A 230,686-nucleotide genomic window follows, 5' to 3' on the forward strand; every position below is an offset into this window, starting at 1 on the left:
GCAGACGATTAAGTCTATGTCGGTTTTCTTTGCGTCCTCGGCAATGTATTCGGGCTGGTGGTGCAGAAGAATTGTGAAATTGTTCTTTGCTTTTTCGGCAAATTCTTCCCACAGCGTTCTTGACGGAACATCGTCATCGGGAGTGTAGAACTCATAATAAGGGTAGTCGCTCATTCCGCCTATTAGCACACTCTTGCCGTTTTTGGTGAATTTTATGTATTCATTATCAAGCAATACAGCGCCTGTTGAATTTGTTTCGCTTTTAAAATCCGTTCCGAATTTGGCGGCATTGTCACGCTCATGGTTGCCGAGACAACAGTATGTGGGTGCAATTTTTGAAAGCTTTTCAAGCACATCTTTCATCTTCGTTGTGTCGGGATCGCCACGGTTGACCATATCTCCGCAAACTGCAATAAAATCGGGATTTTGTTCCTTTACAAGCTCTGCAAGGTCTGCGTTCTTTTCTCCGTATTCCTTGTTGTGCAAGTCCGTGATGACAACAAATTTCAGCTTTGCGTCGTTCTTAGTATTGTTTACACAGTAATTTGTGATTGCAATTGTGTTGTCACAGTAAACGCCCCATATCACGAGAGTTACAAACAGCACAAGTATTATTGCTCCGAGGATTATCGAAAAATTTTTCATTCAATTCACCGCTCATATTAAGTATGGTATTATTTTAGGCTCGTTTTGTGCGGTTGTCAACAAATGTGTGTCGAACAAGTCTGATTATTACTGTTCCTTGTGCTTTGATTGTCGGATTTTGAGTTGATTTAGGAATTGCTTTGTTTGACATTCCTTTTGCACTGTTGTATAATAAATCATAATTGTATTTATATGTTACTCGGGAAATTTACACAAAGTTAAACAGAAGAGGTATGGGTTATGAAGAAGATTAATTTGCGTAAGATGTTTCTGGCTCTCGCAGATGTGTTTATTATCGTTGTCAGCGGTATTCTTGCAAATTATATTCTCTTGCTTGTCGGCTACATAGGTGCTGCTTCAAGCAAAGGCTTGTTGAGCTATATTGTTATTGATCTTGTCATGTGTCTGTTTACGCTTTATATAAGCGGAACATATTCAAAATTGTGGCGATACTTTAACGCAAAGGACTATATGGTGTGTGGAATTGCCGTTTTTTCGGGGTTTACGCTCGGCTTTGTAATCTCGTTGTTTTTGCAGATTCCGCAGAGAAAGATTTTTTGTATAGTACATTTCGCAATAGCCCTTGTCGGAATTCTTGCATTCCGTTTTGTTTTCAGAAGGGCTTTTCTTGACCTTACCGAGGCAGGAAGGGCAGAGGGCGGAGAGCGCACCCTTATTGTGGGCGCAGGCAATGCCGGCAGAATGATTGTTCGTGAAATTCACAATGCGAAAGAGCAGGGTGATGTTAATAATCCTTCAAAAAGCATCATTCCGGTATGCTTTGTCGATGATGATTTGAAAAAGCTGAATCAGAAAATCGAAGGAATCCCCGTTGTCGGAACCTGTCCCGAAATTGTTAAAATATGTGATGAATACCGCATAGACAATATTATTGTTGCAGTTCCGTCATGTGAGGAAGATGAGAAGAGGAAGATTCTTGATTACTGTTCCGCAACAGAGTGCAAAATCAAGATTATCCCTTATCTCGGTGAGCTTTTGTTTGATGACGGGCATACACAGCTTATTTCACAGGCAAAGGAAATCAAGATTGAGGATCTTCTCGGCAGAAAACCCATTGAGTTTGACCGAAAGGAGATTCATGACCTTATCAACGGAAAGGTTTGTCTTGTTACAGGCGGCGGCGGTTCAATCGGCAGTGAGCTTGTAAGACAGATTGCAAAGAATGATCCAAAACAAATCATCATTGTTGATATCTACGAAAACAACGCATATGACATTCAGCAGGAGCTTGTGCTTGAATACGGCACAAAGCTTAACCTTGTAACGCTTATTTCATCGGTTCGTGATTACGATAAGATGGAGCTTATCTTCAAGACATATCGCCCCGAACTCGTATTCCACGCTGCCGCTCACAAGCATGTTCCGCTTATGGAAACCGTTCCCGAGGAGGCTGTAAAGAACAACATCTTCGGCACATTCAATGTTGCAACCCTTGCAGAAAAGTACAAGGCAAAGAAGTTTGTTATGATTTCAACCGACAAGGCTGTTAATCCGACAAATGTTATGGGCGCAACAAAGCGTGCGTGCGAGATGATTATTCAGTACAAGGCGCAGCACAGCACAGATACCGAATTTGTAACAACAAGATTCGGTAATGTTCTCGGCTCAAACGGCTCGGTTATTCCGCTGTTTCGCCGTCAGATTGAAAACGGTGCGCCCGTTACCGTAACACATCCCGATATTATCAGATATTTTATGACTATTCCCGAGGCTGTTTCGCTTGTTCTTGAGGCAGGTGCAATGGCAAAGGGCGGTGAGATTTTTGTTCTTGATATGGGTGCTCCCGTCAAGATTACAACCCTTGCCGAGAACCTTATCAGAATGTACGGTAAGGTTCCGTACAAAGATGTTCCGATTATTTTCACGGGACTTCGTCCGGGTGAAAAGCTTTTTGAGGAGCTTCTTATGGACGAAGAAGGTCTTAAGTCAACACAGAACAAGAAAATTTTCATAGGAAATCAAATTAAAATAGACGAAACAGATATGCTGTCAAAGCTTGAGGTTCTCAAAAAGACCGCAGAAAACAATGACAGTGAAAAGACAGTTGAACTTTTGGCAGAACTTGTACCTACTTTTTGCCACAAGGTCAATGATTAACCGAAAAGGAGAAATTTTATGTGCGGTATTGTAGGTTATGTAGGACCTAAGGATTGCAGTGAGGTGCTTGTTAATGCTCTCACAAAGCTTGAATACAGAGGCTATGACTCGGCAGGTATTGCGGTTTTTGATAACGGAGAAATCAAGACCGTAAAGACCAAGGGTAAGCTTCAGGACTTAAAGGATAAGCTTGCAGAGGTCGGCACTCCGAAAGGTCATGTCGGCATAGGTCACACCCGTTGGGCAACCCACGGCGAGCCTTCGGATGTAAACTCACATCCACACAGCGGTACAAGGGTTACAATCGTTCACAACGGTATTATTGAAAACTATATGGAGCTTAAAGACTTCCTCATCTCAAAGGGAAGAACTTTTTTAAGCGACACAGATACAGAGGTTGTTGCTCAGCTCCTCGACTATAAATACAACGGAAATCCTCTTGAAACAATTGACAGTGTAATGGCTGAGCTTAAGGGTTCGTTTGCACTCGGAATTATGTTCAAGGATTTCCCCGACAGAGTTTTTGCGGTTCGCCGTGAAAGTCCTCTTATCGTAGGCGTTGCAGAAGGCGAGTGCTTTATTGCGTCCGATGTTCCTGCAATTCTTCAGTACACAAGGGATTATTATCTTCTTGACCATGATGAAATCGTAACACTTTCACCTGACGGTGTTTCGTTCGTTGACGAACACCTTGATCCGATTGAAAAGGAAATTCAGACAGCCGACTGGGATATGGAGGCTGCCGAAAAGGGCGGTTATCCGCACTTTATGATTAAGGAAATCAACGAACAGCCCGAGGCTATCAGAACAACGATTATGCCGAGAATCAAAGAGGGACTTCCGTTCCTGGAGGAATGCGGCATCACAACGGAAACAATCAAGAATTTCAAAAATATCACAATCGTTGCCTGCGGTACTGCCATGCATGCAGGTATGGTCGGCAAGTATGTTATTGAGGATATCGCAAGAGTTCCCGTAAATGTTGACATTGCGTCCGAGTTCCGTTACAGAAATCCGATTGTAGGCGAGGGCGACCTTGTAATCATCATTTCACAGTCGGGCGAAACAGCCGACAGCCTTGCCGCAATGCGTCTTGCAAAGCAGAAGGGTGCAAAAACTCTTGCAATCGTAAACGCAAAGGGCAGTTCAATTGCCCGTGAGGCGGATATGCTCATCTACACACTCGCAGGTCCCGAAATTTCCGTTCCGTCAACAAAGGCATACATCACACAGCTTTCCGTTATGTATCTCTTTGCCTTTGAGCTTGCTCTTGCAAAGGAAACAATCAGCACAGCCGAGTGCAAGCGACTTGTTTCGGCTCTTACAAAAATGCCTGAGGCAGTTCAGTATGTAATCGACAACTGCGAGGATATCTGCAAGTTCGTTGCCACAAAGCTTGTTGCAACCGACAGCTTGCTTTACATAGGCAGAGGTCTTGACTATGCCCTTTCAATGGAGGGTTCGCTCAAGCTCAAAGAGGTTTCGTACATTCACTCAGAAAGCTATGCCGCAGGCGAGTTGAAGCACGGCACAATTTCGCTTATTGACGAGGATGTTCCCGTTATTGCCGTTGCAACTCAAACAGGTATTATCCCCAAGACAATCAGCAATGTTGTTGAGGTTAAGTCAAGAGGAGCGAAGGTTATTCTTGTTTGTACAGACGCCTGTGTAAGAGAACTCAAGGACGGTGTTGCGGATTATGTTATCGAAATTCCGCATACAGACGAGCTTCTTATGCCGATTACAGCGGTTGTTCCGCTCCAGATTCTTGCTTATTACACATCAATCAACAGAGGTATTGATCCCGATAAGCCAAAGAACCTTGCTAAGTCGGTTACTGTAGAATAAACGGCGGTCTTGTATTTAATTGAAAATTGAAAATTGAAAATGTAAAATTTCGGTTGGCGGTGTGCCACCGCAGTCAATTCGAGAAGATAGTCAGATAAAGAAATTGCATTGATGCCCGATACGGCATTGATGCAATTTTTGTTTTATATGAAAGTGAATGTTTATTTATATAATTTTAATTTGTACAAATCTTTGCGTGGTTATCTGCAGGCGGATAATATCCGTACATACAGTTTTGCAACAACTTCCGTATATAACAAAAATATACAAAAACAGTCGGGCGACAATGTTTTGCATTCTTGCGAATTGTCTTCTCGACCATAATTTTCCATTTTCCATTTTCAATTTTCAATTTTATGCACGCTCAGGCGTAATATGTTCTTTAATATCATACTGTATTCACGAATAGGGTGCTCTTGTTTTCAAATTTCAGCGGTAAAAACCTTGTATTTTTTTGACAGATTATGTATAATTAATTAGATATACATTCTAAAAAGCAGTATTGATGAATCTAATTTAGTTTCGGGGGAATATACGGACATGATGAAAACTGTTTTTAAAAGAGCTGTAACGCTTGCAATTTGTGCCGTAACGGTATTTTGCGGTATTTTTGCCTGTTCGGGCGCAACAAAAGATTACGAGATTCCGCAGATTGACGATATGACGCTTTCAATGCCTGACGGTATGAGCGCTGTTACAAGGGACAGTAAAAGCACAGATAAATATTTTTCCGTTTTCGGTCTTGATTATGACACAACAATGAAAACCTTTCAGAACGGAAATATCTATCTTCAGGGTATGGATAATATGTCATCGGTTATTCTGACCGTGACAATGACAAAAAATGAAAGCAGCGAGAATGTCGGCAACTATGCCCAGCTTTCTTCAAGCGAGCTTTCAAATATACGCAACAATTTTCTTAATTCCGATGAGTATCGGAGCTGTACTCCCGACCAAAAAGAAAAAGTTGTGTGGCTTGTGTTTGACGCAACTGCTCAGAGCAGTAAGGGCGATGTGAAAACCTTTGTTGCCAACACGGTTTATGACGGTATGAACATTAATATCACAATGCAGAAAACAGAGGGTGATGTTACAACCGTTGACTACGATACTTTTTCCCAAATTGTATCTTCGGTAAAATTCAGCGACCTGCCGTTTTCAAAGGGATTTATTCCGTACATAATCATCGGCGGCGGTGTTGTTATCCTTATTTTGATTGTTCTCATCATAATTTTTGCCGTGAGAATCAGAAAGCATAAAAAGGCTAAGAAGAATAACGCTATTCTTGAGGAGCTTGCAGTCAAGTATAAACTCGGTGAAAAGGGTACGGACTACGACATTGACAATTTTGACGATTCTCCCGAAAAGCCCGATAAACGCTCAAAGAAAAAGCAGAAATATGCGGAAGAGGTTGAAGAAGAACCGGCTTTGCCGGGCAGAAGATATGCTCCCGAGCCGATAATCGAAAATATGGAAGAACCGGAAGAAATTACAAGTGAGTATTCAAACTTTGGTTATGACACGGATGATGCCAAGGAAAAAGAAATTGACGAGATAATCAACTCCGCAAAGGCTTACAAGAGTGAGCTTGAGCGTGAGGCATATAAAAACAACTACGGTTACGAGGAAAACAGCACGGAGGACGAAAAAAAAAAGGAGCCTACCGCAGCAGATACCTCAGAGACTGAACCCGAAAAAATTGACGAAAACGAAAAAGATAACGCAGAAACACCTGAAAAACACGAGGACATAAGCTCTTCGTCAGGTCCTACACTCGTTATCCCCGAACCCGAACACGATCTTTTTGAAACAAGCGAGCCTGACGATATCGACCGTGAGGACGATGCCGATGTTGAAGAAACCGAGGAGGTTTCCGAACAAAAGCATCCGCTTGAAAAAAAGGTTGACAAGTACGCAAACATCATTTTCGGCAGTGACGATCCCGAGGAGAAAACCGGGGAAGAGGTTGATGATGAGGAGCTTGTAAGGGCAAAGGCTAAGAAAAACAAGTTTGACAGCGGTTATGACTTTTTTGACGAAGCTCCCAAAAAGTCAATGGGGGTTATCAAAAGCTCAGACCTCAGAGATGCCGAGGACGTTGATGTTATCGGCGAGGTTGAAAGAAAAGCAGAAACCGTAAAGCAGAACGCTCTTGAAAAAGAGAATAATAAAGAAACCGAGGGTGAACCGAATGATAAACGGTCAACGGAAGAGGTTCTTGCCAATGTAGGCAAAAACATCAGTAACGCTCTCAGGGACTTTGCAGGCGGAGTTAAGAATTTTGGCATTCACTGCGGATATTTCTGCAAGAATGTTTCAATAATGATAAAGCATAAGCGTGCAATTGCCAAACGCAAAAAGGCAGAGGAAGAGAGAAGAGAGAGAGAAAAACAAAAGGCAGAGCGTGCAAGAATGCGTGCCGAAAGAGGCGAAAGTGACGGACTTGTTCAGGTTCACAGCAGAACCGACCGCCGCCCACAGCAGAATCACCGCCCTGCAAACAGAAACAAGAGAAGATAATTTCTTTTCTTAACGGAGGAAAAACATGGAAATGCTAATTAAAAACGCAGTGGTTGTTTCCCCTGCCGACAAGCTTAACGAAAAAACAGATATTCTCATAAAGGACGGTGTGATTGCCGAAATCGGCAGCGGCATTACATCAGACGGAGAGATTATTGACGCAGACGGCCTTTGTGCCGTTCCGGGATTTGTTGATATGCATGTGCATCTTCGTGATCCCGGTCAGACTCACAAAGAGGATATTATCACGGGATGCAAGGCGGCTGCCGCAGGCGGTGTTACAAGCCTGCTTGCAATGCCTAACACCAATCCCACAACCGACAGCCCCGAAATTGTAAAGTATATTCTTGACAAAGCTAAAGACGCCGACAGCCGTGTTTATGTTGCGGCAAGCGTTACCAAGGGGCTTAAAAGCGAAGAACCCACAGACATTGACGCTGTGAAAAGTGCAGGTGCAATAGCACTTACCGATGACGGCAGACCTGTTGAAAACACAAAGTATTTGAGTGACGCAATGAAAAAAGCTCCAAAGCTTGGAATGACAATTGTCGCACATTGCGAGGACTTGTTTCTTGCCGACGGCGGTAAAATTAACGAGGGCGAAGTTTCGGAAAAGCTCGGTGTCAAGGGAATCCCTGCCGGTGCCGAGGACTGCGGAACTGCAAGAGAAATTGCACTTGCCGCCGCTCTTAACGAGCCTATTCATATCTGCCATGTCAGCACCAAAACAAGCGTTGCGCTTATCCGTGATGCCAAAAGGAGAGGTGTTAAGGTGACCGCCGAAACCGCTCCGCATTATGTTTCGCTCACGGACAGGGAGCTTTTAAGAGGTGACGCTGATTACAGAATGAATCCGCCTCTCAGAACTCAGGCTGATGTTGACGAGATTATCAACGGGCTTTGTGACGGCACACTTGATGCCATAGCAACCGACCACGCACCGCACACACCCGAGGAAAAGGCTGATTTTGTAAAAGCCCCCAACGGTTCAATCGGCATGGAAACCTCGTTTGCGGTCTGCAACACATACCTGGTTAAGACAGGCAGAATGACGCTTTCACAGCTTGTTGAGAAGATGAGTGTTAATCCTGCAAGGATTTTGAAAATCAACGCAGGCACACTTTCAGTCGGTGCAAATGCCGATGTTGTTCTTATAAATCCCGATGAAGAATGGACAGTTGATGTTGGTAAACTTCACGGCAAAAGCAAAAACACCCCGTTTAAAGGCAGAACCCTCACAGGTAAGGTCAAAAAGACAATCCTCGGCGGTAAGGTAGTTTTTGAAGATTGAGCAAATAAAACCCGTAGGGGCGGATATTATCCGCCCGCAAGTAATAGTGCGAAATTAAAGATAATGATATACTGTAGCGGCGAACCGTGTTCGCCAATCGGTTAAAATGACAGTCAATGACTGTCGGTAAATAAACAGAAAATTTATTTGACATAAAGGAGTAAAATTATGGCACAGAAAGGCGACCTCCTGTCGGTAAGACAGGACATCAGAGTAGTAGACGCAACAATCCGTGACGGCGGTCTTTGTAACGATTTCAGATTTGACGACAAATTTATCAAGGATCTTTACAATGCAAATGTTAAAGCCGGTGTTGATTATATGGAATTCGGCTACAAGGCATCAAAGGAAATCTTTAACGAAGAAGATTTCGGTAAGTGGAAATTCTGTAACGATGCAGATATCAGAAAAATTGTAGGCGACAACAAGACTCCTCTTAAAATCGCTGTTATGGCTGATGTCGGCAGAACAGATTTTAAGAAGGATATTATCGCAAAGAAGGACAGCCCGATTGACCTCATCAGAGTTGCAACATACATCAACGCAATTCCTGCGGCTGTTGAAATGATTGAGGACGCTGCAAAGAAGGGCTACGAAACAACAATCAATATTATGGCTGTTTCAAAGGCAAGAACCGAGGATATTACAGCGGCTCTTGAAACTCTCGGCAAAACTCCAGTAAACGCTTTTTACATTGTTGACAGCTACGGCGCACTCTATCCCGAGGAGTCAAGACGACTTGCAGACCTTTACTGCTCAATTGCCGACAAGTACGGCAAGTCGGTCGGTATTCACGCTCACAACAACCAGCAGCTTGCTTTTGCCAACACAATTGAGGCTATGACTCAGGGTGTCAGCTACCTTGACGCAACCGTTGACGGCATGGGCAGAGGCGCAGGCAACTGTGCGCTTGAACTTCTTCTCGGTTTCCTCAAGAACCCGAAGTATCAGGTTGCTCCTATTCTCAAAATCATTGAGGAGTACACCCACAAGTTTAAGGCTGAGGGCGTTAAGTGGGGTTACGATATTCCGTACCTTCTCACAGGTCAGTACAACACACATCCCCGTCCTGCAATTCAGTTCGTAAAAGAGGACAGACAGGATTATTACAAGTTCTCAAATGAACTTTATGATATTATCAACAGCTAAAAATAATAATTCGTAGGGGCGAACAACAGCATTGTAAAAAAGATATTGCAGTCGGGATATGAATTGTTTGCCCGACCATAGAAAGAATAACAAAAAATGAGGAGAATCACTATGGCATTTGACAGACTTATCGAAAATATTGTAAAAATGCAGAATCCTACGGTTGCAGGTCTTGACCCTAAGCTTGACTATGTTCCCGAATCAATCAAAACAAAATGCTTTGAAAAGTATGGCAAGACGCTTGAGGGTGCGGCTGCTGCACTTTTTGAATTCAACAAGGCGCTTATTGACGCACTTTATGATATTGTTCCTGCCGTAAAGCCACAGGCTGCATATTATGAAATGTACGGCTGGCAGGGTGTTAAGGCTCTTTGCGACACAATCGCTTATGCAAAGTCAAAGGGTATGTTCGTTATCACAGACGGCAAGCGTAATGATATCGGCACAACTATGGAGGCATATGCTACGGCACACCTCGGTCATACGGATGTTGCAGGCGAAAGTATTGACGCATTCGGTGCAGACGCACTCACGGTAAACGGCTACCTCGGAACAGACGGTATAAAGCCGCTTGCAAAAATTTGCGATTCGGACGACAAGGGCATTTTTGTTCTTGTAAAAACTTCAAACCCAAGCTCGGGCGAACTTCAGGATATGAAGCTTGAAACAAATGAGAGCGTTTATGAGCATATGGGCAAGATGTGCGAAGGCTGGGGCGAAGACCTTATGGGTAAGCATGGCTATTCGGCAGTAGGTGCAGTTGTGGGTGCAACATATCCCGAACAGCTCGGTGAAATGAGAGCAAAACTTCCGCACACATTTTTCCTTGTTCCCGGTTACGGTGCTCAGGGCGGCGGTGCCGATGATGTTAAAAACGCATTTGACGAAAACGGTCTTGGTGCAATCATCAACTCAAGCCGCGGCATTATGTGTGCATGGAAAAAGCAGGGGCTTACAGAAGATGATTTTGCCGTTGCCGCTCGTAAAGAGGCTGAGCGTATGAGAGATGAAATCGTTGGTTGCATCGGCAAAATTAAGCTTGGCTGATTAATTTGCACAACAGAATCACGAAATTTTTCGATTTTTATGCTTTAGTGCTATGAATTTATTGACTTTAGCGTGCTAAAAGCGTATAATTGAAATGTATTTATTTTTACAACTATATTTTTAAATTTTCTTTAAAAAGGGAGATATCAGAAATGGCAAGAGTATATAATTTTTCGGCAGGTCCTTCAATGCTGCCTGAGTCTGTGCTTAAAAAAGCAGCGGCAGAAATGCTCGACTACGAAGGCAGTGGTCAGAGCGTTATGGAAATGTCACACCGCTCAAAAATTTACGGTACAATTATTGAGGGTGCAGAGGCTCTTTTGAGAGAGGTTATGAACATTCCTGACAACTACAAGGTTCTTTTCCTTCAGGGCGGTGCGTCAACACAGTTTGCGGCTATCCCTATGAACCTTATGACAAAGAGCGGTAAGGCTGATTATGTTATTACAGGTCAGTGGGCTAAAAAGGCTCATGCAGAGGCTGCCCGTTACGGTCAGGCTAATGTTGTTGCTTCATCGGCTGACAAGACCTTCACATACATTCCAAAGCTTGATCCTTCAACATTCACAAAGGACGCTGACTATTTCTACATTTGCATGAACAACACAATTTACGGTACTGTTTATCACGAGCTTCCCGACACAGGTGATGTTCCGCTCGTTGCAGATATTTCTTCCTGTATTCTTTCAAGACCGATTGATGTTTCAAAATTCGGCGTTCTCTATGCAGGCGCACAGAAGAACATGGCTCCGGCAGGTCTTACGGTTGTTATCGTTCGTGAGGATCTTATCGGCAACGCTATGGATATCACTCCTACAATGCTTAACTGGAAAACTCACGCTGACAACGGTTCAATGTTCAACACACCGCCTTGCTACACAATCTATATTGCAAAGCTTGTTCTTGAGTGGATTAAGAACGAGGTTGGCGGTCTTGATAAGATGTATGAAATCAACAAGAAGAAGGCTGACCTTCTCTACGGTTTCCTCGATTCTTCAGAGCTTTTCAAGGGTACTGTTGTTCCCGAGGATCGTTCGCTTATGAATGTTCCGTTCGTTACAGGTGACGCTGACCTTGATGCTAAATTCGTTAAAGAGGCTACTGAAAACGGTCTTGTTAATATCAAGGGTCATCGCACAGTCGGCGGTATGAGAGCTTCAATCTACAACGCTATGCCTTATGAGGGCGTTGAAAAACTCGTTGAGTTTATGAAGAAGTTCGAGGCTGAAAACAAGTAATTATTGAATATTATGATATAACGGGCGAACGCTGTTCGCCTGTTATTGTAAATTCTTAAAATAAAAAATTAAAAAGGATTGATTTTGATGTATAACATTCTTACATTAAACAAAATCGCCGCTATCGGCACAAGCCGTCTCGGTGATAACTATAAATACGGTGACGATGTTCAGAACCCTGACGCAGTTCTTGTAAGAAGTGCCGCAATGCACGATATGGAATTTGCCGATAACCTTCTTGCAATTGCAAGAGCAGGCGCAGGCACAAACAACATTCCGAAGGATAAGTGCAGCGAGCAGGGCATTGTTGTTTTCAATACACCGGGTGCTAACGCAAACGCTGTTAAGGAGCTTGTTATCGCAGGACTTCTTCTTTCAAACCGTAAGGTTATTGAGGGTTATGAATGGGCAAAGACTCTCAAGGGCAACGGTGCAGCTGTCGGTAAGATGGTTGAAAAGGGCAAGAGTCAGTTTGTCGGTCCCGAAATCAAGGGTAAGACCCTCGGTGTTATCGGCCTTGGAGCAATCGGTATTCTTGTTGCAAATGCCGCTGTTGCTCTCGGTATGAATGTAATCGGCTTTGACCCGTTTATGTCTGTTGGCAACGCTCTCAAGCTTGCTCCTACAGTTAAGCTCATGAAGAGCGCAGAAGATGTTATGGTAAATTGCGACTATCTCACAATCCATGTTCCGCTTACTGACGACACAAGAGATATGGTTGATGCCGATATGATTGCCAAGATGAAAGACGGTGTTCGTATTCTCAACTTCAGCCGTGACGGTCTTGTTAATTCAACAGCTGTTCTTGAGGCTGTTAAGAGCGGCAAGGTTGCCAAGTATGTTACAGACTTTGGAACAGACGATATCCTCGGTGAAGAGAATATTATCTGCCTCCCACACCTCGGTGCATCAACTCCCGAAAGTGAAGAAAATTGTGCTGTTATGGCTTGTGATCAGGTTAAGGAGTACCTCGAGAACGGTAACATCATCAACTCCGTAAACTATCCTGCAATTTCACTTGCAAGAACAAATGCTGACGATACCCGTTTCTGCGTTGCTCACAAGAATGTTCCAGAGCTTCTCAAGAAGGTTCTCACACAGATCAGCGGCAATGTTGAAAATATGCTTTCAAAGAGCCGTGGCGACTATGCTTACACAATTATTGATGTTGCAGGCGCCGGTGCAGATGACCTTGCAAAAATCGCAGCAGTTGACGGCGTAATCAGAGTTCGTGCAATCTGATTTTGATTTTAATTGAGCTTTAATGTTGTAAAAAATTATCCGAGCATTGTTTTGATGCTCGGATTTTTTGCGTTTATTTGTACAAATGGTTACAATGCTACACTCGGACATAATATGTTTTTGATATCACAAACTGTCTGCACGAACGGGGTGCGGTGGTACACCGACCAGATGGTATTTTTTTGCATTGGCAATTATAAATGTTACGGAAATTGCAACGGCACACAATTCTGCAACGGGCAATGCCGACCATACACCGTTTATGCCTATAAACATCGGCAAAATCAGCATTGCGGCACACTCGAAAACAAGCGTTCTTGCAACTGAAATTACGGCTGAAATCTTGCCGTTGTTGAGTGCGGTGAAAAGTCCCGATGCGAAAATATTCATTCCGCACAACAGATAATTTATTGCAAAAATTCTGAATCCGCTGAGTGCAATCTGCTGAATTTTTTCGTCGCCTGCCGAGAAAATTCCGACAAGCGGTTCTGCAAAAAATTCAGATGCCGTAATCATTGCAACCGAAATTATCAGCGTGATTTTTATGCATAATTTGAACAGCTTTTGCAGTTTTTCGTGATTTTGTGCGCCGTAGTTAAAGCTGATGACGGGTGAAACTCCCGAAGTGAATCCAAACGAAACCGCAGTGAAAATAAAGTGAATGTACAAAATAGCACTTATAGCCGCAACGCCTTTTGCGCCTGCAAAGTGCATCATTTGAATGTTGAACAGCGCTGTTGTCACGGCTGTTGAAAGATTTGTCACAGCCTCTGACGAGCCGTTTGCCATTGCAAAGAGGATTTCACTGACCTTGAATTCAGGCTTGCCAAAGTGCAGAGTTTGCTTCTTGTTGAAAAAGAGCAAAAGCGGAATTGCACCCACAGCCATTCCGATAATGGTGCCGAGTCCTGCGCCGATTATTCCAAAATCCCACACTGCCATAAAAAGAATGTCAAGCACAATGTTTGTGCAACCCGACAGTATCGAGAAAACAAGCATGATATGTGGCTTGTCTGCTGTTACAAGGTACGATTGGTTGAGCATCTGCCAGCACATTACAAAGCCATACGGAATCATAACGCTGCCGTAGTCAATGCAGTAGGGGAGAATCTTTTCGTTTGAGCCGAACATCATGTACATGGGTTCGGCAAAAATTGTGAACAGCACAGCAATGATAACAGAAATGACCGTTGCCGTGATTGCAACACCGGACATAAGTCGGTTTGCCTCCTCCTGTTTGCCTTCTCCCATTTTCTTTGCGATTATAGCATTTGAGCCTGTTGAAAACATTAAGCCCACAGCCATAAATACGAGCGTGAACGGATATACAATATTGATTGCGGACAATGCGTCACTTCCGACACAGTTCGCAACAACGATTCCGTCAACAACAGTGTAAAGTGACATAAAAACCATCATAAGAACGGTTGGCAGAGTGAACTTCAGAATCGTTTTTGCCTTAATAGGTTTTGCATAAATTGATGTTGCCATAAAACTTCCTTACCCTCAAATTTATATTTTTCACAGACCATTCAAACGATTGTATCATAACTTTGTCGCAATTACAACTGATTTGTCTTTTTTTGTAAAATATGCTATTATATACAGACTTAAAAGCGAAAAAAGGGACGGTTTTATGTTTAAGGGCGCAGTTTTTGATATGGACGGGCTTATGATTGACAGCGAAAGGCTTGTTTATTCAATTTGGCAGGAAATGCTTGATGAGGACGGCAAAGAGTTTAATCTTGACATTTTCAAAAAGACAATCGGACTTCGCAGTGAGGATTCCTACGAATATTACAAGTCGGTTTACGGCGATGATTTTGACTATCCTGCTTACAAGGCGGAGTCGAGAATCCGCTATTTTAAGCGTATCGAAAAGAACGGTGTGCCTGTAAAAAAGGGCTTGTACGAAATTTTTGATTATTTAAAATCAGTCGGTTGTAAAATTTCGCTTGCAACTTCAACCTCGTCACAAACGGCTTTGAAGATTATGAAGAAAATCAATCTCTATGATAAATTTGACGCATTCGTGTGCGGTGATGATGTTAAAAACGGCAAGCCCGATCCCGAGGCTTTTTTGATTGCCGCAAAGAAGCTCGGACTTGAGCCGGTGGACTGCGTTGCGTTTGAGGACAGCATTAACGGCATAAAATCTGCACATGCCGCAGGTATGACCACGGTTATGGTTCCCGATTTGTCAGAGCCGACAGACGAAATTAAACCGATGATAGATTTTTTGTGTACGGATTTAAGCGAAGCGATAGAACGAATTTCAAATTGAAAATTGAAAATTGAAAATGGAAAATTAATGTCGTGTAGATAGTTTGTAAATATTAAAAACATTTATGCCCGAGCGTAGCATTGTAATTGTTCATACAATTCTGTTGTTCGCCCGTTCGTGTGCAATGCACACGATTGCACGCAATGCGTGCAAAATTGAATACACAGTTTTCATCACATCAAAACACATTACTGCGAACATAATATTTCATCAAGGCGGGCTAACGAGGTTCGCCCCTACAGGCAATACACAATTTTCATCACATCAAAGCATATTATATAAACATAAACATATTTTGACATAATGAAAGCTGTGCGTTATTTTACAGCAGTATTACAGAAATGTTGCAACATTTATGACTGCAAAATCTGCGGTCGGCAGTGTTCCGGAATCATATGATTTAACAAAACAAAAGGTCAGGTTTTACCCGACCTTTTTATGATGTTTATTAGGATGATTTGGTATTTGTCAGCTTTGCGAGAAGGTCAAGAATTTTGAAATACAGCCAAATTACCGTAAAAGCAAGACCGAAAGCGGCTGACCATTCGTATTTTTTCGGAAGTCTGTTTTCAACTGTCTGTCTGATTGTTTCAAAATCACACAAGAGAAACAGCGTTGCGATGATAATTCCCAAAACGCTGAAACCGATACAAATTAACGGATTTGTTGTAACAAAGGCAACAAGCGGTCTTGTTGCAGGGATGAGCGCAAGGATAAGAACTGCAAGAGAAGATAAAACAGATGTGATGAACAAGGCGAAAATTACCGTGCGAACTTTTTTGCCCGGGCGAACCTTACCTGTTGCATAAATTGCGAGCATAGCAAGTACAAGCACGATTGTTATTATGAGAGCAAGTCCCATAACCCCTTGATATTGCTGAGGTGCAACATATGAAAGAAATCCGAGCAATGCGCCTTGGCACAGACAGTAGATTGTGCCGAGTACAGGAGCGGTTGATCTTACAAATGCCACAATGAACGGCAGAATTATCGAAAGAATTGCCGCACCCAATCCAATGAAAAGCGGCGTCATATGTAGGGTTGAAACATAGTTGTCAAATTCAATGTCAAATGATTCGCCTGTGTTGAAAACATTAAGCGAAAGATAGAGATACAGTACATATCCCACTCCCGACATGAGGAGAAAGTACAATGTTTTTACGGCAATTCCGCCGTAGCTTGCACAATTGTCCGACTGTTCCGCTACTTTGGAAAGCTTGCGGATTACAGGATTTGTACCGATAACAGAGTTGTTACCGCCTTTGTTGCTGTTGTTTTGATTAAGTGTTCTGCCCATAAAATGCCTCCTTGTGAATGGTATTATTATCATACTATATAAATTACGACAAAACCAATCAAATATTGCGTTTTGTTTTCTGTTCGTACCGCATTATTATCTGTCTGTGAAAGATTACAAATAATTACAAGCGGTTACAATTTACAAATTTCGTGTTAATTCTACGAGATTATTATACACATTTTCCACATAGTTTTCAACAATTGTTGAAAAAGAATGGCAATGCCTGTTGAGCGTTGCTACGGTTACTGCGGAAAAGGGTAAAATGAAAAATAATTATTGATAACAGCACGATAATATGTTATACTTTGGTAAACAACAATCTTTACGGAGGACAAAATGAAGAAAATTATAAATAAAAAGTCACTCAAGGGTGCGCTTGCTGTTATGTTATGTGCCGTTATGGCGTTTTCTGTCTGTGCCTGTAACTTTGACTCTGACACAGAACCAACCAAAACGGATGCACAAATTCAGTTTGATAAATATTGTGACGATTTGTTTTCGGAAGAACTTGAGGATGACGCTCTTACCGCACATTTTGACATTTCAAATCCGTCGGACTACGGTCTGAAATATGACGAGGAGGACTATACCCTCGGTCATGTGTCCGATGAAGATACAAAAGAATCCTTTGATGAACTGAAAAAGGCAAAAACGGATTTGGAGGAGTTTGACCGTTCGGGACTTACTTCTTCTCAAAAGCAGACATATGACACCCTTGAAAGCTACTTTGAAATTCAGCTTTCATATGAGGGTACAACAGAATTGCAGAGCATATTTGCACCGCAGTCGGGAGTTGTTGCAAACCTCTTTACCACCCTGTCCGAGTTTACTTTCTATGAAAAGGATGATACCGACCTTTACCTTGCTGTTTTGAAGGACACAAAACGCTATATGGACGAGTGCATTGAGTTCACAAGGAAACAGGCTGAGGACGGTTACTTTATGGCTGAAGATATTGCACAGCAGTCAATTGACGAGTGCGAAAAGCATATTAAGAATGACAAGTCCGTGCTTGTTGACGAGTTTGAGTTGAGAATAAAGTCACTCGGTCTTAGCGATTCCGAGAAAAAGACTGTTGTCGAAACCAACAAAAAGTATTTTGAAGAATACTACATTCCTGCTTTGAAATCAGCAAATTCAGCACTTGAAAGTCTCAAAAAATCAGGCAAAAACGAAGAAGGTCTTTGCGGTTACGGCAAAATCGGCAAAAAGTATTATGAGGCAATTGTCAGGGACAAAACAAGCAGCAGCATGACTCCCGAGGAGCTTAAGTCATACCTTACAAACAGCTTTACAAAGGTTGGAATGAGCATGAGCAATGTTTCACAGGATGACTTGAGCAAATTTCAGGACTACAAACCCGACTTTAAGGACGCCGATGAGGTGCTTGAATTTTTGATTGAGAATATCGAGGAGGACTTTCCGACTCCCGTTACAACATCTTACACGGCAGATTATATGAGCGATTCCGCAAAGAGCGACAATGTGGGAGCGTACTATGTTCCGGGTCGAATTGACGATACAAGCGTTAATATCATCAAAATCAACCCCGACTTTGCAAATAAGGGTATGACTCAGATGTACACAACTCTTGCCCATGAAGGCTATCCCGGTCATCTTTATCAGTTTACCGCATCAAATGCAAACAAGGATATCCCGAATGTCCGCAAGATTTTAAGCTTTATGGGCGCAACCGAGGGTTGGGCGCAGTATGCCTCGAAATGTACGCTTGATTACCTTGATACGAGCGATGGCATTAAGAAGCTTATCTACGCAAATGATATTCTCGGCTACATTCTCTATTCCATGGTCGATGTCGGTGTGAACTACAACGGCTGGGATTATGAAAAAGTCAAGGAGTATATGTCAACGGCACTCGGTTCGGCTGACGATGAGAGCGTTACAGCCGCAACAAAAGAGGCGTATGACCTTGCCCGTTCAAATCCGGGGTATTTTCTCCCCTATACCGTAGGCTACCTCAAGATGATTGATATGCGTGAAACAGCCGAAAGCGAGCTTGGCTCAAGCTTTGACGCAAAGGAATATCACACATTCATTATGAATCTCGGAATCACAAGCATTGATGTCTATGAAAAAGCCCTTGATATGTGGCTTGAAAGCAAAAAGTAAATTTTTGGTGATAATCTTGAATATTTTTTACAGGTATGATATACTTAACTCATTGATATGATAAATCTAAATTGGTATGGATTTTTCTAAGATGTGATTCTTATTTTCGCCATACACTCATTATGGGTGTATGGCGATTTTTATTTTACGCAAGGGGTGTTAATATGGGCGTTAAAACGGAAAACAAAATGGCTTATGAACCTGTCAACAAACTTATAATTCAAATGTCGGCACCGCCGCTGATTTCAATGTTCTTTCAGTATTCATACAACCTTGTTGACAGTATGTTTGTTGCGGGGATAAATGAACAGGCACTTGCGGCAGTATCGCTTGCATTCCCGATTACAACGCTTATGAATGCGTTGTCCGTGTGGATAGGTGTGGGTGTTAATGTTTTGATTGCAGGTTATTTGGGACAGAAAAATCAGCAAAAGGCAAATTCTGCAGCGGCTCTCGGAGTGGTAATTTCGGTAGTTGTCGGAGTGCTGATAAATTTCCTTTCGCTTTTCATAATAAATCCCTATTATTCGGCTTTTACGCAAAACAAAGAGATTTTTGAATACGGAATTGCGTATATGAGCGTCTGCGTTTTTATGCAGATACCAAATATGGTGCATATTGTAATTCAAAAAATACTTCAGGCAACAGGCAATATGATTGCTCCGATGTGGTTTCAAATTGCAGGTGTTGTATTCAATTTTGTGTTTGACCCTTTGCTCATTTTCGGCATAGGTCCGTTTCCGAAAATGGGTGTGGTCGGAGCTGCAGTTGCCACGGTTTTAGGCTATGTTGTTTCAACAATCATTGCGTTGATACAGCTGTTTCTTACAAAACAAAAGGTTAAGCCGGTGTTTAAAAACTGCCTTGAACCGAAGATGATAAAGCTGATATTTTCCTACGGATTGCCCTCGTTTGTTATGAATGCGTTGGGAGCATTCACCGTGAATTTTGCAAATATGTTTTTGGTGCGATATTCGGACACGGCGGTTGCATTTTTCGGAGCATATTTCAAGGTTCAGCAGTTGATTTTTATGACGGTGAACGGACTAATTCAAGGCTGTTTGCCTATAATGCGGTTTAATTACAGAGCAAAAGAGTACGGTCGCCTTAAACAAGCAAATAAGAGCGGAACAATTATCGCGACTGTTATGATGATTGTCGGTATGCTCTTGGTGCTGATTTTCCCGAAAGAGATATTGTTTTTGTTTTCGGCATCGGAAGAAATGTGTGCTTTTGGAGTGCCGGCAATGAGAATTATGTCACTCGGATTTGTGTTCAGCGGCTTTTCCGCAATGATTGCAACCTATGAACAGGCAACAGACAGTATTATGCCCGGCGTTGTAGTTCAACTGTTGCGACAGGGCGTTCTGTTAGTCCCCGTAATTTGGCTTTTAAACAGCGCTGTTCAAATGACAGGCATATGGCTTGCGTTCCCAATTACAGAATTTGTCACATTTCTTGTTGCTGTTGTATTTGCAAAAATTAAAAATCATTGAATAAATAAAAATAACAACCGCCAAAACCAGATATAACGGATTTTGGCGGTTGTTTGTTATTTAAAATATGTTTAATTTTAAATTGTTTTTGCAAAAACATTATCAGATGATTTTGCTCTGAAAATTGTTTTTACGAGCAGGAATGTTATATAAACATAAAGTGCGGTGTAGATGATTGCCGTAAATTTAAGGCTAATAAGCTCGTAGGAGAACAGATAGTAGCAATAGCCTCTCAGGCTTATAAGCGTTGACACAATCGGAATCCACAAATGCTTTGCACTTACCGCCGCATAGACAATTAAAATAATGTCAAGCAGATAACCGTAGCGTTCGTGCATTGACGAAAGGAACATGATACAGGTGAACACAGTCCACGCTGTTGTCAGAAGAAAAGTTTCAAGGTTTTTCAAATCAACCTTTTTATAGATGATAATGCACATCATAATTCCGAGTACGGCAATTGTCAGAAAGACCGAAAACTGCTTGAACAGATAATAATATGTAATATCGTTTCCGTCACATATGAGTGCATAAAAGTTCGGACAGTTCATCTGAATAAGCTTTCCGTAGTCGGTCTGTTCCGCATATATTGTGATGATATCGATAAACGGTCTACCCATAATAATTGCAGGCAGGCACATTATCACATCAACCGCAGGGATTATAAAGAAATGCAGAATCGAAATTTTCTTTGTCGAAATCCAGTAATAAAGCAGAACGGGAATGATGAATACGGTTTGCAGCTTGAACGCAAACGCAATGCCGATGAACACAAACGATGCAATCGGCTTGTCTTTGTGCAAAAACAGGATTGCAAGGATTATAAACGAGGTGTAAATTGAATCGCACTGCGCCCAAAACGATGAGTTAAAAATCACCGTTGCCGAAAGAAGTACGGCTGAGTAGGTGAGTATCGCTTTGAGCCGTCGGTTATTCTTTGCAAACGAATAAACAAGCATTGCGGTTGAAATTGCAAGTACAAAATCGAATATTATTGATACGATTTTGTACGCATACAGAGCATTTAGCGGCAAAAGAGTCATAAGATAGATTATGACTTGATACGGAATGTTGTAGTTGCCCACCTGAGTTGCAAGCCCCGTAAAATCATTCAGCTTGATTATGCTCCACCACGAATTTAAAAAGCTGTTGAAATCATCGCTTTGAAAATCCATTCCGCAGACTCTGAGGAAAATTGCAATAATCGTTACCGCAACGAGTAAAAATAAAAGAATGTGTTTTTTTATAAAGTCAATGACTTTGCTTTCTGCTTTTGTCATAGAGAAAATTCCTGTTCGGGTTTAAATAAAACCGATTTTCTTCATAACCTTGCCCATTGTGCGGCTGCTGATTTTAAGGGCAATTTCATCGGCTTTTCTGTAACAGCTTTCAAGATATGCCTTGTCTGCAACAAGCTTTTCGTAGCGTTCACGAATCGGACGAAGTTCTTCAACAACTGCCTCGCCTACAGCTGTCTTGAAGTCGCCGTAGCCCTTGCCGTCAAAATCCTTTTCAATCTGCTCGTATGAAAGACCTGTAACTGCGCTGTAAATTGCCATAAGGTTATTTACGCCGTCTTTGCCCTCCGCATAGCGAACCTTTGCCTCGCTGTCCGTAACGGCTCTCTTGAACTTCTTCATTATAACCTCGGGTGCATCAAGAAGATGTACACAGCCGTTGACATTTTCATCGGACTTGCTCATCTTTCTTGTCGGGTCCTGAAGACTCATAACCCTTGCACCGTTCTTTGGAATGAAACCGTCAGGAATCTTGAACACATTGCCGTAAATACCGTTAAAACGCTCTGCAATGTTTCTTGTAATTTCAATGTGCTGTTTCTGGTCTGCACCGACAGGTACTTTGTCAGCCTGATAGAGAAGAATGTCGGCAGCCATGAGTACGGGATATGTGAAAAGACCTGCGTTGATGTTGTCGGCATGCTTTGCAGACTTGTCCTTGAACTGCGTCATTCTTGAAAGCTCGCCGAACTGTGTGTAACAGCTGAGTGCCCATGCAAGCTCTGCGTGAGTGTGAACATGACTCTGAATGAAGAAAAGGCTTTTTTCAACATCAATACCGCAAGCCATAATTGAAGCATAAGCGTCAATTATATTCTTACGCATAACGGCAGGAGTCTGTCTTACCGTGATTGTGTGTAAATCTGCAAGAGCGTAAATGCAGTCGTATTCGTTCTGCATTGTAACCCAGTTGCGAACCGCACCGAGATAGTTTCCGAGTGTAATTGTTCCGCTGGGTTGTATTGCGCTGAATACAACCTCTTTTTTTGTCTGATTTTCCATTATTCCCCTCCGTGATTAAAGACTGTTTGCATACTCGCCGAGGATTTTTATTCCTCTTTCAAGCTGTTCGTCAGTCGGTGTTGAAAAGTTTATTCTGAAACTGTGACAGGTTTCGTTTTCGTCAGTTAAAAATGCGTTGCCCGGAACTACGCAAACCTTTTTGAGAACGAGTTCTTTGCAGAAATTCGGCATATCAATATCCTCGGGCAAGTCACACCAAATGAAAAGACCGCCGTCAATTTTATGATATGTGATTTTCGGTGCGCAGTATTTGTCAAGAAGCTCCATGCAGAAGTTCGCTTTCTTTGTGTAGATTTCACGAAGCTTTGCAAGATGAGCGTTGAAGTCATACTTTGTGATGAATTCATCGCATACATATTGTGCCCAGATGTTTGTATGTACATCGTTGCCCTGTTTGCACACAACAAGCTTTTGAAAAATCGGCTTTGGTGCAATTGTGTAAGCAACACGCATACCCGGTGAAATTACCTTTGAGAATGAACCGGCATAGATTACAATTCCGTCCGTATCAAAGCTTTTTATGTTCGGAACATATTCACCGCTGTAACGCAGGTCGCCGTACGGGTTGTCCTCAATGATGAGAACACCGTATTTTTTGGCAAGCTCATAAACTTTCTTACGCTTTTCAAGGCTCATTGTAACACCCGAAGGATTTTGAAAATTCGGAATTGTGTAAATAAGCTTTGCGTTCGGATTGGCTTTTAAAGCCTCTTCAAGCTTCTCTGTGCTCATACCGTCAGGCTCAACGGGAACACCTGCAAGCTTTGCGTTGTAGCTTCTGAATGTGTTGAGCGAGCCGATGAATGACGGTGCCTCGCAGATTACAACATCGCCCTCGTTTACAAGAGCCTTTGAGCATAAATCCATAATCTGCTGTGCGCCTGTTGTGATGAGAATGTCGTCATTGTCGGAGCCTGTGTTATGCTCCTTTTTCATATATTCCGTAAGGTGCTTTCTCAGCGGAGTGTAACCCTCCGAAACGCTGTACTGCAAAACCGAAATCGGATCTTCTGCAAAAACCTTTGCCGAGATTTCCGCAATCTCCTTTGAGGGAAATGCATCGGGCGACGGGTTTCCTGCCGAAAGCGATACAACGCTCGGATCGGCGGCATATTTGAAAATTTCTCTGATAGCACTCGGCTTCAGGCTTGAAACCCTGTCGGAAAACCTGTATTCCATAAAAATATCTCCTTTTAAGATGATAAGGATTTTTTAAAATTCCATACCCTGTAATTCTATCACGAATTGCATATATGTTCAAGAAATTTGACTGTTTTTACTGCGATTTTATTCAAAAAATGTGTAATTTATTATTTTGCGTTTGTAAATGTTAATTCACGGAAATTGTATTTTTTGTGCTTTTTGTATTGTTTTTGATGAGTTTCTGTTGTATAATCTAAGTGATAATGTCCTTACGGTCAGAGCAAGGCTTGCTTTGATTCAAACAGGAGTACACTGCGAGTAATTAATACACTTATATAATTCATTGAATTCAAATTGAATTTAAAAATCTTCAGTTTGGGAGAATAACACTATGAGCAGAAGAAACGATTACGATTATTTTGATCTTGATAATTTCGATGACAGCATTGATTCCCGTGAATATCGTCGCAGACAGCAACAGCGCCGTCCTGCAAGCTATGCCGCAAGACCGTCGTCACAGCGTTCCGTCAGAAGACCTGTAAAAAGAAGAAACAAAAGAAGAACCAGAAACAGAATTATTATCGTTGCGAGCGCATTGATAATTCTGTTTGTTATTATTTTTATTATAACTTCAATTTTTAAGGGCTGTTCAAAGGAAGACGCCCTTGCAAGCGTTCCCACGGGAACAGTTGGCACAACGGCATCTCCCGACGAAACCGCAAAATCTTCGACCGCTAACAAAGCAGACGAGCTTTCCCCTACATACTTTATGACACCGAGCATAAAGGACGACAATAAAAACGGAACTCTTTCATACAGTATTTATGTGTGGAACAAAACAGGCTACGAATTGTTCAGCAGTGATGATGCAAGAGCACAGAACTATGCTCAGACAATCAACGGCTTTGCAGACAAGTTCGGCAGTTCCGTAAAGGTTTATGATATGATTGTTCCTAACCATACCGAAATGGGACTTCCGCAAAGACTCAAAGACAGCGACGCTCCGTCAACCTCACAGGCTGACAACATCAAGGCAGCTTATGCGGCTCTTTCCGATAAGGTAACTCCGATTAACTGCTACAACCGTCTTGCGGAACATAATACAGATTACATCTACTTTAAGAGCGACCACCATTGGACAGGCCTCGGCGCTTACTATGCTTACACAGCATTTGCCGATACAAACGATTTGCCTGTTCTTTCGCTTGATGATTGCGAGGAACAGAAAATTGACGGCTTTACAGGCTCGTTTACCAACTCGGCAGACGGTCTTGACAGCGATACGGTAAGTTATTGGAAGTTCCCTTATAATGTAACAATGGATATCACACAGGCAGACGGTTCTTCCGCAAGCTATGACAGTCCCTACTATGAAGCCGCAGAGGGCGGTTCAAACACCTACGGTGTGTTTATTATGGGTGATAATGCCCTCACGGTTCTGAAATCAGCTTCGGAAAATGCGGCGGCAGGCAAGAAGATTGCCGTTGTAAAGGAAAGCTACGGCAACGCTTTTGTTCCGTATCTCACCAATAACTACGAAGAAGTTCATGTTATCGATTTCAGATATTTCAAACAGAATCTTGTTGATTACTGCAAAACCAACGGAATTGACGAGGTGCTTTTTATGAACGGTGTAATGAGTGCCAACACTCAGGTTCAGCTTGACAGTATGAGCGGACTTTTTAACTGATATCATATCGGGTAAATTCTTGTAAGGAGGTGTATGCCGATGATAGCAGACAGCGTGAAGGTGAGCGTGTTCGGAAAAATAAGCGATAAGCTGTATTCGGCACAAATTACCTCCGTTTCAGGACGCTGTAAAAGTGCGTATGTGATTTCGCACAAACCCGTAACAGAATATTTTGAGGGCATCGTGGTTGCCGTTGCCGAATTTGACGGCCTTGACGGCGAGCGTCCGATAATCTCACAATACGGTGAGGTGTTTTATGAGCCCGAACTGCGACAGGTGCTTTCAAAACTGAAAAATATTAAGCTGAAAAGCATTGTGTGCCTTTACGAAAAGTCGTGCGGTGCGGTTATTTTCTACAAAAGCAGACAGAACACGAAAATTCTGCTTGTAAAGAACAGCAACGGCAGATATTGGAGCTTTCCGAAGGGACATATTGAAGACGGTGAAAACGAACATCAGACAGCAATCCGTGAAATTAAAGAGGAAACAGGTCTTGATGTCGTGATTGAAAAGGGCTTTCGTGAAATCAGCGAATACTGTCCTTTCGGTAAAATTCGCAAACGGGTTGTCTTTTTCCTTGCACAGGCATTTACGGATAATGTCAAAATTCAGGAGGAGGAAATTGACAGTTATATTTGGGTTGATTTGCAACAGGCACGAAAAATGTGCTCCTATGATAATGATTTGAGGATTATTGAGAAAGCTGAAACGGCGATTCATCTTCTCAGAAACTAAAAGCCGACAATTTAACACGAAATTTACAGGTACACGGCGGTGTGCCTGTTTTTTTGATTTTATAAAACATTTTCTGTAAATTAAAAATGTTGAAAAAAAGCAAAAAATACCACTTGACATGTGGATTATACAGAATGTAATCTAATTTCCCCGTTACAATCCTGTATCCAAAAATGTGGAAAACCTATTTTTTTAATGTTAAAAGTTACAACTTTGTAAATTTCGTGTAGTATCGGGATTTTTTAACATCACTTTCAACACTTTCAACATAGTTTTCCACATTGATGTTCAAAATGTTGAGTTATACAGAATGTATAAGTGCAAATTTAGAAAAATAAATCGCAAATTCGTGATTCAAAAAAACATTTTTTTCTGCGATTCAAATTGTGACAAGGTAATATATGACAATCTATACTCATAAAATACATCGGCGAGGTGTGTTTTATGAAAAAGGAAACCGTGAAAATGAGGTTTTGGGGGCTTGTCATTGTTCCGTTGATGATAATTGTGTTCAAAAATCTTTATTCGCTGACAAACGGTGCGTTGCTCGGCATATTTTTCGGTGCTGTAAACGGCAGTATGTGGGAGCAGACCAAGGTCGTTATGCTTTCCTACCTTGTGTGGAGTCTTGTTGAGGCAATCGGAAAACGCTCGGGATTCCATCGCTTTGCCGTGTCAAGAATAATTTCGCTGTGGTTTGTCGGAATATTCTGTCTTGCGTCATATCTGCTAATTTATGCACTCGGCGTTGAAAGTGCAGGTCTGCCAAGGTTCATTTGTGCAATTGCCGTGTGTTTTTCTGCGTTTGCACTCAGCGCAAGGCTTGAATACGGCGAAAGAAAAATTGAACAGCTTTTTTTGCCCTGCGTGTTTATGATGTTGCTTTTGATTGCCGTGTACTGCAGTTTTACAGTATTCCCTCCGCACATGATACTTTTTGAGGACATACAAACGGGAATGTACGGCATAATTCCCGAATACATCGACTCCGGAGCGATTGCTCTTGATACATTGTACAGAGTTTGAGTTTTTAAAAACAAATGGCTTAAAAGTATTTAATAATTTGAATTGTTATGTTATAATAGATAGCAAAATGAAGTGGTGTGTCCCATGCAGACACAAAAAATAAAAAGGAAACCGAATAAGGCTGATTATGATGAAAAACGAAAGATTTGAAAATACAGAACAAAAGCCTGATGTGATTGCAGGGCGAAATCCTGTAAGCGAGGCTGTTCGCAGTAATCGCCCGATTGACAAAATTCTTGTTGCAAAGGGTGAAAAGAGCGGTGCGATTGTGGGAATCCTCGCAAAAGCCCGTGACAAGAAAATTCCCGTTAAGGAAGTTGACCGCACAAAGCTTGATTATGTGAGCGGCGGCGCAACTCATCAGGGTATTGTCGCATTTGCGGCGGCAAAGGATTATTCAACGGTTGACGATATCCTCGAATATGCCGAAAGCAGGGGCGAAGCTCCGTTTGTTGTTGTGCTTGATGAGGTTGAAGATCCGCATAATCTCGGTGCAATAATCAGAACCGCAGAATGTGCCGGAGTTCACGGAATTATTATTCCGAAACGCAGAAGTGCCGGTTTAAGCTACACGGTTGCCAAAGCGTCTGCAGGTGCAATTGAATATATGCGTGTTGCAAGGGTGACCAATATTGCAGTTACACTTGATGAGCTCAAAGAAAAAGGCGTGTGGGTTTACGGTGCAGATATGGACGGCACGGATTATGACGAGTGTGATTTTTCGGGTGCGTGTGCAATTGTTATCGGCAACGAAGGTAAGGGCATTTCAAGACTTGTCCGTGAAAAGTGCGATGTAATAGCGTCATTGCCCATGAAAGGTCAGATAAATTCCCTTAATGCGTCGGTTGCCGCAGGAATTTTGATGTACAAAGCGATGAAAAACCGCTGATTTTGTAGATTGAAAGTTGAAAATGTAAAATTTATGAAAGTATGTAGGGGTAGCCTTGCGACCGCCGCCGGTGGCGGAAAAAGGGAGCAAAGCGCTGTCTGAAATAACGAGCAAAAGGCAGTGCATTTATGCACAACGCATTGCGACTATATTTCAGACGGGAGGATATTATCCGCCCGCATTGATGAAATTTTATGTTTAAATAAAATCATTTGATGATATTGAAGTTGTGTATTCAAATGTCAAAGATTGTAAAAACAGATAGCAACGCTCGGGCGGCATAGTTTCCGATAAATCTAACTATCTGCCCGAGAGTAAATAAAAAGGAGTGAATGCTTTGGCTGATATGGACAAGGACAGGCTTAAAGAGCTTGAAATCGAGAGCATACTTGAAGAAACCCACTATCTTGCCGATCAGGAACGAATGGAGCAGACGGCACAGAAATACCGTGCAAAGCCGAAGATTGAAGAGATTTTCAGCAATGCCGATAAAAAGCCGAGGTTAAAAAATACAAATCCGCTTGATGAATCCGAACCTGATACTTCAAACTCAATAGTCGGGGATAAGACTGCCGCCACAATGCAGGCAGAACTTATAATGGACGGAAATGACGATGACCTTGTGACTCCCGAACAGCTTAAAGCAAAGGCTGAAAAAAAGGCTGCGGAAAAAGCCGAAAAAGCCAAGCGTGAGTATGAGGAGGCAAAGAAAAAAGCCGCCGAGGAAGAAAATAAGATAGTTACCCTCACACCTGAGTATGATGAAAATACAGAATTTTCGGGCGAAGTGCTCGGAGAGGTTGACCAGTTTCGTGACGAGGCTGAAATTAAAAGCTACCATACCATAGATATCGACATTCCCGAGGATAAGCCAAAGGAAAAGACCGAAATCAAAGAAAAGAAAGAGGCTTCGCAGACTCCCGTTCATCAGTTTCCGAATACCGAAAAACCGCCTCGCAAGGTGGTTGCAAAAGTTCCCGTGTATCGTCCCGATGAACCGAGGAATATTCTCAATGTCAAGGCAGGCAGATTTTCCGAGGCTGTAGCGAATGAGTATGAGGAGTATGTGCGTTCAAAGAATCCTTCGGTAATCGCTCATGTGCTTCGTCCCGAGCCGACAATCGTTGATGAGGAGATTGCCCCGACCGAGGAAAAGCATAAGGATAACCGCCCTATAGGCGAAAAGGTTATTTCTGCCCTTGTCGGAATCTTTTCAAAGGATGAATCCGACGATAATGATACCGTAAAAGAGGAAAATTCAAAGCCTGTTGAGGATTATACAGGCGAGGAGGACGAAAAAAGTATTCTCTATGAGCTGAATCATAATATAAGAAAGCTCTTTATGAGAAGTCTGTTGTCGGGAATAATTGCCGCAGTTGTGGTTGTTCTCACAATCGTTACAAGAATTTTTCCGAGTGCAATATGTTCGGCAGTTCCTTTTGCACCGGCGGCATACGCAATTTTGCTGTTTATTCTTATGGCGGCGTCGCTTGTGCTGAACCGTGTGGCAATGCTCAGCGGACTTTCACCGCTTGTGCATATCAAAGGTAATTCCGATACAGCCGTTGCCGTTGCAGGTGCGGCAGGAATGGTTCAGATAATTGTGTCATTCTTCTGCCTTGGCGATTTGAACGGATTTCATGTGAACTACTACACGGTAATTCCTATGCTTGCGTTCTTTGCCAATAATGTGGGAAAGCTTTATATGGTCCTTCGTGTAAAGGACAATTTTAAGTTTGTTTCGTCAAAGGGACAGAAATATGCGTCAAAAATTTACAACAACGAGTCTGTTGCAATGCAGATGATGAGCGGTACTGCCGCCGACCGTCCGATAATTGCCTATCAGCATAAGACCGAATTTCCGTCAAACTTTCTCAAAATATCATATGCACCCGATCCGAGCGAAGATTTGGCGTCAAAGCTTGCCCCGATAACAACAATTGCATCAATAATCATTGCGGTAATGTACGGTGTTGTTAAGCTGTCATTTGCAGACGCTTTGAATGCATTTGCACTTATCACTGCTGTGTCTGTGCCTGTGGCAACACTTCTTTCTGTTAATGCCCCCGTGAGAAAGCTCTGCAAAACTCTGCTTTCCTACGGCTCAATGCTTTCGGGTTATCCGTCGGTAAAGCAGTTCTGCGACAGTACGGCTATAATGATAGATGCAAATGAATTGTTCCCTGCCGAGTCAATCTCGCTTGAGGGCATCAAAACCTTTGAGGATTACGGCATTGATGAATCTCTTCTCTGCGGAATTGCAATTCTTAAAGAGGCTCAGAATCCGATTGCAAATGCTTTTGATTCGGTAGTTGCAGAAACCGAGGAAACACTTCCCGAGGTTGAAAGCGTTCTTTATGAGGATGAAATCGGACTTGTGGGATGGATTAAGAGCGAAAGAATCCTTGTGGGTTCACGCACGCTTATGGAAAAGTACAGCGTGGAAGTTCCGAATATGGAATATGAGGAGAAATATACTTCTCAGGGCAGACAGGTCACATATCTGTCAAGAGCAGGCAGACTTGTTGCAATGTTTGTTACAAGATACACTCCCGACGCTCAGCTCAAGGCTGAAATGCAGAGAGCCGAAACCAACGGCATAAGCTTCCTCATCAGAACAACCGATTATAATGTTACAAATGACCTTGTTGCAAAACTCTACGATTTGTTCTACCGCAGTATCAAGGTGCTTCCGACAGGACTCGGAAATGTTCTCAGGGAGGCTGAGGATACGGTTGAGGAAACCTCCCGTTCATATCTCATTACAAACGGCAAAGCCGCATCGCTTGCCCGTGCAGTTACGGGTTGCGTAAAAATCAAGCACAATATTTCGCTTTCAATTATAATTCAGTTGATTGCCGTAATTTTCGGATTGCTCGTTGCATCAACACTTTCGCTTTATGCCGGTGTACAGGTTATGGGTTCGCTTGAAGTATTGATTTATGCGTTGTTCTGGGGCGCCGCCGCTGTTTTTGCTCCGGCTGTCCAAAAACCGTAGGAAAGGATGTAAAATATGAAAATAGCTCCGTCACTTTTGTCTTGTGACTTTTCAAAAATGGGTGAAGAAATTGAAAGAATGGATCTGGCGGGCGCCGATTGGATGCATCTTGATGTTATGGACGGTCACTTTGTTCCGAACATAACCTTTGGCGCTCCCGTAATCAAGGCGGTAAGAAAGTTCTCAAACCGCCCGTTTGATGTTCACCTTATGATAAGCGATCCGCTTAAATATATTGACGATTTTGCCGATGCAGGTGCGGATATCATCACCTTCCATGTTGAATGCGACTCTGACATTGATGATACAATTGCGAAAATCAAGTCAAGAGGAATCAAACCCGGACTTGTTCTAAAGCCAAACACTCCTGCTTGGACAGTATTTCCGTATCTTGAAAAGCTTGACCTTGTACTTGTTATGACGGTTGAACCGGGCTTTGGCGGACAGAGCTTTATGCCCGAGATGATGCCGAAGGTTAAGGAAATCAAGAGGGAATGCCAACGCAGAGGTCTGAACAATATCCTTATTGAGGCTGACGGCGGAATCGGCAGAGATACCATTGAGCAGGCGTCAGAGGCAGGCGTTGATGTGTGCGTTGCGGGAACAGCCGTTTTCAGAGCCGCAGATCCCGCAAAAGCAATTGAGCTTTTTAAATCATTCTGATAAATTCTGATAATAAGCAAGCCCGAATCCGATATTTCTCGAATCCGGGCTTTTGTTTTTGTAGAAAATCAGTACGGCGGCTTGCCGTCGGCAAATTATATACAATATAAATTTGTATCCCATGCCGGAATATATGGGTGGTGGCGGAGAAAGATTTTGTAATCGGGATTCACGCTGTGAATGTATAGTGCAAGGCGGAAAATATCCTCAAATCTGTGGTATGCCGAAAAATTCAGCTTTGGTTTGCAGTTTTCCATTGTTTTCTGCATACCGATGAGGGTTTCCATATCCGCCCCCTCAACATCGGCTTTAATGTAGCCTGCCGCCATTCCGCAGAGAATCGTATCGACTGTCGCAACCTTTGTTGCAACGCCCTTGTCGGCAATTGCGCTGTTGCGACCGGCCTTGTTGTTGAATATAAGCTCCGTGTTTTTACTGTATGAGCCGAGTTGCCAAAGCGACACATTCGCCATGCCCTTGCAATGAAGTTTCAGCTTTTCAAAATTCTTTGCATTAGGTTCAAATGCGATTATACGCTTGTAACTGCCGTTTGTGTAGTGCAGAAATTCGTCAATCGTGTCGCCGTTGTATGCGCCGAGGTCAACATAGCTTTCGTTTTCACTGAGATTCAGAATATTGCCGAAAGCCTCGTCCTTGTCGGTTGTGACAGGGGGGAGGAGGTCAATTCTGCCTGTGTAGTAGAATTTCAGAATGTTTTCGTAAACCTTTTTTGAAAGGTCATCGGCAAGCAGACTGTATGCACTTTCAATTTGCTTTTTATTTTCGGTAATAAAATCATTGTCAAAAAGTTTGTTTCCAAAAACGGGAACGGAGGGGACAAGCGTTTCGTGTTTTTTGGAAATTTTCGTTATGTGTTCCATAACATCGGGAAGCTGGCTTGCAAAGCAGAGGGCGATTATAATGTCGCCAAATTCGGTTTCAACATCGGAAAGCTTCTTCACCGTGAAATCGTGGAATTTCTGCCCACGCACAAAATCATCACTTGCAATAACGGCAGACGCTTTGATTCCGTATCGGTCAAATGCGGCAAGAACCTTGTCCGCACCGTCACCCATTCCGTAAAGCACAACAGGCTTTCCGCAATTTTTCAGTCGTTCCCATACGGATATTTCGTTTTTTAAAAGTTCGGTTATATTAAACATATAGATACTCCAATTAGTGTATATGGCATTGTAATTGTTTTCGCAATGAACGCCCCTACGGGTTTGCAAAGCAAAAAAAGTATAAAAAAACGCCCACCCTACTGGGTGGACACTTTATATGTTGGCATCTCCCTATTTTTCCGGGCCGTCACCAGCCAAGTATCTTCGGCACCACTGAGCTTAACTTCTGTGTTCGGTATGGGAACAGGTGGACCCTCAGCGTCATCAACACCAACTTATTAACTTTTGTTTCTCTCTTGAGAACAGTATTGATTATACTACGGGCTGCACCAAATGTCAACACTTTTTTTAAAAAATTTTAAAAATTCTTTCAAAACCTTGAAAATCCCGTATTTATCCCGATTTATCGCCGTTTTAATCGTCATTGAACCCAATGTATACTTGATGCGGTGAAAAATTATACATATTTTGGCTTGTTAAAGCGTAAAAAATAGGATGCCGTTGTTTGCCGTAAATTATTGACTAAACGGATAAAAATGTGTACAATTAAATAGATTAGAACAGATTGGGATGTTTAGAATGAATAATGTAAATAAGTGTAAAATGCTTTTGTCGTCACTCTCTGTATTCAGAGGTATAATGAACAGAAGCGTTCCGAAAGCCTTTTATGAACTTTTGCTTTCGCTCGACAAAAAGCCTGAGGAATTTCTCGGTGCATACGGCAAGCTTTGCTCAATGCTTTGCGAAAGAGGCTGTGCGGATAAGTTCGCATTTGCAATCAGCGAAACGGCTCTTTTTGACGACAACTGTTTTGCCCGTGCCGCAACAGCCGGCAGACAGGGCGAGTTACCCGAAAATGTTGTTTCTGCCGTTAAGACAGACTGCGATGCTATTTTAACAGCCGCAAAGCTTACTTCCGATGAAGTGCTTGAGGCATATACCTATGCCGATGAAATCAAGGAGCTTATTCCGATTCTTCCAAAGTGGCAGACAGGCAAGTGCGCTCCGTGCTTTGACGGATTTGACGGTTCACTTGACAAGCTTTCTGCTTATTATAAGGAAAACGGTTGCGGAATGTTTGCCCGTTACAAGGCGTTCATCTGGCGTGACGGTGACATTCAGCCTGTTGAGCATCCGGACAAGATTGATATGGATACATTTACGGGATATGAGCGTCAGAGAAGTCAGGTTGTAAACAACACACTTTCATTTATTCAGGGCAAGAGCTGTAACAACTGTCTGCTTTACGGTGATAAGGGTACAGGTAAAAGCTCAACAGTCAAGGCAATTGCAAACGAGTTCCGCAAAGACGGACTCCGCATTGTTGAAATGCCTAAGGACAGGCTCATTGACTTTCCGCTTCTTGTTGACAAGATTGCCGCTCTTCCGCTTAAATTCATTATATTTATTGATGATCTTTCGTTCCAGCATCAGGATCAGAGCTATACAACCCTTAAAGCCGTGCTTGAGGGCGGACTTGCGGCTCGTCCCGATAATGCGTTGATTTATGCAACATCAAATCGCAGACACCTTGTTAAGGAAAGCATTTCCGACAGAACGCATACTGTTGATGATATCAATGTTCGTGACAATATGCAGGAAAGTCTTTCGCTTTCGGACCGTTTCGGTCTTGCAGTCTGCTACACAATTCCTTCAAAGAATGATTTTCTTGAAATTGTATATTCTCTTGCAGAGCAGAGAGGCGTCAAGATGACTCACGAAGAGCTTGCACTCGGCGCTGAGCAGTTTGCACTTTCAAGAGGCGGTCGTTCGCCAAGATGTGCAAGACAGTATGTTGAATCGCTGTTTTGCTGATTAATCGGAGGTCAGTTATGAAAACAAAAATAATTTCAATTGCTCTTGCAGTTGTGACAATGCTTTCGGCAGTTGCGCTTTTCAGCGGTTGTTCTGACGGAGAATATCCTGTTGAGGTGGCAAACATCACGATAGAAAGTCAGCCAAAGAACATAGTTGTTCTTGATGCGCCGACAGCCGATATTCTCATCGCAACAGGCTATGACAGATATATTGTGGGCAGAAGTGATGAGGTTGACCAGCAGTCAATCGCAGTTGCCCCGAGCGTCGGTTCATATGAAAATCCCGATACCGACAAAATTATCAATTCCGGCACAAACCTTGTGTTTGCAGGTCAGTCAATAAATGAGGACGCAAAGAAGAAGCTTCAGGACAAGGGTATTCAGGTTGTCACAATGTCACACGGTGACACTCCCAAGCAGGTTGAAACAAACTATGTGACAATCGGCAAAATTTGCGGCGGCACAAAAACGGGCGCAAAGAAGGGTGAAGATACCTATAATGAATTGCTTGATAAGATGAACAACTACAAACAGCAGGTTAATAACAGAAATTCCGGCATTCTTGATACGGTTTGTTATCTCTATACAGAAGACGACAGACTCAAGATGATGACAAGCGGAACATACGGTGATATGCTCCTCGGCTATACGGGGGCGGTTAATGCCGCAGTAAACATCAGCGACAACAATGTTGATGTTGCAACTCTCAAGATTGCAAATCCGAACTTTATCTTCTATGCAGACAATGCTACTCTTGATAAAATTAAGGGTGATACAACACTCGCAAGTCTTGGCGCAGTCAAGACAGGCAAAATTCTTGAGGTTTCGCTTGAAGAAATGTCAAGACCCGGCAATACTGCTCTGGAAGCACTTGAAAAAATGGTTTACTTTATGTATCCCGACCTCAAGCCAAAGTCTGCAACAGACACAACAAAGGCTCAGGATGCGACAGCGTCAAAGACTGACGCAACAACCGCAACTCAGGCAACAACAACCGCAAGCGATTCAAAGTCGGTTGCCGATAAGTATAATCTTACCATTACATCAGACCTTTCACTCAAGCAGGAAGATGAAAATGACACGGTAAAGGCTATGCAGCTCCGCCTTTATAACATCGGTTACATTGCCGACAAGGACAATGTGACAGGCTACTACGGCGAAGTAACAGCCGAGGCTGTTAAGAAATTCCAGAAAAAGAACGGTCTTAAAGAAACAGGTAAAGCCGATAACGCAACTCTTGTATTGCTTTTTGACAGTTCAGCGAAAAAAGCCAAATAATTCAAATTGAAATTTGAAATTTGAAAATTGAAAATGGAAAATTAATGTTGGCAGTGTACCACCGCCCGTAATTTGAGAAGATAGTTAGATAAACGAAATGCATCAGATGCCCGAATAAGGCTCTGATGCATTTTTATTTTATGTGGAAGTGTATGAGTGCCCCTACTGACTTGCGACATTTACAAAATTTGTTTTTGTTGAAAAGCGTTTTGTTTCATGATACAATAACCAAGTCGGCTTCTTCCGTCAGGAAGGAGGTGAACCTGTTGTATTACATAACTTCTCTTTTTATTTCTATCGTGGCAGGTGTAATTAGCTACTACATCTGTAAGTGGATTGATAGGAAGTAGCCCGACAAAATCCCAAAAGAAACCCCCGAAGGCGGCCACCTTCGGGGGTTTCACTTGCATGAACCTGTGTTCATAACTTCTCTTTAGCTATCTTGATTATAGCACATAAGCTATTTGTTTGCAAGTGATTTTTATAATTGTCCGTTTTGTTTTATGATTTATTTTTAGCATAATATCTGTGCCATTACAAAATTGCGAAAACAATTACAATACTACGCTCGGGTATACTATGTTTTTTTGACATTACAAACTGTCTACATGAATTGGGAACGGCGGCGGTCGCAAGGATACCCCTACAGTCGGGCATTAAATTTGTTAAAAAACAAACTATCTTCTCGACCGCAATTTTCCATTTTCCATTTTCAATTTTTCATTTAAAAAAGTTCGGGGTGCATTCGGCTGTAGTGAAAAATGTACTGCTGGGCGATGCCTGCGTACTGACCGAAATCGTCACCGTTCATATTTGGGAACAGCTTTTCCATTGCCCGTTTCATCCACACATCAATCGGAAAAGCCTCAATTCTGTGCATACCGAAAAGGAGTGTGCAGTCGGCAACCTTTTTGCCGACGCCCGTAATTTTCATAAGCTCCGCTCTTGCATCTTCATAGCCGAGCGTGAAACAGCTGTCAAGATTCACCTCACCGTTTGCAACCTTTTGCGCCGCATCAACAATGTAACGGTTGCGAAACCCTGCCCTCAGCGGTGCAAGGTCATCGGGCGAAAGTTTTGCAAGTGTTTCGGCTGTCGGGAACGCAAATTCTCCGTCATCAAGCCGTGTGCCGAAGTTCTCACACAAACGCTCAACAATGCCTTTGATTCGCTTTATATTGTTGTTCTGCGAAATGATGAATGTGCAGAGTGCCTCAAAAGGCTCTTGTCTTAAAATCCTTATGCCCGGGGCGTACTTTGCCGCCTCGTTCAGAACGGGATGTATTGTGCTGATTTCTTCACGGATTTTTCCGTAATCAAGCGAAAAGTCAAAGTAGCTGTACCAGATGTTTTTGAAATCGTCAGCCGTTGCATTTTCAATGTACATATCCGTTTTGTCAAGGCTGACGGTTACGCTTTTGCCGTAGGCAACACCGTGAAAAGAACCGTTGTCCTGCGACTTCCAACGAAAGCTCTGACCGCAGTCGAGAGTCTGCGCAAGGTCAAGGTCATGCACATCGGTTATTTTGATTTTGTTGTCGAGTTCAATACATTCCATGATTTTCACCGCCGAAATTTTCTTAATAAAGTATATCACATTCGGGCAAATTATGATATACTTTATTTAAAATGAAAAATTGAAAATGGAAAATGGAAAATGAATGTCGGGAAGATAGTTTGTTTGTAAAACAGATTTCAGTCCCGACTGTATTTCAGACAGGAACTCATTGAACGCAAGCCTTGATGAAATATTTTGTTTAAACACATATGTTTTGATATGATGAAAACGGTGTGTTATAACCACCACATTAACTCAAAAGGAGGATTATTGTGAAAGAAACTATCTGCACAATTCCGATTAACGATATATTTATGCCGAAATGCGGTTGTCCGTTTTGCCGAATGGAGAGTATGCTTGAGGAGCAGTATGTAAAATTCATTACGGGCGATGCGATGATGGAGCCTAATATCAGGATTGAAACCAACAAAAAAGGCTTTTGTCACCGCCATTTTTCGCAGATGTTTGAAAAAGGACAAAAATTGCCGAATGCGCTTATTCTTGAAAGTCATCTTCAGGAAATTATTGATAATGATATGCCGAAAAAGCTGAAGGGCAAGCCTGATAAGAAACAGCTTGAAGTCATTAAAAAACGACTTGATTCGTGTTATGTATGCGACAGAATCGAGTGGGATATGCACCATTTTTGTGACACGATTTTTGTTGAGTGGGCAAAGGGAGAGGAGTTTTATAAGCTGTACAACGAACAGCCGTTTATCTGCTTTAAACACTACGATTTTATTATGAATGTTGCAACCCAAAAGAGCAAGCTGCCGTCAAAGCTTTTACCGCAGTTCTATGCCGAAACAGCAGGTCTTACAAAAAAATATCTGCTGTCGCTTAAAGAAGATATCACATATTTCTGCTCAATGTTTGATTACCGCAACCACGGCAAAGATTGGGGAAGCTCCAAGGATTCAATTGAGAGAAGTATTGAATTTTTGACAGGTGAAAAGCCGTAAACGGCGAGCCGACTTTTTATGTTCGTGTAGACAGTTTGTGAATGTCAAAAAACATATCATGCCCGAGTGAAAGGTTTAATTAAATGTAAAATTGAAAATTGAAAATGGAAAATTAATGTCGGGAAGACAGTTCGCAAAATAAAATGCAATGTCTTCCCGACTGTTTTGTTAATATGAAATTTACTGTTTATTTATGGCGAATACGGTTCGGTGCTACTGACAAATTTTGATATAAACAAAGATTGCATCAGAACCTTACTCGGGTATCTGATGCAATTTCTTTATCTGACTGTCATTAGCACTGCCATACTGCCATGACGGCGTTGAAGTATTCGTCAGAGAGAACCTTTCTCAACTGTTCTATGCCGGATTCGTCGTTCATATATGCGTTGCGGATGTTTCCGCCCACCTGCATTTCTTCACCGTTAAAGGTCAAAAACTGCTGTCTGAGTACCGACACGCTGTCCTTTGTGAGCATATCAAGTGTGATTTTTTCTTTAAGTTCCATTTTTTATACCTCCGTTATTTTTATATTTTGTAAATCAAAGAAAAGTTTACCTGCTCATCAGCGACGAAATTATAAGCCTGTTTATTGAGCGGAGTAAACTGCAACCAAGCTGATTTATTTACATTTCCTCTGAACATACCGCCGTTTTTGCTTATGCCGATATCATGAACAATCACATCCGATTTGTTTGGAAACGGCATATTGAGCAAAGATATTGCAGATGTTCCGCCTAAAGTTGTTGCGTTCATAATGACGGTGACATTTACAATAACGATATCGCCAATTTTTTCATAAAGGCAAGTTGCAGATTTTATTTTATCAATCAGAGTAGAGTATGGAGTAAGAGTAGCTGTACCAAGTTCGATATTTGACGAATCGTATTTTGAGCCGATGCTCATATCCATACGGGCTAATCTTTCATTAAGGGGTTTGTTGTCAGCTTTTGCGTTAAGCAGAATGTCAACCTCATCCGATGAGTAGCTGTCGGCACTATCCCAGTAGTTGTCGGTAAGATACTTGATACTCGGATAATTTTGAGTATAGTCGGTAATCTGAGAGGAATCACTTACCTTGTTTGAGTTGTCCTCTTTTTTTGTAATGTCGGACTGTTCAATTAACTTTTTGGTTTTGTCAATTTCAGTCCGACAAAGCTTTGTTTCGTCAAGAAGCTTTTGCGTTTCTTCACGAAGCTTCAGCGTTTCGGAGTTCGGATTAAGGTACTCTTTGTCCTCAATCGGAATACTCTCGTCTGCATAAAGCGTGACGATCTGAGTTTGGAAAACATAGCCGTTTTCGCCTCTGCCTTCAAGCTGAAGTTCAAAATAGCCGTGCATGAAAATGTCGTTTTTTCTGACCTTCCACACAAGTTTTGTGCCTGTTTCATCAATTGCGGTGCTGTCGGGAATTACCGAATTTACACTGCCGTCGGCAAAACGCAGATGAATGAAGTAGTCAACCGTAATGTCGCACATTCCCCGAATTAAAAATTCCTGTGTTTCGGCAAGATTTTCACCCGTGATGCCGACGCAGTTTGCGCCGTCAAAAGTTTTTGGTTTTCGTTTGTCATAGATAATCATTGTTACACCTCCACTTAAAGAGGCAAAAACACGAAAAAATGCATTGTTTTATGCAATTTTCAGAAAAATTTTTGAAATTTTTTTAATTTCCCGTCACAAAGGGGAAACGGTTGCAATTGCAATGTTTTGTGATATAATCTAATTTGAATAATTTGAACGAATTGACTTAAACAGAAGAGAAGAAAAACGGTTTGTTCCGTGACGATTAAGAGGACGGAATTGTGTGCCGATGTACAAATTACGGCTTTTTCTGTTGCAAACCGTTTGAACGAAGGGGGACGGCAACACGCCGTGATATAAAATGAGAAAATATGTAGAAGTTTTTACTCGTGATCATTTGCCAAAGCTGAGGGATCAGTTGTTGTTTTCGGGATTGACGGATCACGAAATTTTTATGTTCATACAATATGCAAAACCGTACTATCTGTCGCTGAACCGTGGCGAAACGGCAAGGGTTGAAAACAAGTTCAGCCATATGACGGGACTTGTGTTTTCGGGAACTGCATACCTTTATTCTGTGGACTACAACGGCAACAAAAGTCTGCTCAAAACAATTCGCAGCGGCGAGTCAAGCGGAACGCTTTACGCAATGTTTGATTACTACAATACGCTTGTTGAGATTATGGCAGGAGAGGATTGCGAAATCCTTTTTATTCCGCCGGAGCCGATGTTTATAACCGAGGATTCGCTTGCTTCGATTCAGCAGAAAATCCTCGTCAATATGCTTGCGTCACAAAGACAGGTGTTTTTGCAGATTTCGGAACACCTTGCCTGTCTTTCAAAGCGAAGTATCAAGGGCAAATTTATGCACCTTCTTCAAATCTATTGCAGGCGTGAGCGTAGCTGTGAGGTTGATCTGCCGTTCTCCCGTGACGAGCTTGCAAACTATCTTGCGGTTGACAGAGCGTCACTTTCAAGAGCACTCGGTGAACTGAAAAAAGCAGGAATTATTGAATTTAAAAAGAGCCATTTCAAACTGATTGAAACAGCTGAATATCATTTTGATTAAATAACGGTCGGCAAACGGTGTTCTGTTTCCTTTCACCGCCGACTAAAATATAACGGAGGATAATATTATGAGTTTTGTGGAATTACTGCTGTTCGGCATCGGCTTGTCTATGGATGCATTTGCGGTTTCAATTTGCAAGGGGCTCTCCGTGCGTAAGTTAAGACCTAAACACGCAATTACTGTCGGATTGTGGTTTGGCGGATTTCAGGCGCTTATGCCGCTTATCGGTTATCTTCTCGGAAAGCAGTTTGAGTGGCTCATCACAAGCATTGACCATTGGATTGCATTCATCCTGCTTGCACTTATCGGTGCAAATATGATAAGAGAAGCTTTCGGTGAGGAAGAACAGCTTGACGATTCGTTTTCGGTCAAGACAATGCTGCCCCTTGCCGTTGCAACAAGTATTGACGCCCTTGCGGTAGGCGTTTCGTTTGCGTGTATTGATGTTGATATCGTACCTGCAATCGCAATTATAGGCACAACAACATTCATACTTTCGGCTGTCGGCATCAAAATAGGCAATGTATTCGGTGCAAAGTATAAGTCAAAAGCAGAATTTTTAGGCGGTGCAGTATTGATTTTGCTTGGACTCAAGATTTTGCTTGAAGATTTAGGGCTTTTGCCGTTCTGACGAATTTCAAATTGAAAGTTGACGGCGAGCCGCCGTTACCAATTCGAGAAGATAGTATAATATAGAAATCGCATCAGATGCCCGAAAAAGCTCTGATGCGATTTTTTATATAAAAGTCGTTGCTGTTTCGTAGGGCGGGTAATATCCGCCACTACAGACAATACAGGGTTTTTATAATTTCAATTTTTTAAAGTTGTCATTCAGAATTGTGCAGGAGTTATCTAACTTTTGCAATTCCTGTTCGGTTAATTTAAGTTCCAAAATGCGTTTTGCACCGTTTGCGCTTACTATGCACGGGTTGCCGATGAACACATCTTTCTTGCCCCCGTATTCGCCACGCAGACGAACCGATACTGTCAGAACGCTGTTTTCATCTTGAAGAATTGCACGGACGATACGAACGATTGACATACCGATGCCGTAGTAGGTTGCTCCCTTTGCCTCAATGATTTTGTGGGCGGCACAACGCACATCATCGCTTATCTGCTCAAGCTCCTCCATATAGTACGATTTTGGGTTATCACGCATGACATCCTTTAGCGGTTTGGCGGCAAGGAGTGCTTGACTCCACGGAACAAATTCGCTGTCTCCGTGTTCGCCGATTACATATGCGTGAATGTTGCGTGGATCAACCTCAAAATATTCGCCGAGAAGATATCTGAGCCGTGCCGTGTCAAGTGTAGTTCCCGTGCCGATGATTTTTGACGCATTGAATCCAGAAAGTTCATAGGTCACCCGTGTCATAATGTCAACGGGATTTGTCGCAACGAGGAAAATTCCCTCAAAACCGCTTTGCACAACCTTTGGCACAATTGAAGAAAATACAACTGCGTTTTTCTGCAAAAGCTGAAGCCTGCTTTCGGTGGGCTTTTGATTTGCACCTGCGCAGATTACAACAATGTCGGCGTCGGCACATTCACCGTAACCTCCGCAACGGATTTTCATGCTTGAATGCGAAAATGCAAGCCCGTGGTTCAAATCCATTGCCTCACCCTCGGCACGCTTTTCGTTGAGGTCAATCATAATGAGCTCATCACACACATTTTGATTGAGTGCCGCATAGGCAAAGCTCATTCCGACCATTCCCGTTCCCACAAGTACAACCTTTCTTTTGTTTCCCGACATATGACCGTCCCTTTCATTTGTATTCTTTTTTTAGGGTTTTCATATGTGCAAAAATTATTCTTTGGTTTAAAAAATTGATTGAATTGTGCTTTTTGGGGGGTTGTGAAAAAAATAACGGCAGAATCGGCTGTTTGTTTGGTGAAATGGCAAAGATTATATGTAAAAATCATCAAAATTCACTTGAAACGCAGATATAATTGTGCTAAAATTAATTCGACAAGGTGTTCGGAATACATTAGGCATATTCCGATTTTTATTTTATAGGAAAATATCAATTGCGAGATTCTTGTTTTTGAAAACTGTCAAATTTTGCCGAGTTGTGCTTTAGCATAAAATCCTTGCAAGGCTACGCTCGGGCATTAAAAGTTTTTGAAAAGCAAGACTGTCTGCACGAATAGGGTGCGAGGCACTCGCTTTTCAGAATGTACAGGTGCTTGCAGAGTTACGTTCGGGCATTAAAAGTTTTTGAAAAGTAAGACTGTCTGCACGAATAGGGTGCGAGGCACTCGCAGAAAGGAAAAGAGGTAAAAGAGAATGTACAAGATAGTTAAGAAAAAATCTCTGAATCCAACCGTTACACTTATGGAAATTGACGCTCCGCTTATTGCCAAAAAGGCAGAGCCCGGACAGTTCATCATTCTCCGTGTTGACGAGAACGGTGAGCGTATTCCGCTTACGGTTGCAGGCTATGACAGAGAGGCCGGCACAGTTCGTATTATCTTCCAGATTGTCGGTGCAACAACAGAAAAGCTCAATCACCTTAACGAAGGCGATTATATTCACGATTTTGTAGGCCCTCTCGGTGTTCCCACACATACAGACGGTCTTAAAAAGGTTTGCGTTGTAGGCGGCGGCGTTGGCTGTGCAATTGCACTTCCGGTTGCCGAAAAGCTCCACGAAATCGGCTGTGAGGTTCACTCAATTGTCGGCTTCAGAAACAAGGATCTTGTTATTCTTGAAGATGAATTCAAGGCTTGCTCAGACAAGTTCATTCTTATGACAGATGACGGTTCATACGGTCAAAAGGGCGTTGTTACAGCTCCTCTCGAAGAGATGATTAAGGCAGGCGAGGACTATGACCTCGTTATTACAATCGGTCCGCTTATCATGATGAAGTTTGTTGTTAAAACAACAAAGCCTTACAATATTCCCACAACAGTTTCCATGAACCCGATTATGATTGACGGCACAGGTATGTGCGGCGGCTGTCGTCTTACAGTTGACGGACAGACAAAGTTTGCCTGTGTTGACGGCCCCGACTTTGACGGCTTTAAGGTTGATTTTGACGAGGCTATGAAGCGTGGCGCAATGTACAAGCCGTTTGAGCGTCATGCACACGAAGAAACATGTAATCTGTTCAAGAAGGAGGTTGAGTAATCATGCCAAATATGTCACCAAAAAAGGCTCATATGCCATCACAGGATCCTAATGTAAGAAATAAAAACTTTCTTGAGGTAGCAACAGGCTACACGGAAGAAGTTGCAATTGAGGAGGCTCAGCGTTGCCTTAACTGTAAGCACAGACCTTGCGTAAACGGTTGTCCCGTACATATCGCAATCCCCGATTTTATCAAAGAGGTTGCTCAGGGCAACTTTGCAGGCGCTTATGATGTAATTTCGCAGTCAAGCTCACTTCCTGCTGTTTGCGGTCGTGTTTGTCCGCAGGAGTCACAGTGTGAGTCAAAGTGCGTAAGAGGCATCAAGACTGAGCCTGTCGGAATCGGCAGACTTGAGAGATTTGTTGCCGACTGGCACAACGCTCAGACAGATGTTAAGGTAAATAAGCCTGAGTCAAACGGTCACAAGGTTGCTATCGTCGGTTCAGGTCCTGCAGGCCTTACCTGTGCAGGCGACCTTGCAAAGAAGGGTTACGATGTAACAGTATTTGAGGCTCTTCACCTTGCAGGCGGTGTTCTCGTTTACGGTATCCCTGAGTTCAGACTTCCAAAGTCAATCGTTCAGAAGGAAGTTGACACACTTAAAGAGCTCGGTGTTAAGGTTGAAACAAATATGGTTATTGGCAGAGTTCTCTCAATTGACGAGCTTATGGACGATTACGGCTTTGAGTCAGTATTTATCGGTTCGGGCGCAGGTCTTCCGAGATTTATGAATATCCCCGGTGAGAACCTTTGCGGTGTTTACTCGGCAAATGAGTTCCTCACAAGAACAAACCTTATGAAGGCTTATAAGGATGACAGCACAACTCCGATTATGCACGCAAAGAAGGTTGCAGTTGTCGGCGGCGGTAATGTTGCAATGGATGCCGCTCGTTGTGCAAAGCGTCTTGGCGCAGAAGAGGTTTATATTGTTTACAGAAGAAGCGAAGAAGAGCTTCCTGCCCGTAAGGAAGAAGTTGAGCATGCCAAGGAAGAGGGAATTATCTTCAAGCTCCTCAATAACCCTGTTGAAATTCTCGGCAACGAAGATGAGTTCGTAACGGGTATGAAGTGCATTAAAATGGAACTCGGCGAGCCTGACGCAAGCGGCAGAAGAAGACCTGTTGAAATCCCCGGCAGTGAGTTCGTTCTTGATGTTGACGCTGTTGTTATTTCAATCGGTACATCACCTAACCCGCTTATCAAGGCTACAACAAAGGGACTTGACACTCAGAAGTGGGGCGGTATCATCGCTGACGAAAACGGTCTTACATCCCGTGAGGGCGTATATGCAGGCGGTGACGCTGTAACAGGCGCTGCAACGGTTATCCTCGCAATGGGTGCAGGCAAAACAGCCGCAGCCGCTATTGACGAATACATCCGGAACAAAAATAAGTAATTTTTGTTCTGAATTGAAAATGGAAAATTAAAAATGTAAAATTAAGGTCGGCGGTGTGCCACCGCTGTCTATTCGAGAAGATAGTTAGATAAAGAGATTGCATCAGATGCCCGAGAAAGGCTCTGATGCAATTTTTGTTATATAAAATGATATGTTGAGAAACAATGTATTGTGTTAGCTCGCACCGATTTTACAATCGTTGCGATTGGCGAACGAGGTTCGCCACTACAAATGAATACATAACATTATAATTTGTGCATGCGGTCATAATTTAATGCTCGACAAAATATGTTGCGGTCGTTATTTTTGGGTACAGAACCTCGGCTCTTCTGTTTTGCACAATAAATTAAATTTGTATATAGCTGGATTCTTTCTATTTTGGTATTGATTTTAGTATAAAATAGGTGTATTATGACTTTGATATGCGGACGGGTGAATTTTTTCAGTGGTCCGCACCTTGTTTTTAAATATTGGTTAAGAGGAAAATTTATGAGGATTATAATTGTTGGATGCGGAAAGGTTGGCTCTTCGATAGCGTCGGAGCTTAATTTGGAGGGACATGAAATATCCGTAGTCGATATTAACCACGGTGCAGTCGATAAACTTGCAAATTCGCTTGATGTTCTCGGCATAGAGGGAAACGGTGCAACATATGATGTGCTTATTGAGGCAGGCGCAGAGTATGCCGATTTGCTTATTGCCGCAACTGCAAGGGATGAAATCAATCTGTATTCGTGTCTTATGGCTAAGGCGGCAGGCGTTACCCACACAATTGCAAGAGTGCGTAATCCCGAATACACAAACGACCTTTACAGAATCAAAGAGCATCTCGGTCTTTCTATGGCAATCAATCCCGAACAGACCGCTGCTAATGAAATCAGTCGTCTGTTAAGATTTTCGGGTGCGCTTGAAATTGATTCGTTCTCAAAGGGCGTTGTTGAGCTTATCAAGGTAACTGTACCGCAGAATTCGTCAATTGTCGGAACTGCTTTGAGCAGAGTTGACAACCTCAGAGGTAAGGTGAGAATCTGTACGGTTGAGAGAGGGGATGAGATGTTCATTCCTAACGGTGATTTTGTTATTAACGGCGGTGACAGGATTTCTGTTGTTGCAAAGCCCGAAATTGCCGCAAAATTCTTTAAGCGTATCAGTATTGCAATCGGCAGAAGTAAGGATGTTATCCTTCTCGGCGGCGGCAAGGTTTCGTTCTACCTTGCAAAGACGCTTATTAAATCCGGTGCGAATGTCAAAATTATCGAGAAAAATCCCGAACGCTGCAACTTTCTTTCGGAGGCTATACCTGGGGCTGTTATAATTCAGGGCGATTGCATGGATCAGTCGCTGTTGCTTTCGGAGGGTGTTGAACACGCTGACGGCATTGCCGCTCTTATGGATTATGACGAAGAAAATATTATCATAACGATGTACCTAAAGGGCATTACAAAGGCAAAATTGATTACTAAGGTAAATAATGCGTCATTTGATCCGCTTTTGCATGATCAGAATTTTGAATGTATTATTCATCCAAAGAGCCTTACAGGCGAATATATTGCAAGATATATCAGAGCAATGCAGAATACGGGCGACAGCAATGTTGAATCGCTTTACCGCCTTAACGACGACAAGGTTGAGGCTCTTGAATTCAAGGTTAATGCGGAATCAAGGGTTACGAATGTTCCGATTATGAGCCTTAATCTGAAGGCTAATCTTCAGATTATCTGCATTAACAGAGGCGGAAAAATTATTCTTCCGCAAGGTACGGATGTGATTAAACCTGAGGACACGGTAATTGTGCTTACCATGCAAAAAGGTCTTAGCAAGCTTGAAGATATTGTAAAGCGTTGAGGGGAGCGTAATGAATAAACGATTAATTGTGTATATCCTCGGCTGGGTTCTTATTGTCGAGGGTGCGGCTATGCAGATTGCAACCGTTACTTCATTTATATACGGCGAACACGAGGGACTTTATTTTCTTGGAGTAGGTGCTTTGTCGGCACTTTTGGGCTTGCTTGCCGTAAAAGTAAAAAAGCCAAAAAATCCCGTGCTTTATCAGAAGGCAGGCTTTGCGGCTACTGCGTTAAGCTGGATTCTTATGTCTTTTGTAGGATGTTTTCCGTTCTGGCTGAGCGGTGAGATTCCGAGTTTTATTGACGCTTTTTACGAAACCGTGTCGGGCTTTACAACAACAGGTTCAACTATACTTACCGATGTTGAGGCATTGAGCCATGGAATGCTTATGTGGCGAAGCTTTCTCCATTGGTTGGGCGGTATGGGCGTAATCGTGTTCTTGCTTGCGATTATCCCGAGGCTCGGCGGTCAGCAGAATATTTTCCTTATGAAAGCCGAGAGCCCCGGTCCGATTGTGGGCAAGGCTGTTCCGAAAATGAGAAATTACGCAATGCTGCTCTACGGAATTTATTTCGGCTTGACTGCACTTGAATTTATATTTCTGATTGTAGGCAAAATGCCTGTTTTTGACGCACTTAACATAAGCTTTGCAACGGCAGGTACGGGCGGTTTCGGTGTTACCAACGCAGGTATTGCGTCATACAGCAACTATCTGCAAACGGTTATTGCGATTTTTATGATGCTGTTCGGAATTAACTTTTCCGTGTATATCCTCATTCTTGCGAAGAAGTTTAAGCAGGCTTTCCGCATTCAGGAGCTGTGGGTTTATTTCGGAATTATCGTGCTGTCAACAGCCTTGATTGCGTTTAACATCAGGTCACTTTATCCGAGTGCATATGATGCGGTTCACCAGAGCTTTTTCTATGTTTCGTCAATTATCACGACAACAGGTTTTGGTTTGACGGATGTCAATAACTGGCCTGAATTTTCAAAAACCGTGATTATGATTATCACATTTATCGGTGCAATGGCAGGCAGTACAGGCGGCGGTTTTAAGGTTTCAAGAGTTATTTTGCTATTTAAGGAAACACGAAAGGAGTTTTCACTCCTCGTTCATCCGAGAAATGTTAAGACCGTTAAAATGGACGGCAAGGCGATTGACCACAACGTTATGAGGTCAACTTCAATTTTCCTTGTGCTGTACATTGGAATCTTTGCGTTAAGCTGGCTTGTGCTTTCGCTTGATCAGACGGATTTTGTGACGAATTTCACGGCTGTTGCCGCAAATATCAACAACACAGGTCCGGGTCTTGGAATGGTTGGCCCTGTCGGCAACTATTCGGAATTCAGTATTTTGTCAAAAATTATTTTGATTTTCGATATGTTAGCAGGCAGACTCGAATTGTTCCCGTTGATGTTGCTGTTCGCCCCGTCAGCGTGGAAAAAGTCGTAAGTAAATTGAAAAGATTATAATAAAGATCGGGAAGACAGTTTGCAAAATGCAAAACAATGTCTTCCCGACTGTTTTTTATATGTGGAATTGTGCGAATAATTACAATACTACGCTCGGGCATAATATGTTTTTTGATATTTACGAACTGTCTTCACGAACTGGGAAAGACGGCTCGTCGTTAATTTAAAAGCACATCGGCAATTGCGTTGCCTAACAGACTGCCCGAGTAGGTTGCCTCGTCAATGGAATTTGATTCTGTGCCGACTTCTATTAACAGCGAACCGTTGCATACATATTCATTGTATGCAAAGTAGTCAAAATTCAGCGGTCTGGTCATATCGGGGTAGAGGGATTCGGCTTTGTCCTGGATTTTCAGGGCAAAGTTTAAATTTTCCTCCCAGCAGTCAAAACCCCGTTCACCGTCTGTGTCACATCCCGCAAGAATCATAATCTGCGCACCCTTTTTGCCGTTGTATGTAAACACGGGCTTAACCTTGTTTTCGTCCGTTCCGATTGCATCACGGTGCAGGTCGATAACAACCTTGATATCGGGATATTTTTCAAGATTTTTATACACTGTGTCAACACTTCGGTCATACGAACCGTTGTAGGATTCATCGTGAATTGTCGTGTCATGAACCGTTTTTATTCCACGCTTGTTGAGCTGTTCGGTGAGTGCATCTCCGACTGCCACAACATTGAAATCGTTGTTGTTTGTGCGTGAATAAAAGCTGTCATAGAAAAAGTCAACATCTTCGTCAAGATATGCCTCGCTTGTGTGGGTGTGGTAGATAAGAACCTGCGGTGAGTTTATGCCCTTGTCAATTGAAAACGGCAGTTTTGCCGAAAGAAGTCCGTCAAAGTCAAGCGACAGTCCCGTTTTGTTTTTGACAAAGCAGTTGTCAACCTGAGTTCCCGTGTCGCCTATGGTGCGTTCCTCAACTGTGTATTTGTTCTCGCCGTCATGGTTGCCGTAGGAATCGTAATAGGTGCTTTTGTCACGCTTGTGATTTTTTGGGACTGTGGGTTCTGTGTCGGCTGATTCTGTGGGCTTTTGGTCGGAAGCTGTGGGCTTTTCCGCCTTTGAATTTTCAAGCTTGTATTCTCCGTTTGTGAGAGTAAAAGCGGCAGCGGCAAGTGCCGCAGGATTCTGTGATTCAAAGCAGAGAGGCAGTCTGTATATAACGCTTAAAACAGCCGTTGTCAACAGTACAACGGCTGTGCTTGTTTTTAAGGCTTTTTTCAGTTTCTTTTTTGATGTTCCTTCACTTTTCACAAAATCACCTGCAATCCGTACATATGTTGGCTATCGGTTTCTGCAATAAATATATGCTATGCCGTAGGTGAATATGTGTAAATATGCGTGGATTTACATCAACGAGATGAGGTCGGGCAAATCAAATTCATTTTGCAGCGCTCCGTTGAGTGCAAAGGCTATGAGCCTTGAGGCTCTTTCCGTGAGCAGGTCAATTTCTCTCGGAATGACTACAAGCTGTCTGCCCTGCGGCATAAGCATTTTCTGCGTTTTTCGGTTGCAGTCATTGCCGAGAATGTCAACCGCAAGTGTTTGTGCGTCAACAACGGTCGGCACTCCGATTGCAATAACAGGAACTCCGATTGTTTCCTTTGTGATTTTGGTTCGGTGGTTGCCCACCCCCGCACCGGGTGAGATTCCCGTGTCGCTTATCTGAAGTGTACAGCCGAGCCTTTCGGTTCTGCGTGAGGCGAGTGCGTCAATTGCAACAACGGCTGTCGGTCTTATCCGCCGTACAATGCTGAGAATGTATTCGCCTGTTTCAATGCCCGTCTGTCCCGTGACTCCCGTCTGCATTACGGCAACGGGGCGAAGTCGGTCAAGTCCCGTTGAACGGGCAATTTCTCCGCCTATGTGACGGGTGGCAAGCACTCGTCGGCTTGTTTTCGGTCCGAGTGAGTCGGGAGTGATTTCCATGTTGCCGAGTCCTGCAACAAGCACAAGTCCGTTTACGGGCAACAGCCGTTTGATTTCATTGCCGACGGTTTCAAGCCGTTTGTCGGTTTCGGTAAAATTGTCGGTCAGTGACGGCAACTCAATTGTAATGTATGTGCCGATTTCCTTGCCGAGTGCCTGTCTTGCCTTTTGGTTCTTTACAATCAGCCGTGAAATTTCAAGACCGTTTTCACTGTATTTTTTGAATTCAATACCGCCTGTGTTTTCTCCTGCAATTTCTCTTGCCTCAATTGCAAGGTCGGTTCTGAACTGCAAAATAATCCCCCGTTTCGCAAATTTGTTTGTATATTGTTATTATTGTGCAATTTTATATTATGTATTCTATTTACAAGACTATTTTGTTTTGTTATAATTCAATCATAGATTATTTCTGTCACAATTTCCGCTCCTTGCAAGCAAAGCGGAAATTGTTCAGATTTAAATTTTTTGTTATAAAGCTAAGCAAAATTAAATTCTTTGTTATAAAGCAAAGCGGAAACTGCTCAGATTTAAATTCTTTATTATGAAGAAAAAGAGACAAATTATAATTCTAAAACAAACACACAACTTTACATTATATACAGGTGATTTTATGAACAAAAAATTTGCTGAAAAATTTACCGCAGTGGTTTCTGCGGTGTGTATGATTTCGGTAGGCATTGCAAGCGTAAATGCGGCTGAAATTGATGACGGTTTTGAGTCGGTCACAAAGAATGCACAATCTTCGGATTCGTCTTTTCCGTCTGCATATTCCGCAATCGGCTATTCGCTTGTTGACGAAAACGGACTTCCGAGTAATTTCAGCTCAAAAAAACTCGGCTTTGTAACACCTATCAAGGCTCAGCAGTATAACGATTGTTGGGCGGTTGCAGGCACAGAAGGCTTTGAAACAAAGCTTTTGAAGCTTGGCTATCCCGTTACCGAGATGTCACATGACCACGCAAACGCAAGTTCCACAACCCAGACAAACGGTAAGGGCTGGCAGAGAAAATACTGTGACGGCGGATTTACAAATATTTATCCCGGCTATCTCACCTCATGGCAGGGCGGTGCAGAGATTGCCGATGTCGGTAAGATTGATTTTTCAAAAAATATTCACGGCGATGATATGACAGCCGACAAGACTAAATACGGCACAACAAAACTGCGTTATCTTGACGGCGTTGATTCAAACGAAATCAAGCAGGCAATTATCGACAACGGCTCGGTGACAGCGTCATATGCCACATCAAACAAGTGCTTTAACAATGCAGGCACAACCTACTTTATGCCGCAGTCGTATGACGGCGACTATATCGGCCATACAATCAGCATTGTGGGTTGGAACGATAATCTCAGCAGGTACAGATTTTCTAACGGAACAGGTGTGTTACCGCAGAACAACGGAGCATGGCTTGTGCGCAACAGCTGGGGCGATAACAACACAATGGGCGGTTATTTCTGGCTTTCATATGAGGATAAGTACATTTTCGGCGAAAAGTATTCCCCGAATTTCACAATTGACGAGGTGACGGAGATTACCGACGATATGACATTGTTGCAGGATGAACGCTACGGTGCTACATACAGCTTTAATTATGTTGACAGCAACGACATTACATTCATCAATTGCTTTGATTTTGGCGAAAACAGCCGTACACTTGATAAGGTGCTTTTTGAAACAAAGAGCAACGGTGCGGATTATGAGATTTACTACATTCCCGTAAGAGACGGTGTTCCCTCAAATGATGAGAGCGAATGGAAGTCTGTTGCATCGGGCAAGGTTGCATACAGCGGTTATCAGTCTGTTGATGCAAACGGATTTGTTGCACCGCTCGGAAGAGGTGCAGTCGGTGTGAGAATCAAGACAAATTCAGAGGAATCAAGTCAGCTTGGTGTAGGCGAATGGCTTACAAGTGCAACGAAAATGACATTCCTCAATGATTCATCTTATGGCGACAGCTACATTAAATATAACGGCACAACATGTGAACTGCTCGACTGGTACAAAACCGAGAGAGATGATATGCTCGGCGGTACATTTGTTATCAAAGCTGTTACACTCAAAAATGATAAGATTTTGAACGGCGATGTTGACCTTGACGGAGATATTGCCGTTAAGGACGCAACCCTTGTTCAGAAGTATATAGTAAAGCTTGAACAGCTTGACAACACACAGCTTTGCAATGCCGATTGTGACGGTGACGGAGATATCACGGTTGCCGATGCCACGAAAATTCAGAAAATAGTTGTGGGAATTAATTAAAATTGAAAATGAACGGCGAGCCACCGTTCTCGGTGCGTGAATACAGTCGTTTCAAGGCGAGAGCGTAGATGCCCGAGCGGAAGTTTTTTTAAATTGAAAGTTGAAAATGGAAAATTGAAAATTGCGGTCGGGCAGACAGTTTGCAAAATGCAAATCATTGTCTCCCGACTGTTTTTTGTATATATAGAAGTTGCGTTTAAATGTAGGGGCGAACTGTGTATGCCTGCAAGTAATGGTACAAATTATATGTTAAAACAAATTTTATAAATGTCACAAACCCGTAGGGGCGGTCATCGGCCGCCCGCCTTGATGAATGTTTATACATATATTTTTGATGTGATGAAAATTGTGTATTCAATTTTGCACGCAATGCGTGCAATCGTGTGCAATGCACACGAACGGGAGAACACGGTTCTCCCCTACAAAATAGCAGTAACTTTTTGCTTGACAAATCACCCGAACAAATGTACTATATTAGAAGAGCCGAGGTTCGGAGCCTTAAAATAACGACCGGCGAGGAGTAAGCCGAGGAAATCACGGAAGTGATTGGAGCGGATTAGACGAGTGAGAGTTATTTTTGGAAACAGTACAGAACAACGAGGCTTGACATCAAGAAGAGCCGAGGTTCTGTACCCAAAAATAACGACCGGCGAGGAGTAAGCCGAGGAAATCACGCAAGTGATTGGAACGGATTAGACGAGTGAGAGTTATTTTTGGAAACAGTACAGAACAACGAGGCTTGACATCAAATACGCAACTTGAAGTCATGGGAGAAAAAATTATGAACAAACCGCTTGCGGACAGGATTCGTCCAAAGACAATTGATGACATTGTGGGACAAAAGCATCTTATTGCACCCGACAGACCTTTGCGTAAAATTATTGAAAGCGGAGATATTCCGAATCTTATTTTCTACGGTCCTTCGGGGGTCGGAAAAACTACGCTTGCCACATATATTGCCAAAAAGACAAACCGTACCCTCAAAAAGCTTAACGGCACAACGGCTTCAACTGCCGACATAAAGGAGATTGTTGCACAGCTTAACACTTTTTCGGGGCTTAACGGAATTCTGCTCTATCTTGACGAAATTCAGTATTTTAATAAAAAGCAACAGCAGACTTTGCTTGAATACATTGAAAACGGCAGCATCACGCTGATTGCGTCAACAACCGAAAATCCGTATTTTTATGTATATAACGCAATTCTGAGCCGTTCGACTGTTTTTGAATTTAAGCCGGTTGATCAGGATGAGGTTGAAAAGGCGGTTTACCGTGCAAGTGATTTTCTTGCCGAGGAGAGCGGTACGGATATTGAAATGCCCGAAGAATGTGCAAAGAAAATAGCATCGGGTTGCGGAGGAGATGTTCGCAAGGCTATGAATGCCGTTGAGCTTTCCGTGATTGCAACAGATGAAATTGACGGAAAAAAGGTTGTAAGACTTGAAACCGTTGAACAGCTTGTGCAGAAAAGTGCGGTCAGATATGACCGTGAGGGCGATGAGCATTACGATATTATTTCGGCTTATCAGAAAAGTATGCGTGGAAGCGATCCCGATGCCGCACTTCACTATCTTGCAAGACTGCTTGAGGCAGGCGATCTGCCGAGTGCGTGTCGCAGACTTATGGTGTGTGCGAGCGAGGATGTGGGACTTGCGTATCCACAGCTTTTGCCGATTGTAAAGTCGTGCGTTGATATAGCGCAGGCTGTCGGACTTCCTGAGGCGAGAATTCCGCTTGCCGATGCCGTGGTTATGGTGTGCAATGCCCCAAAATCCAACTCGGCATATATGGGTATAAACAGAGCTTTGGCTGACATAAGAACGGGTAACTCGGGACCTGTACCCAGACAATTGCAGAACAGGCACTGTGACGGAGATGACAACCCAAACAAGGGACAGTTCTATCTTTATCCCCACGATTTTCCGAACCATTATGTTGAGCAACAATATCTGCCCGATGCCCTAAAGGACAAGAAGTATTACGAATACGGCAGAAATAAAAACGAGCAGGCGTTCAAAGCCTATTGGGACAAAATCAAAAAGAAGTAATCAAATGAAAATTTTTTGACATGAAACTGTAAATAAAGTCAGATGTTGCTAACCAAACATCTGACTATTTGCTTTTATTATCCTGTTTTTTTGCTAATTATTGTTTCATTGTCTATTATGCACAATTTGAATGTGAATAATTTGTGACGCAAGAAATTTTATTATTCTTTAAAGGAAAATTATTAGCGGTTCAATAATGTAGAATTAAAGAGTAATTGTGGAGTAGTGTTGAGTAGCTTCACACGTGCAACAAAAAAATAATTCTGGAGGAAATCAAAATGGTAAAAAGACAACACAAAATCATGTGCCTTGTGCTTTGCCTTATGCTGGCGGTTTCAACCGTATTCGTCGGTGTAGTCAGTGCTTCTGCTGCAACAGGCGATACTGTTTACGTTAGAGTAAACAACGGCTGGTCAAAAGTTAACTGCTACATGTGGACTGACGGTCTCGGTAGCAACGCATCTTGGCCGGGTAAAGCAATGACAAAGGTTGAGGACGGTGTATATTCTTACACTCTTGACAATGATTACACATCGGTAATCTTCAACGACGGCTCAAATCAGACAAAAGACCTTACATACCCGGGTCACGGCAAAATCTATGACCTTTCAAAGGGTACATGGTCGGATTATGCAGGCGCTCCTTCACAGGACGCAACTGCTCAGAGACCTACAAGCGCAACAACAGCAACAACTGCTACAACAGCAACAACTCCCAGCGGTGAAGGCACAACTGTTTACCTCAACAACGAGGCAGGTTGGGCAACACCTGTTGCTTATATGTGGAACAGCAATTCTGACAGCAACGGTTCATGGCCGGGTGTAAAGATGACAAACATCGGTGGCAATGTATATCAGTACACCGCATCCAAGACATATACCAGCTGTATCTTCAGCAACAGCGGTCAGTCACAGACAGGAGACCTTACTGCAAAGGACGGCTATATCTACAACAACAAGACTAATCAATGGTCTGTTTATGATACAAGCCCTCTCCAGGTTAAGGAATTTACTGCTGATCCTGCATCAAACATCTACACAGGTACAGATGTACAGCTTTCTGCAACTGCTGCCAATAAGAGCGGCGCAGCAGTAAGCTACAAGTTCTCTGTTACTAACGCACAGGGCGGAACATCAACACTTTCCGACTTCTCTTCTGCTAAGTCAGTAACATGGACTCCTACAGTTGCAGGTGAATACACAATTACATTTGACTTTAAGGACACAGACGGCAACACAAACAACCGTACAATGACTCTTGAAGTTAAGGACGACTCAGCACTTGTTAAGCCAATCATCAAGAGCGTTACTCCTGCAAACCTTAACCTTATCAAGGTTAACTCAACTGCTACTGTAACAGTTAAGGCAGGCGGCGGTAAGACAGGTACTAACCTTCTTTTCTACAAGTATGTTGTAACTGATCCTAACGGTGTTCAGAACACACCTTACTACACACTCAACAACATTTACACATTCGTTCCTACAATGAAGGGTGAATACAAGGTTAATGTTTATGTACAGAGTTCTGACAACAGCACAATAAACAAGACTTATACTTACACAGCTGCAGACGATGTTACTGAGCCTACAACAGTTGTTGTTCCTACAACTGCTCCTCAGCCAACAACAGTTCAGCCTACAACTGTTAAGCCTACAACTCCACAGCCAACAACTGTTAAACCTACAACTCCTCAGCCAACAACAGTTCAGCCTACAACAGCTCCCGAAAGACTCCGTGGCGATGTTGACGATGACGGAGATGTAACTGTTATGGACTCAACATATCTTCAGAAGTCAATTGTAGGACTTCCGGATGTTCCGGCTCTCGAAACACTTGACCTCAAGATTTGCGACCTTGACAGCGATGGTACAATCAGTGTTAAGGATGTAACAATCATTCAGAAAATCGTTGTAAACCTTGAATAATCCAAACATTAAGTAAAAGAAAGATTGGAGATATACCTATGACAAGAATAAAGAAGCTGTGCGCACTTGTTCTTGCTGTGATGATGGTTGTAACCGCAGGAGTAATTTCTGTAAATGCAGCTCAGAGTTCCGACTCTGACGCTGTATCTGCGGATACAACAGAAACAGGCATCACAATTCATGTAAGAATGAGTGACGGTACACAGCCATATGTATATTTGTGGAACTCGCTCCCCACAAACAGCGCCATGTCAAAGTCTTACCCCGGTGAGAAAATGACAAAGGGTGACAAGTGGTATAACTACCATGTAGCAGATGTTACAAAGGTAAATGCCATTGTTACAGACGCTAACGGCAAGCAGTATTCTTCGGAGAAAAAACTTGAATCTGCTGCAAGCGCAGACTGGTACTGTGAAAACGGTAAATGGTCAAAATACAACCCTGACGAGCCGGATCCGATTGGCAGCGTTGATATGCGTGAAGAAACAATTTACTTCGTTATGACAACCCGTTTCTATGACGGAGATACAGGCAACGATGTTCATTGCTGGGATGACGGCACAGCCGGCAACGGTGATGACGACCCTGCATGGCGTGGTGACTTCAAGGGTCTTGGCGAAAAGCTCGACTACATCAAGGCTCTCGGCTTCAGCGCAATCTGGGTAACACCTGTTGTTACAAACGGATCAGGCTATGACTACCACGGCTATCATGCTATGGACTTGTCAACAGTTGATGCTCGTTATGAAAGCTCAGACTACACATACGAAGATCTTATTCATGATGCTCACCAGAAGGGCATGAAGATTATTCAGGACGTAGTTCTTCAGCACACAGGTAACTTTGGTGAAGCACACTTCTGTGATCTTTTCACAAAGGATACAACTAAAGACCTTGGCAACCTTCAGGAGTCATTGATTCCTACACAGTATCTTCTTGATACATACGGCCTTAAGTCACCTGAGGAATACTGGGCTCAGAAGCCGGGTGTTCAGTATCAGCAGAGACTTAACCTTATGAAGAATGTTACTTACTCAGGCGACAACGGTAACTCAACCGGTCCTCAGCCTGCAGCTCAGGACTTCTCTATGAATAAGATTTCACAGAGTGATACTTACAACCCGAACAACTACTATCATACAGGCTATTTCCAGAGTCCTAACTATGATGACTGGACAACAAAGTTCAGCCAGATTGCAGGCGACTGCGTTGACCTTAACACAGAGAACCCTGCAGTTGCAGAATATGTTGTAGATTCATATTCAAAGTATATGGATATGGGCGTTGACGGCTTCCGTGTTGATACCGTTCGTCACATTCCGAGAGTATCTCTCAACATTATGTTCAATGATCAGCTTATGGACGCTGCTAAGGCAGCAGGCAAGCCTAACTTCTATATGTTCGGCGAAATCTGCACAAGATACACATCAGTTTGGTATCGTGGCCATGCCGAGGAGTCAACTCCTTACTACACATGGAAAGAGTCTAACTCTAAGTGGGCAGACAGCTGGAACTGGGGCACATCAGCTTCAGACATCAACGACAACATGAACCTCGTTCTTCAGCATTATCTTGAAGAAGATAATTACAACGGTGATATGGATTCTACACAGCCAAAGAGCGACAACGCTTACCTTGACGGTATTACATATCACGGTTCCGACCGTTCTATGGCATCAGGCATGGATGCAATTGACTTCCAGATGCACAGAATGTTCGGTAGCGCTAAGAACGCTTATAACTTCGCTATTAACAACGACCAGTATTACAATGATGCAACATACAGCGTAATGTATGTTGATTCACACGACTATGCTCCTGAACAGCCGGATGAAACAACTCGTTTCACAGGCGGTACACAGACATGGGCAGAGAATATGGATCTTATGTTCACATTCCGTGGTATTCCTTGCGTATACTATGGTTCAGAAGTTGAGTTCAAGAAGGGTGAGCTTATTGATAAGGGTACACTTATTTCTCTTGAAAACTCAGGTCGTGCATACTTCGGTGATTATCTTGAGGGTACTGTAAACGCTACTGACTTCAGTGAGTACACAGCATCAGGCACTGTTGCTGACACTCTTGCAAGCCCGCTCAGTAAGCACCTTTCAAAGGTTAATGCTATTCGTCGTGCTATCCCCGCTCTCCAGAAGGGACAGTACACAGCATCAAGCGCATATGTAACAGGCGGTGATATGTCTTATGTTCGCCGTTATACTGACGACAACACAGACAGCCTTGCACTCGTTTCAATTTCTTCAGGTGCAACATTCAAGAACATTCCTAACGGCAAGTATATTGACGCTGTTACAGGTGATGTTAAGTATGTTACTGACGGTACACTTACAGTTCCGGAACTTGCTAAGGCTAACATGAGAGTTTATGTATGCTGCGCAAGCGGATTTACAGGTATCGACGGTCAGATCGGCGGAGATTCTGCTTACGCTAAATAATGCGGAATATTCCACACTCAACACGATTCTGATTCTGTAATCAAAATTAATTACGGCACTCCGAGTAAAATCGGGGTGCCGTTTTTTTGTTATTTTATTTGTTCGTAATATTTTACAAAATATGCTTATAATAAAAGTGTATCCGAAGTGTTATGTCAGCTTAAAAATGCTTGACAAAAAATCTTTTGAACGAAAATACAAATATTCCACGCTTAAATATTTCCATGATATTCTCGGTATAGAATAACAATCGGGTAGCAGAAGTTTACATTCAGTAAACTGTTACCCGATTGTTCTCATATATTTTTTATTGTTATAATCTGCACTCAAAAATTTCGTTGGTGTCGGAAAACCCATGAGATTTATACCATTCTGCCGAATTTTCGCTTGGCCATGCAAAGACAAGTTCGCAGTTGATTGATGAAAGGTAGTTCTTTACATAATCGAGCAGTCGAGTGCCGATACCCTTGCCACGATATTCTTCAAGCGTGAACACCTTTGTGAGATACGCAATAAATTCACGCTTTGCATTCGGGGTGGGAATTGTCGGAATAAGATATACAAACATTGCCGAAAGAATTTTCGCATTCTCATCTTCCGCAACGAAGATTTTATATTCCTTGTTTGTGTATAAAAAGGCAACGAACTCCTCGATAAATACCGATTTTGTCACACCGTCAGTGTTATGTTCACCGTAAGTTTCGTCGTCCTCAACAGCATGTGTCCATCTCATTTCCGCAAGCTGAACGAAATCTCTGTCCTGAACCTCTCTTATTACCATGCTATCACCTCATCAAATTATTTTCAACTTAAGTATAACACAGATTTCTGCGATTACAAGTATGCAATTCGTCAGTATTCGCTCTCGATTCCACTCATTGCAGTTATTCATTTGGTATTGTTCCTTGGGTATTTTTCTCTTAGTCTTTTTCTATGGGTATTATTAGGCTTCAAATTCTGAAGGGGACGGGTTCAAATTCTGAAGGGGGGAGGTGTAAATTCTGAACCCCATGGGTGTAATATTTGAAGTAGGGGGGTGCAGTATTTTACATGGGGTATGAAGTGATATTCGCAGAGTGTGTTGTTGCAGATTATGAGGTGGCACAGTTTTCGTTTTTGTAATATTCGACAAGGTTGTCTCTGCCGAAACCTTCGTCATAAAAATTCGGATTGATCGAGAACAGATAGGACGATGACTGAATCTTGCCGTATTTGCCGACCGTGAAACCGCCCGATTTGGTAATGATTTTTCTTTTGCAAAGGAATTTTATGCTTTCCCTAACGGTGTTGTCGGAGATTGCACAGGCCTCTGCAATGGTGTGTATTGACAGATAACAGGTGTTCGATTCGTCACAGCATTTGAGTATGTAGCATAAAACAGCGAACTGTTGCGGTTTTAGATTGAGGTCAAACACCTCGTTTGGTACTATAAAAAAGTTTGTCATAAAATCGCCTCCGCTTATAAGCACAAAAGGCGAAAAAATGTATATTTTAATGCATTTTTTGAAAAATTTAACAGAGTTTTTTCTTTATACGGCAAATAATAAAGATAATTTTAGTTACTGTTTTCACAATTCAGTAGGTGATCCGATGAACACTTGCAAGTAACGGTACAGATTTTATGGTGAATTAAATTATATAAATGTTGGAAATTTACCGCTACATTAGAATATACAATTTTCATCACATCATAACATACACATAAAACAAATAATTTCATCAAGGCGGGCGTCCAATGAACGCCCCTACGGCTTGTTTTATGTTTGCACATAAAACAAATGGCGAACACGGTGTGCCCCTTCACGAACTGAGAGCGAGGCACTCGTATGCATGGGGCAATATTAGTACAAAGCAAATCTCGGGAGTTGTAGTTTTTACTATATCAGACTGTCTATACGAACGGGGTGCGGTGACACACCGCCGCTTGACAATTTTAGGGTTGCGATATATAGTATAGTCAAGGGAAGAGATTAACGGCAAACGCCGTAAAAATTGTGGGGTGAGCAGATGAAAATAACACTTAATCCCGACAAAGAAACAGTAAAGACAGTTAAAGAGGGCTTGAAGAGGACAGGCGGTTACTGCCCGTGCAGAATTCAGCGTACAGAGGAATACAAGTGTATGTGCAAGGAATTCAAGGAGCAAATTGCCGATCCTGATTTTGAGGGCTTTTGTCATTGTATGCTTTACTACAAATCTAAAGATTAAAATAACCGAACAGGAGGATTGTTATGGAAATAGAGCTTTACAAAGAAACTTTTGAGCAGGAGGTTTTGCAGTCGGATATCCCCGTGCTTGTAGACTTTTGGGCAACATGGTGCGGTCCGTGCAAGATGATTGCCCCGATTGTGAAAGAAATCGCTGACGAATATGACGGCAAAATTCTTGTCGGCAAGGTTAATGTTGATGAAGAACCCGACCTTACAATGCAGTATAATGTGTCGAGTATCCCGACTCTTATGGTGTTCAAAAACGGTCAGCTTGTAAACAAGGCAGTAGGCTATCGTGAAAAGGACGAAATCCTTAAAATGCTCAAGTAAATATACCGACTATAACACAAAACCGTGTGTACAGAAAAAGTACACACGGTTTTTTTATTACCTGATTTGGAAAAGACGGCTTTCTGAGGGGGATCAGGCGGATATCTTTGACTATTGATTTTTGGTTGTGACTAATTATTTTTAAAAATATTTTTGAAAAAATGCATTAAAGTATGCAATTTTTTTGAATTTTGCAGGTATAAGTGAGGGGCGTTGATAAAGCCTCTCGAAAAACGGAGGTGACGAGATATCAGAAAATTGACAGGTAGGGAAAAGAAGTTTTGCAGTTTATTTCTCGGTTCGGGAAATTCCGAGCTTGCCGCAGAAAAGGCAGGCTACACTGGGGATTGTGAGCAGAAGGGGGAAGAGCTTATCTGCCGTCCCGAAATTTCAGCCGAGCTTGAACGGCTGTCACGGTTAAGAGAAAAATCCCTTGCCAACATGGCGGCGGCAGGGTATCAGCGGTTGGCTTTCGGGAGCATTTGCGATGCAATTTCTTTGCTTTACAAAAGTGATCCGAGCAAGGAGGATCTTGAGGGAATGGACCTGTTTCTTGTGTCGGAGATTAAAAGACCAAAGGACGGTTCAATGGAAATCAAGTTTTTTGACAGGCTAAAGGCACTTGAAAAACTCGGTGCAGGCGGTGAGCATGAAACAGGCGCAAAACAGCTTTTTGACGCCATTTCAAACAGCGCAAGGGCGGTGAATGACAAGGAAAATGGAAATTAAAGCTTTTTCTAAAAAACAGCTTACCGTGCTTTCGTGGTGGAACAGGGAGTCGGTTTTTCGTGACAGGGACGCAATCATCTGTGACGGTGCTGTGCGCAGCGGAAAGACTTTTTGTATGTCGCTGTCGTTCATTTTGTGGAGCTTTTACGATTTTGCAAATTCGGACTTTGCACTTTGCGGAAAGACAATCCGTTCTTTAAGGCGAAATATGATTACACCCGTGATTCCGATTTTGAAATCACTCGGTTTTAAGTGTGAAGAAAAGCTGTCGCAGAATATTTTGACCGTGAGCGTTAACGGAGTGATGAACAGGTTTTATCTTTTCGGAGGCAAGGACGAGTCATCCGCATCACTCATTCAGGGCATGACGCTTTCGGGTGTGCTTTTTGACGAGGTTGCGTTGATGCCGAGGTCGTTCGTTGAACAGGCATTGGCGAGATGTTCCGTGTCGGGTTCAAGATTTTGGTTTAACTGCAATCCCGAATTTCCTGAGCATTGGTTCTACCGTGAGTGGATTAAAAAGTGCGGTGACAAAAATGCGTTATATCTGCACTTTACAATGCAGGACAACCCGTCTTTGAAGCCCGAGGTTATCAAGAGGTATGAAAGTCTGTATTCGGGTGTGTTTTACGAGAGGTTCGTAAAAGGCAGATGGGTAGCCGTTTTCGGTGCGGTTTATCCGTTTATGGACAATGAAAGGATGTACTGCGATATTCCGTCAGACATTGAAAGCTGGGCGGTATCGTGTGATTACGGTACTGTAAATCCCGCATCATTCGGTTTGTGGGGCAGAAAAAACGGTGTGTGGTACAGGGTTGACGAATACTACTTCAATTCTCGCACGCAGGGCTTTCAAAAGACCGACGAGGAGCATTATGACGGACTTGAAAAGCTGATTGACGGGCGAAAAATTGACTGTGTGATTGTCGATCCGTCCGCCGCAAGCTTTATTGAAGTTATAAGGAGACACGGGAAATATACGGTTGTGTCGGCTGAAAACAATGTTATCAACGGCATAAGACAGACTTCGCAGGCTTTGAAGGACAGAAAAATCAGAATCTGCAAAAATTGCAGAGCCGCAAGAAGGGAATTTTCGCTTTACCGTTGGGACGGTTCGGGGCGCAGTGACGCACCTGTTAAGGAAAACGACCATGCAATGGACGACATAAGATATTTTGTCGCTACGAAAATTTACGGTTGTGACGGATTCTTTGCCGTTGCAACCAAAAGACAGGAGGAAACAGCTTGAGGCTTGGCAGAAAAAATAAAAAGACCGAGAGCATAAAGACGGTGCAGACCGTTTTGAGAGAAACGAGAAATAATTCGCCGATTTTCTCACGATTTGCCGTTCAGACGAGAACGGAAAGGCAGCTGTATACAACTTTGCGTGAGTCTGTGCCGATTATTGATGCGGCACTCTGCAAAATTATCAGACTTATCGGCGGATTCAAAATTGTGACTTCATCGGCTGAAAGTCAGAAGATTGCCGACAGCTTTGTTAAAAATGTCCGCACAAACGGTGAAATGACGGGACTTGAAAGTTTTGTACTTTGCTATCTTGATTCGCTTCTCACCTACGGACAGGCGGTCGGTGAGATTGTTCCCGATAGTGGCGGTGAAGGGATTTGTGCATTGTACAATGCAAGCCTTGACGATGTTGAAATCAGAGCGGATTCTTCACCGCTGAAGCTTGCGGTTTACACACTCGGCAACGGTACAGCCGAAGAACCTAAGCATCCGGAAAGGATTTTTGCAACACTGCTTAATCCCAAGCCGGGTACTGTGTGCGGTACTTCCATACTCAGCGGTCTGCCGTTTGTCAGCTCAATACTTTTGAGGATTTTTGAGTCGGTAAAAACAAACTGGGAGAGGGTTGGCGATATCCGTTTTGCGGTTACTCTCAATCCCGATTCAAACGGTTCGGCTGTGAGCAGAGAAAATGCACAGGCGGTTGCCGATGAGTGGAAAAAGGCGATGAGAAGCGACAGCGTGTGTGATTTTGTGTCGGTCGGCGATGTCAGCGTTAAGGTTATCGGCGCTGAAAGCGATATGCCCGACTGCGACATTCCCGTAAGGCATATTCTTGAGCAGATTATCGCAAAGCTTGGTATTCCGCCGTTTCTGCTCGGCATTTCGTGGTCGAGTACGGAGAGAATGAGCGAACAGCAGGCGGATATTCTCACAAGCGAGCTTGCTTACTACCGCACAGTGCTTGAACCCGTGATTACAAAAATTGTGTCGGCTCATCTTAAAATGTGCGGTTATAACGACAGTTTTAAGATTGAGTGGGACAAGATTAATCTTCAGGATGCGGTTGAGCTTTCTCAGGCAAGACTTAACAATGCAAATGCGATGAACATTGAAAGACAGATTGGAGCGGAGGTGCAGAATGAAGGATAACAAACTTATTAAAAGCGGTGTTTCGGGCGCTGTTGACGGTGAAAATCAGACTGTCGGCGATGATGAACTTGAACTGATTAACCGCTTTACAAGGCGAAATCTTGCAAAAAATGAGGTGTATGCGTTTTCGGTTGTGCTGTGTGACAACGATGTTGACCGTGACGGCGAACGCTTTACAACAGATTCACTTTATGAGCTTGAAAAGCTTTTTGTCGGCAAGACAGGAATTATTGACCACAATCCAAGTGCCAAAAATCAGACGGCAAGAATTTTCAGCTGTAAGGTTGAGAAAATTGACGGTCAGAAAACGGCTTTGGGTGACGATTACTACAGGCTCAAGGCAAGGGCATATCTTCCCGTTTGTGAGAGCAACAGGGATATTATCCTTGCGATTGACAGCGGAATTATCAAGGAAGTAAGCGTTGGCTGTGCCGTTGACAGGGTTGTGTGCAATGTGTGCGGTGAGGACATCTCAATGTGTACTCACAAAAAGGGCGAGGTTTACGGCTCAAAGCTTTGTTGCGGTGAACTTGTGAACCCGTATGACGCATACGAATGGAGCTTTGTTGCCGTGCCGTCACAAAAGAGGGCAGGCATTACGAAAGGTCACAAAATTTTGGGAAAGGAAAATGATATGGAGAAAATTCTTAAAGCCATTGAAAACAAAAAGGCTTTTGCACTTGATGAGAGCGACAGCAGAAAGCTGTGCGAATATATTGACGGGCTTAAAAAGTCGGCTAAGGACGGTGTGCTGTACCGTGAAAGCCTTACCCGTGATGTTGTGGGACTTGCCGCTTTTGTTCAGCCTGACATTTCGGGCGAAACAATGGAGAGCGTTGCAAAGAGCATGACAATTGAACAGCTCAGAGAATTTAAGTCAGCATTTGAAAAGAAAAAGAAAGCAGCTTTTGAGCCTGTTCCGCAGCTTTACTGCAAGCAGGACAAGAGAAATAACACCGTGGAAAACGGTCAGTTCAGTATTTAACGGAGGTATTATTATGAATGTAAATTTTAACGGTTATGGCGAAAATGCCGCAACATTTATTGCAGACAAAACACTTACAGAGGCAGGCGTGCCTGTTAAGATGAAGGACAACGGCACAGTTGCAAAATGTGACGCAAGCGAGAACTTTTGCGGTGTGTGCGTAGGCGTGAGAGGCGGTTATGCGGTTGTTCAGCTTTCGGGCTATGTAAAGATTGAGAGCGACAAGAAAATTGCCGTCGGCTACAAAAAGCTTTCTGCAACGGCAGACGGCGGCGTGTCGGTTACAACAACCGGCAGAGAGTACCTTGTGCTTGACTCAACAGACACTTCGGTAGGATTTATTCTTTGATAAGGGGAGGAAGATATTATGGCAAATTTTGAAAATATTACAATTGAAAAGGGTATGTATCAGACAAAGGGCGGAATTTCGGGCGCACTTGAAAAGCTTGATCCGTCAGAAAATTACAGAGGTACTGCACTTGAGGGACTTGACGCATTTTCCCGTCAGCTCAAACGCTTTGACATTAAGGTGAAGGGCAGAAACAGCGACTGTGTTGAAAAGTTTTTTCAGAGTTCAAACTCTGCGGCACTTTTCCCCGAATATGTGAGCAGAGCCGTTATGCAGGGCATGGAGAGAGCGGATATTCTCCCGAACCTTGTGGCAACCGTGACAGACATTGAGGGTATGGATTACCGCAGTATTGCATCTGTTCCGAGTGAGGATGATAAGAGTCTTAAACTCGTCGGCGAGGGTGCTAAGATTCCGCAGACTGAGGTTAAGACAAGAGAAAACCTTGTTAAGCTTCACAAGCGTGGCAGAATGCTTGTTGCATCATATGAGGCGCTTCGCTTTCAGCGTCTTGACCTCTTTACCGTAACACTCAATCAGATTGGCGCATATATTGCAAGAGCACAGCTTAAAGATGCGATTGATGTGCTTGTGAACGGTGACGGCAATGAAAATCCCGCCGGCACACTTAATGTTGCAACAGGCGGCAAGGTTACATATGAGGACCTTTTAAAGCTTTGGACAGAGCTTGCTCCGTATGAACTCAACACAATTCTTGCGTCAACTCCCGAAATGCAGAAGATTCTTTCACTCTCTCAGCTTCAGGATTCAAACGCAGGTCTTGATTTTCAGGCTACGGGCAGAATGATTACACCTCTCGGTGCAAGCCTTCTTCACACTCCTGAGCTTGAGGGCGGTAAGATTATCGGTCTTGACAAAAACTGTGCGCTTGAAATGGTTCAGGCAGGCGGTGTTGTTACAGATTACGACAAGCTTATTGACCGTCAGCTTGAAAGAGCCGCAGTTACCTGTACCGCCGGTTTTTCAAAAATCTTTACAGAGGCGTCAAAGGTGATGAGCTGTTAAGGAGGGATTGCCTTGAACATTGCAAACATTACAAAGCGTTTTGCCTTATACAGCGGTATTGACGGTGCTGAAGCATACAAATGGAAGAGCATTGTTGACGATGCCGTGGTGTATGTTAATTCAATTGTTACGAAGAAAAATCTTTCGGAAGATGACGAATTAAGACTTGAAAACCTGTGTGCCGTTTACGCTTTTAAGTTGTATTCCCTTTGCAATGATGACAGCATTTCTTCTTTTTCCGCAGGTGATTTGAAAATTTCATCATCTGCGGACGGCGAAAGCCGTGCCGAAAAGCTGTGGAGGGAATATGCCGACAAGTCGCAGGACCTTATCGGCAGAGAAAAATTTTTGCTTGGGGTGATATGATGAATATTTCACCGTCTATCGGGAAAATATTAAACAGATACGGCTGTGATGTTACCGTTAAAAACGGCGGTAAATCGGTTAGGACAAAGGCCTTTATTTCACCTTTGAGATACAACAGCAATCAGAATTATGACAGTGTACGGCATAAACTGGGTATGAGAAAAACAAAGTTGTTTTTATTTATTGCACCGCCCGATGTTCTGCTTGATTCGGAAAAAAGCGTAATAGAAAGTGAAAACGGTAAATATACTGTTAAAAGGTGCGAAAAATATTATGTGAAGGACAATCCGATTTATGTAAGGGCTGTTCTGTGTGCATACAGAGAAGAAACGAGGGATGATTTTGAATCGAATTGAGAAACAGGTTGACCGTATTATTGCAGGATTAAAGGTAAATGAGGCTTTGAAAAATGTCAGATTTATAAGAGAATACGGCTCTGATGAAGCACCGTCACCTGTGAACGGAATGATTGCCGTTGTGTCGGTGAGAGATATGTCAACGGAGAAAAGTTATATCGGCGGATACCTTTCGCCGTCTATCAAGGGTGAAAGCTACAATGCAGGAGTTGAAATCAGGGTGTATGCTCCTGCAACCGAGAACGGAAGCGGTCTTTCGGAAGTGGTAAGTGAAATTCTTCTCGGACTTAAAACTGCCGATGCGGAAAAGACGATTACCCACAGCGAGGCGGCGTCAATTGAATTTGATCCCGATATGAACGCAATTTACAGAACGGTGAGTTTTAATATGGAATTCTGTCTTTGCGAGGAGGTTTAAATGGACGGCTTTGAATTTGAAAATTGCGGAAATGCCATGTTGAAATGTGAGGGGAAAATTCTCGGCGGCGTTGAAAAGGCAACCTGTACAAGAAAGAACTCCTTCACGGAAATCAAGGAATTTTTCAATGACAAGCCCGTTGAAAGGATTGTTTCAAATGAATGGGAACTTACCTTTGTGATGAAGATTACGGATGAAACTCCGTTTTTGGAGCGTGACAGCTTTAAGAGTCTTGAACTTGACCTTGCAAAGAAGAAAATCATTTACACGGATTGCAAAGTGCTTGAATTTTCAAGCGTTACTCAGGGCAGCGGAAGTATTCTTGCAACCGTGAAAATCAGTGCCGACGAGAGGAAAATTATATGAATGATAAAAATTCAGACGAACTTTACAGGCTTGCGGAGTCTGAGAACGGCGGTAAAGATACCGAAATGTTAGGCGAATTCCTTGAAAGGGAAAGCCGTCGTTACAGTCGCAGACTTGACGAAGAAGAGGAGGCGAAAAGCCGATGAAACCGGTGCCGATGAAATTCGGTGAATATGTGTGGCATCACAATCCGCAGAATATCAGCTTTGAATGTGACAGGAACGTTGCAGAAATGAAAAGTCCGTTCGGCGAAGCTTCCGTTCAGGATATGGGGCGGAAGAATATGAAAATCAGCGGTTCGGGACAGCTGTACGGTGAGAATTGTGCAGAACAGTTTGAAAGGCTGTTTGAGGTGTTCAGAAACAGCGGAAAAGAAGTGCTCTCCGTGCCAAACCTGCCGAGCATTTATGCTGTGTTTGAAAAGCTTGAAATAAAGGGCGAGCCAAAGCCGAATGTGCTTGAATACAGCTTTGTGTTCCGTGAGGTTATGGAGAAAAAGCAGAAAACGGTAATTACATATTTTGACTGTGAAAACGGACAAACCCTGTGGGATGTTGCCTACAAAACAGGGGTGAAAATTGACGAGCTTGTGCGACTGAATCCCGATGTTAAGTTCCCCGATGAAAACCTCGGAACAAGGAGGGTTAAGCTGTGCTGACTTACTTTTTTACGGACAAAAACGGCAAAAGGTGTGAAATTAAAAATGTTCTCACGGCAGAAATTTCGGCAGATGTCGATGTGCCTGCCGATGAGCTTGTGATGACTGTGCCGTATGACGAGAAGTTCGGAAATGCCGATATGCTTGAGGCTTATGACGGCAAGTCGCTTGTGTTTGTGGGACAGGCTGACGAGATTGTCAGCATTGTGAGAACCGACGGTGCGATTGTAAGGCTGAGTGCAAGAAGTCTTGCCGGAAGGCTTCTCGATAATGAGGCAGAGCCTGTTACATATGTGAACCCAGCGGCAAAGTTCATTTTTGAAAGGCATTTAAAGCCGTTCGGAATTATCGGATATGACGGTGACGAACATCCGTTTATGGGAACAATCAAAATTGAAAAGGGCATGACCGAGTGGCAGGTGCTTGAAAAATTCTGCAACGGCAGATACGGCAAAAGTCCGAGAATTACGGGTGCGGGATTTGCTTTGATGTGCGGAACTTACGGCGGTGCAAAGCCGATTGTGTTCGGCAGAAACGGAGTAGGCTATACATCTCTCCGTGAGTACATAAAGCCGTGCAAGGTGATTTCGCAGGTCAAACTACGCACCGAGGAATACGGCGGTTACAAGAGCGTTATAAGCAACAAATGCGTTGCCGACAGGATTAAAAGGGTGAGATATGTAAACGCTTTTCTCGACAACAATGCGGTAAAAACAGCCGACAGGATGATTGAAAACGGCAATAGGCAGAGCTTTGAAATAATGCTTGAATGTGCAGAATGTCTGTGCGGAGTTGTCGGCAGAAGGGCTGTGATTGATGACTCTCTCATCGGAAAAATAGAGGGCTTGATTGTGAAAAGCATTAAATATTCACTTGGGAAAAACGGTGAAAGCACAACGGTTGTGCTTGGAAAGGAGAACGGCGATGTGGCTGATGAATTACATAACTAAAAATTCGATTACCGCCCCGAAAGCCGAAAAGGGCGGTGTGAAAAGTTCGGGAAACACGGTTTCGGTGGATTCCTCGGAAGAACACAGGGGGATAAAATGTTGCGTGCCGTATGGCTTTGCAAGCGTTGTTCCCGTGGGAGAGTCGGCGGTTGTTTTGCCGCTTGCTAACGGTGAAGTGAGCCTTGGCGTACTTGCGAAAAATGTTGAACTTGATGAGGGCGAGGTTATGCTCTCGTCAAAGGGCGGAGCGAGTATTGTGCTGAAAAATGACGGCAGGGTTCTTATCAACGGCAAGGCGGTGTAGTATGAGGGATACGATGATTAAAAACGGTGATATCGTTATCGGCTCTTCGGGCAATACGGTATTGCTTGAGGGGACTGACGCAAAATTCCAACAGGCTGTGCTTTGCATTTCGGCAAAACTCGGCGGATTTGTCTATGACAGAAATTTAGGTTCAAAGGTGCTTTTGCAGGACAAAACACTCTCGGCAAAGCAGACTGAACTGCTTGCCAATGAATCGCTTGCAAAAATGAAAAATACCTATGCAAGCGTTAAGTCGGTTGGCAAAACGATTACGATTGACCTTACGGTTGACGATATTACAAGGGAGGTGCAGATAAATGGAAACCTATGATGAAATTTACGGCAGAATGAAGAATGCCTATGAGCGGGAAACGGGCGACAGCTTTAACGAGGTGAGCGACATTGCAATCAGGCTCAAGGTGCTTGCCGGCGAGATTTTTAAGCTGCAGACGAATCTTGAATGGTGGAAAAGACAGATGTTTGCAGTGAGCGCAAGCGGTGAATGCCTTGATAAACTCGCATCGCAGAGAGGTATTGAACGCAAAAAGGCGATGAAGTCAACGGGCGAAATTACCTTCAATATTTCTCAGCCGTGCAGTCACGATATTGTAATTCCAAAGGGGTGTGTTGTGGCTACTGCCGACCTTGTGCCGATACGATTTGTTACGACCGAGGATGAAGAAATCAGTGCCGGCAACACGCTTGTGAGTGTTTATGCCGAGGCTGAACAGGCGGGAAGTAACGGTAATATCGGGCTTGGTTGTGCGGTTGTTCCCGTGAGTGTGCCGACAGAGATTGAAACGGTTACAAACCGTGAGAAATTTACGGGCGGTTGCGATGCCGAAACGGACGATGAACTTCGCAAACGCATAAGAGATACATATATAAACACCTCCAACGGCACGAATGCGGCATATTACGAACAGCTTGCACTCACGGTTGACGGTGTTGCAAAGGCGAGTGCCATCGGCAAAGCGAGGGGCGTAGGTACGGTTAATGTCTATGTTACGGGTGCGGATGCATCATTGGGTACGAATGTTGTTGCAAGGGTTCAGTCGCTTTTGGAAAAGCAGAGAGAGCTTAATGTTGATGTTATTGTGTCGAATGCCCAGCGTACCGCCTGCAATATGAGCGTTGTTGCCTATGCGGAGGACGGATATTCTTCAGGTGAAGTCAAGGAGTTGCTCAAAAATGCCTTTGCGGAATATGTGAATTCAATCCCTATCGGCGGAACATTCAGATTGTCGGAACTCGGCGCAAGACTGATTGACACGGGTTGTATAACCAACTACAACTGGAACACGGATATGCAGGATGTGACGGTGGCAAAGTCGCAATGTTTTACTGTCGGTACAGTTACGATTGGGGTGAAGTGATGAACAGCTTTGATTCGATGAAAACCAAATTAGAAAGTACGGGGCTTTACAAAGTTACGGCAAAATCAAATATCAGAGCGGAACTTTTGGCATATGCAGAGGGTTTGAACACGGAATTTGATATGCTTGAAACTATGGAACGGGAGTTGTTTATTGACACAGCGGAAAACTGCGGAATTACCGAAAGGGAAAGATTTGTCGGTAAAATCAATGCCGATTATCCGCTTGAAAAACGAAGGGAAATGCTTAAAATATCTGAGCAGAAGGTCGGCGGAAAATGCACTCCCGACGATTTCAAAAGAATTGTCAGAGGTTACGGTGTGGAAAATTTTACAATTGCTGAAGCTCCCACAAGAAACCGTGTGGACATTAAAATTTCGGATACAAAAACAGACGCAGAGAAGAAGCTCATAGAAAAGCGTGTGAAAGCAGATTTTCCGTTACATCTTAATGTGATAATTTCTTATGTAAATGCATAAAATCCTGATTAAAATTTTAATCAAGCTATGTTAATAAATTTTGCAGCTTTGCAAAACCATTCAAATAATTAAATAACCATGACCAAAAATAAAAATGACAAGTTGAAAAATCTCAGCTTGTCATTTTTTGTGTGTGAATATAAATTCTTATAAAAAGCACTCTGCAAACGCTTAGGCTTAATTATATTTTTGCTATTATTATACCTCATATTCGAGAGCGGTTTTTAGGTTAATTCAAAATATATGTCAACTGTAATTGACAATTTGTTCAAGGGAAAAGAGAAGTGTGCCACTTGATTTTGTATCGGCTGTTATTTTTTTATCAAAACCGTTTTCAGAGAACAATGCATAATAAAACTGTGCCTTTTCCTTCAATGGTGTTAATTTTGCAAGTGTGTTCAGATATTCTGCATAGGTAAATGCTTCTTTTTTGAATTTGCATTCCCCAACTAAATAATTTTCTGCTTTTTGGTCGATACATAAAATATCTATTTCTGTTTCTCCGATTCTAAGTCCGTTTGCTGTGTTTTTATCCCTTATTGTTGTCTTTCCTGTCCACCGTCCCATTTTGGAATATCGGAACGGCAGTTCGTTATTTTTCTGCATTTTCCGAACAAACTCACGGCAAACATCTTCAAATGCGACTGATGCAAATTCATGGAGTTCGGGCTTTACAATATATTCGTAAACGCCGTCAACATCGCCGTCCTCAAGCTGTGAAAAATTTGCAAAACCGAATGCATACCAGAATCGGAAGAAGTTATCTGTTAATTTATATGTTCCTCTGTTACCGTTTGCCTGTTCTTTTATCTTTGCATCAACAGAAAATTCTCGTTCCACAATGCCGAGTTCAATCAGATTTTTTAAATAAACGCTTGTTTTGGAAGTATCCTCAATGAGTGACTTTTGACTGATATTGTTTAAAGTTGTATTTCCAAGTGCTACCGCTTCAATGATAGAGTTATATACAGGCGTTTCCCGAAGTTCCTGATGAAGAAGAAAATCAACCTCGCTGTATAGAACACAACCTTTGGTCAAAATGTTTTGTTTAATATTTTCTTCAATAGTTAGTTTCGGATTCCATTGCCTTAAATAGTGGGGAATACCGCCAAGAACAGAATAAGCAATAACTTTGTCCCGTTCGGAATATGCGGTAAAGAATTTAGCTGCATCGTAAAATCCCATTTCTTTCATTTTGTAAATTCCGGTAGCACGACCGTAGAGCGGATTTTTTTCGGCAAGAATTTCCTTTTCAATAAAACTCATTGCACTGCCGCACAAAACAATCATAACATTTGAATCCCGAAGTTGTGTATCCCACAAATTTTGCAGAATAGAAGGAATGCTCTTGTTCCCTTTGCACATATACGGGAATTCATCTATGATAAAGAGTTTCTTTTTATCCCCATACGGCAAATCGAGAACAGCGCCGAAAGCTTTTTCCCAATCGGCAAATTCGGTAATGTAGTTTTTTGCGGGAATGTTTTCTTTTAATATTTGTTTTGAAAATTTTTGAAGTTGCACCCTGTCGGTTGTCTGAGTACAGGAAAAGAATACATGTGGTTTTTCTTTGCAAAATTCTCTTAAGGTTTCCGTTTTGCCGACACGCCGTCTGCCATACAAAACTACAAGCTGTCCGCCATCTGAATTGTATTTATCGTTCAGAAATTTTAGCTCGGTTTCTCTGCCTATAAACATAAAAACACCTCTTGTACTATCTAATCTTGATTTACTAAATCGTGATTTGGTATTATTATACCCAAGAACAAATATAAAATCAATAGATTTTGCAAAAACAATAAAAATTTTCAAAATACGCCGTTATATAAATTGTGGGAAACCTTTAAAGATTTTTATAAGACATAAAAAGACCTTGCAGAGTAAAATCTGCAAGGTCAAATTTATATCAGGAATAAACTTGTATTAAGTTACCTGTCAATACATCCTGTGTGGATTACTTGTTTGCGATAGCAGCCTGAGCAGCAGCAAGACGAGCAATCGGAACACGGAACGGTGAACATGATACATAGTCAAGACCGATCTTGTGGCAGAACTCAACAGAAGAAGGATCGCCGCCGTGCTCACCGCAGATACCAACATGGAGCTTGTTGTTTACAGGCTTACCGAGTTTGATAGCTGTTTCCATGAGCTTGCCAACGCCTGTCTGGTCAAGCTTAGCGAACGGATCGTTCTCGAAGATCTTAGCATCATAGTAAGCGTTGAGGAACTTACCTGCGTCATCTCTTGAGAAGCCGTATGTCATCTGTGTAAGGTCGTTAGTACCGAAGCAGAAGAAGTCAGCTTCCGTAGCAATCTCATCAGCTGTAAGAGCAGCTCTTGGGATTTCGATCATTGTACCAACTTCGTACTTGAGGTCGATGCCTGCAGCAGCGATTTCAGCGTCAGCTGTTTCAACAACAACCTTCTTAACGAACTTGAGTTCCTTAACATCGCATACGAGCGGAATCATGATTTCAGGCTCAACTGTCCAGTCTGCGTGTGCCTTCTGAACATTGATAGCAGCACGGATAACTGCCTTTGTCTGCATCTTTGCAATTTCAGGATATGTTACTGCAAGACGGCAACCACGGTGACCCATCATTGGGTTGAACTCGTGGAGTGAAGCGATGATTGTCTTAATGTCTTCAACGCTCTTACCCTGAGCAGCTGCGAGCTTCTCGATGTCAGCTTCCTCTGTAGGAACGAACTCGTGAAGCGGCGGATCAAGGAATCTGATTGTTACAGGATTGCCTTCGAGTGCCTCATAAAGAGCCTCAAAGTCGCCCTGCTGATAAGGAAGAATCTTGTCAAGAGCAGCTTCTCTTTCTTCAACTGTATCTGAGCAGATCATCTCTCTGAATGCAGCGATTCTGTCCTCTTCAAAGAACATATGCTCTGTACGGCAAAGACCGATACCTTCAGCACCGAGCTCACGAGCCTTCTTAGCGTCAGCAGGTGTATCAGCGTTTGTTCTAACCTTAAGAGTTCTGTACTTGTCAGCCCAAGCCATGATTCTGCCGAACTCACCTGCGATTGTAGCGTCAACTGTTGGGATAACGCCGTCGTAGATGTTACCTGTAGAACCGTCGATTGAAATGTAGTCACCCTCGTGGAATTCCTTGCCTGCGAGTGTGAACTTCTTGTTAGCCTCGTCCATTGCGATGTCGCCGCAACCTGATACACAGCATGTACCCATACCACGAGCAACAACGGCAGCGTGTGATGTCATACCGCCACGAACTGTGAGGATACCCTGTGAAGCCTTCATACCTGTGATGTCCTCAGGTGAAGTTTCAAGACGAACGAGAACAACCTTTTCGCCCTTAGCGTTCCAGTTTTCAGCATCTTCGGCTGTGAATACGATCTTACCGCAAGCAGCACCAGGAGAAGCGCCGAGACCCTTACCGATTGGTGTAGCAGCCTTAAGAGCAGCAGCATCGAACTGTGGGTGAAGAAGTGTGTCAAGGTTACGAGGATCGATCATTGCAACAGCTTCTTCTTCTGTTCTCATGCCCTCGTCAACGAGGTCACAAGCAATTTTAAGAGCAGCCTGAGCTGTTCTCTTACCGTTTCTTGTCTGGAGCATATAGAGCTTCTTGTTTTCAACAGTGAACTCCATGTCCTGCATATCTCTGTAGTGGTTTTCAAGTGTCTGACAAACATTCTGGAACTGCTCGAAAGCTTCCGGGAACTCTTCAGCCATCTTAGCGATTGGCATAGGAGTACGAACACCTGCAACTACGTCTTCGCCCTGTGCGTTGATGAGGAACTCACCCATGAGCTTCTTCTCACCTGTAGCAGGATCTCTTGTAAATGCAACACCTGTACCGCAATCGTCGCCCATGTTACCGAATGCCATTGACTGTACGTTAACGGCAGTACCCCATGAATAAGGGATATCGTTGTCACGACGGTAAACGTTTGCACGAGGGTTGTCCCATGAACGGAATACAGCCTTAACTGCGCCCATGAGCTGTTCCTTAGGATCGTCAGGGAAGTCCTGACCGATTTTCTCTTTGTATTCAGCCTTAAACTGGCCTGCAAGCTCCTTAAGATCGTCAGCTGTAAGCTCTACGTCATAAGTAACGCCTCTCTCAGCCTTCATCTTGTCGATGAGCTCTTCAAAATATTTCTTACCTACTTCCATAACTACATCGGAATACATCTGAATGAATCTTCTGTAGCAGTCCCAAGCCCAACGAGGGTTGTTTGACTTCTTAGCGATAACTTCAACAACATCTTCGTTAAGACCGAGGTTAAGGATTGTATCCATCATACCCGGCATTGAAGCACGAGCACCTGAACGAACTGAAACGAGGAGGGGGTTCTCCTTGTCGCCAAACTTCTTGCCTGTGATCTCTTCCATCTTCTCGATGTACTCGTTGATCTGAGCCTGAATTTCAGCGTTGATTTCTCTGCCGTCCTCATAATACTGAGTACAAGCTTCTGTTGTAATTGTGAAGCCCTGTGGTACAGGAAGTCCAAGACCTGTCATTTCTGCAAGGTTGGCACCCTTACCGCCGAGGAGCTCACGCATGTTAGCATTACCTTCTGTAAAAAGGTAAACCCATTTGTTTGCCATAACTGGTAATCCTCCTAAAAAAATAAATTAAGATATACGGCTGTGGCAGACTTACCCCTTGGTAAAACCTGCCTGCTTGTATAAGCCTATCGAATATTATAACAAACTTTGGTCAAAATAGCTATATTTTTTTCAAACTTTTTTCTTATAAAAAACGAGTTTTATTTTCGACAATATTGTATAAATCGTTTAAAATGCCTTTTTTTGCCCGATTTTTGTAATTTTCTCTTGAATTTTGTGATTTTTGTGAGATAATATTATGGTATGAACGAGTGCCTTGTGACAGGACTGTCTGCATCTTTGTTGTTTTGTCACAGATAAAAGGAGAAAAAATGAAGAATTGTGCCGTTATCCTCGCAGGCGGCGAGGGCAAAAGAATGAAATCCGACAAACCGAAAACATTGTCGGAGGTGCTCGGCAGACCGATGCTTTGCTGGGTTATGTCAGCTTTAAGGAAAGCCGGTATTGACGACATCTGTGTTGTCAAGGGCTTTAAAAAAGAGTGTGTCGAAGAGTATCTTTCAACCCTCGATTTTTCCGTTGAAAGCGTGTTTCAGGCTGAAAGACTCGGAACAGGTCACGCTGTGATGATGGCAAAGGATTTCCTTAAAAAGCACAGCGGCAATGTTGTTATTCTCAACGGCGACGCTCCGTTTATGGACAGCAAGACTATTGAGGATTCCCTGAAGGCTCATATTGAGAACGGTTGTGCCGCAACGGTTATTTCCGCAAAGGTTGACGATCCGACAGGTTACGGCAGAATTGTCCGTGACGAAAACGGAAATCTGCGTGCAATTGTTGAGCAGAAAGACGCCGATGAGGAAACTCTCAAAATAAATGAGGTAAACTCGGGCGGTTTCTGGTTTGATTGTCAGCTTCTTCTTTCGGTTCTCGACAGAATCAAGTCGGATAACAGCGCAAAGGAATATTATCTTCCCGACGCAATCAAGCTTTTGCTTGAGGACGGAAGAAAGGTCGGAGCATTCACGGCTCAGTGCAGTGATACGGTTCTGGGTGCAAATGATCCGGCTCAGCTTGAACAGCTTAACGAAATTGCAAGAGCAAAGGGTTACAGCTGTTAATTGCTCGGTTAATCATTGGTAAACATATACTACACACATTAAAATTCAAAGGAGTTATTGCAATGAATTTTCACGGTAAGGACATTAAAATTTTCACCGGCAGTTCAAATGTTGATGTAGCTCAGGGAATTGCAGGCTGTCTTGGTCTGCCGCTTGGTAAGAGTGACTGTACACAGTTCTCAGACGGCGAAATCTCTGTTTCTCTTCACGAATCTGTTCGTGGCAGCGACTGCTTTATTGTTCAGTCAACCTGTGCTCCCGTCAACGACAATCTTATGGAAATGCTCATAATGATTGATGCCATGAAGCGTGCATCCGCTGCAAGAATCACTGTTGTTATGCCATACTTCGGCTATGCAAGACAGGACAGAAAAGCTAAGGCAAGAGATCCGATCTCGGCTAAGCTTTGTGCAGACATCATCACCTGTGCAGGTGCTGACCGTGTGCTTACAATGGATCTTCACGCAAATCAGATTCAGGGCTTCTTCAACATTCCTGTTGACCACCTTCAGGGCGCATCACTTCTCGCAAACCATATGAGAGAGAAAATCGGCGGCAAAAATGATGATTATATCGTTGTATCTCCCGACCTCGGTTCTGTAACTCGTTCAAGAAACTTCGCTTCAAAAATCGGCACAGGTCTTGCTATTATCGACAAGAGAAGACCAAAGGCTAATGTTTGTGAGGTTATGAACATCATCGGTGACGCTAAGGGTAAGAAGGTTATCCTTGTTGACGATATGATTGACACAGCAGGTACTCTCTGCAACGCTGCCAACGCTATCGTTGAAAAGGGCGGTGCAACAGAGGTTTACGCTTGCGCTACTCATGCAGTTCTTTCCGGTCCTGCAATCGAGAGAATCCAGAACAGCGCAATCAAAGAAGTTGTTCTTCTTGACACAATTCCTGTTCCGAAGGAAAAGATGATTGACAAGTTCACAATTCTTCCTGTTGCTCCTACATTTGCAGAGACTATCGCAAGAATCTACAACGACAAGCCGTTCACAGCCGCTTTCGGTTGATAGGCGAACAATTTAATTATGTAATTAAACAGGCGGGTTTTAACTAACCCGCCATTTCGCTGTTTTACTGCAAATTTTTCAGGAATAAAACGGTACAATATGTGAGGGTGATTTAATTTTGTTTGGTATAGTTTACGGCTCCGATTCAGATAACAAAATAATGAACCGCTTTGTCGATGAGTACGAATTGTGGTGCAATGAGGGCAAAAATCCGGATATTGCGTCAATCGACCTCGACTTTGCGCTTGACCTACAGAAGAAAAGACTTGACGAAAAGGGTGTAAAGATTCAGACCGCTTTTACCGATAAGGAAACGGTGAAGAATGAAGTCCCCATAAATGCTTGTACTGCCTACGATATGGGCGAATGTAAGAGTAACATTGCGTCAAAGACATATGAGGTTACGGAGAAATACTTTAAAGACGGAAAGAAAAAGAAAAAAATCAAGGACAGATTTTTCTTTTACACAATGATTACAAGGCTTGAAAACCAAAATTCCGAGGTTGCGTGTTCGTGTCCGAACTGCGGTGCGGTAAGCAGTGTAAGAGAGCTTCTCAACGGTTGTAAAAACTGCAAAACTCGCTTTATTATGGACGATTTGTTCCCGAAGGTTACAAACTTCTACTTTGTAAAAACCTATTCGCTTGCGAACAAGTCAACGAAAAAGGTGCTTGCACCGTACCTTCTCGGCGGAATTGCCGCCGTTGCGGCATTTACGGTATGGGTGGTTGTAAAGGACGGAACTTTTGATCCCGCAACCGCAAATATGGTCTATGAAATCGGCATAAGAGCAATCCCCGTACTGCTCGGCGGACTTTTGGCGGGGTACCTTGCATGGGCATTAAAAACGCTTTTCGGACTTTTTGTCGGTGCGGCAAAGAGCATTCCTATGATAGGTCCGCACTTCAATTGTCAGAAAAGACTTCCGTGGCTTATGAAAGAGGTTAATCCCAACTTCTCATATGAATACTTTATCGGCAAGGTGCTTGCTTTGCTCAAGATTATGATTTTCAGCGATGATTACACAAACCTCGCAGTCTATGAGGGCAATCCGATGAAAAATCCTTTCGGAGATATTGTTGACATCAAGTACAGAGGAGTGTCAAAGCTTAATTCATTCAATGTCACAAACGGATGTTGCTATGTTGATATGACCGTTTACGCAACGACCGTGAAAAACAAAAATTCTTCATTTAGGGTTAAAAACGAAAAGTTCAGACTTACCGTTTGCAGAAGTGTGAACGCCATGGATGACGGAGTTTTCACAATGAAAAAAGTAACCTGTAAAAGCTGCGGCGCAAGCTTTGACGCAACAAGAGAACGCAACTGCCCGTATTGCGGAAATGCTTATCATCTCGGCAACGATGACTGGGTTGTTGTAAGCTTCGGAAAAGGTTAATTTAAATTTCAGAATACATATAATATAAATAAGAGGAAAACGGATATGTTCGGAAAAAACAAATCAACGGGTTCAATCGAGTACATTGTAGTGGGACTCGGCAACCCCGACAGAAAATACGAAAACACTCGTCACAACGCAGGCTGGCTTGCAATTGACCGCATTGCCGACAAGCTCGGTTGTGATGTGAACAAAATAAAATACAAAAGCTTTATCGGCACTTGCACTGTAAACGGCGCAAAAGTTATGCTGATGAAACCCACAACATATATGAACAACAGCGGTCAGGCAGTTGTTGAGGCGATGAACTTCTACAAAATCCCACCCGAAAATGTCATTGTAATTTTTGATGACATTTCGCTTGATGTCGGAAAAATGCGTATCCGTTCAAAGGGCAGTGACGGCGGTCAAAGGGGAATGCGCAGTATCATCTATCTCAGCGGAAGCGATAAATTCCCCCGCATCAAGGTTGGCATAGGCGCAAAGCCAAATCCCGACTGGGACCTTGCCGACTGGGTGCTTTCAAAGTTCACTCCCGATGAAATGAAAAAGCTTGATGAAATTTTTGACAATGCCGAAAAAGCAATCGAGCTGATTATTGACGGCAAAACCGACCGTGCTATGAATTTGTTCAACTGAAAAGGGACAAAGAAATGAATAATCTCAACTTTCTTGTTGATGTCCTCAAAGAGTCACCCGTTTTCAAAACGCTTGAAAAGAATGTCAAGCCGGGCAGAGCGGTCTGTGCTTCGGGACTTTCAACAATTAACAAATCAAATATCATCTATGCGCTGTGCCGCCTCAAGGGCGTCACGGCATTTTGTCTTGCGTCCGATGAAAAAGAGGCGCAAACTTTGTGCAACGACCTTTCGTGCATGGGACTTCGCGCCTATGTTTATCCAGTGCGTGACTTCAACTTTCTTGACTTTCAGAGCCGTTCGCACGAGTACGAGCACGCAAGACTTAAAGTTTTGCTCAAGCTTATCAACCACGAATGTGATGTTGCAATTGCGTGTGTTGATGCGGCGGCACAGCTTACCGTTCCGAGAAATGTGCTTGAACAGTCGGTTATTGAATTTGAAGAGGGCAGGGAGCTCTCGCTTGAAAAGGCGACAAAGGCACTTACTCTGCTCGGCTACGAACGCTTTGATGCGGTAGAGGGCAGCGGTCAGTTTTCTCTGAGAGGTGGTATTCTCGACTTCTTTATGCCCGACAGCGACTATCCCGTGAGATGTGAATTTTGGGGCGATGAAATTACCGACCTCAGCTATTTTGACATTGAAACACAGAGAAGATTTAAAAAGGCTGACAAAATTACGCTTTCGCCCTCAACCGAAATCGTAATTGAGGACAGAGCCGCCCTTGCAGATAAAATTGAACACAAGGCAAAGCTCCTCCGTTCCAAGAACAGCGCCAAAGCCAAGGAAAAACTTTTTTCAGAGGCACAGCTTATCCGCAGCGGTGCAATGATTGCCAATGCGGACAAATTTATCAATCAGATTTACGATAAACCCGAGTCGCTTTTTGATTATCTCGACAGAAACACCCTCGTTTTTGCATCTGAATTTACTGCAATTCAGGAACGGGGAAAATCAATGGACTTTATCAGCAATGAAACCCTTATGCAAGGCTTTGAGGACGGAACTCTTTGCAGAGGTTTTGACCGCTTTGCGCTCACATTCAACGAATGTACCGAGTTTTTGCAAAGTCACGGAACAATCGTGCTTGAAAACTTTGTTCACGGAAGTATGCCTATCAAGCTGTCGGAAATCATCAGCTTTTCAACAAAACAGCTCTCGGCATGGGGCGGTTCGTATAAACAGCTAAAAGAAGATGTTGACGGACTTTTTACCCCCGAAAGCAAGGGCGTTATATTTGCAGGAACAGAAAGAGCCGCCAAAAATCTTTGTGACACCTTTAACGCAGACGGCATAAACGCTGTTTACAGCGAGGGTGCGGATAAGATTTCAAAGGGCGAACTGCTTGTTATGCAGGGTGCATTGAGTGCGGGCTTTGAGTATCCGTCACAAAAGTTTTTTGCAATAACCTACAGTCAGGTTTCGTACCGTCCCGAAAAGTCCAAAAAGAAGAAGAAAAAGACGGGACAGGAAATTTACAGCCTTTCAGAGCTTGCCCCCGGTGATTATGTTGTACACAATGTTCACGGTATCGGTGTGTTCGGCGGTATAAGAAAAATTGATACTCACGGAGTTATAAAGGACTATATCAAGATTGACTACGCAAAGGGCGATGTGCTTTATGTGCCTGTCACACAGCTTGATATGGTTGCAAAATATATAGGACCGAAAGAGGATTCAAGGGTTAAGCTTAACCGACTCGGTTCGGGCGACTGGCAAAAGGCAAAGGCAAGGGTTAAAACCTCTGTCAAGGACATTGCCAAGGAGCTTATTGAGCTTTACTCACAGCGTATGAAAGCCAAGGGCTATGCCTTTTCGGCTGATAACGAGTGGCAGAGAGATTTTGAACTCAGCTTTGAATATGACGAAACTCCCGACCAGTTGCGTTGTTGTGAGGAAATCAAGCATGACATGATGCGTTCGTCGCCGATGGACAGACTTCTCTGCGGTGATGTCGGATTCGGCAAAACAGAGGTTGCACTCCGTGCCGCTTTTAAGTGTATTGCAGATTCAAAGCAATGCGCATTGCTCTGCCCCACAACAATTCTCGCATGGCAGCATTATCAGACGGTAATCAAGCGTTTTGAGGGCTATCCCGTTCGTGTGGAACTGCTTTCAAGATTCCGTACAGCAAAACAGCAGAAAGAAATTCTCCAAAAGCTAAAGCGAGGAGAAATTGATATGATTGTCGGAACTCACAGACTGGTGCAGAAGGATGTTGAATTCCGTGACCTCGGACTTGCAATCATAGATGAGGAACAGCGTTTCGGTGTTGCTCAAAAGGAGAGATTCAAGGAATTGTGCAAAAATGTCGATGTTCTTACGCTTTCGGCTACTCCTATTCCGAGAACCCTCAATATGGCGATGAGCGGTCTGCGTGATATGAGCGTTATCGAAGAAGCACCGACAAACCGTCAGCCTGTTCAGACCTATGTGCTTGAACACGATGATGCGGTTATCAACGAGGCAATCCGCCGTGAGCTCCGCCGTGGCGGTCAGGTGTTCTATCTTCACAACAATGTTGAAACAATTTCTTCATGTGCCGCAAAAATTCAGGAGGCTGTTCCCGAGGCAAAAATCGCAATCGGTCACGGCAAAATGAAAGAGGGCGAACTCAGCGAAGTTTGGCGACAGATGCTTGAACAGGAGATTGATGTGCTTGTCTGCACGACAATTATCGAAACGGGTGTCGATTTGCCGAATGCCAACACCCTTATTATAGAAAATGCCGACTGTATGGGACTTTCGCAGTTGCATCAGCTCAGAGGCCGTGTGGGCAGAAGTTCACGAAGGGCATATGCCTACTTTACCTTCAGACGGAACAAGGTTCTCACGGAGATTCAGCAGAAAAGGCTTGCCGCAATCAGGGAATTTACAGAATTCGGCAGCGGCTTCCGCATTGCAATGCGTGACCTTGAACTGCGAGGTGCGGGCAATATTATGGGCGCACAACAGCACGGGCATATGGAATCGGTCGGTTACGATATGTACCTCAAGCTTCTTGATGAGGCAGTAAGCGAGGAAAAGGGCGAGCAGAATGTCACAAAAGACCTCGACTGTCTTATTGATATTTCGGTTGACGCTCATATTCCCGAAAGCTATGTTGAAAGTCTTACACTTCGTCTTGATGTTTACCGCAGAATTGCCGATATCCGCAGTAACGAGGACGCAGACGATGTTATTGACGAGCTGCAGGACAGATTCGGCAAGATTCCGAACTCGGTTCTCGGACTTATCGACATTGCCCTTGTGCGTAACAAGGCTTACTCAATGGGCATTTACGAAATCAGACAGAACGGCACAACACTCATGCTCTTTGTAAACGAACTCAAATCCCCTCAGGTTGCCGACTTGCTCATTGCTTTGGGCGGAAAGGCAAAGCTTGTTGCCGGAGCAAAACCGTGCGTTGCGGTTGAGTGCAAAAACAGTTCCGCTCCGCTTGAAATCCTCACCAAAATTTTCGGTGTGCAGTAATTTTACGGCATGAAACCGTAATTTGTTAAGAAAAAATCCCCCGAAAGTACAAAAACGCTGTTTTTCGGTGGAAATTCTCAACAAAATTTTATAAAAATGTAGACAATGACGATTTTTTTGTGTATAATCGTAAGGTACATTATCCTGTGAAAGTGTGTTTGCAGGACACTTTGCATTTAATTTTTCAGAAGGACGGTAAAAAACTATGAAGCCTAATATCAAGGTTGGTTCATTTTTACTTGCAATTGTTATGATGTTCTCAGTTTTTGCAATTGCAGGTTGTACACCCACAACTCTTAACAAAGAATGGTCGTATAAGACAAGCGATAACGAGCTTGCCATCGGCGTTTATATCTACTCACTCAATGCAGCTTACAGTCAGGCTGAGTCATTTGCTAAAAAGCTTGACGATTATGATTCGACATCTGACAAGTGGCTTGATGAAAAAATCAAGGACGATGACGGCAACGAGCAGGTTGCAAGAGAGTGGATTAAAGATCAGGCTAAGAAAATGTGCCTCAGCTACCTCGTAGTTGACGAACAGCTTAAAAAGGAAAATGTAAACATCGGTCAGGCAACTCTTGACTCCGCAACAAGTCAGGCTGAAACATACTGGAATGTCGGCCCGTATGCGTCACAGGGTTATGTAATGCCGATGAAGAAGCAGTATGAAAAGTACGGCGTTTCACTCGACAGCTTTGCATACTGCACAACTCTCTACAACACAAAGTATGAGGCTCTTTTCAAAGCAGTTTACGGCAAGGGCGGTTCAAAGGAAGTTTCCGACGCCGACCTTACAAAGTATTTCAAGGAAAACTATACGGACTACTCATATCTTCCCGTGAACCTTTATACATCAACAAAAGATGAGGCAGGTTCATCAAAGAATGTTGCAATGAGCGACAAGGAAATCAAGAAGGTTGAGGATCAGCTTAACGGCTACAAGAATGACCTTAACAAGGGCGGTTCTTTTGATGATGTTATTGCATCATACAAGAAGTCAAGCGGTTCGGGAACAGATTCTTCTGTTTCAAATGTAGAAGTTCTCGACAAGAGCTCAATCGGTGACGAGCTTAAAAAGGCTATCGGCAAGCTTGAAACAGGCAAGGCTGAAACTCTCAAGGTTGGCAGCGGCGACAGCGCAATCTACTATCTCGTTTATAAGAAAGACGTCAACAAGGATGTTGACAGCTATATCGGCAACGAATCAAACAGAGCCGGTGTACTTGCGTCAATGAAGTCAGACGAATTTTCAAAGTACATTGACAGTCTTGCAGAGAAACTCAAGTATGAAGAAAACACTTCGGTTATTGACAAGTATAAGCCCGAACTCTTCTTCGTTGCGGTTGAGCCTACAACATCGGCGTCAACAACATCGGCATCCGATAAAAGCTCAAAATAATTGATATCGGACATACAACAGACGCATTTTCAGATTATTCTGAAGAAAGGGGCTTTTATGAAAAAACATTCAAAGCTTTGCGCAATTTTTCTGACGGCACTTTTGAGCATTTCTGCTGTGAGCTTTTCCGTATCGGCAGTCGGTGAGGAGGTTGATCCCGGCGGAGATTCAAGCGTTATTGTTGATCCCGTAGAGCCGGAGCCTGAGCCCGAACCGGAACCGGAACCATCACCGGAGCCGGAGCCGCAGCCGCAGCCCGATCCTGTGTATCCGGACTCGTCGGACAGTTCATCATATGTAGATCCCGGCTATTCGTCAAGTGATTCGTCATATGACAACAGCTATAACTATGACAGTAGCTATGACTACAACAATAACAGTTATGACAATAATTACAGCAGCAGTCAGACTTACTACTACTCTGAGCCGTCATATGTAGGCGGCGGTCAGTCCTATGTTGCTCCGTCAAATACTGCTCCGTCAGCGTCGCTCATCAAGTCTGACGATAACATTGACGAAAAAACTCTTTCAAGCAACGACTGGTCGGATATCGCAAAAAATCTTAAAAATACCGACACATCGGGTTCTGACGGTGATGACTTTAACTTCATCAAGAACAATAACAGCAAGGGTGACAACGGTCATTGGATGTTCTATGTTTCACTCGTTTTACTCTCACTCGGTGTTGCAGGCATTGCGTACTTTGTAATTTCAACTGTTCTCAACAGAAAGAAGAGAGTCACAGTCGGCGGCAGAAGTAACGCTCCAAAGAGCAAATCTGCACAGCCACAGCGTTACAGCAGTAACGATGATTATGCCGATGATTACTCATCTTCAGGCAGAAAGTCCGAAAGACGCAGTAAGTACGATACTGCCGAAATTCAGCTTCCAACGAACAACCAAAAGGGCGGAAGAAGATACAAGTAATTAAATAACTTTATAAAACAAAAGCAGTTCCAAAATCGGAACTGCTTTTTTGTTTGACTGTGTAATTAAATTTTCGCATGACTTCTGTCTGAATGACAAAATCAGTTTTTGTCATACGGCTTTTTGTATGCCTCTTTGAACGGTTTTACAGTGCCGTCCTTTTCTTCAACGCTTACATTGTCAAGTGTTGCGTTGAACTGTGTGCGGATTTCGCCGAGATAAATTTTGTACAGCTCTTTCTGTTCTTTTTGCTCAGCCTCGGTAAGTCCCTGTTCCTTTTTCTTTTTTGCAAGCTCGTTAATTCTGTCAAGCATCTTTTTATCCATAAGTCAATCCTCCCGACCGTTATTTTGTTTTTGAGAGCAATCTGCTCCACAGCTATGATATCACACAATCAGCCAAAGTGCAAATTTTCGATTTCTCGGTTGAAAACAAAAATTTTTTGTGCTATCATTCAATTAAAGCCGTTATACGGCAAATTTTTTCGGCGGTGAATTATGGAAAATTTCAGCTTATTGCACCCGACAAATTCAAATGCATCCTACAGAACTCTCAACAAAGAGGCGCTGAATGATTTGTCGGTTGATTATATATGTGACGCTCTCACAAAAGAGCAGTATGAACGCAACAGCATAAAGCAGCTGCTGATAAATATTACGGATGACGAGGAAGTTATAAAATATCGTTGCGATGTTTTTGAGGATTTTCTTCGTTTTCCAAAACTTCGTGATGATCTATCCGCACTTCTTGTAAAGCTGAACGATTTGCGTGAAATTGAGCGCTTTCAAAAGGATACCGAGGCATCTTCCTTGTGGCAGCTTGTAAACCGACTTCGTGAAATGGACGGCTATGTCGATTGCATTACAAGAATAAAAAACACGCTTGAAACAATTGAAGTAAAGTCGCAGGGACTGCTTGAACTCAAGAAAAGTGTTCAAGCAATTTACAATGACAGCGGTTTTCCCGAACTAAAAAAGGATATAATAGATACGCTTGCAAAGGCTCAAAAGCTCAAGAGCATTACACTCGGTGTGAATCTTGACGATTTGCTCCGCCCAAAGAGTGTGGGTGTAATCTCACTCAATGACAAGGAATTTACCGACAGCGGTATTCTCAAAAGATTTATGAAGTTTACAAACCGTGACAGCGAACTGCACCACGGCAACGATGTTTCGGGATTTTTAAGCTTTCATCCGTCCAATCCGTCAACCTCGCAGTTCGGGCTGGGACAATTCGTTGTTGGTGCTCAGCAGGATGTAAACCACACTATGAACAGCTCGCTGACCGGCGCAGATCCTATGTCTGACGCACTCAAAAATGTTGTGACCGATATCCTTCGCAGAACCGTAAATGACATAAAATCAATGCTCAACAGATATGTCAATGTCAACGGCTACTCGTTCGTTTCGCTTATGCCCGAAATCATTTTCTATATTCGTTTTGCAGAGCTTTGTGATAAGATGAAAAAGAAAAATCTTCCGCTGTGCAAGGCAGAAGTTTTGCCGAAAGAGGACAGAAACTGCTGCCTTAGAGATGTTTACAACCTCAAACTCGGCATAAAATCTGCAAACGGTGAGAATTTGGATATTGTCACAAACGATATTGATTTTAACGATGACAGGCGAATTTACATTCTGACAGGTCCGAACCGTGGCGGTAAAACCACGATTACTCAGGCGGTCGGACTTGCGTTTCTGCTTGCTCAGAACGGAATATATGTTCCTGCAACGCAGATGAAATTCAGCCCATGCGACAGCATTTTTACGCATTTTCCTGCCGATGAAAACGATACCGTTGACCTAGGCAGACTCGGTGAAGAAAGCAAAAGACTTGCCGAAATTTTCTCCTCGGCAAGCCGTTACAGCCTGCTTTTGCTCAACGAAAGCCTTGCAACAACCAATGTTGCCGAGGGCTTGTACATTGCCCGTGATGTTGTAAAATCAATGCGATATCTCGGCACAAGGGCGATTTTTAATACCCATATGCACGATTTGGCTCGCAATCTTGACGAGGTGAACACAACCGTAAAGGGCGACAGCAAGATTGAAAGTCTGGTAACAGGTGTCGAAAACGGACAGCGTTCGTTCAAGGTTTTCATCGCTCCGCCTCAAGGTGTAAGCTATGCCAAAGACATTGCCGAAAAATACGGTGTAACCTTTGACAAAATCAAAAAACAGATTGATCGGCAGCGTGTCGCTGCACCCGGTTCGGGAAGATAGTATGTAATAATAAAAACATATTATGCCCGAGCGTAGTATTGTAATTGTTAGCACAATTCTGTAGGGGCGTTCATTGGACGCCCGCACGGCGAGCCGCCGTTCCCAATTCGTGCAGATAGTTTGTAAATATCAAAAAACATATTATGCCCGAGCGGAAGTTTTAATTAAATGTAAAATTGAAAATGGAAAATTGAAAATTTCGGTCGGGCAGACAGTTTGCAAAATGCAAATCATTGTCGCCCGACTGCTTTTGTATATATAGAAGTTGCGTTTAAATGTATGGGCGGATGCTACGGTGTTGCAATTATTTTGTTATATTTAGAAAATTCGTATAAAAGAAAACGGAGTGCATTACGCACTCCGTTTTCTTACGCCCACAAAATAATAAAAAAAGAAGGAAATAGCTGTTTAATAAAATAACAGTTTAACCTTGCAGGATTTCAAGTCATTTCCTGTAAACCGTTACCCTATGCGAATATTTTAACACTAACAGTAATAAAAGTCAAGACTGTTATACTATTTTTTGTTATTGATAGTAATAATATCGTTTAACTTTACACATTGAATAAATCATGTGTCTGAAATTTATGCAGATTATCAAAAGAAACCTGCCTGTCTGAAGAAGAAAATCCACAAAAACATCGTGAAACACGCTAAAACCGAAGTGAACACAACCGCCGCACCTGCAAGTTTGAAGTCGCTGTCCATTTGCTGAGCCATTGTGAATGACGAAACCGCACACGGCGATGCAAAAAGTCCGATAAGCGACACAAAGTCAACACCTCTGATTCCTATAAGCGCCGCCGTACCCAGACAAAGTGCCGGCACAACAACAAGTCTTGCAATTATGCAGATTATGAGGTTGCGTGAACAGCCTTTTATGCTGTCAAATGTGACAGACGCACCGAGTACAATCAGCGCAAGCGGAGTTGCAACCGCCGCAATATCCGAAACCGTTTTGTCAATTGTTTCCGGAAGGCTTATATTGAACGCAACAGACAAAAGTCCGAGTGCAGAGCCGATAATCAGCGGATTTTTGGCAATGCCTTTTAAAATTTTCAGCACATTTATCTTTTGCCCTCTGAAAATTTCAAGCGTGATGACGGCAAGCATATTGTAAATCGGAACAACAACAGCAACAAGCACGGCTGTCATGCCAAGCTTATCCTTGCCGAAAATATTCGCCGCAATCGGAAGTCCCATAAGGACAAAATTACTGCGGTAAATCGCCTGAATCATCGCACCACGGCTGTAATTTGACTTTTCAACAAGGAGTGTAAACCCGATTGACAAAAAGTAAATCGTGAATACGCCAATAACCGCAAAGGCAAGCAGCTTTGGGCTGAAAACGCTTGAAAAATCTGAACCGTAGATGTTATGGAACATCAGAAACGGAAAAAATACATTGAAAACAATTTTGTTAAGCTGAGGCAGAAAGCTGTCCTGCAAAATTTTTAATTTTCTCACAAGAAAACCGATGAAAAGCATTATGAACATCGGCAGAACCGCATTAAGCGCAACGAAAAAGCTCTCCATAAAATCACCTCTTTTCAGCATACCACATTGCAAAAATTTTTTCAACAAAGCATATACCCGAAGATGTACATTTATTCAAGTTGAAATATGTCGATTTGTGTGTTAAAATATTTTGTGAACGATTTAAAATGAAACAACGAGGTGTGTCCATGAAAAAATGTGAATTCTGCGGAAAACAGATATCGTATTTTGACCAGTATTGTGATGATGAGTGTCATATTAAAGCAAATAAATTTTACGAAAAGGGCGAGCGTTTCGGCAAGCTGTTTGCGGTAATCAATATGATTTGTGTGTTCGGAATTCCAATCGGACTTTTTATGCTCTCGTTTGCAAGAGAGGTCGGTCTTACCGTCGCACTTGCAAGCTGTGTAATTCTCGGAATTATGCTCATTATTCTTCCGTTTCCCACTGAAAATATGATTTCAAAATTCAAAATTCAGAAAGCCGTAAAAATCACAAGAATGATCGGCGGTGCGGTAATTTTCCTCGGAGTGCTGATTTTGCTCCTTGCATTGTTAATTAAATTCTGATTTAAATTGAATAAAACGAAAAATTGCGTCAATACTATTTTCAGCAAATACAAAGGAGGACTTTGAATGCTCGATAAAATAGCATTGACGCTTCTTATTATCGGCGGACTCAACTGGGGAAGTGTCGGCATTTTTCAGTTTGATCTTGTTGCGTGGATTTGCGGCGGACAGACAGGAATCATAAGCCGTATTGTTTATATCCTTGTCGGACTTTCCGCAATCTGGTGCATTACACTTTTATTCAGGGATACAAGCGACACCGTGACGGACGGAACAGTTGCGGATTCGTAGTTTTTGCAGTAGTGGTAGCCTTGCGGGCGGATGATATCCGCCCATACATTTAAACGCAACTTCTATATATACAAAAACAGTCGGGCAACAATGATTTGCATTTTGCAAACTGTCTGCCCGACCGCAATTTTCAATTTTCCATTTTCAACTTTCAATTTCAAAAAACTTTCGCTCGGGCATAATATGTTTTTTACATTGCAAACTGTCTACACGAAAGGGGAACGGCGGCTCGCCGTAAAATAACCATAAACAAAAAACAGGCTGTCATATGACAACCTGTTTTCTTATGTAATATTTACTGCGTAGCAGATTTATTTCAATTAAAGTGCCTCAACAATGGCTCTTGTATCTCTTGCAATAACCATTTCTTCGTCGGTTGCAATGAGTTCAACTCTGATTGCAGAATCAGGAGTTGAGAGTGTGCCTGTAACACCGCATGTAGCCTGCTTGTTGAATTCCTTATCCAACTTAACGCCAAGGCATTCAAGATAGTCGCAAACCTTTTCACGGAGCATAGGCTGGTTTTCACCGATACCTGCCGTGAATACGATGCCGTCACAACCGCCGAGCGCTACATAATAACTGCCGATGTACTTTGCAATCTGGTAGTAAAGCATTTCGTGGGCAAGGTGAGCTCTCATATTGCCGTCTGCCTCGGCTGCACAAACATCACGGTCGTCAGACGAAACGCCCGAAATGCCCAAAAGACCCGATTCCTTGTTGAGAATCTTTGACATTTCCTCGGGAGTGAGATGCTCTTTTTCAGCGATAAATGTGATAACAGACGGATCAAGTGAACCTGAACGGGTACCCATCATAAAACCGCCGAGAGGAGTAAGTCCCATTGTAGTGTCGATAACCTTACCGCCCTTTACGGCTGTGATTGAAGAACCGTTGCCGATGTGACAGGTAATAAGCTTGAGCTCTTCCTTTTTTCTGCCCATAAGTTCAGCCATTTTTTCGGAAACATAACGGTGAGATGTGCCGTGAAAGCCGTACTTTCTTACACCGAACTTTTCATAATATTTGTAAGGTACTGCATACATAAATGCTTTTTCGGGCATTGTCTGGTGAAAAGCAGTATCAAAAACCGCAACCTGCGGAACTTTCGGACCGAAAACTCTTGTGCAGGCCTCAATGCCCTGAAGGTGTGCAGGGTTGTGAAGAGGTGCAAGAGGAGCAAGCTCTCTGATTTTGTTGATTACCGAGTTATTTACAAGCACCGACTTGTCAAAGTACGCACCGCCCTGCACAACTCTGTGACCTACGGCGGAAACCTCGGACAAATCGCTGATTGCACCGTATTCGGGATCTATGAGTGCATTTTTAACAGCCTCAAAAGCCTGAGTGTGATTAAGCATCTGTGTTTTGCGGTTGATTTTTTTGCCGTCGGGTGTTTTAAAACCAATGAAAGCACCGTTCTGACCGATTCTTTCACAGTTACCCTTTGCGAGAACTGCCTCGTTGTCAGTATCAATAAGCTGGTACTTGAGCGAGGAACTGCCTGCGTTGATTACGAGAATTTTCATTACAATCGTCCCCTTTGGTAGTTGTTTTCAGTTTAAAATATAAGAAATATATTTGCCTGTCGTCATATTTTATACTATAATGTAAATCAGAAAAAGACTTTTCAAAATTGACAGGTCACACATACATATGATACTCCAAATTATGTATGTTTTCAAGTGTTTTTTACAATATGTATGCGAAATAAAGGCTTCGGAGGAATAGTTATGGCAACAGCTGTCATCTGCGAATTCAATCCGTTTCACAACGGTCATAAATATTTGCTCGAAAGTGCAAAAAATGTGCTTAAAGAGCCGGTCATAGCAATTATGAGCGGCAGCTTTACCCAGCGTGGTGAGGTTGCTGTGTGCGACAAATTTGTCCGTGCAAAATCTGCCCTTGAAAACGGTGCGGATTTGGTGCTTGAACTGCCCGTTGTGTTCTCACTTTCGGGGGCTGAGGGCTTTGCAAAGGCAGGTGTTGCGATTGCGTCGGCTTTTGAATGCACAAATCATCTTGCTTTCGGCAGTGAAAGCGGTGACTGCGAATTGCTCAAAAAATCCGCAAATGCTGTTTGTGATGAAATGGTACAGGCTCTTGTGCGTGACGGAATGAAAAACGGCGGATACTACCCCCGTGAACTTGAAAATGCCGTCAAAACGGTTTTCGGTGATGAGATTTCGTCCGTACTCTGCGAACCAAACAATATTCTTGGCGTTGAATATATAAAGGCATTGAACGGTACGGGTGTTGAGCCGTTCTCGGTTGCAAGAACAGGTGTTGCACACGACAGCCGAATTGCGGGGGAGGGCTTTGCGTCTGCGTCACACATAAGAGAAATGCTGCGTAACGGTGAAAATGCGAAGAAGTACGCTCCGTACATTCCCGATGAAATCACATTCTCCGAAAATCTTGACAGACCGTTATTGTACCGCCTGCGTACTATGACAAGAGAGGACATTGCAAAACTGCCCGATGTGGGTGAGGGGCTTGAAAACAGAATTGCCGATGCGGCAGTGCGTTGCAGTACCTCATCAGAAATTGCCGACCTTGTAAAGACAAAGCGCTACACTCATGCACGCATACGGAGAATACTCGCCTGTGCATTGCTCGGAATTGAAAAAGCTCATACGCAAATCCCGATTGAGTATGTCCGTGTTTTAGGTTTTACAAACGAGGGGGCGGAATTGCTCAAAGACTGCCGACTGAATATTGTCACCTCAGCAAGCAACGGTATCAGAACAGGCGGCAACACAAAGGCATTGCTTGAAAAGGACATTTTAGCCTACGATATTTCGGCACTTGCGTATGAAATTCCAAAAAGGAGCGGTCTTGATTTTACAACGCCTATTGTGAAAATATGACATTGGTCGATTGATTCGTCAATGATATGCCGAAAACGGCAGTTTCTGAGGATTTTTCTTACATTTTTCACCGCAAAAAACAGCGGATTTTACGGGATTTTTATCTTTTTTGTGAGAAGTGCAACAATAAGTGTGTAATCTTTTTGTAATTATTATTGAACCCGATAAAAGTAGAAAAATGGTCAAAAAAACATTGACAAATATTTAACAAAGATGATAAAATAGAATCAATCGAGAATTAGCTAAATTCTAAAACAACGATTGAAAGGATCCAGAAAAATGAAAAGAATTCTTTGCTTTCTGATGGCGTGCACAATGTGCGCATCAGCAGCGGTCGGACTCTCAGGATGCGGTTGTGACGACAACACATCATCAAACAGCAGTAAGCCCGGCTACAAGGTTGAGCCGACAGAGCCTGACCTTACAAACGGAGATTTCGGATTTTTCATTATCAATCAGGAAGAACTTATGATTACAAAGTACACAGGTTCTGACACGGTTATTGAAATTCCCGAAAGCTACAAGAACTACAAAGTTACCGTAATCGGTGCAAGTGTGTTCAATGACTCCAAAATTACGGAAGTAACAATTCCGTCAAGTATCAAGCAAATTGAAGATTATGCCTTTTCAAGCTGTCACAGCCTCACAAAGGTAAATCTTTCCGAAGGTCTTGAAATCCTTAACAACAGCGTGTTCTTTAACTGCTCTGAGTTAAGAGAAATCAAGCTTCCGAGTACACTCAAAGAAATCGGACCGAGAGCTTTTTCGGGTGCGGCACTTAACAATGTTGTCCTTCCCGACAGCGGTAAACTTACAAAGATTGATGAATATGCTTTTTATCAGTCACGTGAGCTTACAGACATTACAATTCCGGCTTGTATTACAAGTATTCCCGACAATGTATTCGCTGAATGCAGTAAGGAAGTTACAATCCACGGAGCAAGCGGTTCATATGCCCAGAACTATGCTAAGAAAAACAACCTTAAATTCAAGGCTGACTTAGGCAGTTCTTCAACAAAAGCAACAAAGGCAAGCGGTAAGGCTGCCGAGAAAGCCGAGTAATTGAGGCAAATTAATTTGATATCATTTTCAGCTTTGCTGAATCTAATATAATTATGCAAGATAAGAGGTAGATTAAATGAGTACAAAAGAGTATCCTATCGTAGATAACGCAGAAAGCTTTGAAGCTGCCCTTGCAAGAGTAAGAGAAGCTCAGAAAATTTTTGCTACCTACACACAGGAGCAGGTTGACAAGATTTTTCTTGCTGCCGCTACTGCTGCTAACCAGATGAGAATTCCGCTTGCTAAGATGGCTGTTGAAGAAACAGGCATGGGCGTTGCAGAAGATAAGGTTATCAAGAACCACTTCGCATCTGAGTATATTTACAATGCTTACAGAAATGTTAAGACTTGCGGCGTTCTTGAGGAAGACAAGGCTTACGGCATTAAGAAGATTGCTGAGCCAATCGGTGTAATCGCTGCCGTTATTCCTACAACAAACCCAACTTCAACCGCTATCTTCAAGACACTCGTTTGTCTTAAGACAAGAAACGGTATCATCATCAGCCCGCATCCCCGTGCTAAGAAGAGCACAATTGAGGCTGCCAAGGTTGTTCTTGAAGCTGCTGTTAAGGCAGGCGCTCCGGAGGGTATCATCAGCTGGATTGATATTCCTTCACTCGAACTCACAAACACACTTATGCAGGAAGCTGACTGCATCCTCGCAACAGGTGGCCCCGGCATGGTTAAGGCTGCTTATTCATCAGGTAAGCCTGCACTCGGTGTTGGCGCCGGTAACACACCTGCTATCATTGATGAAACAGCTGACATTTTACTCGCAGTTAACTCAATTATCCACTCAAAGACATTTGATAACGGTATGATCTGTGCTTCAGAGCAGTCTGTTATCGTTGAAAAGAAGATTTACAGCAAAGTTAAGAAGGAATTCAAGGCTCGTGGCTGCTACTTCCTTAACGAGGAAGAGACAGAGAAGGTTAGAAAGACTATCATCATCAACGGCGCTCTTAACGCTAAGATTGTTGGTCAGAAGCCTGTTACAATCGCAGCTCTTGCAGGTGTAACAATTCCTGAGGAAACAAAGGTTCTTATCGGTGAGGTAGAATCAGTTGACATCAGCGAAGAGTTTGCTCACGAGAAGCTTTCTCCTGTACTCGCTATGTACAAGGCTGAAGATTTTGAAGATGCTATTGCAAAGGCTGAGCACCTTATTGCTGACGGCGGTTACGGCCACACATCTTCACTTTATGTTGACGCTGTAAACGAAAGAGCAAAGATTGACGAGTTCGCATCAAGAATGAAAACTTGCCGTATCCTTGTTAACACACCTTCTTCACAGGGTGGTATCGGTGACCTTTACAACTTCAAGCTTACTCCTTCACTCACACTCGGCTGTGGTTCATGGGGCGGCAACTCTGTTTCTGAGAATGTTGGTTGCAAGCACCTTATCAATATTAAGACAGTTGCCGAGAGGAGAGAAAATATGCTTTGGTTCAGAGCACCTGAAAAGGTTTATATCAAGAGGGGCTGTATGCCTGTAGCTCTTCAGGAACTCAAGGATGTAATGGGTAAGAAGAGAGCATTCATCGTTACTGACTCATTCCTTTATAAGAATGGCTACACAAAGCCAATCACAGACAAGCTCGATGAAATGGGCATCACATATACAACATTCGCAGATGTTGAGCCTGACCCATCACTTATTTCAGCTCAGAAGGGTGCAGAGGCTATGCGTAAGTTTGAGCCTGACTGCATTATCGCACTCGGCGGCGGTTCAGCAATGGATGCCGGCAAGATTATGTGGGTTCTCTATGAGCATCCGGAAGTTGACTTCCAGGATATGGCTATGCGTTTCTGCGATATCCGTAAGAGAGTTTACACATTCCCGAAGATGGGTGAGAAGGCATACTTCATTGCTATCCCAACATCATCAGGTACAGGTTCTGAGGTTACTCCTTTCGCAGTTATCACAGACCAGAATACAGGCGTTAAGTATCCGCTCGCTGACTATCAGCTTATGCCTAAAATGGCAATCGTTGATGCTAACAACATGATGAGCGGTCCTAAGGGACTTACAGCTGCATCAGGTATCGACGCTGTTTCTCACGCACTTGAGGCTTATGCTTCAATGATGGCTACAGATTTCACAGACGGTCTTGCACTCCGTTCACTCAAGCTTATCTTCGAGTATCTCCCTGCTTGCTATGACAACGGTATGAACGAGCCTGTTGCTCGTGAGAAGGTTGCTCACGCTGCTACAATGGCAGGTATGGCATTCGCTAACGCATTCCTCGGTGTTTGTCACTCAATGGCTCATAAGCTCGGTGCTTTCCATCATGTACCGCACGGTATTGCTAACGCACTTATGCTTGAGCAGGTAATCAGATTCAACTCAGCAGAAGTTCCTGCTAAGATGGGTACATTCCCACAGTATGATCACCCGCACACACTCGCTCGTTATGCTGAAGTAGCTCGTTACCTCGGCCTCGGCGGCAAGAACGATACAGAGAGCGTTGAAAACCTTATCAAGGCTGTTAACGACCTCAAGGCAAGAGTCGGCATCAAGAACTCTATCAAGGATTATGTTCCGGACGAAGAGGACTTCCTCAACCGTCTTGACGCTATGACAGAGCAGGCATTTGATGACCAGTGCACAGGTGCAAACCCAAGATATCCGCTCTTCAAGGAAATCAAGCAGATGTACCTCAATGCTTACTATGGCAACAACAGCGAGACTGTTTAATCTATCTCGTAATGCATAATTATAAAACACCCTGCCCCCGTGGCAGGGTGTTTTGTTGTATATGGATAATACCGCAATTTTCCATTTTCAACTTTCAATTTAAATAAACTTCCGCTCGGGCATAATATGTTTTTGGATATTTACAAACTATCTGCACGAATTGGGTACGGCGGCTCGCCGTGCGGGCGTCCAATGAACGCCCCTACAGGATTGTGCGAACAATTGCAATGCTACGCTCGGGCATAATATGTTTTTTTGCATTACAGACTGTCTGCCCGACCGCAATTTTCCATTTTCCATTTTCAATTTTACATTTAATTAAACCTTCCGCTCGGGCGTAATATGCTTTTAATATTACAAACTATTATGCACAATGCACAAAAGAATGTTAAAAATTTCACAAATATTTAGTTAAAAGTTTAACAAATTTTTATGCACTTCGCATAAAATATCTTGCTCTTTTTGTTTGAAAGGTAAAAAATATTTTATTTGCATTTGCTAAATGCACAAAGAAAATTAAAATTATTTTGTTATTTTTACACTATACTAACCCCTGAAATTGTTGTATAATATAACCGAAGCAATGAAAGATTGCTTGATGAATTTTTAATATTTTAAAGCGAAAGGGGCTTTATTATGAAATTAGATACAGTTCTAGCAAAAAGAGAGAACAAGGTAGTTTATAAAGACGGTGCGCTTGCAGCCAAAGTTTTTGACGAGTGTTATCCGAAATCAGATATTCTTAACGAGGCTCTTAATCAGGCGAGAGTTGAGGAAACAGGACTCAATATTCCGAAAATTGAAGAGGTTACAAAGATTGACGGAAAATGGGCAATCATCTCCACCTTCATCGAGGGCAAAACTCTTGCGGAGCTTATGGCAGAGCATCCCGAAAAAGAGGACGAATACCTCAATCTCTTTGTTGACATTCAGGTTAAAATCCTCAGCCAAAAAGCACCGTTGCTTAACAAACTCAAGGATAAGATGAAACGCAAAATCAGCGAAACCGACCTTGACGCAACAACAAGATATGAGCTTGAAACCCGTCTTAACGGTATGCCGAACCACACAAAGGTTTGTCACGGCGATTTCAACCCGAGTAATGTTATCATTGACGAGTCGGGTACACCGTATGTTATTGACTGGTCACACGCAACACAGGGTAACGGTTCAGCCGATGCCGCAAGAACTTACCTCTTGTTCCGTTTGAATCATCAGGAAGAGCTTGCAGAAAAGTATATGAAGCTTTACTGCACAAAGACCGACACAGCCCGTCAATATGTTGACCGCTGGCTTCCGATTGTAGCCGCATCACAGTCTGTTAAGGGCAAACCCGAAGAGAGAGAGTTCCTTCTCAAATGGGCAAGTGTTTGTGAATATCAGTAATGCGACGCTTTTTAAAGGTATTTTAACATTACTGACCGTTGATTGATTTCCAAATTTCATATTGAAATTTTCTCTCCTCTATTTTTTCATATTTTCATAATTGTATTACGGAAACCGAATAAAAGCAGCTCCCGCTCCAAATGCTTGGTGCGGGAGTTGCTTTTTTAATGCGAAATTTATGTTGACGGTACGCTGTAAATATTACAAAAGGTTACAAATTTTGTAATAATTCGCTTTAATTTGGTGCTTGAAATGAAGATTTTGTGAGTGAAACTGCATCAAATTTTCTGAATTAGCAAAAAATACGGGCTTTGGGGTTGATTTTTTAAAAGAGTGATGTTATAATGGTTACAATGTTGTTATCAAGGTGTAACCTGATTTGTAATTTACTGTCAGATTTGGTAACAATTTTTCGGTCAAATCTTCCGTACAGATTAAAACGGACTGTACTTTGAGTCGGTCGTTATTTTTCTGTAAGAGCTTTGACTCTCTGATAAAAATGGAGGTAATTAACGATGCAGAGAATAAAAAAGATTACTGCAATCATTCTGAGTGTTCTCACACTTTCAAGTGTATGCGTATTCGGTTCTTCATTTTCTGCCGGTGCAAAAGGCACGGGTGCAGGTCTTGCAGAATGGGCACTCAATGCCTATAACAGCGGATGGTCATATGTTTACGGCGGTTCAACCCCCGGAGCAGTTGACTGTTCAGGTCTTATCTATTCATATGCCGGCGGCGAAAGATGCGGTAATCCACAGCTTGAAACAGCTACCGAAACAGGTTCGGTAAGCGCAGGCATTCCTAATGTTCACGGTCTTGGACTTTGGCGTCCCGGTCATGTCGGTGTCTATGTCGGCAACGGTATGGAGGTTGACGCAAGAGGTGATGAATACGGTGTTTGCTATGAGGCAATCGGCGGTTATAACAATTGGACATACTGGTTCAAGCTTGCCGCAGTTTCATATGTAACAAACGGTTGGGAAAGCTTTAACGGCAACTACTACTACTACGAAAACGGCGAGTACATTGTAAATACTTCAAGAACAATTGACGGTACTACATATTACTTTGACTCACAGGGCAGATCGAGCAAGACTCCTTCAAACACTTCGTCAAGCAGTTCATCGGGTTCAAGCTCATCGGGTTTAAGCTCATCGGGTTCTTCAAGTTCATCAGGCAGCTCATCATCTTCAAGCAACACACCGAGTGTTTACAAGAACGGTTCATCGGGTGCTGAGGTAAAGAAGATTCAGCAAAGACTTGCTGACCTCGGCTATTATGACGGTGCAGTTGACGGTTACTTCGGTGACGCAACAGAAGAGGCTTATAAGGCATTCCAGAAAGCTGCAGGTCTTACAGTTGACGGTATTGCAGGCGATTCGAGAAATACACTTTATTCGGAGAATGCTCCCGAAGCTCCAAAAGCCGATACAACAACAAAGACTGAGGACAAGCCCGAAGAAGAAACAACTGCTCCCACAGAGGCAACAACAGAGCCTGTAACAGAGGCAGTTCAGTATCAGAACGGTGACGAAAACGATGAAGTAACTGCAATTCAGCAGCAGCTTATAAAACTCGGCTACTTTGCAATGGATGCAACAGGCTACTACGGTGAATATACAGTGCAGGCCGTTGCAAATTTCCAGAATCAGAATTCACTCGATTCAACAGGTATTGTTGATGAGAAAACATACAACGCACTGTTCAGCGACAACGCAGTTGCAAACCCCAAAACAGAGGTTGTAAGCGGTGAGGTTTCTCCGGCGGTTTCAGCTGCTCCGATTGAGATGCCTTCTTCAACAGGTGCGTCGCAGTTCATTCTTTCAAACGAAAAGAATCAGAACTACTCGGACACAGCGTCAAGCGTTGCCGTTCAGTCCGTAAAGTCTGCCGACAAGGCTCTTGCAAAGTCAAATGCCGCAAGCACACCGACTCTTGTTGCCGCAGTTCAGAGATCCGCAAATGTAGGTCTTTGGTTTGTGCTTGTTGCAGTTATCCTCGGCGCAATTGCTTTTGTATTCTTCCTTCGTGACAGAAAGCTTTCAAGATATTCAAGATATGTCGCAAGAAAGAAAAAAAGAGCCACCAAAGCCGAACTTGACGCAAGATGGTAATTGATATATAATCCGATTATTAAACAGTCGATTGCAAAGCAGTCGGCTGTTTTTGCTTAATTAAAAATGGAAAATTTAAAATGGAAAATTGTGGTCGGGCAGACAGTTTGCAAAATGAAAAGCATTGTTTCCCGACTGTTTTTGTATATGGAAGTTGTTGTTTATTTGTTGGGATAGCCTTGCGACCGCAGGTAAAGGCAGAAATTGTACGCCAAAACAAATTTTATAAATGCCGCAAACCCGTAGGGGCGTTCATTGGACGCCCGCATTGATGAAACTATTTGTTTTATTAAAATGTTTTGATGTGATGAAAATTATGGATTGTTTGTAGCGGCGAACTGTGTTCGCCAATCGTTTTGGTTGCAAAACCAAAACGAATAAAATTACACATAAGTATTTTATTATTAATCGACACTGCAATAAACACATAATTTGTATTTAGTCGAACCGATTTTACAATCGTTTCGATTGGCGAACCGTGTTCGCCGCTACGAATTGACAATTACTTTATGACATTTATTATGTTTTGCATTTATCATACATTCGTGTTAAAATACAAGATGAAAAAGTGTGTGGGAAGAAAGCGGTGACTGTTAATGAAAAAATCCGAAAAACCAATCGGCAAAATAAAAGTCAAAAAGTCGATTTTCAAAAGGCTTTTCTTTCACATACTCGTGCTGTTTATTTTGGCGGTGATTGTTTCGGGTACGCTCAATTGCATTGAAAACATTCAGCGCACAAGGCGGTTTACACGACAGCTGACCGAAAGTGCGTCAAAGGTTGCAACAGAAACTTTTGAACGCTGCGATATAAACGCATTGCTTGATAATCCCGATTCCGAAGAATATCGGAAAGCCGTTAAGACCTTGAGGTGGATTTGTCAGACGAATCACCTTGAATATATGTACATTTACATTCCGAATTTTGACGAAAACAAGGTTACATATGTTATGACTGTTGCCGATGATGACAGCGAAAACGAGAATGCTTTAAATGTGAGAAGTGCAGGTGCAGAGGTTGACCACAGCTTGTGGAACGCTGAAAAAGAGGCATGGGAAAATCCTAACCTTGTCACGGCTTACGAATATCAGAACGACAGCTTCGGCAGTTTTTACACGGCATTTTCAGCAGTTCAAGGCAATGACGGCAAGCCTGTTGCATTAATCGGTGCGGACTATTCGCTGACGCAGATTTATACGGAAATTATTTTTTATACTGCAATGCGAGTTCTTGCGTTGTTTGTTGTGCTGGCAATTGTATTCTTGCTTGTAATGCGGTTTGTCAGAAAAAAGATGTATAATCCGATACTTTTGATTTTTGAAAAAATTCGAGGATACTTTTCCGACAAGGCTGACGGCACAAATACAAAGAAAGCGTTTGTGCCGATAAAACTCGGCTCTGACGATGAAATTCAGCTTTTGGCTGATTATTTCAACGATATGGCTCACGATGTAGAAACTTATGTTGAAAAAAATTCCGCCCTTGCGAGTGAAAAGGCTAAAAATGAAACCGAGCTTGAGGTTGCAAGGCGGATTCAGTACGGAATAATTGCGAGAGAAAAGAATGTTGTCTTTGCCGATTGTTTTGATGTTTCGGCAAGAATGGAGTCTGCAAGACAGGTAGGCGGCGATTTTTACGATTGCTTTGCATTGCCTGACGGCAGAATATGTGCCGTAGTCGGCGATGTGTCGGGCAAGGGTGTTGCGGCGGCAATGTTTATGGCTTTTGCAAAAACTCTTATCCACGAAAAAATGACCGAAAATGCAGAACCCGACAGGGCATTTGAAGAAATCAACAGGGAACTCTGTTCGTCAAATCCCGAGGGAATGTTTGTAACTGCATTCGCCGTGATTTTTGACAAAAACAGCGACAGCTTTTTGTACATAAATGCAGGTCATAACAAGCCTGTTGCGGTGAGCAACGGCAAGGCTGAATTTTTAGAATGTAAGCCCTGTATAATGCTTGGTGTGTTTGATGATGCAAGGTATGTTGTGAACAGCGCTGAATTTGGAAACGGCGATATAATTTGCCTTTACACCGACGGTGTGAATGAGGCAACAAATGCGGATAATGAATTTTTCGGCAACGATAGATTTGTGTCTGCCTGTCAAAATGCCGAACAGACTGCAAGAGGTGTGTGTGACGGAGTTTATGACGCTTTGACGGACTTTACCGAAAATGCGGAGCAATTTGACGATATAACAATTGTTGCAATAAAAAACAGCAAAAACAGAGATTGAAGGGTTATGAATGTTTAAATCGGAAAACAATCAGATTACAATAGAACAGGTGAGAAAGCTTGACGAGGAATATACTCTTGTCGATATCAGAGATGAAATTTCGTTTGAATACGGTCACATTGACGGTGCAAAGAATATTCCGCTTGCAAAAATCAAAGAGGATAATTCACTTTTGCCAAAAGACAAGCTTGTTGTCCTCTGTTGCAAAAGCGGTCAGATAAGCGACGAGCTTGCAGAAAATCTGCGTGATGACGGATTCAATGCCGTGAATCTTGAGGGCGGTTATTACAGTTGGTTGAGAAGTCAATTCGAGAATGAGGACTATGCAACCGATGTTGAAAAAAGCATCCGCAAAAAGTTCAGCAAGACGATTTGGAGCAGATTTACTGCGGCGATAATCGAGTACAAGCTTGTTGAGCCGAACGATAAAATTGCCGTCTGCATTTCGGGGGGCAAGGATTCAATGCTGATGGCAAAGCTTTTTCAGGAGTTGAAAAGGCACAATAAATTTCCGTTTGAGCTTGTTTTTCTTGTAATGGACCCGGGCTACAGCGTTGAAAATCGTGATGTAATCGAGAGCAATGCCCGTAGGCTGAACATTCCGATAACCGTTTTTGAAACGGATATTTTTAATTCTGTTTACAATGTTGACAAATATCCCTGCTACCTTTGTGCAAGAATGAGGAGAGGTTATCTCTACAAAAAGGCAAAGCAGCTCGGATGTAACAAAATCGCACTCGGTCATCACTATGACGATGTTATAGAAACTATTCTTATGGGTATGCTCTACGGCGGTCAGGTTCAGACGATGATGCCGAAGCTCCACAGCACAAACTATGAGGGAATGGAACTTATCCGCCCTCTCTACCTCGTTCGTGAGGCTGAAATCAAGCATTGGCGAGATTACAACAAGCTGAATTTCATTCAATGTGCGTGCCGTTTTACGGACACCTGCACAACCTGTTCCCCGAACAGCAACACAGGCTCAAAACGACAGGAAATAAAACAGCTTATAGCAAATCTGAAGAAAATCAATCCCCAGATTGAAAGCAACATTTTCCACAGCGTTGAAAATGTCAACCTAGATACGATTATTTCATATAAACAGGGCGATAATAAAGTTTCATTTCTGGACAGATATGATGATATGGGGAAGGGCAAGTAATTAAAAATTAAAAATTAAAAATTGAAAATTGAAAATGAATGTCGGGAAGACAGTTTGCAAAATGCAAAGCAATGTCTTCCCGACTGTTTTTGTTTGTGTAAAAGCTGTTGTTTAAATGTAGGGGAGAACCGTGTTCTCCCGTTAGTAACGGTAGAAATTATATTTAAAAGCAAACTTTATAAATTCGACAAAGCGATTGTAATACTGCAGCGGTGGTCACTGACTGCCGCTACTACTGATTTTTTTCTTCTTTTATTATGACTGCGATATTTTCAACAATTTCTGCAATTCGCAATTGTTGTGTGTCAGGAATTTGTTTTAACGCTTCTTCAATTCGCATTTTTGCCTGATTATTAGTTGGCGATGAGTCGATTTTGGAATCAAAACAAATAAGTTCATTGATTGTTATACCGAGCGCACAGGATATTTTATACAGTGTGTCTATTGTGGGACACTTTTCACCTCGTTCAAGTCTGCCGAGATATGCAGGATAAAGACCTGCCGACATAGCAAGATTTTCTTGGCTGATATCAATTTTTAAACGATATTTCCGAATGTTTTGTCCTATCTTTTTGTTAAGTTCGGTGCGTTCCATATGCTTCATCCTGCTCTTTAGGGTACTTTTTAATTATACTAATACACATTTATTTTGCACACAATGTAATAAAAAGCATAAAATATGCACTATAGTGTTGACAATGCCTACACTATAGTATATAATCTTATTGTAATCGTTAATTGAACATTGTTGAAAAACAAATTAATACAACAAAAAATATATTATGAATTAAGGAGAGAATTATGTATTGTCAAAAATGTGGAAAACAAATTGATGAGGGAAGTGTGTTTTGCCAGCACTGCGGTGCACAAATAGGAAATTCTGTATCGGATAATTTTTCTAACCGAAATGCAAATCTGAATTTTAATGTACAGCATACAGAGAGAAAGACTGAGCGAATTAAAAGTAAAGAAGAATTTATGGATGACTATCATACAAAACACCCTGAACGAATGGTGTATGTAGTTCTATTCATTATTTTAGAAATTGCTGCAACAATTGTCTTTATAATGAATGTATCATCTTATATAGATCATCACCGTGATGAAAATATCACAGGCATGATGATTGCTGCATTTCTCGAAATAATTGCCGTAATTTTTGCATGTGCAATTCAAAAAGTAAACTCATCGGCAAACAAAGCATATGATATGTACTTAAACAATATAAATTCGCGATCAAATAATATTGATAACAAAGAATGTCTTTTTCCATCTAATCAATGGGAATGCCCTAAATGTGGACGCTCAAATGCAGATAGTGTTAAATATTGTTTGAATTGCAGTTCGCCAAAAGTAATAACCTTTACCAAGCCGCAAACAGGTGAATGGCAATGCCCAAAATGCGGAAAGATAAATCAGAATTATGTCGGAACATGCGGATGTGGAGAGGTAAAACCAAAATGAAAAAACTTATTATTTTAATAACAGCTATGTTTATTATTTTACTGACCTCTGCCTGCGGAAAAGTAGAAAATACAGAAAGCTCCGTCGTGATTACAGACGCTGATGCTAAATATATTGAACTTGTTTATGATAATATTGAAAATTGGGATGTTACAAAGGATGATAGCGGAAAAACATTTTCAATCGACAAAATCAGCTTTTATAATTTTGCCAACGGAGAACAAATGGCATTTTACATCAATTACCCAATTGGAGGTTATTATGGATGCGGTTATTATCTTAATGTTGACGATGGTACAATGGAGCAAATAACTTATGATATATATGACCACGATATTAAGGAGTGGAGCACTTCATATATGATAAAAAACGCAACAGATGGAACAGATTGGAACAGTGATGCAGATAAAGACGAAAAACATTCAGTTATCAAAGAAGCCTTTGAAAACTATCTAAAGTCAAAACGAGAATAAGGGTGTTCAGGTACATAAACATAAAAACGGCATAACCGATTAAATTTCGGTTATGCCGTAATTTTTTACTCAGATTCCAGTTGCTAATAGTAGAAATTATATTTAAAAACAAACTTTATAAATTCCGCAAAGCGATTGTAATACTGTAGCGGTGAACCGTGTTCGCCAATCGAAACGATTGTAAAATCGGTTCGATTTAATCCAAAGCATTTATTATATAAAATTCATATTTACAAATATTTACAAAAAATTGGCTTGTTTATTTTGGCTGTTCAACCAAAACAAACGGTAGCCTTGCGACTGACGGTATAGGTGAATGGTGGTTTACCTACACTGTTTAAAACCATACACCGTGTCGGGTGTTGCATTTGGATGTAAAAAATAGCCCGAAAAGAAAAATAATTCTTTTCGGGAAATAAAACCTGTAAAAATATAAAAAAGTCAGTAAAATCCGAAAAAAATCCGAAAATTCTCTTGACTTATTGATTATTTCAATATAGAATAATAAAATGTACCATAATGGGGATATGTACCGAAGAGGTCGGGAAAATCCGCAAAAAACTTTATCCGACAAGGGGATATTATCACAAAAATCCTTTTGTGTCAAGAGCTTTTTATGAGCAGATTTTCAGTACCGCTTGCCCCGTTTCATAGATTTTTTAAGGAGTGATACGCCTATGGTTAATGTCAAACCCGTAAAGCTTGGCAACACCGAAAGAATGAGTTTTGGTAAAATCGATGAAGTAATTGATATGCCTAATCTTATCGACATTCAGAAAGCGTCATACAAATGGTTGCTTGACGAAGGTCTTAAAGAAGTATTTAAAGATGTTTCGGGCATTACCGATTATCAGGACAACCTTGTTCTCGATTTTATCGACTACACACTTGATGTTGATCACCCGAACTACAGCGTAATTGAGTGTAAGGTTCGTGATGCAACATATTCAGCTGCTCTCAGAGTAACCGCAAGACTTTTGAACAAGTCAACGGGTGAAATCAAAGAGAGCAATGTATTTATGGGCGATTTCCCGCTGATGACCGCAAGCGGCACATTCGTTATCAACGGTGCTGAGCGTGTTATCGTTTCACAGCTTGTAAGAAGCCCGGGCGTTTACTATAAAATGGATCACGATAAAACCGGTAAGGAACTGTATTCAACAACGGTTATCCCGAATCGTGGTGCATGGCTTGAGTATGAAACCGATGTAAACGATGTTTTTTATGTTCGTATTGATAAGAACCGTAAGCTTCCCGTTACATCATTCATCAGAGCACTCGGTCTTGGCACGGATGCCGAAATTCTCGACTATTTCGGTGACGATGAAAGAATGAGAGCTACTATCGAAAAGGATGCCGCTTCAAATGTTGAAGAAGGTCTTATCGAGGTTTACAAAAAGCTCCGTCCGTCTGAGCCTCCGACAGTTGACAGTGCGCAGACACACATAAACAACCTGTTCTTTGACCCCGGTCGTTATGATATGTCAAGAGTAGGCAGATATAAATACAACAAAAAGCTCGGTATTGCAAACCGTCTTGAAGGTCAGGTTCTTGCAGAGCCGATTGCCAACCCACGCACAGGCGAGGTTATGGCTCTTCGTGATGAAAAAATCACAAAGGAAAAGGCTTTTGAAATCGAAAACGCAGGTGTTAAGATTGCCTATGTAAAGGCTGCCGATGAAACAATCGTTAAGGTTATTTCAAACGGTATGGTTGACATTGCTTGCTATGTTGATTTTGACGCAGAAGCAGAGTGTGATATCAAGGAAAATGTTCGTTTTGATGTTCTTTGCGAAATTCTTGATTCCTGTGAGAATGAGGATGACCTCAAGGAAATGCTCAGAAGCCGTGCAGATGAGCTTGTTCCTAACCACATCACGGTTGACGATATCTTTGCAACAATCAACTACCTCAACTGTGTTGCTCACGGTGTCGGTAATACAGATGATATCGACCACCTCGGCAACAGAAGAATCCGCTGCGTAGGCGAACTTCTTCAGAACCAGTTCAGAATCGGTTTCTCCCGTCTTGAAAGAGTTGTAAGAGAGAGAATGACAACCCAGTCACAGGATATGGAGTCGCTTTCACCTAACTCACTCATCAATATCCGTCCCGTAACAGCGGCAATTAAAGAATTCTTCGGTTCTTCACCGCTTTCACAGTTTATGGATCAGGGTAACCCACTTGCAGAGCTTACCCACAAGCGTCGTCTTTCAGCCCTCGGTCCGGGCGGTCTTTCAAGAGATCGTGCAGGATTTGAGGTTCGTGACGTACACTACACACACTATGGCCGAATGTGTCCTATCGAAACTCCTGAAGGTCCTAACATCGGTCTTATCTCATATCTTGCTTCATTTGCCCGTATCAACAAGTACGGCTTTATCGAAGCTCCTTATCGTAAAATTGACAAGGAAACAGGCGTTGTAACCGACGAGGTTGTTTATATGACAGCCGATGTTGAGGATAACTACGCTGTTGCACAGGCTAACGAACCGCTTGATGAAAACGGCAGATTTGTTCATTCAAGAGTCGTAGGTCGTTACCGTGACGAGTTCGTAGAGTATTCTCCCGAAAGATTCGACTTCATGGATGTATCTCCTAAGATGGTTGTATCTGTTGCTACGGCTATGATTCCGTTCCTTGAAAACGATGACGCAAACCGTGCTCTCATGGGTGCGAACATGCAGCGTCAGGCAGTTCCGCTTCTCCGCAGTGAAGCTCCTATCGTCGGTACAGGTATGGAGTACAAGGCAGGTACAGACTCAGGCGTTTGTATCCTCGCTGAGGAAGACGGTATCGTTATGAGCGTTGACGCCCGTAACATTCGTGTACAGTATTACTCGGGCAGAGTTCAGGACTTTGAGGTTATCAAGTTCCTCCGCTCTAACCAGGGTACATGTATCAACCAGCGTCCTATCGTGTCAAGAGGACAGAGAGTTAAGAAGGGTGAAGTTCTCGCAGACGGTCCCGCTACCGAAAACGGTGAAGTTGCTCTCGGTAAGAACGCTCTCATCGGCTTTATGACATGGGAAGGTTACAACTACGAGGATGCTGTTCTTATCAACGAAAAAATCGTTCGTGATGATGTTTATACATCAATTCACATTGAAGAATATGACACAGAGGCAAGAGATACAAAGCTCGGACCCGAAGAGATTACAAGAGATATCCCGAATGTAGGTGAAGATGTTCTCAAGTATCTTGACGAGGACGGTATCATTCAGATCGGTTCTGAGGTTAAAGCAGGCGATATCCTTGTCGGTAAAGTAACTCCAAAGGGTGAAACAGAGCTTACAGCCGAGGAAAGACTCCTTCGTGCAATCTTCGGTGAAAAGGCAAGAGAAGTCAGAGATACATCTCTTCGTGTGCCTCACGGTGAATGCGGTACTGTTGTTGATGTTAAGGTGTTTACCCGTGCAGACAGCAGAAACGAACTCCAGCCCGGTGTAAACAAGGTTGTAAGAGTTTACCTTGCACTCAAGAGAAAAATCAGCGTAGGCGATAAGATGGCAGGTCGTCACGGCAACAAGGGTGTTATTTCAAGAATTCTCCCAATGGAAGATATGCCGTTCCTTCCTGACGGTACTCCGCTTGACATCGTACTTAACCCGTTGGGCGTACCTTCTCGTATGAACATCGGTCAGGTTCTTGAGGTTCACCTCGGTTATGCCGCAAAGGCACTTGGCTGGAAGATTATGACTCCTGTATTTGACGGTGCTCATGAGCAGGACATTTTCCAGTGTCTTAAAGACGCAGGTTACAGCGAGGACGGTAAGACATGGCTTGTTGACGGCCGTACAGGCGAGCGTTTCGATAACCCTGTAACAGTAGGTTATATGTACTACCTCAAGCTTCATCACCTCGTTGATGAAAAAATCCACGCAAGAAGCACAGGTCCTTACTCTCTCGTTACACAGCAGCCACTCGGCGGTAAAGCCCAGTTCGGCGGTCAGCGTTTCGGTGAGATGGAAGTTTGGGCACTTGAGGCTTACGGCGCTGCTTATACACTTCAGGAAATTCTTACAGTTAAGTCGGACGATGTTGTCGGCCGTGTTAAGACCTACGAGGCTATCGTTAAAGGTCAGAATATTCCTGCTCCGGGTATTCCTGAGTCATTCAGAGTTCTTATTAAGGAACTCCAGTCACTTTCACTTGATGTTCGTGTTCTTAACTCTGACGGTGAGGAAATTGACATTAAGCAGAAGTTTGATGAGGACGAGGATATTGTTGATGCAACAAATCCGGAATTTGAAGAAGACCATGTAATGACATCAATGGACGGCTACACTCTTGACGAGGGCGGCGAAGAAGGCAATATGTTTGACGATTCACTTGCCGATGTTGAAGAGGACAGCTACACATCGGATGATTTCAGCGATGACTTTGGCAGTGACGATATGTAAGGAGGAAATGCAATGATAGATAATAATGTTTTTGACTCAATTAAAATCGGACTTGCTTCTCCTGAGCAGATGAGAGAATGGTCTTACGGCGAAGTTAAAAAGCCCGAGACAATTAACTATCGTACTCTCAAGCCTGAAAGAGACGGCTTGTTCTGCGAACGCATTTTCGGACCGACAAAGGACTGGGAATGTCACTGCGGTAAATACAAGAGAATCCGTTTTAAGGGTAAAATCTGTGACCGTTGCGGTGTTGAAGTAACCCGTTCAAAGGTCAGAAGAGAGCGTATGGGACACATTGAGCTTGCCGCTCCCGTGTCGCACATTTGGTATTTCAAGGGAATTCCTTCAAGAATTGCCCTTATGCTTGATATTTCTCCCAAGCTTTTGGAGAATGTACTCTATTTCTCACAGTACATCGTAACAGATCCCGGCGACTGCCGTGACCTTGCAAAGTATCAGTGTCTTACCGAGGGTGAGTACAATGATATGCGTGAGAAGTATGAAAATGACTTTGAAGCAGGTATGGGTGCCGAGGCAATCAAAAAGCTCCTTGCCGAGATTGACCTTGATGCTCTTTCCGCTTCACTTAAAGAAGAACTCGAAACTGCATCGGGTCAGAAGAGAGTAAGACTCCTTAAAAGACTTGATGTTGTTGAAAGCTTCAGAATGTCGGGCAACCGTCCCGAGTGGATGATTCTCGATGTTGTTCCGGTAATTCCGCCGGATATCCGTCCTATGGTTCAGCTTGACGGCGGTCGTTTTGCAACAAGTGACCTTAACGACCTCTATCGCCGAGTTATCAACCGTAACAACAGACTTAAAAAGCTCCTTGAGCTTAACGCACCTGAAATCATCATCCGCAACGAGAAGAGAATGCTTCAGGAATCAGTTGACGCACTCATCGACAACGGCAGACGAGGCAGACCGGTTACAGGACCTAACAACCGTGCCCTCAAGTCACTTTCGGATATGCTTAAAGGTAAGCAGGGCCGTTTCCGTCAGAACCTTCTCGGTAAGCGTGTTGACTACTCAGGCCGTTCGGTTATCGTTGTAGGACCTGAACTCAAAATGTATCAGTGCGGTCTTCCTAAGGAAATGGCACTTGAACTCTTCAAGCCGTTCGTTATGAAACGCCTTGTTGAAACTAAAGCAGAGCAGAATATCAAATCAGCAAGAAAAGCTGTTGAGCGTGCAAAGGACAATGTTTGGGACGCACTTGAAGTTGTAATCAAGGGACACCCTGTTCTCCTCAACCGTGCTCCAACACTTCACCGTCTTGGTATTCAGGCATTTGAGCCTGTTCTTGTTGAAGGTCGTGCTCTTAAACTTCATCCGCTCGCTTGTACAGCATACAACGCTGACTTTGACGGCGACCAGATGGCTGTCCATGTACCTCTTTCGGCAGAGGCACAGGCAGAAGCAAGATTCCTTATGCTCGCAGCAGGCAACCTTCTCAAGCCTTCTGACGGTCAGCCTGTTACAGTTCCTACACAGGATATGATCCTCGGTTCTTACTACCTTACACTTGATAAGGACGGTGAGAGAGGCGAAGGAAAGGTATTCCGTGATGTTGATGAAGTTATGATGGCTTATCAGACAGGCGTCATCGAGCTTCACTCAAAAATCAAGGTTCGCCGTGAGCTTGAAATTGACGGAAAAATCGAATCCGGTATTGTAGACACAACAATCGGTAAGATTATCTTTAACAATCCTATTCCTCAGGATCTCGGCTTTATCGACAGAAGTATCCCCGAAAACAGATTCAAGTTTGAGGTTGACTTCCTCGTTGGTAAATCGGGTCTTAAGAAGATTATCGATAAATGTATCAAAATTCACGGTCCGGTAAGAACAAGCGTTGTTCTTGACCACATTAAGGCACAGGGCTATAAGTATTCTACAAAGGGTGCTATTACCGTTGCCGTTTGTGACGCAGTTATTCCTCCTCAGAAGAAGGCGATTATTGCCGAGGCAGAGAAGGAAGTTGATGTTATTCGTGATGAGTTTATGATGGGTCTTCGTTCAAACGAGGAGCGTTACGAAGAAGTTCTTCGTATCTGGGAAAAGGCTACTAACGATGTAACCGACGCCCTCCAGAAAAACCTTGACCGCTACAACCCAATCTTCATGATGGCTGACTCAGGTGCCCGTGGTAGTATGAGCCAGATCAGACAGCTTGCAGGTATGCGTGGTCTTATCGCCAACACATCAGGTAAAACAATCGAAATTCCTATCAGAGCTAACTACCGTGAAGGCCTTAACATCTTGGAGTACTTTATTTCATCTCGAGGTGCTCGTAAAGGTCTTGCCGATACAGCTCTTCGTACAGCCGACTCAGGTTACCTTACCCGCCGTCTTGTTGATGTATCACAGGAAGTTATTATCCGTGAAGAGGACTGCGGTACTACAGAAGGTCTTGAAATTTTTGACATCAAAGCAGGCGAATCGAATGTTATCGAGGGACTCCACGAGCGTCTTATCGGAAGATATCTCCTTGATGACTTCTGCGATTCTAACGGTAATGTTCTTGTTTCAAAGGATGTTATGATGGGCGACAAAGAGGCTGACATCATCGTTAATTCGGGTGTTGACCACATCAAGATTCGTTCGGTACTTGAATGTCGTGCAAAACACGGCGCTTGCCGTAAGTGCTACGGTTCTAACCTTGCCAACCGTCAGCCTGTTACTGTCGGTGAGGCTGTCGGTATTATTGCCGCTCAGTCAATCGGTGAGCCGGGTACACAGCTTACAATGAGAACATTCCATACCGGCGGTGTTGCATCTGCTGAAGATATCACACAGGGTCTTCCGAGAGTTGAAGAGCTTTTCGAGGCTCGTAAACCAAAGAGCCTTGCAATCATCAGTGAAATCGACGGTGATGTTCGTTTTGAAGAAATCAAAAACGCAAAGCACGCTGTTATCTTTAACAAGGAAACAGGCGAAGAAAGAGCTTACCTCATTCCTTTCGGTTTCCGTGTAAAGGTATTTGACGGCGACCACATCAAAAAGGGTGACAAGATTACCGACGGTGCTGTTAATCCGCACGATATACTCGATATTCTCGGACCCGAGGCAGTCATGAACTACCTTATTTCGGAAGTACAGAGTACCTACCGTTTACAGGGTGTTGAAATCAACGATAAGCACATTGAGGTTATCGTTCGTCAGATGATGCGTAAGGTTAAGGTTGAGGACGCAGGCGACACAGGCTTTATGTCAGGTCAGACCTACGACAAGAACGAAGTTCTTTACGAGAATGAGCAGATTAAAAAGCGTATTGCCAACGGCGAAGAAGGTCTTCGTGAGGCAACATTCACTCAGCTCCTCCTCGGTATTACAAAGGCAGCTCTTGCAACAGACAGCTTCCTTTCAGCCGCATCATTCCAGGAAACAACAAGAGTTCTTACAGATGCCGCTATCAAGGGTAAGGTTGATCCGCTCGTCGGTCTTAAAGAGAATGTTATCCTCGGTAAGATTATCCCTGCAGGTACAGGTATGCAGAGATATGCAGATGTTCAGCTTGAGAGTAATTCTGAGGCAGAAATCGTTGAGAATGACGATACAGACGATGTTATCGTTGCTCTTGAAGACGATGAAATTATGGACTTCTGATTTAACTGAAAACATATAATGTATAAAAAAACCACGGTATGTGCCAAATGGTGCATACCGTGTATTTTTTCGTTTGCAAACTGTCTGCCCGACCGCAATTTTCAATTTTCCATTTTCCATTTTCAACTTTCAATTTTAAAAAACTTTCGCTCGGGCATAATAAGTTTTTTGATATTACAAACTATCTACACGAATTGGGTACGGCGGCTCGCCGTATCGCAAATAAAAAAGTCGGGAAACAGAAATTTTGCATTGAAAATCTGCTGCCCGACTTTAATTTTTAATTTGTAACTATTTTCTGCCGAGAATGTAATCTGTGGAAACTTTGTACAAATCAGCCAGTTTAATTAAATGCTCAACAGGAATTGACTGGAATCCTCTTTCGTAGCGTGAATAGACCGTCTGCTGAATTCCTAAATATTCGGCAACTTCACTTTGTTTCATATCATGATCTTCTCGCAAATCACGCAGTCTTTTAAAATACATATTATCACCCTGCATAGTATCTATCGGTACTATTGACTTTATCATAAATGGGTGATATAATGATTTTATAGTACTTAAAAGTACTAAAGCATTTAACTTAAAAGCACGCCGCAGTTTCAAGTGAGAAAAACTGCGGCGTGCTTGAATTTTAGGTTATAAAATTCTCAAAATGTACATTAAATAACCCTCCGAAATCATCGGAAGGGTAAATCTTTTATGATTTTATTTGTTTAAGCCCGATTTTCTTTTGTCAAGATAATCCTGAAGAATTATTGTGGCGGCAACCTCATCAACGACATTTTTACGCTTTTTTCCTCTTGTATTTGTGGTGTTGAGAAAATTGTGAGCCGTAATTGTTGTTCCACGCTCATCCTGCATAACGCATTCAATGCCTGTTTCATTGCTCAGATTTTCGGCAAACGCTCTGGCATTCTGTGCGCTTTCGCCCTCACTGCCGTCCATATTTTTCGGAAGTCCCACAACAATAAGCTCGGCTTTTGTTTCTTTGGCTGTATTTGACACCTTTTCAAGCAACTGTTTCGGTGACTTTTCAAAAATAACCGTATATGGCGACGCTAAAAACTCGGTTTTGTCGCATACGGCAATGCCTGTGCGTGCTTTTCCGAGGTCAACTGACATTATAATCATTTTGTTTGTCCTTTCACTTTGGTTTACTCCATTATAATGCAAAATGAGAATTTTAACAACGGCTTTTTTTAATGTTGAACAATCTTTTGCGTAATTACTTTATTAAGTTTTTTCAAAGCTTTGTTTCTACAAAAGAATATAAAAATTCTCATTCACAAAAAGACAAAACTGTTACCCATAATATCCTATAATAAAAATACAAAAAGAAGTAAATCATTAAAGGGATGTTGATTTTTATGGAAGCAAAAACTACTTTGGCTCGCAGACAGGACGCTGTTCAGAGCGATTTTATGCGGAAAATGCTCACAAACGCAGGTTGTCTGCTCTGCGGAATTTTGGTGTCACGGGGAGCGGTTCTCGGAAGCCTTGCACCGTTCGGGGCGTCATTTACGGCGGCAGTTCCGAGAAAATATCTTTTGTCATCACTCTTAGGCACGGCATTCGGCTATGTCCTGCTCAAACCCTCGGATAGCTTTCGTTACCTTGCCGTTGTGGCGGCAATAGGCGGTCTGCGGTGGCTGCTCGGTGATCTTGACAAGGTTACCAAAAGCAAGGTTTTTGCTCCGCTTGTGGCATTTGTTCCGATTTTTGCAACGGGTGTTTCGTTGCTTTTCGTAAGCACAAGCACGCTGACAACCTTTGCCGATTGCGTAACCGAGGCGGTAATTGCAGGTGCGGCGGCATATTTTATCAGCACGGCATTGCACCTTGCAGGCGACAACAGAAGTTTTGAAGTTTTTTCGCAACAGGAAACCGCAAGCGTGGTTATGTCGGGGTGTATCCTGATTCTGGCTTTCGGCAGTATTGCGTGGCAGAATATCTCGCTCGGCAGAATTATTGCAATGCTCGTCATTTTGCTCTGTTCACGCTACGGCTCGGTTACGGGCGGTGCAATCAGCGGAATTTCAACAGGGGCGATTTTCAGCATTGCGGCAAGAGAGAACGGCTACATCTGCGGAGGTTTTGCATTCGGAGGACTTATGGCGGGGCTTTTTTCACAGCTCGGAAAATTGGGCTGTGCGATTGCCTTTGTAATCTCAAACGGTGTGATGTGCCTTGCGTTCGGTTCGCAGTTCGGAACACCGTCTGGTGTGCTTGTTGAAAGCCTTGCCGCAAGTGCGGTGTTTATGGTTCTTCCGAAAGAGGTCGGCAATGTGATTTCGCCCGTGTTTTCAAGTGACAAAAATACATCGCTCGGAGAGGCTCTGCGAAAAAATATTGTTATGCGACTCGACTTTGCCTCAAAGGCAGTCGGCAATGTGAAAAACGATGTTTCAAAAGTTTCTGAAAAGATGAAAAAGCTCTATTCGCCCACATTTGACGCTGTTTGTGAGGGTACAAGAAATGAAGTCTGCGAAACTTGCGGACTGAAAATGTACTGCTATGAACACAAGGGCGGTGTTACCCGTGACGATTTTGCAAGGCTTGAAGAGTATCTTGAATCGAACGGGACAATAGGCGAAAGAGATGTTGAAAAATCTTTCGTAAAAAACTGCTGTAAAAAAGGCGAAATTGCCCGTTCAATGAACGCAAACTACCGTGAATATCAGTCGGCGCTTGAGGCACAACAAAGGATTACCGATGTGCGGAGCGTTGTTGCAGGACAGTTTTCCGGAATCGGCGATATTCTCCACGATTTGGCTGATGAATTTCGCAACACAATGCGGTGCGATAACGAATCTGCACAACGGATAATCAGCGCCCTCACAAGCCTCGGTGCAATTGTTGAGGAGTGCATCTGCCTTGTGTCAAACGGCGGAAGAATGAGCGTGGAACTTACGCTCTCGAATAAGTCCGAAAAGCTTTCTAAGGGCGAGGTTATGCGTGAGATTTCACGCTGTTGCGGAAGAAGATTTGACCTTCCGACAATCAGCCGTGAGGGCAACAGAATCCGTATTGCAATGTGCGAAATGCCCGTGTTTGATGTTGAAATCGGAAGCGACCAGCACACCGCCGACAACGGTAAGCTCTGCGGTGACTGCATAAATTATTTCAATGACGGTTTCGGCAAAACTTATGCGCTCGTGTGTGACGGTATGGGTACGGGTGGCAGAGCTGCCGTTGACGGCAATATGGCGGCGTCTGTTATGACAAGACTGCTAAGGGCGGGACTTTCAGCCGACAGCTGTTTGCAGATTGTGAACTCCGCCCTCATGGTGAAAAGTGAGGACGAATCGCTTTCAACGGTTGATGTTACAAGTGTTGACCTCTACACCGGCAAAACCACTTTTAAAAAAGCAGGCGCACCCGTAACATTTGTAAAGAAAAACGGCAGGGTAACGGTTCGTGAAATGCCGTCGCTCCCTGCAGGAATTCTAAACGGTATAAAATTTTCAACCGACACGGTAAATCTGACAACTGGGGATATGATTGTTATGGTATCAGACGGTGTAATTACGGGCGATGACAAATGGCTCGAAAAGCTTATTCGCACATGGAATGAGGGCAGTACCCAGGATCTTGCAAAGGCTGTTGTTGACGAGGCGGTAAAGCACCGTAAGGCTGACCGTGAGGACGATGTCACCGCCGTTGCAATCAGAATTACGGAGAACGGACATTGATTCAAATTAAGTTAAAAATTGAAAAACAGAAAATATAGCGAGGTTAATGGGACACACGCAAGTAAAGGCACAGAATTTATGTAAAATAAAATTATATAGATGTCAGTAAGTTACCGATGTTTAGTAGTGGAGAACACGGTTCGCCGCTACATTTTAATATCCACACAAAAACAGGCTGTACGCAATCTGTACAGCCTGTTGCTTTATGGCTTTCTTGTGCCGCAACCGCATGTTCCGACATAATTTTGATTTATCTTTCCACACTTTGGACATTGCCAAACATCGGTTTGAGCTGAAATCGGTTCAAAATTCGGCTTTTGACAACTACAGTTTGAGCAGTATCTTATGTTGGCAGGATTTGAATTTCCGCATTTCGGACACAGCCATTTTGTACTTACATTCGTTTTTTTGCGGCTTTCTTTTGTAATATAACTGTCAAATGCTTTATTTGCCGATGCGTTTACTTTTTGAATTGCACATGCAAAAATTATTGCAATTATTTCGAGAAATGCCGCAATCATCATACCTGTGAGATTTTCATCACGGTGATGATCTATATAAGATGATACATTCATTATAAATACGATTGTTGAAACAATTTCTAGAATAATAAATATAACTATATATACCATTCGTTCAGGGTGCTTTGCGCGGAAATCGGCAATAAATTCTTCTTTGTTTTTTATTGGTTCTTCATGCTTTTCGGTATGCTGTACATTATAATTTTGATTTGCTTTTTGATTAGAAAATTATCTGATACAACATTTCCTATTTGTGCGCCGCAGTGCTGACAAAATACACTTCCGTCGGCAATTTGTTTGCCGCATTTTTGACAATACATAAATAATTCCTCCTTAAAATTACTGTGAAAATTCACAGCTCATATGAGAATTATAATGCAGATTTTCACACTTGTCAATTAAAAATCTAAAATTTCTCATAATTTTAAACAAAAATTCGCAAAATACTTATAATTAAGTTATTAAATATATGAGGTGATATTATGATTGGTGAACGCTTACAGGAACTTCGCAAAGACCACGGCGTGTCGCAGGCACAGCTTGCAGAGCTTTTGGGCGTGTCACACTACACAATATCATCTTACGAATGTAACCGCAGTGACCCCGACGATAATTCAAAAATAATCATTGCAAAACTTTTTGATGTGTCGGTTGACTATCTCATCGGTCTGATTGACGAACCGCTCTCGTTTAACCGAAACATTCGCTCTGTTTCTCTTCCGCAGTCATTTACAAAAGAGGAATGTGGCGATGTGCTTGACTATATAAAGTATCTCGAATTCAAAAAGAGTAAAATTAATGAATAAAAACACCCCTTATCCGCGTGTGAGATAAGGGGTGTTTTGGAATTTGTTGGTGTTAATGGATTTCATAAAAGAACTTGAGTAGGATATAATATGTTTGAAATTTATTATTGGGGAACGAATTAGGCTTTAAAATGCAAAAATGTTCCCCAAGGTGCATTGACTGTTGGGGAGAATTGTATTATACTTTTACAAGAGAATGTACCCCAAAGGAGAATTATAATGGCCGCAAAATACAATGAAATACAAGAGTTACTAAGAAGCCGTGCTGACCTTAATGCAAGGTTAAATTTAATGCCGTATGACGGAACTCCCGAAATTAAGGAACGAGGTAATGAAAAATATCTTTATGTGAGAAAGCGTGTTGCAGGAAAACAGACATCAACTTATGTAGGTGCATATACGGAAGAATTATATAATTTGCTCCTCCGCAATGCCAGAGAAGCCCGTGAAATCAGGAAAGAACTTCGCAGTATAGATAAACAACTTGCAAATGCGGGATATTCAGAAGATGAACTTGCTTCTGATGTTATAAACAATATTGCGTTTGCCCGTGCAAATATGAAAATGAATATATATGATCAGGCTGTTCTTGAGGGTGTTGCTACATCATTCCCACAAACTGAAGAAATCATAGATAACGGTAAAATTTCTGGTGTGACTGCAACAGATGTTCAGAAAATTTTGAATTTAAAACACGCATGGGAATTTATTTTGGATCGTGATGTAATAGCAAGTCGTTCCGATTACTATATGCTCAGCCATATAGCAAGAGTTGTTAATGAAGGATTTTTTGCGGAAGGCGGAAGAATTAGAGGAGTTCCAGTTACTATCGGAGGTTCTTCATATGTTCCACCGTTGCCTAATGAGTTGGATGTAAAAGAAAAAATCCGTGAAATTATAGAAGAAAGTGATGAAGTTATCAATACGGCAATTAAGTTATGCCTTTATTGTATGAAAACACAAATATTTCTTGACGGTAACAAGCGTGCCTCTGTAATTTTTGCAAATCACTATCTTATTTCACACGGTGGCGGATTTTTGGTGATTCCTGAAAAGGAAGTGCCTGAATTTAAAAGACTGCTTGTAAAATACTATGAGGGTGAAGATATAACCGTAATTGCAGATTTTATGAAAAAGTATTGTTGGAAAAAGATAGAGTAAAAACAAAAAAAGAAAGTACCCGTTTGGGTACTTTCTTTTTTGGTGCGCCAACAGGTGTTTTATCTATCTAAGTTATTCTACCTCGCTTGTTGCGGCTTGTTCAAAGCTAAAAATTCATCAACGCTCTCGCTAAAAACAGTCCGCCGGACTGTTTTCTTAACGCTCGCCTTCGAGTCCCTGTTCACGCATAACGGTAAAATAAAAAGAAAGTACCCGTTTGAGTACTTTCTTTTTTGGTGCGCCAACAGGGACTCGAACCCCGGACCGACCGGTTATGAGCCGGTAGCTCTAACCAACTGAGCTATTGGCGCGTATTCTGTTTTCATTTGACAAGATGTTTATGCAATGTCAAATATCGTAATCAGCTTACGCAAAAAATATTATATCAAACTTTCCTTTGATTGTCAATGATTTTTCTGCCGTAATATTCATTGTGGTTTTGCACAGTAAATTTAAATAAACTTACTTTTCACTTGTTCAAATCAACTGCTTGTGTTATAATTGCCTTATACGGACGGTGAAGATACACTTGACCGAAAAACAATTTGGAGGTTTTTAATATGGCAGAAATAAAAGCGTTCAGAGGAATGCGTTACAACACGGAAAAAGCAGGCGAAATTTCTCAGCTTTGCTGTCCGCCTTATGACATCATAAGCGAGGAACAAAGACTCGGTTATATCAGTGAAAACGAGTATAATATCATTCGGCTTGAGCTTCCGAAAGAGGGCGAAAACCCGTATCAGACAGCAAGAGAAATCCTTGATATGTGGCGGAACAGGGGTGTTCTTGTGAGCGAGGACAAGCCTGCAATCTATGTTTATGAGGAAGAATTTACGGCTTACGGCGAACGCAAGAGCATCAAGGGTATCATCGCCCGTGTTCATCTTGAAGAGTTTGAAAAGGGAATCATTCTTCCGCACGAGTTCACTCTTTCAAAGGCCAAAGAGGACAGACTTAATCTTATGAAGGCAACAAACTGCAATTTCAGTCAGATTTATGCCCTTTATATGGACAGCGAGCATACAACTCTTGCAACAATTGACAATGAATCTAAGGACACACCAAAGCTTGAATTTACCGACGGTGAGGGTGTTACTCACAGACTTTGGATTGTTACGGATGAAAATGTAATCACAAAGCTTTGTGCAGATTTTGCCGACAGAAAGCTCTATATTGCAGACGGTCACCACCGCTATGAAACCGCTTTAAACTATCGAAACTACTGCCGTGAAAACGGTCTTTCAAAGGTTGGCGATCCCTGTGATTATCAGATGATTTACCTTGTTGACATGGAGTATCCGGGACTTGTTGTATTCCCGACACACCGCCTTGTGCGTGATTTGCCGGACTTTAATGTTGAAAAAGTTCTTGACGGTTGCAGGGAATATTTTGATGTTACCGAAATGAACGGTACGGACAATATGGAAAGCGAGCTTGCAAAGCTCTATGACGAGGGCAAAAAGGCATTCGGATTCTATGTCGGAAACGGAAAATGGTACAGGCTTGTGCTGAAAAATCTTGACATTATGGACAAGCTTCTTCCCGAATTGAGTGAACCGTCAAGACAGCTTGATGTTACCGTTCTCCATTCACTTGTGCTTGAAAGAATTTTCGGCATTGACAAGGAAAATATGGCAAATCAGATTAACCTTACATACACAAAGTTCTTCTCAGAGGCTGTTGAGGGCGTTGACAACGGCAAGTTTCAATGCTCGTTTGTGCTTAATCCGACAAGAGTAACCGAAATCCGTGATGTTGCCGCCGCCGGCGAAAAAATGCCGCAGAAGTCAACATATTTCTATCCGAAGATGATTACGGGCATGGTTATGAACGATATCGGAGTTGAATAATGAACGAAAAGACGCGTAGAAAAGACAGGGAAACTACCGAAGAAAGAGCCTATGAAATCCTTAAAAACGGTGAATACGGCATTTTGTCAACAATCGGGGAGGACGGCTATCCCTACGGTGTGCCTGTAAATTTTGCCGTTGAGGGCAACAAAATTTATTTCCATTGCGCTCCGAATTCGGGGTTGAAACTGAAAAATGTTGAATACAGCAACAAGGTTTCGTTCTGCACGGTTCAAAACAACAGAATTGACGGTACAAAACTGACTTCAAAATACGAAAGTGCGATTGTGTTCGGTACGATTGCAAAATCGGTTAAAAACAAGAACAGAGGTCTTGAACTGATTGTTGAAAAATATGCTCCCGAATTTATCGAAAGCGGAAAAAGGTGCATAGAGAAATCGGGCAGTATGACAGGCGTTTATGAAATCACAATCGAAAAAATCACGGGCAAGGAAAATAAATAGTTTATTTATAACCTTTAAGGGCAGAATATGAAAGAGGTGAGTATATGAAAATTCTTGTTGTTTTTACGGGCGGTACAATCGGCTGTGTGCGTAAGGGCGAGGTGCTTTCGCCCGACAATGAGCAGAAATATATGCTCACGCAGATGTATCTTGACAGGTACGGCGATGTTGATTTTGACACGGCTGAGCCTTATACCGTCCTCAGCGAAAATCTTGAGGGCTGTCACATGAACCGGCTTGCCGACTGTCTGCAAAGCTATGATTTGAACAGCTATGACGGCATTGTTGTAACTCACGGAACGGACACTTTGCAATATACATCTGCATTTCTTGCTTATATTTTTGACGGCTTAAATGTGCCGATTGTGCTTGTTTCGGCAAATTATCCGCTAGATGACAGCCGTTCAAACGGCTTTGAAAATTTTGTCGGTGCGATTGACTTTATAAAATCAGGCAGCGGAAACGGTGTTTTTGTTTCGTATAAAAACGCGGACTTGCCCGTGACAATTCACAGAGCGTCAAGACTGCTTGCACATTCGGCATACAGCGACGAACTGCACAGCATTTTTGACGAAAGCTACGGAAAAATTCAGAACGGAATTTTTGTGAAGAATACCCGTTATAAGGCATCAAAAAGCGAGTTCACATTTGATGAAAGCGTCCGACTTTCGGATAACAGCAATGTGCTTAAAATTTCAGCAACGGTCGGTATGCAGTATCCTGAAATTACGGAAAATGTAAAAGCCGTTCTCCTTGAGGGATTCCATTCGGGTACGCTGAATACAGACGGTAAGGCTTTGAACGACTTTTGTCAAAAAGCAAAAGCAATGAATATTCCCGTATTTTTGACGGGTGCGTGCAAGGGCTTTTATTACGAAAGCAAGCTGAAATTTGATGAGCTTAATATAAAAGTTCTGCCTCCTGCATCCCCGATTGCAATGTACATCAAGCTGTGGCTTTTGCCGAAAAGTGAATTTGACAAGGCTTTTTTGCCCTGTGCAGAAGATTTTTAATGTTAAGTTTTATAACATTTTAATAAATTAATCATATAATATATTAAAAAATAACAAAAATAATTTTTGATATTGACTTATAAAAACGAATAATATATAGTAATATTTGCAAGTTATTGATTTTATAACGATGCGCATCAAAAGATTAATAAAATTGCAATTATTACATACAGGAGATGGTTTTATGAGAATAATCAAGAAAAAATTTTCAATTGCTTTATGCTTAATGTTGGCAATTGCAATGTGTAGTCTTTCTATCGTTAATACAGCTGCGTTATCAATGCTTTCTGCTGATGTGGCTGATAACAGCGATTTAAAAACCAAAATTGGATATATAGATTTTTCATATTGTTATAAATCAAAAACTTTGGGTGAAGATGTAAAACAAGATCTTAAAAATGTCGAAAAATATATAAAACAAACAAAAAAGTATTCTTTATCTGATTTGAATAAATTAATAAAAAAGGCTGATAAAGTGTCCTTTAATACATATTCAACTAGCAAAGGAACTGATTATAGTAAATACTTGCCAACATCAAAGGTTCAATTGAACAGTTATGAAAAGAAAGTCTTTAATAGTAATCCTACCTATGGTATGGTTGTATTGGTTCAGGCGGATTATGCGAATAAACAAGAAAAAAATAGATTTGGTTCAAATACTATGGGAACAAATGGGGATGCTTTTCGACATGCATTGTGGAATGCGATGGGTGCACGCGGAACAAGTGTAAAATATATGGAACAGTTCGCAACTGCCCATGAAAAAGGTTCGAGCAATTATAATCCTAAAAGCGTAGATACCCAAATGGATTTGAAAAATAATGCTATCGGAAGAAATTTGTTAAAATCCATGAAATTTCCAAATAGACCACCTAATGGAATGACAATACCATTTATTATAACAACGAATATAGCAAATGCTGTTAACAGTGGTAAAATGGTAAGATATGTAGATGTAAAAAAACAAAAAAAGTATAATAAACTTATAAAAACAAATTCTTCATCTAAAAATTAAGGAGGAAAAATGAGAAAAAGTTTGGCATTGACAATTTCGTTAATTATTGTGTGTCTGTTTGCAGTAGGTTGTTCGCAGAGCGAATTCAAGCCGAATGACAGTATTGCAACTGAAATAAGCAAAATTCAGAATACCGAAAAGGGAATTTCGCTTGATTCATATGCAGACAGTTGGGATAAGGTTATTATTGATTCGTCATATGATGTGAAAACAGCTGTCGAAAATCTAAAAATCAAAAATGCCGAAAAACTGTCGGTTACAGGTGTTGACGATACATTGGTCATTGCTTTTATCAAAGATAATTCAATTACCGAATACGCTTTGATTGATAACAAAAACAAAGAAGTGTTTGATATTCTTTTTGATTATATGTATCAAAACACAAACAAAATTTATTCTAAAGGAACACTGTTTGAGAAAAATTAATAAAACCGCATAAATAAGAATAAGGACAAATGACTTGATGACTGTCATTTGTCCTTTTAGGTTATTGTATTAAATTATTCGTCTTTGCTTTTATCTTTGAAATTATCTTCTGTGATGTTGTAGGTTGCACCGACAACTTCCTGAGTAAGATACTTTTCGTTTTCGGCAAGCTTTTCCGAACGGTTGTCTGCCTCCTCATTTTCTTTACCCGGCCATTTCTTGTAAACTACCTTGAGAAGAATAGGTGTTGCAAGCGATGAAACGATGATGAGAATAATAATAGGAGCAAAAAACTGCGGTGCCATAAGACCTGTGTCAAGTCCCTTCTTGGCAACGATAAGACCGACCTCACCACGGTTCATCATACCTACGCCGATTTTGAGCGAGTCGGGCATATTGAATTTGCAAAGCTTTGCCGTACCGCCGCAGCCGATAACCTTTGTCAAAAGTGCAACTGCAACGAGTGCAATTGAGAACCAGAGCATTGAAAGGTTGAAATCGTTAAAGCTTGTCTGAAGTCCGATACTTGCAAAGAATACAGGTCCGAAAATCATGTACGAGCTGACATCCATCTTTCTTTCAATGTACTGTGAATCCTTGATGTTACAGAGGATAATACCTGCAACATATGCGCCTGTAATGTCTGCAATTCCGAAAAATTCTTCCGCACAATATGCACACGCAAAGCAGAGAACAAGACCGAAAATCGGAATTCTTCTTGAGTGCGGCCAGAGCTTGTCGAGCCACTTGAAGAGAAAATAAAGTGCAAAGCCGAGTACAAATGCAAGAACAAAGAAAAGTACAATGTTGATGCAAACGGACGCAGGCTGAACATCGGGGCTTTTGAAACCGATTACAACGGTGAGAAGTACGATGCCGATAACATCGTCTATAATTGCGGCTGAAAGAATTGTTGTTGCAACCCTTCCTTTCAGGTGTCCCATTTCTTTAAGAGCCTGAACAGTAATACTAACCGAGGTTGCCGCAAGGATTGTTCCCATAAATACAGCCTCAAGCATCGCAAGGTCACCGTCACCAAAGCCGAATACAAGGTAAACAGCCGCACCGCCTGCAACCGAAACGATTACACCGGCAAACGCAACAAGCAAGGCAACAGGTCCTGTTTTGATAAGCTCTTTAAGATCCGTTCCCAGACCTGCCGAGAACATCAGCAATATAACGCCGATTTCAGCCATACCTGAGATGAATCCGTCATACGAAACAAAATTAAGCATACAAGGTCCTACGATAAGACCTGCAATAATCTCACCCACAACCTGTGGTGCGCCGAGCTTTCTGGCAACAATACCGAGAAGCTTTGCCGCAACAAGGATTATGGCAAGATTCTTCAGAATATCAAGTGTGTTAATTTCCATAACTTCTTTTTCGGACAGACTTCAAACGCCTCATAAACGGCAGTCTGACCGACTCTCCTTTCTCTCTTATAAAACCGAATATATTCTATCACAATCGACAGCAATTTTAAATAAATATTTTGAAGTTCGACAAAAATCGCACTTTGCACAAATTAATGAATAATACAGCTTGAAAAATATGCAAAAAGTATTTTTATGTATTATTGCTTTTAAGGTTTGGAATGCTTGCTTTTATGAGTTTTGTCATATGCTCGGAAATCACTGAAACCGATTCAATAAGTTCATCCGAATAATCGTTTGTGTTCTCCTGATTTTCAACAAAGGCATAGTATCCGCCGTAGATTGCGTAGTCAAGAAGTGTGCAGAATTTCTTATCGTTTATATATTCCGGGCAGTTCTCGAAAATCATATTTTTCAATGATTTTGAAAGCTTTACTATAAGATTGGGATGTTGTGAACCGGAAAAAACCGTGTTTGTCAGTGCCTTGTTTTCGGTCATTGCACCCAGAAGATTGCGATAAAATTTTACGGGCTCGTCAATCATCATCTGCGGATTGCTTATGGTACTTACAATGCCGTCAACTACCTCGCTTTCAATTTTATCCGAAAGGTCGAACATATCTTCATAATATGTGTAGAAGGTCGATTTATTTATGAGTGCTTTTTCACAAAGCTCCTTAACGGTAATTTTGCGCAGTTCTTTTTTTGAACGCAGATTTACAAATGCGTCAAAAATACTTTTCTTGCTTTTCATAACTCTTATGTCCAAAGATAATCACCTGATTTTAAAATTAGTCGGTTTTCCAACGAAAGTAGCGTAATTGTCGCTTGTTTATGCTTTCGTTATTGTATATTATAACAGTATGGGATAAGTGTGTCAAAAATAAAAATTACGGATGAAACACGCATTCTCTGACTATTTTTTGGAACGATTTTCACAGCAACTGACAATATTTCAGGCGAATCGACAAAATTATTTACATAAAAATCGTTTTTACCACTTGTATATTTGGTGAAAATATATTATACTATACTTGTATTATTGAAGAACTGCCTACAATCGCAGAAAAGAGGGTTACTATGGCTTTTAAAATCAATGACGAAAGAGCGCCGCTTGATCAGTTTTTACAAGGCGAATCTGTTCGTGCTTATGAATTTTTAGGCTCACACTTTGTGAACTGGGACGGCCGTCAGGGCGTTGTTTTCAGAGTATGGGCACCGAACGCATTGTCCGTTTCGGTGGTCGGTGATTTTAACGACTGGAACAATGACGCAAACTTTATGTACAAAATCTCGGACGGCGGCGTCTGGGAGTTGTTTATTGAGGGAATTCCCGAGTTTGCCTGCTATAAATATTGTGTCGAAACCCCGTGGCATGAGAGAAGGCTCAAAACCGATCCTTATGCTTTTCATTGTCAGACTCGTCCTGACAACGCATCCCGTGTTTACGAGATTGACGGCTACGAGTGGCATGATGAAAAGTGGTATGATTATAAAAAAGAGCATCCGCACAAGAGTATGCCTGTCAATGTTTACGAGGTAAACGCAGGTTCTTGGCGTAAGTATGAGGACGGCAATGTTTTCAGTTATCGCAAGCTTGCTGATGAGCTTATTCCTTATGTTAAGAATATGGGCTACACTCACATTGAGTTTATGCCTCTTACAGAATATCCGTTTGACGGCAGCTGGGGATATCAGGTTACAGGCTACTTTGCCGCAACATCCCGTTACGGTGAGCCGAAAGACCTTATGTATTTTGTGGACAGATGTCATGAAGAGGGCATCGGCGTTATCCTTGACTGGGTTCCTGCCCACTTCCCGAAGGACGCACACGGTCTTGGCAGATTTGACGGTACAGGCTGTTATGAATATGAAGATCCCCGTATCGGTGAACACAAGGAATGGGGTACATATATCTTCAATTACGGCAGATATGAGGTAACAAGCTTCCTCCTTTCATCTGCAATGTTCTGGCTTGACAAGTATCATGTTGACGGTATTCGTGTTGATGCCGTTGCATCAATGCTTTATCTTGACTACAACAGAAAAGACGGCGAGTGGATTGCAAACGCATACGGCGGAAGAGAAAACCTTGTTGCCGTTGATTTCCTGCAGAAGCTCAACACGGTTGTACATATGTTCCACCCCGAGGCTATGATGATTGCCGAAGAAAGTACGGCATGGCCGAATGTTACACGCTATCCGATTAAGGATATGGGACTCGGCTTTGACTACAAGTGGAATATGGGTTGGATGAACGATATGCTTTCGTACATCTCACTTGATCCGTTGTGGAGAAATTATCACCACGACACACTTACATTCAGCATGGTTTATGCTTTTTCCGAGAACTTTATGCTCCCGATTTCTCATGATGAAGTTGTTTACGGCAAGGGTTCTCTCATCAATAAAATGCCCGGCGACTATGACATGAAGTTCAGCGGTGTGAGAGGTTTCGTAGCGTATATGATGGCTCACCCGGGTAAGAAACTTATGTTCATGGGCAGTGAAATCGGTCAGTTTGACGAGTGGAATGCGAACGAGGAGCTTGAATGGAACCTTCTTTCATTTGAAAAGCACCGTCAGCTTAACCTTTTCTTTGCTGAGGTAAACAAGTTCTATCGTGATGTTCCTGCCATGCATGAGAACGACTATGATTGGGACGGTTTCCAGTGGATTGCACTTGATGACTACAAGAACAGCATCATTTCGTTCCGCAGAATTGCTTATGACGGCAGTGAAATCATCTGCGTATGTAACTTCCAGCCTGTTCAGCACGATAACTATGTTGTTGGTGTGCCCGAATACGGTATTTATGAAGAAGTGTTCAACTCCGAGGCTGAAGAATTCGGCGGTTGCGGAATCAGAAACGAGGGTGAGCTCAAGGCTAAAAAGAAGAAAGACCACGAGCTCAACTATTCAATGGAAATCACAGTTCCGCCGCTTGCTGTTATGTATTTCAAGCTTAAAAAGAAGCTGGCTCTTCCCGTAAAGAAAAAGACTACGGCAAAGAAGGACGCCGCTCTTGCAAAGCTTAAAGCCGAAAAGGCAAAGAAATCGGCAAAGGCTGCTCCGAAAAAGGAAGATAAGGCAGAAAAAGTAAAGGCTGAAGCAAAGTCTGCAAAGGCAGAAGCAACCGCTGAAAAGGTTGAAAAGAAAGCCGAACCCGCTCCCGAAAAGCCCGTTAAAAAGGCAGTAAAAGCAGTTAAGGAGGAAACTCCTGCTCCTGCTGAGGTTGAGAAAAAAGCTGAAAAAACAGAAAAAGCAGTTAAGACTGAAAAAGTCGAGAAAACCGAAACTGCCGTAAAAGCTGAAAAGCCTGCCGAAAAGAAAACAACAGCTAAAAAATAATCAAAATATTACAAATTATTTGTGCCGACGGATTTTTCTGTCGGCATTTTTGTTTGCCCGAAAACTCATTACATACAAAATTTTTGTAAAGTCTATTGTTATTGTGACCGTATTTGTGGTATAATCATTTAAATACGGAATGCCGAAAATTGCCGTTTGAACGGCACAAAATTGTCGGCTGATTTTAATTTTGATTATTACGGAGAATTTTATATGAAAATCGACAACAAAAAGGCAAGAATAATTCTTGCGGTTATTATTGCGGTGAGCCTTGTCATAAGCACGGTTTATATGTTTGCAAAACAGGGCTTTCACGAGGACGAGCTTCTGACCTATAACCTTGCAAATTCCTCAAAACAGCTTAATGTTGACGGAGGTTGGAACAGTCCCGAGGATTTCAACGAGTATCTTGCCGTGTCGCCCGATGACAGATTCGACTATGCTCAGGTATATGAAAATCAGATTATAGATGCGTCGCATCCGCCTCTCTATTACGCACTTGTTCACACGGTCTGTTCGTTCTTTCCGGGCGTGTTCTCAAAATGGCTTGCCTATTCAATAAATGTGCTTGCCATGGCAGGCATTTTGATTATGCTTTATAAAATCGGACGGAAAATCACGGGCAACAATCTTTATGCCTTGATCGGTGTTGGGGCATATGCTCTGAGTATTGCGTGTATTACCACGACGATTTACCTGAGAATGTACGCAACGCTTACCTTCTGGGTGCTTGCGTTCGTTTATATGAGCATAAAGCTCTATGAAAAAAAGAACACCGTCGGCATAAAGGACTGCATTCTGCTTGCAGTTACAGTGCTTTGCGGTGTGCTTACCCAGTATTATTTCATCCTCTTTGCAGGACTTACGGGACTTGTTTTCCTTGTGCTCAAAATCAAGGAAAAGTGCGGTAAAGACCTTATTAAGTACATTATTGCGGCTGTTGTCGGTGCAGGACTTGCACTCTGCATTTATCCGTACATAATCTCGAATGTACTCGGCGGCAACCGTGGACTCAGTTCGCTTGATATGTCGGCGCTTGATATGATTACGGTTGTGACCTATGTTTTCTACAAGCTTTGCACCTATGTTCAGATTCTTGCAAAGGATATGTTTATCAATCAGGTTTGGCTGCTCGGACTTTGTACAGCCGCAGTTATCGGATTCGGAATTTATTTCCGTTTTGTGAAAAAGGTAAAAATCCCTAAAAAGGCGATGTTTGCCGTAGTTCCGGCAGTTTGCTATTTCATCGGCATTTCGCTTGTTTCACCGTTTAACAGCGACCGCTATGTTATGGCGTCACTTCCGCTGATTGCGATGCTTTTTGCATTCTCGTTCATCAGAATTTTCACACTTTTCAAAAATCAGAAGATACGCCTTGCCGTGCCTGTATGCATTTTGCTTGCGTCAGTCACAGCGTTTGTTACGGTTAAGCCCTATTACACATACGGCAAAACAAATCTCTATGAGCCAAAGACAGACAACTGCATTTTTGTCGGAACTGCAATGCTTGAATGGAACAAGTGTATTGACAAGTTTATGAACTACGATAGCACAATGATTGTTCAGAGTTCAAAGTTCTCTCCGACTCTCGGTGATGAGCTTGAAGAATTTGCCGAAAAACGAGGAGTTATCACCAACGGAAAGGTTTCTTCGCTAGCCGAGGCATTTATGTTTAACGGCGACACAAATAAGCAGGAAACCGATAGCATGGAAAAACTCAAAACGGACAAAAAGCTTGCGTCACTTGACGAGGTAACGGTTTATGTTTCCCGCCTTGCAGACAAAGATGATGTGCTTAAATACATAACGGAAAACACAAAATTTAAGAATTATGAGCTTATTCAGGCTGATTACAGCTTTGAAGATTTCTACAACTGGTACGACTATTTTGTTGAAACCGAGTCGTATTGCAATGTTTATCGTTTTTATTAACAGAGGTGTTTAAAATGAATTCGGATAAAATCGATCGCAAAAATTCTATCGGTGTAGCATTTTCGGGCGGTGGACTTCAAGGTATTGCTCACATCGGTGCTGTTCAGGCTCTTTATGAACTCGGAATCCATCCACAGTATGTTTCGGGTACAAGCTCGGGTGCGGCAATGGCGGCAATCGTTGCAATGGGCTGTGATTCCGATGAAATGAAAAGAGTTGCAAAAAAGCATTGGAAAACTCTTGCCGAAATCGACAACGGCCTTATTTTCAAATCTCTTGCACAGCTTATTCTAAATAAAAAGATTCAGAAAGACGGCATCAAGTCGGGTGAACTGATTGAAGATGTTATCCGTGACATTATGAATGAAAAAGGAATAACAGGCTTTGAAAATCTTCCGATTAACCTTTCAATCTGTACGGTTGACACGCTTACAACCGATGAATGTATTTTTACAACCAAGGAAGAAAATCTTGAAAACGAGCATATTCACTACATAACAGGCGCTCCGCTTGAAACTGCTGTTCGTGCAAGTATGTCGTTCCCTGCAATTTACACAACCTGTCCTTATGACAAGTACAACTTTATTGACGGCGGTTCAAAGGACAATTTGCCCGTAAAAATTCTGCGTGATATGGGCGTCGGCAAGGTTCTTGCAATCGGCTTTGATATTATGACCTACAATCCCGACGCAGGCCTTGGCGGTCTTATTAAGGTTATTTGGCGTGCGCTTGATGTTTATTCAATTGACGGCACAAGAGAGTCAAAGAAAATGGCTGACCTTGCAATTGATATCAAGAACGAAAACACACAGCTTTTCTCAATGGACAGCGTTGACGAAACCATTCAGGAGGGCTACGATGCGATTATGGCTCACAAGGACGAAATTTTAAAGGTTTTCGGTGAGCAAAACAGTGCGGAATAATTAAGATTAAAGAGGACTTCTTTTTTGAGAAGTCCTTTTGATGTAGATGAAACGAGGATTTTATGTTAAAAATTTTGAATAAAACCCGAAAGGTATCGGGCAAAATGTCCGTACCGAAACAAATTATGACAACATTCTTTGCTCTGCTTTTTGGCGGTGGCATGGGAATTGTCGCAAAGTTTCTTGATTTGAACAGACTGCCGAGCTTTCTCGATTGGCTTGATTTGTCAAACTTTTTGGGCAGAACAGCACCGTGGATTTTTATTGCCGTGTGCCTTGCCGTATTCAGCAAATCCCCCTTAAAAGCAGGAATTAATGTTTTTGCGTTTTTTGTGGGAATGTTAATAGGGTACTATGTGTGGACAAGTGTTTTTGCAGGCTTTTATCCCGATATTCTGTACCTTATGAGGTGGCTGATTCTTGCTGTTGTATCGCCGTTTTTGGCATTTCTGATTTGGTATGCAAGGGGACGGGGTGCGCTTGCAATCGGAATTTCTTCCGTACTCATAGCAATATTCTGTTGCTTTGCATTTAATCTCAACTTTGCCGATTTCAGAATTCTGTACTTCACCGAATTTATACTTTGGCTTGCAAGCATCGGAATTTTGTTCAAGGATGTAAAACAGAGTGCATTTTCTCTGCTGATTTCAATTCCCGTTGCCCTTTCGCTTGAATACACGGGACTTCTCGGAATTATCGGCATTGGTTGATATTTTTAAATCTCTGTTGTATAATCTAAGTGCAGATTATTTGCATCTCTAAAGTGATGTAAATAATCATAGAAATTCAAAATGTGAAAAATGTAAAAAATTTGCAGGAGGGTGATTTTTGTGGATATCAGCGTTGGCGACAGAGTTGAGATGAAAAAACAGCACCCATGCGGTTGCAAAACCTTTGAAATTCTGCGTGTGGGAATGGATTTTAAGATAAAATGCGAAAAATGCGGCAGAGAGGTTATGGCGCCCCGTGCAAAGATTGAAAAAAATATTAAAAAAATTTTGACGGAGTAAGATATATATGTTTGAAAAAATCGAAATATTTGACAAAAGGTACTCCGAGCTTTCCGAAAGGCTCTACCAGCCGTCAGTAGCGGGCAATCCCGAGGAATATCAGAAAATTATGAAGGAAATCAAGTCGATTGAGGAAATCGTTTTGACCTACCGTAAATACAAAGAGGCTGTTCAGACCGAAAAAGACAGCCTTGAAATTCTTGAGGAAACAAGCGACAAAGAGCTTAAAGAGCTTGCTCAGATTGAGCTTGACGAGGCTAAGGATAATATCAAAAATCTTGCGGAAGATTTGAAAATTCTGCTTTTGCCGAAAGATCCGAACGATGAACGAAATGTTATTGTTGAAATCCGTGGCGGTGCAGGCGGTGAGGAATCGGCTCTGTTCAGTGCGGTTCTGTTCAGAATGTACTCGATGTATGCCGAAAAGAAGGGCTTCAAAATCGAGATTATCAATGCCAATGAAACCGAAATCGGCGGTTACAAGGAAATTTCCTTTATGATTGAGGGCGAGGGTGCATACTCACGCTTTAAGTACGAAAGCGGTGTTCACCGTGTTCAGCGAGTACCCGAAACCGAAAGTCAGGGCAGAGTTCACACATCGACAACAACCGTTGCGGTTTTGCCGGAGGCAGAAGATGTTGAGCTTGAAATTGATCCGAATGACCTCAAAATTGACACCTTCCGTTCAAGCGGCGCAGGCGGTCAGCATATCAACAAAACAAGTTCTGCAATCCGAATCACTCACTTGCCCACAGGTATGGTAGTTGAGTGTCAGGATGAGAGAAGTCAGTACAAGAACAAGGACAAGGCTCTTAAAGTTCTCAAAAGCCGACTTCTCAAGGACAAACAGGACAAACAGGCGAGTGAAATTGCCGAAAACAGAAAAATGCAGGTAGGTACGGGCGACCGCAGTGAGCGAATCCGCACATATAACTATCCGCAGGGCAGAGTAACCGACCACAGAATCGGTCTTACTCTCTACAAGCTTGAAGAAATTCTCAACGGCAGCCTTGACGAAGTGATTGATGCACTTGTTGCCGCTGACAGAGCCGAAAAGCTCAAAGAAAGTATGGAAAAATAATCCGGTGATAATTGTGAAAACATTGTTGTTAAAAAATATTGAGGAAGATATAAAAACCGCCGCAGAGCTGCTTAAAAACGGCGGTGTTGTAGGAATTCCGACCGAAACAGTTTACGGACTTGCGGCTGACGCACTCAACCCCGAGGCTGTAAAGAAGATTTTTAAAGCAAAGGGCAGACCCGGGGATAATCCGCTGATTGTCCACATCTGCGATTTTTTCGATATTGAAAGACTTAACCTTGTGACGAAAATCCCCGACACGGCAAAAAAACTTGCCGATGCGTTCTGGCCCGGACCGCTCACAATGATTATGAAGAAGTCGGATGTTATTCCGAATGAAGTTTCGGCAGGACTTGACACGGTTGCAATCCGTTTTCCGAGCCACAAAACCGCACAGGCGATTATCCGTGAATCGGGTACGGTTCTTGCCGCACCTTCGGCAAATATTTCTGGCTCACCCAGTCCGACAACCGCACAGCATGTTATGAATGATATGGACGGCAAAATTGACGCTGTTCTTGACGGCGGTGCGAGTGAAGTGGGTCTTGAAAGCACGGTAGTCACTCTTGCGGGAGATGTTCCGAGGGTACTTCGCCCGGGCGGAATTACGGTTGAAATGCTTGAAAGTGTCCTCGGCAATGTTGAAGTTGATGATGCGGTTTTGCACAAACTTGCAGACAATGTAAAGGTTGCAAGCCCCGGTATGAAGTACAAGCACTATGCGCCAAGGGCGAGAGTAATACTTCTTAATTGCAACGATGAGCAATATATTGATTATGTAAACAAAAAGGCGGCTGAAGGAGTTGCGGCACTCTGTTGCGACGAGGATATTCCGCTTTTGAAAACTCCCGTTTTCTCTCTCGGAAAACGAAACGACTATACAAGACAGGCTCACACGCTTTTTGACGAGCTTCGCAGAATTGATGAGGACGACAGCGTTAAGGTTGTATATTCAAGACTGCCAAAAACGAACGGCGTCGGAATGGCTGTTTACAACCGACTTATAAGAGCGGCAGGCTTTGAGGTGATTGACCTTGAACAGAATTAAAATTGTCGGTCTTACGGGACAGAGCGGTGCGGGAAAAAGCACGGTTTCGGCATATTTTGCCAAAAACGGAATGTGTGTTATAAATGCTGACGAGATTGTAAAAAATCTTTACACTCCCGATTCCGTATGTTTAAAGGCTGTTTCGGGTGTTTTCGGTCAGGATATTATCCTTTCTGACGGCAACATTGACAGACCGTTGCTTGCCAAAAGGGCATTTTCAAGCAAAGAAAACACACATTTGCTCAATTCAATTGTTCATCCATTTGTTACATATGAATTTATGCAGATGGCGAAACAGGCTCAGACAGACGGCAAAAGCGTTGTGATTTATGACGCTCCTCAGCTTTTTGAAAGCGGTGCCGATGTGTTTTGCGACCTTATTGTAAGCGTTACCGCAAAAAAGGAAATAAGGCTTGAGCGAATCTGCAAAAGGGATAACATTGACATTTCCCGTGCAGAGCTAAGAATGTCTGCACAGCTTGACGAGGAATTTTTCAGAAGTCACAGCGACATTGTTATTGAAAACAATTTTTCTATAGAGCAAGTCGAGCTTGCCGCACAAAAGGCGGCAGAGGCTATTAACAACCTGATGAGGTGATAGGATGCCCCAATCAAGGCGATATAAAAAGAAAAAAAGTGCAGGAAAGGCGATTTTGGCATGGATAATTGTGCTTGCAATTCTTGCGGCGGCAGTATTTGTGTTTGTTTCGGTCTTTTACGAGGACACAAAGAAAAAGCTTGATGAGATGAATTATCCACGCACCTACAGCACATATGTTGAAAAAGCCGCCAAGGATTATGACCTTGATCCTGCGTTGATATATGCCGTAATCCACACGGAAAGCGGCTTTGATCCGAAAGCCGAATCGGGAGTCGGAGCAAAGGGTGTTATGCAGATGATGCCATCGTCCTTTGAGTGGCTACAGGAGCAAAGAGGTTGTGCGGGACAGTACACCGAGGATGACCTGTTTGATCCCGAAATTTGTATTGATTACGGAAGTTATCTTTTAAAATATTTTTACGATTATTACGGCACGGAACGCTCGGCAATTGCCGCATATAATGCCGGCTTTGTCGTAAGCGACTGGCTTAACGATACTAATTACAGTTCGGACGGAAAAAATCTTGATTCCATTCCGTATCCCGAAACAAAGAATTATGTTGACAAGGTTGAAAGTGCCAAGGAAATGTATATAAAACTTTATTATTCACAATCTAATTAAGCGCAGAGATGTTCCGATGCCTTTGGCGGCGGATTTCAAAATAAAATGGTTTTGCCGTGTTTTACGGCACAGAAAGGACGGTTATTATGGCTGAAGAAAAGTCAAAGACAACTTTATTAAAGGAAAAAATTATGATGACCGAACCGAAGGGCGTTAAGGCTCTTTCGGAGGAAGAAATTAAAAAGGCAGACAGCTTTTGCGATGGTTACAAAAAGTTTCTTGATAACTCACCCGTTGAGCGTGAGGCTGTTCGCTATACTGTTGAGCTTGCCAAAAAAGCAGGTTTTGCAGAGTATGAACAGGACAAAGAATATAAGGCCGGCGACAGGCTTTATTATGTAAACCGTGACAAGGCTATTGCTCTTGCTGTAATCGGTAAAAACGGTGTTAAGAACGGTGCAAGGCTTGCAATCGCTCATATTGATTCCCCGAGAGTTGACCTCAAACCGAATCCTCTTTTTGAGGCAAACAATCTTGCTTTCTTTAAGACTCATTACTACGGCGGTCTTAAAAAATATCAGTGGACAACAATTCCGCTTTCACTTCACGGTTCGGTTGTAAAGCTTGACGGTACAAGAGTTGACATCTGCTGGGGCGATGATGAGAACGAAAGCTGTTTCTGCATTACAGACCTTCTTCCGCACCTTGCAAGGGAGCAGGCGTCAAAGCCAATGGCAAAGGCAATTGAGGGTGAAAACCTCAATGTTATCCTCGGCTCTCGTCCGTATGATGCAGACAGCGACGAAAAAGACCTTGTAAAGCTCAATGTAATGGCTGTACTCAATGAGAAGTACGGTATCTGTGAGGGTGATTTCCTTTCGGCTGAGCTCTGCCTTATCCCGTCTTTTAAGTCAAGAGATATCGGTTTTGACAGAAGCATGATCGGCGGTTACGGTCACGATGATAAGGTTTGTGCTTATCCGGCTGTTATGGCGGCTCTTGATGTTGAAATGCCCGAGCAGACTTGTATCACATATCTTACAGACAAAGAAGAAACAGGCAGTGACGGCAACACAGGTATGCAGAGCGACTTTCTCCGTTTCTTCATCTATGACCTTGCAAAGCAGGACGGTGTTGACGGCTACCGTGTCCTTTCAAAAAGTACCTGTCTTTCTGCCGATGTAAATGCCGCATTTGATCCGACTTATGCGTCTGCATATGAGGCTAACAACTGCTCATACATTAACAATGGTGTAATTATTTCAAAATACACAGGTCACGGCGGAAAGTATGACACATCAGATGCGTCTGCCGAATATATGGGAAAAATCAGAGCTATGCTTGAGAACAACGATATTCTCTGGCAGGTCGGTGAGCTCGGCAAGGTTGACGGCGGCGGCGGCGGAACAATCGCAAAGTATGTTGCCAATATGAATGTCGATGTTGTTGATCTCGGCGTTCCCGTGCTCTCAATGCATGCTCCGTTTGAGATTGTTTCCAAGACAGATGTTTATATGGCATACAGAGCATTCTTCACTTTTTTTGATACAAAAGATTAATTTCGGAAAAAATACAAAAAACACTTGATTTTTGCACCAAGTTGTGATATCATACTACTTGCGGCTGATAAAAGGCCGCATATGCGCCGGTAGCTCAGCTGGATAGAGTGTCTGACTACGAATCAGAAGGTCGGGAGTTCGAGTCTCTTCCGGCGCGCCAAGAAAAACGCACTTGTGTAAACAAGTGCGTTTTTCAGTTATATTCGCCTGTCGGCGAGTGATATTGCCGTGCAGTGATATTCGGTCATACCGAGTGATATTGCCTGCGGCAGTTTTAAAGCGAATATAATATCACCGAGAGCGAAAGCGAGCGATAACACATTTATATCACGCCGAGTTAAACGAGGCATATCACCGATAACTTTACAGACATTCGGCTTTGTGATATATTGTATTTTGGGTGATGATTGTGTCTGAAAGTATTTTACGGAATAAATCAAAAGAATTTGCAAAACAGATTGTATATATGTGTCGTGATATCAAAGCAAATGCAAGAGAATCGGTTTTAACTAATCAACTTTTGCGTTCGGGAACAAGTATAGGTGCAAATATTCACGAAGCACAATATGCGCAGGGTAAAAAGGATTTTATCTCCAAGTTGGAAATAGCACAAAAAGAGTGCTTTGAAACTGAATATTGGCTGGAACTTCTTTTTGAAACAGGATATATATCCGAAACCGTATATAAGCCATTGCAAAATCAGTGCGGCACAATCAGGAGAATGCTGATTTCATCGATCAATACAGTAAAGAAAAACGATAAATGAAACATATAAACAGTCTAACGCCGTAAGCGTTTCTGATGATTAAGTTTATCTAATCCTTTACACCTTAAAACTCAGACCTCATCCTTGTACAATAAACACTATCTATTAAAGAATGTTAGTTAAATTTTGTGCAAAGTATGCATAAAATAAAAATTATTGTGTACAATGGCTTAAAAAAATAGATTATAAAGGCTATTTTCAGCATTTCTACTCTTTGAATTTGGAGCAATTTGTGATAGAATGTACATAAAGTGGTTACAAATAGGTAACAATCACTTTGAATTCAAAAAAAGGAGTGTTTCTTTGCGAAATGTTTTAAAAAGTGTTTTTAGCAAAAAGGTTTCTGCGGCAGTTCTCACGGCTGTAATGCTGTTTGTGTCGGTTTTCTCAATGTCGATGATTGCGAGTGCGGCATCGTTCTCACCGAGACTGTCTGCCCCGAGTTTAAGTAACAAATATTATTACAGTGATTTAAATGCTTTTTATAAGTACGGTTACGGTATGCCGAACTGTACAGCATATGCCTACGGCAGAGCTTATGAGATTCTCGGTTCTGAGCCAAAGCTTTCATGGAACAATGCCGAGCAGTGGTACGATTACAACAAGTCTAACGGCTACTACAAGTACGGTCAGACTCCAAAGGTCGGCGCAATTGCCTGCTGGTCATATAACGGTGGCGGCGGTCATGTTGCTGTTGTAGAAAAGGTTGAAAACGGTCAGATTACATTTTCTAACTCTGCATGGAGCGGTAAGAGATTCTACCTTTCCTATGCAAGCACATCCGACAAGAATGCCGGCGGTAACAGCTGGTGGAATTTTCAGGGCTACATTTACCTTGGCGATTTCAGCGGCAGTACAAGCACTACTCAGGCTACAACCAAAAAGGTAACTTATACAACAGGTACATATAAAACAGATGTTGACGATTATCTCAACATGAGAAGCGGTGCGGGTACAAGCTATTCATATGTAACATCTGTTCCGGGCAATGTTACTCTTAATGTAACAAAGGTTTCAACAGCCGGCGGTTACACATGGGGTTACACCTCGTACAACGGCAAGACAGGTTGGGTTGCTCTTGATTTCTGTGCTTTTGTTTCTTCATCAACGGTACAGCCAACAACAGCAAAACCTACTGTACAGCCTACCACAGCCAAAGCCACGGTTCAGCCGACTACTGCAAAGGCAACTGTTCAGCCGACAACAGCCAAGGCTACACAGCCTGCAACAACTGTTCCTGCTGCAACAGTACAGCCTACTACGGTACAGGCAACAACAGCTCCTGTAACTACACAGCCGAGCAATGACAACAACAATGATACTCCGTATATGATCGGCGATGTAAACCTTGACGGTCATGTCAATGTTCTTGACGCAACTGAAATCAGCAAGTACATTGTTTCAATTTCAACACTTTCTGATGTTCAGAGAGAACTTGCGGATTACAACCATGACGGTGAAATTAATGTCGTGGATGCCACAGAAATCCAGAAACTTGTTGTCGGTAATAACTGATAACAACAAAACAAAATCAAAACACGCTTTGCATTTTGCAGAGCGTGTTTTTTGTTTGGAACTTTTATAACAAAGAGGGGTATGCGAGGATGCATACCCTTTTTGAGTTTAATAAGTTTAATATTTAAGCATTATGTCAACGAAAAATTCACCGTTATTGTTGCCTGCATCAAAAATTCCGTCATAGACTTCGGTTATGCTCTTCATGGAGTGAAGTCCGATGCCCTTGCCCTGATGCTTTGTGGACGAATAAGTTTCGCCGTCCATTTTCAAGGGTTTGTCGTAGTTGTTTGTTGAAACAATGTACAAACAGTCACCTTTTATTTCGGAAGTCAGGTTAAAATATCTTTTGCCTTCTTCTACGGTACAGCAACCGTCAATTGCGTTTTCAAGTATGTTGCCGAAAATACTGCAGAGGTCAACATCAAGAATTCTCGATTTGTCTGGCAAATCAATCCGCCAGTTAATGTCAACATTGTTCTCAATCGCCTGTTGACGATAGTGATTGAACAAAGCATTGAGTGCGTCACTTTTGCAGATTCGCACAGGTGCTGTTACAGTAAGCGAATTTTCATACTGGGCAATGTAGTCTTTCAGCGCCGAAAGATTTCCTTCATCTGCAAGTCGGCTCATAACATGAACTGAATGTTTAAAATCATGCCTTGCTTTTGAGGTGTATTTTATGTACGACTGCAACGATTCTGTGTAACTTTTCTGAATTTCAAGAATGTTGTTTCGTTCTGTAAGCTTTGTTTTTTCAATAGTAGTCTTGCTGAAAATGTAGAATAATATGAATACTATAAGATACAATGCAAGCTCAAATATTGTAATGACGAATCCTTTTGCATAAACCTTTCCAACACGAATATTTGCGTAGGAAATCGGTATGATATAGATGTTTGACACCATAAGTGCAATGGGCAAAATTGAAAACAAATACCACACTTTGCCGATATTTATGTTGTCAATCATCCATGCATAGTATTTTGTAAGCGGAACAAGCGCTCCCATTGCCGCAACCGAAAGCCCCATTTGAATCAGGCTATATGAGGTGTTAACTCCTCGTGAGATTTCTTCCTGAAAAAATGAGTTGATAAAATATGCATACAGAGAAAAGAATAAAATCAAACAGCACACACTTATAAAAACAAACAAACAGCGTGCTGTTCCGGCCTTTGTAACGCTTTTAATAAGGAAGAAAAATATTACAAGGTCGGGGAAGAGAACAAAGTTTAAATTCTGAATGTCAAAAGCCGTCATCACAATTGACGAGAGAGAACCGAGTATGATAAATGAACATAAAAAGAGCGTTACTATCTTTGAAATCGGGTATTTTAATTGATTTTTTAACGGTAAAAGGCAGAATAAACTTAACGGTATTATTATGACAAAGCTGAAAAATGCCTGAAGAAATTTTATGAATGCGTCCATGTTCACCTCCGCTGGTTTTCTCTGATTTTTTTGAACATATATTCACGGATACTCTGTTCAATCCGAGTTTTTTCACGAATTTTAATCGGGAATCTTTCACCGTTGCCTGTAACACATACAGAGCCTTCAATGTCCTTTATGTAATCGGCATTCAGCACGATTCCCCTGTTTACGGGTATGAAACGGGTGTCATTGTCTGCAAGCTTGAGAAACTCTGCAATGGTCATTCGTGTGCGATATCTAAGTCCCGAAACAACACCTATGTTGATATAATGTGCATCGGATTCAACAGAAACAATTTCCTTAAGCGAAATCAGCGTGTTTCGACGGTCACACATAACTTCAATGTATTTTGAATTATCCGATACATATGACGAGGCATCATCAAGTACCTTGTAAATCTGCTCAGCTTTGTAGGGTTTTGTTATGTAATGAAAAGCGTGAACGGAAAATGCCTGCATCATAAAATCGGGGCTTGTTGTGACAAATACAATAAGAATATCACGGTCCTTTTCGCGAAGCTTTTCAGCCACGGCAATGCCGTTCATCTTCTCCATAAAAATATCTACAAAGGCTATTTTGTAGGTGTTTTCCTTGAATGAATTGAAAAAAGCTATTCCGTCAGGAAAACAATCAATCTGCACATTTTGCTTGTGTCCGCCAAAATATGCGTTGCAGATTGAGTAGAGAATGTCTGCCTGAGGCTTTTCGTCGTCAATAACTGCAATTTTCAAGATATCGCCTCCTTTGAAATAATTTAATTCGGAGCAATGATTAACTGCACTTAGATTATACCATAAATTTGAAAAATATTATATCCGATTGTCATATGTTTTTGCCAAAAGATTGATGTTTGTGCCAATTTGTTGAAATGTTGCATTAAATTGGCTATCATTGAGGTGATAAAAGCGAAACACGAAAATTGCGGTGTTTCCGTAAATCAAAATCGGAAAGTAAAAAATATCGGAAAGAGGTAATCAACTATGAAAAAAATCAAGAAGTTAGCTTTATTGCTTGCAATTTGTATGGTAGGTACAGTAGGTCTTGTAGGTTGCGGTAATGACGGTGACTCGTCAAGCAAAAACGAAAGTTCGGCATCACAGACTGCTGACGACAATGCAAACAGCGCAGATGACAGCGCTGCTGATTCAAAGGACGGCGATTCATCGGCAAGTGTTGTAGGTACTTGGACTGTAACAGCACTTGAAGGTGCGGACGGTACAGCCGTTTCAATTGATGACTACGCAACAGCAAACGGTGTTGACCCCGAAACTTTGAAATGTACATACACATTTGCAGATGACGGTACATTCTCAGGCGAAATGAGCGGTGTGACTGTTTCGGGCAATTACACATTTGAGGGTACAGATCTCGTTATGACAGTAGGCGAACAGCAGTTTAACTACACATATGACGCTGACAATGATATGCTCAAATACACAGATCCTAACACAGGCCTTTCAAGTTATTGCGAAAGACAGCAGTAATTGTAATCTAATCCCAATTTCCTAATACTACTACACAAAACAACCGCTCACCGAAAAGTGGGCGGTTGTTTGCTTTTTGATATGCGGTTGTCGTTCTGTTGGGCAGATATCATCCGCCTGTACTGATGAATTTTTATGTTTATACACATAGCTTTTTATACAATAAAAGCAGTGTATAATCTGTAGGGGAGAACCGTGTTCTCCCGCAAGTAATCGTACAATTTGTATGTTAAAACAAATTTTGTAAATGTTGCAAACCGGTAGGGCGTTCATTGGACGCCCGCCTTGATGAATGTTTATGTTTATATAATATGTTTTGATATAACATAAACTGTGTATTCAAATTTGCACGCATTGCGTGCAATCGTGTGCAATGCACACGAACGGGCGAACACGGTTGCAATGTTACGCTCGGACATAATATGTTTTTTGACATTACAAACTGTCTTCCCAACATTAATTTTCCATTTTCAATTTTCAATTTTACATTTAATTAAAGCTGTCTTCACTAACATAAAAAGTCGGCTCACCGTTAATTTACTTTATTTGTCGGAGTTCCGTTCAGAAAATTTTTGATGTTGTCCGAAACTATGCCCATAAGGCGTTCTCTGGTTTCAACGGGCGCCCATGCAATGTGGGGGGTGATGATGCAATTTTTTGCCCCCATAAGAATGCAGTCCTCAACCATAGGCTCAACCTTGAGGGTGTCGATTGCCGCACCGCCGAGGTGACCGCTTTCGAGTGCCTCAAGCAAATCTTCTTCAACCATAACACCGCCTCTTGCCGTGTTTACGAACAATGCACCCTGTTTCATTTTGGCAAAGGCATTTTTATCAAACATATTTTCCGACTGTGGATTTAGCGGACAATGAACGCTTACAATGTCGCTTGTTTCAAGAAGTTCGTCAAATGAAACATCTTTGATTCCGTCAATATTTTTCGGAGTTCTGCTCGATGCGATTACATTCATATCAAAAGCGCTTGCAATTTTTGCAACAGCCTTTCCGATGTTTCCGAGTCCGACAATGCCGAGTGTTTTGCCTGCAAGTTCATTCAGCGGATATACAAACGGTGAAAAAGTTTTGCTTCTTTTCCACTTGCCGTCCTGAACAAACCGATTATATTCCGCAGTGTGATTGAAATGTTCAAGAATGAGTGCAAATGTGTGCTGTGCAACCGCATTTGTTGAATATGAACCTGCGTTGCAGACGGTTATGCCGTTTTTGGTGCAGTAGTCAAGGTCAATGTTGTTGTAGCCTGTTGCAAAAAGTCCTATATATTTCAGATTTTTTGCAAGTCGCATTGTGTGCGAATCAAGCAGAGTTTTGTTGCACACAACGATATCTGCATCTGCAATTTTCTCCGCAACCTCTTCATATTTCAAAAGACCGAACGACTCAACCTCACCGAACCGATTAAGCACATCGGCATTTACAATATCGTCAAGAACAGTCTGTGCGTCTGTTAAAACTATTTTCATCTTATCACCTCGTTTTTTACTGACTATAGTATATACCGAAAAATTTTTCCTTGCAATCCAAATCGAAATTTTGTATAATATTCGTGCATAAATTGAAAGGAACGGTATGTTAATGTATAAAAATTATCTTTTTGATTTGGACGGAACTTTGCTTCCCATGGATATGGAAAAATTCGTAAAGCTGTATTTTTCATCGCTCTGCAAGCGTTGCACTCCTGTTATAAAAATCGAACCCGACGCCCTTATAAAGGCGATGTGGGCAGGCACTGACGCTATGACAAAGAACGATAACAGCCGTACAAACCGTGAAGTTTTCTGGGAAACAGCGGGCAAAGTCAGCGGTGCCGACCTTGAAAAGTTTGATGACCTTTTTACCGATTATTACGAAAACGAGTTTATCGTTCCGAAAGATGCTACAAGCTTTACTCCTTATGCAAAGAAAAGCATTGATTTCATAAAGAAAAACGGCGGCAGACTTATTGCCGCAACAAATCCGATTTTTCCGTTTGTTGCAACAAAACGCAGACTTGAATGGGCAGGAGTTTCTCCCGACGATTTTGAACTTGTTACAACATACGAAAACTTTGGTTGCTGCAAGCCGAATCTGAAATATTTTGAAGAAATCTGCAAAAAGCAGGATATCAAGCCCGAAGACAGCATTATGATCGGCAACGATGTTGACGAGGATTTGTGCAGCGCAAAACTCGGCTTTGATACATACCTTATTACCGACACAATTGTGAACAGAGATAATAAGGATTATTCAGACTACAAAAACGGCAGTTTTGAGGAATTTTACAAAGATTTTCTCAAAGGCGATTAAATATGATTATATTGTGCGGTCAGACGGCATTTTGCTTTGTCTGACCGCTTTTTCTGTGTGCATTTAATTTTACTTTTACAGAATACCTTTTAATGCCTTAAATGAAATAAAAAAATAGTCGAATGTGGTATTATGTGATGTGATACAGGTTATCAGACGGGATTTATTTTGTTTTATATCTTAATTAAGCAGGTGAATGAATTATGTCAGAAGTAATCAGAATTTTTGTTGAAAAAAAGGATGGCTTCAATGTTCTTGCAAAGCAGACGCTTTGGGACATCCGCCACAACCTCGGTATGAAGTCTGTCGAAGATCTTCGTTACATTGTGCGTTACGATCTTGAGGGACTTACTAAGGAAGAATATGACAAGGCGAAAACCATTGTTTTGTCAGAGCCTAATGCCGATGTAATCTATGAAGAAACTCTCCCCGTTGAGGACGGCTGGAAGGTATTCGCAATGGAGTATCTCCCCGGTCAGTACGATCAGCGCGGCGACTCTGCCGAGCAGTGCGTTCAGCTTCTTACTCAGGGTGAGCGTTGCAAGGTTCTTACAGCAAGAGTAATTGCTCTCAAGGGCAATATTACAGACGAAGAGCTTGTAAAGGTTGAGGAGTACCTCATCAACCCTGTTGAAAGCCGTCTTGCATCTCTTGAAAAGCCAAAGACTCTTGATATGGAAATTCCCGTTCCAGAAAATGTTAAGAGGGTAGAGGGCTTCAACGGCTGGAATGACGATGAGATGCAGAAGTATTACGATTCAATGGGCTTTGCAATGACACTTGCAGACCTCAAGTTCTGCCGTGATTACTTCAGAGATACAGAGCACCGTGATCCGTCGGTTACAGAACTTCGTGTAATTGACACATACTGGTCGGATCATTGCCGTCACACAACATTCCTCACAAGACTTGAAGAGATTGAGATTGAAAAGTCTGCTCTCGGCAAGGTTATCGAGGACGCACTCAGCGAGTATTATGCAACCCGTGACGAGGTTTACGGCAAGGATACAAAGAGAATCGTTTCACTTATGGATATGGCTCTCATCGGTATGAAGTCACTCAAGAAAAAGGGACTCATTCCCGACCTTGACGAAAGTGAAGAAATCAATGCCTGCTCAATTCAGGTTCCCGTTACTATAGATGGAAAAACAGAACAGTGGCTCGTTCAGTTCAAGAACGAAACTCACAACCACCCGACAGAAATCGAGCCTTTCGGCGGTGCCGCAACCTGTCTTGGCGGTGCAATCCGTGATCCGCTTTCAGGCCGTTCATATGTATATCAGGCTATGCGTGTTACAGGCTCGGGCGATCCGACAATTCCTTTCAAGGATACAATGCACGGCAAGCTCCCTTCACGCAAAATTACAACAGGTGCCGCTCAGGGTTACAGCTCATACGGTAACCAGATCGGTCTTGCAACAGGTCAGGTAACCGAGCTTTACGATCAGGGCTATGTTGCAAAGAGAATGGAAATCGGTGCTGTTATCGGCGCATCTCCAAAGGAAAATGTTATCCGTGAAACCCCTCTTCCCGATGATGTAATCGTACTTCTCGGCGGAAGAACAGGCCGTGACGGCTGCGGCGGTGCAACAGGTTCTTCAAAGGCTCACGATGAAAACTCAATCGAAACCTGCGGTGCAGAGGTTCAGAAGGGTAATCCTCCGACAGAAAGAAAAATTCAGCGTTTGTTCCGCAACCCCGAAACTGCAAAGCTCATCAAGAGATGTAATGACTTCGGTGCAGGCGGTGTTTGCGTTGCTATCGGTGAACTTGCCGACGGTCTTACGGTTGACCTCGACAAGGTAACAAAGAAATATGACGGCCTTGACGGTACGGAGCTTGCTATATCCGAAAGTCAGGAAAGAATGGCTGTTGTTCTCGATAAAAAAGATGTTGACAAGTTTATTTCACTTGCATCAAAAGAAAACCTTGAGGCTACAGCCGTTGCGGTTGTAACCGAAAGTCCTCGTCTTACAATGAACTGGAGAGGCGACACAATAGTTGACCTCAGCCGTGAGTTCCTCAACACAAACGGTGTTACTCAGGTTGCCAAGGCTTATATTGAGGCTCCGAAGTGGGAAGGCTGCTACCGTAAGGTTGCTCCCGCAAAGCTTAAAGATATGCCTGCTGACGAGGCATTCCTTGAAAATATGTCAAGACTTGAAGTTTGCTCACAGATTGGTCTTGCAGAAAGATTTGACGCATCAATCGGTGCGGCTACGGTAATTATGCCGTTCGGCGGTAAGAATCAGCTCACTCCTCAGGAGGCTATGGCTGCAAAGATTCCGCTTGAGAAGGGCGAAACAGACGATGCAACAGCAATGAGTTACGGCTATATTCCCGGTGTTTCACGCTGGAGTCCGTTCCACGGCTCGGCTTATGCAGTTGTTGAATCGCTTTCAAAGCTGCTTGCAATCGGCGCAAACCCGATGACAGCAAGACTTACATTCCAGGAATATTTTGAAAGACTTAAAGATGTTCCTTCCCGTTGGGGTAAACCTGCCGCAGCACTCCTCGGTGCTATGCAGGCTCAACTCAAGCTCGGACTTCCGTCAATCGGCGGTAAGGACAGTATGTCGGGTACATTTGAGGATATTGATGTTCCGCCTACACTCGTAAGTTTTGCCGTTGCAATGACAAAGGCATCAAAGACAATTTCAACAGAATTCAAGAACGCAGGTTCAAAGGTTATCTTTGTTCCCGTTCCCGAAAATAAAGAAACACTTATGCCTGTATGGGATAAGCTTATCGAAATGTACAACGCTGTTTATGCTCTCTGCGAGGATGGCAAGGTGCTTTCTGCATCGGTTGTTAAAGAGGGCGGTACTGCCGCAAGCGTATGTAAGGCTTGCTTCGGTAACGGCTTTGGCTTTAAGTTTGCAAACGAGCTCACAAATGACGAGCTTTTCGCTCCGCTTTCGGGTTCGCTTGTTATCGAACTTGCAGACGGTGCAGAGCTTTCAGACGATGTTCTTCACTATGACCTCGGTACTGTTACGAACGATGCAAAGATTACTGTAAACGGCAAGGAAATCGAACTTTCCGCACTCCTCGAAAAGTGGACTGCTCCGCTTGAAAAGGTATTCCCGACAAAGGCTGAAGTGCCTGAAATCGAAGTTGATGTTCCGCTTTACAGCGAGAGAAATACATCTTCACCTGCAATCAAGGTTGCAAAGCCTACTGTATTTATCCCTGTATTCCCGGGTACAAACTGCGAGGTTGATACGGCAAGAGCATTTGAAAAAGCAGGTGCAAATGTTGAAATGCTTATCGTCAAGAACCTTTCTTCAAACGATATCGAGGAAACAATTGACGAAATGGAAAAGCTCATTGCAAAGTCACAGATGATTATGCTTCCGGGCGGTTTCTCAGGTGGTGACGAGCCTGACGGTTCAGGTAAGTTCATTGCAACAACATTCCGCAACCCGAGAATTGCAGAGCAGGTTAACAACCTTCTCAAGAATCGTGACGGTCTTATGCTCGGTATCTGTAACGGATTCCAGGCTCTTATCAAGCTCGGACTTGTTCCTTACGGCGAAATCAGAGAGCTTAAAGCAAATGATCCGACGCTCACATTCAACACAATTGGCAGACATATTTCACATATGGCTTATACAAGAGTTACTTCCGTTAAGTCACCGTGGTTTGCAAATGTCAACGCAGGCGATGTGTTTGCTGTTCCCGTGTCACACGGTGAGGGCAGATTTATGGCTGATGTTGAAACTGTAAAAGAACTTGCAAAGAACGGTCAGATTGCAACACAGTATGTTGACCTTGCCGGCAACCCAAGCAGCGACATTGAGTTCAACCTCAACGGCTCTGTTTGTGCAATTGAGGGTATCACATCACCTGACGGCAGAGTTCTCGGTAAAATGGGACACAGCGAGAGAAAGGGCGAAAACCTTTACAAAAATGTTCCGTTCGCAAAAGACCAGCAGATTTTTGAAAGCGGTGTAAAATACTTTAAGTAATTTATAACCGAATATTTTATATAAAAACTAAGATGATGATGAATTAAGTGATAATGAAATCGGCTCAGACAGTGATGAAAAAGAGTCGATTTTTAAAAAAATATCAAAAATATCAGAAAATATAACAGGTTTATTTAACGGAATCGGCGATGTGATTTCTAATCCGACAAAAGCACGTGATGATTTATATGTGCTTGATTATGCGATGAATATGTTCAGTTACCACACCTATAATAAAGAGGGTATTTATAATCTGGCTCTTAAAGATAAAGTAAGCGGACTTGATAACATTAATACTGTCAAAAATTTAGGAAGTAAGACTTCATCGTCACTTGGCTGTACATATGCTGAGGCTTGGAAAAATGAAGACACAACATTTACCGACAATAAGACTTTGACTAATAATATGATAAACCTAGAAAATAACTATTCATTCGGAAATGAAATCGAGTATATATTGAATGGTAAAAATAATGAAGCGAATAAATCAGCAATATTTGCGAAGATTTTTATGATTAGATATGCGTTTGACCTTGGCCCCCAGTTTTCTTATCATTGGGATTTTAATACAGGATATGATTTAAATCAATTTGCTATTACTGTAAATACCGCATGTCCTTTTATACCTGCTGTACTTGTAAAAACTGTTGCTGTTCTCGCACTTACTGCTGCCGAAGCGGCATCTGACCTTAATGAGCTTAAGGCAGGTATGAAGGTTAAGCTTGTGAAAGGTAAAGATGATTTAAAATTTACCTTTAGTGTTGATTGTCTGACAAATCTCGTTAATAATACAGCAACCGCAGAATCGGGGACAGGAACACCTGCGTCCGAGCTTAATAGTCTATCTTATTTTCAGTACAGCGATTATCTTTCAATATTTTTATTTATTGATCTTATAAATACAAATAAGGAAAATGAGATTATGACAAGAATAGGAGATGTGATAGGTCGAAATGTTGGTGTGGCGAAAGGCTATTCAAACAGTGGCGATGAAATTTTCAAAATGTCTGAAGCAAACACCTATTATTGCCTCAAAACAAAAGTGCAGGTTCAACCTTTACTGCTTTCGTTACCGTTGCTTCAGGATGACAAGTTTAATAAATCCTCGTCTGTATCCTGGTGGACATGGGAATATTCTATTGTAAGAGGATATAATTAATAAGTGTTTGTGTATTTTAAACTTATATTTTTTAACTTATGTTTAATGTAAAATGTTTTAGGAGAGGAAATTATGAAAAAATCTAATAAAATAAAATCAATATTCTTAATATTAGCTATTATTACTACGGCGGTAGCTTATGGTGGCTGCGCTAATTCAACGGTAAGCAATTCCTCAGATAATATTGAAGTAACTTCAGTTGATTCGTCTTCTAAAGATAGTCCGGAAACAAAGCTGACAGAATCAAAGGACGAGGAATTTTCTTCAAATATCAGAGATGACGGAAATATGGATATAATTGCTTACGACGGTGAAGCCAACATTATAAACGTTCCCGATTCTGTTGACGGTAAACCGGTTATTGAAATAAGAGGATATTTTTTACGAGGTAGTGATAATGTTTTAGAAATTAATGTTCCCGACACTATAACAGAAATAAGTGAACAAGCATTTGCTCTTTGCGCAAATTTAGAAAAACTAACAATGGGCAACGATGTGCAGAAAATCGGACAATCTCTTTGTCTTGGTGATTCAAAACTAAAACAAGTTGTGCTTTCACAGTCGTTATCGGAAATTTCACATTACGCTTTTCAGAATTGTACTTCACTCGAAGAAATTACAATTCCCGACAGTGTTACAACAATAGGTTTTGCTTTCTCTGGATGCACAGCCCTTAAAGAAATACATATGACTGATTCCGTAACATTCATAGGCGTTCCGGAAGATAATGAAGAATGCAATGTTTTTGAAGATTCTGATAATTTAACAATTTATGCGCCTGCAGGCTCATATGCCGAACAGTATGCAAAGAATAATAATATTACCTTTGTTGCGGAATAGAAATATTTATTAAAACAAATTTTAAACGTTCGGTGGGTGAATGTAATGCCGAATAAAATAAAAAATGTTGTACTAAATGAACAAGGTGCTATTGTTGTCAAAACAACAATTTCCCTTACAGCATTTATGTTTTTAATAGTAACAATCCTGACTATTATTAATATATGTTATGCTCAAGCCAAAATCGGCGTTGCAGTCAATACAACATCTAAGGAAATTTCAGAATATTCTTATCTTTATAACCTTACTGGATTAAGAGAAAAACAAGGCGATTTGTATTCTGAGGGTGAAGATGCCAAAAAAACTATAGATGAAACTCTTGACGGTGTGGTTTCAGTCTTTAATTCGGTTGAAGGGATAAGTGACACAGCAACAGGTATTACTATTGATAATATAGGCGACTCATTTGAAGGTATCCAAGGAAATATAAATGATATAGATTCCAGTGTCGATTCAATTCAGTCAAACATTGATTCAATTGTGGTTTGCAAATGTCAACGCAGGCGATGTGTTTGCTGTTCCCGTGTCACACGGTGAGGGCAGATTTATGGCTGATTTTGAAACTGTAAAGGAACTTGCAAAGAACGGTCAGATTGCAACACAGTATGTTGACCTTGCCGGCAACCCAAGCAGCGACATTGAGTTCAACCTCAACGGTTCTGTTTGTGCAATTGAGGGTATCACATCACCTGACGGCAGAGTTCTCGGTAAAATGGGACACAGCGAGAGAAAGGGCGAAAACCTTTACAAAAATGTTCCTTTTGCAAAAGACCAGCAGATTTTTGAAAGCGGCGTAAAATACTTCAAGTAATTTATAACCGAATATTTTATATAAAAACTAAGGACATCCGTTTTTTGGATGTCCTTGTTGTTTGTGCGGTGTCAAATTATATCGGTTATCGGTGACTGTTAAACTTGCATTTCTGCTGTTTTTAACATATAATAATGTAAACGGGTTATTATTTAAAGTAGAGTGAAAGGAGTTATTTATGAAAAAAGTAGATTATCTTGTAACGGCTAAATGTGAAGCTTTGTATGAATACGCAAATTCTGTTATGGCAAAGTATGAAGATTATCTTGATTCGGAATCGGCTTTGGATTGCATAAAAAATATTTATGACGATTTGTGTGATTATAACACTAAAATTTTACTCTGCGACAGTATTGAACGATATGAGTTATTACTAAAAAATATAAAGGAATTTGATTCAATAATTAAACACGTTTCAGATTCTGTAATGTCGGGTGTTTGATTATGAACTATTCGGAAGCTGAATTCAATAAAGCATGTGCGAGAATAATTCACAGAATTTGTAAGTCAAAATCACCTGATTTAGCCAAATACATATTGGAATCTTCAATTAAATTTGCTTATGCAAAATCAAGAGTTGAGAAATTAAATAAATAACAAAAGCAGAGAATATCTATGTTGATGTTCTCTGCTTTTTAGTATATTTTTTGGGACGGCGACACGCAGACAATAGATGATTTACCGTAATCGGAAATGTTACGCTCGGGCATTTATAGCTTTGCATTTGTAAAACTGTCTGCACGAACGGGGTACGGCGACACGCCGTTAATAAATGCCTTGTACGGTGACTTCGCCTGAATTGATAAGTTTGGTGGTTTTGTCGGGAAGCTCTGCAATAAGCTCGCCGTCAGGGTTTACTCCCACAGCTTTTGCGGTAACGGACTTTCCGTCTTTGGTGAATGTTATATCTCTGCCGACTGTTGCGCAAAGGCTTGTGTATTCCTTTAATGCGACAGGGGAAAGCTTTAAATCGTTTTTGATGAATTCCTCTTCAATGTGGTTAAGAACACAGGCAAAAAATTTGTTCTTGTCAAAATGACCGCCTGTTGCAAGATAAATTGAAGTTGCCTTTTCTTTTATGTCATCGGGGAAATCCTGAGTATCGGCATTGATTCCGATGCCTGTAATTACATATTCTACGGCGTCAAATTCGGCGCTCATTTCGGTTAAAATACCGACAAGCTTTTTCTTGCCGATGATGATATCGTTCGGCCATTTTATACGGCAGTCAAGTCCCGTGAATTCTCTGATTGCCTTGCAGACTGCAAGACCTGCAAGAGGGGTGATTGACGATACCTCTGACGGGGCAATCTTTGGTCTTAACAAAAACGAAAAGGTGATGCTGTCATCCTTTTTTGCTTTCCAAACTCTGCCGAGTCTGCCCTTGCCCTGAGTTTGTTCTCTGGCAACGGCAACCGTGCCGTTTTCGCAACCGTCTGCACCCAGCTTTTTGAGGTAATCGTTTGTTGAACCAACCTCGTCAAGGACGATGAGATTTTTGCCGATTACGGAGGTTTTCAGGTATTTTTCGATTGCAGGCTCGTTGAGGTGTGGGGGATAGGTAACAAGGCGGTATCCACGGTTTGTTACAGAGTCAATCTTGTAGCCCTGTTCCTTGAGATTGTTAATCGCTTTCCACACTGCCTGTCTTGACACACCAAGCTGTTCGGAAATTTCACTGCCCGAAACATAGCCGTCTGTTTTTGTTAAAAGTTCAATAATTTTCTTTTGCATAACATCACCGATTTTAAAATTTAATGTAAAAAAATTACGGACGATTCTAAACAAAATCGCCCGTTTTTGAATGTTAATTATTTACTTTTGTTTGCCGCAACAATTTTCTTGACTGCAATGCTTACTGCCGAACCGACAACAAAGCAAGCAATGATTTCAAGAATGCAGTTGATTGAAAGAGCAGGGATAACCACGGCTGTGATTACATTAAGTCCCATAACTTCGATACTGCCGAAAAGGATTGCCATAAAGCCAAGGAAGAAGGCTGTGTTCATAACAGGGCAGAGTATAGTAGCGATAAGGTCGTTAAGATTGAACTTGCCTACAGTTTTACCTTCAAATACCTTGCCCAGACCTTTTGCGATAAGTCCTGTGAACCAACCCATAAGAGCTCGTGCAACAACACAAATTATAAAGGTGTAGAACCAGTTGATTGAAAGCATTGCCGTGCCGAATGCGTCCATACCAAAGCATTGTACAAAGCTTGTGATACCAAAGAGTGTGCCGAGAATCAATCCTGCTGTAGGACCGAGAACGGTTGCACCGATTGCAATCGGAATGCAAAGGAATGAAATGGAAAGCGCACCGATCTTCAGATATCCGAGCGGTGTGAGCGCCATTACAAGCGTCAATGCGATAAGCACTGCAAGAATAACCATTCTTTGCACCTTTGAAAAGTTTCCTGTCTTATTCATAAAAAATTCCTCCTGCTGTTTCCCTGCTCATTTTCCGCAGGTGAAACGCAAATAATATTTACAAGGGGAGAACCCCGTTGCATCAAATTAATAATTCAAAAACAAGTTGTATATTAAATTGTCTTTATTTTTTATTTCTCTCGTAAATAATTTTGAGTCCGTCAAGAATAATATTCTCATCAAAGATAATATCGTGACGGCAGTTTTTGATTGCAAGCGGAGCAAGACCGCCTGTGGCAATAACCTTGCATTCTGCCTTGCATTCCTCGGTAAACATATCAACCATTCCGTCAAGCATACAGGCTGTTCCGAACATAATTCCCGAACGAATGCAGTCGGATGTGTTTGATGAAATTACCTTCTTTGGAGCTTTCATATCAACCGATGAAAGCAATGCGCCGTGATTTGTGAGTGCGTCAAGCGAAATTCCCATACCGGGGGCAATTGCACCGCCGTGATACGCGTTGCTTGCGTCAACATAGACAATTGCGGTTGCAGTTCCCATAAAAATCATAATGAGAGGACCGCCGTATTTTTCACACGCTCCCACACAGCCCGCAACGATATCTGCACCCAAGGTTTCGGGATGTTCTATCTTGATGTCAAGACCTGTCTTAAGTCCCGGACCTATGAGCAGACTTTTTTTGCCTGTAACGGTCATAATCGCACTTCTGAGGTTATATGTAAATTTCGGAACAACAGAGCTTATAATAGCGCCGTCAATGTTTTTTGCGTCGATGTTGTAAATCTGCAAAAAAGTGTAAAGTTCAACTGCAAGCTCGTCGCTTGTTTTGTTTTCATCGGTTGAAAAACGGAGTTTGAATTTTAAATTATCTCCGTCAAAAATGCCGAGCTTGACATTGGTGTTTCCGACATCGGCCGCAAGCAGCATTGCTGTTCCCTCCAAACGGTTTTTATAAATATGCTTTTACAAAAGTTTAGAATTAATCGTATTTTACTTTGCTTATTATATCATAAAAAATTATTTCTTCAAGGGCGAATTTAAGGAATTTATCCGATTTTTGGAAAATCCTAAAAAATTGTTGAAATTTGCGTTGGATTGTGTATAATTAAAATAGGTGTGTATAACACGGTCATGTATTACGCAAAATTCTGAAAGGAATGGTTTATTAAATGGACAGTTCAGAAATCAAGCAGCTCCGAATTCTTGCCGCAAGGTCAAGAATGGGCGCAATTCTCGGCACTTACCACGCCAAATCAGGTCATCCCGGCGGATCGCTTTCGGCAGCAGATATTTTCACATATCTCTACTTTAAGGAAATGAATGTTGATCCTAAAAATCCCGATATGCAGGACAGAGATCGTTTTGTTCTTTCAAAAGGTCACTGCTGTCCGGCTCTTTATGCAACACTTGCACTCAAGGGCTTTTTTGAATGGGACGAGCTTACAAAGCTCCGTCATGTAGGCGCTATGCTTCAGGGACATCCCGATATGAAGGGTACTCCGGGTATTGATATGAGTACAGGTTCACTCGGTCAGGGCATTTCGGCTGCCTGCGGTATGGCACTTGCGGCTAAGCTTGATAACAAGAGCTATCGCACATATACAGTTCTCGGTGACGGTGAAGTTGAAGAAGGTCAGGTTTGGGAGGCTGCAATGTTTGCCGCTCACAACAAGCTTGACAATCTCGTTGTAATTGTTGACCAGAACGGACTTCAGATTGACGGTACTGTTGAAGAGGTTGCAGGCATTGAGCCTCTTGATAAAAAGTTTGAAAGCTTTGGCTTTGAAGTAATCAAAATTGACGGTCACGACTTCAATCAGATTGAATCGGCTCTCGAAAAGGCTAAGACAGTAAAGGGCAAGCCTACTGCAATTCTTGCCAAGACAATCAAGGGCAAGGGCGTTTCATTTATGGAAAATCAGGTTGGCTGGCACGGCACTGCTCCCAACAAGGAACAGTATGAACAGGCTACTGCCGAGCTTCAGGCTGAAATTGACAGATTGGAGGGCAACTGCTGATGGCACAGGTAATTAAAAAGGCTACAAGAGAAAGCTTTGGCATGGCTCTTTGTGAGCTTGCAAAGACAAATAAGGACATTATTGTTTTTGATGCAGACCTCGCAGCTGCTACAAAGACAGGAATTTTTAAAAAAGAGTTTCCCGAAAGATTTTTTGACTGCGGTATTGCCGAGGGCAATATGGTAGGCGTTGCGGCAGGTATGGCAGCGGCAGGCAAAATTCCGGTTGCCGCATCATTTGCAATGTTTGCAACAGGCAGAGCATTTGAGCAGATTCGCAACTCGGTTGCTTACCCTCATCTTAATGTTAAAATTGCCGGCAGCCACGCAGGTATTTCAACAGGTGAAGACGGTGCTACTCATCAGTGTCTTGAAGATATCGGTATTATGCGTACAATTCCGGGTATGGTTGTCCTTAACCCTGCCGATCACTACGAAATGATGGCCGCTACAAAGGCTGCAATTGAGTACAACGGTCCTGTTTATATCCGTCTCGGCAGACTTGCTGTTGACAGTTTTAATGATCCCGATACCTATACATTTGAGCTCGGCAAGGGTATTACTCTCCATGAGGGCAACGATGTGGCTGTTATTGCAACAGGACTTGTTGTAAACGAGGCTTTAAAGGCTGTTAAGGAACTTGAGGCTGAGGGCATCAACGCTCGTCTTATTAACATTCACACAATAAAGCCTATCGACAGAGATATCATCATTAAGGCTGCAAAGGAAACAGGCAGAATCATCACCGTTGAGGAACACAATGTTATCGGCGGTCTCGGTGACGCTGTTTGTGATGTTGTAAGCGCAGAGTGTCCTGTTAAGGTTACAAAGATCGGTGTGAACGATCGTTTCGGTTACAGCGGTCCGGCTCTTGAGCTTCTTGACAAGTTCGGTCTGACACAGCCGCACCTTGCAAAGGTTGTCAGAGATGTTGTTAAAGAGGACAAATAATTTCTGAATTAATTTAATAATTGCAAAATATTAACGGTCGGTTTGTTCAAGCCGACCGTTTTTTGTATGTACCGTTCAATTTAATAAAAAGCAAAGGGCGGATATCGCAAAAAACGGCAGCCGCCCTTTTTATATTAAAACATCCTCAGCAATAAGCCGAATGGGGCTTTAGTCAGCGTGCTTTATCAGCAGCCGCAGCCACAGCTGTTGTTGTCACAACCACAGCCGCCGTTGTTTCCGCCGCAACAGCAGAGAACGATGATAAGAAGAATAATCCATGAGCAGCAACCGTTGCCGTTACCAAAGTTACACATACGCTTACCTCCTTTCGTTTACACTACATATTATTGCAAAAGGAGAAATGTGTGACATCAAAAAATGACGGCTGCGAAAATATTCGTAACCGTCATCAATTGTAATGATTTAATTAAACATTGAATCTGAAAAGAACGACATCGCCGTCTTTCATAACATAGTCCTTGCCTTCACTGCGGACAAGACCTTTTTCTTTTGCGGCTGTCATACTTCCGCAGGCGATAAGGTCGTCATATGCGATAACCTCGGCTCTGATAAATCCACGCTCAAAATCCGAGTGAATTTTGCCTGCTGCCTGAGGTGCTTTTGTTCCTTTTTTGATTGTCCATGCACGAACCTCCTGTTTGCCGGCTGTAAGGTAGGAGATAAGTCCGAGAAGTGCATAGCATTCCTTGATAAGTCTGTCAAGACCGCTTTCCTCAAGTCCCATATCGGCAAGGAACATTTCCTTTTCTTCCTTGTCCATTTCAACGATTTCTTCCTCAATCTGAGCACAGATTGGAAGAACGCCGGCGTGTTCCTCGGCGGCAATCTTCTGAACAGCCTTGTAGCCCTCGTTTGAGTCGATGCCGTTTGAGAAATCCTCGTCGCTCATATTTGCGGCATAGATAACAGGCTTGTTTGTGAGAAGCGCAACCTCTGAAAGAATTGCTTTTTCGTCATCGTCACATTCAACACTTCTTGCAGGCTTGCCCTCGTTGAGTGCGGCAAGAACTCTTTCAAAAAGGTCGATGTCTTTCTGATACTTTTTATCGCCCTTGAGCATTTTCTTTGTCTTGTCAATTCTGCGTTCGAGCATTTCAACATCGGAGAGAATAAGCTCAAGATTAATTGTTTCAATGTCACGGGCAGGATTGATGTTGCCTTCAACATGGATAATGTCATCGTTTTCAAAGCAACGGACAACATGAACGATAGCGTCACATTCACGGATGTTTGAAAGGAACTTGTTGCCGAGTCCCTCGCCCTTTGATGCACCCTTTACAAGACCTGCAATATCTACAAATTCAATTGATGCAGGAGTATATTTGTCAGGATCATACATTTCCGCAAGTTTATCAAGTCTCTTGTCCGGAACTGCAACAACACCGATATTCGGTTCAATTGTGCAGAAAGGATAGTTTGCACTTTGAGCACCTGCATCTGTAATTGCGTTAAAAAGAGTACTTTTGCCGACATTTGGAAGTCCGACGATTCCGAGTTTCATTTATTTTCACCTCAAATAATATTCGGGCAATGCTTGCCTATTTTCACTGAATATTGTATTATTATATCGTATGGATACTTACTCTGTCAATTCACAGACGAGTAATGCACACTTTGTTAAGTATATCACATAAAATTGCTTTAAACAATAAGAAAGGAAATTTTTATGAGCGAAATAAATACATATTCTGTAACAATTAAGGTTGAAGAAGAAAATCTTGCCGTTTCAATGGGCAGCGGCAGTCTTTGTGTGCTTGCAACTCCGTGCGTTGTGGCTCTTATGGAAAATGCCGCCGCAGCTTTTGCAGACAAGGTTCTTGACAACGATGAGCTTACAACAGTAGGTACAATGATTTCAATTGAGCACACAAGCCCTACTCCTCTCGGTGCTGAGGTTACGGCAACAGCCGTTCTCAAAAGCATTGACGGCAGAATGTTTAATTTTGAAGTTTTTGCCGAAGATAAAAAGGGTGAAATTGCAAGAGGCACTCACACAAGAGTAAGCGTAAAATCAGAAAAATTTCAGATGAAGGCGGACAGCAAGTTTGATGAATAAGTACAAATATTATCTGTTTGACCTTGACGGCACAATCAGCGAGAGCGCATTGGGCATAAGAGAGTCACTTGAAAACGCAATTAAAAGTATGGGCAAGCCGTTGCCGAATCTTGACGATTACACATTGTACATCGGACCACCGTTGCTCGATACATTCCGCAATATCTGCCGTTTCAATGAGGAAGAATCGGCAAGAGGCGTTGAGATTTATCGTGAATACTACAACACCAAGGGCAAGCTTGTGAACAAGCTTTATGACGGCATTGACAGGGTTCTTGAAGAGCTTAAAAACAGCGGTGCAAAGCTTGCCGTGTGTTCGTCAAAGTATGAAAAGTTTGCCGAAGAAATTACAGACCTTCTCGGTGTGCATGATATGTTTGACGCAATCTGCGGTTCAACACTTGACGGTAGCAGAAAAGATAAAAAAGATCTTATTCCGTATGCTGTTGAAAGATTGGGCGGCAGTCTTGAAAATGACAGAAAAGATACCGTTATGATTGGCGACACTTGGTTTGACACAAAGGGAGCAAGACTTTGCGGTGTTGATTTTGTCGGTGTTGAATACGGCTACGGCGACCTTGAAAGTATGAAAAAAGAGGGCGGCAGGGTGTTTGTAAAAACCACGGCTGAACTCTTGGATGTTCTTACAAAGTAAATAATTTGAAATCGGACAAACGGAATTATCCGAAGATTTTTCGCATACATTTTATCAGAGAATAAAATGTGCGGAGGATTTAAAATGTTCGTTTTTAATTTAAAAATTAAGGCTAAAAAAACAGTAATTTTGGCGGCGGTGCTGTCCGTAACAGCGGCAATAATATGTACAGCTGTCACGGTTGCAATAAATTCACGGTTGCCCGATACAGCCGTGAGTGATAAAACAGGGGAGTATTCTCTTGTGCTTAATGACGGTGAGGAGAAAAAATTCCTTGAACAGTTCGGAATTGAAACCGCCGACGCGAAGCCTGAGAAAAGGTCGGTTGTAATTCCGTCGGATTTTAATAAATATTATGAGGAATACAACGAACTACAGAAGAAAATCGGACTTGACCTCGCAAAATTTAAAGGCAAAGAGGTTACGGAGATTATGGTTCCCCTGGAAAAGCCAAAGGATAACAATGCCGTTTTGCTTGTTTACAAAAACAGGGTAATCGGCGGACACATTACAAACGGAGAATACGGCAGCAAAAATCTGCCGCTTGTTGATTAAGATGGAAAGACTCGATAAAATTATTTCGTCACAAAGAGCCGACGGCAGAAAAGAGGTTCAAAAACTCATAAAAAGCGGTGCGGTTCTTGTGAACGGAAAAATCTGTAAAAAGCCTGATGCAAAGGTTGACCCTGACAAGGATGAAATTGTTGTGGACGGACAGGCTTTGAATTACAGCAAATACATATATATAATGATGAACAAGCCTGCGGGAGTTGTGTCGGCAACTGAGGACAGGCAGTTTAAGACTGTTATTGATATTATCCCCGAAGATATGAAACGAAAGGGACTTTTTCCCGTCGGCAGACTTGACCGTGATACGGAGGGACTGCTTCTTATTACAGATGACGGTGACTTTGCGCACAGCATAACCTCGCCTAAAAAGCATGTGGACAAGAAGTATGTTGCAAAGCTTGACGGAGAAATCACAGAAGATACCGTAAAGGCTTTTTCTGACGGAATTGAGTTCTCTGACGGTACGAAGTGTCGCAGTGCCGTGCTTGAATGTGACAAAAATGATAAAAAAACAGGAATTGTCACAATTTGTGAGGGTAAATATCATCAGGTTAAAAAAATGTTTTTGTGTTGTGGATTAAAAGTTGTGCATCTTCAACGAATTTCAATAGGCGGTTTGTATCTTGATAGCAATTTGCACATAGGTGAGTGCAAATTGTTAACGGATTTGGATAAAAAGTCGGTTTTTATCGGCAATATACACTAAAAAATGCATCTGAATTTTATCCTGTGTCGGTTTTAAATAAAATAATGCATATATCTTTGGTCAATTTCGGTATGGTCAAATTGTGCGAAAAGTGGTATATTATTGTATGTAATAAAGCTAAGGACTTTATCGTTATCGACTAATTGGAGGTTTATACACAATGGCAAATGTTTCATTAAGACATGTTTACAAGATTTATGACGGCGGTGTAACTGCTGTTACAGACTTCAATCTTGAAATTGCCGACAAAGAATTCATCATTCTCGTTGGCCCTTCAGGTTGCGGTAAATCAACAACCCTCAGAATGATTGCAGGTCTTGAGGATATTTCAAAGGGTGAGCTTTACATCGGCGATACACTCGCAAACGATGTTGCTCCTAAGGACAGAGATATCGCAATGGTATTCCAGAACTATGCTCTTTATCCTCATATGACTGTATATGATAATATGGCATTCGGTCTTAAACTCCGTAAGTTCTCTAAGGAAGAGATTAAGAGAAGAGTTGAAGAGGCTGCAAGAATCCTTGGTATCGAGCAGTATCTTGACAGAAAGCCAAAGGCTCTTTCAGGCGGTCAGAGACAGCGTGTTGCTCTCGGTCGTGCTATCGTTCGTAACCCGAAGGTATTCCTTCTTGACGAACCGCTTTCAAACCTTGATGCTAAGCTCCGTGCTCAGATGAGAACAGAGATTTCAAAAATTTATCAGCGTCTCGGTACAACATTTATCTATGTAACCCATGACCAGACAGAGGCTATGACAATGGGTACAAGAATTGTTGTTATGAAAGACGGTTTTATTCAGCAGGTTGATACTCCTCAGCATCTTTATGATATGCCTTGCAATATGTTTGTTGCCGGATTTATCGGTTCACCTCAGATGAACTTCATCAACGCTGTTCTCTCTAAGAACGGCGGCAAGTATACTCTTGATTTTGACAAGTATCATGTTCCTGTTCCGGAGTCAAAGGTTAATGCTGACCTCGACAACTATGTTGGCAAGGAAGTTGTTTTGGGCATCCGTCCTGAGCATGTTCACGATGAGCCTGAAGAAATTGCTAAGGCTGAGTGTCTTCTCAAAGCCAATGTTGATGTTACCGAGCTTATGGGCGCTGAAATTTATCTCTATGTAAATATCAACGGTACACCTATCACAGCTCGTGTTGAACCTACTTCAACAGCTAAGCCGGGCGACGAAATTGAGATTGCTTTCGACCTCAGCAAGATTCACATCTTTGATAAGGATACTGAGAAAACAATCACAAACTGATTATAATTTAATTTGGTTTTTACGGCGGAGCATTATGCTCCGCCGTTTTTGCGTTTGCAGAAAGAAAACGATTGTTGCCGTAAGCACAATAACTTTCAAAACCCATTTGCGTTTAAATTTTATAATTGATTAACCGTGATGAATAGATATTTTTCGTATTTTGTCACAAAATCAACACAATGTTGTGATATATTAAAAAACAAATAAGATTTTGTAACAATTGTTTAATTTTGCTTTCAAAACTGTAACTTGTTGCTGATTATGCAACTTCTCTAAAAAAATTCAAGAAAAATTGTAAATAGAGGTTGATTTTTTTCTCGTTTTTGTGTAATATGTATATGAGACAGATTGTATTTTATTGAACTCTTTTACAATCACAATATATAACTGCGGAGAAAACGAGGTAAAAATTTATGTCAAACAGATTATTTCAAGGTATTGTACACCAGATGAAAGACGCAATCGACAGAACGATTGGCGTAATTGACGAGACTTCGGTTGTTATTGCCTGCTCCGAGCTTGGAAAAATCGGCGAGGTAAACGAGAGCGTTAATTCCGAAACACTCAGCTCGACAGCACCGTTTGTTGTGAACGGCTATACATACAGATCTTTCGGCAGCAATGCAAAGTATGATTATGCAGTATTTGTTCAGGGTACCGATGAGTATGCTCAGAAATATGCTCAGCTTTTGTCGGTTTCTTTTGCAAGCATCAAGCAGTATTATGACGAAAAGTATGATCGTTCAAACTTTATTAAGAATGTTATTCTTGACAACATTCTTCCGGGTGACATTTACCTTAAAGCAAGAGAGCTTCACTTTAACAGCGAGGTTTCCCGTGTGTGTCTGCTTATTAAAATTGTTTCAAAAACAGATGTTTCCGCTTATGATATAGTTCAGAATCTTTTCCCGGACAAGTCAAAGGACTTTGTTATAAACATTAACGAGGTTGAAATTGCACTTGTTAAGGAAATTAAACCCGACACAGAGAGCCGTGACCTTGAAAAGCTTGCAAGCTCGATTTCAGACACACTTTCGAGCGAGTTCTACACACACTGTGTTGTCGGCATCGGTACAACGGTTACAGGCATCAAGGATCTTGCAAGAAGCTTTAAGGAGGCTCAGTCGGCTCTTGAGGTTGCAAAGGTATTTGACACAGACCGTACAATCGTAAGCTATGATAACCTCGGCATTGCCCGTCTTATCTATCAGCTTCCCACAACATTGTGTGAAATGTTCCTCAAAGAAGTTTTCAAGCGTGGTTCAATTGAGAGCCTTGATCAGGAAACTCTCTTTACAATCCAGCGTTTCTTTGAAAACAACCTCAATGTTTCCGAAACATCAAGAAAGCTTTTTGTACACAGAAACACTCTTGTGTACAGACTTGAAAAAATTAAAAAGCTCACAGGTCTTGACCTTCGTGAGTTTGAGGATGCAATCGTGTTCAAGGTAGCTCTTATGGTTAAGAAATACCTCAACGCAAGTCCTACAAAATACTGATTTGGTTAAAGTGTGCCCGAGCACAGTGTCTTGCTGTGCTTTGGGCGTTTTGACTTTTTTGTGAGTATTTGTATAATAACTACAAAACAAAGGTGACTTTATGATTGATTTTATAAATGTGTCTAAAACATACCCTAATGGCACTCATGCTCTCTACGGTATTACGCTGAGTATTGATAAGGGCGAGTTTGTATTTATTGTCGGTGCATCGGGCGCAGGCAAGAGTACATTTCTTAAACTCATTATGCATGAGGAAACTCCGACATCGGGCAAAATCGTTATCAACGACACTGATGTTACAAAGCTGAGAAGGAGCAAGGTTCCTTATATGCGCCGTCATATGGGCATTGTTTTTCAGGATTTCAGACTTATTGACAAGATGAATGTTTTCGACAATGTTGCGTTTGCGATGCGTGCTGTCGGAAAACCTTCGGCAGTAATTAAAAAGCGTGTTCCGTATGTGCTTGAGCTTGTCGGTCTTAAAGATAAGATGAAAAACAGACCGAGTGAACTCTCGGGCGGTGAGCAACAGCGTGTAAGCCTTGCAAGAGCCCTTGTGAATAACCCCGAAATTATTATTGCCGATGAGCCGACAGGTAATGTTGACCCCGAGATGTCACACGAAATCATTGAGCTTCTCAATGAAATTAACGCAACAGGCACAACCGTTATTGTTGTAACGCATGAACATGACCTTGTTCGTGAGTTTGACAGACGAGTTGTTGTTCTTGACCACGGAAAAATTAAGAGCGACACCAAGGATTTGTTTGTTAAAGATGACTATACTGACGATTACGGTGATGACAGCGGTGAAGAAGAAAACACACCGGATTATCCCGATAATGCAGTGGTTGTTCCGGAATAATGCGTTTGCGCAAATAGGATTTTGAAAGGATTTTTGATATGACCGGATTTGGTTATTTAGCAAAAGAAGGTTTCAAAAATGTGTGGAACAACCGTATTATGAGTATCGCTTCTGTCTGCGTACTTATAAGCTGTCTTGTTCTCACAGGTGCGGCGGCACTTTTTTCGATGAATGTTGACAATGTAGTTGAATCGGTCGGCAAGTCAAACGAAACCTCAGTTTATGTTAAAGACGGATATTCACAGCTTGAGGCTGTTTATGTAGGAAAAGAAATTGAAAAACTTGACAATGTTGAGTCGGCAACCTTTCTTTCAAAGGAAGATGCGATAAAGCAGTATAAATCTACTCTCGGCGACGACCTCTTTGCAGAAATGCAGGGCAGAAACAAACTCCCCGATTCTTTCATTGTAGTTATGAAGGACTTGTCGAAGTATGACGATACTGTTGCTCAGATTAAAAAAATTGACGGTGTTGACAGCATAAGCAACCACCGTGAGCTTGCAAAGAAGCTTACGGACATCAGCAATCTTGTCAATATGATTTGTATTGCGGTTGTTTGTGCGCTGACAATCATTTCAATCTTCATCATTGCCAACACAATTCGTGCGACAATGTATTCACGAAGATTTGAAATCAGCATTATGAAATCGGTTGGTGCAACGAACTCGTTTGTCCGCTGGCCGTTTCTTATTGAAGGTATGATAATCGGACTTATTTCCGCAATTGTTTCAACAGGCGCAATTGCAATCCTCTATGAGACTGCACAGGCTCTTGTTTATCAGATTGTTCCGATTGATTTCATTCCGATTAACAATGTCATCTGGATTACAGGCGGCTTGTTTGCAATTGCAGGTATTGTTATCGGCTTCTTCGGCAGCTTTATTTCAATCAGAAAATACCTTAAAATGGAAGGTAACGAAATACTCGGTTGGTAATCCCGACAGAAATCTTAAAGGAGGAGATTACAATGAACAAATTAAAAAGAATTTTATGTGCAATGCTCTGCGTATGCATGATTTCAATTCCAATGGCAATACCGACTACTGTTTCTGCTGAGGACAGCATCTCAGACCTTGAACAACAGCTTCAGCAGCTTGAACAGGAAAATCAGAAGTATCAGAAGATTCTTGATGATACAAAGTCTGACATCGCAGAAAAGGAAGAATACAAGAGCGCCCTTGTAAGCAAGGTTCAGGTTCTTGATGAAAAAATTGCAGTAACCCGTGAGAAAATTTCAAGCCTTAACGATGATATCAAGGAAAAGCAGGACGCTTATGACAAGGGACTTTCGGAAGTTGAGGATCAGTTTGACGCACTTGCAAACAGACTCAGAATTCTCTATATGTCAGGCAATGCAACCGACCTTGAAATCATTTTCGGTGCAAAGGATTTTTCTGACCTTATTGATAAGATGGAGCTTGTAAAGAGCCTCGCAAACAGCGACAAGGAGCTTATCAGCGAAATCCAGACAAAGCTGGACGAGCTCAGCACCAAGAAGAAATCCCTTGAGGCCGACAAGAAAGACCTTGAAACTCAGCAGGCGTCATTGAAGTCGGATCAGGACGAGTTTAATAAACTCATTTCCGATAATGACGAGATTCTTAAAAATCTTTACGCATCAAATTCCGAGGCGCAGAATTCCTTGGAAAGTGCGGCTTTGCAGAGTGATGAGATTGAAGCTAAAATCAGCCAGTACTATGCCGCTCAAAAGGCGGCTGCGGAACACGCTGCTCAGGCTTCACAGAGCTCAAGCAGCTCTTCAAGCAGTTCATCAAGCGGCTCAAGCAGTTCGGGTTCATCAAGCTCAGGTTCATCATCTGTAATTGTTCCGTCGGGTTCGGGCTTTGCATGGCCGACACCGGGCTTTGTGAGCCGTTCATCTGAATGGTTTGAGGACAGAGAGGTTTATAACCACGGCGGAATTGATATCGCCGGTGCAGGCATCATGGGAACTCCTGTTGTTGCGGCTGCCGACGGTACTGTTGTTGCAACCAACAGCAGTTGTACACACAACTGGGGCAAGAGCTACAGCTGCGGTTGCGGCGGCGGTTATGGTAACTATGTAATGATCAGCCACGCGGGCGGTAAGATGACAGTTTACGGTCACCTTACAAGTCTTACAGTAAGTACAGGTCAGACCGTTTCAAGAGGACAGGTTATCGGCTATGTCGGTTCAACAGGTAACTCAACAGGACCTCACCTCCACTACGAATGCCGTCTTAACGGTGTAAGATACAACCCGATGTCTGAGTATCCGTACATGTGATAATTTCTTTGATACATACACAATTTGATAATTAATTTAAAAGCCTTCGCATATACTTAAATAAGTAAATATGCGGAGGTTTTTGTTTTGATTACTTCATTGAATGTTGTGTTTCCCGAAAAGTGCGGGAAAATAAGGGGATTTTTTAACAGGCTGAGAGGGGACAAGGTGTGCGTTGAAATCAAAAGGGCAAGGGGTGTAAGCGTAAAACAGCTTACATACATCTGTCGCAGACAAAAGGTCAATCTCAATAAAATTGACAGGGCAATCGGCAATCAGCGTACAAGACTTTTGTGTTGCGAAGAAATGACTTTTCCGAACGACAGCGGTTACAAGCGTTTTTACTCGCCGCTTTTTTCGGCAAGACTTTGTACTAATATGGCACTTTATGCCCTCAGCAAATTTGATACTCCCGAAAGGCTGACGGTCGGAATTTATGATCCCGACGCTCAATGCACCGACCTTGTTTCATTTGTGTTGAAATATACGGGCAATGTCTGTATTATCACAGACAACGAAGATGTGTTCTATGATGAACTGAATACCATTGCCGAAGAAACGGGTGCGTGTGCCGTTGTTACTCACCACCGTGAACAGCTTTCAAATTGTGACCTTGTCATTGCACCGTTTGAAATTGAAGAAAATCTGCCTGTAAGAGATGATGCGGTTATCCTCACAAACGGCAGACCTAAGGAAAATATAAAGGGCTTTGTGTATTTTCGCTATTGCTTTAAAATGCCGAACGGTTTCGCACTTTTGCGCCCTGAGGGATTGTCGGAGGAATACTTCTGCTCAGCACTCTACACACTCGGTTCACAGTACGAACTCGGTTCAATTGTTCCCGATTTGTGCCGTAATGATACAGAGGCACAGACAGTGAAATCTCTTTGCAGTTATCTTGCCCGTTTTGCTTGACAATCGGTGTGAAAAAATTTATAATAAATCTATATGCAGTTTTTTGCTGATATGAAAGAATTTTATACCGTATGCACGCTTGTGCAGGTGCGGTATTAACTGAAAGGAACGATATAAAATGGCAGCTAAACCAACAATGCTTACTGCGGAAGGTCTTAAAAATCTTGAAGAGGAACTTGCAGAATTACAAAATGTCAAGCGTAAAGAAATTGCAGAGAAAATCAAGGTAGCCCGTTCCTACGGCGACTTGTCCGAGAACAGTGAATATGATGACGCAAAGAACGAGCAGGCTATTATGGAGGCAAGAATCGCTACTATCGAGTCTATCCTCAAAACTGCTCAGATTATTGATGAGTCCGAAACATCTAACGATAAGGTACACCTCACTTCTGTTGTTACAATCGAAATGGTTGGCACAGACAGACAGATGACATACAAAATCGTTGGTTCGGGTTCTAACGAAACAAATCCCGCACAGGGCAAAATTTCTGACGAATCACCTGTGGGCAAGGCTCTCATGGACAGATGTGTCGGTGATGTTGTTGAGGTTGAAACTCCCGGCGGCGTAAAGGCATTTAAGATTCTTGAAATCTCAAAGTAATTTGTTTATCTATTGAATTTTTGCTGACGGATTCTGCTTTTGCAATCCGTCAGATTTATTGATGTTGAAAAGAGAGGAATGATTGGAAATGAGTCAGAAGCCACAGCAGAACGGCACAAGCGATGTTATCAAGGTCAGATACGAAAAGCTTGACGCCCTCAAAAAAGCAGGCAGAGATCCGTTTGTAATTACAACAAGTGCCCGTGATGTTCTCACGGAAACAATTAAAAACAATTTTGAAGAGTACGAAAACAAAGATGTATGCGTTGCAGGCCGTTTGCTTTCAAAAAGAGGCAAGGGCAAGGTTTCGTTTATGGACCTTTGGGATCGTTCGGGAAAAATCCAGATTTTTGCAAAGTTTGACGATCTCGGTGAAGAAGAATACGGTTTCCTTAAAAAGTGGGATATCGGTGATATCGTTGAAGTAAAGGGCTTTGTTTTCAAAACGCAAATGGGCGAAATTTCTGTTCATGCAAAAGAGGTTAAGCTCCTTTCCAAATCACTCAAACCCCTCCCCGAAAAGTATCACGGTCTTACAAATACAGACCTTCGTTACCGTCAGCGTTATGTTGACCTTATTATGAATCCCGAGGTAAAGGATACCTTTGTAAAGCGTTCAAAAATTATCGGCAGTATCCGCCGTTACCTTGACAATCAGGGCTTTATGGAGGTTGAAACTCCTATGCTCGTTGCAAATGCCGGCGGTGCGTCGGCTCGTCCGTTCCTTACTCACTTCAACGCTCTTGACGAGGATTTAAAGCTCAGAATTTCTCTTGAACTTTACCTCAAAAGACTTATTGTAGGCGGACTTGAAAAGGTTTACGAAATCGGCAGAGTATTCCGTAACGAGGGTGTTGACACCCGTCATAACCCTGAGTTTACTCTTATGGAGCTTTATCAGGCATATACCGACTACAACGGTATGATGGATCTTACCGAAAACCTCTATCGCCATGTTGCACAGGAGGTTCTCGGCACAACAACAATCACATACAACGGCATTGAAATGGATCTTGGCAAGCCGTTTGAGAGAATTACAATGCTTGACGCTGTTAAAAAGTATTCAGGTGTTGATTTCAACGAAATTCATTCTGATGAAGAGGCAAAGGCAATTGCTAAGGAAAAGGGTGTTGAGTTTGAAGAACGCCACAAGAAGGGCGACATCCTCAACCTTTTCTTTGAAGAATTTGCAGAAGAGCATATGATTCAGCCTACTTTCGTTATGGACCATCCGATTGAAATTTCTCCGCTTACAAAGAAGAAACCCGAAAATCCCGATTATGTTGAGAGATTTGAGTTCTTTATGAACGGCTGGGAAATGGCTAATGCATATTCAGAGCTTAACGATCCGATTGACCAGAGAGAGCGTTTTAAGGCTCAGGAGGCACTTCTCGCACAGGGCGATGATGAGGCTAACACAACCGATGAGGATTTCCTCAACGCACTTGAAATCGGTATGCCTCCGACAGGCGGTATCGGCTTTGGTATCGACAGAATGTGTATGCTCCTCACAGATTCAGCCGCAATCCGTGATGTTCTCCTCTTCCCGACAATGAAACCCTTGAATGGTGTAAAGGACGAAATTGGTGTAAACTCTCAGCCGATTGAATCCCCAAAAGCCGAGCCGGAAAAGATAGATTTCTCCAAAGTGGAGATCGAGCCTTTGTTCAAGGATTTCGTAGATTTTGAGACTTTCTCCAAGTCCGATTTCCGGGCAGTCAAGGTGCTTGCCTGCGAAGCCGTACCGAAGTCCAAGAAGCTGCTCAAATTTACGCTGGACGACGGAACAGGCACGGAACGCACGATTTTAAGCGGTATTCACGCCTATTACGAGCCGGAAGAACTGGTTGGTAAGACCTGTATCGCTATTACCAATCTTCCGCCAAGACCGATGATGGGCATTGATTCCTGCGGTATGCTGATTAGTGCGGTACACCACGAAGAAGGCGAAGAAAAGCTCCATCTTCTAATGGTAGATGACCATATTCCGGCGGGCGCAAAGCTCTACTAAAACGAGATGTACTTCATTTTCCGAAAACCTCGGATTTTACACAAATACACCAATTTTACACCAATCGGTGCTAAAATCGGTGCAGCAACAAAAAAATCGCATAATTTTTAGTTTCACACAGCCCCTGAGAAGTTATAGCTTCTCAGGGGCTTCTGTATTTTCTCATAGTTTTACTACCCATTATCGCAAACTATACCAATCCACGCTTTCCCAATATAATGAAGCTAATCGCAGAGGAAGGAGAGGATTAAGTATGAGCAATATTTTATCAGAGGTACACCCTGAACTTATTGCGGAATGGTCGGATAAAAACCTGCCGCTTACTCCGGATAAGATTACATACGGCTCAAACAAAGTCGTTTGGTGGAAAGGCGCTTGCGGTCACGAATGGCAGACAAGTGTTAAAGCTCGTTCAAACGGCGAAAACTGCCCAATCTGCTCAGGCGCAAGAGTGATAGAGGGTATCAATGATCTGGCAACGCTGAAGCCGGAGCTGGCTGATGAATGGTCGAGTAAGAATGATCCGCTGAAACCGACAATGGTAACGACAGGCTCTCATAAAAAAGTGATTTGGCAGGATAAATATGGTCACGAATGGACAGCAACGGTTAAGAGCAGGGCGTTAAACGGTACAGGCTGTCCGTATTGCTCCCATAATAAAATCTTAGTAGGATTTAATGACCTTGCCTCACAGCGCCCTCAAATCGCTTCTGAGTGGTCTGAGAGAAATTACCCACTAAAGCCTGATATGGTTACGGTCTTTGCAAATCGGAAGGTATGGTGGCGGTGCAGCAAAGGTCACGAATGGAACACGCTCATTTCCACTCGTTCAGGCGGAAGCGGGTGTCCTTATTGCAGCGGTCAACTTCTGCTGAAAGGATTTAATGATTTCGCTACGACACACCCTCAGCTTGCACAGGAATGGTCGGATAGGAATCTGCCTCTTACTCCTGATATGATAAACGAAAAGTCCCGCAGAAATGTCTGGTGGAAGTGCAGAGAGTGCGGGTATGAATGGCAGTCAGTCGTATATGCTCGTGTAAAAGGAACGGTATGTCCTGTCTGTGCAGATCGGGCGGTTATGACAGGGTATAATGATTTAGCAACGACGGATACACATCTTCTTTCGGAATGGGATTACGAGAGGAACAAAGATATTTTCCCAAACAAAATATCAAGGAATTCAATGCAGAGTGTATGGTGGAAGTGTTCGCTCGGACACTCGTGGAAGGCAAAAATTTCAGAAAGAGCGATTGAGGGAAAAGGCTGTAAGGTGTGTGAAAAAGACTATCTGACGGTTTTTCCAAAGCTGGCGGTTATGTATTATGCAGCGAAGAAGCACATAAAGGTACAGATGGATACGGATAAGATTATCGGCATACCTCTTGAAATATATTTACCTGAAGAAAAAGCAGCGATTGAAACGGTTAGTCGGACAGAGAATGTAGAAACCTTGAAAGCATATCTGTGCCGGAAGCGGGAGATCAAACTGATTAAAATCCCATATACATTAGGAAACAGCGAAATAGACTTCGCTATGAAAATCAAAAAAGCGTTTCGCAGCTTACATATTTTCATAACCTCGAATGAAGATGAGGATACAGTGTTTATCCGGCAGAGGTTTTTTGAATGGAGAAAAGGACAGATAAAATAAAGGAGACGATTTGATGAAAGACAGACAATTTCATATCTATCTTGATGACGAGGAGTACGGACAGGTTTTGCAGGCGTTAATCGCCCTTAAAAATAATCTGATAGCACAAGGCAGATATACGGACGCAGTAGATGATGTCCTTATCAAATTTACAAAAGCACGAAAGAAAAAGATGACCGTGCAATACATCTGAATAAAACCGCAGTTATGCCGCTTGTTTCTTTACGGAGAAGCAGGCGGCTTTTTTGCGTTTTTAGGGCAATTTTCAAGGTCAAAAAATTTTTTTCAAATTTTTTTCGGAAAAGGGGCGATTTTGGGTGTGCATTTTGCCCCCCTTTGTCCAAATGAGTGAAGGGGTTATTTTCCCGCAGGGGATTTCCCCCTTCAAAGTACCTTGAAAATTGAATAGACAGGCGCTAAGGACATTAGTTCTGATGAATAGCCCGAAGGTGGGTACGCCGTGACTTTTCCTATTGATATACGGAGAACGAGCGAGAATCCCCGACCTGAAATTCAGCTTGCTACTGAAACGGCAATGACAGTCAGAATGATAATGATACTTCTCTACGGAGCTGGCGGAGTACCCGGCAGAGGTGAGATTCCTATGATACGGTTTCGCAAACCGTAACCTTAGTGCTTCCCGTACAAAGCAAATCGCTTTCCGCAGGGGGTGTTGAGAACAAATGCTGCGGTCTTTACATAGCCGCCTCTTATTGAGGCAGGCTGTGAAATCTATGAAAGGAGGTAAAGCCGGAGATGTCAAACTGCAAGACGATTGCGGTATGCAATCAAAAAGGCGGTGTGGGCAAGACCACGACTACGGTTAATTTAGGCATTGGACTTGCTATGCAAGGGAAAAAGGTGCTTCTGATTGACGCTGATCCGCAGGGAGATTTAACGACCTGTCTCGGCTGGAGGGATAGCGACAGCCTTTCCGTAACGCTGACAGAGAAGCTTCAGGCAATCATATCGGAGCAGGAGCAAAATCCCTTTGACGGTATCCTGCAACATAAAGAGAAGGTAGACCTTGTACCGTCCAATCTCAGCCTATCGTCATTGGAAATGACGCTTGTAACGGCGATGAGCCGAGAAAGCGTCCTGAAGAATTATCTGAGCCTTGTAAAAGACAAGTACGATTATGTCCTTATTGACTGTATGCCGAGCTTGGGTATGATTACCTTTAACGCTCTAACGGCGGCGGACAGCGTGATTATCCCCGTTCAGGCGCAGTATCTTCCCGCTAAGGGAATGACGCAGCTTTTGGGGACGATTGCGAAAGTGAGGAAACATACAAACGCCGATTTGAAAATCGACGGTATTCTTCTGACGCTTGTGGACGGAAGGACAAATCTTGCGAAAAGCACAGTGGAAGCGCTCAGGGAGAATTTCGGCAGCCATATCAGGATATATAGATCAATGATTCCGGCAGCCGTAAAAGCCGCAGAGGTATCTTCTAAAGGGACAAGTATCTACGCCTATGAGCCGAACAGTCCGGTGTCTAAGGCTTACGCCAGTTTCACAAAGGAGGTGTTAGCCGATGGCAGGCAGAAAGAGCGACTTCACGCTGCCCACGAACACGCTCGATGAATTGTTTTCCTCTCAGGAGGAAAGGGACGAAGCGAAGCTGTCAAAAATCAGGGATATTCCGCTTGAGGAAATCGACGATTTCCCCGATCACCCGTTTCAGGTGCGGGAAGATGAGGATATGTTTCAGCTTGTGGAAAGTATCAAAGAGCGTGGCGTGATTACTCCCGCTACCGTAAGGCAGAAGGAGGACGGAAGATACGAGCTTATTTCAGGACACAGGCGAAAAAGGGCTTGCGAGCTTGCCGGATTTGAAACGCTCAGATGTGAGGTGGTAGACCTCGACCGTGATGAAGCTACGATTTTAATGGTCGAAAGCAACTTTCAACGGTCGCAGATACTTCCCTCGGAGAAAGCTCACGCATATAAAATGCGGCTGGACGCTATGAAAAGACAGGCAGGCAGACCGAGTAAAAATAATTCTGCAACACTGTTGCAGAATTTCGGTGGCAAGACCACTCGTGAAATTATTGCCGCAGAAAGCGGCGAAAGTCACGAACAAGTCCGAAAATATATCCGCCTTACAAACCTTGTTCCCGAACTGCTTGAATTTGTGGACGAGGGCAGGATTAAAATGCGCCCCGCCGTTGAGCTGTCCTATCTGAACGAGGACTGCCAGAGGGATTTGGTGGACGAAATCGACCTAAACGACTGTACCCCGTCCCACGATCAGGCAATCCGTATGCGGAAGTTTTTTGAAGAAGGCAAGCTGACTACGGAGGCGATCTCTGCGATTATGAGCGAGGAAAAGCCGAATCAGCGTGAGAAGATTGTTTTGCGTGGGGACAGGGTGCGAAGCCTGATCCCGAAAAATATCCCCATCAACCAAACGGAGGAGTATGTCTGCAAGGCGCTGGAGCATTACAACAAGTTTCTGCGTAACCGTGCCGAGCGTGACAGCAGGTAAGGCGGAGTGCGTTTTTTTCTTCCCCTTCCTCACACTCCAACCCCTGAAACTACCTGACTATCCGAAAGAATAAATCTATCTCTCCTGATTACAGCTATCTCACCTAACTCAATCTATCTCAGGAAAACGCACCATTCCAAAACACAGGAGGTATGCCCTATGATGTAAGATTACCCTTTGTTTCACACCTTTGCCTGAAACGCTGTTTCGCATTACAATGGCGGCAGAAAAGGAGTGAAGCGCAATGAAAATCAAAACAATCGCTTTTTTAACGGCTCTTTTGCTGGTCGTGCTTGCAGGCTGCAACAATGCCCCGCTGAATGAAGATAAGCCGCAGCCGTTTTCTTTTTCGGAGAGTGTTCAAAGCACCCCTGAATCCGAAGCGCCTGCGGGAGAGGAAAGCAAGGAGGTTGAAACAACGCCTGAAGCCGTGCAGGAAGAAACGACGGAAAAGCAGGAAGAAACGACGAAAACGGATACGGTCTGCACCGAACAGCCTCAGACTGTTTCTGAAACCGGGCAGGCGGCACAGCCCGCCGAACAACCCGATAAAGCGGACAAAACCGAACATTCCGTATCCACACCGCAGCCGGATATTCCACAAGAAAGCGAAACGCCTGCGCCGCCTGAAACGGAAGAAACACCGAGCGAAACTAAAACTGACTTTGACATTGACTACTGGATTTCCTTTGCAAAAGGCTACGCTCAGAGCGTGGGACTTCTGTTAGACAGCGAGGCAATTTACTGTTGGGATAATCCGATCCGTGCCGGAGCGCACTGCAAATATCTTGAAAGGGATATTCACAGCCGCTTGGATCGGTACAAGGCTGACGAAGAAATCACAGCCGTATGGATTTGGGCGGAGGAAGTCTCTGACGGACTTTACGACATCTATATCGGCTACGCTTAAATTAAATATTCCATTTTGAGGACGCACCGAAAAAACGGTGCGTTTTTTCATTTCAAGGAGGATTTCAGATGAAAATTAAGAAACCAAAACGCATTATGTCGCTGTTTCTTGCGGCGCTGATGTGCGTGACTTCCCTTGTAGGGATTGGTACGACCGCCTATGCCGCAGAGGAAACGGACGATGTGTACCTTATCTCGTATCCCCGTGACGGGGACTCGAATTACAACGCCGAATGGGGACACGGAAGCCTTACCTTTATGAACGGCTGGAAAACAGGCAATTCCCGTTATACAACCGTCCGTGCGATGGGATCATATACGGGAAATATCTGCTACTGTATTGAGATCGGCGTCCCGCAGCAGACCGGAGACAGCTTTACCAAAAAGGGCGAGGATTTTTGGGACAACTACCCTTCGTCCTATAACAGCACCATTTCTCCTGACGATATTAAGCTGTTCATCGGTCGTATCTTCCAGTACGGCTACACGGGAACCATCTCAACCTCGTGGCGTTCTCAGAACGAGGGCGGCGATAAGCTGGCTCACGCAGTCGCTACACAGCTTCTCATTTGGGAAACCGTGATCGGTGAGCGTGACGAGAACTTCAACAAGGTCAGCACAGGCGGCAAGGACGCTGTTCTGGATCAGATCAGTCCTAACCACCCTCTTTACGACAAGATTATGAGCTACTACAACTCAATGGCGGCAAGTGTGCAGAAGCATTCCAAGCTGCCGAGCTTCCTTTCCAAAACACCGGGGAGCGCACAGGAAATCGAGCTTGAATGGGATGGCTCTAAGTACACGGTTACGCTGACGGACAGCAACAATGTCCTTTCGGGATATAAGTTTTCGTCCAATGATTCGGGCGTTCAGTTCTCCGTAAGCGGAAACAAGCTGACGATTACTGCCGAGAAAGCGCCGAGCGACGGGCTGACGATTACCGCAGAGAAAACGGCGCAGAGAAAAGGCGTTATCACTTGGACGGACGGTATCTATGGACCAAACGGCGGTGTGCAGGATACCGTAACCTACGCTCAGACGGTCAATGATCCGGTTAAGGGATTTCTTAAATCAAAGGTTTCCTACGGCTCGGCGAAGATCGTCAAAACCAGCGAGGACGGAAAAGTTGATGGTATCTCCTTCCGTATTCAGGGCAACGGCATTGATAAAACCGTTAAGACAGAAAACGGCGGTCAGATTCAGGTCGATAACCTAATGCCCGGAGTATATACCGTAACCGAGCAGGAATATGACAGATACGAGCCGCAGGAGTCCCGCAGAGTAACCGTAGTTGCGGGGCAGGTTGCGACCGTCAACTTCAACAATACCCTGAAGCGTGGCGATATTGAGGTTATCAAATCCTCGGAGGATAACTTCAATGAGGGCGTGACCTTCCACCTTTACGGCACATCGCTCTCCGGCATTGCCGTGGACGAGTATGCGGTTACGGATAAAAACGGTGTGGCGACCTTTGAAGATGTGCTGATCAGCGGCACAACGCCGTACACCATTGAGGAAGTGGATACCGCAATCCGTTATGTCATTCCCGCAGATCAGAGCGCACCCGTCAAGTGGAACGAGGTCACTACCCGCAATTTCACGAATATCCTGAAGAAGTTTACCGTTACCGTGACCAAGAGCGACGCTGAGACGGGAACGGCTCAGGGAAACGCCTCTCTTGCGGGAGCAAAATACGGGATTTTCAAGGGCGAACAGCTCATTGATGAATACTATACCGATGAAAACGGTCAGTTTACCACAAAAGAATATATCTGCGGTGCGGACTGGACAATCAAGGAACTGGAGCCGAGTGAGGGCTATTTGCTCGATCCGACCGTCCATAAGGTCGGCGCAGAGCCGGAGCTTTATACCATTGAGCATAACCAGACCGCAAATGATGTAACGGAACAGGTCATCAAGGGCAATATCGCCATTATCAAACATACGGACGATGGCGAGACGCAGATTGAAACGCCCGAAGAAGGCGCAGTTTTTGAAGTGTATCTCAAGTCCGCAGGCTCTTTTGCGAACGCAAAGGAATCCGAGCGTGATACGCTCATCTGCGATGAGAACGGCTTTGCACAGACAAAGGATATGCCTTACGGCACATATACCGTCCATCAGGTATCCGGCTGGGAAGGCAGGGAGCTGATGGATGATTTTGATGTGTTCATCGCAAAGGACGCCCAGACTTACCGCTATTTGATTAACAACAGCAATTTTGAAAGCTATATCCAAGTAGTCAAGGTGGACGCAGAAACGGGCAAGACCATTCCCTATGCGGGTGCAGGATTCCAGATTTACGATCCGTCCGGCAATCTCATCACGATGGAGTTTACCTATCCTACCCCGACAACCGTTGACACTTTCTATACCGACGCTAACGGCTCGCTCGTAACGCCGGAAAAGCTGCCATACGGTCAGGGCTACTCTATCGTTGAGGTACAGAGTCCTTATGGATATGTCCTTGATTCCACACCCGTCTATTTTGATGTAACGGAAGAAAATTCTTCTGAGGAAAGCGGGGTAACAGTGATTAAAGTTGAAAAGACCAATATGCCGCAGAAAGGCACGATCAGCATTGAAAAGACGGGCGAGGTATTCTTCGGCGTTTTGGTAAGCGGCGGGACAGATGAAAACGGGCAGGAGCTTCCCGTTATCTATCAACCGATCTATGAAACACAGGGGCTTCCCGATACCGTTTATGAAATCCGTGCCGCCGAAGATGTGGTAACGCCAGACGGTACGCTGAGGTACAGCAAGGGCGAGCTGGTCGATACGGTTACGACCGATGAAACCGGCTTTGCAAAAAGCAAGGAACTCTATCTCGGAAAATATGAGGTAAAAGAGGTCAAGGCAGGCTATGGAATGGTGCTGAGCAGTGAAGTCCATACCGTAGAACTCATTTACGCCGGACAGGATGTAGCCGTGACTGAAACGGCGACTTCCTTCGTCAATGAACGGCAGAAGGTTGAGGTCAGCCTTGAAAAAGCGCTGGAGACAAACGAGCTGTTTGGTATCGGCAATAACGGAGAAATCAAAAATATCAGCTTCGGCTTGTTCGCCGATGAGGAGCTTGTATCCGCAAGCGGCACTTCCATTCCGAAAGACGGTCTGCTTGAAATCATCACGCTTGATGAAAACGGCAGGGCGACCGTAGGGACTGACCTGCCTTTGGGCAGCTATTATGTCAAAGAACTGGCGACAGACGAGCATTATCAGCTCAACGGCGAAAAATATCCCGTTGTATTTGAATATGCAGGACAGGAAACTGCAACGGTAGCGATTGCAGTGAATAATGGCGAGCCGATGGAAAACAAGCTGATCTACGGATCGGTTTCCGGCAAAAAGGTTGATGAGAACGGCGAGGGACTCGGCGGTGCGCTCATTGGTCTGTTTAAGAGCGATGATGTGGAGTTTACCGAAGAAAACGCCCTGATGACCGCCGTATCCGGCGACGATGGCAGCTTCTCCTTTGAGAATGTGCCTTACGGAAACTGGTATATCCGTGAGATCAAGCAGCCGACCGGATTCGTGCTTGACGATACCGTCTATGATGTGAATATCTCAGAGAATGAGCAAGTCGTTGAGATTGAAATCGTCAATGAGCTGGTGCGTGGCAATATCGCTCTTACGAAGGTGGACGCTGAATATACCGATACGAAGCTGACGGGCGCTGTGTTTGAGGTCTATAAGGACTCCAACGACAACGGCGAGCTGGACAGCGAGGACGAACTGATCGGCACACTGACCGAAAAAGAAATCGGGCAGTATGAAATGAACGATCTGCTCTATGGGCGCTACTTCATTTTGGAATCAGCAAGCCCGGATTCGTATATCCGTGACGAGGGCGTGTATGAGGTATTTATCGACACGGACGGTAAGACCTATCAGGTGGAAAACACAGAGGGCAAAGGCTTCGCAAACGAGCCTATGCGTGGAAACCTGAAAATCGTGAAAACATCGTCTGACGGAAAGGTGGAAGGCTTTGCTTTCCGCATTACCGGAGCAAACGGCTATGATGTTACCCTTGAAACAGACGAAAACGGCGAGATTTTCCTTGAAGGACTGCGGATCGGCGAGTACAAGATTTCCGAAGTGAACAATTCGGCTTCCGCTATGTATATCCTGCCTGCCGACAAGGAGGCTGCGGTACAGACAGGCTCTACCACGGTCGTTGAAATGCACAACGAGCTGAGAGATACGCCGAAAACCGGAGATGACAGCAAGCTCGGTCTTTGGCTTGTCCTTGCGGGTGTGTCGGTAGCAGGCATTGCGGCTTGCGGTATCATCGGCTTTAAGAAAAAGAAGAAGGAGGATAACTAATGGAACTGAAAGCGATTATCGGAATTGCTCTGGTCGTCTTTATCGTAGGCGGCTTTATCTTTTTGCAGATCCGTAACAGAAAGAAAAAGTAAGAACTTCTGCGGGGGCGGGGCTTAAAAACTCCGCCCCTTTTTCTATTTTGGGAGGCTTAAATGAGAAACCTGAAAACGATTGAAAACCGAGTGCTTGCGGTGTTAAAGGAACACCCCGAAGCACGAAATGACGATATGAAGCTGTATCTGCTCGTCAGCAAGGCGTGTATTTATGATACCCACGGTATCAGCCATTTCAGCTTTGAAGATGTGATGAGCAATTATAAGGCTTACGGTATCCCCTGCTTTGAGAGTATCCGAAGGACAAGACAGAAGATTCAGGCAAAATATCCTGAACTCGGCTGCTCCCCCGAAGTACGCAGGGCAAGACACAAAATGCAGCGTGTCTATTCCGACTACGCTAAAAGCTAAGATGGGAGGTAAAAGAAAATGGCAGCGAAGAAAAGCGCAAACACCGCTTTGCAGCAGAAAGTAAAGGTGCTGGCGAAGCTCTATGATTCCGGCTGTAAAACCGAAAAGGATTTGAAGGCGCTGAGCCTGCAAAGCATTTTGAAAATTCCCGATATATCCGTTTCCGATATGACGGTTATCACAGAGCTTCAGGAGCAGATCGCAAAAAACAGGCTCTTTTCCTATTTGGGAGGCGCTGATGATGAGCAGAAGTCAGAGGAAAACACGATTTAGGCAAAGGAAAGGAGCAGACAGAAATGGCTTTTACAATCCGACCGCTTCATACGGACGAGCAGAAATACACTTACAGGCAGAGTACGCAGATCGAGGGACAGACCGGAAGTATCGGGTATCTTCGTGGCGATTTCGGCGCAGGCGGCAAAGAGTTCTTTTCCTCTTGGTTTGATCACAGGCGGGATTTGAAAACGGACGAGTTCAAAAGCGAGCTGGACGAGGTTATCAACGCCCTGCGTTCGGAAGAATACGGGCTGTTAAAGAGCCGCACGACTATGGCGCAGTATGCGGCGAAATATCCCGACAGCGCCTTTCAGGGCAACTATGCGACCGAGTACGGTTTCCGTGCCGATACCGAAAAACACAGCTTCCTGATACGGTGTAATCCTGCCCGTGGGGACTACAATTTTTACTGCTACTGCTATGTGCGGGAATGGCTTGACCGCCATATGGAAAAGGCGAGCCGTGGAATCCGCTTTATCACGCCGGATTACAAAGAAAAATTCAAAATCCCCGATGGAGATAAAATCAGGATCACTTTAAGCGACGGGGAACAGCTTGACCGCACCTGCCGATATATTGACGACTATCATTTAGAGGTTGGCAGCAACCTCTACCATATCTGCGAGTTTGCCGAGCGGATGGAGCAAAACGGCAATACCGTGATTCCGCTCCGTTCTTCTCTGCCGGAGCAGTGCTATGTGTTCGTGCAGACGGAAAACTGCGTCGGCATTGTCAAAAAGGGCGAAAGCGGATTTTACCGCACGGATATTCAGGGCGGCAAGCCCAGTGAAACAAACGCCCTTGTGAATGAGATGAACAAAAAGCTCGGCTTGTCAAAAGGTCAGGCAGAGGCGATGAAGGCAGGTTCAATGTTTGGTTGGGATACCCCTGCCGCCGATCCGAAAAGCTATGATAAAAACGGTATCCCCGTAAGACCGAAACAGAAAGACTATGAAAGATAGGAGGTGCATAACCGATGGCACGAAAGTACGACCTGATTTCCGAGCTGTACCGCCGTACCGCACACGCTGTTGTGTCCGATGTTCAGAACTGGCAAGCCTTTTTGCGCTGCGCCTGCCGGAACTATCGTCTGCGCTTTGACGAGCAGCTTCTCATCTACGCCCAAAGACCGGACGCAACGGCAGTGCTGGAGATCGAGCGCTGGAACGACAAATTCGGGCGTTGGGTAAACCGTGGCGCAAAGGGTATCGCCGTATTTGAGGACGCCGACCGGAGCAGGCAGCGCTTAACCCATTACTTCGATATTTCCGATACCCACGCAAGCCGCTACTCCCGCCCCGTTCCGATTTGGGATATGAAGCCGGAATATACGGACGATGTGATCGAATCCCTTGAAAACACCTTCGGCGAGCTGGAAAACAGGGAAAGCCTTGCGGACGCAGTTCTGAGCGCCGCTAAAAACGCCGTGGAGGATAATATCCCCGACTATCTGGGCGATCTGATGTATGCCGCAGATGACAGCTTCCTCTACGGTCTTTCGGAAGATATGATTACCGCTATGTATAAGAAAGCGGTAACAAACAGCGTGGCGTATATGATGATGACAAGGCTTGGGATAGATACCGAGCCGTTTTTTGAAGCGGAGGATTTCTCTGTCATTACAAATTTCAATACGCCGGAAGCCTTAAACGCCCTCGGTATTGCGTCAAGCGATATTGCGGAGATGGGGCTTGGGGAAATCTCCCGTACTGTTCTTGCCCTTGAAAGGCAAAATCGCATCATTGCGGACAGAGAGAAACCGGAATACAATAAGGCTGAAAATAAGAGCGAAAGGAGCTTTGAAAATGAACGAGCTGACTTATACAATGCAGGGCGATTACAATCTTCCCGATCTGACAATGCCGGAGCAGCCGGAGGTAACTTTGGGCAGGTACGCTCAGATGAGACGGAAATTTCTCAAAGAACATCACAAAATCCGGTATTACAATCTTCTGACGAGCTGCACCCTGACACAGCATTTGGCGGAAACAGAGCAGACAGCGATGAAGCTGGAAGAAACCCTGATGAAGCAGATGGCGGTGCAGGAGGGCTTGACCGAGAGCCTGAAAGCAGCGGATATGATGAAGTGGGTGCAGGGAATGAACAATCTGCGGAACAGAGTGCAGGAAATCGTGAAAGCGGAGGTCATCTTCGCTTAGATTACTACGACCGAAGCAACGAAGATAAGAGCCTGCCGTTTTTCGGCGGGGACGATACCATTCGTGAAATCCTCGGTACAACGCCCCACCTGAAAGCCTCGAAAGAGGAAATTCGTGCTTTCTATGAAAGCAATCCCGATAACGCCGCCCGTACCGAATATATCAAGGGTATTTTCAATAACGATTATACTGAACTGATTTTGAGCGACGGGCGGCGAGTCGGGTACAAAACTTGGCAGAATGTGCTTCAGCTTTGGGAGGGTAGCTATCTGTCCCGCACAAAGCAGAGCTTCTATGATTGGGGCGTAATCGCACAGCATTTTGAAGCAATGCGGCTGCTCGGCGAATTGCAGGATACGATGAAGCCGTTACCTTCCGTAGATGGACAACTGAACTTTTTGGATATGCAGGCAGAGGAAAAAACCTCTGCTTTTTCTTTTTCTCAGGAGATTATCGACGCTGTTCTCACCCGTGGGAGCGGCATATCTGAGGGAAAGTTCCGTATCTATGAGCAGTTTGAAAAAAGCTTGTCCACAAAGGAAAACGCCGATTTTCTGAAAGACGAATACGGTTGGGGCGGCGCTTATCCTGTTATTGTCGGCGCAGGCATTGACGAGCAGCACGACGGGAAAGGCATTTTGATCTCAAAAGGCATTGGGGACGATAAGCCGCATATCCGGCTGAATTGGAATCAGGTAGAGAAGCGGATTGCCGAACTGATACGCCTCGACCGTTATCTCAATCCAAAGGAAAAAGAGATTTACCCGCAGTGGCTTGAAAAGCAGGAGGAACGCCGAGCCGAACTTGCCGAAGAACAGAAAAACCGTGAAATCCTCTCCACTGCTCCACCCGAACGGGAATCGGTGCAGGCGGCTGAAAACGAGCCGCAGCAGGAGGCGCAGTATGCCTATCATCTCGGCGATACGGTATATATCGGCGCTGACGAATACGAAATTCTTGCTTTTGATGATAAGCGTGTCGTTCTTCACGATATGCAGTATCCGCTGTTTCAAAAGGAATTGGAGAGAGCAGAGTTTGACAGCAAAGTGCGGGAAAACCCGATGAACGACCACCTGAAGGTAACGAATCAGGCGGCGGTTGCAGAGCAGCAGCCTCGTTTCAATTCTATCGAGTTTGAAAAGCTCATTCCCCACCATATGCGTTTCAAAGAAACTTCTTTGGTAAACGGCGATGAGATGTATTGGGTAACGCAGGAGATTTTTACTGCCGGGGATTTAAGGAAGTTCCAGCAGGCTGTTCAGAGCTACGACGGGGATATTAAAAAGTTTTATGTTACACCCCGTGATCTAAGCCCGTCCTACTCTTTTGAGGAGGATATGGAAAACAAGGTTTTGGCAGTTGTCACGCCCGACACTATCCTGCAAGACGATTATATTCAGGCTGTCCGAAGCGAAGGACTCGGCGATTACCTTCAGCCGGAGGAAAAAGCTGATCCGGCTGAAGCGCCTGCTTTTGACATTGGTATGGGGTATCTTGGAAACGGTCTTACCGTCTGGAACAGAGCCGTTGAGGAAAACGGCGACTACCAAACGATTGCCCATATCAGCAGCGAGGGCGAAATCCATTACTATGTGGACGGTCTGCCCGAAGATGTAGTGGCAAGGATTGAGCAGGCGGCAGCACGGGAACAGCAAAAATCGTTATTCTCTGCCGCTTATAAAGTCGGCGACAGAGTGTATTTGGACGGAAAGCCTTTTGAAATCACACGGGTAGATGACTGGAATGTGGAGCTGATGGATCGCTCTGTGCAAAATCCGCAGCCCCGTTTGGAGCGCAAGGACAACTTTATGCGGCTTGTTCAGCAGAACGAGCGCAGCAGCTTTACGGACACTTATCGTGCGTACAGCGAAATCAAGAGTGCTAATCCCGACAGCCTTGTTCTGTATCAGATGGGCGATTTCTTTGAAGCCTACGGTGCGGACGCACAGACCGTAAGCGAAGCGCTGGAGCTGAATCTTGCGTCCCGTTCTATCGGCGGCAATCAGCGAACACAGATGTGCGGCTTTCCGGCAAACCGCTTGGAAACCTATGTCAATATGCTGCTTGACCGTGGCTTTGATGTGGCGGTCTGCTCTTTGGAAAGCGGAGAGCGCAGCACCCGAAACATCGTATCGACCAATAAGGAAGATCCGGTGCAGTCGCAGCCGGTCGGCAGGATTGACTATCTGCATACGGACGGGACGGTGCGGGAAAGCGTTGAATATACCAGCCCCTATCAGTTTGAAAAGGATATAAAGGAAGAAAATTACTACGGTGTTCCTTTTACCGTCGTTTTCTATAAGGATAAAGACGGGAACACTATACCGCAGGATTTTATCAGCAGCCTTGATCCGCAACCGAAAGGCGTAGAAATCATTGATTCGCCCTATCTTGCAAACGACAGGGCGGCAGAAAATACGCTCCCGCCCGACGAGAGATTTTTCGTCATTGAAACCGATGATGGTTATGCCATTTGGGACGATTTGACGGAAGCGATCTATATCGACGATGAGGGCGTCAGCGAGGAGTTTAAGAGCGAGTGGCAGGCAAACGACTACTTGGAACAGGTCAAGAAATCTGTTTCCGAACTGGATACGGCAAAAGCGCTCATAGATGAGTATTGCCGTGAGGAGTTTGAGCGTGACGAGGGTGCGGATTACACAGACCTTTCCAATGTGGAGCTTGCTTATACGACAACCGAAGATGATAAGCACGAAATTCAGGCGAGAGTTAATCTTGTGGATTACCGGCTTGAAACCCTTGTAGACGGAAAAGTTATCAGGAGCGAACAGTTTTCTTCTCTTGAAGATATGATCGAAAGGAGTTTGCAGAGCCTTTCCTTTAACGATCTTGTGTATCTGTCTGATGAGGAAATTGAAATAGCAGAACAAAATTCTGTCGAACAGCCTGAGCAGAAAGAAGCCGAGCCATTCACACCTACTTTCAGCCAGCCGAAGCGCTCACGGGTACAGACCTTTGATCTGCACCCTGAAATCCCGCTGTCCGAACGGCACACCTTTGACCTTGCTTCCCACGAAGTTCCGGAAACAGGCAAAAAAGAACGCTTCCGCAGAAATATGGCAGCAATCAATGTGCTGAAGGAATGTGAGTTTGACAATCGCTTTGCAACGCCCGAAGAACAGGAGATACTATCACAGTATGTCGGTTGGGGCGGTATTCCAGAAGCATTTGATGAAAATAATCCCTCGTGGGCGGACGAGTTTATCGAGCTTTATACCGCCCTTTCTCCCGATGAGTATGAAAGCGCAAGGGCAAGCACCCTGACCGCTTTCTACACCCCGCCCGTTGTCATTTCCTCGATCTACAAGGCAATGGAGCAGATGGGCTTTCGGGAGGGCAATATCTTAGAGCCTTCCTGCGGTATCGGCAACTTTATCGGTATGCTGCCCCAGTCTATGCAGGACAGCAAAATCTACGGCGTGGAGATTGATAAGATTTCGGCGGGTATCGCACAGCAGCTTTATCAGAAAACCTCGATAGCGACGCAGCCGTTTGAGGAAGCAAATATCCCCGACAGCTTTTTTGACGCTGTGATCGGAAATGTGCCTTTCGGCGATATTCGAGTGAATGACAGGAGGTATAACAAGCATAACTTTTTAATCCACGACTACTTTTTTGCGAAGTCCTTAGACAAGCTCAGACCGGGCGGCGTGATGGCGCTTATCACAAGCAAAGGCACAATGGATAAGGAAAATCCAGCCGTGCGGAAGTATATCGCACAGAGAGCCGACCTTCTCGGCGCAATCCGACTGCCGAACAACACCTTTAAGGGAAACGCCGGAACGGAGGTCGTTTCGGATATTTTGATATTACAGAAGCGGGACAGGCTTATTGACCTTGAGCCTGAATGGGTACACCTGAACACCGATGAAAACGGCGTGAAGATGAACGCCTACTTCGTCGATCATCCCGAAATGGTACTTGGTGAATGGAAAACCGTATCCGGCAGATTCGGCGAGGAAGATACCGTTGTCCCTTACGAAAACGCCGACCTTGCCGAGCTTTTGGACGAAGCCATTTCCAATATCCACGCAGAGATTACGGATTACGAGGTGGACGAGGAACTGACCGAAGAAGATAATTCCATTCCCGCCGATCCCGAAGTCCGCAACTTTTCCTATACGGTTGTGGACGATAAAATCTATTACCGTGAAAATTCCCGAATGACGCCGGTGGAGTGTTCCGCTACGGCAGAAAACCGCATTAAGGGTATGATTGTCATTCGAGATTGTGTCCGCAGCCTGATTGAAATGCAGATTGCCGATTATCCCGATTATGAAATCGAAAAGGAACAGCAGAAGCTAAATGCGCTTTACGACACCTTTTCCAAAAAGTACGGGCTGATCAATTCCCGTGCGAATGTGTCCGCTTTTTCGCAGGACAGCTCCTTTGCCCTGCTTTCCGCACTGGAGGTACTGGACGAAAACGGGGAGCTGGAACGCAAGGCGGATATGTTCACGAAGCGGACGATCAAGCCCCATACACCCGTTACCACGGTGGATACCGCCAGCGAAGCGCTTGCTGTATCTATGGGCGAAAAAGCCTGTGTGGATATGGAATATATGTGTTCCCTTACGGGCAAGACCGAGCAGGAAATCTATGAGGAATTAAAGGGCGTTATCTTCCTAAACCCGATGTACGGCTACGGAAACAGCACCGAGCGAAAGTACCTGATGGCAGACGAATATCTTTCCGGCAATGTGAGAGAAAAGCTCGCTTGGGCGAAAAAATCCGCAGAGGTCTACCCCGAAGATTACAAAATCAATGTGGAAGCGCTCGAAAAGGTACAGCCGAAAGACCTGACTGCCAGCGAGATTTTCGTGCAGCTCGGCACGACTTGGCTGCCGGAAGAAATCGCACAGCAGTTTATGTACGAGTTTTTGGATACGCCCAGATATGCACAGTGGAACATCAAAGTCCATTATTCAAAGCTGACAGGCGAATGGAATGTGGAGGGAAAATCCTACGACCGTGGAAACCTGAAAGCCTATAATACCTATGGCACAAAGCGGGTAAACGCCTACAAAATTATCGAAGATACGCTCAATATGAAAGATGTGCGTGTCTTTGACTATATGGAAGATGATGAAGGCAAAAAGAAAGCTGTTCTCAATAAAAAGGAAACGGCTATCGCCCAGTCTAAGCAGGAGCTGATCAAGCAGGGCTTTCAGGATTGGGTATGGCGTGATCCCGCAAGACGGGAAAAGCTGGTGCGGCTGTATAACGACAAGTTCAACAGTATCCGTCCCCGTGAGTATGACGGAAGCCATATCATTTTCAGTGGAATGAATCCCGAAATTGAGCTTCGGGAACATCAGAAAAATGCGGTCGCCCATATCCTTTACGGCAGGAATACCCTCTTAGCACACGCCGTGGGTGCAGGCAAGACCTTTGAAATGACTGCTGCCGCTATGGAATCCAAGCGGCTCGGACTTTGCAATAAATCCCTCTTTGTCGTGCCGAATCACTTGACGGAGCAGTGGGCGGCGGAGTTCTTGCAGCTCTATCCGGCGGCGAATATATTGGTCGCTACGAAGAAAGACTTTGAGATGAAAAACCGAAAACGCTTCTGCGGCAGGATTGCCACGGGCGATTATGACGCTGTGATTATCGGTCACTCGCAGTTTGAAAAAATCCCAATTTCGATTGAACGGCAGAGGGCTGTTTTACAGCAGCAGCTTGACGATATTATCGAAGGGATTGCGGATATAAAGCGAAACCGTGGCGACCGTTTTTCGGTCAAGCAGCTTGAAAAGACGAAAAAATCCCTGCAAACGAAGCTGGAAAAGCTGAACGATCAATCAAGAAAGGATGATGTCGTAACCTTTGAAGAACTTGGTATAGACAGGCTTTTCATAGATGAAAGTCATTATTACAAGAATCTGTATCTTTACACGAAAATGCGGAATGTAGGCGGTATCGCTCAGACGGAAGCGCAGAAATCTTCCGACCTTTTTATGAAATGCCGCTATCTTGATGAGATTACCGGAGGGCGTGGCGTTGTGTTTGCGACGGGTACGCCGATCTCGAACTCAATGGTAGAGCTTTATACGATCCAGCGGTATTTGCAGTACCGGACGCTGCAAGAACACGATTTACAGCACTTTGACGCTTGGGCGTCGATGTTCGGCGAGACGGTCACGGCAGTTGAGCTTACACCCGAAGGAACAGGATACAGAGCGAAAACACGCTTTGCGAAATTCAATAACCTGCCTGAACTGATGGCGATGTTCAAGCAGGTGGCGGACATCAAAACGGCGGATATGCTCGATCTTCCCGTACCGGAAGTGGAGTATCACAACATCGCCGTGAAGCCGTCGCAGGTGCAAAAAGATATGGTCGCCTCTCTCGGCGAACGAGCCGAAAAGATAAGGGGCGGCAATGTGGATTCCAGCGTGGACAATATGCTGAAAGTCACAAACGATGGGCGGAAGCTCGCCCTTGACCAGCGAATGATGAATCCAATGTTACCCGATGAGGAAGGCAGTAAAGTCAACGCCTGCGTAAACGAGGTGTTCCGTATATGGGAGGAAAACAGTGATAAAAAACTGACGCAGCTCCTCTTTTGCGACCTCTCCACTCCAAAGGGTGCAGGCGAGTTTTCCGTCTACACGGATATACGACAGAAGCTGATCGAGCGTGGTATTCCCGAATCGGAAATTAAGTTTATCCACGAGGCGGATACTGAGACGAAAAAGCAGGAGCTGTTCAAAAAAGTGCGCCGTGGCGAAGTGCGAATCCTGATGGGCAGCACGCAGAAAATGGGCGCAGGTACGAATGTGCAGAACAAGATTATTGCTTCCCACGACCTTGACTGCCCGTGGCGACCTGCCGATCTGGAGCAGCGTGCCGGACGGACGGTGCGGCAGGGCAACGAAAACCTGAAGGTCGGTCTGTACCGATATGTTACGGAAGGGACTTTTGACGCATACTGCTGGCAGCTCGTTGAGGGCAAGCAGAAATTCGCAAGTCAGATTATGACAAGCAAATCTCCCGTGCGTTCCTGTGAAGATGTGGACGCTACTGCTCTTTCTTATGCGGAGATCAAAATGCTTGCGGCGGACAATCCGCACATAAAAGAGAAAATGGATTTGGATATTCAGGTGCAGAAGCTGCGCCTTTTGAAGTCCAACTATCTCTCCGAAAAATATGAGCTGGAGGACAAGATCATCAAATACTACCCGACAACAATCGCTCGGACGAAAGAGACGATTGCGGGGCTGGAAAAAGACATATCGCTTGCAAAAGAACACCCGAAGCCTCTGGACGATACCTTTGTAGGGATTGAGGTTAAGGGTGTTTCTTATTCCGAAAAAGCGGAAGGCGGACAGAAAATCATTGACGCCTGCAAGGAAATGACTTCGCCTGATCCCATCCCTCTCGGCAAGTACAGAGGCTTTGATTTGGAGCTTTCCTTTGATACCTTTGAGAAAGCCTATCAGGTAAAAATCAAGGGCAGCCTTTCCCGTTCCGTCTCTTTAGGCACGGACGCTATCGGCAACATTACCCGAATCGACAATGCCATTGAGAAAATCCCTGAACGGCTGGAGGCAAAAAGCAGGGAGCTTTCAACCCTCGAACAGCAATTCGTTACTGCGAAAGCAGAGGTGGAAAAACCGTTTGACAAGGAAGAAGAACTGACCGAAAAGACAAATCGGCTCAATGTCCTTAACGGCTTGCTCAATGTAGACAAGCGGGAAAATGAACTGGTGGACGGTGCGCCGGACGAGGGCGACAGCGTACCCGTTTCAAAGGAAAGAGCTTATGAGCGATAACCTTCTTAGCGGTATGGGAGAAGTCTCATACCGCTTTTACATAGTAAGTTCTCTGAACTGCTGTGTCAGTAAAAATAGAACTGTGGCTTCCTTGTGCGGGCAATGATTTGTCTTTATAATATGAGACATCATATAAAGAAAAGAGGTAAAACCCGATGGAAGAAAACTGTTCTATCAAACTGTTTGAAAGCGATCTTGAAAGTATGCTGTCTCAGGTAATCGCTAAAGCCCGTTCCCGTGATGAGAAATTGAAGGCTGCAAAGGAAAAGGCGGCAAAGATTAAACATCAAAACGAGAAACTCAATGCTGTCTTGGATTTGGAAAAGCCATCTGCTCTTACCGAAGAAGAATGCGAACTTTTAATCCAGTACCTGCTTGCAGAAAACAATGTTGTATTGGAAGAATACCGCATTTGTTATATGCGGGGGCTGATGGACGGAATGGAAATCAAAAAAACAGTAGAATAAAACTTACATAGCCGCTTGGTTTTACAAAAATCAGGCGGCTATATCTATCACGGCAAGGTGGAAAAAGACATAGTGCTGTGATATAATAAAGTGGCTCTTTGAGAGTCAATGTCAAGAAAACTGAGGTTATTTTCCTATGAAAAATATTTTGATTCACGGCTTGGGACAAAACAGTAAGGATTGGGATACCATTAAAAATGAGTTGGAAACGAGGGGAATTTCCTCTGTCGCTCCTGATTTATTTGACCTTGCAAAAGGCAGGAAATTAGACTATCCCACAGTATATCAGGCATTCAGCGAGCTGTGCGAGTCTTACCAAGACAAACTAAATCTTTGCGGGCTTTCCCTCGGCGGTCTGCTTGCGCTCAATTATGCTATCCAGTATCCGAAAAAAATAAACTCTCTTGTTTTGATCGGAACGCCGTTTGAGATACCGAAAGGACTGCTGAAATTTCAAAATATTGTATTTAGATTTATGCCCAAAGCCGTATTTCAGAATATGGGCGTAAGCAAAAAAGATTTTATTCGTTTGAGCAAATCAATGGTTGATCTCAATTTTATGGATTCGGCGACAGCGCTTGATTGTCCCGCCCTTATTCTTTGCGGCGCAAAGGATAAAACGAATATGGAGAGTGCTAAGCGGTTTCACGAAGCAATGAAAAACAGCAAGCTGGTCATTGTGGAAGCTTCCGGTCACGAAGTAAACAAAGATAATCCGAATGAGTTAGTTCGTGTTTTGCAAGACTTTTGGGCAGAGAGGTAGAGATGAGGTTTTTAATAATGAATGAGAGAGAAAGAATTATCCGGTTATGGTTTGATATGTGGCTGAAACAACAGGATTTGGGCATAGATGATATTTTTACAGAAGATGTGGTTTATACGGAAAGCTGGAGTCCAAAATATCAGGATCGCAAAACTGTTAAGCACTGGTTTAATGAGTGGAATACACGGGGAAAAGTCCTTATTTGGGACATTAAGCAGTTTTTCCATAAAGGTAATCAGACTATCGTGGAATGGTACTTCAAAAATGAAATGAACGCTGGAAGCATAGAAGAATTTGACGGCATTTCACTTGTAGAGTGGACGGATGATAACAAAATTAAGTCTTTAAAAGAATTTGGCTGCAACCGTAATAACTATAATCCGTATCAATATGGCGATCAACCTCGATTTAGAGATGAAAAGGCAAATTGGTTTTGATATGTTGATTATCGTGGTAGATTTCCGTCACGAATTTAATAAAGGAAATATGGAGACAGAAAGATGGAATATATAGTAGATGATAAAAAACTGGACGCATTTACCTTTATTGCGTTCGTCAAACAAGTATGGCAAGGCAATTATGATATTGAAAAAACACAGTGTGCATTGTCTCAGACAATCAATATTACTGCTTATGAAAATGAGGCACTGATTGGCTGCTTGCGTATTCTTACAGACGGATATTATTTCGGTACGATTACAGAGTTGCTCGTCCTTCCTGAATATCAAAAACAGGGAGTCGGCAGTAAACTCTTGCAACTTGCAAAGGATAATACCCCTACTATGCTGTATTTTGGAGCGCAGCCGGGGATAGAAAAGTTTTACGAAAAGAATGGTTGCAAAAGAAGCTTGCAATCCTATGTGATCGAAAAGGAACGGTCATAACGAAAATTTACGAGGTGCTTAGTATGGAAGTCAAAAAAATAGATGATACTCAAATTACAAATGCCATTGACTTGATTTGGCAAACTTTTTTACAATTTGAGGCTCCCGATTATTCTGAAGAAGGAGTTAAGTCGTTTCAGGATTTTATTGAGAACAAAGAGATCATCAAAACATTAGAATTTTGGGGCGCTTATGACGAAGAAGAACTAAAGGGAGTTATCGCAACAAACGAAAACCGGAAGCATATCTGTTGCTTTTTTGTGAAAGCACAGTATCAAAGACAAGGCATTGGTAGAAAGTTGTGGGACTTCCTACGAGAAAATAGTTCAAGCAAAACCATTACAGTAAATTCTTCTCCGTATGCAGTTCCGGTCTATCATAAACTGGGTTTCGTAGATACCGATACGGAGCAACTTTCGGATGGTATGCGATATACACCTATGCAATTTATAAAATGAACGATTGGTTTGAAAGAGGTGGTTTGTAGGTGAAGCGTTGTATTGTAGTAACCGAAATAGTCTAAAATAAAATATCAGGAGGTTAATAATGACTATTTCGGAGACAAAAATCTATCCTCGTACCGGGGACAAACAAACGGTATACTTAAAAAGCGTAGTAAAAAATCCTAATATTATTGTTGGCGATTATACGATGTATAATGATTTTGTAAATGCTCCAACGGATTTTGAAAAAAACAATGTTTTGTATCACTATCCAATCAATCACGACAGACTAATTATTGGAAAGTTTTGCTCTATTGCGTGTGGTGCGAAGTTTATTTTCACAAGTGCTAATCACACTTTGAAGTCATTGTCTACTTACCCTTTCCCATTGTTTTTTGAAGAATGGGAACTGGACAAAAGCAATGTGACAGATTCGTGGGATAATAAGGGAGACATTGTTATCGGTAACGATGTATGGATTGGATATGAAGCTGTTATTATGTCCGGTGTTACCATTGGTAACGGAGCAATCGTTGGGACTCGTGCAGTAGTAACGAAAGATGTGCCGCCTTACACGATTGTAGGCGGTATACCCGCACGACAAATCCGAAAGAGATTTTCTGAAGATACCATATCATCATTATTGAGTATTAGATGGTGGGATTGGTCGGATGAAAAAATTAAAAAAAATATTTCCGCCATTCAAACAGGAAGTATTGATGATCTAAAGTAATGGGACTTACCGAATAACAAATACCTTTACATAGCCGCTTGGTTTTTACAAAAAATCAGGCGGCTATATTTTTGTTTAAGGAGGTGTTCGCTTATGGGCGAAACAGACTACAACGCCCTGCTCTACGATAAGATGAAAGCCGAGCAGGACAAGTACAGAGACTGGCTGCTTAATCAGCCGCCGGAGGAAATTTTGAATCATACCTACGAGTACACGATGAGAGAGGACATCGTGATGTGTATGGAAGAACTGGAGCTTTCTCCGAAACAGGCAAAGGCTTTGCTTCGTTCCCCTTGCCCTCTTGACGATGTCTATAAAGAGTTCAGGGACAGAGAAGTGGAGCATATGGATACCATTCGTGATTCCATCGAAACGAGGGCAAATGATGTGCTCAAACGAGACAAAAACAGAGAAAGCAGGTGAGAAAATGGTGTGTAAATTAAAAACAATCCGTGCGGATATGCTGGTGTTGCAGTGCCAGCTTGAAAGAGAATTGATCAGATATGTGAAGCGGTATCTCTGCCAGCCGCAGGTCACAATCATCACAAATGATAAGCAGTTTGCCTTTATGTGCGAGCTGTACGACTATGTGGAGAATACGGAGCTTCCGCCTGAAATGGTAAGTTCCCTTATGAAAACGAAAAATGTCTTGGAGCTGTCTTGGGACGAATGGCTGATGAATGCCGAAGTTGAAGATATGGAAGATTCCATTGAGAAAGTCGCAGAGCTTCTCAGGAAAGGGAAGATCTGATATGCCATATATTCCGCCGGAAGTGGTCGAACAGGCTCGGCAGATCGACCTTTTAACTTATCTAAGAAGGATGGAGCCGGATAATGTTGAACAAGTCAAAGGAACGAGAAATGTATATCGTACCGTTGACCACGACAGCTTAAAGATTTCAAATGGCAAATGGTTTTGGTGGTCGCAAGGTTTCGGCGGCTATACTGCGCTTGACTATCTGATAAAAGTCAGGAACTATTCTTTTATGGACGCAGTGGAAATCCTAACGGGAAAAGAACTGGCAAAGTGGACGCCGCCACCGAAAAAAGAAGAAAAAACTGAGCCGAAGGCACTGCGTTTGCCGGAAAAATATCAAGACAGCAAACGGGTAATGCAGTATCTTTTTGATCGTGGCATTGACTATCAGATTATTCAGGAGTGTATTGCGGACGGTGTGATTTTTGAAAGCAACGGGCGCTATCATAATGCGGTTTTTGTCGGGAAGGACGAAACAGGGACGCTAAAGTATGCCGCCTACCGTGGTTTAGGAAGCAGCACCTTTAAGGGAGACGCATACGGAAGCGACAAGCAATATTCCTTTCGCCTGCTTGCAAAAGAGCCTTGCCAGTCGGTGCATTTATTTGAAGCCGCCATTGATTTGCTGTCCTATGCCACTTTGCTGAAAGCTCAGGGTAAGGACTATAAATCGGAAAATCTGCTCTCTCTTTCGGGTGTGTATCAGCCGAAGAAAGAGAGCAAAGACAGTAAAATTCCGATTGCGCTTTCCGTTTTCCTTGAGAAAAATCCGCTTATCAAGACGATTCATTTGCATTTGGACAATGACAAAACGGGAAGGCTCTGTACCAAAACCTTAAAAGAGCTGCTCGGAAATAAGTATGAAGTCTTTGACGAGCCGCCGAAGAAAGGCAAGGACTATAACGATTACCTCTGCATACAGCTTGGAATCTACAAATCCAAAGAAAGGAGCTATGAGCGTTGAATGTACGAATTTATCAGATCAATATGAAGCGTGACGCCAACAATGTCGCCTTTATGAATTACGAGAGCCTTCCAAAATTTCAGGGCAGCTCAGAAATCGACAGCAGCCTCTATGATAAGGTGTTCGAGGGAGAAGTAAACTGCTTCACGCTGGAAAAACTCTATGAGATTTTCAATCTTAAACACCCCGCAGGATATAAAGGGCGGTCGATGTCCGTATCCGATGTGGTGGAGATCATTGACGGGAATACCGGAAAAAGCTACTTCCACTTTTGCGACAGCTTCGGTTTTCAGAAGGTCGATTTTGATCCGGAAAAGACGCAGGTCAGCGACCGCTTCCTATCGCTTGCCGAGCAGGAGAAAATCTCTGTCCTGCTCGTTCCGGTCGGCAAATCTCCGATTGTGAAAGAGATACCGAACACCTATGAAGCGATGAAAGAACTGGTCGGCGGGGGCGGTTTAGACGAGTATATGCCCTTTGAAGATGACGCCGCTATCGTCTGCAACCGTGACGGGAAGCAGGAAAAGCTGCCGATGAATCGGGCGGTCTACCAGCCGCCGAAGCGCACACAGATGAGTTACAGCGACCTGAAATCCCTTTTTCGGGAAGCGGAAAACAACAGACAGCACCTTACCGCACATATCGTTTTTACCGCCGATACCTTCAAAAAACCGTACAGCGAATTTGAACGGACTTATGAAGTAAGCTCGGACAACAAGGCATTCCAGTCCCGTATGGGCGGCTATTCCATCTACGGCGCTTCTTTGGACGGTGTTGATCCGTGCCTGAGAATGGAGGGATTGATGGCGGACGAAATGGGCGGTAAGGACGGTTGGAAAATTGAAAAATGCTTCTTAATGGAAGATTCAAGAGAGGTCGCCGACATCATTCACGGCGATTTTTTTATTGCCCGTTCCAATGTCGTCGATGAGAAATACAGCAGCTTATCGAGCGAACAACTACTGAAATACAAACGGCTTTTTCGGTATCCTGAGCGATTCCACGAAACCGCACACGGGATTGAGATCGAGCCGTTTAAGCCCAACAGGGCGGACAAAGAACGATAAATATCAGGAAAAACGGGGCAGCCCGACAGGTCTGCGTTAGCTTAGCGAGCAGACTGTTTTTACTCCTATCGGGCAAAAACAGTAAAAGCTCGTTAGGGGCTGCCCCTAATACCCCAATACAGGAAAGGATTTTGACTATGCACGAATTTCTATTCTTTATGATAGGCTTCCTGCTCGGTGGCGTTATCGGCGTAATGATTATGTGTCTTATGCAGATCAACCGAATCAGCCGCACACCAAATATCCGAAAGGAGGACGAGGAACTGTGAAACGAACAGTCAAAAAACAGTTTTGGTTTTCAAAGGCGGAAGCACAGGACTTGCAGAAGAAAGCAAAGAAAGCCTGCCTGACCGAAGCGGCGCTGATTCGACTGCTGCTTCGTGGCTATGAGCCGAGAGAAAAACCGGACGAGAGATTTTATGACGCTATGCGGGAGCTTTCCGCTATCGGCAACAACATCAATCAGCTCGCCATTAAAGCGAACGCCCTCGGCTTTGTGGATTCGCAAATGCTGAAGAACGAGGCGCTGAGGTGGCACAAGTTTCAGGCGGCGATTGAGCGTGAATTTCTGCGCCCTGAAAAAAGCGGATTGAAATGGCAGTAACAAAGCTTTGGAAGGTAAGCGTCCGGCTCGGTCAGGTACTGGACTATACGACCAATCCTGAAAAGACCGCCAACCCCGAATATTCTGCCGAAGATTATCAGGCGCTCAAAGATGTGCTTGCCTATGCGAAGGACGAGGAGAAAACGGAACACGAGTTTTTCTGTGACGGGATCAACTGCAATGTGGCGATGGCTCGTGACCAGTTCATTACCGTCAAGGAACAGTTCGGCAAGACGGACGGGATTCAGGCGTATCACGGGTATCTAAGCTTTAAGGAAAACGAGGTCACGCCCGAACAGGCGCAGCAGATCGGAATGGAGTTTGCAAGAAAGATGTGGGGCAAGCGGTTTCAGGTGGTCGTTACTACCCATCTGAACACGAAACATCTCCACTGCCATTTTGTCATCAACTCCGTTTCCTTTGCCGATGGGAAGCGGCTGAAAGACAAAGAAAAGTCTTGGTACTACTTCCGCCATATCGCCGATGAGATCTGCTTGGAACATAAGCTGTCCATTGTAGAAAAGCCGGAGCTGCACAGATCGCCCGCCTATCTTACGATGAAGGACGAGGCGGGTATGCCTACCCGATACAACAACGCAAAAAAAGCGATTGACGAGGCGATTGCGATGAGCCGCAACCTGCGGCAGTTCCAATATGAACTGGGCGTGATGGGCTACCACTCAAATTTCAGTCCCAACCGCAAGTATGCGACGGTTACACCCAAGGGCAGCGAAAAGCCGATACGGACTTACCGGCTCGGCGAGGAATACACCAAAGAGAAAATCCTTGAAAGGCTGATTGCTAATCGGGATAATATTGTGTTCAAGCCGTTCCAGCCAAAGACCTATATTGTCCGGCAGTACCGCCTGCCCACAAGAGAAAGCAAAATCCAAAAGGTCGGCGGTCTGTATGGCTTGTATCTCTACTACTGCTATCGGCTCGGCTACCTTCCGAAGCACAATCAGAAACAACAGAATACGGCGAGGCTTCACTATCTTCTCAAAGACGATCTGATGAAGATGGACGAACTCACCAAACAGGTAACGCTGCTCGGCAAGCACCAGATCGGTACGGACGAGCAGCTTTTTTCATATAAGCGGTCGGTTGAGGACGAAATCAAAACCCTTACCGCCGACAGAACACATCTCCGAAATGAAATACGAAAGGTAGATATATCAGATGAACGGCTGTCGGCGGCAAAGATGAAAATTTCAGCTATCTCCGAACGCTTGAAAGAGCTTCGCAAAGAAGTAAAGCTCTGCGACGGGATTGCGAAGCGGTCAGGCGTAATTGCCGATACCCTTTCGCAAGTGAAAGCAGAGGAAGAAAAATCTCAAAGAAAGGAGTCCCGAAACTATGAACAACGGCGGTGACGCAGCAGAACAAATCGTCAGGCTGTCGCTTGAAGGATTTGAAGTGGCTGTCCGGCTCACAGGCTCGGCGGCGAAGAATATCGCTATTCTGTTAGCTTCCGTGCTGAAGCAGGAGATCAGCCAGTCGAATAAGACACGGGGGAAAGCACGGCTTACCAATATGATTAAGTCCGGCAAGGAACTGAAGGTCTTTTCGTTCCAGCAGAAAGACCTGCCGAAGTTTACCGAACAGGCAAAACGATACGGCGTCCTTTACTGCGTTCTGCGTGATAAAAATACCAAGAGCGATACGGCGATGGTCGATATTATCGCCCGTGCGGAGGACGCTGCGAAAATCCAGCGTATTTCCGACCGCTTTGAACTTGGTAAAGTCGATAAGGCTTCCATTGTTTCCGAAGCGGAAAAAGATGTGGCAGACCGTGAAGCGGTTGCCAATGAAGTGCCTACGAAATCAAGGGGCGAGATCATCGTGGAGGAAGCGATGGGAAAGCCAATGCAGAAGGAGGGAAATTCCCACCAAAACCCCTCGGTCGCAAAGACGGACAAAAGCCCTCTGTCCGAGCGAGACTTAGAAACGACAGGTACGCACACTGATAAGGGTGTCGCAAAGGCAGCGGATAAGAAGCCTTCGGTCAAGGAAAAGCTCGACCGATACAAGGCGGCTGCCAAAGCGGAAAAGGAAGCAGAGCGTACTGTGCCGGAGGCTTCCAAAGAGAAGCCGAAAACCCCTGAAGCCAATCGGCAAACCGTTCACAGGCAGCCGAAGAAATCCAAGAAGTCGAAAGAGAGGTGAGCGAAATGGATCAACTAAAGGAACACCCGCAGATCGTGGAACTTTTAGACACGCTCGATAAAAACGGCTTGATGAAAGAGAAAAACGAGGTGCAGTCGCTGGTAAGTTATATCGGCGGTATGGAAGAAACGCTGACAGGAATGCTCGGCGAGCTTCAGGATATGCGCCGTGAAATCAATCTGATCCACAACAACACGCTGCGGAGCAAGTGCCATACCCTTGTGGAAAAAACGGAGAGCAAAATCCGTCAGGGATTTTCCGCAGTCAAAAAGATGAAGGATAATCTGATCCAGTCAGCCGGAAACGCTGTGCGGGCGTTCCGGGAAAAAGGCAGGGAAGCCATTGCTGAGTCGGTCAGGGCAATGAAAATCCCCGAAGCGCTGGATAAGCTGTCCTCGATGTTCGGTAAACTGTCAAAGGATATGGCGCAGGATACAAGAAAACTGTCCGCTATGCAGACGGAGCTTCAGGGCGCAAAGGGGCATTTGAAAAATATGGGGCTGCTGTTTATGGGAAAAGCCGCAAAGGAAGCGGAACATTCCAAGAGTGATAAAGGCGTATTATCAAGGTTGTCCCGTTTATTTGAAAAAGCGCAGAAAGGATTTGCGTCTTTGGAGCAAAAGGCGATGGATACGGCGGATAAGCTCAGAGTTTCCCGTGTGAAATCGTCTGTAAAAGAAAATCTCAGCAGATATAGGGCGGCGGCGAAAGCAGAAAAAGGAACAGAGCGCAGCGAGCCGACCGCTTCCAAAGAAGAAAACCGCACAGCACAGGCGTTGGGGCAGATTAGCGTCCCGCACCCGCAAAAATCAAATCTATCAAAAGAGAGGTAAAAAGATATGACCAACGATTTTAAGAATAAGCAAAGCAGCGGCGCAAGACCGCCGAGACTTTCGCCGGAGGAATACGCCGCCAAGAAAAAGGCGGAGAAAGAAGCCATTTATCAACTGCTCGACAATACCGCTTCGGAAGTGGTGCAGTCGCCGGAAAAATTCAAAGCCTACCTTGATGTGCAGAGCCGTATGGACAGGTACACAGCGAACAATGCGTTGCTGATGTATAAGCAATTCCCGCAGGCAAGTCAAATCAAGGAATTTGGCGATTGGACGGCGGACGGTGTAAAGGTCAATAAAGGCTCCAAGACCTTTATTATCCTTGATCCCTACGAGTACACCAAGAAGGACGGGACAATCGGCATTGATTTCAATTTGAAAAGAGTGCTGGATGTTTCACAGACCAACGGCAAGCGCCCTGCCGCCCCGACCGCTAACCGTGATCCGAGAAAGTTGGTGGCGGTTATGCTCGACAGCGCCCCAATCAATATTGAAAGCACCAATGAGCTGCCTTATCCCGATATGGGCGCTTTCTATAAAAATGAAGATCAGACGCTTTATGTGAAGCGGGACATCGGCGACAGCGTTGCCCTCTGCCAGTGCGTCGCTCAGGAACTCGGTCACGCCGAGCTTTCTATGAACAGCGAGGTATACAGCCGCAGGGATATGGGATTTCAGGCGGTGTGCATTGGGTATATGCTCTGCAAGAAATACGGAGTCGATACGCAGAATTTCGCTATCGACCGTATCCCCGACGAACTGAAAAACAAAGAGCCGAAAGAAATTAAAGCTGAACTCGGCAAGACGCAGAAGGCGTTTAAGGAAATTACCGCCCGTGTTTCCGACGAGCTGTACCGCCAGCGGGCGGAGCGCTCAAAGGAACAGGAGAGATAACCGGAGGTAGCTGCGATGAAAGAAGAACTCTACCATATCGCTTTGGACGATTATGAACACGGCGTTGTGATCCGTTCCCTGAACGATAAAAAGACCGACCTCAAAAAAGAGGGCAAGTCCACCGACGCCGTAGACGATCTGATTATTAAAATCGGTCACGCCCCAAGACGCAAGTTCAAAGTGGTAGAAAAGGAATCCTGCCGTGAATCGAGATAGCAACAAGCAGTCTGCGATTATCCTTGCGGTTATTGGGATTCTTCCCGTTGTGTGGCTCGGCTTATTGATAGCGCCGTCCGTCAAGGGCGGTCTGCCGGAGATACTGCCGAGCCTTTTGACGGCATTCAATGATCCGTTCCATATCGAGCTTTGCGGGGACAGCTTAAAAACTGTCCTCGTTTTGCTTTTGCTCTACGGAATGGGGATTGGAATTTATTTGTCCACACGGAGGAACTACCGCAGGCGTGAGGAACACGGCTCAGCGAAATGGGGCAGCGCAAAAGCCATTGATAAAAAGTACCGTCAAAGCCCGCCCTCGGAAAATAAGCTGATGACGCAGAATGTCCGAATCGGACTCAATGCGAAAAAGCACCGGAGGAATCTGAATACTCTGGTGTGCGGCGGCTCCGGCGCAGGCAAGACAAGATTCTATTGCAAGCCGAATTTAATGCAGACAAGCAATTCCTCTCAGGTAATTTTAGATCCAAAAGGGGAAATTCTGCGTGATGTCGGCAATCTGCTTGAAAAAGCAGGCTATGAGATCAAGGTGCTGGACTTGATTTCAATGGAGAAAAGCCATTGCTACAACCCGTTTGTCTATCTCAGGAACGACAACGATATTCAGCGCCTTGTGACCAATCTTTTTAAGAGTACCACCCCGAAAGGCTCACAGTCCAACGATCCTTTTTGGGATACTGCGGCGAGTATGCTTTTACTCGCCCTTATTTTTTATTTGCACTACGAAGCGCCGGAGGAGGAACAGAATTTTGCGATGGTAATGGAAATGCTCAGGGCGGCGGCGATTGAGGACGAGGAGGACAACCGCCCTTCTCCCCTCGACAATCTGTTTGCCGATTTGGAAATGGATAATCCCGACCATATTGCATTGAAATACTATCGTTCCTACCACTCCGGCTCGGCAAAGACCTTGAAATCCATTCAGATTACCCTTGCCGCAAGATTGGAGAAATTCAATCTTGAAAGCTTAGCGGCGCTGACTTCCGCTGATGAGCTTGACCTTGCTTCAATGGGCGAGAAGAAAACGGCGCTGTTTGCGCTGATACCGGATAATGATTCGAGCTTCAATTTCCTCGTCAGTATCCTCTACACACAGCTTTTCCAGCAGCTTTTTTACTCCGCCGACCATATCCACGGCGGCAGTCTGCCGATACCTGTCCATTTTTTGATGGACGAATTTGCGAATGTTTCGCTGCCTGACGATTTTGACAAGATACTTTCCGTTATGCGTTCAAGAGGCGTATCAGTATCCATTATCCTGCAAAATCTGGCACAGCTCAAAGCCCTTTTTGAAAAGCAATGGGAATCCATCGTAGGCAACTGCGATGAATTTCTCTATCTCGGCGGCAATGAGCAGAGTACGCACAAGTATGTGTCCGAGCTTTTAGGCAAGGAAACGATTGATACGAACACCTACGGGAAAAGCGAGGGGCGGAGCGGAAACTACTCGACCAATTATCAGATTTCCGGTCGTGAGCTGCTTACCCCTGATGAAGTGAGAATGCTCGACAACCGCTACGCTATTTTGTTTATCCGTGGCGAGCTTCCGGTAATGGATTTGAAGTACGACATTTTGAAGCACCCGAATGTGGCGTATACCGCAGACGGGAAAGGCGGCGTGTATCAGCACGGCGAAGTCACAAAAAATGTGGCGACCATTGAAACCCTGTATGTTGATCTCGACAGCGTTCCCGAAATGGAGCTTTCGAAAACGACTTACGAGCTGTTGTCCGATGAGGACTTTGAGAACTTATCAAATTGATTGGAGGAAAACAGAATGAATATTTTTCATAAGACGCAGAAGAAAGAAACCCGCAAACTGCCGATGACCGGAAAGGTAAAGAAAGGCTTTCGTTATTACTGTGCGGCGGTTTTAAGCCTGACTGCTGTTTTTGCGATGTCTACAACGGCTTTCGCCGCAGGCGATCCGCTTACCGTTGTCAACAACCTGTCCGATTTCATCTTCGGCTTTATCCGTGCGATTGGTCTGATCCTGCTCGGTTTTGGTATCGTTCAGGTAGGACTTTCCCTGAAATCCCACGATCCTTCGCAGCGTGCAAACGGATTTCTGACGCTGGCGGGCGGTATCATTATCGTTTTTGCGAAAGAAATCCTCACTCTGATTACGGGCTAATCCTTTACGCAAACGACGCTCAGGGGCGTTCCTGAAAAACAATTCAGGGACGCCCCATTTTTCTTTTTAAGGAGGTGCTACGAAATTGAGTGATAACTGGGTAGTTCAGAATCTCCAGAATGCCCTCGAAACTTGGAATGAAAAACTCGCTGAGATATGGCAGCTCATCACAACTACGCCGCAGAGCTTCAAAGGCGGTGGGATATGGGCGGTCATTGTCAATATCAACGGCGCTGTGCAGGCGATTGGTCTTGCGCTTTTGGTGCTGTTTTTTGTGGTCGGTATGGTACGCACCTGCGGCAGCTTCAGTGATGTCAAGAAACCGGAACACGCTGTCAAGCTCTTTATCCGATTTGCGCTTGCAAAGGCGGGTATCACTTACGGTATGGAGCTAATGCTTGCCCTGTTCAATATCGTGCAGGGTACAATCGGCACGATTATGACCGCCGCAGGCTTTACTTCCGCACAGCAGACCACTCTGCCGCAGGAAATGATTGACACCATAGAAAGCTGCGGCTTTTTCGAGAGTATCCCGTTATGGGCGGTTACGCTCATCGGCGGCTTGTTTATCACAGTAATGTCATTCCTGCTCATAATGACGGTGTACGGGAGATTTTTTAAGTTATATATGTATACGGCGCTCGCCCCGATTCCGCTTTCCACTTTTGCGGGAGAGCCGAGTCAGAATGTGGGGAAATCATTTATCAAAAGCTACTGCGCCGTATGTTTGGAAGGTGCAGTGATTGTTTTAGCCTGCATTATCTTCTCGCTGTTCGCTTCTTCCCCGCCTGTGGTCGATCCCAATGCGGCGGCAGTCACGCAGGTTTGGTCATATATCGGCGAGCTGCTCTTTAATATGCTCGTTTTGGTCGGCTCGGTGCGGATGTCTGACCGGATAATCCGTGAGATGATGGGACTGTAAGGAGAACAGAATGAAACGAATATACAACAAATTCAAGGGCTACACCCTTGCGGACTGCGATTGCAGATATTGCCTGTATTACGGAGGGCGGCGAAAAGGCAAAGTTATCTGTCTTGCAGACGAGTGCGTCTGCGCCGATGAAATCCGGCAGGCACAAAAACGAAAAGAAAGGAGTTCCTAAATGGAAGTCAAAATCAACAGAGAAATCAGGAATTACACGGAAGCGATGTTTTTCGGACTGTCACTGCGGCAGTTCATTTTTTCTGCCTGCGCCTGCGTGGTGGCGGTGGGTATCTATTTTCTGCTCAAGCCCTATGTCGGCACGGAAACCGTATCGTGGATGTGCATTTTGGGAGCCGCACCCTTTGCGGCTCTTGGTTTTGTTAAATACAACGGAATGACCGCCGAGAAATTTATCTATGCGTGGATCAAGTCGGAGTTTTTAATGCCGAAAAAGCTCACTTTCCGTTCAACGAATACCTACTACGAGCTGTTCAAGCCGAGTATCGAAGCAAAAGCAAAGGAGGCTATGAAATCGAATGATTAAAACACTTACCAATCTCCGCAAGCAGGAAAAGGAAAAGTTTGTCGTGCCGAAGGGCGTTCAGGATGTGATCCCCATTACCGCCATTTATGACGACGGTATTTTTCAGATCGGGAAAGACAAGTTTTCCAAGACCTATAAATTTTCAGATATTAACTACGCTGTTGCCAGCCGTGAGGACAAGGAAGCGATGTTCCTTGAATACTCGGAGCTGCTCAATTCCCTCGACTCCGGCGCAACGACAAAAATCACGATCAACAACCGCCGCTTAAACCGATTGGACTTTGAGAACAACATCCTTATCCCGATGAAAGGCGACAGCCTTGATGAATACCGTGAGGAGTATAACAAAATCCTTTTGGAAAAAGCCACAGGCGCAAACGCTATCGTGCAGGATAAGTATATGACGATTTCCGTCAACAAGAAGAATATTGAGGACGCAAGGAATTATTTTGCCCGTGTGGGCGCTGACCTGATCGCCCACTTCGGCAGGCTCGGCAGCAAGTGCTTGGAGCTGGAAACCGATGAAAGGCTGCGTATCTTCCACGACTTTTACCGTGTGGGCGAGGAATCCTCTTTCCACTTTGATATAAAGGAAACCCGCAAAAAGGGACACAGCTTCAAGGACTATATCTGCCCTGATTCAATGGAATTTGAAAAGGACTACTTCAAAATGGGCGACCGTTATGGGAGAGTCCTTTTTTTGCGTGAGTACGCATCCTATATCAAGGACAGTATGGTGGCGGAGCTGACCGATCTCAACCGCAATCTGATGATGTCGATTGATGTTGTACCCGTGCCGACTGATGAAGCGGTACGGGAAGCGGAAAATCGTCTGCTTGGTGTGGAAACGAATATTACCAACTGGCAGAGGCGGCAGAACTCCAATAATAACTTTTCGGCGACCGTTCCCTATGATATGGAACAGCAGAAAAAGGAAATGAAGGAATTTCTCGATGATTTAACGACGAGAGATCAGAGAATGATGTTCGCCGTGATTACCTTTGTGCATACGGCGGATTCCAAAGAACAGCTTGATAACGACACGGAAGCGCTGCTTACCACGGCGAGAAAGCACCTTTGTCAGTTCGGCGTGTTGAAATTCCAGCAGGTGGACGGGCTGAATACGGTTATGCCGTTTGGCGTGCGGAAGATTGATACCTTCCGTACCCTCACAACCGAAAGTCTCGCCGTGTTTATCCCGTTTCGGGTGCAGGATATTTTTCACGAGAACGGTATCTACTACGGGCAGAATGTTATCAGCAAGAATATGATTATTGCCGACCGCAAACAGCTTTTGAACGGTAATTCCTTTATCCTCGGCGTATCCGGCGGCGGCAAGTCCTTTGCTGCAAAGGGAGAAATCGAGAATGTAATCCTTTCTTCGGAATCAGATGTTATCATCATTGATCCGGAGCGAGAATATTCACAGCTTGTTAAGGCGCTCGGCGGCGAGGTAATCCATATTTCCGCCACTTCGCAAAATCACATCAACGCTATGGATATGACGAAGGAGTACGGCGACGGGGCGAATCCGGTTATTTTGAAGTCGGAGTTTATTATGTCCCTGTGCGAGCAGCTCATCGGCGGCAGCAACCTCGGCGCAAAGCAGAAGTCCATTATCGACCGCTGCACCGCCAGCGTGTACCGCACCTATCAGCAGAATAACTATCAGGGCGAAGTGCCGACCTTGCAGGATTTCAGGGCGGAGCTTCTGAAACAGGACGAGCCGGAGGCGAAGGAAATCGCCCTTGCCATCGAGCTGTTTACAAGCGGCAGCTTGAACACCTTTGCGAAGCATACGAATGTGGATACCAATAACCGTCTGATCTGCTATGACATTTTAGACCTCGGCAAACAGCTTATGCCTATCGGTATGCTGGTCGTTCTCGACTCTATCTTAAACCGCATTACGCAGAACAGGGCGAAAGGCAGAAATACCTTCATCTTTATTGATGAGATTTATCTGCTGTTCCAGCACGAGTATTCCGCTAACTTCCTTTTTACCCTTTGGAAGCGTGTGCGTAAATACGGTGCTTATGCGACGGGTATTACGCAGAATGTGGACGACCTTTTGCAGAGCCATACGGCAAGGACAATGCTCGCAAACTCTGAGTTTATCATTATGCTCAATCAGGCTTCCACGGACAGGCTGGAGCTGGCGAAGCTCTTAAATATCTCCGACCTTCAGATGTCGTATATTACGAATGTGGAAGCCGGACACGGGCTTATCAAGGTGGGCAGTTCCCTTGTGCCGTTCGCAAATAAATTCCCGAAAAATACGAAGCTGTATAAGCTGATGACAACAAAACCGGGCGAGAGCGCATAAGCTCCCGCCCCTTGTTTCAGAAAGGATATGGCAATGAGAAAAAAGATTTGTATTGCGTTGATGACGGCGTTTACCGTCCTGCTCGGCGTCAGCAGTTATTTCATTATTGACCATTACAGGGAGGCGGAACATCAGGAACAGCTGTACGATTCCCTCGTACAGCTCGTAGAGGACAGCGAAACCGAGCCTGCCGAGCCGATCATCTATTCGGAAGATAAGACGATACTGCCGGAGCTTACCGAGTTGTACCGTCAAAACAATGATTTGGTCGGTTGGATTTGCGTGGAGGATACGAACATCAATTATCCAGTTATGCAGACGGTGGATAACCCGAACTACTATCTAAAGCGTGGATTTGATAAAGAATACAGTTCTTACGGCTGCCCGTATGTGCAGGAGGATTGTGATGTCCTAAAGCCTTCGGACAATTTAGTGATCTACGGTCATCATATGAACAACGGCTCGATGTTCGCCGACTTTGAAAAATTCAAGGACGAGGATTTCTGGCGGGGACATAAAACGATTGCCTTTAACACCCTGACAGAGAAAAATGAGTATGAAATCCTTGCGGTTTTCAAAACCGTTGTCTACACCGACAGCCCTGAAGCCTTCAAATATTACCGCTTTACGGACGCTCAGTCGCCGGAGGAGTTTGACGCTTATATTGATAAGTGCAAAGAGCTTTCCCTTTACGACACGGGCGTATCGGCGGAGTACGGCGACAAGCTGATCACGCTTTCCACCTGTGAATACTCCCGTACAAACGGAAGGATTGTCGTTGTGGCGAAAAAAGTAACAGAAAGCAGTGGTGCAAATGCTCCCGCAAATGACGGGGCGGCAGAGATACCGAGCTAATGCCCTGATAAAGAAGCTGTGCGCTAATTATGATGACGGGAACTGCCTGCTTCTTGATGAAGGGGAAGGCTGCGTCTGCGTACAGAGTATATCCTACTCGTTTTTATGCAGGTATTTCCGCAATGCGGTACTTCCGGCAGATCCGGCGCTGGAAGCGGAGATACTTGGAACGCACCCTGACAGGTGCGTTTCCTGCGGCGCTCCGATTATCAAGCGTGGCAACAGGAAAAAGTATTGTGAGAAATGCGCCGGTATCGCATACAAAAGGCAGCAGGCAGAGTACGCAAGGAAAAAGCGCACAGAATCGAAAAATAGAGGGTAAAAAGTCCTTGATTTAAGCGGCTTTTCAGCCCTCGTACTTTGAGGGGCAAGGTGTTGATACCTTTTCCCCTCTTTTTTTACTTCAAAGCGTCCACAGGCGCTTGGAAAGGAGGTTTTCTATGCCGGATATTAAGACAAGGGATATAGCGAAAGGCACGATCAAAACGATTGACAAATCGGCGGTTGCCGCCGAGCGTATGAAATCCACCTTTATCCAGACTAAAGAAAAAGCGGAACACTCCGTTGATGTCCCTGAAAGCAGTGCGGAGGAATACGCTTCCAACCGTTTGGAAAGCGGTACCGACCGAGTTTCCCACGAAGCCGTACACCAATTTGACAAGCAGGGGCGCAAGGGCGTTCAGGCGACAAAGCAGAATATCGTCAAGGCAAAGGACGGTATTCAGAAATTCAAGGAAAAGCGGGCGGCGCAGTCGCTTCAAAAACAGGCGCAGGCGGCAACTCCACGAAAAGGCGTCGGTCAGGGTATCAAGGCGGTGGAACAGCCGAAGAAGGCAGTAAAAGAGTCTGTCCGTTCCGCAGGAAAAAAGACGATTAAGACGGTTGGGAAAGGCTCGGCGAAAACAGCGCAGAAAACGGTAAAAACCGCAGAGCGCACCGCTAAAACGACCGTCAAGACAGCACAGCGTACCGCAAAGGCGGCGCAGAAAACAGCGCAGGCTACGGTCAAGGCTTCTCAAAGGGCAGTTCAGGCGGCACGGGCGGCGGCTCGTGCCGCCGTTATTACGGCGAAAGCAATCGCAAAAGCGATAGCGCTTGCGGTCAAGGCGATTATCGCCGGAACAAAAGCGTTGATCGCCGCAATCGCCGCAGGCGGCTGGATAGCGGTTTTGGTCATTATTGTGATTTGCCTGATCGGTATGCTTCTCGGATCAGTGTTCGGTATCTTTTTCTCAGGCGAGGATTCCGGCACGGGTATGAGTATGCAGACCGTTGTGCAGGAAATCAATACCGAATACAATACCAAACTGCAAGAGGAGAAAAGCTCGGTATCCTATGATGTCCTTGAAATGAGCGGTAGCCGTGCCGTTTGGAAAGAGGTGCTTGCGGTATACTCGGTCAAGGTCAACACCGATCCGGATAATCCCCAAGAGGTCGCAACGATGGACGAATCGAAAAAGCAGCTTCTCACGGACATCTTTTGGGAGATGAACGAAATAAGCTCCAGCACCGACACCAAAACCGAGACGGTCATTACCGAAACCGATGACGGTCACGGAAATATCGTGGAGACGGAAAGCACGGTCACGCAAACCTATCTGTATATCACGGTCAGCCATAAGACCGCCGATGAGATGGCGGCGCAGTATGGATTTAACGAGGAACAGAAAGAGTATCTTGCAGAGCTGCTTGCCGATGAAAACAATTCGCTGTGGTCGCAGGTGCTTTACGGGATTACGGGGACAGACGATCAGATCGTAACCGTTGCGCTTTCCCAAATCGGAACAATGGGCGGCGATCCGTACTGGTCTTGGTACGGTTTTAATTCCCGTGTAGAGTGGTGCGCTTGCTTCGTTTCGTGGTGCGCTAATGAATGCGGGTATATTGACGCTGGTGTAATTCCGAAATACGCAGGCTGCGTCAACGGCGTACAATGGTTTAAGGACAGAGGGCAATGGCTGGATAACAGCGCCGAGCCTACGCCGGGTATGATTATCTTCTTCGATTGGGCGGACGAAAGCGGTCAGGACGGATTATCCGACCATACGGGTATCGTCCAAAAAGTAGAAAACGGCAGAGTTTACACGGTCGAGGGCAACTCCGGGGATTCTGTTCGTCAGAATAGTTATCCGGTTGGGTATTACGAAATACTCGGCTACGGTGCACCTGCCTATTGATCGGAGGGCAAAAACGAGCCGCTTGCTTAAATGCAGGCGGCTTAATTACATAAAAATTCGCAAAAAGGTATTGACAAATAGAATCTCAGTGGGTATACTTTGCTTGTAAGATAGTTAGTTACTCAACTAACAGACAAACAAGCAGGTGTAGGAGGTGCTATGATTGAATGTAAATCCGAATATAGATAAACCGATCTTTCTTCAGATCGCAGAGCAGCTTGAAGATTCTATATTTACTGGTGCTTTTCCTGAAGAAACACAAATCCCATCGACAAATGAAATTTCTGCGCTGCTCAGTATCAATCCACATACTGTTCTAAAAGGAATGAATGTGCTGGTTGACGGGGGAATCATCTACAAGAAAAGAGGTCTTGGAATGTTTGTGAAAGAAGGTGCAGTCGAAAAAATTCGACAAAAACGGCAAAGTCAGTTTTATGAGCAGTATGTTTCGACTTTAATAAGCGAAGCATTGAAGCTGCAAATGTCTAAAGAGGATATTATTTCTTTGATAGAAAGGGGTTATGACAATGAATGCCATTCAAATTAAAAATATAACGAAACGCTATAAAGATGTCACAGCGCTTGACGATATTTCTTTTTCCTTTGAGTTCGGGAGAATATATGGGTTTTTAGGAAGAAACGGGGCAGGAAAATCTACCCTTATCAATATTATCGCAAACCGGATTTTTGCAGATCAGGGCGAAGTCCTGATTGATGGTATTCCTGCAAAAGAAAATATGGGTGTCCACGAAAAGATTTTTTGCATGAGTGAAGCGGATTTATATGACAGAGATTTGAAGGTTAAGGATCATTTCAAGTGGACAAATCGTTTTTATAACGATTTTGATCTGGATAAAGCCTTTGAACTTTCCAAAAAGTTCAATCTTGATATTAACAAAAGGTTTAAGGCGTTATCGAAAGGGTATCAGTCCATTTTCAAGCTGATTATTGCGCTATCACTGAATGTTCCGTATGTAATCTTTGATGAGCCGGTTCTGGGGCTTGACGCAAACCACAGGGAACTGTTTTACAGCCTGCTCCTTAAAGAATTTGAGAACAATGAGCGGACGCTTATTATTGCGACACATCTGATAGAGGAAGTTTCCAATATTATTGAGGAAGTTGTCTTGATTGATAAAGGGAAAATTCTTCTTCAGGAAACGGTTGAGGAACTGCTTGAAAAAGGATATAGCATTTCCGGGGTGGCTCAGGAAGTTGACCATTATTGTGAAGGCAAGAATGTCATCGGATATGACGAGTTGGGCGGCTTGAAAATTGCCTATGTATTAGGAGAAAAAACGGCTTTACCTCAAGGAAGCAATCTGCAAGTTACGGCAATGAATTTGCAAAAACTGTTTGTCAAGATGACAGAGAAAGGTGGCGGCGAAAATGAGTAAATTAAAATCTGCGGTTTTATATGAATACTTAACTAAAGTAAAGGCAATAGGAATTTTCTATTTGATCCAATATTTGATAGTGGCTCTCATTTTTACGATTGTTGCAATTTGTACTAAAGGAAATGAAACTGGCTCAAATACTTTAGAGTTCAGTTCTGTTGTTTTTGTCAGTGTTATAGGCGTATTAGGCTACAAAGAAGATTTCAAGGCGTTGCTCCAAAATGGATATACCCGAAAATATATTTTTGGGGCGACTGTTTGTATGTTTACATTGCTGGCGGGTACAATGGCACTTATTGATACCATAATCGGTAACTCTCTTCATTTCTTCAACAGTAACTATTTTACCTTATACAGTAGCCTTTATGGATTCGGAAATATTTTTATAAACTGGTTATGGCTTACTGCTTTATATTTGATGTTTTGCAGTCTTTTCTATTTAGCGATTTTAGTCATCAACAGAGTTGGAAAAACAATTTCTCTTTTGATCGGAGTTGGAATATCTGGAATCATTCTTCTTGTTATGGCGTTGTTCCAGTTTGTATTCTCAGATGAAATTGTAAGCAAGGCTATGGAATTGACGATGAGAGCAGTAGGATTTATGAGCGATGGTACAATAAATCAGTTTTTCCCAATTCTATCATTTCTCATAATCGGAGCTCTTTTTGGAATTGGCTCATATGCTGTAATCCGCCGTACAGAATTAAAATAAAACTATACCCAAAATAATACGGTGCTACCCACTTGGGTAACACCGTATATTTTTTCCGCTTTTATTGATTTTTATATTTATCCATTTCAACTAACATCTTATATAGATGTTCTTGCTCGGATTTACTTTTTGCTGCGACCAGCTCGTAACATTTCATAGGATAGCTGTCGGTGCTGCTTTCGCCTATCTTCTCAAAAAGCTGAGCAAGCGAGACATTCATAGCTGAAGCAATCTTTTCGATACTTTCAAGAGTGGCGTTCTTTTCCCCTCGTTCCACTTGCCCGATATAAGTAGGGTGGCAACCGGATAACTCAGCAAGCTTCTCTTGGCTCAATCCCTTATCAATTCTATAATTGCGGACACGCTGTCCGATTGTTTTTGCAATTTCACTCATAGTTCCAGCCTCCATTCATAGTCTATAAATATTGTTTCCGTAGTTCCACAGACTATTGATATTTATTGTTGACTTTGATATACTATGAGTATTATAATTAGATTTTTTGTGCTTTTAGGCTTTGAACTGGCTGGTGAACTTTAATGAGGGGAAAAACGGCTTGCTTTACCGGACATAGAAAAATACCGCCGGAGAGCATACCGGAACTCTCTCAGCGGTTAAAAAACACCTTGCTTCGACTGATAGAAGAAGGATATATGTACTTTGGCGCAGGCGGAGCATTGGGCTTTGATACGCTGGCTGCTCAATGCGTTTTATCCTTGAGAAAGCGATATTCGCATATCAAGCTGATTTTAGTCCTTCCATGTACCACACAGACAAAAGGCTGGAGCAAAGATGATATAGCGGTTTATGAGGAGATCAAAAGTCAGGCGGATAAGGTAGTATATACTTCTCACGACTATTTTCGGGGCTGTATGTTCAAAAGAAACCGCCATTTGGTAAATGGCAGCAGCGTCTGCATAGCCTATTTAACACAGGAGAAAGGCGGGACTGCATATACGGTAAATTATGCTCGGCAAAACAATGTGCAAGTGATAAACTTAGCTGCTCAATAGATGTGAAGAATGGGAAGATTGAAAAAAGTTCATCTCCGAATGGAAAGTATACTTGACATTTGCGCCCTCTTTGCTATAATAGAGATATGGAAAGCTGGCTTTCCATAGAAAGGAGGCGCACCGTGAAAAACCGTTTAGAGGAAATCCGGAAAGAACGGGGAATCAAGCAGGAAGAACTGGCTGCCGCACTGGAAGTATCCCGGCAGACCATCGGCTCGTTGGAAAACGGACGATACAATCCTTCAGTTACATTGGCGTTTAAGCTTGCACGGTATTTTAATATGAGCATTGAAGATATTTTCATTTACGAGGAGGGAAAGCAATGAAGAAGAAAACCGGAATATATCTTGTAATCGGCATAGTCGGCATTGCTTTGGCTCTGAGCGCAAGGTTTCTTTTACAGGACTGTTTGAGCGATTCGCAAAGCGGCGCAATGATCGGCATAGGTGCCGGATTGTTCGGCTATGGGATTGCGAAATGGTGCGTCGCTCTGTGGGGCGCAAAAAATCCCGATTTGATGAAAATCAATGAGATTGAAGAAAAAGATGAGCGCAATCAGCTCATTCGCAGCAAAGCGCAGGCAATATCCGGAGAGATACTGCACTGGCTGCTGATGGCAGGTGCTTGGGTATGTATTTTTTTCGACGCACCCATATGGACTGTTCTTACTCTTGTAGGCGCTTTCCTGCTGAAAACAATCCTTGACTTTATTTTGATGGCATATTACCAGCATAAGATGTGACGGAGGATATTATGAAATTTGTGATTGAACACTTGTCAAAGAGCTTTGAGAAAAAGGAAGTTCTCAGAGATATTGATTTTACTTTTGATGAAGGGAAAATTTATGGGCTGCTCGGCAGAAACGGCGCTGGAAAAACAACGCTGTTTAACTGTTTGAACAGGGATTTGAAGGCGGACAGCGGCAATTTCTATATAGAAGATGAAAACGGCGTCCGCCGTGAGGTGTCCGCAGAGGACATCGGATATGTACTCTCTACCCCGACCGTGCCGGAGTTTCTTACAGGCAGGGAGTTTTTGAAATTCTTTATGGACATCAACGAGAAGTCTATCAAAAATCCGAAAAGCATTGACGAGTATTTCGATTATATGAGTATTGAGCCGGAGGACAGGGATAAACTGCTCAAGGACTACTCCCACGGTATGAAAAACAAAATGCAAATGCTCATCAATATCATCGCTCAGCCGAATATCCTGCTGCTCGACGAGCCTTTGACATCCCTTGATGTGGTTGTGGCGGAAGAAATGAAACAACTGCTCCGTTCACTGAAACAAGACCGCATTACCATTTTCTCCACTCATATTATGGATTTGGCGCTTGACCTCTGCGATGAGATTGTGCTGCTTAATCACGGCGAACTGGAGGTCGTGGAGAAAACCGATCTGGACAGCAGGGAATTTAAGGATTAAATCATTGCGGCACTCAGGGAGGAAGGAAATGAATAAGACGCTTAAAATATCTTTTTCCCTGAAAAATACATACCGTGTCAACGGTGTCTTGTTTTCCTTAAAGCAGATACCGCTCGTAAAGCGGCTGCTTCCGGCAACGCTGTATCAGGTAAAGGGGCTGAAAATCTTTGCAAACATTTTGTCCGTGCTGTGGGAAATCGTTTCTGTATTCCTCGGCAAGTTCCTTTACTTTATCACGATGGTATGCGGTATCGGTATCCTTTATAACGGACTGCCGGAGAATGAGGTGTTCCTGCATATCCTGCTGATTCTCACGGTAATCGGCAGCTTTGTAAACACACACCTTTTCAATCCGACAAAGGATAAATATTATGCGATGATCCTGATGAAAATGGACGCACGAGAATATACGCTTGTAAACTATTTCTACTCCATCCTGAAGGTCGTTGTGGGCTTTTTGCCCTTTACGATTCTGTTCGGTATGGACAGAGGCGTACCTTTGTGGTTTTGTCTGCTCCTGCCCCTTTGCATAGCGGGTATGAAGCTGTTTGCGGCGGCTGTTACCCTGTGGGATTATGAGAAAAGGGGATTTGGCTACAACGAAAATAAGCTGTCCAAATATGTGTGGTGCTGTATCGCCCTGCTTTTAGCCGCAGCCTATGCTCCGCCCGCCTTTGGTTTTGCTTTGCCTGCGGTCGTACCAATGGTTATATTTTTAGCGTGTATTCCCCTTGGTATGGCAAGTATCACAAGGCTCACTACCTTCCGTGATTATTACGCAATCAACAAGGAATTATTAGCCGGATTGACCAATCAGATGGACAGCACGGCACAGACAAAGCTTATCAAACAGGCAAATGAAAAGAAAATATCCGCAGATACTTCCATTAGCAGCAACCGCAAGGGCTTCGAGTATCTGAATGAGCTGTTTATCAAAAGGCATAAAAAGATACTCTGGAACTCGACAAAGAAGATTTCCTATGTGTGCGCTTTCCTTGTCGCCGCCGTGCTGGCAGGCGTCTATCTGCTGCCCGAAGAAAAAACCGTCATTAACGAAATCGTGATGACTTGGCTTCCGTACTTTGTATTTATAATGTACGCTATCAACCGTGGCACGAACTTTACACAGGCGCTTTTTATGAACTGCGATCACAGCCTGCTGACCTATTCGTTTTATAAGCAGCCAAGCTTTATCCTGCGGCTGTTTCAGATTCGCCTGCGTGAGATTATGAAAATCAACGCTGTTCCGGCGCTCGTGATCGGTATCGGACTGGCGCTGATCCTGTTTGCCACCGGAGGGACGGACAATCCGCTGAACTATGTAGTGCTGGTTGTTTCCATCCTGTGTATGAGCCTGTTTTTCTCGATTCATTACCTGACGATTTACTATCTGCTCCAGCCTTACAATGCAGGGACGGAGCTGAAAAGCGGCACATATCGGATTGTTTTGTCAGTAACCTATGTCGTCTGTTTTGCTCTTATGCGGCTGCGTATGCCGATTATGATATTTGGAATAATGACGATTGTTTTCTGTGTGCTTTACAGTATTGTCGCCAGCATTTTGGTATACCGCTTTGCGCCGAAAACCTTTAGGCTGAGAACATAACGGGGCGGTTTTACCGCCGGAAATCCATAAAAAGAAACGGAGGATTTATTTATGAGAAAGTGTCTCAGATGTGGAACGGAAATGAAAGAAAACTGCGCCATCAAGGTAGAAGGCGCAGGATACGGAATTGTAATGTCATCGGACGAAAATAAGCTGTTCGGCGGCAGAATCGGCAAGCCGAAGGTAGCAATCTGTCCCAAGTGCGGCGAAGTCTCCATCTATGTGGAAGATGTAGAGAAGCTGTGACGGTAAATGGAGGCGGTATGAAATGAAAAAGATTTTATCTGTGTTTTTGATGTCATTCATCGTATTCGCTCTCTCTGCTTGCAATGCTGATGTCGTGAAGATGGAAGATTATGAGTGGAAAATGAGAACGGTTATGAGCAATGATACGGAAGCTGCCCAATATCAGGATGAACTCGTGGTTGCCGTAGGAGAAGCTGACGAGCTGTATCCTGACGCTGAAATCGTGGATATGACTTTGACTGCTAAAGATGGAGAAATCACGATAACGGATACCACAAACGGCAAGACATATAACGGCACTTATGAGGTAATGCAGAAAACGCCGAAGGGAACGGACTATGAGATTATCATTGATGGAGTGACCGGCTATGCTACCGTAGCTCCTACGGAATACTATGATGGCTCAGAGATTCCAACACTACCAATCAATATAGATGGCTATTCCTTATACTTTATCCCAAATGAGTCGTAATCTACTCAGGTTAGAGAAAGGCATAATGATGAAGATCGAGATTGAAAAGGATTTTCCCCAGTATTTTAAGCCAGCCTATCCGGAAGAATTTGAGCTGTTCTCTCACTTTGAAGTAACAGCAGGAATACCGACCGTTCTCTTTGCTGTCACGACTTGGAAAGAGAACGGGAAACCGAATGTGTGCTTTCATTCGTGGAGCTGCTTTCACGGAGATAAGACCGCTTTTTTCGCTGTGATGGGCAACCTGTATCAGCATACCCACACCTATGCCAATATCCAAAGAGAAAAATGCTTTTGCATTAATTTTCTCCCGATAAGCTGTTATGACAGGTTGGTAAATACCATTCATCAGAATGAATGGGACGATGACGAATTTGCAGCAGGAGGCTTTACTGTTTCCAACGCCAAAACCATTCACGCACCTGTAATCAATGAAGCGTTTCTCACGATGGAATGTACCCTGAAAGATATACAGGATTTAAGCGGTGCAGGTATTACGGCTATGGTCATCGGACAGGTACAGCACATCTCTGTGGAAGAAGCGTATGCACAAGGGTATGAATTAAGATATGGCAAGGACGGATTTATGCTGCTCGTGCCTGCGCCGCAAGACCTTGTTACCGGAGAGCCAAATCAGTCGGCGATTGCCACCGTGCATATTGAGAAATACGACTGATTTAAGGAGAGAGCAAAAATGGCGGTTTCAAATATAAAAGCGCTGATCCCCGGCGAACTTCAAAAAGTGTGGGAGCTGGTGTTGAATACGGAGAATTACGCTGCTTGGAGAAGCGACTTGAGTAAAACAGAAGCGATAAGCGACAAGCAATTTATCGAATATACCAAAAACGGCTACCCTACGACCTTTACCGTGACGCTTGTTAAGCCATACAGACGATGGGAATTTGATATGGAAAACAGCAATATGACAGGTCATTGGACTGGCATTTTCACTGCCAAAGGCGATGAAACAGAGATAGATTTTACGGAACAAGTGAAAGCGAAGAAATGGCTGCTGAAGCCTTTTGTGAAATCGTATTTGAGAAAGCAGCAGACACAGTTTGTTGCGGATATAATGAAAAATTTTTCATAAAGACTTATATATAGGAAGGCGGTTTGTTATGAAGAAGTATGAGTATATGACAGTTGATTTAAGCGCAGAGCCATCATTTAATGTTCATATTAAGCTGGATCGGTATATTGAGAAGCTCAATGAATATGGAAAACAGGGCTGGCGTTTGATTTCCGGAACTGATGACTGGAAGTATTCGATCTTTGAGCGTGAAATTGATGATGAAGAATAAAAGACAGGAGGCGTATAACCTATGAAAGATATGATCGGATACTGCGGATTGGACTGCGAAAAATGCGACGCATACACAGCAACCATCAATGACGATCAGGTTTTGCGGGAGAAAACGGCGAAACTGTGGGCAGAGTTAAACAACGCCCCCATTCTGCCGGAACATATTAACTGCGAGGGCTGCCGTATGAACGGAGCGAAAACGGTATTTTGCGATAGTCTGTGTGGGATTCGGAAGTGTGCGTTAAATAAAGGCGTTTCCACTTGCGGCGACTGTCCGAAATTAGAAAACTGCCCGACTGTTGGAGCGATCCTCGAAAACAATCCGGTGGCTTTGGAGAATTTGAAAGGATAGAATACATAGAGTATCAAATTGGAATTTGTGGTGATGAGGAAATGACAGAAGAAACTAAATTAAGAATAATGAATGAACTGCAACAGCATGGATATGCCATAAACAATATCAATGATTTGTTTAATATATCTCATAAAGATAGAAAACTTATTCCTTATTTGTTAGAATTGCTCGACTACTTATCTGATGAAAGAGATAAAGAATTTGTTGTACGTTGTTTAGGGGTAAAGGGATTTACAGAAGCAATACCGAAGTTGTTAACAGAGTTTAAAAGTGCAAAGAATAATTATTACCGTTGGGCGATTGCAAATTCAATCAATATTATACACAGTATGACAATAGAAAAAGAGCTGATCGAGTTGTCATCAAGCAAAAAATATGGTACTGGACGGCAAATGTTAGTGCTTTCTTTGGGAGAATATAAGTCGGATTTATCATTAAACTGTTTGGTCAGTCTCTTAAATGACGAAGAAGTAAGAGGTCACGCTTTACAGGCATTAGGAAAATGCGGAAATCCTGAAGTATTATCAGATATTGAAATGTACTGTAATTCTGAGAATAATTGGATAAAGAAGGTAGCAATCAATGCAGCTAAAAAAATCAAAAGAAAATATCTATAAATCCTAAGTTGTCGAGCTTGAAAAGGAGCGAATGAAATGGCTTTTGACTACAAGAAAGAATATAAAGAATTTTATATGCCGAAGAACAAGCCCGGTATTATAGAGATTCCGAAAATGAACTACATCGCAGTCCGGGGAAAAGGCAATCCCAATGAGGAAAACGGGGAATATAAAAGCTCCATCGGCTTGTTATATGGAATTGCCTTTACCATAAAGATGAGCTACAAGGGAACTCATAAGATCGAGGGCTTCTTTGAGTATGTCGTGCCGCCCCTTGAAGGGCTTTGGTGGCAAGAAAACACACAGGGACTTGATTACGCCAGAAAAGAAGATATGCACTTTATCTCTATGATCCGACTGCCAGATTTCGTAACGAAGGAAGATTTTGAGTGGGCAGTTCAGGAAGCAACAAAAAAGAAAAAGCAGGATTTTTCTAAAGTTGAGTTTTTCCCCTATGACGAGGGGTTATGCGTTCAGTGTATGCACATCGGCTCGTATGACGCTGAGCCAGCCACCGTTGATTTAATGCACGACTATATGAAAGCAAATGGGTACGAACTGGATATTACGGATACAAGATACCATCACGAAATCTATCTGAGCGATCCGAGAAAATGTGATGTGAGCAGACTGAAAACGGTCGTGCGCCACCCGATCCGGAAAGCGGAGTAATCGGAGGTTAGTATGCCAAAAGAAGTCGAGCCCAAAAATACGACAAGGGCTGCGGCGTATGCGCTTTGGATGAAAGCGCCCAATCCAATGGTCACTTTTTTCAAGACCTTTGATGTGACCAATCTGATCAAGGTCAGCAGGAAAAGAAATCTGAAATTTAATATGTTGCTCGATTACTGTATCGGCAGAGCTGCCGCAGGGGTAAAGGAATTTTACATCCTTCCGGTTGGCGATAAGCTCATACAGTATGACACCATAGCAGTCAATACCATCGTGAAAAACAAAGAGGGCGAAGTCAGCTCCTGCGACCTTTCCTATAAAGCCGAGTTAAATCAATTCAACGAGGAGTATCTGAAATATACGACACAGGTCGCCGCAAGGTGTCAGGACAGGGACTTATCCGAAAACAGTATGGTCATCGGCACTTCCGCCATCATAGATACGGAAATCGACGGAGCTGTTGGTATGAACAGCGGCATTTTCAACAATCCCTTTATTATTTGGGGCAGATACAAAAAGAAATGGCTTCGGTATTACCTGTCTCTCTCTTTCCAGTTCCATCACACGCAGATGGACGGCGCTCACGCAGGCACATTTTTGAAGAACTTGCAAGATGAAATCAATCTGCTGAAGTAAAAAACCGTAGGGCTTTCATTGAAGCTCTACGGTTTTTAACATTTATTGAGTATGACTATCCTTTGGAATAGGGAAAGAAATTGTAACGGCAAATCCACCTTGTTTGCCGTGATCGAAAGACACTGTACCATTATGGGCGGAAACGATCTGTCCGACAATCAAAAGCCCTAAGCCGTGCCGTGGCTCGGTTGTCCCGCTGTCACTCATCATATAGTGGGGCGTAGTCCTGAGTTTCTCTAACTTTTCATCGGTAACGCCGACGCCGTTATCTTCTACGACGATTTTATATTCTGTATCGCTTTTTCGGACGCATACTGAAATCGTACAGCCATCAGGATTGTGCGTTTGAGAATTTGTAATCAGATTTCCGATTGCCCGCCGCAACAACTCTTTATCTCCATTTATGACACAGGCAGTCAATGCTTCATCTGTATTCCATTCTATCGGATACTTTTCTTCCATATCTAAATTGATAAAGTCAACAACGCTTTGTCTTGCGATTGCTACGAGATTGACAGGCTCTGGATGGATCGGCTGCATATTATATTCTAACTTCGAGGCAAGATTCAGGTCATTGATGAGATTTTTCATTTTTGTACTTTGCTGACGGATAATCCGTGCCTTTTTCCTTTCGCTTTCCGGTAGGCTTTCATTGTCCTCAATCTGTCCGGCATATCCCATTACCATAGAAAGTGGTGTGCGAATATCGTGAGAGACTCCGGAAATCCAGTTTGCTCTTGCTGTTTCCTTTCTTTGCAGGTTTCGCTTCTGTTTTTGGAGAATATCCGATGTTTGATTGATTTTAGCGGCAAGGTCGGATAAAAGTCCTTTTTCCTTGACATAAACAGGCTCACCTGAAGGTAGCGCCTGTATGCCGTTTGTAATCGGTTTAACGGATTTCAGCAGCTTGGAATTGGCGATCATATAAATCAGGAAAATCAAAAAAACATTCACACCGATTACAATCAGGACAGTATACGGGGCGTTTTTGATGAAATCATAATCCCAACTCGGAGACATATGTTTCCAATATCGGTCTTTCGGATAGCCGACAACGACCAATCCATTTTCGCATTCTCCCGTATAGGTCGGGTATCCATCAATATATCCTCGTGTCAGACTTGCAATGTCGGAGATCGTATAGTGCAGAGGAACGGTATCCGGCAGATTTTCCGTGTGCCATTTTACCTCTAATGTGTCATTATCTATATAGATTGCCCACGCATTCTCCCCGCTTAACCGCTCCGTCATATCGCCGGATAAGATATATCCCGTTTCTGTTTTCTGTAAAGCTTCAGCAGTTTCTTTTGCAGTCGTCCACGGTCTGCCATTTGCCGTTTGACTTGCGGAAATAGCAGCAAGAATAATAATGTTAAGGACGATGACCAAGACTGTGCTTAACAGCAATATGCCTACAAACCGCCGAATGAGTTTCGTAATATCTTTCATATCATTTCCCCGTTAATACTAACTTGTAGCCTAAGCCTTTTACCGTAATGAGGGATACCGGCTTTGACGGGTTAGCTTCAATTTTTTCTCGGATTCTGCGGATATGCGCCATCAGCGAGTTTTCATATCCGTATGGATTATCTCCCCACGCAGCTTCGCAGAGCTGATCGATGGTTACAATTCTTCCCGCATTGCGGTAGAGCGCCAGCAGTATATCGTGTTCTTTTGCAGTCAGCGGGAAATGTTTATTTTCTTTTATCACTTCGGCACGGTCAAAGTCAATTTGGCTTCCGGCAAGTTGGACGATAGGATCTTCGCCTTTGTAGTACCGCCGCAGAATGATTCCGATACGCAGGGATAATTCTTTTGGCAGGAACGGCTTTACCATATAATCATCTGCACCAAGTCCCAATCCTTTCAGCTTGTCCTCATCTTCTCCACGGGCAGTTAAAAAGAGAACTGGGACTTCGGTAAAAGTCCGCATTTGTTCAAACAGAGAAAAGCCGTTCCCATCGGGCAGCATTACATCGAGAATGGCAAGATCAGGCTCCCAATCCCTGCATATTTTCAGAGCTTCGGCTACTGTTCCAGCAGTCTTGATTGTTTTGAAACCGTCCTGCTCTAAAATAGATGTTACCATTTCACGCAGATCAGCCTCATCATCTACGATGAGGATTTTTTTGTATTTTAAGTAATCATAGTCCATAATGCAATTCTCCTTTTTCTATATTATAGCATATCATTCCTGCATTTTCGCAGTGCAGTTCAAATGTAAGGTAAATGTAAGATAGAGAGAAGGTTGACACAAGGTTGCGCCTTTATACTAAAGACAACAAAGGAAAGGAGATTTCACAATATGAATATAATCGAAACTCAAAATCTGACGAAAACCTACGGCGATTTCACGGCAGTATCCCATCTGAATCTCCATATTCGCAAAGGAAGTGTTTATGGATTTTTAGGTCCGAACGGAGCGGGAAAATCCACAACGATGAAAATGTTTCTCGGTTTGACGCAGCCGACAGAAGGAAGCTTTCATATTGACGGAAAAACATACCCTTCAGACCGAGTTCCCATTTTGAAGGAAGTTGGCTCATTTATAGAAGCACCCGCCTTTTACGGGAATCTGAGCGGAGAGGAAAACCTTGAAATTATACGGAAAATTCTTGGGCTTCCAAAAAGCAGTGTCGATGACGCTCTGGAGCTTGTCGGCTTAACTGAATTTAGAAAAAGACTGGCAAAGAAATATTCTCTTGGTATGAAGCAGCGTTTAGGTTTGGCAGGCGCTTTGATCGGCAGACCGCCGATCCTGATTCTCGACGAGCCGACCAATGGACTCGATCCGGTGGGTATTCACGAGATACGCACCCTGATTCGTTCCCTGCCGCAGAAATATGACTGCACGGTATTGGTTTCTTCTCACTTGCTTCCTGAAGTAGAACTTATGGCTGACGATATTGGTATTCTGAATCACGGTCATCTGCTGTTTGAAGGAACAAAGGAAGAATTGAAAACAAGCGCTCGTGCCGCCGGATTTCCAACGGATAATCTGGAAGATACTTTCCTTGCTATGATTGATGAAGATAATCGCAGGAGAGGAGGTACGGTATGAGTCTCTTAATAGAATCCAAAAAGCTGAAGCGCACAGGCTATCTTCCTGCTTTTTTGGCAGGTGGCTTTCTTGCAGCAGCTTTTCCGGTTGTCTATATGATGGTAAAAGCAGAGGAAATGACTGCACTCGCAGGCAATCCGATTAACATACTGATGTCTGCGAACTGGCAGATGATGGCGATGTTGAATATTCTCATTTCCATTTGCGGCGCTTGTATGATGTACCACACGGAATATGCCGATAACGGTATGCAGAAAATGTCGGTGCTGCCCATTCGTCAAGGTAGTATGTTCTTTGGAAAATTTCTAATTGCCGCTTTGGTATTATCCGCAATGGTGGTCATAGAAATGGCAGTCTTAGTCGGCTGTGCAAAGTATTGGTTTCCAAGTTATGTGTTTGACCTGACCGAAATATTGAAAACCGCAGGTTTCCAAATTATAGTTACGCTGCCGACTGTAATGCTTATGCTGGTTATTGCGTCTGCCTGTAAGAATATGTGGGTATCCCTTGGTATTGGCGTGATTTTAGTATTTACGCTTTCCATTCTTCCGCAGGATAATATTGTGTTGAGCCTGTTCCCGTTTGCTTCCCCGTATCAAATGCTCTCTGCGGCAGTGGAAAATAGCCGCACAGCCTTATTTTTAGCTGTTTGCGGGATTGAAACGGTCGTGTTCGGTATTGCAGAAGTCCTTTATCTTCAAGTAAGGAGGTGTTTTGAATGAATTTCTTATCATTAGTCGGAGTGGAACTCAAAAAAATCCGCCGCTCCAAAATCTTATTGATCTTGCTGATCCCTGTCATTATGATGTGGATTCCAAGCATTATCAATGCGGATATGAACTTCGACCTGAGAGGAATCCCGATTACGCCGGAAAACAACTTTTTCATTCAGGGCTTTATGGGTATGGTTTGGTTTATGATCCCGGCGTCGCTGGTCATCTGTACGGTACTGCTGAATCAAACGGAACGCTCCAATAAAGGGATTTTGAAAATGCTGTCCCTGCCGATTAGCACAACGAAACTATGTCTTGCTAAATTCACAGTCCTGATTTTGTTGGCGGCATTTCAGATGGTTATGTCCATAGGAGCGTACTATATCTGTGCGGCAATCGTTACCCATACGCAGGATTATAATTTTATCCTTGAGCCATTATATGTCTGCAAAAATGTATGTAGTATCTATGCCGCTGCAATTCCAATGGCTGCTGTATACCTTGCGGTTTCCACTTTAATTCAATCTCCCATTTTTTCGGTCGGTATCGGTCTGGCTTCGATTGTACCTTCCGTGCTTATGATAAACACAAAAATCTGGTTTGCCTACCCGATGAGCTACCCGTTCTATCTGATAATGGTGGCGTATGGGAGAGCTGCTGAAGGTGTTTATGAAACACAAATCGCTTGGCTTCCGTGGCTGCCTGTTGCAGTCGGAATCACTATTTTGGCACTTGTCGTATCCTGTATGCGATACGGCGCATCTGAAAGGAGATAACTACAATGAAAAACAAAATTTTAACTGCGATTTCTACCATTATGCTCTTTGTCCCGTGGACGATCCTGCCACTGCGTACCTTTGATTGGGCGCTGGAATCCCCGGTAGCGGAGATTATGGTTTACAGTTACGCCGCCTTTATGATTTTTTCAGGTATCTTTTCCATTCTCAGCTATACCAAAGGAAAAGTAAAATCCAAACTTATGCAGGTATGTGTCGTGATTAACAGTATTTATGCGGTTGGCGCAATCGCAATTATCGGTATGAATATTGTAACGAGGATTGGCGGGTGATGATATGAAAAAAATAAAAATTCTGACTGCCGCTTTGCTTTCCTTATGTTTGGCTTTTGCTGTTACAGGGTGCAGCGGCGACAACCTGAAAGATAGTGTTATAAACGGCTTTAATGATATGCTCCAGCATTTCAGCAAATATGCCCTTACGGACGAAAAAGATTTGCAGGGCGATAAGACCAAAGGGGAAGATACCTATACCGGCTCCTATACAGCAGATTATGAGGATTTCAATGATAAAGAATACATCTTTGGAGGTACTGCGTTAGAACGGGATAAAGGAAGTGAGCTTAATGTAACTTACGAGTTGACGGTTGATTCCGGCACGGCGAAGCTTTACTGGCTTGATAAGGGCGAAGAAAAAATGATTGCCGATACAAGTAAAAACGGAACATATTCCGTTACCCTTGATGAAGGCGACAACTACCTTACTTTAGAAGGTAATGATTTTTGCGGCTCATTACAGGTGGTTGTGGAATGATTGCAAAAGCAAGAACAAATCCGCTAAATCTTTGTGCTATGCCTAATACTTTGGAATGTTCGATAAACCGCTAATTCACTCTTGTTCAGATAAAGCAGAGCTGGATTTAATTCGCCATCTACTTTGCCATTGTCGCCATTTAACTCGCCATTTAATTTGCCATTCCGTATTGTCGCATTGAGCATAAAAGCGTTATCAATTTTATTTCCCCATTTTTTAGCATAACATTGAGTAGTGAAAAGAATGAAAACCGCAGGACTTCGATATATAGCTCTGCGGCTTTCAGCTTTTCGATATTTTAGTCTCTTTTGATATGCTTTTGTATATCTTCCACAGACGGGAGCTGTTTGCTCAAAGCTTCAGGAAGCTCACTTGTAACTTTGTATTCGCTGACACCGATTGGCTTTGACATATCTTTTAAGGCATATTCAGCGACTAATGCGTTTTTGCTTTTGCACAGCAACAGACCGATAGAAGGATTGTCATTATCCTTTTTCAAAATCCCGTCAACGGCTGAGAGATAAAAGTTAAGCTGTCCAGCATATTCCGGCTTGAATTCTCCGGTTTTCAGCTCAATCACAACATAGCAGCGAAGATTAAGGTTGTAGAACAGAAGATCAATGTAAAAATCATCGCCGCCGACATTGAGATGATATTGATTGCCGAGAAACGCAAATCCCGTTCCCAACTCTAAAAGCAGCTTCGTTACATCCTGAACAAGAGCCTGCTCTATATCCCGTTCTACCATATCTTCCTTGAAAGGGATAAAATCAAAAATGTATGGATCTTTCATTGTTTGTACGGCAAGCTCACTCTGCGGCGAAGCAAGTCGGCTTTCAAAGTTTGAAATTTTATCAGCAATAGCCTGCCGTTCATACAAGCCGCTTTCAATCTGATGAATCAAGACATTATGCGACCAGCCATTTTCTGCGGTCTTTCGTATATACCACTCTCTTTGCTTTTCTCCTTTAACCTTATCCAAGATTGCAACATTGTGTGACCACGGAATTTGTGCAGACACCGTCTGCACAAATTGCTCATCAGGATAAGTGCTTGCAAATTTTGACATATATTTAAGGTTGCGAACAGAATAGCCCTTTGCGTTCGGGAACGAGAGCTTAATATCAGCCGCCAGATTTTCAATAAATTTATTGCCCCAAGATTTATGCTCGTTTATGATTTTTCCGATATTGTAATACAGCATAATCAGCTCTTTATTTACACTTAAAGTAGCTTTGTACTGCGCCTGCTGAATTTCCTGTTTGATAGTTTGCACCAAATCAAGATACTCGTTATTATTCATCAACATCTTTATACCCTCCAGTTATCTATTTCAAAAATTGATTGCGGTATTCCTGATGACGGAAACGATAGCCCTGTGCGATCAGCGTGTCCGTTTTCAATGCGACCAAGTTTATATCTGAGTGCATTGCCCGTGCGATCTGCTGAATATCATACCCATTTTCGATATATTCCAGTATTTCATCATCGGGCAGGGAAATTTGGGAAGCAAAGATGTTTGCCTCGTATTCCATTCGGCTTTGCCGCATATCGAAAATGTTAAATTCCTTGAAGCCGCCAGCCTTGACCGCTTCTTCTCTATGTAATGCGTCGTGTCCGATCTCGTGCAGCATTACGATACGCTCCATTACAGGGTGCAGATCGTCTTTTATAAAGATAAAGCGGTTACGCATTAAAACCTTGTATGCCCCTCGCTGCTTCTTGAACGATAACGGGATAACTTCTATCCCCAGTTCTCGTGCGATTTTATGTGGATCGTTTGTGCCAAGCTCATTTGTCAGCCGATTCGCCTTTCTGACAATCTCCAAAGTCTGAATATCCAAGAGCAAACACCCCCATTCTACTGTCGGTAAGTATATCTTATCAAATGCACTGTCCGAAAAAGAGGACATCAAGCGCTATTTTCTATATTTTTTGGGAGTGTACTTTTTATTCTTCTCTTTGGCGATCCAGTACGCTTCCTGAATGCCTTTCATCATCTCGTCCAAATCCTCATCTGCAAGTTCGCCGCCTGCAAAAAGTCCTGTAACTTCTGCCATAAGCTCCTTTGCCTGTCTTGCGCCATTGCGTCCATATTTAGATTCGGCGTTCAGCAAAAATTCCTCAT

At 43.3% G+C, this 230,686-nt stretch carries 212 protein-coding genes, 2 tRNA genes, 1 rRNA gene and 2 pseudogenes (2 of these 217 only partly in view); 174 read left to right on the forward strand and 43 right to left on the reverse strand.

Annotation, left to right across the window (positions count from 1 at the left end; genetic code table 11):
• A protein-coding gene (locus tag WMO31_RS06355) for a metallophosphoesterase (RefSeq protein WP_304011273.1) crosses the window boundary here: on the reverse strand, window positions 1-645 show its 5' portion. The gene continues 201 nt to the left of window position 1, outside the view; the window shows 645 of its 846 coding nt (coding positions 1-645); it begins with the start codon at window positions 643-645; the stop codon falls past the left edge of the window.
• A 240-nt stretch (window positions 646-885) separates the two neighbouring features.
• Between WMO31_RS06355 and WMO31_RS06360 the strand changes: the two genes are divergently transcribed.
• The 8 genes from WMO31_RS06360 to WMO31_RS06395 all read left to right on the forward strand — a co-directional run bounded on the left by WMO31_RS06360 (window position 886) and on the right by WMO31_RS06395 (window position 13,098).
• Window positions 886-2,763, forward strand: a complete 1,878-nt coding sequence (locus WMO31_RS06360; protein WP_367999403.1) for a polysaccharide biosynthesis protein — start codon at window positions 886-888, stop codon at window positions 2,761-2,763.
• Between the two features lie 18 nt (window positions 2,764-2,781).
• Complete coding sequence (gene glmS / locus WMO31_RS06365) at window positions 2,782-4,611, forward strand: glutamine--fructose-6-phosphate transaminase (isomerizing) (protein ID WP_367999404.1); 1,830 nt, start codon at window positions 2,782-2,784, stop codon at window positions 4,609-4,611.
• Between the two features lie 540 nt (window positions 4,612-5,151).
• On the forward strand, window positions 5,152-7,131 hold the full coding sequence (locus WMO31_RS06370; RefSeq protein ID WP_367999405.1) for a hypothetical protein: 1,980 nt from the start codon (window positions 5,152-5,154) through the stop codon (window positions 7,129-7,131).
• Between the two features lie 25 nt (window positions 7,132-7,156).
• Complete coding sequence (locus WMO31_RS06375) at window positions 7,157-8,422, forward strand: dihydroorotase (RefSeq protein WP_117979738.1); 1,266 nt, start codon at window positions 7,157-7,159, stop codon at window positions 8,420-8,422.
• A 168-nt stretch (window positions 8,423-8,590) separates the two neighbouring features.
• Window positions 8,591-9,571, forward strand: coding sequence for an aldolase catalytic domain-containing protein (locus tag WMO31_RS06380; RefSeq protein ID WP_155131341.1), 981 nt, complete (start codon window positions 8,591-8,593; stop codon window positions 9,569-9,571).
• Between the two features lie 111 nt (window positions 9,572-9,682).
• Entirely contained in the window at window positions 9,683-10,618 is a 936-nt protein-coding gene (pyrF, locus tag WMO31_RS06385) for an orotidine-5'-phosphate decarboxylase (RefSeq protein WP_015522907.1), read from the forward strand.
• 152 nt (window positions 10,619-10,770) lie between these two features.
• The gene (gene serC / locus WMO31_RS06390) at window positions 10,771-11,856 is read left to right on the forward strand and encodes a 3-phosphoserine/phosphohydroxythreonine transaminase (RefSeq protein ID WP_015522906.1); all 1,086 of its coding nucleotides are present in this window, start codon (window positions 10,771-10,773) and stop codon (window positions 11,854-11,856) included.
• A gap of 87 nt (window positions 11,857-11,943) precedes the next feature.
• A complete protein-coding gene (locus WMO31_RS06395; protein WP_046433413.1) occupies window positions 11,944-13,098 on the forward strand; it encodes a 3-phosphoglycerate dehydrogenase family protein in 1,155 nt (384 codons plus the stop codon).
• A gap of 126 nt (window positions 13,099-13,224) precedes the next feature.
• Here the strand turns inward: WMO31_RS06395 and WMO31_RS06400 are convergent, their stop codons facing one another.
• Window positions 13,225-14,589 carry an MATE family efflux transporter gene (locus WMO31_RS06400; protein WP_117949796.1) on the reverse strand — a complete coding sequence of 455 codons (1,365 nt, stop codon included), beginning with the start codon at window positions 14,587-14,589 and terminating at the stop codon, window positions 13,225-13,227.
• 145 nt (window positions 14,590-14,734) lie between these two features.
• Between WMO31_RS06400 and WMO31_RS06405 the strand changes: the two genes are divergently transcribed.
• Window positions 14,735-15,382: an HAD family hydrolase gene (locus WMO31_RS06405; protein WP_367999406.1), complete on the forward strand. Its 648-nt coding sequence runs from the start codon at window positions 14,735-14,737 to the stop codon at window positions 15,380-15,382.
• A gap of 448 nt (window positions 15,383-15,830) precedes the next feature.
• Here the strand turns inward: WMO31_RS06405 and WMO31_RS06410 are convergent, their stop codons facing one another.
• The gene (locus WMO31_RS06410; protein ID WP_015522903.1) at window positions 15,831-16,679 is read right to left on the reverse strand and encodes a Bax inhibitor-1/YccA family protein; all 849 of its coding nucleotides are present in this window, start codon (window positions 16,677-16,679) and stop codon (window positions 15,831-15,833) included.
• 339 nt (window positions 16,680-17,018) lie between these two features.
• On the opposite strand from WMO31_RS06410, the gene WMO31_RS06415 reads away from it, so the two are divergent.
• The gene (locus tag WMO31_RS06415) at window positions 17,019-18,812 is read left to right on the forward strand and encodes a DUF885 domain-containing protein (protein ID WP_295227598.1); all 1,794 of its coding nucleotides are present in this window, start codon (window positions 17,019-17,021) and stop codon (window positions 18,810-18,812) included.
• Window positions 18,813-18,976: 164 nt separating this feature from the next.
• A complete protein-coding gene (locus WMO31_RS06420; RefSeq protein WP_295227595.1) occupies window positions 18,977-20,308 on the forward strand; it encodes an MATE family efflux transporter in 1,332 nt (443 codons plus the stop codon).
• A gap of 77 nt (window positions 20,309-20,385) precedes the next feature.
• On the opposite strand, the gene WMO31_RS06425 is transcribed toward WMO31_RS06420, so the two are convergent.
• The 3 genes from WMO31_RS06425 to WMO31_RS06435 are packed head-to-tail and all read right to left on the reverse strand — an operon-like array spanning window position 20,386 to window position 23,808.
• Window positions 20,386-21,588, reverse strand: a complete 1,203-nt coding sequence (locus WMO31_RS06425) for a putative hexosyltransferase (RefSeq protein ID WP_324506945.1) — start codon at window positions 21,586-21,588, stop codon at window positions 20,386-20,388.
• Window positions 21,589-21,609: 21 nt separating this feature from the next.
• Window positions 21,610-22,608, reverse strand: a complete 999-nt coding sequence (trpS, locus tag WMO31_RS06430) for a tryptophan--tRNA ligase (protein ID WP_021882890.1) — start codon at window positions 22,606-22,608, stop codon at window positions 21,610-21,612.
• A 15-nt stretch (window positions 22,609-22,623) separates the two neighbouring features.
• Complete coding sequence (locus WMO31_RS06435) at window positions 22,624-23,808, reverse strand: aminotransferase-like domain-containing protein (RefSeq protein ID WP_015522898.1); 1,185 nt, start codon at window positions 23,806-23,808, stop codon at window positions 22,624-22,626.
• A 355-nt stretch (window positions 23,809-24,163) separates the two neighbouring features.
• On the opposite strand from WMO31_RS06435, the gene WMO31_RS06440 reads away from it, so the two are divergent.
• From WMO31_RS06440 to rpe, 6 genes are all read left to right on the forward strand, one after another.
• On the forward strand, window positions 24,164-25,462 hold the full coding sequence (locus tag WMO31_RS06440) for a DHHW family protein (RefSeq protein WP_367999407.1): 1,299 nt from the start codon (window positions 24,164-24,166) through the stop codon (window positions 25,460-25,462).
• A gap of 33 nt (window positions 25,463-25,495) precedes the next feature.
• A complete protein-coding gene (locus WMO31_RS06445) occupies window positions 25,496-26,197 on the forward strand; it encodes a bis(5'-nucleosyl)-tetraphosphatase (protein ID WP_242987327.1) in 702 nt (233 codons plus the stop codon).
• Between the two features lie 444 nt (window positions 26,198-26,641).
• Window positions 26,642-27,223, forward strand: a complete 582-nt coding sequence (locus tag WMO31_RS06450; protein ID WP_117882796.1) for a DUF6512 family protein — start codon at window positions 26,642-26,644, stop codon at window positions 27,221-27,223.
• Between the two features lie 130 nt (window positions 27,224-27,353).
• Entirely contained in the window at window positions 27,354-28,112 is a 759-nt protein-coding gene (rlmB, locus tag WMO31_RS06455) for a 23S rRNA (guanosine(2251)-2'-O)-methyltransferase RlmB (protein WP_015522894.1), read from the forward strand.
• Between the two features lie 337 nt (window positions 28,113-28,449).
• Window positions 28,450-31,110 (forward strand): hypothetical protein, encoded by a 2,661-nt coding sequence (locus WMO31_RS06460; RefSeq protein WP_367999408.1) that lies wholly within the window; start codon window positions 28,450-28,452, stop codon window positions 31,108-31,110.
• Window positions 31,111-31,125: 15 nt separating this feature from the next.
• A complete protein-coding gene (gene rpe, locus WMO31_RS06465) occupies window positions 31,126-31,773 on the forward strand; it encodes a ribulose-phosphate 3-epimerase (RefSeq protein ID WP_015522893.1) in 648 nt (215 codons plus the stop codon).
• A 95-nt stretch (window positions 31,774-31,868) separates the two neighbouring features.
• On the opposite strand, the gene WMO31_RS06470 is transcribed toward rpe, so the two are convergent.
• Together WMO31_RS06470 and rrf are read right to left on the reverse strand one after the other, a co-directional pair.
• Window positions 31,869-32,936, reverse strand: a complete 1,068-nt coding sequence (locus WMO31_RS06470; RefSeq protein ID WP_367999409.1) for an FkbM family methyltransferase — start codon at window positions 32,934-32,936, stop codon at window positions 31,869-31,871.
• Window positions 32,937-33,055: 119 nt separating this feature from the next.
• Window positions 33,056-33,172: ribosomal RNA gene (gene rrf, locus WMO31_RS06475) — 5S ribosomal RNA — on the reverse strand.
• 304 nt (window positions 33,173-33,476) lie between these two features.
• Between rrf and WMO31_RS06480 the strand changes: the two genes are divergently transcribed.
• Together WMO31_RS06480 and WMO31_RS06485 are read left to right on the forward strand one after the other, a co-directional pair.
• Entirely contained in the window at window positions 33,477-34,712 is a 1,236-nt protein-coding gene (locus tag WMO31_RS06480) for an ATP-binding protein (RefSeq protein WP_117951336.1), read from the forward strand.
• A 17-nt stretch (window positions 34,713-34,729) separates the two neighbouring features.
• Window positions 34,730-35,992 carry a peptidoglycan-binding protein gene (locus WMO31_RS06485; protein WP_303666090.1) on the forward strand — a complete coding sequence of 421 codons (1,263 nt, stop codon included), beginning with the start codon at window positions 34,730-34,732 and terminating at the stop codon, window positions 35,990-35,992.
• 724 nt (window positions 35,993-36,716) lie between these two features.
• On the opposite strand, the gene WMO31_RS06490 is transcribed toward WMO31_RS06485, so the two are convergent.
• The gene (locus tag WMO31_RS06490) at window positions 36,717-37,550 is read right to left on the reverse strand and encodes a DNA-3-methyladenine glycosylase family protein (RefSeq protein ID WP_367999410.1); all 834 of its coding nucleotides are present in this window, start codon (window positions 37,548-37,550) and stop codon (window positions 36,717-36,719) included.
• A gap of 272 nt (window positions 37,551-37,822) precedes the next feature.
• Here WMO31_RS06490 and WMO31_RS06495 point away from each other — a divergent pair, with 272 nt between their 5' ends.
• On the forward strand, window positions 37,823-38,512 hold the full coding sequence (locus WMO31_RS06495) for a DUF6062 family protein (protein ID WP_021883214.1): 690 nt from the start codon (window positions 37,823-37,825) through the stop codon (window positions 38,510-38,512).
• A 295-nt stretch (window positions 38,513-38,807) separates the two neighbouring features.
• Here the strand turns inward: WMO31_RS06495 and WMO31_RS06500 are convergent, their stop codons facing one another.
• Together WMO31_RS06500 and WMO31_RS06505 are read right to left on the reverse strand one after the other, a co-directional pair.
• Window positions 38,808-39,020 carry a hypothetical protein gene (locus WMO31_RS06500; RefSeq protein WP_046433058.1) on the reverse strand — a complete coding sequence of 71 codons (213 nt, stop codon included), beginning with the start codon at window positions 39,018-39,020 and terminating at the stop codon, window positions 38,808-38,810.
• Window positions 39,021-39,040: 20 nt separating this feature from the next.
• The gene (locus WMO31_RS06505; RefSeq protein ID WP_367999411.1) at window positions 39,041-40,096 is read right to left on the reverse strand and encodes a hypothetical protein; all 1,056 of its coding nucleotides are present in this window, start codon (window positions 40,094-40,096) and stop codon (window positions 39,041-39,043) included.
• Between the two features lie 301 nt (window positions 40,097-40,397).
• On the opposite strand from WMO31_RS06505, the gene WMO31_RS06510 reads away from it, so the two are divergent.
• Window positions 40,398-41,105: a Crp/Fnr family transcriptional regulator gene (locus WMO31_RS06510; protein WP_101070181.1), complete on the forward strand. Its 708-nt coding sequence runs from the start codon at window positions 40,398-40,400 to the stop codon at window positions 41,103-41,105.
• Window positions 41,106-41,172: 67 nt separating this feature from the next.
• Window positions 41,173-41,736 (forward strand): manganese efflux pump MntP, encoded by a 564-nt coding sequence (locus WMO31_RS06515; protein ID WP_101070182.1) that lies wholly within the window; start codon window positions 41,173-41,175, stop codon window positions 41,734-41,736.
• A gap of 171 nt (window positions 41,737-41,907) precedes the next feature.
• On the opposite strand, the gene WMO31_RS06520 is transcribed toward WMO31_RS06515, so the two are convergent.
• Window positions 41,908-42,861 (reverse strand): L-lactate dehydrogenase, encoded by a 954-nt coding sequence (locus WMO31_RS06520; RefSeq protein WP_015522884.1) that lies wholly within the window; start codon window positions 42,859-42,861, stop codon window positions 41,908-41,910.
• A gap of 534 nt (window positions 42,862-43,395) precedes the next feature.
• On the opposite strand from WMO31_RS06520, the gene WMO31_RS06525 reads away from it, so the two are divergent.
• The 4 genes from WMO31_RS06525 (at window position 43,396) to WMO31_RS06540 (ending at window position 48,936) form a co-directional block, all read left to right on the forward strand.
• On the forward strand, window positions 43,396-44,238 hold the full coding sequence (locus WMO31_RS06525; RefSeq protein WP_015522883.1) for a sulfide/dihydroorotate dehydrogenase-like FAD/NAD-binding protein: 843 nt from the start codon (window positions 43,396-43,398) through the stop codon (window positions 44,236-44,238).
• A 2-nt stretch (window positions 44,239-44,240) separates the two neighbouring features.
• A complete protein-coding gene (gltA, locus tag WMO31_RS06530) occupies window positions 44,241-45,635 on the forward strand; it encodes an NADPH-dependent glutamate synthase (protein ID WP_367999412.1) in 1,395 nt (464 codons plus the stop codon).
• A gap of 489 nt (window positions 45,636-46,124) precedes the next feature.
• Window positions 46,125-47,480, forward strand: a complete 1,356-nt coding sequence (trkA, locus tag WMO31_RS06535; protein ID WP_021883221.1) for a Trk system potassium transporter TrkA — start codon at window positions 46,125-46,127, stop codon at window positions 47,478-47,480.
• A gap of 10 nt (window positions 47,481-47,490) precedes the next feature.
• Window positions 47,491-48,936, forward strand: coding sequence for a TrkH family potassium uptake protein (locus WMO31_RS06540; protein WP_367999413.1), 1,446 nt, complete (start codon window positions 47,491-47,493; stop codon window positions 48,934-48,936).
• 178 nt (window positions 48,937-49,114) lie between these two features.
• Here WMO31_RS06540 and spoIIP read toward each other — a convergent pair whose 3' ends face one another.
• On the reverse strand, window positions 49,115-50,212 hold the full coding sequence (gene spoIIP / locus WMO31_RS06545; protein ID WP_367999414.1) for a stage II sporulation protein P: 1,098 nt from the start codon (window positions 50,210-50,212) through the stop codon (window positions 49,115-49,117).
• Window positions 50,213-50,305: 93 nt separating this feature from the next.
• Window positions 50,306-51,181 carry a GPR endopeptidase gene (gene gpr / locus WMO31_RS06550; protein WP_046433046.1) on the reverse strand — a complete coding sequence of 292 codons (876 nt, stop codon included), beginning with the start codon at window positions 51,179-51,181 and terminating at the stop codon, window positions 50,306-50,308.
• A 316-nt stretch (window positions 51,182-51,497) separates the two neighbouring features.
• Between gpr and WMO31_RS06555 the strand changes: the two genes are divergently transcribed.
• The 4 genes from WMO31_RS06555 (at window position 51,498) to WMO31_RS06570 (ending at window position 59,575) form a co-directional block, all read left to right on the forward strand.
• On the forward strand, window positions 51,498-53,150 hold the full coding sequence (locus WMO31_RS06555; RefSeq protein ID WP_367999415.1) for a lectin like domain-containing protein: 1,653 nt from the start codon (window positions 51,498-51,500) through the stop codon (window positions 53,148-53,150).
• Window positions 53,151-53,931: 781 nt separating this feature from the next.
• A complete protein-coding gene (locus WMO31_RS06560; RefSeq protein WP_015522878.1) occupies window positions 53,932-55,197 on the forward strand; it encodes a replication-associated recombination protein A in 1,266 nt (421 codons plus the stop codon).
• Between the two features lie 278 nt (window positions 55,198-55,475).
• Window positions 55,476-57,122 (forward strand): starch-binding protein, encoded by a 1,647-nt coding sequence (locus WMO31_RS06565; RefSeq protein ID WP_367999416.1) that lies wholly within the window; start codon window positions 55,476-55,478, stop codon window positions 57,120-57,122.
• A gap of 38 nt (window positions 57,123-57,160) precedes the next feature.
• Window positions 57,161-59,575 (forward strand): alpha-amylase family glycosyl hydrolase, encoded by a 2,415-nt coding sequence (locus WMO31_RS06570; RefSeq protein WP_303993218.1) that lies wholly within the window; start codon window positions 57,161-57,163, stop codon window positions 59,573-59,575.
• A gap of 313 nt (window positions 59,576-59,888) precedes the next feature.
• Here WMO31_RS06570 and WMO31_RS06575 read toward each other — a convergent pair whose 3' ends face one another.
• Window positions 59,889-60,356, reverse strand: coding sequence for a GNAT family N-acetyltransferase (locus tag WMO31_RS06575; protein WP_021883229.1), 468 nt, complete (start codon window positions 60,354-60,356; stop codon window positions 59,889-59,891).
• 310 nt (window positions 60,357-60,666) lie between these two features.
• The gene (locus tag WMO31_RS06580; RefSeq protein ID WP_367999417.1) at window positions 60,667-61,020 is read right to left on the reverse strand and encodes a helix-turn-helix domain-containing protein; all 354 of its coding nucleotides are present in this window, start codon (window positions 61,018-61,020) and stop codon (window positions 60,667-60,669) included.
• Window positions 61,021-61,582: 562 nt separating this feature from the next.
• Here WMO31_RS06580 and WMO31_RS06585 point away from each other — a divergent pair.
• The 19 genes from WMO31_RS06585 to WMO31_RS06675 all read left to right on the forward strand — a co-directional run bounded on the left by WMO31_RS06585 (window position 61,583) and on the right by WMO31_RS06675 (window position 72,877).
• A complete protein-coding gene (locus WMO31_RS06585) occupies window positions 61,583-61,783 on the forward strand; it encodes a ferredoxin-thioredoxin reductase catalytic domain-containing protein (RefSeq protein WP_015522873.1) in 201 nt (66 codons plus the stop codon).
• Window positions 61,784-61,806: 23 nt separating this feature from the next.
• A complete protein-coding gene (gene trxA, locus WMO31_RS06590) occupies window positions 61,807-62,115 on the forward strand; it encodes a thioredoxin (protein WP_015522872.1) in 309 nt (102 codons plus the stop codon).
• Between the two features lie 258 nt (window positions 62,116-62,373).
• Window positions 62,374-62,844, forward strand: coding sequence for a terminase small subunit (locus WMO31_RS06595; protein ID WP_021883169.1), 471 nt, complete (start codon window positions 62,374-62,376; stop codon window positions 62,842-62,844).
• Window positions 62,834-64,093, forward strand: a complete 1,260-nt coding sequence (locus WMO31_RS06600; RefSeq protein WP_367999418.1) for a PBSX family phage terminase large subunit — start codon at window positions 62,834-62,836, stop codon at window positions 64,091-64,093. The genes WMO31_RS06595 and WMO31_RS06600 overlap by 11 nt, the downstream gene beginning before the upstream one ends.
• Complete coding sequence (locus WMO31_RS06605; RefSeq protein ID WP_367999419.1) at window positions 64,090-65,244, forward strand: serine/threonine protein phosphatase; 1,155 nt, start codon at window positions 64,090-64,092, stop codon at window positions 65,242-65,244. Before WMO31_RS06600 ends, WMO31_RS06605 begins: the two co-directional genes overlap by 4 nt.
• Window positions 65,234-66,229 (forward strand): hypothetical protein, encoded by a 996-nt coding sequence (locus WMO31_RS06610; RefSeq protein WP_367999420.1) that lies wholly within the window; start codon window positions 65,234-65,236, stop codon window positions 66,227-66,229. Before WMO31_RS06605 ends, WMO31_RS06610 begins: the two co-directional genes overlap by 11 nt.
• A 13-nt stretch (window positions 66,230-66,242) precedes the next feature.
• Complete coding sequence (locus WMO31_RS06615) at window positions 66,243-66,578, forward strand: hypothetical protein (protein WP_303675428.1); 336 nt, start codon at window positions 66,243-66,245, stop codon at window positions 66,576-66,578.
• A gap of 18 nt (window positions 66,579-66,596) precedes the next feature.
• Window positions 66,597-67,604 carry a phage major capsid protein gene (locus WMO31_RS06620; RefSeq protein ID WP_015522868.1) on the forward strand — a complete coding sequence of 336 codons (1,008 nt, stop codon included), beginning with the start codon at window positions 66,597-66,599 and terminating at the stop codon, window positions 67,602-67,604.
• A gap of 12 nt (window positions 67,605-67,616) precedes the next feature.
• Complete coding sequence (locus WMO31_RS06625) at window positions 67,617-67,970, forward strand: hypothetical protein (protein WP_303675426.1); 354 nt, start codon at window positions 67,617-67,619, stop codon at window positions 67,968-67,970.
• A complete protein-coding gene (locus WMO31_RS06630) occupies window positions 67,970-68,326 on the forward strand; it encodes a hypothetical protein (RefSeq protein ID WP_015522867.1) in 357 nt (118 codons plus the stop codon). Before WMO31_RS06625 ends, WMO31_RS06630 begins: the two co-directional genes overlap by 1 nt.
• Window positions 68,313-68,744, forward strand: a complete 432-nt coding sequence (locus WMO31_RS06635) for a hypothetical protein (RefSeq protein ID WP_117523113.1) — start codon at window positions 68,313-68,315, stop codon at window positions 68,742-68,744. Before WMO31_RS06630 ends, WMO31_RS06635 begins: the two co-directional genes overlap by 14 nt.
• A complete protein-coding gene (locus tag WMO31_RS06640; protein WP_155131288.1) occupies window positions 68,745-69,110 on the forward strand; it encodes a hypothetical protein in 366 nt (121 codons plus the stop codon).
• Entirely contained in the window at window positions 69,107-69,256 is a 150-nt protein-coding gene (locus WMO31_RS06645) for a hypothetical protein (protein ID WP_176791029.1), read from the forward strand. Before WMO31_RS06640 ends, WMO31_RS06645 begins: the two co-directional genes overlap by 4 nt.
• Window positions 69,253-69,768, forward strand: a complete 516-nt coding sequence (locus WMO31_RS06650; protein WP_303675425.1) for a LysM peptidoglycan-binding domain-containing protein — start codon at window positions 69,253-69,255, stop codon at window positions 69,766-69,768. Before WMO31_RS06645 ends, WMO31_RS06650 begins: the two co-directional genes overlap by 4 nt.
• Window positions 69,762-70,718, forward strand: coding sequence for a hypothetical protein (locus WMO31_RS06655; protein ID WP_367999421.1), 957 nt, complete (start codon window positions 69,762-69,764; stop codon window positions 70,716-70,718). Before WMO31_RS06650 ends, WMO31_RS06655 begins: the two co-directional genes overlap by 7 nt.
• On the forward strand, window positions 70,702-71,022 hold the full coding sequence (locus tag WMO31_RS06660; protein WP_173019045.1) for a phage baseplate assembly protein: 321 nt from the start codon (window positions 70,702-70,704) through the stop codon (window positions 71,020-71,022). Before WMO31_RS06655 ends, WMO31_RS06660 begins: the two co-directional genes overlap by 17 nt.
• Before the next feature lies 1 nt (window position 71,023).
• Window positions 71,024-71,353: a hypothetical protein gene (locus tag WMO31_RS06665; protein WP_337612039.1), complete on the forward strand. Its 330-nt coding sequence runs from the start codon at window positions 71,024-71,026 to the stop codon at window positions 71,351-71,353.
• A complete protein-coding gene (locus WMO31_RS06670) occupies window positions 71,340-72,398 on the forward strand; it encodes a baseplate J/gp47 family protein (RefSeq protein ID WP_367999422.1) in 1,059 nt (352 codons plus the stop codon). Before WMO31_RS06665 ends, WMO31_RS06670 begins: the two co-directional genes overlap by 14 nt.
• Window positions 72,398-72,877 (forward strand): hypothetical protein, encoded by a 480-nt coding sequence (locus tag WMO31_RS06675; RefSeq protein WP_117519348.1) that lies wholly within the window; start codon window positions 72,398-72,400, stop codon window positions 72,875-72,877. The genes WMO31_RS06670 and WMO31_RS06675 overlap by 1 nt, the downstream gene beginning before the upstream one ends.
• Window positions 72,878-73,123: 246 nt before the next feature.
• Here WMO31_RS06675 and WMO31_RS06680 read toward each other — a convergent pair whose 3' ends face one another.
• Window positions 73,124-74,575, reverse strand: coding sequence for an ATP-binding protein (locus WMO31_RS06680; protein ID WP_367999423.1), 1,452 nt, complete (start codon window positions 74,573-74,575; stop codon window positions 73,124-73,126).
• A 256-nt stretch (window positions 74,576-74,831) separates the two neighbouring features.
• Window positions 74,832-77,459: a pyruvate, phosphate dikinase gene (gene ppdK / locus WMO31_RS06685; protein WP_293641799.1), complete on the reverse strand. Its 2,628-nt coding sequence runs from the start codon at window positions 77,457-77,459 to the stop codon at window positions 74,832-74,834.
• A gap of 332 nt (window positions 77,460-77,791) precedes the next feature.
• Here ppdK and WMO31_RS06690 point away from each other — a divergent pair, with 332 nt between their 5' ends.
• From WMO31_RS06690 to WMO31_RS06720, 7 genes are all read left to right on the forward strand, one after another.
• The gene (locus WMO31_RS06690) at window positions 77,792-78,541 is read left to right on the forward strand and encodes a sugar phosphate nucleotidyltransferase (RefSeq protein WP_015522854.1); all 750 of its coding nucleotides are present in this window, start codon (window positions 77,792-77,794) and stop codon (window positions 78,539-78,541) included.
• A gap of 62 nt (window positions 78,542-78,603) precedes the next feature.
• A complete protein-coding gene (locus tag WMO31_RS06695) occupies window positions 78,604-79,563 on the forward strand; it encodes a ribose-phosphate diphosphokinase (RefSeq protein WP_367999424.1) in 960 nt (319 codons plus the stop codon).
• A gap of 118 nt (window positions 79,564-79,681) precedes the next feature.
• The gene (locus WMO31_RS06700) at window positions 79,682-80,962 is read left to right on the forward strand and encodes a hypothetical protein (RefSeq protein WP_367999425.1); all 1,281 of its coding nucleotides are present in this window, start codon (window positions 79,682-79,684) and stop codon (window positions 80,960-80,962) included.
• 45 nt (window positions 80,963-81,007) lie between these two features.
• Window positions 81,008-81,601, forward strand: coding sequence for an aminoacyl-tRNA hydrolase (pth, locus tag WMO31_RS06705; protein WP_046433105.1), 594 nt, complete (start codon window positions 81,008-81,010; stop codon window positions 81,599-81,601).
• A 14-nt stretch (window positions 81,602-81,615) separates the two neighbouring features.
• The gene (gene mfd, locus WMO31_RS06710) at window positions 81,616-85,074 is read left to right on the forward strand and encodes a transcription-repair coupling factor (protein WP_367999426.1); all 3,459 of its coding nucleotides are present in this window, start codon (window positions 81,616-81,618) and stop codon (window positions 85,072-85,074) included.
• Window positions 85,075-85,279: 205 nt separating this feature from the next.
• The gene (locus WMO31_RS06715; protein ID WP_117847158.1) at window positions 85,280-86,476 is read left to right on the forward strand and encodes a hypothetical protein; all 1,197 of its coding nucleotides are present in this window, start codon (window positions 85,280-85,282) and stop codon (window positions 86,474-86,476) included.
• Window positions 86,477-86,533: 57 nt separating this feature from the next.
• Window positions 86,534-87,403 carry a hypothetical protein gene (locus WMO31_RS06720; RefSeq protein WP_367999427.1) on the forward strand — a complete coding sequence of 290 codons (870 nt, stop codon included), beginning with the start codon at window positions 86,534-86,536 and terminating at the stop codon, window positions 87,401-87,403.
• Window positions 87,404-87,504: 101 nt separating this feature from the next.
• Here WMO31_RS06720 and WMO31_RS06725 read toward each other — a convergent pair whose 3' ends face one another.
• Window positions 87,505-87,729, reverse strand: coding sequence for a DUF896 domain-containing protein (locus tag WMO31_RS06725; protein WP_015522848.1), 225 nt, complete (start codon window positions 87,727-87,729; stop codon window positions 87,505-87,507).
• Between the two features lie 171 nt (window positions 87,730-87,900).
• Here WMO31_RS06725 and WMO31_RS06730 point away from each other — a divergent pair, with 171 nt between their 5' ends.
• A complete protein-coding gene (locus WMO31_RS06730; protein ID WP_367999428.1) occupies window positions 87,901-89,622 on the forward strand; it encodes a MutS-related protein in 1,722 nt (573 codons plus the stop codon).
• A 597-nt stretch (window positions 89,623-90,219) separates the two neighbouring features.
• On the opposite strand, the gene WMO31_RS06735 is transcribed toward WMO31_RS06730, so the two are convergent.
• A complete protein-coding gene (locus tag WMO31_RS06735; RefSeq protein ID WP_367999429.1) occupies window positions 90,220-91,158 on the reverse strand; it encodes an AEC family transporter in 939 nt (312 codons plus the stop codon).
• 149 nt (window positions 91,159-91,307) lie between these two features.
• On the opposite strand from WMO31_RS06735, the gene WMO31_RS06740 reads away from it, so the two are divergent.
• Both WMO31_RS06740 and WMO31_RS06745 read left to right on the forward strand, forming a co-directional pair.
• Window positions 91,308-91,688 carry a hypothetical protein gene (locus WMO31_RS06740; protein WP_046433085.1) on the forward strand — a complete coding sequence of 127 codons (381 nt, stop codon included), beginning with the start codon at window positions 91,308-91,310 and terminating at the stop codon, window positions 91,686-91,688.
• A gap of 66 nt (window positions 91,689-91,754) precedes the next feature.
• On the forward strand, window positions 91,755-91,979 hold the full coding sequence (locus tag WMO31_RS06745; RefSeq protein ID WP_021882621.1) for a DUF378 domain-containing protein: 225 nt from the start codon (window positions 91,755-91,757) through the stop codon (window positions 91,977-91,979).
• A gap of 320 nt (window positions 91,980-92,299) precedes the next feature.
• Here WMO31_RS06745 and WMO31_RS06750 read toward each other — a convergent pair whose 3' ends face one another.
• Window positions 92,300-93,508: an acetate/propionate family kinase gene (locus WMO31_RS06750; protein ID WP_304016702.1), complete on the reverse strand. Its 1,209-nt coding sequence runs from the start codon at window positions 93,506-93,508 to the stop codon at window positions 92,300-92,302.
• Between the two features lie 204 nt (window positions 93,509-93,712).
• Here WMO31_RS06750 and WMO31_RS06755 point away from each other — a divergent pair, with 204 nt between their 5' ends.
• From WMO31_RS06755 to WMO31_RS06785, 7 genes are all read left to right on the forward strand, one after another.
• Window positions 93,713-94,849 carry a tRNA(Met) cytidine acetate ligase gene (locus WMO31_RS06755; RefSeq protein WP_367999430.1) on the forward strand — a complete coding sequence of 379 codons (1,137 nt, stop codon included), beginning with the start codon at window positions 93,713-93,715 and terminating at the stop codon, window positions 94,847-94,849.
• A gap of 279 nt (window positions 94,850-95,128) precedes the next feature.
• Window positions 95,129-95,911: a leucine-rich repeat domain-containing protein gene (locus tag WMO31_RS06760; protein ID WP_367999431.1), complete on the forward strand. Its 783-nt coding sequence runs from the start codon at window positions 95,129-95,131 to the stop codon at window positions 95,909-95,911.
• A gap of 76 nt (window positions 95,912-95,987) precedes the next feature.
• Window positions 95,988-98,609 carry a bifunctional acetaldehyde-CoA/alcohol dehydrogenase gene (gene adhE, locus WMO31_RS06765; protein WP_015522840.1) on the forward strand — a complete coding sequence of 874 codons (2,622 nt, stop codon included), beginning with the start codon at window positions 95,988-95,990 and terminating at the stop codon, window positions 98,607-98,609.
• Window positions 98,610-99,245: 636 nt separating this feature from the next.
• Window positions 99,246-99,995, forward strand: a complete 750-nt coding sequence (locus WMO31_RS06770; protein WP_021882616.1) for a phosphotransferase — start codon at window positions 99,246-99,248, stop codon at window positions 99,993-99,995.
• Window positions 99,996-100,510: 515 nt separating this feature from the next.
• Window positions 100,511-102,109, forward strand: a complete 1,599-nt coding sequence (locus WMO31_RS06775; RefSeq protein WP_367999432.1) for a C40 family peptidase — start codon at window positions 100,511-100,513, stop codon at window positions 102,107-102,109.
• Between the two features lie 596 nt (window positions 102,110-102,705).
• Window positions 102,706-104,349, forward strand: a complete 1,644-nt coding sequence (locus WMO31_RS06780; RefSeq protein WP_367999433.1) for a PP2C family protein-serine/threonine phosphatase — start codon at window positions 102,706-102,708, stop codon at window positions 104,347-104,349.
• A gap of 10 nt (window positions 104,350-104,359) precedes the next feature.
• Complete coding sequence (locus WMO31_RS06785; protein ID WP_295184290.1) at window positions 104,360-105,514, forward strand: PP-loop family protein; 1,155 nt, start codon at window positions 104,360-104,362, stop codon at window positions 105,512-105,514.
• Between the two features lie 232 nt (window positions 105,515-105,746).
• Here the strand turns inward: WMO31_RS06785 and WMO31_RS06790 are convergent, their stop codons facing one another.
• Window positions 105,747-106,109 (reverse strand): helix-turn-helix domain-containing protein, encoded by a 363-nt coding sequence (locus WMO31_RS06790; protein WP_021882624.1) that lies wholly within the window; start codon window positions 106,107-106,109, stop codon window positions 105,747-105,749.
• 206 nt (window positions 106,110-106,315) lie between these two features.
• On the opposite strand from WMO31_RS06790, the gene WMO31_RS06795 reads away from it, so the two are divergent.
• The 4 genes from WMO31_RS06795 to rpoC all read left to right on the forward strand — a co-directional run bounded on the left by WMO31_RS06795 (window position 106,316) and on the right by rpoC (window position 115,463).
• Entirely contained in the window at window positions 106,316-106,978 is a 663-nt protein-coding gene (locus WMO31_RS06795) for a zinc-ribbon domain-containing protein (RefSeq protein ID WP_367999434.1), read from the forward strand.
• Window positions 106,975-107,451 (forward strand): hypothetical protein, encoded by a 477-nt coding sequence (locus WMO31_RS06800; RefSeq protein WP_367999435.1) that lies wholly within the window; start codon window positions 106,975-106,977, stop codon window positions 107,449-107,451. Before WMO31_RS06795 ends, WMO31_RS06800 begins: the two co-directional genes overlap by 4 nt.
• 677 nt (window positions 107,452-108,128) lie before the next feature.
• Window positions 108,129-111,854, forward strand: a complete 3,726-nt coding sequence (gene rpoB, locus WMO31_RS06805; RefSeq protein ID WP_337943666.1) for a DNA-directed RNA polymerase subunit beta — start codon at window positions 108,129-108,131, stop codon at window positions 111,852-111,854.
• 15 nt (window positions 111,855-111,869) lie between these two features.
• Entirely contained in the window at window positions 111,870-115,463 is a 3,594-nt protein-coding gene (rpoC, locus tag WMO31_RS06810; protein ID WP_101106262.1) for a DNA-directed RNA polymerase subunit beta', read from the forward strand.
• Window positions 115,464-115,754: 291 nt separating this feature from the next.
• Here the strand turns inward: rpoC and WMO31_RS06815 are convergent, their stop codons facing one another.
• A complete protein-coding gene (locus WMO31_RS06815; RefSeq protein WP_015522832.1) occupies window positions 115,755-115,949 on the reverse strand; it encodes a helix-turn-helix domain-containing protein in 195 nt (64 codons plus the stop codon).
• Window positions 115,950-116,171: 222 nt separating this feature from the next.
• Window positions 116,172-116,597 carry a Holliday junction resolvase RuvX gene (ruvX, locus tag WMO31_RS06820; RefSeq protein ID WP_101069809.1) on the reverse strand — a complete coding sequence of 142 codons (426 nt, stop codon included), beginning with the start codon at window positions 116,595-116,597 and terminating at the stop codon, window positions 116,172-116,174.
• A gap of 236 nt (window positions 116,598-116,833) precedes the next feature.
• Here ruvX and WMO31_RS06825 point away from each other — a divergent pair, with 236 nt between their 5' ends.
• The gene (locus WMO31_RS06825; protein WP_367999436.1) at window positions 116,834-119,158 is read left to right on the forward strand and encodes a SpoIIE family protein phosphatase; all 2,325 of its coding nucleotides are present in this window, start codon (window positions 116,834-116,836) and stop codon (window positions 119,156-119,158) included.
• A 203-nt stretch (window positions 119,159-119,361) separates the two neighbouring features.
• Here WMO31_RS06825 and WMO31_RS06830 read toward each other — a convergent pair whose 3' ends face one another.
• Together WMO31_RS06830 and WMO31_RS11225 are read right to left on the reverse strand one after the other, a co-directional pair.
• Window positions 119,362-119,790, reverse strand: coding sequence for a hypothetical protein (locus WMO31_RS06830; protein ID WP_367999437.1), 429 nt, complete (start codon window positions 119,788-119,790; stop codon window positions 119,362-119,364).
• Window positions 119,791-119,840: 50 nt separating this feature from the next.
• The gene (locus WMO31_RS11225) at window positions 119,841-119,999 is read right to left on the reverse strand and encodes a zinc-ribbon domain-containing protein (protein ID WP_369077045.1); all 159 of its coding nucleotides are present in this window, start codon (window positions 119,997-119,999) and stop codon (window positions 119,841-119,843) included.
• 162 nt (window positions 120,000-120,161) lie between these two features.
• Between WMO31_RS11225 and WMO31_RS06835 the strand changes: the two genes are divergently transcribed.
• Together WMO31_RS06835 and WMO31_RS06840 are read left to right on the forward strand one after the other, a co-directional pair.
• Window positions 120,162-120,485 carry a helix-turn-helix domain-containing protein gene (locus WMO31_RS06835; protein WP_117838689.1) on the forward strand — a complete coding sequence of 108 codons (324 nt, stop codon included), beginning with the start codon at window positions 120,162-120,164 and terminating at the stop codon, window positions 120,483-120,485.
• 219 nt (window positions 120,486-120,704) lie between these two features.
• A complete protein-coding gene (locus WMO31_RS06840) occupies window positions 120,705-121,646 on the forward strand; it encodes a DUF6788 family protein (RefSeq protein ID WP_367999438.1) in 942 nt (313 codons plus the stop codon).
• Between the two features lie 234 nt (window positions 121,647-121,880).
• Here WMO31_RS06840 and WMO31_RS06845 read toward each other — a convergent pair.
• Window positions 121,881-121,957, reverse strand: a tRNA-Ile gene (locus tag WMO31_RS06845).
• A gap of 249 nt (window positions 121,958-122,206) precedes the next feature.
• Between WMO31_RS06845 and WMO31_RS06850 the strand changes: the two genes are divergently transcribed.
• From WMO31_RS06850 to WMO31_RS06870, 5 genes are all read left to right on the forward strand, one after another.
• Entirely contained in the window at window positions 122,207-123,496 is a 1,290-nt protein-coding gene (locus WMO31_RS06850) for a DUF1015 domain-containing protein (protein WP_367999439.1), read from the forward strand.
• Window positions 123,496-123,960, forward strand: coding sequence for a pyridoxamine 5'-phosphate oxidase family protein (locus tag WMO31_RS06855; protein ID WP_367999440.1), 465 nt, complete (start codon window positions 123,496-123,498; stop codon window positions 123,958-123,960). Before WMO31_RS06850 ends, WMO31_RS06855 begins: the two co-directional genes overlap by 1 nt.
• Window positions 123,961-124,004: 44 nt before the next feature.
• Entirely contained in the window at window positions 124,005-124,973 is a 969-nt protein-coding gene (locus WMO31_RS06860; RefSeq protein ID WP_367999441.1) for an asparaginase domain-containing protein, read from the forward strand.
• A gap of 184 nt (window positions 124,974-125,157) precedes the next feature.
• Window positions 125,158-125,988, forward strand: coding sequence for a DUF6973 domain-containing protein (locus tag WMO31_RS06865; protein WP_303806929.1), 831 nt, complete (start codon window positions 125,158-125,160; stop codon window positions 125,986-125,988).
• Window positions 125,989-125,997: 9 nt separating this feature from the next.
• Window positions 125,998-126,414: a hypothetical protein gene (locus tag WMO31_RS06870; protein ID WP_303666749.1), complete on the forward strand. Its 417-nt coding sequence runs from the start codon at window positions 125,998-126,000 to the stop codon at window positions 126,412-126,414.
• Between the two features lie 74 nt (window positions 126,415-126,488).
• On the opposite strand, the gene WMO31_RS06875 is transcribed toward WMO31_RS06870, so the two are convergent.
• Both WMO31_RS06875 and WMO31_RS06880 read right to left on the reverse strand, forming a co-directional pair.
• Window positions 126,489-127,790: a cation:proton antiporter gene (locus WMO31_RS06875; RefSeq protein WP_046432991.1), complete on the reverse strand. Its 1,302-nt coding sequence runs from the start codon at window positions 127,788-127,790 to the stop codon at window positions 126,489-126,491.
• Window positions 127,791-127,983: 193 nt separating this feature from the next.
• Entirely contained in the window at window positions 127,984-128,559 is a 576-nt protein-coding gene (locus WMO31_RS06880; RefSeq protein ID WP_294440530.1) for a TetR/AcrR family transcriptional regulator, read from the reverse strand.
• A 311-nt stretch (window positions 128,560-128,870) separates the two neighbouring features.
• On the opposite strand from WMO31_RS06880, the gene glgB reads away from it, so the two are divergent.
• The 13 genes from glgB (at window position 128,871) to WMO31_RS06945 (ending at window position 142,138) form a co-directional block, all read left to right on the forward strand.
• Window positions 128,871-131,141 (forward strand): 1,4-alpha-glucan branching protein GlgB, encoded by a 2,271-nt coding sequence (gene glgB, locus WMO31_RS06885; protein WP_367999442.1) that lies wholly within the window; start codon window positions 128,871-128,873, stop codon window positions 131,139-131,141.
• Window positions 131,142-131,354: 213 nt separating this feature from the next.
• Window positions 131,355-133,073, forward strand: a complete 1,719-nt coding sequence (locus WMO31_RS06890) for a glycosyltransferase family 39 protein (protein ID WP_309372685.1) — start codon at window positions 131,355-131,357, stop codon at window positions 133,071-133,073.
• A 14-nt stretch (window positions 133,074-133,087) separates the two neighbouring features.
• Window positions 133,088-133,996 carry a patatin-like phospholipase family protein gene (locus tag WMO31_RS06895; protein WP_015522820.1) on the forward strand — a complete coding sequence of 303 codons (909 nt, stop codon included), beginning with the start codon at window positions 133,088-133,090 and terminating at the stop codon, window positions 133,994-133,996.
• A 62-nt stretch (window positions 133,997-134,058) separates the two neighbouring features.
• Window positions 134,059-134,706, forward strand: coding sequence for a hypothetical protein (locus tag WMO31_RS06900; protein ID WP_367999443.1), 648 nt, complete (start codon window positions 134,059-134,061; stop codon window positions 134,704-134,706).
• Between the two features lie 120 nt (window positions 134,707-134,826).
• Window positions 134,827-135,006, forward strand: coding sequence for a DUF951 domain-containing protein (locus WMO31_RS06905; RefSeq protein WP_021882642.1), 180 nt, complete (start codon window positions 134,827-134,829; stop codon window positions 135,004-135,006).
• A gap of 7 nt (window positions 135,007-135,013) precedes the next feature.
• Window positions 135,014-136,087 (forward strand): peptide chain release factor 1, encoded by a 1,074-nt coding sequence (gene prfA / locus WMO31_RS06910; protein WP_195231270.1) that lies wholly within the window; start codon window positions 135,014-135,016, stop codon window positions 136,085-136,087.
• A gap of 13 nt (window positions 136,088-136,100) precedes the next feature.
• On the forward strand, window positions 136,101-137,135 hold the full coding sequence (locus tag WMO31_RS06915; protein ID WP_367999444.1) for an L-threonylcarbamoyladenylate synthase: 1,035 nt from the start codon (window positions 136,101-136,103) through the stop codon (window positions 137,133-137,135).
• A complete protein-coding gene (coaE, locus tag WMO31_RS06920) occupies window positions 137,122-137,733 on the forward strand; it encodes a dephospho-CoA kinase (RefSeq protein ID WP_117524076.1) in 612 nt (203 codons plus the stop codon). Before WMO31_RS06915 ends, coaE begins: the two co-directional genes overlap by 14 nt.
• A gap of 55 nt (window positions 137,734-137,788) precedes the next feature.
• On the forward strand, window positions 137,789-138,358 hold the full coding sequence (locus WMO31_RS06925) for a lytic transglycosylase domain-containing protein (RefSeq protein WP_181983317.1): 570 nt from the start codon (window positions 137,789-137,791) through the stop codon (window positions 138,356-138,358).
• Window positions 138,359-138,444: 86 nt separating this feature from the next.
• Window positions 138,445-139,857 carry an aminopeptidase gene (locus tag WMO31_RS06930; RefSeq protein WP_367999445.1) on the forward strand — a complete coding sequence of 471 codons (1,413 nt, stop codon included), beginning with the start codon at window positions 138,445-138,447 and terminating at the stop codon, window positions 139,855-139,857.
• An 83-nt stretch (window positions 139,858-139,940) separates the two neighbouring features.
• A tRNA-Arg gene (locus WMO31_RS06935) sits at window positions 139,941-140,017 on the forward strand.
• 249 nt (window positions 140,018-140,266) lie between these two features.
• Window positions 140,267-140,623: a four helix bundle protein gene (locus WMO31_RS06940; protein WP_242956475.1), complete on the forward strand. Its 357-nt coding sequence runs from the start codon at window positions 140,267-140,269 to the stop codon at window positions 140,621-140,623.
• A 303-nt stretch (window positions 140,624-140,926) separates the two neighbouring features.
• Window positions 140,927-142,138 (forward strand): CHAP domain-containing protein, encoded by a 1,212-nt coding sequence (locus WMO31_RS06945; protein WP_181315098.1) that lies wholly within the window; start codon window positions 140,927-140,929, stop codon window positions 142,136-142,138.
• A 117-nt stretch (window positions 142,139-142,255) separates the two neighbouring features.
• Here WMO31_RS06945 and WMO31_RS06950 read toward each other — a convergent pair whose 3' ends face one another.
• Together WMO31_RS06950 and WMO31_RS06955 are read right to left on the reverse strand one after the other, a co-directional pair.
• Window positions 142,256-143,569 carry a sensor histidine kinase gene (locus tag WMO31_RS06950; RefSeq protein WP_367999446.1) on the reverse strand — a complete coding sequence of 438 codons (1,314 nt, stop codon included), beginning with the start codon at window positions 143,567-143,569 and terminating at the stop codon, window positions 142,256-142,258.
• Between the two features lie 2 nt (window positions 143,570-143,571).
• Window positions 143,572-144,303 carry a LytR/AlgR family response regulator transcription factor gene (locus WMO31_RS06955; protein WP_101106252.1) on the reverse strand — a complete coding sequence of 244 codons (732 nt, stop codon included), beginning with the start codon at window positions 144,301-144,303 and terminating at the stop codon, window positions 143,572-143,574.
• A 249-nt stretch (window positions 144,304-144,552) separates the two neighbouring features.
• On the opposite strand from WMO31_RS06955, the gene WMO31_RS06960 reads away from it, so the two are divergent.
• Window positions 144,553-145,056, forward strand: a complete 504-nt coding sequence (locus tag WMO31_RS06960; RefSeq protein WP_015522814.1) for a hypothetical protein — start codon at window positions 144,553-144,555, stop codon at window positions 145,054-145,056.
• A gap of 532 nt (window positions 145,057-145,588) precedes the next feature.
• On the opposite strand, the gene WMO31_RS06965 is transcribed toward WMO31_RS06960, so the two are convergent.
• The gene (locus WMO31_RS06965; RefSeq protein ID WP_015522813.1) at window positions 145,589-146,536 is read right to left on the reverse strand and encodes a D-2-hydroxyacid dehydrogenase; all 948 of its coding nucleotides are present in this window, start codon (window positions 146,534-146,536) and stop codon (window positions 145,589-145,591) included.
• A gap of 112 nt (window positions 146,537-146,648) precedes the next feature.
• Here WMO31_RS06965 and WMO31_RS06970 point away from each other — a divergent pair, with 112 nt between their 5' ends.
• The 8 genes and pseudogenes from WMO31_RS06970 to WMO31_RS07005 all read left to right on the forward strand — a co-directional run bounded on the left by WMO31_RS06970 (window position 146,649) and on the right by WMO31_RS07005 (window position 154,737).
• Complete coding sequence (locus WMO31_RS06970; protein WP_169923250.1) at window positions 146,649-147,359, forward strand: HAD family hydrolase; 711 nt, start codon at window positions 146,649-146,651, stop codon at window positions 147,357-147,359.
• A gap of 203 nt (window positions 147,360-147,562) precedes the next feature.
• Window positions 147,563-151,330 (forward strand): phosphoribosylformylglycinamidine synthase, encoded by a 3,768-nt coding sequence (locus WMO31_RS06975; RefSeq protein ID WP_117886530.1) that lies wholly within the window; start codon window positions 147,563-147,565, stop codon window positions 151,328-151,330.
• 151 nt (window positions 151,331-151,481) lie between these two features.
• Window positions 151,482-152,489, forward strand: coding sequence for a DUF5702 domain-containing protein (locus WMO31_RS06980; RefSeq protein ID WP_101106254.1), 1,008 nt, complete (start codon window positions 151,482-151,484; stop codon window positions 152,487-152,489).
• Window positions 152,490-152,561: 72 nt separating this feature from the next.
• Window positions 152,562-153,329, forward strand: a complete 768-nt coding sequence (locus tag WMO31_RS06985; protein ID WP_367999447.1) for a leucine-rich repeat domain-containing protein — start codon at window positions 152,562-152,564, stop codon at window positions 153,327-153,329.
• Window positions 153,330-153,374: 45 nt separating this feature from the next.
• Window positions 153,375-153,866 carry a hypothetical protein gene (locus WMO31_RS06990; RefSeq protein ID WP_337943679.1) on the forward strand — a complete coding sequence of 164 codons (492 nt, stop codon included), beginning with the start codon at window positions 153,375-153,377 and terminating at the stop codon, window positions 153,864-153,866.
• A pseudogene (locus WMO31_RS06995) lies at window positions 153,811-154,140 on the forward strand (phosphoribosylformylglycinamidine synthase subunit PurQ); the annotation flags it as partial. The gene WMO31_RS06990 and the pseudogene WMO31_RS06995, both read left to right, overlap by 56 nt.
• A gap of 178 nt (window positions 154,141-154,318) precedes the next feature.
• Window positions 154,319-154,582, forward strand: coding sequence for a hypothetical protein (locus tag WMO31_RS07000; RefSeq protein ID WP_015522807.1), 264 nt, complete (start codon window positions 154,319-154,321; stop codon window positions 154,580-154,582).
• A gap of 2 nt (window positions 154,583-154,584) precedes the next feature.
• Window positions 154,585-154,737, forward strand: a complete 153-nt coding sequence (locus tag WMO31_RS07005; RefSeq protein ID WP_337943682.1) for a hypothetical protein — start codon at window positions 154,585-154,587, stop codon at window positions 154,735-154,737.
• A gap of 168 nt (window positions 154,738-154,905) precedes the next feature.
• Here WMO31_RS07005 and WMO31_RS07010 read toward each other — a convergent pair whose 3' ends face one another.
• The 3 genes from WMO31_RS07010 to WMO31_RS07020 form a co-directional block, all read right to left on the reverse strand.
• Window positions 154,906-155,874, reverse strand: a complete 969-nt coding sequence (locus WMO31_RS07010) for a biotin--[acetyl-CoA-carboxylase] ligase (protein ID WP_015522806.1) — start codon at window positions 155,872-155,874, stop codon at window positions 154,906-154,908.
• 77 nt (window positions 155,875-155,951) lie between these two features.
• Complete coding sequence (locus tag WMO31_RS07015; RefSeq protein ID WP_015522805.1) at window positions 155,952-156,569, reverse strand: ECF transporter S component; 618 nt, start codon at window positions 156,567-156,569, stop codon at window positions 155,952-155,954.
• A 124-nt stretch (window positions 156,570-156,693) separates the two neighbouring features.
• Window positions 156,694-157,461, reverse strand: a complete 768-nt coding sequence (locus WMO31_RS07020) for a type III pantothenate kinase (RefSeq protein WP_367285826.1) — start codon at window positions 157,459-157,461, stop codon at window positions 156,694-156,696.
• A 242-nt stretch (window positions 157,462-157,703) separates the two neighbouring features.
• Between WMO31_RS07020 and WMO31_RS07025 the strand changes: the two genes are divergently transcribed.
• Window positions 157,704-158,552 carry a transketolase gene (locus WMO31_RS07025; RefSeq protein ID WP_015522803.1) on the forward strand — a complete coding sequence of 283 codons (849 nt, stop codon included), beginning with the start codon at window positions 157,704-157,706 and terminating at the stop codon, window positions 158,550-158,552.
• Complete coding sequence (locus WMO31_RS07030; RefSeq protein ID WP_101069784.1) at window positions 158,552-159,502, forward strand: transketolase family protein; 951 nt, start codon at window positions 158,552-158,554, stop codon at window positions 159,500-159,502. Before WMO31_RS07025 ends, WMO31_RS07030 begins: the two co-directional genes overlap by 1 nt.
• Before the next feature lie 185 nt (window positions 159,503-159,687).
• On the opposite strand, the gene WMO31_RS07035 is transcribed toward WMO31_RS07030, so the two are convergent.
• Window positions 159,688-159,816, reverse strand: a complete 129-nt coding sequence (locus WMO31_RS07035) for a hypothetical protein (protein WP_015522801.1) — start codon at window positions 159,814-159,816, stop codon at window positions 159,688-159,690.
• A gap of 113 nt (window positions 159,817-159,929) precedes the next feature.
• Window positions 159,930-161,024 carry a redox-regulated ATPase YchF gene (ychF, locus tag WMO31_RS07040; protein WP_015522800.1) on the reverse strand — a complete coding sequence of 365 codons (1,095 nt, stop codon included), beginning with the start codon at window positions 161,022-161,024 and terminating at the stop codon, window positions 159,930-159,932.
• 165 nt (window positions 161,025-161,189) lie between these two features.
• Here ychF and WMO31_RS07045 point away from each other — a divergent pair, with 165 nt between their 5' ends.
• From WMO31_RS07045 to WMO31_RS07305, 53 genes and pseudogenes are all read left to right on the forward strand, one after another.
• The gene (locus WMO31_RS07045; RefSeq protein ID WP_367999448.1) at window positions 161,190-161,579 is read left to right on the forward strand and encodes a thioesterase family protein; all 390 of its coding nucleotides are present in this window, start codon (window positions 161,190-161,192) and stop codon (window positions 161,577-161,579) included.
• Window positions 161,572-162,234, forward strand: coding sequence for an HAD hydrolase-like protein (locus WMO31_RS07050; RefSeq protein WP_117949927.1), 663 nt, complete (start codon window positions 161,572-161,574; stop codon window positions 162,232-162,234). The genes WMO31_RS07045 and WMO31_RS07050 overlap by 8 nt, the downstream gene beginning before the upstream one ends.
• Before the next feature lie 84 nt (window positions 162,235-162,318).
• Complete coding sequence (locus WMO31_RS07055) at window positions 162,319-162,789, forward strand: DUF4830 domain-containing protein (RefSeq protein ID WP_187299893.1); 471 nt, start codon at window positions 162,319-162,321, stop codon at window positions 162,787-162,789.
• Window position 162,790: 1 nt separating this feature from the next.
• A complete protein-coding gene (locus WMO31_RS07060; protein WP_117949948.1) occupies window positions 162,791-163,510 on the forward strand; it encodes a pseudouridine synthase in 720 nt (239 codons plus the stop codon).
• A 160-nt stretch (window positions 163,511-163,670) separates the two neighbouring features.
• Window positions 163,671-164,777: an ABC transporter ATP-binding protein gene (locus tag WMO31_RS07065; protein ID WP_015522797.1), complete on the forward strand. Its 1,107-nt coding sequence runs from the start codon at window positions 163,671-163,673 to the stop codon at window positions 164,775-164,777.
• Window positions 164,778-165,190: 413 nt separating this feature from the next.
• Window positions 165,191-166,276 (forward strand): PucR family transcriptional regulator, encoded by a 1,086-nt coding sequence (locus tag WMO31_RS07070; RefSeq protein ID WP_015522795.1) that lies wholly within the window; start codon window positions 165,191-165,193, stop codon window positions 166,274-166,276.
• Between the two features lie 100 nt (window positions 166,277-166,376).
• Window positions 166,377-167,141, forward strand: coding sequence for a cell division ATP-binding protein FtsE (ftsE, locus tag WMO31_RS07075; protein WP_101069779.1), 765 nt, complete (start codon window positions 166,377-166,379; stop codon window positions 167,139-167,141).
• A gap of 38 nt (window positions 167,142-167,179) precedes the next feature.
• Window positions 167,180-168,076, forward strand: coding sequence for a permease-like cell division protein FtsX (ftsX, locus tag WMO31_RS07080; RefSeq protein WP_015522793.1), 897 nt, complete (start codon window positions 167,180-167,182; stop codon window positions 168,074-168,076).
• 32 nt (window positions 168,077-168,108) lie between these two features.
• Complete coding sequence (locus WMO31_RS07085; RefSeq protein WP_367999449.1) at window positions 168,109-169,407, forward strand: murein hydrolase activator EnvC family protein; 1,299 nt, start codon at window positions 168,109-168,111, stop codon at window positions 169,405-169,407.
• Between the two features lie 87 nt (window positions 169,408-169,494).
• Window positions 169,495-170,322 carry a hypothetical protein gene (locus WMO31_RS07090; protein ID WP_303806956.1) on the forward strand — a complete coding sequence of 276 codons (828 nt, stop codon included), beginning with the start codon at window positions 169,495-169,497 and terminating at the stop codon, window positions 170,320-170,322.
• Between the two features lie 118 nt (window positions 170,323-170,440).
• On the forward strand, window positions 170,441-170,923 hold the full coding sequence (gene greA / locus WMO31_RS07095) for a transcription elongation factor GreA (RefSeq protein ID WP_046433519.1): 483 nt from the start codon (window positions 170,441-170,443) through the stop codon (window positions 170,921-170,923).
• Between the two features lie 88 nt (window positions 170,924-171,011).
• Window positions 171,012-172,934 carry a lysine--tRNA ligase gene (lysS, locus tag WMO31_RS07100; protein WP_367999450.1) on the forward strand — a complete coding sequence of 641 codons (1,923 nt, stop codon included), beginning with the start codon at window positions 171,012-171,014 and terminating at the stop codon, window positions 172,932-172,934.
• 253 nt (window positions 172,935-173,187) lie between these two features.
• Window positions 173,188-174,588, forward strand: coding sequence for a zinc-ribbon domain-containing protein (locus WMO31_RS07105; RefSeq protein ID WP_173727954.1), 1,401 nt, complete (start codon window positions 173,188-173,190; stop codon window positions 174,586-174,588).
• Window positions 174,589-174,601: 13 nt separating this feature from the next.
• Complete coding sequence (locus WMO31_RS07110; protein ID WP_055194971.1) at window positions 174,602-174,781, forward strand: hypothetical protein; 180 nt, start codon at window positions 174,602-174,604, stop codon at window positions 174,779-174,781.
• A 267-nt stretch (window positions 174,782-175,048) separates the two neighbouring features.
• On the forward strand, window positions 175,049-175,216 hold the full coding sequence (locus tag WMO31_RS07115) for a hypothetical protein (protein WP_337785762.1): 168 nt from the start codon (window positions 175,049-175,051) through the stop codon (window positions 175,214-175,216).
• A gap of 128 nt (window positions 175,217-175,344) precedes the next feature.
• Window positions 175,345-176,175 (forward strand): ParA family protein, encoded by an 831-nt coding sequence (locus WMO31_RS07120; protein WP_227700745.1) that lies wholly within the window; start codon window positions 175,345-175,347, stop codon window positions 176,173-176,175.
• The gene (locus WMO31_RS07125; protein WP_173728683.1) at window positions 176,126-177,079 is read left to right on the forward strand and encodes a ParB/RepB/Spo0J family partition protein; all 954 of its coding nucleotides are present in this window, start codon (window positions 176,126-176,128) and stop codon (window positions 177,077-177,079) included. Before WMO31_RS07120 ends, WMO31_RS07125 begins: the two co-directional genes overlap by 50 nt.
• A gap of 244 nt (window positions 177,080-177,323) precedes the next feature.
• Window positions 177,324-177,989 (forward strand): hypothetical protein, encoded by a 666-nt coding sequence (locus tag WMO31_RS07130; RefSeq protein WP_173728685.1) that lies wholly within the window; start codon window positions 177,324-177,326, stop codon window positions 177,987-177,989.
• A 68-nt stretch (window positions 177,990-178,057) separates the two neighbouring features.
• Window positions 178,058-182,314 (forward strand): SpaA isopeptide-forming pilin-related protein, encoded by a 4,257-nt coding sequence (locus WMO31_RS07135; protein WP_173728687.1) that lies wholly within the window; start codon window positions 178,058-178,060, stop codon window positions 182,312-182,314.
• 152 nt (window positions 182,315-182,466) lie between these two features.
• Complete coding sequence (locus WMO31_RS07140) at window positions 182,467-182,778, forward strand: hypothetical protein (RefSeq protein ID WP_055282132.1); 312 nt, start codon at window positions 182,467-182,469, stop codon at window positions 182,776-182,778.
• Between the two features lie 18 nt (window positions 182,779-182,796).
• Window positions 182,797-183,051, forward strand: coding sequence for a hypothetical protein (locus tag WMO31_RS07145; RefSeq protein WP_173728689.1), 255 nt, complete (start codon window positions 182,797-182,799; stop codon window positions 183,049-183,051).
• Window positions 183,052-183,074: 23 nt separating this feature from the next.
• Complete coding sequence (locus WMO31_RS07150) at window positions 183,075-184,016, forward strand: hypothetical protein (RefSeq protein WP_173728692.1); 942 nt, start codon at window positions 183,075-183,077, stop codon at window positions 184,014-184,016.
• Window positions 184,017-184,913: 897 nt separating this feature from the next.
• Window positions 184,914-185,213 (forward strand): TnpV protein, encoded by a 300-nt coding sequence (locus WMO31_RS07155; RefSeq protein WP_244093019.1) that lies wholly within the window; start codon window positions 184,914-184,916, stop codon window positions 185,211-185,213.
• A 1,808-nt stretch (window positions 185,214-187,021) separates the two neighbouring features.
• Window positions 187,022-193,009, forward strand: coding sequence for a helicase-like domain-containing protein (locus tag WMO31_RS07160; protein ID WP_227700780.1), 5,988 nt, complete (start codon window positions 187,022-187,024; stop codon window positions 193,007-193,009).
• Between the two features lie 155 nt (window positions 193,010-193,164).
• Complete coding sequence (locus WMO31_RS07165; protein ID WP_155219387.1) at window positions 193,165-193,476, forward strand: DUF6664 family protein; 312 nt, start codon at window positions 193,165-193,167, stop codon at window positions 193,474-193,476.
• 136 nt (window positions 193,477-193,612) lie between these two features.
• Window positions 193,613-194,239, forward strand: coding sequence for an alpha/beta fold hydrolase (locus tag WMO31_RS07170; RefSeq protein WP_173728698.1), 627 nt, complete (start codon window positions 193,613-193,615; stop codon window positions 194,237-194,239).
• Between the two features lie 17 nt (window positions 194,240-194,256).
• The gene (locus WMO31_RS07175; RefSeq protein WP_155219394.1) at window positions 194,257-194,676 is read left to right on the forward strand and encodes a nuclear transport factor 2 family protein; all 420 of its coding nucleotides are present in this window, start codon (window positions 194,257-194,259) and stop codon (window positions 194,674-194,676) included.
• A gap of 63 nt (window positions 194,677-194,739) precedes the next feature.
• On the forward strand, window positions 194,740-195,123 hold the full coding sequence (locus WMO31_RS07180) for a GNAT family N-acetyltransferase (protein ID WP_055194945.1): 384 nt from the start codon (window positions 194,740-194,742) through the stop codon (window positions 195,121-195,123).
• Window positions 195,124-195,146: 23 nt separating this feature from the next.
• A complete protein-coding gene (locus WMO31_RS07185) occupies window positions 195,147-195,581 on the forward strand; it encodes a GNAT family N-acetyltransferase (RefSeq protein WP_173728700.1) in 435 nt (144 codons plus the stop codon).
• An 88-nt stretch (window positions 195,582-195,669) separates the two neighbouring features.
• A complete protein-coding gene (locus tag WMO31_RS07190; RefSeq protein ID WP_191868110.1) occupies window positions 195,670-196,299 on the forward strand; it encodes a CatB-related O-acetyltransferase in 630 nt (209 codons plus the stop codon).
• 93 nt (window positions 196,300-196,392) lie between these two features.
• Window positions 196,393-196,695, forward strand: a pseudogene (locus WMO31_RS07195) (DUF3848 domain-containing protein); the annotation flags it as partial.
• Between the two features lie 31 nt (window positions 196,696-196,726).
• Window positions 196,727-197,050: a hypothetical protein gene (locus WMO31_RS07200; RefSeq protein WP_173728704.1), complete on the forward strand. Its 324-nt coding sequence runs from the start codon at window positions 196,727-196,729 to the stop codon at window positions 197,048-197,050.
• Between the two features lies 1 nt (window position 197,051).
• Window positions 197,052-198,020 (forward strand): DUF3991 and TOPRIM domain-containing protein, encoded by a 969-nt coding sequence (locus WMO31_RS07205; protein ID WP_173728706.1) that lies wholly within the window; start codon window positions 197,052-197,054, stop codon window positions 198,018-198,020.
• Window positions 198,017-199,087 (forward strand): YodL domain-containing protein, encoded by a 1,071-nt coding sequence (locus WMO31_RS07210; protein WP_227700744.1) that lies wholly within the window; start codon window positions 198,017-198,019, stop codon window positions 199,085-199,087. Before WMO31_RS07205 ends, WMO31_RS07210 begins: the two co-directional genes overlap by 4 nt.
• 137 nt (window positions 199,088-199,224) lie before the next feature.
• Entirely contained in the window at window positions 199,225-199,356 is a 132-nt protein-coding gene (locus tag WMO31_RS07215; RefSeq protein WP_082425124.1) for a DUF3789 domain-containing protein, read from the forward strand.
• Complete coding sequence (locus tag WMO31_RS07220; RefSeq protein WP_055194935.1) at window positions 199,353-199,691, forward strand: plasmid mobilization protein; 339 nt, start codon at window positions 199,353-199,355, stop codon at window positions 199,689-199,691. Before WMO31_RS07215 ends, WMO31_RS07220 begins: the two co-directional genes overlap by 4 nt.
• Window positions 199,682-201,064, forward strand: coding sequence for a relaxase/mobilization nuclease domain-containing protein (locus WMO31_RS07225; protein ID WP_173728708.1), 1,383 nt, complete (start codon window positions 199,682-199,684; stop codon window positions 201,062-201,064). Before WMO31_RS07220 ends, WMO31_RS07225 begins: the two co-directional genes overlap by 10 nt.
• Complete coding sequence (locus tag WMO31_RS07230) at window positions 201,048-201,857, forward strand: PcfB family protein (RefSeq protein WP_173728710.1); 810 nt, start codon at window positions 201,048-201,050, stop codon at window positions 201,855-201,857. The genes WMO31_RS07225 and WMO31_RS07230 overlap by 17 nt, the downstream gene beginning before the upstream one ends.
• A gap of 5 nt (window positions 201,858-201,862) precedes the next feature.
• Complete coding sequence (locus WMO31_RS07235) at window positions 201,863-202,690, forward strand: DUF6674 family protein (protein WP_227700743.1); 828 nt, start codon at window positions 201,863-201,865, stop codon at window positions 202,688-202,690.
• A 6-nt stretch (window positions 202,691-202,696) separates the two neighbouring features.
• The gene (locus tag WMO31_RS07240; protein ID WP_173728714.1) at window positions 202,697-203,584 is read left to right on the forward strand and encodes an LtrC-like protein; all 888 of its coding nucleotides are present in this window, start codon (window positions 202,697-202,699) and stop codon (window positions 203,582-203,584) included.
• A gap of 15 nt (window positions 203,585-203,599) precedes the next feature.
• A complete protein-coding gene (locus WMO31_RS07245) occupies window positions 203,600-203,800 on the forward strand; it encodes a hypothetical protein (RefSeq protein WP_022278669.1) in 201 nt (66 codons plus the stop codon).
• Entirely contained in the window at window positions 203,787-205,580 is a 1,794-nt protein-coding gene (locus WMO31_RS07250; protein WP_367999451.1) for a VirD4-like conjugal transfer protein, CD1115 family, read from the forward strand. Before WMO31_RS07245 ends, WMO31_RS07250 begins: the two co-directional genes overlap by 14 nt.
• Window positions 205,581-205,595: 15 nt before the next feature.
• Window positions 205,596-205,952 carry a TrbC/VirB2 family protein gene (locus WMO31_RS07255; RefSeq protein WP_173728716.1) on the forward strand — a complete coding sequence of 119 codons (357 nt, stop codon included), beginning with the start codon at window positions 205,596-205,598 and terminating at the stop codon, window positions 205,950-205,952.
• A gap of 85 nt (window positions 205,953-206,037) precedes the next feature.
• Complete coding sequence (locus tag WMO31_RS07260) at window positions 206,038-206,874, forward strand: VirB6/TrbL-like conjugal transfer protein, CD1112 family (protein WP_055194923.1); 837 nt, start codon at window positions 206,038-206,040, stop codon at window positions 206,872-206,874.
• 10 nt (window positions 206,875-206,884) lie between these two features.
• The gene (locus tag WMO31_RS07265) at window positions 206,885-207,055 is read left to right on the forward strand and encodes a hypothetical protein (RefSeq protein WP_173728718.1); all 171 of its coding nucleotides are present in this window, start codon (window positions 206,885-206,887) and stop codon (window positions 207,053-207,055) included.
• Window positions 207,056-207,421: a PrgI family protein gene (locus WMO31_RS07270; RefSeq protein WP_055194921.1), complete on the forward strand. Its 366-nt coding sequence runs from the start codon at window positions 207,056-207,058 to the stop codon at window positions 207,419-207,421.
• Window positions 207,414-209,747, forward strand: a complete 2,334-nt coding sequence (locus tag WMO31_RS07275; protein WP_173728720.1) for a VirB4-like conjugal transfer ATPase, CD1110 family — start codon at window positions 207,414-207,416, stop codon at window positions 209,745-209,747. The genes WMO31_RS07270 and WMO31_RS07275 overlap by 8 nt, the downstream gene beginning before the upstream one ends.
• A gap of 33 nt (window positions 209,748-209,780) precedes the next feature.
• Entirely contained in the window at window positions 209,781-210,602 is an 822-nt protein-coding gene (gene srtB, locus WMO31_RS07280) for a class B sortase (protein WP_022278663.1), read from the forward strand.
• On the forward strand, window positions 210,562-210,924 hold the full coding sequence (locus WMO31_RS07285; RefSeq protein ID WP_244093018.1) for a cysteine-rich VLP domain-containing protein: 363 nt from the start codon (window positions 210,562-210,564) through the stop codon (window positions 210,922-210,924). Before srtB ends, WMO31_RS07285 begins: the two co-directional genes overlap by 41 nt.
• 118 nt (window positions 210,925-211,042) lie before the next feature.
• Window positions 211,043-212,779, forward strand: coding sequence for a CHAP domain-containing protein (locus WMO31_RS07290; protein WP_173728724.1), 1,737 nt, complete (start codon window positions 211,043-211,045; stop codon window positions 212,777-212,779).
• Window positions 212,780-212,942: 163 nt separating this feature from the next.
• A complete protein-coding gene (locus tag WMO31_RS07295; RefSeq protein ID WP_155219444.1) occupies window positions 212,943-213,326 on the forward strand; it encodes a GntR family transcriptional regulator in 384 nt (127 codons plus the stop codon).
• Window positions 213,307-214,176, forward strand: coding sequence for an ABC transporter ATP-binding protein (locus WMO31_RS07300; RefSeq protein ID WP_173728726.1), 870 nt, complete (start codon window positions 213,307-213,309; stop codon window positions 214,174-214,176). Before WMO31_RS07295 ends, WMO31_RS07300 begins: the two co-directional genes overlap by 20 nt.
• Window positions 214,169-214,888 (forward strand): hypothetical protein, encoded by a 720-nt coding sequence (locus WMO31_RS07305; protein ID WP_173728728.1) that lies wholly within the window; start codon window positions 214,169-214,171, stop codon window positions 214,886-214,888. Before WMO31_RS07300 ends, WMO31_RS07305 begins: the two co-directional genes overlap by 8 nt.
• Before the next feature lie 61 nt (window positions 214,889-214,949).
• Here the strand turns inward: WMO31_RS07305 and WMO31_RS07310 are convergent, their stop codons facing one another.
• Window positions 214,950-215,282, reverse strand: coding sequence for a helix-turn-helix domain-containing protein (locus WMO31_RS07310; protein ID WP_021950633.1), 333 nt, complete (start codon window positions 215,280-215,282; stop codon window positions 214,950-214,952).
• Window positions 215,283-215,425: 143 nt separating this feature from the next.
• On the opposite strand from WMO31_RS07310, the gene WMO31_RS07315 reads away from it, so the two are divergent.
• The 14 genes from WMO31_RS07315 (at window position 215,426) to WMO31_RS07380 (ending at window position 223,234) form a co-directional block, all read left to right on the forward strand.
• The gene (locus WMO31_RS07315) at window positions 215,426-215,899 is read left to right on the forward strand and encodes an SLOG family protein (RefSeq protein ID WP_015518001.1); all 474 of its coding nucleotides are present in this window, start codon (window positions 215,426-215,428) and stop codon (window positions 215,897-215,899) included.
• A gap of 122 nt (window positions 215,900-216,021) precedes the next feature.
• Window positions 216,022-216,225 carry a helix-turn-helix transcriptional regulator gene (locus tag WMO31_RS07320; protein ID WP_227700742.1) on the forward strand — a complete coding sequence of 68 codons (204 nt, stop codon included), beginning with the start codon at window positions 216,022-216,024 and terminating at the stop codon, window positions 216,223-216,225.
• Window positions 216,222-216,641, forward strand: a complete 420-nt coding sequence (locus WMO31_RS07325) for a hypothetical protein (protein ID WP_173729003.1) — start codon at window positions 216,222-216,224, stop codon at window positions 216,639-216,641. The genes WMO31_RS07320 and WMO31_RS07325 overlap by 4 nt, the downstream gene beginning before the upstream one ends.
• 11 nt (window positions 216,642-216,652) lie before the next feature.
• Window positions 216,653-217,327 carry an ABC transporter ATP-binding protein gene (locus WMO31_RS07330; protein WP_227700739.1) on the forward strand — a complete coding sequence of 225 codons (675 nt, stop codon included), beginning with the start codon at window positions 216,653-216,655 and terminating at the stop codon, window positions 217,325-217,327.
• 28 nt (window positions 217,328-217,355) lie between these two features.
• The gene (locus WMO31_RS07335; protein WP_173729004.1) at window positions 217,356-218,933 is read left to right on the forward strand and encodes a hypothetical protein; all 1,578 of its coding nucleotides are present in this window, start codon (window positions 217,356-217,358) and stop codon (window positions 218,931-218,933) included.
• A gap of 51 nt (window positions 218,934-218,984) precedes the next feature.
• The gene (locus WMO31_RS07340) at window positions 218,985-219,179 is read left to right on the forward strand and encodes a nucleic acid-binding protein (RefSeq protein WP_173729005.1); all 195 of its coding nucleotides are present in this window, start codon (window positions 218,985-218,987) and stop codon (window positions 219,177-219,179) included.
• 22 nt (window positions 219,180-219,201) lie between these two features.
• Window positions 219,202-219,651: a hypothetical protein gene (locus WMO31_RS07345; RefSeq protein WP_227700738.1), complete on the forward strand. Its 450-nt coding sequence runs from the start codon at window positions 219,202-219,204 to the stop codon at window positions 219,649-219,651.
• 25 nt (window positions 219,652-219,676) lie between these two features.
• Window positions 219,677-220,327: a flavin reductase family protein gene (locus tag WMO31_RS07350; RefSeq protein WP_227700737.1), complete on the forward strand. Its 651-nt coding sequence runs from the start codon at window positions 219,677-219,679 to the stop codon at window positions 220,325-220,327.
• An 18-nt stretch (window positions 220,328-220,345) separates the two neighbouring features.
• Window positions 220,346-220,741, forward strand: a complete 396-nt coding sequence (locus tag WMO31_RS07355) for an SRPBCC family protein (RefSeq protein WP_015518008.1) — start codon at window positions 220,346-220,348, stop codon at window positions 220,739-220,741.
• A 28-nt stretch (window positions 220,742-220,769) separates the two neighbouring features.
• Complete coding sequence (locus WMO31_RS07360; RefSeq protein ID WP_015518009.1) at window positions 220,770-220,952, forward strand: DUF4177 domain-containing protein; 183 nt, start codon at window positions 220,770-220,772, stop codon at window positions 220,950-220,952.
• Between the two features lie 21 nt (window positions 220,953-220,973).
• On the forward strand, window positions 220,974-221,306 hold the full coding sequence (locus WMO31_RS07365) for a DUF3795 domain-containing protein (RefSeq protein WP_173729007.1): 333 nt from the start codon (window positions 220,974-220,976) through the stop codon (window positions 221,304-221,306).
• 41 nt (window positions 221,307-221,347) lie between these two features.
• Window positions 221,348-221,926 carry a HEAT repeat domain-containing protein gene (locus WMO31_RS07370; RefSeq protein ID WP_173729008.1) on the forward strand — a complete coding sequence of 193 codons (579 nt, stop codon included), beginning with the start codon at window positions 221,348-221,350 and terminating at the stop codon, window positions 221,924-221,926.
• Between the two features lie 36 nt (window positions 221,927-221,962).
• The gene (locus WMO31_RS07375; protein ID WP_173729009.1) at window positions 221,963-222,598 is read left to right on the forward strand and encodes a GyrI-like domain-containing protein; all 636 of its coding nucleotides are present in this window, start codon (window positions 221,963-221,965) and stop codon (window positions 222,596-222,598) included.
• Between the two features lie 12 nt (window positions 222,599-222,610).
• Window positions 222,611-223,234 (forward strand): CatA-like O-acetyltransferase, family 2, encoded by a 624-nt coding sequence (locus WMO31_RS07380; protein WP_173729010.1) that lies wholly within the window; start codon window positions 222,611-222,613, stop codon window positions 223,232-223,234.
• Between the two features lie 42 nt (window positions 223,235-223,276).
• On the opposite strand, the gene WMO31_RS07385 is transcribed toward WMO31_RS07380, so the two are convergent.
• Window positions 223,277-224,683 carry a sensor histidine kinase gene (locus WMO31_RS07385; protein ID WP_055194903.1) on the reverse strand — a complete coding sequence of 469 codons (1,407 nt, stop codon included), beginning with the start codon at window positions 224,681-224,683 and terminating at the stop codon, window positions 223,277-223,279.
• A gap of 1 nt (window position 224,684) precedes the next feature.
• Entirely contained in the window at window positions 224,685-225,389 is a 705-nt protein-coding gene (locus WMO31_RS07390; protein WP_055194901.1) for a response regulator transcription factor, read from the reverse strand.
• Between the two features lie 150 nt (window positions 225,390-225,539).
• Here WMO31_RS07390 and WMO31_RS07395 point away from each other — a divergent pair, with 150 nt between their 5' ends.
• Genes WMO31_RS07395 through WMO31_RS07415 form a run of 5 tightly spaced genes read left to right on the forward strand, consistent with a single transcriptional unit; the run spans window position 225,540 to window position 228,558 of the window.
• Window positions 225,540-226,295 (forward strand): ABC transporter ATP-binding protein, encoded by a 756-nt coding sequence (locus WMO31_RS07395; RefSeq protein ID WP_055194899.1) that lies wholly within the window; start codon window positions 225,540-225,542, stop codon window positions 226,293-226,295.
• Window positions 226,292-227,017, forward strand: coding sequence for an ABC transporter permease (locus tag WMO31_RS07400; protein WP_055056851.1), 726 nt, complete (start codon window positions 226,292-226,294; stop codon window positions 227,015-227,017). The genes WMO31_RS07395 and WMO31_RS07400 overlap by 4 nt, the downstream gene beginning before the upstream one ends.
• Window positions 227,014-227,784 carry an ABC transporter permease gene (locus tag WMO31_RS07405; RefSeq protein WP_055056852.1) on the forward strand — a complete coding sequence of 257 codons (771 nt, stop codon included), beginning with the start codon at window positions 227,014-227,016 and terminating at the stop codon, window positions 227,782-227,784. The genes WMO31_RS07400 and WMO31_RS07405 overlap by 4 nt, the downstream gene beginning before the upstream one ends.
• 5 nt (window positions 227,785-227,789) lie before the next feature.
• Window positions 227,790-228,077, forward strand: coding sequence for a hypothetical protein (locus WMO31_RS07410; RefSeq protein WP_055056853.1), 288 nt, complete (start codon window positions 227,790-227,792; stop codon window positions 228,075-228,077).
• 4 nt (window positions 228,078-228,081) lie between these two features.
• Window positions 228,082-228,558, forward strand: a complete 477-nt coding sequence (locus tag WMO31_RS07415) for a hypothetical protein (RefSeq protein WP_227700736.1) — start codon at window positions 228,082-228,084, stop codon at window positions 228,556-228,558.
• A gap of 298 nt (window positions 228,559-228,856) precedes the next feature.
• On the opposite strand, the gene WMO31_RS07420 is transcribed toward WMO31_RS07415, so the two are convergent.
• The 3 genes from WMO31_RS07420 to WMO31_RS07430 all read right to left on the reverse strand — a co-directional run.
• Window positions 228,857-229,867: a PDDEXK nuclease domain-containing protein gene (locus WMO31_RS07420; RefSeq protein WP_196854498.1), complete on the reverse strand. Its 1,011-nt coding sequence runs from the start codon at window positions 229,865-229,867 to the stop codon at window positions 228,857-228,859.
• Between the two features lie 19 nt (window positions 229,868-229,886).
• Window positions 229,887-230,402, reverse strand: a complete 516-nt coding sequence (locus tag WMO31_RS07425) for an ImmA/IrrE family metallo-endopeptidase (protein ID WP_227700735.1) — start codon at window positions 230,400-230,402, stop codon at window positions 229,887-229,889.
• A gap of 75 nt (window positions 230,403-230,477) precedes the next feature.
• Window positions 230,478-230,686: the 3' portion of a helix-turn-helix domain-containing protein gene (locus tag WMO31_RS07430; RefSeq protein ID WP_015518025.1), read on the reverse strand. It continues 196 nt past the right edge of the window; the window shows 209 of its 405 coding nt (coding positions 197-405); its start codon lies off the right edge, out of view; the stop codon is at window positions 230,478-230,480.

Origin of the sequence: Ruminococcoides intestinale (assembly GCF_040095935.1) — a bacterium.
Lineage (GTDB): Bacteria > Bacillota > Clostridia > Oscillospirales > Acutalibacteraceae > Ruminococcoides > Ruminococcoides intestinale.

Coding starts and splice junctions, on each gene's coding strand:
- WMO31_RS07335 (WP_173729004.1), top strand. CDS start 217,356: ATGAATAAGACGCTTAAAATATCTTTTTCCCTGAAAAATACATACCGT.
- WMO31_RS06775 (WP_367999432.1), top strand. CDS start 100,511: ATGCAGAGAATAAAAAAGATTACTGCAATCATTCTGAGTGTTCTCACA.
- glmS (WP_367999404.1), top strand. CDS start 2,782: ATGTGCGGTATTGTAGGTTATGTAGGACCTAAGGATTGCAGTGAGGTG.
- WMO31_RS07150 (WP_173728692.1), top strand. CDS start 183,075: ATGGCTTTTACAATCCGACCGCTTCATACGGACGAGCAGAAATACACT.
- WMO31_RS07375 (WP_173729009.1), top strand. CDS start 221,963: ATGGCTTTTGACTACAAGAAAGAATATAAAGAATTTTATATGCCGAAG.
- WMO31_RS07000 (WP_015522807.1), top strand. CDS start 154,319: ATGAAAAAAGTAGATTATCTTGTAACGGCTAAATGTGAAGCTTTGTAT.
- WMO31_RS07315 (WP_015518001.1), top strand. CDS start 215,426: ATGAGGGGAAAAACGGCTTGCTTTACCGGACATAGAAAAATACCGCCG.
- WMO31_RS07145 (WP_173728689.1), top strand. CDS start 182,797: ATGGCAGCGAAGAAAAGCGCAAACACCGCTTTGCAGCAGAAAGTAAAG.
- WMO31_RS06930 (WP_367999445.1), top strand. CDS start 138,445: ATGGCTGAAGAAAAGTCAAAGACAACTTTATTAAAGGAAAAAATTATG.
- WMO31_RS07360 (WP_015518009.1), top strand. CDS start 220,770: ATGAAGAAGTATGAGTATATGACAGTTGATTTAAGCGCAGAGCCATCA.
- WMO31_RS07365 (WP_173729007.1), top strand. CDS start 220,974: ATGAAAGATATGATCGGATACTGCGGATTGGACTGCGAAAAATGCGAC.
- WMO31_RS06485 (WP_303666090.1), top strand. CDS start 34,730: ATGAAAACAAAAATAATTTCAATTGCTCTTGCAGTTGTGACAATGCTT.
- WMO31_RS06480 (WP_117951336.1), top strand. CDS start 33,477: ATGAATAATGTAAATAAGTGTAAAATGCTTTTGTCGTCACTCTCTGTA.
- WMO31_RS06760 (WP_367999431.1), top strand. CDS start 95,129: ATGAAAAGAATTCTTTGCTTTCTGATGGCGTGCACAATGTGCGCATCA.
- WMO31_RS07105 (WP_173727954.1), top strand. CDS start 173,188: ATGAGCAATATTTTATCAGAGGTACACCCTGAACTTATTGCGGAATGG.
- WMO31_RS06450 (WP_117882796.1), top strand. CDS start 26,642: ATGAAAAAGGAAACCGTGAAAATGAGGTTTTGGGGGCTTGTCATTGTT.
- WMO31_RS07175 (WP_155219394.1), top strand. CDS start 194,257: ATGAATGAGAGAGAAAGAATTATCCGGTTATGGTTTGATATGTGGCTG.
- WMO31_RS07410 (WP_055056853.1), top strand. CDS start 227,790: ATGAAAAACAAAATTTTAACTGCGATTTCTACCATTATGCTCTTTGTC.
- WMO31_RS06950 (WP_367999446.1), bottom strand. CDS start 143,569: ATGGACGCATTCATAAAATTTCTTCAGGCATTTTTCAGCTTTGTCATA.
- ychF (WP_015522800.1), bottom strand. CDS start 161,024: ATGAAACTCGGAATCGTCGGACTTCCAAATGTCGGCAAAAGTACTCTT.
- trxA (WP_015522872.1), top strand. CDS start 61,807: ATGGAAATAGAGCTTTACAAAGAAACTTTTGAGCAGGAGGTTTTGCAG.
- WMO31_RS06715 (WP_117847158.1), top strand. CDS start 85,280: ATGAAGCCTAATATCAAGGTTGGTTCATTTTTACTTGCAATTGTTATG.
- WMO31_RS06435 (WP_015522898.1), bottom strand. CDS start 23,808: ATGGAATACAGGTTTTCCGACAGGGTTTCAAGCCTGAAGCCGAGTGCT.
- gltA (WP_367999412.1), top strand. CDS start 44,241: ATGCCAAATATGTCACCAAAAAAGGCTCATATGCCATCACAGGATCCT.
- WMO31_RS06770 (WP_021882616.1), top strand. CDS start 99,246: ATGAAATTAGATACAGTTCTAGCAAAAAGAGAGAACAAGGTAGTTTAT.
- WMO31_RS06620 (WP_015522868.1), top strand. CDS start 66,597: ATGGCAAATTTTGAAAATATTACAATTGAAAAGGGTATGTATCAGACA.
- WMO31_RS06665 (WP_337612039.1), top strand. CDS start 71,024: ATGAGGGATACGATGATTAAAAACGGTGATATCGTTATCGGCTCTTCG.
- WMO31_RS06895 (WP_015522820.1), top strand. CDS start 133,088: ATGAATTCGGATAAAATCGATCGCAAAAATTCTATCGGTGTAGCATTT.
- WMO31_RS06515 (WP_101070182.1), top strand. CDS start 41,173: ATGAGTTTTGTGGAATTACTGCTGTTCGGCATCGGCTTGTCTATGGAT.
- WMO31_RS07020 (WP_367285826.1), bottom strand. CDS start 157,461: ATGCTGCTTGCGGCCGATGTCGGAAACACCAATGTCAAGCTCGGCATT.
- WMO31_RS06975 (WP_117886530.1), top strand. CDS start 147,563: ATGTCAGAAGTAATCAGAATTTTTGTTGAAAAAAAGGATGGCTTCAAT.
- WMO31_RS07225 (WP_173728708.1), top strand. CDS start 199,682: ATGGCAGTAACAAAGCTTTGGAAGGTAAGCGTCCGGCTCGGTCAGGTA.
- WMO31_RS06610 (WP_367999420.1), top strand. CDS start 65,234: ATGAAGGATAACAAACTTATTAAAAGCGGTGTTTCGGGCGCTGTTGAC.
- WMO31_RS06725 (WP_015522848.1), bottom strand. CDS start 87,729: ATGGATAAAAAGATGCTTGACAGAATTAACGAGCTTGCAAAAAAGAAA.
- WMO31_RS06795 (WP_367999434.1), top strand. CDS start 106,316: ATGTATTGTCAAAAATGTGGAAAACAAATTGATGAGGGAAGTGTGTTT.
- rpoB (WP_337943666.1), top strand. CDS start 108,129: ATGGTTAATGTCAAACCCGTAAAGCTTGGCAACACCGAAAGAATGAGT.
- WMO31_RS07165 (WP_155219387.1), top strand. CDS start 193,165: ATGGAAGAAAACTGTTCTATCAAACTGTTTGAAAGCGATCTTGAAAGT.
- WMO31_RS06860 (WP_367999441.1), top strand. CDS start 124,005: ATGAAAATTCTTGTTGTTTTTACGGGCGGTACAATCGGCTGTGTGCGT.
- WMO31_RS06400 (WP_117949796.1), bottom strand. CDS start 14,589: ATGGCAACATCAATTTATGCAAAACCTATTAAGGCAAAAACGATTCTG.
- WMO31_RS06580 (WP_367999417.1), bottom strand. CDS start 61,020: ATGACAAACTTTTTTATAGTACCAAACGAGGTGTTTGACCTCAATCTA.
- WMO31_RS07025 (WP_015522803.1), top strand. CDS start 157,704: ATGGACAGTTCAGAAATCAAGCAGCTCCGAATTCTTGCCGCAAGGTCA.
- WMO31_RS06650 (WP_303675425.1), top strand. CDS start 69,253: ATGAAACCGGTGCCGATGAAATTCGGTGAATATGTGTGGCATCACAAT.
- ftsE (WP_101069779.1), top strand. CDS start 166,377: ATGATTGATTTTATAAATGTGTCTAAAACATACCCTAATGGCACTCAT.
- WMO31_RS07155 (WP_244093019.1), top strand. CDS start 184,914: ATGCCGGAGCAGCCGGAGGTAACTTTGGGCAGGTACGCTCAGATGAGA.
- WMO31_RS06420 (WP_295227595.1), top strand. CDS start 18,977: ATGGGCGTTAAAACGGAAAACAAAATGGCTTATGAACCTGTCAACAAA.
- WMO31_RS06500 (WP_046433058.1), bottom strand. CDS start 39,020: ATGGAACTTAAAGAAAAAATCACACTTGATATGCTCACAAAGGACAGC.
- WMO31_RS06785 (WP_295184290.1), top strand. CDS start 104,360: ATGTTTAAATCGGAAAACAATCAGATTACAATAGAACAGGTGAGAAAG.
- WMO31_RS07340 (WP_173729005.1), top strand. CDS start 218,985: ATGAGAAAGTGTCTCAGATGTGGAACGGAAATGAAAGAAAACTGCGCC.
- rlmB (WP_015522894.1), top strand. CDS start 27,354: ATGAAAAACGAAAGATTTGAAAATACAGAACAAAAGCCTGATGTGATT.
- ppdK (WP_293641799.1), bottom strand. CDS start 77,459: ATGGCAAACAAATGGGTTTACCTTTTTACAGAAGGTAATGCTAACATG.
- WMO31_RS06675 (WP_117519348.1), top strand. CDS start 72,398: ATGAACAGCTTTGATTCGATGAAAACCAAATTAGAAAGTACGGGGCTT.
- WMO31_RS06960 (WP_015522814.1), top strand. CDS start 144,553: ATGAAAAAAATCAAGAAGTTAGCTTTATTGCTTGCAATTTGTATGGTA.
- WMO31_RS07050 (WP_117949927.1), top strand. CDS start 161,572: ATGAATAAGTACAAATATTATCTGTTTGACCTTGACGGCACAATCAGC.
- adhE (WP_015522840.1), top strand. CDS start 95,988: ATGAGTACAAAAGAGTATCCTATCGTAGATAACGCAGAAAGCTTTGAA.
- WMO31_RS06470 (WP_367999409.1), bottom strand. CDS start 32,936: ATGTTTAATATAACCGAACTTTTAAAAAACGAAATATCCGTATGGGAA.
- WMO31_RS06800 (WP_367999435.1), top strand. CDS start 106,975: ATGAAAAAACTTATTATTTTAATAACAGCTATGTTTATTATTTTACTG.
- WMO31_RS07300 (WP_173728726.1), top strand. CDS start 213,307: ATGAATGCCATTCAAATTAAAAATATAACGAAACGCTATAAAGATGTC.
- WMO31_RS07190 (WP_191868110.1), top strand. CDS start 195,670: ATGACTATTTCGGAGACAAAAATCTATCCTCGTACCGGGGACAAACAA.
- WMO31_RS06405 (WP_367999406.1), top strand. CDS start 14,735: ATGTTTAAGGGCGCAGTTTTTGATATGGACGGGCTTATGATTGACAGC.
- WMO31_RS06555 (WP_367999415.1), top strand. CDS start 51,498: ATGAACAAAAAATTTGCTGAAAAATTTACCGCAGTGGTTTCTGCGGTG.
- WMO31_RS06870 (WP_303666749.1), top strand. CDS start 125,998: ATGAGAAAAAGTTTGGCATTGACAATTTCGTTAATTATTGTGTGTCTG.
- WMO31_RS07140 (WP_055282132.1), top strand. CDS start 182,467: ATGAGAAACCTGAAAACGATTGAAAACCGAGTGCTTGCGGTGTTAAAG.
- WMO31_RS07325 (WP_173729003.1), top strand. CDS start 216,222: ATGAAGAAGAAAACCGGAATATATCTTGTAATCGGCATAGTCGGCATT.
- ruvX (WP_101069809.1), bottom strand. CDS start 116,597: ATGATTATAATGTCAGTTGACCTCGGAAAAGCACGCACAGGCATTGCC.
- prfA (WP_195231270.1), top strand. CDS start 135,014: ATGTTTGAAAAAATCGAAATATTTGACAAAAGGTACTCCGAGCTTTCC.
- WMO31_RS06660 (WP_173019045.1), top strand. CDS start 70,702: ATGAATTACATAACTAAAAATTCGATTACCGCCCCGAAAGCCGAAAAG.
- WMO31_RS07135 (WP_173728687.1), top strand. CDS start 178,058: ATGAAAATTAAGAAACCAAAACGCATTATGTCGCTGTTTCTTGCGGCG.
- WMO31_RS07230 (WP_173728710.1), top strand. CDS start 201,048: ATGAACAACGGCGGTGACGCAGCAGAACAAATCGTCAGGCTGTCGCTT.
- WMO31_RS07180 (WP_055194945.1), top strand. CDS start 194,740: ATGGAATATATAGTAGATGATAAAAAACTGGACGCATTTACCTTTATT.
- WMO31_RS06565 (WP_367999416.1), top strand. CDS start 55,476: ATGGTAAAAAGACAACACAAAATCATGTGCCTTGTGCTTTGCCTTATG.
- trkA (WP_021883221.1), top strand. CDS start 46,125: ATGAGGATTATAATTGTTGGATGCGGAAAGGTTGGCTCTTCGATAGCG.
- WMO31_RS06640 (WP_155131288.1), top strand. CDS start 68,745: ATGGACGGCTTTGAATTTGAAAATTGCGGAAATGCCATGTTGAAATGT.
- WMO31_RS06755 (WP_367999430.1), top strand. CDS start 93,713: ATGGCAACAGCTGTCATCTGCGAATTCAATCCGTTTCACAACGGTCAT.
- WMO31_RS07385 (WP_055194903.1), bottom strand. CDS start 224,683: ATGAAAGATATTACGAAACTCATTCGGCGGTTTGTAGGCATATTGCTG.
- ftsX (WP_015522793.1), top strand. CDS start 167,180: ATGACCGGATTTGGTTATTTAGCAAAAGAAGGTTTCAAAAATGTGTGG.
- WMO31_RS07030 (WP_101069784.1), top strand. CDS start 158,552: ATGGCACAGGTAATTAAAAAGGCTACAAGAGAAAGCTTTGGCATGGCT.
- WMO31_RS07395 (WP_055194899.1), top strand. CDS start 225,540: ATGAATATAATCGAAACTCAAAATCTGACGAAAACCTACGGCGATTTC.
- WMO31_RS06875 (WP_046432991.1), bottom strand. CDS start 127,790: ATGGAAATTAACACACTTGATATTCTGAAGAATCTTGCCATAATCCTT.
- WMO31_RS06850 (WP_367999439.1), top strand. CDS start 122,207: ATGGCAGAAATAAAAGCGTTCAGAGGAATGCGTTACAACACGGAAAAA.
- WMO31_RS06645 (WP_176791029.1), top strand. CDS start 69,107: ATGAATGATAAAAATTCAGACGAACTTTACAGGCTTGCGGAGTCTGAG.
- WMO31_RS06525 (WP_015522883.1), top strand. CDS start 43,396: ATGTACAAGATAGTTAAGAAAAAATCTCTGAATCCAACCGTTACACTT.
- lysS (WP_367999450.1), top strand. CDS start 171,012: ATGAGTCAGAAGCCACAGCAGAACGGCACAAGCGATGTTATCAAGGTC.
- WMO31_RS07185 (WP_173728700.1), top strand. CDS start 195,147: ATGGAAGTCAAAAAAATAGATGATACTCAAATTACAAATGCCATTGAC.
- WMO31_RS07390 (WP_055194901.1), bottom strand. CDS start 225,389: ATGGACTATGATTACTTAAAATACAAAAAAATCCTCATCGTAGATGAT.
- WMO31_RS06600 (WP_367999418.1), top strand. CDS start 62,834: ATGGAAATTAAAGCTTTTTCTAAAAAACAGCTTACCGTGCTTTCGTGG.
- WMO31_RS06790 (WP_021882624.1), bottom strand. CDS start 106,109: ATGGAACGCACCGAACTTAACAAAAAGATAGGACAAAACATTCGGAAA.
- WMO31_RS07330 (WP_227700739.1), top strand. CDS start 216,653: ATGAAATTTGTGATTGAACACTTGTCAAAGAGCTTTGAGAAAAAGGAA.
- WMO31_RS06445 (WP_242987327.1), top strand. CDS start 25,496: ATGCCGATGATAGCAGACAGCGTGAAGGTGAGCGTGTTCGGAAAAATA.
- WMO31_RS07200 (WP_173728704.1), top strand. CDS start 196,727: ATGGTGTGTAAATTAAAAACAATCCGTGCGGATATGCTGGTGTTGCAG.
- WMO31_RS07275 (WP_173728720.1), top strand. CDS start 207,414: ATGATTAAAACACTTACCAATCTCCGCAAGCAGGAAAAGGAAAAGTTT.
- WMO31_RS06395 (WP_046433413.1), top strand. CDS start 11,944: ATGTATAACATTCTTACATTAAACAAAATCGCCGCTATCGGCACAAGC.
- WMO31_RS07125 (WP_173728683.1), top strand. CDS start 176,126: ATGGCAGGCAGAAAGAGCGACTTCACGCTGCCCACGAACACGCTCGAT.
- WMO31_RS07130 (WP_173728685.1), top strand. CDS start 177,324: ATGAAAATCAAAACAATCGCTTTTTTAACGGCTCTTTTGCTGGTCGTG.
- WMO31_RS07010 (WP_015522806.1), bottom strand. CDS start 155,874: ATGCAAAAGAAAATTATTGAACTTTTAACAAAAACAGACGGCTATGTT.
- WMO31_RS06815 (WP_015522832.1), bottom strand. CDS start 115,949: ATGTATTTTAAAAGACTGCGTGATTTGCGAGAAGATCATGATATGAAA.
- WMO31_RS06695 (WP_367999424.1), top strand. CDS start 78,604: ATGAATTTTCACGGTAAGGACATTAAAATTTTCACCGGCAGTTCAAAT.
- WMO31_RS06670 (WP_367999422.1), top strand. CDS start 71,340: ATGGAAACCTATGATGAAATTTACGGCAGAATGAAGAATGCCTATGAG.
- WMO31_RS07355 (WP_015518008.1), top strand. CDS start 220,346: ATGGCGGTTTCAAATATAAAAGCGCTGATCCCCGGCGAACTTCAAAAA.
- WMO31_RS07405 (WP_055056852.1), top strand. CDS start 227,014: ATGAATTTCTTATCATTAGTCGGAGTGGAACTCAAAAAAATCCGCCGC.
- WMO31_RS06615 (WP_303675428.1), top strand. CDS start 66,243: ATGAATGTAAATTTTAACGGTTATGGCGAAAATGCCGCAACATTTATT.
- WMO31_RS06585 (WP_015522873.1), top strand. CDS start 61,583: ATGAAAATAACACTTAATCCCGACAAAGAAACAGTAAAGACAGTTAAA.
- WMO31_RS07055 (WP_187299893.1), top strand. CDS start 162,319: ATGTTCGTTTTTAATTTAAAAATTAAGGCTAAAAAAACAGTAATTTTG.
- WMO31_RS11225 (WP_369077045.1), bottom strand. CDS start 119,999: ATGTATTGTCAAAAATGCGGCAAACAAATTGCCGACGGAAGTGTATTT.
- WMO31_RS06440 (WP_367999407.1), top strand. CDS start 24,164: ATGAGCAGAAGAAACGATTACGATTATTTTGATCTTGATAATTTCGAT.
- WMO31_RS07215 (WP_082425124.1), top strand. CDS start 199,225: ATGCACGAATTTCTATTCTTTATGATAGGCTTCCTGCTCGGTGGCGTT.
- mfd (WP_367999426.1), top strand. CDS start 81,616: ATGAATAATCTCAACTTTCTTGTTGATGTCCTCAAAGAGTCACCCGTT.
- WMO31_RS06745 (WP_021882621.1), top strand. CDS start 91,755: ATGCTCGATAAAATAGCATTGACGCTTCTTATTATCGGCGGACTCAAC.
- WMO31_RS07305 (WP_173728728.1), top strand. CDS start 214,169: ATGAGTAAATTAAAATCTGCGGTTTTATATGAATACTTAACTAAAGTA.
- pth (WP_046433105.1), top strand. CDS start 81,008: ATGTTCGGAAAAAACAAATCAACGGGTTCAATCGAGTACATTGTAGTG.
- WMO31_RS06855 (WP_367999440.1), top strand. CDS start 123,496: ATGAACGAAAAGACGCGTAGAAAAGACAGGGAAACTACCGAAGAAAGA.
- WMO31_RS07120 (WP_227700745.1), top strand. CDS start 175,345: ATGTCAAACTGCAAGACGATTGCGGTATGCAATCAAAAAGGCGGTGTG.
- WMO31_RS07240 (WP_173728714.1), top strand. CDS start 202,697: ATGACCAACGATTTTAAGAATAAGCAAAGCAGCGGCGCAAGACCGCCG.
- WMO31_RS06505 (WP_367999411.1), bottom strand. CDS start 40,096: ATGATTATCTATGACAAACGAAAACCAAAAACTTTTGACGGCGCAAAC.
- WMO31_RS07380 (WP_173729010.1), top strand. CDS start 222,611: ATGCCAAAAGAAGTCGAGCCCAAAAATACGACAAGGGCTGCGGCGTAT.
- WMO31_RS07205 (WP_173728706.1), top strand. CDS start 197,052: ATGCCATATATTCCGCCGGAAGTGGTCGAACAGGCTCGGCAGATCGAC.
- WMO31_RS06425 (WP_324506945.1), bottom strand. CDS start 21,588: ATGACAAAAGCAGAAAGCAAAGTCATTGACTTTATAAAAAAACACATT.
- WMO31_RS07015 (WP_015522805.1), bottom strand. CDS start 156,569: ATGAATAAGACAGGAAACTTTTCAAAGGTGCAAAGAATGGTTATTCTT.
- WMO31_RS06740 (WP_046433085.1), top strand. CDS start 91,308: ATGAAAAAATGTGAATTCTGCGGAAAACAGATATCGTATTTTGACCAG.
- WMO31_RS06840 (WP_367999438.1), top strand. CDS start 120,705: ATGGCCGCAAAATACAATGAAATACAAGAGTTACTAAGAAGCCGTGCT.
- WMO31_RS07085 (WP_367999449.1), top strand. CDS start 168,109: ATGAACAAATTAAAAAGAATTTTATGTGCAATGCTCTGCGTATGCATG.
- WMO31_RS06540 (WP_367999413.1), top strand. CDS start 47,491: ATGAATAAACGATTAATTGTGTATATCCTCGGCTGGGTTCTTATTGTC.
- WMO31_RS06900 (WP_367999443.1), top strand. CDS start 134,059: ATGTTAAAAATTTTGAATAAAACCCGAAAGGTATCGGGCAAAATGTCC.
- WMO31_RS06375 (WP_117979738.1), top strand. CDS start 7,157: ATGGAAATGCTAATTAAAAACGCAGTGGTTGTTTCCCCTGCCGACAAG.
- WMO31_RS06360 (WP_367999403.1), top strand. CDS start 886: ATGAAGAAGATTAATTTGCGTAAGATGTTTCTGGCTCTCGCAGATGTG.
- WMO31_RS06965 (WP_015522813.1), bottom strand. CDS start 146,536: ATGAAAATAGTTTTAACAGACGCACAGACTGTTCTTGACGATATTGTA.
- WMO31_RS06735 (WP_367999429.1), bottom strand. CDS start 91,158: ATGGAGAGCTTTTTCGTTGCGCTTAATGCGGTTCTGCCGATGTTCATA.
- WMO31_RS06570 (WP_303993218.1), top strand. CDS start 57,161: ATGACAAGAATAAAGAAGCTGTGCGCACTTGTTCTTGCTGTGATGATG.
- WMO31_RS06630 (WP_015522867.1), top strand. CDS start 67,970: ATGAATATTTCACCGTCTATCGGGAAAATATTAAACAGATACGGCTGT.
- WMO31_RS06890 (WP_309372685.1), top strand. CDS start 131,355: ATGAAAATCGACAACAAAAAGGCAAGAATAATTCTTGCGGTTATTATT.
- rpe (WP_015522893.1), top strand. CDS start 31,126: ATGAAAATAGCTCCGTCACTTTTGTCTTGTGACTTTTCAAAAATGGGT.
- pyrF (WP_015522907.1), top strand. CDS start 9,683: ATGGCATTTGACAGACTTATCGAAAATATTGTAAAAATGCAGAATCCT.
- WMO31_RS06830 (WP_367999437.1), bottom strand. CDS start 119,790: ATGGTATATATAGTTATATTTATTATTCTAGAAATTGTTTCAACAATC.
- WMO31_RS06680 (WP_367999423.1), bottom strand. CDS start 74,575: ATGTTTATAGGCAGAGAAACCGAGCTAAAATTTCTGAACGATAAATAC.
- WMO31_RS06835 (WP_117838689.1), top strand. CDS start 120,162: ATGATTGGTGAACGCTTACAGGAACTTCGCAAAGACCACGGCGTGTCG.
- WMO31_RS06780 (WP_367999433.1), top strand. CDS start 102,706: ATGAAAAAATCCGAAAAACCAATCGGCAAAATAAAAGTCAAAAAGTCG.
- WMO31_RS07370 (WP_173729008.1), top strand. CDS start 221,348: ATGACAGAAGAAACTAAATTAAGAATAATGAATGAACTGCAACAGCAT.
- WMO31_RS06520 (WP_015522884.1), bottom strand. CDS start 42,861: ATGTCGGGAAACAAAAGAAAGGTTGTACTTGTGGGAACGGGAATGGTC.
- serC (WP_015522906.1), top strand. CDS start 10,771: ATGGCAAGAGTATATAATTTTTCGGCAGGTCCTTCAATGCTGCCTGAG.
- WMO31_RS06750 (WP_304016702.1), bottom strand. CDS start 93,508: ATGAAAATTCTCGTAATCAACGCAGGCAGTTCCTCGCTCAAGTACCAG.
- WMO31_RS06575 (WP_021883229.1), bottom strand. CDS start 60,356: ATGGTAATAAGAGAGGTTCAGGACAGAGATTTCGTTCAGCTTGCGGAA.
- WMO31_RS06410 (WP_015522903.1), bottom strand. CDS start 16,679: ATGGGCAGAACACTTAATCAAAACAACAGCAACAAAGGCGGTAACAAC.
- WMO31_RS07235 (WP_227700743.1), top strand. CDS start 201,863: ATGGATCAACTAAAGGAACACCCGCAGATCGTGGAACTTTTAGACACG.
- WMO31_RS06415 (WP_295227598.1), top strand. CDS start 17,019: ATGAAGAAAATTATAAATAAAAAGTCACTCAAGGGTGCGCTTGCTGTT.
- WMO31_RS07350 (WP_227700737.1), top strand. CDS start 219,677: ATGATGAAGATCGAGATTGAAAAGGATTTTCCCCAGTATTTTAAGCCA.
- WMO31_RS06730 (WP_367999428.1), top strand. CDS start 87,901: ATGGAAAATTTCAGCTTATTGCACCCGACAAATTCAAATGCATCCTAC.
- trpS (WP_021882890.1), bottom strand. CDS start 22,608: ATGGAAAATCAGACAAAAAAAGAGGTTGTATTCAGCGCAATACAACCC.
- WMO31_RS06970 (WP_169923250.1), top strand. CDS start 146,649: ATGTATAAAAATTATCTTTTTGATTTGGACGGAACTTTGCTTCCCATG.
- WMO31_RS06490 (WP_367999410.1), bottom strand. CDS start 37,550: ATGGAATGTATTGAACTCGACAACAAAATCAAAATAACCGATGTGCAT.
- WMO31_RS07310 (WP_021950633.1), bottom strand. CDS start 215,282: ATGAGTGAAATTGCAAAAACAATCGGACAGCGTGTCCGCAATTATAGA.
- WMO31_RS06370 (WP_367999405.1), top strand. CDS start 5,152: ATGATGAAAACTGTTTTTAAAAGAGCTGTAACGCTTGCAATTTGTGCC.
- srtB (WP_022278663.1), top strand. CDS start 209,781: ATGAGAAAAAAGATTTGTATTGCGTTGATGACGGCGTTTACCGTCCTG.
- WMO31_RS07045 (WP_367999448.1), top strand. CDS start 161,190: ATGAGCGAAATAAATACATATTCTGTAACAATTAAGGTTGAAGAAGAA.
- WMO31_RS07245 (WP_022278669.1), top strand. CDS start 203,600: ATGAAAGAAGAACTCTACCATATCGCTTTGGACGATTATGAACACGGC.
- WMO31_RS07005 (WP_337943682.1), top strand. CDS start 154,585: ATGAACTATTCGGAAGCTGAATTCAATAAAGCATGTGCGAGAATAATT.
- WMO31_RS07035 (WP_015522801.1), bottom strand. CDS start 159,816: ATGTGTAACTTTGGTAACGGCAACGGTTGCTGCTCATGGATTATTCTT.
- WMO31_RS06690 (WP_015522854.1), top strand. CDS start 77,792: ATGAAGAATTGTGCCGTTATCCTCGCAGGCGGCGAGGGCAAAAGAATG.
- WMO31_RS07415 (WP_227700736.1), top strand. CDS start 228,082: ATGAAAAAAATAAAAATTCTGACTGCCGCTTTGCTTTCCTTATGTTTG.
- WMO31_RS07270 (WP_055194921.1), top strand. CDS start 207,056: ATGGAAGTCAAAATCAACAGAGAAATCAGGAATTACACGGAAGCGATG.
- WMO31_RS07160 (WP_227700780.1), top strand. CDS start 187,022: ATGCGGCTTGTTCAGCAGAACGAGCGCAGCAGCTTTACGGACACTTAT.
- WMO31_RS06510 (WP_101070181.1), top strand. CDS start 40,398: ATGAGAAAATATGTAGAAGTTTTTACTCGTGATCATTTGCCAAAGCTG.
- WMO31_RS06825 (WP_367999436.1), top strand. CDS start 116,834: ATGGAAGCAAAAACTACTTTGGCTCGCAGACAGGACGCTGTTCAGAGC.
- WMO31_RS07255 (WP_173728716.1), top strand. CDS start 205,596: ATGAATATTTTTCATAAGACGCAGAAGAAAGAAACCCGCAAACTGCCG.
- WMO31_RS06865 (WP_303806929.1), top strand. CDS start 125,158: ATGAGAATAATCAAGAAAAAATTTTCAATTGCTTTATGCTTAATGTTG.
- WMO31_RS07065 (WP_015522797.1), top strand. CDS start 163,671: ATGGCAAATGTTTCATTAAGACATGTTTACAAGATTTATGACGGCGGT.
- WMO31_RS06720 (WP_367999427.1), top strand. CDS start 86,534: ATGAAAAAACATTCAAAGCTTTGCGCAATTTTTCTGACGGCACTTTTG.
- WMO31_RS07060 (WP_117949948.1), top strand. CDS start 162,791: ATGGAAAGACTCGATAAAATTATTTCGTCACAAAGAGCCGACGGCAGA.
- WMO31_RS06985 (WP_367999447.1), top strand. CDS start 152,562: ATGAAAAAATCTAATAAAATAAAATCAATATTCTTAATATTAGCTATT.
- WMO31_RS07170 (WP_173728698.1), top strand. CDS start 193,613: ATGAAAAATATTTTGATTCACGGCTTGGGACAAAACAGTAAGGATTGG.
- WMO31_RS07400 (WP_055056851.1), top strand. CDS start 226,292: ATGAGTCTCTTAATAGAATCCAAAAAGCTGAAGCGCACAGGCTATCTT.
- greA (WP_046433519.1), top strand. CDS start 170,441: ATGGCAGCTAAACCAACAATGCTTACTGCGGAAGGTCTTAAAAATCTT.
- WMO31_RS07420 (WP_196854498.1), bottom strand. CDS start 229,867: ATGTTGATGAATAATAACGAGTATCTTGATTTGGTGCAAACTATCAAA.
- WMO31_RS07345 (WP_227700738.1), top strand. CDS start 219,202: ATGAAAAAGATTTTATCTGTGTTTTTGATGTCATTCATCGTATTCGCT.
- WMO31_RS07110 (WP_055194971.1), top strand. CDS start 174,602: ATGAAAGACAGACAATTTCATATCTATCTTGATGACGAGGAGTACGGA.
- WMO31_RS06560 (WP_015522878.1), top strand. CDS start 53,932: ATGAACAAACCGCTTGCGGACAGGATTCGTCCAAAGACAATTGATGAC.
- WMO31_RS07290 (WP_173728724.1), top strand. CDS start 211,043: ATGCCGGATATTAAGACAAGGGATATAGCGAAAGGCACGATCAAAACG.
- WMO31_RS07285 (WP_244093018.1), top strand. CDS start 210,562: ATGCTCCCGCAAATGACGGGGCGGCAGAGATACCGAGCTAATGCCCTG.
- glgB (WP_367999442.1), top strand. CDS start 128,871: ATGGCTTTTAAAATCAATGACGAAAGAGCGCCGCTTGATCAGTTTTTA.
- WMO31_RS07070 (WP_015522795.1), top strand. CDS start 165,191: ATGTCAAACAGATTATTTCAAGGTATTGTACACCAGATGAAAGACGCA.
- WMO31_RS06990 (WP_337943679.1), top strand. CDS start 153,375: ATGCCGAATAAAATAAAAAATGTTGTACTAAATGAACAAGGTGCTATT.
- WMO31_RS07265 (WP_173728718.1), top strand. CDS start 206,885: ATGAAACGAATATACAACAAATTCAAGGGCTACACCCTTGCGGACTGC.
- WMO31_RS06380 (WP_155131341.1), top strand. CDS start 8,591: ATGGCACAGAAAGGCGACCTCCTGTCGGTAAGACAGGACATCAGAGTA.